The 198,060-nt window shown below is 62.4% G+C and carries 155 protein-coding genes and 2 pseudogenes; 87 read left to right on the top strand and 70 right to left on the bottom strand.

Translation table 11 applies throughout. The features are described from left to right. Window positions 1-327: 327 nt before the first annotated feature. The 7 genes from QN219_RS13875 (at window position 328) to QN219_RS13845 (ending at window position 9,590) form a co-directional block, all read left to right on the top strand. A complete protein-coding gene (locus QN219_RS13875) occupies window positions 328-1,275 on the top strand; it encodes an ornithine cyclodeaminase family protein (RefSeq protein ID WP_284000284.1) in 948 nt (315 codons plus the stop codon). Window positions 1,276-1,440: 165 nt separating this feature from the next. Next, on the top strand, window positions 1,441-2,667 hold the full coding sequence (locus QN219_RS13870; RefSeq protein ID WP_284000283.1) for an ABC transporter substrate-binding protein: 1,227 nt from the start codon (window positions 1,441-1,443) through the stop codon (window positions 2,665-2,667). After that, window positions 2,651-4,372 (top strand): ABC transporter permease, encoded by a 1,722-nt coding sequence (locus QN219_RS13865; RefSeq protein WP_284000282.1) that lies wholly within the window; start codon window positions 2,651-2,653, stop codon window positions 4,370-4,372. Before QN219_RS13870 ends, QN219_RS13865 begins: the two co-directional genes overlap by 17 nt. After that, window positions 4,373-5,038, top strand: a complete 666-nt coding sequence (locus QN219_RS13860; protein ID WP_284000281.1) for an ATP-binding cassette domain-containing protein — start codon at window positions 4,373-4,375, stop codon at window positions 5,036-5,038. Next, a complete protein-coding gene (gene hrpB / locus QN219_RS13855) occupies window positions 5,038-7,497 on the top strand; it encodes an ATP-dependent helicase HrpB (RefSeq protein WP_284000280.1) in 2,460 nt (819 codons plus the stop codon). The genes QN219_RS13860 and hrpB overlap by 1 nt, the downstream gene beginning before the upstream one ends. 111 nt (window positions 7,498-7,608) lie before the next feature. Next, window positions 7,609-8,907 (top strand): ActS/PrrB/RegB family redox-sensitive histidine kinase, encoded by a 1,299-nt coding sequence (locus tag QN219_RS13850; RefSeq protein WP_284000279.1) that lies wholly within the window; start codon window positions 7,609-7,611, stop codon window positions 8,905-8,907. Window positions 8,908-9,005: 98 nt separating this feature from the next. After that, entirely contained in the window at window positions 9,006-9,590 is a 585-nt protein-coding gene (locus tag QN219_RS13845) for an ActR/PrrA/RegA family redox response regulator transcription factor (RefSeq protein ID WP_284000277.1), read from the top strand. 32 nt (window positions 9,591-9,622) lie between these two features. Here QN219_RS13845 and QN219_RS13840 read toward each other — a convergent pair whose 3' ends face one another. Continuing rightward, window positions 9,623-10,150 (bottom strand): MmcB family DNA repair protein, encoded by a 528-nt coding sequence (locus tag QN219_RS13840; protein ID WP_284000276.1) that lies wholly within the window; start codon window positions 10,148-10,150, stop codon window positions 9,623-9,625. 197 nt (window positions 10,151-10,347) lie between these two features. On the opposite strand from QN219_RS13840, the gene QN219_RS13835 reads away from it, so the two are divergent. Then, window positions 10,348-11,022 (top strand): L,D-transpeptidase, encoded by a 675-nt coding sequence (locus QN219_RS13835; protein ID WP_284000275.1) that lies wholly within the window; start codon window positions 10,348-10,350, stop codon window positions 11,020-11,022. 168 nt (window positions 11,023-11,190) lie between these two features. On the opposite strand, the gene QN219_RS13830 is transcribed toward QN219_RS13835, so the two are convergent. The 8 genes from QN219_RS13830 to hslV all read right to left on the bottom strand — a co-directional run bounded on the left by QN219_RS13830 (window position 11,191) and on the right by hslV (window position 21,178). Further along, window positions 11,191-13,362, bottom strand: coding sequence for a malate synthase G (locus QN219_RS13830; protein ID WP_284000274.1), 2,172 nt, complete (start codon window positions 13,360-13,362; stop codon window positions 11,191-11,193). A gap of 179 nt (window positions 13,363-13,541) precedes the next feature. Next, window positions 13,542-13,667 (bottom strand): hypothetical protein, encoded by a 126-nt coding sequence (locus tag QN219_RS13825; RefSeq protein ID WP_284000273.1) that lies wholly within the window; start codon window positions 13,665-13,667, stop codon window positions 13,542-13,544. A 207-nt stretch (window positions 13,668-13,874) separates the two neighbouring features. Further along, window positions 13,875-15,878 carry a hydantoinase/oxoprolinase family protein gene (locus QN219_RS13820; protein ID WP_284000272.1) on the bottom strand — a complete coding sequence of 668 codons (2,004 nt, stop codon included), beginning with the start codon at window positions 15,876-15,878 and terminating at the stop codon, window positions 13,875-13,877. Window positions 15,879-16,048: 170 nt separating this feature from the next. Continuing rightward, on the bottom strand, window positions 16,049-17,449 hold the full coding sequence (locus tag QN219_RS13815; protein ID WP_284000270.1) for a cytochrome P450: 1,401 nt from the start codon (window positions 17,447-17,449) through the stop codon (window positions 16,049-16,051). A gap of 165 nt (window positions 17,450-17,614) precedes the next feature. After that, the gene (locus QN219_RS13810; protein WP_284000269.1) at window positions 17,615-18,565 is read right to left on the bottom strand and encodes a DUF1402 family protein; all 951 of its coding nucleotides are present in this window, start codon (window positions 18,563-18,565) and stop codon (window positions 17,615-17,617) included. 246 nt (window positions 18,566-18,811) lie between these two features. Next, on the bottom strand, window positions 18,812-20,116 hold the full coding sequence (gene hslU / locus QN219_RS13805; protein WP_173508555.1) for an ATP-dependent protease ATPase subunit HslU: 1,305 nt from the start codon (window positions 20,114-20,116) through the stop codon (window positions 18,812-18,814). After that, window positions 20,113-20,631: a GNAT family N-acetyltransferase gene (locus QN219_RS13800; RefSeq protein ID WP_269279957.1), complete on the bottom strand. Its 519-nt coding sequence runs from the start codon at window positions 20,629-20,631 to the stop codon at window positions 20,113-20,115. Before QN219_RS13800 ends, hslU begins: the two co-directional genes overlap by 4 nt. Then, entirely contained in the window at window positions 20,621-21,178 is a 558-nt protein-coding gene (hslV, locus tag QN219_RS13795) for an ATP-dependent protease subunit HslV (RefSeq protein WP_284000268.1), read from the bottom strand. The genes QN219_RS13800 and hslV overlap by 11 nt, the downstream gene beginning before the upstream one ends. Window positions 21,179-21,475: 297 nt before the next feature. Here hslV and QN219_RS13790 point away from each other — a divergent pair, with 297 nt between their 5' ends. From QN219_RS13790 to coaA, 8 genes are all read left to right on the top strand, one after another. Next, window positions 21,476-21,757, top strand: coding sequence for a hypothetical protein (locus QN219_RS13790; protein ID WP_284000267.1), 282 nt, complete (start codon window positions 21,476-21,478; stop codon window positions 21,755-21,757). Further along, window positions 21,705-22,313 (top strand): imidazoleglycerol-phosphate dehydratase HisB, encoded by a 609-nt coding sequence (gene hisB / locus QN219_RS13785; RefSeq protein WP_284000265.1) that lies wholly within the window; start codon window positions 21,705-21,707, stop codon window positions 22,311-22,313. The genes QN219_RS13790 and hisB overlap by 53 nt, the downstream gene beginning before the upstream one ends. Before the next feature lie 26 nt (window positions 22,314-22,339). After that, the gene (locus QN219_RS13780) at window positions 22,340-22,816 is read left to right on the top strand and encodes a DUF2628 domain-containing protein (RefSeq protein ID WP_284000263.1); all 477 of its coding nucleotides are present in this window, start codon (window positions 22,340-22,342) and stop codon (window positions 22,814-22,816) included. Beyond that, window positions 22,816-23,466 (top strand): imidazole glycerol phosphate synthase subunit HisH, encoded by a 651-nt coding sequence (hisH, locus tag QN219_RS13775; protein ID WP_284000261.1) that lies wholly within the window; start codon window positions 22,816-22,818, stop codon window positions 23,464-23,466. Before QN219_RS13780 ends, hisH begins: the two co-directional genes overlap by 1 nt. A gap of 33 nt (window positions 23,467-23,499) precedes the next feature. Then, a complete protein-coding gene (hisA, locus tag QN219_RS13770; RefSeq protein ID WP_284000260.1) occupies window positions 23,500-24,237 on the top strand; it encodes a 1-(5-phosphoribosyl)-5-[(5-phosphoribosylamino)methylideneamino]imidazole-4-carboxamide isomerase in 738 nt (245 codons plus the stop codon). A 4-nt stretch (window positions 24,238-24,241) separates the two neighbouring features. After that, the gene (hisF, locus tag QN219_RS13765; RefSeq protein WP_284000259.1) at window positions 24,242-25,018 is read left to right on the top strand and encodes an imidazole glycerol phosphate synthase subunit HisF; all 777 of its coding nucleotides are present in this window, start codon (window positions 24,242-24,244) and stop codon (window positions 25,016-25,018) included. Window positions 25,019-25,112: 94 nt separating this feature from the next. After that, window positions 25,113-25,436: a phosphoribosyl-ATP diphosphatase gene (locus QN219_RS13760; RefSeq protein ID WP_284000256.1), complete on the top strand. Its 324-nt coding sequence runs from the start codon at window positions 25,113-25,115 to the stop codon at window positions 25,434-25,436. Then, entirely contained in the window at window positions 25,433-26,428 is a 996-nt protein-coding gene (gene coaA / locus QN219_RS13755) for a type I pantothenate kinase (RefSeq protein WP_284000255.1), read from the top strand. Before QN219_RS13760 ends, coaA begins: the two co-directional genes overlap by 4 nt. 221 nt (window positions 26,429-26,649) lie before the next feature. On the opposite strand, the gene QN219_RS13750 is transcribed toward coaA, so the two are convergent. From QN219_RS13750 to QN219_RS13735, 4 genes are all read right to left on the bottom strand, one after another. Further along, complete coding sequence (locus QN219_RS13750; protein ID WP_284000254.1) at window positions 26,650-27,261, bottom strand: alpha-ketoglutarate-dependent dioxygenase AlkB; 612 nt, start codon at window positions 27,259-27,261, stop codon at window positions 26,650-26,652. Window positions 27,262-27,469: 208 nt separating this feature from the next. After that, the gene (gene lysM / locus QN219_RS13745; protein ID WP_284000253.1) at window positions 27,470-27,943 is read right to left on the bottom strand and encodes a peptidoglycan-binding protein LysM; all 474 of its coding nucleotides are present in this window, start codon (window positions 27,941-27,943) and stop codon (window positions 27,470-27,472) included. A gap of 102 nt (window positions 27,944-28,045) precedes the next feature. Continuing rightward, window positions 28,046-28,480 carry an alternative ribosome rescue aminoacyl-tRNA hydrolase ArfB gene (gene arfB, locus QN219_RS13740; RefSeq protein WP_173508567.1) on the bottom strand — a complete coding sequence of 145 codons (435 nt, stop codon included), beginning with the start codon at window positions 28,478-28,480 and terminating at the stop codon, window positions 28,046-28,048. A 280-nt stretch (window positions 28,481-28,760) separates the two neighbouring features. After that, the gene (locus QN219_RS13735) at window positions 28,761-30,371 is read right to left on the bottom strand and encodes a phosphoenolpyruvate carboxykinase (protein ID WP_284000252.1); all 1,611 of its coding nucleotides are present in this window, start codon (window positions 30,369-30,371) and stop codon (window positions 28,761-28,763) included. Between the two features lie 330 nt (window positions 30,372-30,701). On the opposite strand from QN219_RS13735, the gene chvI reads away from it, so the two are divergent. The 12 genes from chvI (at window position 30,702) to trxA (ending at window position 48,688) form a co-directional block, all read left to right on the top strand. Next, window positions 30,702-31,427, top strand: a complete 726-nt coding sequence (chvI, locus tag QN219_RS13730; protein ID WP_173508569.1) for a two-component system response regulator ChvI — start codon at window positions 30,702-30,704, stop codon at window positions 31,425-31,427. A gap of 205 nt (window positions 31,428-31,632) precedes the next feature. Beyond that, a complete protein-coding gene (locus tag QN219_RS13725; protein ID WP_284000250.1) occupies window positions 31,633-33,417 on the top strand; it encodes a sensor histidine kinase in 1,785 nt (594 codons plus the stop codon). After that, window positions 33,414-33,872: an HPr kinase/phosphorylase gene (locus tag QN219_RS13720; protein WP_284000249.1), complete on the top strand. Its 459-nt coding sequence runs from the start codon at window positions 33,414-33,416 to the stop codon at window positions 33,870-33,872. The genes QN219_RS13725 and QN219_RS13720 overlap by 4 nt, the downstream gene beginning before the upstream one ends. A gap of 158 nt (window positions 33,873-34,030) precedes the next feature. Next, window positions 34,031-34,432, top strand: a complete 402-nt coding sequence (locus tag QN219_RS13715) for a PTS sugar transporter subunit IIA (RefSeq protein ID WP_173508572.1) — start codon at window positions 34,031-34,033, stop codon at window positions 34,430-34,432. Then, window positions 34,429-34,722 (top strand): HPr family phosphocarrier protein, encoded by a 294-nt coding sequence (locus QN219_RS13710; RefSeq protein WP_284000248.1) that lies wholly within the window; start codon window positions 34,429-34,431, stop codon window positions 34,720-34,722. Before QN219_RS13715 ends, QN219_RS13710 begins: the two co-directional genes overlap by 4 nt. A gap of 209 nt (window positions 34,723-34,931) precedes the next feature. Then, window positions 34,932-36,332 carry an adenosylhomocysteinase gene (gene ahcY, locus QN219_RS13705; protein WP_284000247.1) on the top strand — a complete coding sequence of 467 codons (1,401 nt, stop codon included), beginning with the start codon at window positions 34,932-34,934 and terminating at the stop codon, window positions 36,330-36,332. Window positions 36,333-36,734: 402 nt separating this feature from the next. Then, a complete protein-coding gene (locus tag QN219_RS13700) occupies window positions 36,735-39,218 on the top strand; it encodes an ATP-binding protein (RefSeq protein WP_284000244.1) in 2,484 nt (827 codons plus the stop codon). Further along, window positions 39,219-40,727, top strand: a complete 1,509-nt coding sequence (tsaE, locus tag QN219_RS13695; protein ID WP_284000242.1) for a tRNA (adenosine(37)-N6)-threonylcarbamoyltransferase complex ATPase subunit type 1 TsaE — start codon at window positions 39,219-39,221, stop codon at window positions 40,725-40,727. An 8-nt stretch (window positions 40,728-40,735) separates the two neighbouring features. Beyond that, window positions 40,736-41,467 (top strand): nucleotidyltransferase family protein, encoded by a 732-nt coding sequence (locus tag QN219_RS13690; RefSeq protein WP_284000241.1) that lies wholly within the window; start codon window positions 40,736-40,738, stop codon window positions 41,465-41,467. Between the two features lies 1 nt (window position 41,468). After that, window positions 41,469-44,648 (top strand): double-strand break repair protein AddB, encoded by a 3,180-nt coding sequence (gene addB, locus QN219_RS13685; RefSeq protein ID WP_284000240.1) that lies wholly within the window; start codon window positions 41,469-41,471, stop codon window positions 44,646-44,648. Further along, a complete protein-coding gene (gene addA / locus QN219_RS13680) occupies window positions 44,638-48,204 on the top strand; it encodes a double-strand break repair helicase AddA (RefSeq protein ID WP_284000239.1) in 3,567 nt (1,188 codons plus the stop codon). Before addB ends, addA begins: the two co-directional genes overlap by 11 nt. A gap of 160 nt (window positions 48,205-48,364) precedes the next feature. After that, a complete protein-coding gene (gene trxA / locus QN219_RS13675; RefSeq protein ID WP_153440576.1) occupies window positions 48,365-48,688 on the top strand; it encodes a thioredoxin in 324 nt (107 codons plus the stop codon). 100 nt (window positions 48,689-48,788) lie between these two features. Here the strand turns inward: trxA and QN219_RS13670 are convergent, their stop codons facing one another. The 15 genes from QN219_RS13670 to QN219_RS13600 all read right to left on the bottom strand — a co-directional run bounded on the left by QN219_RS13670 (window position 48,789) and on the right by QN219_RS13600 (window position 66,006). Further along, window positions 48,789-50,132, bottom strand: coding sequence for a folylpolyglutamate synthase/dihydrofolate synthase family protein (locus QN219_RS13670; RefSeq protein WP_284000238.1), 1,344 nt, complete (start codon window positions 50,130-50,132; stop codon window positions 48,789-48,791). A gap of 108 nt (window positions 50,133-50,240) precedes the next feature. Next, complete coding sequence (gene accD / locus QN219_RS13665; RefSeq protein WP_284000237.1) at window positions 50,241-51,155, bottom strand: acetyl-CoA carboxylase, carboxyltransferase subunit beta; 915 nt, start codon at window positions 51,153-51,155, stop codon at window positions 50,241-50,243. Window positions 51,156-51,205: 50 nt separating this feature from the next. Beyond that, window positions 51,206-52,045, bottom strand: coding sequence for a tryptophan synthase subunit alpha (trpA, locus tag QN219_RS13660; RefSeq protein ID WP_284000236.1), 840 nt, complete (start codon window positions 52,043-52,045; stop codon window positions 51,206-51,208). A 5-nt stretch (window positions 52,046-52,050) separates the two neighbouring features. Then, entirely contained in the window at window positions 52,051-53,271 is a 1,221-nt protein-coding gene (gene trpB, locus QN219_RS13655; protein WP_284000234.1) for a tryptophan synthase subunit beta, read from the bottom strand. Further along, complete coding sequence (locus QN219_RS13650) at window positions 53,255-53,941, bottom strand: phosphoribosylanthranilate isomerase (protein WP_284000233.1); 687 nt, start codon at window positions 53,939-53,941, stop codon at window positions 53,255-53,257. Before QN219_RS13650 ends, trpB begins: the two co-directional genes overlap by 17 nt. A gap of 499 nt (window positions 53,942-54,440) precedes the next feature. Continuing rightward, window positions 54,441-55,196 (bottom strand): SprT family zinc-dependent metalloprotease, encoded by a 756-nt coding sequence (locus QN219_RS13645; protein ID WP_284000232.1) that lies wholly within the window; start codon window positions 55,194-55,196, stop codon window positions 54,441-54,443. An 88-nt stretch (window positions 55,197-55,284) separates the two neighbouring features. Then, a complete protein-coding gene (locus QN219_RS13640; RefSeq protein ID WP_284000231.1) occupies window positions 55,285-55,710 on the bottom strand; it encodes a DUF2852 domain-containing protein in 426 nt (141 codons plus the stop codon). A gap of 262 nt (window positions 55,711-55,972) precedes the next feature. Further along, complete coding sequence (gene phaZ, locus QN219_RS13635; RefSeq protein ID WP_284000230.1) at window positions 55,973-57,247, bottom strand: polyhydroxyalkanoate depolymerase; 1,275 nt, start codon at window positions 57,245-57,247, stop codon at window positions 55,973-55,975. 239 nt (window positions 57,248-57,486) lie between these two features. Beyond that, window positions 57,487-58,320 carry an amidohydrolase gene (locus tag QN219_RS13630; RefSeq protein WP_284000229.1) on the bottom strand — a complete coding sequence of 278 codons (834 nt, stop codon included), beginning with the start codon at window positions 58,318-58,320 and terminating at the stop codon, window positions 57,487-57,489. Continuing rightward, on the bottom strand, window positions 58,317-59,339 hold the full coding sequence (locus QN219_RS13625) for a zinc-binding alcohol dehydrogenase family protein (RefSeq protein ID WP_284000227.1): 1,023 nt from the start codon (window positions 59,337-59,339) through the stop codon (window positions 58,317-58,319). Before QN219_RS13625 ends, QN219_RS13630 begins: the two co-directional genes overlap by 4 nt. Window positions 59,340-59,352: 13 nt before the next feature. Then, window positions 59,353-60,330 carry an ABC transporter permease gene (locus QN219_RS13620; protein WP_269280049.1) on the bottom strand — a complete coding sequence of 326 codons (978 nt, stop codon included), beginning with the start codon at window positions 60,328-60,330 and terminating at the stop codon, window positions 59,353-59,355. 40 nt (window positions 60,331-60,370) lie between these two features. After that, the gene (locus QN219_RS13615; protein WP_284000226.1) at window positions 60,371-61,924 is read right to left on the bottom strand and encodes a sugar ABC transporter ATP-binding protein; all 1,554 of its coding nucleotides are present in this window, start codon (window positions 61,922-61,924) and stop codon (window positions 60,371-60,373) included. A gap of 260 nt (window positions 61,925-62,184) precedes the next feature. Beyond that, window positions 62,185-63,174, bottom strand: a complete 990-nt coding sequence (locus QN219_RS13610) for an ABC transporter substrate-binding protein (RefSeq protein ID WP_284000224.1) — start codon at window positions 63,172-63,174, stop codon at window positions 62,185-62,187. Between the two features lie 262 nt (window positions 63,175-63,436). Next, window positions 63,437-64,456, bottom strand: a complete 1,020-nt coding sequence (locus QN219_RS13605) for an aldo/keto reductase (protein WP_284000222.1) — start codon at window positions 64,454-64,456, stop codon at window positions 63,437-63,439. Between the two features lie 41 nt (window positions 64,457-64,497). Then, window positions 64,498-66,006, bottom strand: coding sequence for an altronate dehydratase family protein (locus QN219_RS13600; protein ID WP_284000221.1), 1,509 nt, complete (start codon window positions 66,004-66,006; stop codon window positions 64,498-64,500). Window positions 66,007-66,371: 365 nt separating this feature from the next. On the opposite strand from QN219_RS13600, the gene QN219_RS13595 reads away from it, so the two are divergent. Beyond that, on the top strand, window positions 66,372-67,250 hold the full coding sequence (locus tag QN219_RS13595; RefSeq protein WP_284000220.1) for a GntR family transcriptional regulator: 879 nt from the start codon (window positions 66,372-66,374) through the stop codon (window positions 67,248-67,250). Window positions 67,251-67,282: 32 nt separating this feature from the next. Here the strand turns inward: QN219_RS13595 and hpaI are convergent, their stop codons facing one another. From hpaI to QN219_RS13580, 3 genes are all read right to left on the bottom strand, one after another. Further along, the gene (hpaI, locus tag QN219_RS13590; protein WP_284000218.1) at window positions 67,283-68,083 is read right to left on the bottom strand and encodes a 4-hydroxy-2-oxoheptanedioate aldolase; all 801 of its coding nucleotides are present in this window, start codon (window positions 68,081-68,083) and stop codon (window positions 67,283-67,285) included. Window positions 68,084-68,223: 140 nt separating this feature from the next. Continuing rightward, window positions 68,224-69,678 (bottom strand): NADP-dependent succinate-semialdehyde dehydrogenase, encoded by a 1,455-nt coding sequence (gene gabD, locus QN219_RS13585; protein WP_284000217.1) that lies wholly within the window; start codon window positions 69,676-69,678, stop codon window positions 68,224-68,226. 32 nt (window positions 69,679-69,710) lie between these two features. Beyond that, window positions 69,711-71,117 (bottom strand): pyridoxal-dependent decarboxylase, encoded by a 1,407-nt coding sequence (locus QN219_RS13580; protein ID WP_284000216.1) that lies wholly within the window; start codon window positions 71,115-71,117, stop codon window positions 69,711-69,713. 137 nt (window positions 71,118-71,254) lie between these two features. Between QN219_RS13580 and QN219_RS13575 the strand changes: the two genes are divergently transcribed. Beyond that, the gene (locus QN219_RS13575) at window positions 71,255-71,851 is read left to right on the top strand and encodes a nitroreductase family protein (RefSeq protein ID WP_284000214.1); all 597 of its coding nucleotides are present in this window, start codon (window positions 71,255-71,257) and stop codon (window positions 71,849-71,851) included. Between the two features lie 63 nt (window positions 71,852-71,914). On the opposite strand, the gene gyrB is transcribed toward QN219_RS13575, so the two are convergent. From gyrB to QN219_RS13550, 5 genes are all read right to left on the bottom strand, one after another. Further along, window positions 71,915-74,350, bottom strand: coding sequence for a DNA topoisomerase (ATP-hydrolyzing) subunit B (gene gyrB / locus QN219_RS13570; RefSeq protein WP_284000213.1), 2,436 nt, complete (start codon window positions 74,348-74,350; stop codon window positions 71,915-71,917). A 135-nt stretch (window positions 74,351-74,485) separates the two neighbouring features. After that, entirely contained in the window at window positions 74,486-74,863 is a 378-nt protein-coding gene (locus QN219_RS13565) for a helix-turn-helix transcriptional regulator (RefSeq protein ID WP_284000212.1), read from the bottom strand. Beyond that, window positions 74,860-75,426: a Smr/MutS family protein gene (locus QN219_RS13560; RefSeq protein WP_284000211.1), complete on the bottom strand. Its 567-nt coding sequence runs from the start codon at window positions 75,424-75,426 to the stop codon at window positions 74,860-74,862. The genes QN219_RS13565 and QN219_RS13560 overlap by 4 nt, the downstream gene beginning before the upstream one ends. Continuing rightward, on the bottom strand, window positions 75,419-76,525 hold the full coding sequence (locus tag QN219_RS13555; protein ID WP_284000210.1) for a murein transglycosylase A: 1,107 nt from the start codon (window positions 76,523-76,525) through the stop codon (window positions 75,419-75,421). The genes QN219_RS13560 and QN219_RS13555 overlap by 8 nt, the downstream gene beginning before the upstream one ends. A 7-nt stretch (window positions 76,526-76,532) precedes the next feature. Then, window positions 76,533-77,237: a Tim44/TimA family putative adaptor protein gene (locus QN219_RS13550; protein ID WP_284000209.1), complete on the bottom strand. Its 705-nt coding sequence runs from the start codon at window positions 77,235-77,237 to the stop codon at window positions 76,533-76,535. 135 nt (window positions 77,238-77,372) lie between these two features. Between QN219_RS13550 and QN219_RS13545 the strand changes: the two genes are divergently transcribed. Both QN219_RS13545 and secB read left to right on the top strand, forming a co-directional pair. Continuing rightward, a complete protein-coding gene (locus QN219_RS13545; protein ID WP_269280085.1) occupies window positions 77,373-77,879 on the top strand; it encodes an FxsA family protein in 507 nt (168 codons plus the stop codon). A gap of 301 nt (window positions 77,880-78,180) precedes the next feature. Continuing rightward, window positions 78,181-78,684, top strand: coding sequence for a protein-export chaperone SecB (gene secB, locus QN219_RS13540; RefSeq protein ID WP_284000208.1), 504 nt, complete (start codon window positions 78,181-78,183; stop codon window positions 78,682-78,684). Window positions 78,685-78,742: 58 nt separating this feature from the next. Here secB and dnaQ read toward each other — a convergent pair whose 3' ends face one another. The 5 genes from dnaQ to QN219_RS13515 form a co-directional block, all read right to left on the bottom strand. Then, window positions 78,743-79,441 carry a DNA polymerase III subunit epsilon gene (dnaQ, locus tag QN219_RS13535; RefSeq protein WP_284000207.1) on the bottom strand — a complete coding sequence of 233 codons (699 nt, stop codon included), beginning with the start codon at window positions 79,439-79,441 and terminating at the stop codon, window positions 78,743-78,745. A gap of 119 nt (window positions 79,442-79,560) precedes the next feature. Beyond that, complete coding sequence (gene coaE, locus QN219_RS13530) at window positions 79,561-80,145, bottom strand: dephospho-CoA kinase (RefSeq protein WP_284000205.1); 585 nt, start codon at window positions 80,143-80,145, stop codon at window positions 79,561-79,563. Continuing rightward, on the bottom strand, window positions 80,142-81,002 hold the full coding sequence (locus QN219_RS13525) for a shikimate dehydrogenase (protein ID WP_284000204.1): 861 nt from the start codon (window positions 81,000-81,002) through the stop codon (window positions 80,142-80,144). Before QN219_RS13525 ends, coaE begins: the two co-directional genes overlap by 4 nt. Beyond that, a complete protein-coding gene (locus QN219_RS13520) occupies window positions 80,995-81,594 on the bottom strand; it encodes a Maf-like protein (protein WP_284000203.1) in 600 nt (199 codons plus the stop codon). Before QN219_RS13520 ends, QN219_RS13525 begins: the two co-directional genes overlap by 8 nt. A gap of 29 nt (window positions 81,595-81,623) precedes the next feature. Continuing rightward, window positions 81,624-82,445: a pyruvate, water dikinase regulatory protein gene (locus QN219_RS13515; RefSeq protein WP_284000202.1), complete on the bottom strand. Its 822-nt coding sequence runs from the start codon at window positions 82,443-82,445 to the stop codon at window positions 81,624-81,626. A gap of 407 nt (window positions 82,446-82,852) precedes the next feature. Here QN219_RS13515 and hemE point away from each other — a divergent pair, with 407 nt between their 5' ends. The 8 genes from hemE (at window position 82,853) to QN219_RS13475 (ending at window position 91,952) form a co-directional block, all read left to right on the top strand. Then, complete coding sequence (gene hemE, locus QN219_RS13510; protein ID WP_284000201.1) at window positions 82,853-83,884, top strand: uroporphyrinogen decarboxylase; 1,032 nt, start codon at window positions 82,853-82,855, stop codon at window positions 83,882-83,884. Next, on the top strand, window positions 83,881-84,423 hold the full coding sequence (gene hemJ / locus QN219_RS13505) for a protoporphyrinogen oxidase HemJ (RefSeq protein ID WP_284000199.1): 543 nt from the start codon (window positions 83,881-83,883) through the stop codon (window positions 84,421-84,423). Before hemE ends, hemJ begins: the two co-directional genes overlap by 4 nt. 196 nt (window positions 84,424-84,619) lie before the next feature. Next, window positions 84,620-85,885, top strand: a complete 1,266-nt coding sequence (gene rho / locus QN219_RS13500) for a transcription termination factor Rho (RefSeq protein WP_284000197.1) — start codon at window positions 84,620-84,622, stop codon at window positions 85,883-85,885. 380 nt (window positions 85,886-86,265) lie between these two features. Further along, window positions 86,266-87,591 carry a tRNA uridine-5-carboxymethylaminomethyl(34) synthesis GTPase MnmE gene (gene mnmE, locus QN219_RS13495; RefSeq protein ID WP_284000196.1) on the top strand — a complete coding sequence of 442 codons (1,326 nt, stop codon included), beginning with the start codon at window positions 86,266-86,268 and terminating at the stop codon, window positions 87,589-87,591. A gap of 109 nt (window positions 87,592-87,700) precedes the next feature. Beyond that, window positions 87,701-89,584 (top strand): tRNA uridine-5-carboxymethylaminomethyl(34) synthesis enzyme MnmG, encoded by a 1,884-nt coding sequence (mnmG, locus tag QN219_RS13490; RefSeq protein WP_284000195.1) that lies wholly within the window; start codon window positions 87,701-87,703, stop codon window positions 89,582-89,584. Next, a complete protein-coding gene (gene rsmG / locus QN219_RS13485) occupies window positions 89,581-90,222 on the top strand; it encodes a 16S rRNA (guanine(527)-N(7))-methyltransferase RsmG (protein ID WP_284000193.1) in 642 nt (213 codons plus the stop codon). Before mnmG ends, rsmG begins: the two co-directional genes overlap by 4 nt. 14 nt (window positions 90,223-90,236) lie before the next feature. Continuing rightward, a complete protein-coding gene (locus QN219_RS13480) occupies window positions 90,237-91,031 on the top strand; it encodes a ParA family protein (RefSeq protein WP_284000192.1) in 795 nt (264 codons plus the stop codon). A 33-nt stretch (window positions 91,032-91,064) separates the two neighbouring features. Next, entirely contained in the window at window positions 91,065-91,952 is an 888-nt protein-coding gene (locus tag QN219_RS13475) for a ParB/RepB/Spo0J family partition protein (RefSeq protein WP_284000190.1), read from the top strand. 262 nt (window positions 91,953-92,214) lie between these two features. Here the strand turns inward: QN219_RS13475 and holA are convergent, their stop codons facing one another. Genes holA through leuS form a run of 3 tightly spaced genes read right to left on the bottom strand, consistent with a single transcriptional unit; the run spans window position 92,215 to window position 96,422 of the window. Continuing rightward, window positions 92,215-93,249 carry a DNA polymerase III subunit delta gene (holA, locus tag QN219_RS13470; RefSeq protein WP_284000189.1) on the bottom strand — a complete coding sequence of 345 codons (1,035 nt, stop codon included), beginning with the start codon at window positions 93,247-93,249 and terminating at the stop codon, window positions 92,215-92,217. Between the two features lie 10 nt (window positions 93,250-93,259). Continuing rightward, entirely contained in the window at window positions 93,260-93,805 is a 546-nt protein-coding gene (locus tag QN219_RS13465) for an LPS assembly lipoprotein LptE (RefSeq protein ID WP_284000188.1), read from the bottom strand. Continuing rightward, window positions 93,792-96,422, bottom strand: a complete 2,631-nt coding sequence (gene leuS / locus QN219_RS13460; RefSeq protein WP_284000187.1) for a leucine--tRNA ligase — start codon at window positions 96,420-96,422, stop codon at window positions 93,792-93,794. Before leuS ends, QN219_RS13465 begins: the two co-directional genes overlap by 14 nt. 326 nt (window positions 96,423-96,748) lie before the next feature. Here leuS and QN219_RS13455 point away from each other — a divergent pair, with 326 nt between their 5' ends. Together QN219_RS13455 and QN219_RS13450 are read left to right on the top strand one after the other, a co-directional pair. Next, on the top strand, window positions 96,749-97,408 hold the full coding sequence (locus QN219_RS13455) for a YggS family pyridoxal phosphate-dependent enzyme (protein WP_284000186.1): 660 nt from the start codon (window positions 96,749-96,751) through the stop codon (window positions 97,406-97,408). Window positions 97,409-97,565: 157 nt separating this feature from the next. Further along, window positions 97,566-99,473: a propionyl-CoA synthetase gene (locus QN219_RS13450; RefSeq protein ID WP_284000185.1), complete on the top strand. Its 1,908-nt coding sequence runs from the start codon at window positions 97,566-97,568 to the stop codon at window positions 99,471-99,473. Window positions 99,474-99,509: 36 nt separating this feature from the next. Here the strand turns inward: QN219_RS13450 and QN219_RS13445 are convergent. Next, window positions 99,510-100,382, bottom strand: a pseudogene (locus QN219_RS13445) (LysR substrate-binding domain-containing protein). 138 nt (window positions 100,383-100,520) lie between these two features. Here QN219_RS13445 and QN219_RS13440 point away from each other — a divergent pair. Next, window positions 100,521-100,907 (top strand): ectoine synthase, encoded by a 387-nt coding sequence (locus QN219_RS13440; protein WP_284000184.1) that lies wholly within the window; start codon window positions 100,521-100,523, stop codon window positions 100,905-100,907. Window positions 100,908-101,069: 162 nt separating this feature from the next. On the opposite strand, the gene QN219_RS13435 is transcribed toward QN219_RS13440, so the two are convergent. Then, on the bottom strand, window positions 101,070-101,768 hold the full coding sequence (locus QN219_RS13435; RefSeq protein ID WP_284000183.1) for a DUF1013 domain-containing protein: 699 nt from the start codon (window positions 101,766-101,768) through the stop codon (window positions 101,070-101,072). Between the two features lie 227 nt (window positions 101,769-101,995). On the opposite strand from QN219_RS13435, the gene acs reads away from it, so the two are divergent. Continuing rightward, window positions 101,996-103,945 carry an acetate--CoA ligase gene (gene acs / locus QN219_RS13430; RefSeq protein ID WP_284000181.1) on the top strand — a complete coding sequence of 650 codons (1,950 nt, stop codon included), beginning with the start codon at window positions 101,996-101,998 and terminating at the stop codon, window positions 103,943-103,945. Between the two features lie 196 nt (window positions 103,946-104,141). On the opposite strand, the gene QN219_RS13425 is transcribed toward acs, so the two are convergent. Then, complete coding sequence (locus QN219_RS13425; RefSeq protein ID WP_269280146.1) at window positions 104,142-104,342, bottom strand: DUF1674 domain-containing protein; 201 nt, start codon at window positions 104,340-104,342, stop codon at window positions 104,142-104,144. Between the two features lie 186 nt (window positions 104,343-104,528). On the opposite strand from QN219_RS13425, the gene htpX reads away from it, so the two are divergent. The 4 genes from htpX (at window position 104,529) to purH (ending at window position 110,676) form a co-directional block, all read left to right on the top strand. Next, on the top strand, window positions 104,529-105,488 hold the full coding sequence (gene htpX / locus QN219_RS13420) for a zinc metalloprotease HtpX (RefSeq protein ID WP_284000180.1): 960 nt from the start codon (window positions 104,529-104,531) through the stop codon (window positions 105,486-105,488). After that, window positions 105,488-106,903 (top strand): RsmB/NOP family class I SAM-dependent RNA methyltransferase, encoded by a 1,416-nt coding sequence (locus QN219_RS13415; protein ID WP_284000178.1) that lies wholly within the window; start codon window positions 105,488-105,490, stop codon window positions 106,901-106,903. The genes htpX and QN219_RS13415 overlap by 1 nt, the downstream gene beginning before the upstream one ends. A 227-nt stretch (window positions 106,904-107,130) precedes the next feature. Then, window positions 107,131-108,816 (top strand): heparinase II/III family protein, encoded by a 1,686-nt coding sequence (locus QN219_RS13410; protein ID WP_284000176.1) that lies wholly within the window; start codon window positions 107,131-107,133, stop codon window positions 108,814-108,816. A 249-nt stretch (window positions 108,817-109,065) separates the two neighbouring features. Next, window positions 109,066-110,676, top strand: coding sequence for a bifunctional phosphoribosylaminoimidazolecarboxamide formyltransferase/IMP cyclohydrolase (purH, locus tag QN219_RS13405; protein WP_284000175.1), 1,611 nt, complete (start codon window positions 109,066-109,068; stop codon window positions 110,674-110,676). A gap of 53 nt (window positions 110,677-110,729) precedes the next feature. Here purH and QN219_RS13400 read toward each other — a convergent pair whose 3' ends face one another. After that, window positions 110,730-112,118, bottom strand: a complete 1,389-nt coding sequence (locus QN219_RS13400) for an MFS transporter (protein WP_284000174.1) — start codon at window positions 112,116-112,118, stop codon at window positions 110,730-110,732. 121 nt (window positions 112,119-112,239) lie between these two features. Beyond that, window positions 112,240-117,027 carry an NAD-glutamate dehydrogenase gene (locus tag QN219_RS13395; protein WP_284000173.1) on the bottom strand — a complete coding sequence of 1,596 codons (4,788 nt, stop codon included), beginning with the start codon at window positions 117,025-117,027 and terminating at the stop codon, window positions 112,240-112,242. Window positions 117,028-117,309: 282 nt separating this feature from the next. Between QN219_RS13395 and pdxY the strand changes: the two are divergent. Continuing rightward, window positions 117,310-118,190 (top strand): annotated as a pseudogene (gene pdxY, locus QN219_RS13390) (pyridoxal kinase PdxY). A gap of 72 nt (window positions 118,191-118,262) precedes the next feature. Beyond that, window positions 118,263-118,904 (top strand): carbonic anhydrase, encoded by a 642-nt coding sequence (locus QN219_RS13385; RefSeq protein WP_284000172.1) that lies wholly within the window; start codon window positions 118,263-118,265, stop codon window positions 118,902-118,904. A 69-nt stretch (window positions 118,905-118,973) separates the two neighbouring features. On the opposite strand, the gene QN219_RS13380 is transcribed toward QN219_RS13385, so the two are convergent. After that, window positions 118,974-119,795 carry a lytic transglycosylase domain-containing protein gene (locus QN219_RS13380; RefSeq protein WP_284000171.1) on the bottom strand — a complete coding sequence of 274 codons (822 nt, stop codon included), beginning with the start codon at window positions 119,793-119,795 and terminating at the stop codon, window positions 118,974-118,976. Between the two features lie 176 nt (window positions 119,796-119,971). After that, complete coding sequence (locus QN219_RS13375; protein ID WP_269280170.1) at window positions 119,972-121,006, bottom strand: aspartate-semialdehyde dehydrogenase; 1,035 nt, start codon at window positions 121,004-121,006, stop codon at window positions 119,972-119,974. Window positions 121,007-121,559: 553 nt separating this feature from the next. Here QN219_RS13375 and QN219_RS13370 point away from each other — a divergent pair. Continuing rightward, a complete protein-coding gene (locus QN219_RS13370) occupies window positions 121,560-123,449 on the top strand; it encodes an MFS transporter (RefSeq protein WP_284000170.1) in 1,890 nt (629 codons plus the stop codon). Between the two features lie 103 nt (window positions 123,450-123,552). Here QN219_RS13370 and QN219_RS13365 read toward each other — a convergent pair whose 3' ends face one another. Both QN219_RS13365 and leuB read right to left on the bottom strand, forming a co-directional pair. Next, window positions 123,553-124,251 carry a phosphatase PAP2 family protein gene (locus QN219_RS13365; protein ID WP_284000169.1) on the bottom strand — a complete coding sequence of 233 codons (699 nt, stop codon included), beginning with the start codon at window positions 124,249-124,251 and terminating at the stop codon, window positions 123,553-123,555. A gap of 154 nt (window positions 124,252-124,405) precedes the next feature. Next, window positions 124,406-125,518: a 3-isopropylmalate dehydrogenase gene (leuB, locus tag QN219_RS13360; RefSeq protein ID WP_284000168.1), complete on the bottom strand. Its 1,113-nt coding sequence runs from the start codon at window positions 125,516-125,518 to the stop codon at window positions 124,406-124,408. Window positions 125,519-125,692: 174 nt separating this feature from the next. Between leuB and QN219_RS13355 the strand changes: the two genes are divergently transcribed. Together QN219_RS13355 and QN219_RS13350 are read left to right on the top strand one after the other, a co-directional pair. Then, a complete protein-coding gene (locus QN219_RS13355) occupies window positions 125,693-126,334 on the top strand; it encodes a LysE family translocator (protein WP_284000167.1) in 642 nt (213 codons plus the stop codon). Window positions 126,335-126,417: 83 nt separating this feature from the next. Beyond that, window positions 126,418-128,505 carry a M3 family metallopeptidase gene (locus tag QN219_RS13350; RefSeq protein WP_284000166.1) on the top strand — a complete coding sequence of 696 codons (2,088 nt, stop codon included), beginning with the start codon at window positions 126,418-126,420 and terminating at the stop codon, window positions 128,503-128,505. A gap of 110 nt (window positions 128,506-128,615) precedes the next feature. On the opposite strand, the gene QN219_RS13345 is transcribed toward QN219_RS13350, so the two are convergent. Next, window positions 128,616-129,788 (bottom strand): dihydrodipicolinate synthase family protein, encoded by a 1,173-nt coding sequence (locus QN219_RS13345; RefSeq protein WP_284000303.1) that lies wholly within the window; start codon window positions 129,786-129,788, stop codon window positions 128,616-128,618. Window positions 129,789-130,107: 319 nt separating this feature from the next. Here QN219_RS13345 and QN219_RS13340 point away from each other — a divergent pair, with 319 nt between their 5' ends. Genes QN219_RS13340 through QN219_RS13320 form a run of 5 tightly spaced genes read left to right on the top strand, consistent with a single transcriptional unit; the run spans window position 130,108 to window position 136,048 of the window. After that, window positions 130,108-131,151: a LacI family DNA-binding transcriptional regulator gene (locus QN219_RS13340; RefSeq protein WP_284000165.1), complete on the top strand. Its 1,044-nt coding sequence runs from the start codon at window positions 130,108-130,110 to the stop codon at window positions 131,149-131,151. Beyond that, entirely contained in the window at window positions 131,148-132,149 is a 1,002-nt protein-coding gene (locus tag QN219_RS13335) for a Gfo/Idh/MocA family oxidoreductase (RefSeq protein ID WP_284000164.1), read from the top strand. The genes QN219_RS13340 and QN219_RS13335 overlap by 4 nt, the downstream gene beginning before the upstream one ends. Before the next feature lie 5 nt (window positions 132,150-132,154). Next, window positions 132,155-133,768, top strand: coding sequence for an acyl CoA:acetate/3-ketoacid CoA transferase (locus QN219_RS13330; protein WP_284000163.1), 1,614 nt, complete (start codon window positions 132,155-132,157; stop codon window positions 133,766-133,768). Next, window positions 133,761-134,540, top strand: coding sequence for an enoyl-CoA hydratase/isomerase family protein (locus tag QN219_RS13325; RefSeq protein ID WP_284000162.1), 780 nt, complete (start codon window positions 133,761-133,763; stop codon window positions 134,538-134,540). The genes QN219_RS13330 and QN219_RS13325 overlap by 8 nt, the downstream gene beginning before the upstream one ends. Next, window positions 134,540-136,048 (top strand): aldehyde dehydrogenase family protein, encoded by a 1,509-nt coding sequence (locus tag QN219_RS13320; protein WP_284000161.1) that lies wholly within the window; start codon window positions 134,540-134,542, stop codon window positions 136,046-136,048. Before QN219_RS13325 ends, QN219_RS13320 begins: the two co-directional genes overlap by 1 nt. A gap of 104 nt (window positions 136,049-136,152) precedes the next feature. Here the strand turns inward: QN219_RS13320 and QN219_RS13315 are convergent, their stop codons facing one another. Next, entirely contained in the window at window positions 136,153-137,223 is a 1,071-nt protein-coding gene (locus tag QN219_RS13315) for a LacI family transcriptional regulator (RefSeq protein ID WP_284000160.1), read from the bottom strand. Between the two features lie 330 nt (window positions 137,224-137,553). Between QN219_RS13315 and QN219_RS13310 the strand changes: the two genes are divergently transcribed. From QN219_RS13310 to QN219_RS13270, 9 genes are all read left to right on the top strand, one after another. Next, window positions 137,554-138,798, top strand: coding sequence for an ABC transporter substrate-binding protein (locus QN219_RS13310; RefSeq protein ID WP_405052136.1), 1,245 nt, complete (start codon window positions 137,554-137,556; stop codon window positions 138,796-138,798). 212 nt (window positions 138,799-139,010) lie between these two features. Further along, complete coding sequence (locus QN219_RS13305; protein WP_173508653.1) at window positions 139,011-139,892, top strand: carbohydrate ABC transporter permease; 882 nt, start codon at window positions 139,011-139,013, stop codon at window positions 139,890-139,892. After that, window positions 139,889-140,770 (top strand): carbohydrate ABC transporter permease, encoded by an 882-nt coding sequence (locus tag QN219_RS13300; RefSeq protein ID WP_269280203.1) that lies wholly within the window; start codon window positions 139,889-139,891, stop codon window positions 140,768-140,770. Before QN219_RS13305 ends, QN219_RS13300 begins: the two co-directional genes overlap by 4 nt. Window positions 140,771-140,774: 4 nt before the next feature. Continuing rightward, window positions 140,775-141,887 (top strand): ABC transporter ATP-binding protein, encoded by a 1,113-nt coding sequence (locus QN219_RS13295; protein ID WP_284000159.1) that lies wholly within the window; start codon window positions 140,775-140,777, stop codon window positions 141,885-141,887. An 8-nt stretch (window positions 141,888-141,895) separates the two neighbouring features. Beyond that, a complete protein-coding gene (locus tag QN219_RS13290; protein WP_284000301.1) occupies window positions 141,896-143,404 on the top strand; it encodes a GMC family oxidoreductase in 1,509 nt (502 codons plus the stop codon). Next, complete coding sequence (locus QN219_RS13285) at window positions 143,401-144,174, top strand: 3-ketoacyl-ACP reductase (RefSeq protein WP_284000157.1); 774 nt, start codon at window positions 143,401-143,403, stop codon at window positions 144,172-144,174. Before QN219_RS13290 ends, QN219_RS13285 begins: the two co-directional genes overlap by 4 nt. 87 nt (window positions 144,175-144,261) lie before the next feature. Continuing rightward, a complete protein-coding gene (locus QN219_RS13280; protein WP_284000156.1) occupies window positions 144,262-145,917 on the top strand; it encodes a GMC family oxidoreductase in 1,656 nt (551 codons plus the stop codon). Between the two features lie 51 nt (window positions 145,918-145,968). Next, window positions 145,969-146,286, top strand: a complete 318-nt coding sequence (locus tag QN219_RS13275) for a Dabb family protein (protein WP_284000155.1) — start codon at window positions 145,969-145,971, stop codon at window positions 146,284-146,286. Between the two features lie 4 nt (window positions 146,287-146,290). Continuing rightward, window positions 146,291-147,562 carry a glycerate kinase gene (locus QN219_RS13270; protein WP_284000154.1) on the top strand — a complete coding sequence of 424 codons (1,272 nt, stop codon included), beginning with the start codon at window positions 146,291-146,293 and terminating at the stop codon, window positions 147,560-147,562. A 57-nt stretch (window positions 147,563-147,619) separates the two neighbouring features. Here QN219_RS13270 and QN219_RS13265 read toward each other — a convergent pair whose 3' ends face one another. Then, a complete protein-coding gene (locus tag QN219_RS13265; RefSeq protein ID WP_284000153.1) occupies window positions 147,620-148,957 on the bottom strand; it encodes an aspartate aminotransferase family protein in 1,338 nt (445 codons plus the stop codon). 145 nt (window positions 148,958-149,102) lie between these two features. Here QN219_RS13265 and QN219_RS13260 point away from each other — a divergent pair, with 145 nt between their 5' ends. Then, entirely contained in the window at window positions 149,103-149,651 is a 549-nt protein-coding gene (locus QN219_RS13260) for a cupin domain-containing protein (RefSeq protein ID WP_284000152.1), read from the top strand. Window positions 149,652-149,779: 128 nt separating this feature from the next. Here the strand turns inward: QN219_RS13260 and QN219_RS13255 are convergent, their stop codons facing one another. The 4 genes from QN219_RS13255 to QN219_RS13240 all read right to left on the bottom strand — a co-directional run bounded on the left by QN219_RS13255 (window position 149,780) and on the right by QN219_RS13240 (window position 155,506). Beyond that, complete coding sequence (locus QN219_RS13255) at window positions 149,780-151,012, bottom strand: pyridoxal phosphate-dependent aminotransferase (RefSeq protein WP_284000150.1); 1,233 nt, start codon at window positions 151,010-151,012, stop codon at window positions 149,780-149,782. 42 nt (window positions 151,013-151,054) lie between these two features. Continuing rightward, window positions 151,055-152,587: an aldehyde dehydrogenase family protein gene (locus tag QN219_RS13250; RefSeq protein ID WP_284000149.1), complete on the bottom strand. Its 1,533-nt coding sequence runs from the start codon at window positions 152,585-152,587 to the stop codon at window positions 151,055-151,057. Between the two features lie 86 nt (window positions 152,588-152,673). Then, window positions 152,674-154,095, bottom strand: coding sequence for an FAD-binding oxidoreductase (locus QN219_RS13245; protein WP_284000148.1), 1,422 nt, complete (start codon window positions 154,093-154,095; stop codon window positions 152,674-152,676). 10 nt (window positions 154,096-154,105) lie between these two features. Further along, entirely contained in the window at window positions 154,106-155,506 is a 1,401-nt protein-coding gene (locus tag QN219_RS13240; RefSeq protein ID WP_284000146.1) for a VOC family protein, read from the bottom strand. Between the two features lie 113 nt (window positions 155,507-155,619). Here QN219_RS13240 and QN219_RS13235 point away from each other — a divergent pair, with 113 nt between their 5' ends. From QN219_RS13235 to QN219_RS13225, 3 genes are all read left to right on the top strand, one after another. Further along, window positions 155,620-156,513: a LysR family transcriptional regulator gene (locus QN219_RS13235; protein ID WP_284000145.1), complete on the top strand. Its 894-nt coding sequence runs from the start codon at window positions 155,620-155,622 to the stop codon at window positions 156,511-156,513. 374 nt (window positions 156,514-156,887) lie between these two features. Further along, on the top strand, window positions 156,888-165,500 hold the full coding sequence (gene ndvB / locus QN219_RS13230) for a cyclic beta-(1,2)-glucan synthase (RefSeq protein WP_284000144.1): 8,613 nt from the start codon (window positions 156,888-156,890) through the stop codon (window positions 165,498-165,500). A 419-nt stretch (window positions 165,501-165,919) separates the two neighbouring features. Continuing rightward, window positions 165,920-167,020: an OpgC domain-containing protein gene (locus QN219_RS13225; RefSeq protein WP_284000300.1), complete on the top strand. Its 1,101-nt coding sequence runs from the start codon at window positions 165,920-165,922 to the stop codon at window positions 167,018-167,020. A 211-nt stretch (window positions 167,021-167,231) separates the two neighbouring features. Here the strand turns inward: QN219_RS13225 and QN219_RS13220 are convergent, their stop codons facing one another. Beyond that, complete coding sequence (locus QN219_RS13220) at window positions 167,232-168,989, bottom strand: glucan ABC transporter ATP-binding protein/ permease (RefSeq protein ID WP_284000143.1); 1,758 nt, start codon at window positions 168,987-168,989, stop codon at window positions 167,232-167,234. Between the two features lie 385 nt (window positions 168,990-169,374). Here QN219_RS13220 and QN219_RS13215 point away from each other — a divergent pair, with 385 nt between their 5' ends. Continuing rightward, window positions 169,375-170,115, top strand: coding sequence for an autoinducer binding domain-containing protein (locus QN219_RS13215; RefSeq protein WP_136505318.1), 741 nt, complete (start codon window positions 169,375-169,377; stop codon window positions 170,113-170,115). 220 nt (window positions 170,116-170,335) lie between these two features. Next, complete coding sequence (gene pyc / locus QN219_RS13210) at window positions 170,336-173,794, top strand: pyruvate carboxylase (RefSeq protein ID WP_284000142.1); 3,459 nt, start codon at window positions 170,336-170,338, stop codon at window positions 173,792-173,794. A 301-nt stretch (window positions 173,795-174,095) separates the two neighbouring features. Here the strand turns inward: pyc and QN219_RS13205 are convergent, their stop codons facing one another. From QN219_RS13205 to QN219_RS13195, 3 genes are all read right to left on the bottom strand, one after another. Next, on the bottom strand, window positions 174,096-174,857 hold the full coding sequence (locus QN219_RS13205) for an amino acid ABC transporter ATP-binding protein (RefSeq protein ID WP_284000141.1): 762 nt from the start codon (window positions 174,855-174,857) through the stop codon (window positions 174,096-174,098). Next, window positions 174,854-175,513: an amino acid ABC transporter permease gene (locus QN219_RS13200; protein WP_284000140.1), complete on the bottom strand. Its 660-nt coding sequence runs from the start codon at window positions 175,511-175,513 to the stop codon at window positions 174,854-174,856. Before QN219_RS13200 ends, QN219_RS13205 begins: the two co-directional genes overlap by 4 nt. Window positions 175,514-175,920: 407 nt before the next feature. Further along, window positions 175,921-176,694, bottom strand: a complete 774-nt coding sequence (locus tag QN219_RS13195) for an amino acid ABC transporter substrate-binding protein (RefSeq protein WP_284000298.1) — start codon at window positions 176,692-176,694, stop codon at window positions 175,921-175,923. 276 nt (window positions 176,695-176,970) lie between these two features. Here QN219_RS13195 and QN219_RS13190 point away from each other — a divergent pair, with 276 nt between their 5' ends. The 4 genes from QN219_RS13190 to ispG all read left to right on the top strand — a co-directional run bounded on the left by QN219_RS13190 (window position 176,971) and on the right by ispG (window position 180,813). Beyond that, the gene (locus QN219_RS13190) at window positions 176,971-177,753 is read left to right on the top strand and encodes a DeoR/GlpR family DNA-binding transcription regulator (protein WP_284000139.1); all 783 of its coding nucleotides are present in this window, start codon (window positions 176,971-176,973) and stop codon (window positions 177,751-177,753) included. Next, on the top strand, window positions 177,750-178,136 hold the full coding sequence (locus QN219_RS13185) for a VOC family protein (RefSeq protein WP_284000137.1): 387 nt from the start codon (window positions 177,750-177,752) through the stop codon (window positions 178,134-178,136). The genes QN219_RS13190 and QN219_RS13185 overlap by 4 nt, the downstream gene beginning before the upstream one ends. A 32-nt stretch (window positions 178,137-178,168) precedes the next feature. Further along, entirely contained in the window at window positions 178,169-179,362 is a 1,194-nt protein-coding gene (locus tag QN219_RS13180; protein WP_284000136.1) for an MFS transporter, read from the top strand. Window positions 179,363-179,559: 197 nt separating this feature from the next. Next, window positions 179,560-180,813: a flavodoxin-dependent (E)-4-hydroxy-3-methylbut-2-enyl-diphosphate synthase gene (gene ispG / locus QN219_RS13175; RefSeq protein ID WP_284000135.1), complete on the top strand. Its 1,254-nt coding sequence runs from the start codon at window positions 179,560-179,562 to the stop codon at window positions 180,811-180,813. A 67-nt stretch (window positions 180,814-180,880) separates the two neighbouring features. On the opposite strand, the gene QN219_RS13170 is transcribed toward ispG, so the two are convergent. The 3 genes from QN219_RS13170 to QN219_RS13160 form a co-directional block, all read right to left on the bottom strand. Then, on the bottom strand, window positions 180,881-181,522 hold the full coding sequence (locus QN219_RS13170; RefSeq protein WP_284000134.1) for a LysE family translocator: 642 nt from the start codon (window positions 181,520-181,522) through the stop codon (window positions 180,881-180,883). Window positions 181,523-181,864: 342 nt separating this feature from the next. Continuing rightward, the gene (hisC, locus tag QN219_RS13165) at window positions 181,865-182,920 is read right to left on the bottom strand and encodes a histidinol-phosphate transaminase (protein WP_284000132.1); all 1,056 of its coding nucleotides are present in this window, start codon (window positions 182,918-182,920) and stop codon (window positions 181,865-181,867) included. 5 nt (window positions 182,921-182,925) lie between these two features. Further along, the gene (locus tag QN219_RS13160) at window positions 182,926-183,837 is read right to left on the bottom strand and encodes a polyprenyl synthetase family protein (protein ID WP_284000131.1); all 912 of its coding nucleotides are present in this window, start codon (window positions 183,835-183,837) and stop codon (window positions 182,926-182,928) included. Between the two features lie 304 nt (window positions 183,838-184,141). Between QN219_RS13160 and mtgA the strand changes: the two genes are divergently transcribed. The 3 genes from mtgA to rpmF all read left to right on the top strand — a co-directional run bounded on the left by mtgA (window position 184,142) and on the right by rpmF (window position 185,931). After that, complete coding sequence (gene mtgA / locus QN219_RS13155; RefSeq protein ID WP_284000297.1) at window positions 184,142-184,843, top strand: monofunctional biosynthetic peptidoglycan transglycosylase; 702 nt, start codon at window positions 184,142-184,144, stop codon at window positions 184,841-184,843. Window positions 184,844-184,920: 77 nt separating this feature from the next. After that, the gene (locus QN219_RS13150; RefSeq protein WP_284000129.1) at window positions 184,921-185,568 is read left to right on the top strand and encodes a glutathione S-transferase family protein; all 648 of its coding nucleotides are present in this window, start codon (window positions 184,921-184,923) and stop codon (window positions 185,566-185,568) included. Between the two features lie 177 nt (window positions 185,569-185,745). Then, entirely contained in the window at window positions 185,746-185,931 is a 186-nt protein-coding gene (gene rpmF, locus QN219_RS13145) for a 50S ribosomal protein L32 (protein WP_012067326.1), read from the top strand. A gap of 220 nt (window positions 185,932-186,151) precedes the next feature. On the opposite strand, the gene phaR is transcribed toward rpmF, so the two are convergent. Together phaR and QN219_RS13135 are read right to left on the bottom strand one after the other, a co-directional pair. After that, on the bottom strand, window positions 186,152-186,730 hold the full coding sequence (gene phaR / locus QN219_RS13140; protein ID WP_136505331.1) for a polyhydroxyalkanoate synthesis repressor PhaR: 579 nt from the start codon (window positions 186,728-186,730) through the stop codon (window positions 186,152-186,154). A 19-nt stretch (window positions 186,731-186,749) separates the two neighbouring features. Beyond that, window positions 186,750-186,956, bottom strand: coding sequence for a hypothetical protein (locus QN219_RS13135; RefSeq protein ID WP_173508681.1), 207 nt, complete (start codon window positions 186,954-186,956; stop codon window positions 186,750-186,752). Between QN219_RS13135 and QN219_RS13130 the strand changes: the two genes are divergently transcribed. The 7 genes from QN219_RS13130 (at window position 186,955) to QN219_RS13100 (ending at window position 196,037) form a co-directional block, all read left to right on the top strand. Continuing rightward, a complete protein-coding gene (locus QN219_RS13130) occupies window positions 186,955-188,136 on the top strand; it encodes an acetyl-CoA C-acetyltransferase (protein WP_284000127.1) in 1,182 nt (393 codons plus the stop codon). The genes QN219_RS13135 and QN219_RS13130 overlap by 2 nt on opposite strands. A gap of 178 nt (window positions 188,137-188,314) precedes the next feature. After that, complete coding sequence (locus QN219_RS13125) at window positions 188,315-189,040, top strand: beta-ketoacyl-ACP reductase (protein ID WP_284000126.1); 726 nt, start codon at window positions 188,315-188,317, stop codon at window positions 189,038-189,040. A gap of 698 nt (window positions 189,041-189,738) precedes the next feature. Continuing rightward, window positions 189,739-192,705: a helicase-related protein gene (locus QN219_RS13120; RefSeq protein WP_284000296.1), complete on the top strand. Its 2,967-nt coding sequence runs from the start codon at window positions 189,739-189,741 to the stop codon at window positions 192,703-192,705. Window positions 192,706-192,712: 7 nt separating this feature from the next. Continuing rightward, window positions 192,713-193,126 (top strand): RNA-binding S4 domain-containing protein, encoded by a 414-nt coding sequence (locus tag QN219_RS13115; protein WP_284000125.1) that lies wholly within the window; start codon window positions 192,713-192,715, stop codon window positions 193,124-193,126. A gap of 299 nt (window positions 193,127-193,425) precedes the next feature. After that, the gene (gene fdxA, locus QN219_RS13110; RefSeq protein WP_283977908.1) at window positions 193,426-193,764 is read left to right on the top strand and encodes a ferredoxin FdxA; all 339 of its coding nucleotides are present in this window, start codon (window positions 193,426-193,428) and stop codon (window positions 193,762-193,764) included. A 411-nt stretch (window positions 193,765-194,175) separates the two neighbouring features. Beyond that, on the top strand, window positions 194,176-194,745 hold the full coding sequence (locus QN219_RS13105) for a CarD family transcriptional regulator (protein ID WP_284000123.1): 570 nt from the start codon (window positions 194,176-194,178) through the stop codon (window positions 194,743-194,745). A 425-nt stretch (window positions 194,746-195,170) separates the two neighbouring features. After that, complete coding sequence (locus tag QN219_RS13100) at window positions 195,171-196,037, top strand: RNA polymerase factor sigma-32 (RefSeq protein WP_284000122.1); 867 nt, start codon at window positions 195,171-195,173, stop codon at window positions 196,035-196,037. Window positions 196,038-196,164: 127 nt separating this feature from the next. Here the strand turns inward: QN219_RS13100 and QN219_RS13095 are convergent, their stop codons facing one another. Beyond that, entirely contained in the window at window positions 196,165-197,565 is a 1,401-nt protein-coding gene (locus QN219_RS13095) for a M48 family metalloprotease (protein ID WP_405052138.1), read from the bottom strand. Between the last annotated feature and the right edge of the window lie 495 nt (window positions 197,566-198,060).

The raw sequence follows: 198,060 nt of genomic DNA, 5'->3' as shown, positions 1-198,060 counted from the left end.
GAGCGAAGGTCATCGTCGCCAGCAGCGCCGCCGCCCTCGTCAGTGATCGGGCTTATAGACCCGCACCCTTTCCCCAGTCAACAGCCATTTTCAAAAAAACGGCAAAAAAACACAACACACGGAAATCAAAGGGGAATTTCAGACAGGCCGGGAAAGGTGACTGAAACGGGCCGTAAATGCGCGCGGAAAACGTTGACCGGACGGTAAAATTTCGGATCGTCAGCCTCCCCGTTGCCAAATGGCATCCTGCTATCTCCCGAAGGTGCTTCTCGGCGGCCGCCAAAGGCTGCTAGTGTCGCGCGGATCCTGGCACAGGGAGACTTCGAAATGCTGGTACTGGATGCGACGCAGACACGCGCGGCTCTGCCGTGGGACGGGCTTGTCAAAGCGCTCGGCGACATGTTCGCGAAAGGATGCGTCATGCCCGTGCGCCATCATCACGATGTCGAGGTCCCGGGCGAGGCGGACGCCACGCTGCTCCTGATGCCGGCATGGCAACCGGGTGCCTATATCGGCGTCAAGATGGTTTCGGTGTTCCCGGGCAATCAGATGCGTGGCCTCCCCGCCATTCATGGCAGCTATCTCCTTTCCTCCGGCAAGACCGGCGAGATGCTGGCAATTGTCGACGGCGGCGAACTGACTGCGCGGCGTACTGCCGCCGCGTCCGCACTTGCCGCCCGCTATCTGGCGCGCGAGGACGCGAGCCGGATGCTGATGGCCGGCACCGGCCGGCTGTCGGCGAATGTCATCGAGGCCCACGCATCCGTACGCCCGATCCGCAACGTGACGATCTGGGGCCGCGATCCGAAAAAGGCGGAAGCAACCGCCAGGGAGCTCAGCCTCAAGGACATATCGGTGGCCGTCGCGACCGACCTCGAGACAGCGGCGCGCGAAGCGGATGTCATCTCCTGCGCCACGCTTTCCTCCGAACCGCTGATTCGCGGCGATTGGCTGAAGCCGGGCGCGCATCTCGACCTCATCGGCGCGTTCAAGCCGAGCATGCGGGAATCGGACGACCGCGCCGCCCAGCTCTCCAGCATCTTCGTCGATACGCGTGAAGGCGCGCTCAGCGAGGGCGGCGATATCGTCCAGCCGATCCGCTCCGGCGTCATCACCAGGGATGCCATCCGCGCCGATCTTTTCGAGCTCACCCGCGGCACGCATCCCGGCCGCACGAAGCCGGACGAAATCACCCTGTTCAAATCCGTGGGCGCGGCATTGGAAGATCTGGCCGGCGCCGTGCTTGCCTTCGAGACATATCGGACGAAAGCTTGAACCGGGTGGCGCGGGCTTAAACCGCGCCATGCCTTTCCACGCCGCCAGCCGTGGTCCGTTTCACCGAATCGTGAGAGCGGCCACCGCTCGCGCGCATTGACGGCTACGGCACGCAGCTTACCTTCGCCCGACACTGGTGCGAAGACGACGGGAACGAGACGGTTCATGATCAGGCGGGCAAGACACTTCATCACGGCCGTTATGCTGGCGCTCGGTCTCGCCGGGCATGCGGCCGCGACCGACGTCGGAGACTGGAATTCAGTCGCCGCTGAGGCCAGAGGGCAGACCGTCTATTTCAACGCGTGGGGCGGTTCCGAACCCATAAACGCCTATATCAGGTGGGCCGGCGACCAGATGAAAGCGCGCTACGGCGTCACCGTCGTCCATGTGAAGCTCGACGACACGGCAAAGGCGGTTGCCACGGTCGTGGCTGAAAAGGCGGCGGGGAAGGATGCCGACGGGGCTGTCGATCTCATCTGGATCAACGGCGAGAATTTTGCGGCGATGAAGCGCGAGCGCCTGCTCTTCGGTCCAGATTGGGCAACCAAGCTGCCGAACTGGGTCTATGTCGATCATGAGACCAAGCCAACCATCCTCACCGATTTCACAATACCGACCGAGGGACTGGAGAGCCCCTGGGGCGGGGCCAAGCTTGTTTTCTTCTACGAATCGGCGCGGACCCCGGGCGGCGAACTGCCCGACTCGGCCGCTGGCCTGCTCAGATGGGCAGAAGCCAATCCCGGCCGCTTCTCCTATCCGCAGCCGCCGGACTTCATCGGCTCCTCGTTCCTGAAACAGGTGCTCATCGAGCTGATCCACGACAAAACCAAGCTGCAAAGACCCGTCGAGGAAGCGACCTTCACGGCGGATGCGGCACCGCTCTTTGCCTATCTCGACAAGCTGACGCCGCTGCTCTGGCGCAAGGGCAAGGCCTATCCGCAGAACTATCCCGACATGAAGCAGAAGTTCGCCGACGGCGAGCTCGACATCGTCTTCGCCTTCAACCCTGCCGAAGCCTCGGCAGCGATTGCCAACGGCGAGTTGCCGGCCAGCGTGCGTTCCTTCGTCTTTTCGGGCGGCACGCTCGGCAATACGCATTTCGTCGCGATCCCCTACAACGCGTCGGCGAAGGCCGGCGCGCTGCTGCTGGCCAATTTCCTGCTTTCGCCCGAGGCGCAGCTGCGCAAGCAGGATCCGAAAATCTGGGGCGACCCAACCGTCCTGTCGCTGGCAAAGCTGCCGGCCGCCGAGCGGCAAGCCTTCGAACGACTCGAACTCGGCGTCGCGACGCTTCGCCCCGATCAACTTGGACCCGCCCTCGACGAGCCGCATCCGGACTGGATGACGCGGATCGAGGCGGAATGGACGCGGCGATATGGGGCAGCGAACTAGGCGGCGTGATCAGGGCCGATATAGGGGCCCGCGTCGGGCCAGCGGGAACGGCCTTCTCGTCGTCATTCTGGGGTTGCCGGTCCTGGCGGGGGTTGCCGGCACAATCCTGCCGGCATTCGGCTATCTGCCCGCTCTCGGCGGGCTTCGCCCGACGATGGCGCATCTCACCGAACTCGCCGGCCAGCCCCATATCCTTCGGTCCGTCCTCATCGCGCTGGCGGCGGGCCTGGTCACGACCTCCGCCGCGCTCGCAATCGTCGGAACCTTTATTGCGGGCTTTGCCGGCACGCCGGTTTTCGCCCGCATCCACCACCTGGTTTCGCCGCTGCTTGCGGTTCCACATGCCGCGGCCGCCTTCGCGCTCGCCTTTCTCATCGCGCCTTCCGGCCTCCTTCTCCGGCTGATCTCGCCGGAGCTTACCGGCTTCACGCGACCGCCGGACTGGCTTCTGCCGAACGATCCTCTCGCGCTCTCGATGATTGCGGGGCTCATCACCAAGGAGGTCCCCTTCCTCTTCCTGGTGACGCTCGCCGCCTTGCCGCAACTTCCACTGCGCAGGGCGCAGCAACTGGCGGCAGCGCTTGGCTACGGGCGCGTGTCCGGCTTTCTGATCAGCCTGTGGCCCACGCTCTACAGGCAAATCCGGCTACCGGTCTTCGCCGTGCTCGCCTATTCGGTCTCCGTTGTCGACGTCGCGATGATCCTTGGTCCGCAACTGCCGGCGACACTGCCGGTGCGTATCGCCCATTGGGCGGCAGATCATGATCTCAGGGTGCGGTTCCTTGCTTCGGCGGGTGCATTGCTGCAACTCTTCGTCGTCGTTGCGGCAATGGCAATCTGGCTTGCGTTGGAGCGGCTCGGAAAGCTGGCGCGGACCTCCATGACGTTTGCGGGTACGCGGCTCCGGAAGGACATGGTCGTTCGCGCAATGTCGGGAATGGCAATGGCCGGCTGCGCCGCCATCATTTTTTCAGGACTGGCCGCCCTTTTCATCTGGTCGGTCGCCGGGCTCTGGCCGTTTCCGAACGCACTGCCGGGGGCGATCACGGGCAAGATCTGGCTGCGCGCACTGCCGCAAATCTCCGGGCCGCTTCTCACGACAGTCGGGCTCGCTCTCTCCGCCTCGGCCCTGGCTTTGATTATCGCGATTTTATTGCTCCATCGGAATGGCGCTGGCCAAGCCGGAAACGGTGCGAGCTACAAGCTTCTCTATCTGCCGCTGCTCGTACCCGAAATCAGTTTTGTGTTCGGCCTGCAGATCCTGGCAATCGCGGTCGGTTTCACGCCCGCTTTTCCAAGTGTCCTCGCCGTCCACCTTCTGTTTGTCCTGCCTTACGTTCTGTTGTCGCTGTCGGCACCCTGGCGCGAACTCGACCCGCGCTACGAGCGGATAGCGGCCGGGCTTGGAAAATCGCCCGTGCGGATTTTGCTCACCGTCCGGCTGCCGCTCCTGTTTCGAGCCTGCCTGACGGCGCTCGCCGTCGGCTTTTCGGTATCGGTCAGCCTCTATCTTCCGACGCTTTTGATCGGAGCGGGACGTCTGACCACGATCACCACCGAGGCGGTGGCACTTTCCGCCGGCGGCGACCGGCGTGTCATCGGCGTCTACGCCCTCGTTCAGGCGGCCCTCCCCTTCCTCGCATTTCTCGTTGCGTCGCTTGGTCCCCAGTTGCTATTCCGCAACCGTCGCGCAATGAGGATGTGAATGCAGGCAGCTGATGACCCGATGCCGCTTACGCTGGCGGATGTGACGATCCGACTGGCGGAACGGACGTTGCTGTCCGTGTCGGCGACAGTATTGCCCGGCGAGGTCCTGACCGTCATGGGCCCGTCCGGCTCCGGCAAATCGACCCTGCTCGCCTTTGCCGGCGGGTTTCTCGACCCGGCTTTCCGTGTCAGCGGTCGAATTCTGATCGGAAGCAGAGATCTTACCGATGTGCCGGCAAACGAGCGACGCGCCGGCATCCTGTTTCAGGATCCCCTGCTTTTTCCGCACCTCTCCGCCGGCGGCAACATAATGTTCGCGATACCGCAGGCGGTGAAAGGGCATCGCGCAAGACGGCAAATCGCCGAGCAGGCACTCGAACAGGTCGGGCTCGCCGGCTTCTTCGACCGCGATCCGGAAACGCTTTCCGGCGGCCAGAAGGCCCGGGTGGCGCTGCAGCGGACGCTCGTCTCCGCGCCGCGTTACCTCCTGCTCGACGAACCTTTTTCGAAACTCGACATGGCACTCCGGCAGCAGACCCGCGCGCTGGTCTTCTCGAAGGCGAAGGCGGCGGGCATCCCGATCATCCTCGTGACCCATGACAGCGCGGACGCAGAGGCGGCGGGCGGCAGGGTGATCGAGGTCGGGACCGAGGGAGGGGCCTGATGCGCGATCTCCCGCCGTTACCGGTTCGCGACATCCTGCCCCGCATGGGGGATGCACTCGCAAATGCACCGTCCGTCGTGCTCTCTGCGCCGCCTGGCGCCGGCAAGACGACGCTTGTGCCCCTCTTCCTTCTGGACCAGCCCTGGCTCAATGGCGGCAAGGTCATCCTCCTGGAGCCGCGCCGGCTCGCCGCCCGCGCCGCTGCGGGACGCATGGCCGAGCTTCTCGGAGAAAAGGTCGGAGACACCGTCGGCTACCGCATGCGGCTCGACAACCGAGTGTCGGCGCGGACGCGGATCGAGGTGGTGACCGAAGGCGTCTTCAGCCGGATGATCCTCGACGATCCCGAACTCTCCGGCGTTTCCGCGGTGCTTTTCGACGAATTCCACGAGCGCTCGCTCGACGCCGATTTCGGCCTGGCGCTGGCGCTCGACGTGCAGTCGGCCTTGCGCGACGATCTGAGGATCGTCGTCATGTCGGCGACGCTTGATGTCGGGCGCGTCGCCAAGCTGCTCGGCGACGCTACGGTCATCGAAAGCCAAGGCCGCAGTTTTCCGATCGATATTCGCTACGAGGACAGGAACGCCGGCGAGAGCGCCGAGGAAGCGGTCACGCGCGCGATCGTGGACGCGCACCGAACCGAAACGGGTTCGATCCTCGCCTTTCTTCCGGGCCAGGCGGAAATCACCCGCACGGCTGAGCGCCTCGCCGGGCGTTTCGACGCAAAGACCGTGATCGTGCCGCTCTACGGCAACTTGAGCCAGAAGGAGCAGGACGCGGCGATCCGCCCGGCACCGGCCGGTACACGCAAGATCGTGCTCGCGACGTCGATCGCCGAGACCTCGATCACGATCGACGGCGTGCGGATCGTCGTCGACAGCGGGCTGCAGCGGCTGCCGGTGTTCGAAGCGTCGACAGGGATCACCCGTTTGGAAACCGTGCGCGTGTCGCGTGCGTCGGCCGATCAACGGGCCGGGCGCGCCGGGCGAACCGAGCCCGGCATTGCGATCCGCCTGTGGCACCCGGGCCAGACCGCGGCGCTTGCCGCCTTCACGCCGCCGCAGATCCTCGCGAGCGACCTTTCGGGCCTCCTGCTCGATCTTGCTCATTGGGGCGTTACCGATCCATCCTCGCTCGCCTTTATCGATCCGCCGCCGGAGACGGCATTGCGCGAGGCGCGCAGTCTGCTGATCGAGCTTGGCGCGCTCGAAGCCAACGGTGCGCTGACGCCGCGCGGCCGCAGGATACGCGATCTCGCCCTGCCCGTCCGGCTGGCTGCAATGGCGGTTTCGGCAGCCGAAGAGGGGCAGGCGCGGGAAGCCTGCCTGCTGGCGGTGATGCTGACGGAGCAGGGCCTCGGCGGCAACAGTCTGGACCTGGAGGAGCGGCTGCGCCGGTTCCGGGCGGACCGCGGCGATCGCGCCGACGCCGCACGGGGTCTCGCAAGACGCATGGCGGCGGATCTCTCGACGCAAAAGAACGACGGAGAAAATGCGCTGCCCGGTTCGTTTCTGATGCACGCCTTTCCCGACCGGATCGCGCTCCAGCGCGGCGGGCGGGGGCGTTTCGTGATGGCGAACGGCCGCGGCGCCGAGGTGCCCGAGACCGAACGACTCGCCGCGGCGGGCATGCTCGTCATTGTCGACCTGACCGGCAGGGCTGGCGCCCAGCGCGTGCTCGCAGCCGCGGAAATCACCAGGGCCGATGTCGAGGCGCATATGCCGGAGGCCATCCGGCGCGAGGAGCAGATTTTCTTCGATCGGACGAGCCGCCAGGTGCGCGCCCGCCGCGTCACCCGGCTCGGCGCTATCATTTTCGAGGAAACGCCGCTTTCGCGCCCGAGCGGAGAAGCCGCGGCACGCGCGCTCGCCGACGGCGTTCGTCAATTGGGGCTTGCCGTCCTGCCATTTTCGAAGGACGCCGCGCAGCTGCGCGATCGCATCGGCTTTCTCCATCGCTCGATCGGCGAGCCCTGGCCGGACGTCTCGGATGAGGCACTGCTGTCGCGCCTCGACGATTGGTTCGTGCCGTTTCAGCATGGCGCCGGCAGCATCGACGGGATCAAGGCCTCCGACCTCGCCGAGGGTCTCCTGTCCCTCGTTCCCTACGAGCTTCAGCGCGAGCTTGGTAAGCTGGCCCCGACGCATTTCGAAGCTCCGACGGGGCATCGCCATCCCATTCACTATGACGGCGACGAACCCTTGCTTTCGATCCGCGTGCAGGAGCTTTTCGGCCTGAAAGTGCATCCGACGATCGGCAACGGCAGGCTGCCGCTGTTGCTGGAGCTGATCTCTCCCGGCCACCGCCCGATCCAGACGACGCGCGACCTGCCGGGCTTCTGGGCCGGATCGTGGAGGGATGTAAGAGCCGACATGCGCGGACGCTATCCCAAGCACCCCTGGCCGGAGGATCCGGCAAACGCGACGCCGACGACACGCGCCAAACCGCGTGGTACATGAAAGTGCGGTATAGTTTCGCGATCGGAACACGTTTGAGGGATTATATCGAATACGAAGTCTGCGCAGCGATGCCGCATCCGGCGGCGCAGCGTTGAAGCGGAAAGCAACAGCATGGCAGCAGCAATGGCACTCGACCACAACGACATGAACAGCAATCGCAGTCTCAGGCTGCAGACGCTCGTTCGCCTGCGTTGGCTGGCCGTGGGTGGTCAGTCCATCGCCGTCGTCATCACTGCGCTGTGGCTGCAGTTTCCGTTGCCGCTCGTTCCCTGTTCGGTGCTGATCGCGAGCCTGGCGCTGCTGAATACCTTCCTCACGATCCGCTTTCCGCCGACGCACCGGCTGACGCCGCCTGCTGCCTTTGCGCTGCTCGGCCTCGATCTTGCGCAGCTGACCGCGCTGCTCTTCATCACCGGGGGCCTCGCCAATCCCTTTGCACCGCTGCTGTGCGTGCCGGTCATTATTTCCTCGGCCTCCCAGCCGAAGCCGCACAGCATCGTGCTGGCAGGCCTTGCCGTCATCGGTGTTACCGCGCTCGCCTTCTCACCCTTCCCGCTGCCCTGGTATCCGGGAACCGTTCTGCTGATCCCGCGGGTGCTGACGGCTGGCATCTGGTTCGCGATCGTTTCCATGACGGCCTTCGCCGCCTTCTACACCTACCGGGTCTCGCTGGAGGCGAGCGAACTTTCAGAGGCGCTGACTGCGACCGAGCTTGTACTCCAGCGTGAAAAGCACCTGTCGCAGCTTGACGGTCTCGCCGCCGCCGCCGCGCACGAGCTCGGAACCCCGCTCGCGACCATCAGCGTCGTCGCCAAGGAGATGGAGCGGGAACTCGGCGACGACCCTCGCTTCGGCGAGGATGTCCACTTGCTGCGCAGCCAGAGCGAACGCTGCCGCGATATCCTGAAGCGGCTGACGACGCTTTCGTCCGAGAGCGAGGAGCATATGCGACTCCTGCCGCTTTCGTCGCTGATCGAGGAAGTGATGGCACCGCACCGCGAATTCGGGATAGAGATCGAGCTCAGGGAAAAAGGCGATCGCGCTTCCGAACCGGTCGGCATCCGCAACGCGGGCATTCTCTACGGGCTCGGCAATCTCTTGGAAAACGCGGTCGATTATGCGCGCAAGAAAGTGACCGTCACGGCGGAGCATACGGCCGAGCGCGTGAAAGTGACGATCGAGGATGATGGCGATGGTTTCTCGCCGGATATCCTCATGCGCATCGGCGAGCCTTACGTCACCAAGCGTCAGAAGGACGACAGCGCCGGCGGTCTCGGCCTCGGCCTCTTCATTGCCAAGACCTTGCTGGAGCGCTCAGGGGCCCGGCTGCGCTTCGAGAACGGCAGCTCCGGTGCGCGCGTGAGCGTCGAATGGCCGCGCACGCTGATGGATACGAAACTGGCGAAATGACCTTTGGCAGTTTATTGAAGACTGTCATGAGAAAACCCACATAATTTCAGCGAGAACGGTATTGTTGGGGCCATGTTTTCGCTTAGGGATCGGAAGAAATGACGGAAAAATCGACAACCGCGTCGAGTGCACAGTCTCCGGATGCCGAGCTGATCGGCCCGGACAGGACGCTGCTGATCGTTGATGACGACGGCCCGTTCCTGCGCCGACTTGCGCGGGCGATGGAAGCGCGGGGCTTCACGGTCGATATTGCCGAGTCGGTCGCCGAGGGCATCGCCAAGGCCAAGGGCAACCCGCCGAAGCATGCCGTCATCGATCTCCGGCTCGGCGATGGCAGCGGCCTCGACGTGATCGAAGCCATCCGTGGACGCCGGGACGACACCCGAATGATCATGCTCACCGGTTACGGCAACATCGCCACGGCCGTGAATGCGGTCAAGCTCGGAGCGGTCGACTATCTCGCAAAGCCGGCTGATGCCGACGATATTTTTGCCGCGCTCGTCCAGCGCCAGGGCGAAAGGGTGGAACCGCCGGAAAATCCGATGTCGGCAGACCGGGTGCGCTGGGAACACATCCAGCGCGTCTACGAGATGTGCGAACGCAACGTCTCGGAAACGGCCCGCCGGCTGAACATGCATCGCAGAACGCTGCAGCGGATCCTGGCGAAACGCGCCCCAAAATAATCAGCTATCGGAATGATGGCGTAAGCGGGTGCCTAGTCGTCGCGCGTGCCGGCAACGATATCGCGAATGGAATCACCGAGTTCCCCGTTTCGCTCCGCCGCCCATTCGGCGAGCATCAGTCGCTGGGCCGCGGTTCGCGCGAATGCCTGTATGACGGACTTGCGCGTTGCCGCCGCCAGGCGATGTTCCGGCGCCTCGCGCAGTATATGCGCTCCGTAACCATCGGAAAGCAGGAGCCCGCATTCCTCCGGGAAGATGTCCAGCGGTACGTCGCCATGCGTGGCGAAAAACAGCCGGTCGCAATGCAGCCGGTACTCCGGCCACTTGCGGTCCACGCGAAAATCCTCGATCGACGTCTTGATTTCGATAATCCAGATCTCGCCCTTCGCCGAAAGCGTAATGAGATCGGCGCGCCTGCCGCTTGCGAGCGTCAGTTCGGGCAGGACCGCGTGGCGCAATTCGGCAAGCAGCCGCTGGACGCCGCGGCGTACTTTCATCGCCCGTTCGGACTGGCGTCCGTCCGCCAGCGGATTGTCGCCATGGATCGATAGAATTGTCACCGGTTGATTCCCATTCCGACGCCGCCCACTCCGCCGTTTTGTTGCAAAAAAGCAATCGTCACGGAATTTACACTTTTCGGCCAAATTGCGGCAGTGCGGTCCCTTGCGCGGCACGGTGCAATAGAAAATAAGCTGTTGTTGCTGACGGCCGGGCACCCTCCCTCCCGTATTTCCTTACTTCCTTTTACGAGACCCCCATGCGCTTCCGCAACGCTCTCCTTTTGTGCAGCCTGGCCGCCACAGTTGTCCTTGCCGGCTGCTCGCAAACGACGTCCACAACCGGCCCGGCTCCCGAAGGGCAAAAAATTGCGACGAATCAAATCTTCTCCGGCAATTACGGCGCCGTCGAGGACCACGGCTACGCGGTGCCTGCCATTCCGATCAACCGTGTCGACTCTCGTTTCCATCGCCAGATCGTCGACTACGCGACGAAGGAACGCCCGGGCACGATCGTCGTCAACACGCCGAATCGCTTCCTCTATTACGTTCTGCCGGGCGGCAAGGCCGTGCGCTACGGCATCGGCGTCGGCAAGGCCGGCTTCGCCTGGGAGGGCGAGGCCTATGTTGCCTGGAAACAGGAATGGCCGACCTGGCATCCGCCGAAGGAGATGGCCGAGCGCAAGCCGGAAGTCGCCAAATATGTCGAAGACGGCATGGGTCCGGGCATCAGCAATCCGCTCGGCGCACGCGCCCTCTACCTCTTCAATGACGAGGGCAGGGATACGCTCTTCCGCCTGCACGGCACGCCGGAATGGGCCTCTATCGGCACCGCGGCATCTTCGGGCTGCATCCGGCTGATGAACCAGGACATTATCGACCTCTATTCGCGCGTCCGGCCAGGCAAGGGCGCGAAGGTAGTCGTTCAGCAGTAACGCTGCCGCGATTTGATAATGAGAGGGCCGCCGACCGATGTCGGCGGCCTTTCGTTTCACGGGAAACGATAGGCGTAGTGGTATTCGGCTGCCCTCACAGCTCCCTCTCTCCGCGCGGGGAGAAGGTGCCGGCAGGCGGGATGAGGCAAATGCCGGCAGAAATCCGCTTCACACAGCTTCTTTCGCCTTCAACTCCAATCGACGGCGGTGCAGCACCGGTTCGGTATAACCATTCGGCTGCTCGCGCCCCTTGAGCACCAGGTCCAGCGCGGCCTGGAAGGCGACCGATTCGTCGAACCGGCCGGCCATCGGCGTATAGTTCGGATCTCCTGCGTTCTGCTCGTCGACGACGGCCGCCATCCGCTTCATCGTATCGACGATCTGCATCTCGCTCACGATGCCGTGGTGCAGCCAGTTGGCCATGTGCTGCGCGGAGATGCGCAGCGTCGCGCGATCTTCCATCAGGCCGATATTGTTGATGTCGGGGACCTTGGAGCAACCGACACCATGATCGACCCAGCGCACGACATAGCCGAGAATCCCTTGGGCGTTGTTGTCGAGCTCGCGCTGGATTTCGGCCTCCGTCCAGTTCGGCCGCGTCGCCACCGGCACCGAAAGGATATCCGCGAGCTTTGCCCGCGGCCGGCTCTTGAGGTCTGATTGAACCTCGCTGACGTTGACGCGGTGATAGTGGGTCGCATGCAGCGTCGCCGCCGTCGGTGACGGAACCCAGGCGGTGTTCGCGCCCGCTTTCGGATGGGCGATCTTCTGTTCGAGCATCGCCGCCATCAGGTCCGGCATCGCCCACATGCCCTTGCCGATCTGCGCATGGCCGGAAAGCCCGCATTCAAGACCGATATCGACGTTCCAGTTCTCATAAGCCGCGATCCAGGCCGCCTGCTTCATGTCGCCCTTGCGGATCATCGGCCCGGCTTCCATCGAGGTGTGGATCTCGTCGCCCGTCCGGTCGAGGAAGCCGGTGTTGATGAAGACGACGCGCTCGCGGGCGGCGCGGATGCATTCCTTGAGGTTGACCGTGGTGCGCCGCTCCTCATCCATGATGCCCATTTTCATGGTGTTTACCGGCATTCCGAGGGCCGCCTCGACGCGCGCGAAGATTTCGCAGGCAAAGGCGACCTCTTCCGGCCCGTGCATCTTCGGCTTGACGACATACATCGAACCCGCACGCGAGTTCGCCCGGCGGCCGTTGGGTCCGATGTCGTGGAGCGCTATCAGGGCCGTGACCATAGCGTCCATGATGCCCTCCGGCACCTCGCCCTCGTCGCGGTCGAGGATCGCCGGGTTGGTCATCAGGTGGCCGACATTGCGGACCAGCATCAGCGAGCGTCCCGGCAGCGTCAGCGTCGCGCCGTTCGGGCTGGTGAAGCGACGATCGGCATTGAGCTTGCGAGTGAAGGTCCTGCCGCCCTTGGTAACCTCCTCCTCGAGGTTGCCCTTCATCAGGCCCAGCCAGTTGCGATAGACGACGACCTTGTCTTCGGCATCGACCGCGGCGACGGAATCCTCGCAATCCATGATCGTGGTGATCGCCGATTCGAGGATGATGTCGGAAATATGGGCCGGATCGTCCTTGCCGATTGGCGTCGTCGCATCGAGGACGACGACGGTATGAAGGTTATTTCGGAAGAGGACGACCTCGGACGGCGCTTCGGCGGGACCGGAATAGCCGGCGAAGCAAGCCGGGTCGGCGAGCGTCGTCTTCATGCCGTCCGCGAGAGTGATCGCAAACGCGGCGCCTTCAACCTTCAATGTCGTCACGTCGCTCCAGCGGCCCTTGGCAAGTGGGGCGCTCGCATCCAGAAGGTCCCGGGCCCAGGCGATGACCTTGGCGCCGCGCTTCGGATTGTACCCCTTGCCGCGCTCCGCGCCGTCGGCATCAGGGATTGCATCCGTGCCATAAAGTGCATCGTAGAGCGAACCCCAGCGGGCGTTGGCGGCATTCAGCGCATAGCGCGCATTCATCACGGGAACGACGAGCTGCGGTCCGGCGATCGTCGCGATCTCGGGATCCACATTCGCGGTCGAGACCGAAAAATCCGCTCCTTCCGGCAGGAGGTAGCCAATTTGCCGGAGAAAGGTCTCGTAAGCGTCGAGATCAACGGGGGCGCCGTTTTCGCGATACCAGGCGTCGAGCTGCTCCTGCATATCGTCGCGCTTGGCGAGAAGCGCGCGGTTCTTCGGGGCAAGGTCGTGAACGAGTTCCGACAGGGCGGAAAAGAACCGTTCCGTGTCGATGCCGGTCCCCGGCATTGCCTCGTCAATCAGGAAATCATGAAGACCGGCATCGATTTTCAAACCATACTTCTCAATGCGGCCCATGCGGCAACTCCTGCGAATATCTCGACCTTACAGCGCCGCGCGTGTAACCAGACGCGCAAAGCTCGCTGTAGAATTTTGAATTCCGCATGATTTTGTCCTTAGAATTCCGGTCTAAGGAATCATGCAGTAGATCACGATACGCCAGGATTGAACCAATCCAAGCCCATCGCTTCGATTATCTAGATCACCGTTTCGTCGAAACAGTGATCCGGCTTCTTGAATTGAGGCAATTCCGGACGGAAACCGTTACGCGCTTTTCCTGGAATCGCTTGAACAACAAGAGCGGGATGCATCTGGAAAAGCATTCCTACCCTTCCTCATCCCGCTCGTGGCAATGGCAGTTTCTCATCAATTCTTTCACTGTCAATTCCGCAAGGATGCGAAGAATTGTTTCCAAACTGGAAAAAATCAGATGGGGAAAGTGCGCGTGGTTTTCCGCGCATCCGCCTGTCGGCTTGTAGAATCGATCACGTTTGTGATGTTGATTCGATTCGACCCAAAATCATCGTGATCTAGTGATGCGCGATACGCGGCCTGCCGCTCGCCGAAGCGGTGAACCGGGCCTCGATCAGCTTGCGTCCGCCCTCGATCTCCGGCGCGTCGATCTCCTCCCACATCGTCGCCGCCGGCTCTTCGGCGCCGTTCGCGCGCGCGGTTTCGAGCGCCATGGTTTGTGCGCGGCGCCGGGCGACACCGAAAGCCTGTTCCTGATCGATGAAGCGTTCGCTTGCGCCGGCGCCGTTGACGATGAAGATGCCCTCCTCGGGCGTCGTCACGAACACGGTGACCGAGGCCCGCACCTGCCCCACGACCGCGCCCACCGCATTCGCCACGCCGGCCTCGGCCGGGATCGCGGCATCGGTGCCCAGCATGTCTGCGATAGCCGGATAGTAGACGGGCGCCGACGCTCCCAGACCGACGAGAGGCCGGTCGAGGCCGATCGAAAAGCGGACGATACCGGGTTCGCGCTTCAGCGCGCGATCGACGGCCACCGATGCCGCCGGATCAATGGAGCCTGCGCCGTCCTCACCGAGGCAGGCCTGCAGGATCGCTTCCGAGGATTGGCGCGTCAACCGGTCGACGATCATCTCAGCCAGCTTTTCGGCGGATGCGGCGATCGGCTGGCCGGAACCATCCTTCATCCGCGCTGCGAGCTCGAGGCCTAGGCGTGCCGCCGCCGCATTCCATTGCGCCTGTCTGCCAAGCACATGCATCGCATCGGAAGGCGTGACGCCGCAGATGTGCACCAGTCCGCGCGCGACGAGGCGGTCGAGCGTCGCCTTCTGCGGCGTGCTGACAAGCAGGTCGGCGAGCGCCAACGGTATCATGCCGATGCGATCGTAAAGCGCCTGCTCCTGGGGTTGAAGGCCACTTGCAAGATGATCGGGCAGACCGGTCCGCACGGCGAGGCGGCCATCGTGCCGTCCCGCATGCGTCGCGCGCAACTGCCTGTCGAGAACCGACAGCACGGCATCGCCGTGCAATGCCGCCGCGAGGCTCAGCGGCAGAAACCGGCGCGGACCGAGATCGATCCTTGCCTTGAGACCTCGATCGTTGATGCGTACTTCCGAATCGCCGCCGAGCCCGTAGGTGCGCATGGCGACCGCCTCGACCATGGTGCGAAAGCCGCCGACGACGGCGCCTTCCGCGTCAAGCCTCGGACGGCCCTTTTCCAGTACGGCGACGTCCGTCGTCGTGCCGCCAATATCCGAGACGACCGCGTTTTCGAGACCGGTCAGATGCCGCGCGCCGACTAGGCTTGCGGCCGGCCCGGAGAGAATCGTCTCGATCGGCCTCAGCCGCGCTTCGGCTGCGGAGATCAACGCGCCATCGCCGCGCACCACCATCATCGGCACATGAATGCCGCGGCGCTTGAGGAAATCCTCGCAGGAGCCGATCAGCCGGTCGATCATCGAAACGAGCCGGGCGTTGAGAAGCGTCGTCAGCGCGCGGCGCGGGCCGCCGAGCTTCGACGAAAGCTCATGGCTGCAAGTTACCGGCAGGTGCGAAATCTCGCGGATCCGTTCGCGCACGCGCTTTTCGTGCGCTGGGTTGCGCACGGCGAAATAGCCGGCAATGGCGAAGGACGATACCTGGCTCGCCAGCGTCGGCAGCGCCTCGTCGAGCGCGCTCATATCGAGCGGCGTCTCGCCACCATGGACGTTATGACCGCCGGGCAGGAAAAGGACGGGATCCGAGCCCAAAGCTTCGAGCAGGCCGTCGCGCTTGAGATCCTCCGGCCCGAAGCCGATCATCACCAGACCCGCTCTGCCACCCTGCCCCTCGACCAGCGCGTTTGTAGCAAGCGTGGTCGAAAGCGAGACGAGGCTGATCGCCGTCGCCGGAACCTTCGCCCTTTCCAGGACCGCTTCCACCGCGCCGGCGATGCCGACCGCAAGGTCGTGCCGCGTCGTCAGCGCCTTGGCCTTCGCGACGACACCCGCCGCTTCGCTGAAGAGAACGGCGTCGGTATAGGTTCCGCCGGTGTCGATGCCGAGAAGAAGATGCGCGGTCAATTTCTGCTCAGTCCAGTGTTGATAATCGGGAGGAGTCCCGAACGCGGAAGAATCGTCCGGTGATAAGGCATATTTCCGGGAAAGACCATCGCGTGATAGCGACGTTTGCGCGTCTGATCAGAGCGGGCTCGATCCGATACTCCCTCTGCACTGCCGGGCAGCGTGGAATGCTATCTCGCCCGCATCGACACCTTCATCGGCAGACCGCCCCTCGGCTGCGTCGTCAGTCTTTGTACGGGCCAGGGGTGCGTCTCCTCAGTCAGATCGAAGCGGAAGCGGTGCATGAGCACGCCCAGCGCGATGACCGCCTCCTGCAGGGCGAAGGTCGCGCCGATGCAGACGCGTGGGCCCGCGCCGAAGGGCAGATACTGGAACCGGTTGATCTTCTCCCGGTCTTCCGGGAGGAAACGCTCCGGCATGAAGGCGCGCGGCTTCTGCCAGTAAAGCGCATGGCGATGCAGTGTCCACGGCATGATCAGCACCGATATGCCCTTGCGGATCGGCACGCGCTCGCCTTCCGGCGACGTCCATTCGTCCTCCTCGATCGCCGCACGATTGATCGACGGCGCCGGCGGATAGAGCCTCAGCGCCTCCTCGAAGGCGGCAAGCACGTGCGGCATGCGCCCGAGCCAATCGACCGGCTCGGCGCCGGTCGCCAAGACACCGTCGATCTCGTGCTCCATCGTCTCGCGATAGGCCGGCGTGTTGGCGATGCAGTAGAGGCACCAGGCAAGCGCCCGTGCCGTCGTCTCGTGGCCGGCGCCGATGAAGGTCAGGATGTTGTCCTCGATCTCAGAGGTCGAAAGCCCCTCCGGCCCTTCGAGCTGCAGCAACAGCGTGAGGAAATCGTTCGGGACGCTGCCCGGCTCCTCCGCCATGCGCCGCCGGCGCTGTGCCATCGTTTCGGAGACAACGCCGCGAAAGCGGTCGAGCACCTTCCGGCCGCCGATTCGGGTCAGTCGCGGCACCCAGCTTGGCGCCACGAGCAGGTCCATCGGATCGACGCGGCCCATGCGCTGCAGCAGTTCCTCGACATTGGCGGCGAAGCCCTGCTTTCCGACGGCGATTTCCCCCGAGAAGAGCGTCTCCGCCAGGATCTCGAAGGTGAGTTCCGTCATGTCGACGGCGATATTGGTGACGAAGGGCTCGGAAGCGGCGCGCGCATAGCGTTGGGCGAATTCGTCGGAGACGCGGAGCATCTGGCCGGCGAAGCCCTTCGCGTGCCGGGGCGTGAACACCGGCGCCATGGCCTTGCGCGACCGCTTCCAGACCTCCCCTTCCGCCGTCAGCAGGCCGTCGCGCAGGATCGGGCGCAGGATCAGCCGCCGGACGTTCGACATTTCGTAGTTGCCGGCGTTCTCGACGAGAATGTAGCGGATGAGCCCGGGATCGTTGACGATGAGCGTGCGTTGGTTGATGAACTTCGTCTCGATCCAAGGCAGCGTATAGGAGGGCTCGCCCCAGAGTTCGAGCGGGTTGCGGAGCACGGTGCGAATGATCTGCAGCCGCGTCGGAATGCCGGTGCGCGGCACCGGCGCGGGCGGCTCGAAAGGTTCCGGTCGCGTGTCCATGATGGAGTGCCTTTCTCGATCGTCTACCGTTTCAATTATATACGGCGCAATCAAGGAAGATGCTTCACGTGAATCACGGAAGAACCGAAAGATACGGGCGGAAACCGGCGATCCGGGTCAGGAAACGCAATTCCGGAAACCCGCGCGCACTTTCCTCATCCCGTCCTAGAGCAGGCTTTCCAGCTCGGCAAGCTTATCGTTGACGAGCCAACCGTAATAGTTCTCCTCCGGCCAATGAACTTCGCCAACCTGGTTTTTCGCCGCAAGCACTGCGGCGCGCTGATCCGGATTGCCGACGTTGTAGAGCGTCGCCGTCAGACCCGGATTGTCGGAGATGTCCATGCCGGCTATCGAGCGATAGGCATCGATCGAATGACGGATCGAGGCCGCCATATAGGCGAGCGAAACGTCCGGATCCATGATTGCCTCATAGACAGCGGCGGCGTTGTTCTCGTCCAGGCGCTCATAACCCGAAACGCGCGAAACCATGTCCGTCAGCATCAGCGCCGTCAACGGATTGATCTGACCAAGACCGAACGTCTGGCCGGCGAAAAAGGGCTGGAAGAAGACGGCGCTGAAACGGTTGTCGGGGAAGGATTGCCCCCCGACCGAACGGCCGCGGAACTCGCTGTCCCAGACACGCTCACGGCAGCTCCACAGCGCATAGGAGCCGTTCTTGCCGGTGCAGGCGGCAAATTGCGGACGGGCGACGAACTCGGCGACGCTTTCACCGTCATGGCCGAATTGAAAGCTGTTGCCGGCATAGGCGGCCGCCTTGACATAGTAGGATTGCAGCCGGTCGTAGGCATCGACATTGTAGGTGTGTTCGCCGACGATGGCGCCCACCATATGGATCGGCGCGATGCCGTAGGCGCTGGCGACCGATTTTATTTTGCCGACGAGCTGCCGGTCGCTGGCAAGCAGATCACGCACCTTCTCGTATTTCGCGTCGAAGGAGGTCCGGCCCGCCTTGGTGCGCCGAACCGAGGCGCCCGGTATCTTCGGCTGCTCGATGTGACGGTTGCCCTCGGGAACCACGGTGATTCCCGTTGCTGTTCCCGGGCCGGCAGAGAGGCAAAGCGTGGCTATGACGAGAAAGCAAGCAGTGAGACGCACGATCTGTTCTTCCTATGAAACTCCGGAGCCCTGTCATTCGAGCGCGCGGCCCCTACGGCAAGATCATGTCGGAATGATGCCCGGCCTTTGATCGATTGCCGATCGCTGTAGAAAAAATGAAGGCGCCTGTCGAGTGACAGGCGCCTCACAATTCGGCGATTGCCGGAGTTTGCAGCGCTCCAGCCCCTACCACCGCATGTTTTCCTTAAATCGGAACCGACTAAGGACAAACGCGCGGCGCCGTAGTCACAGAATATAACGTGACAGGTCCGTATTGGCGGCGAGATCGCCGACGTGCTTGCGGACATATTCCGCATCGATCATCACGGTCTGGCCGCCGCGGTCCGGCGCATTGAAGGAGACGTCGTCGAGGACACGCTCCATCACCGTCTGCAGGCGGCGCGCCCCGATATTCTCGACGTTGGCGTTGAGCTGGACGGCTACCTCGGCAAGAGCGTCGATCGCGTCCTCGGTGAAATCGAGCTTCACCTCCTCTGTTTCGAGAAGCGCCTTGTACTGACGTATCAGGCTCGCCTCCGTCTCCGTCAGGATACGGCGGAAGTCCTCTTTGGTCAGCGCGCGCAGCTCGACGCGGATCGGCAAGCGCCCCTGCAGCTCCGGCAGCAGGTCCGATGGCTTGGAGACATGGAATGCGCCGGAGGCGATGAAGAGGATGTGATCCGTCTTCACCGGCCCGTATTTCGTCGCGACCGTCGTGCCTTCGACCAGAGGCAGCAGGTCTCTCTGGACACCTTCGCGCGATACGCCCGCGCCCATGCCGCCATCGCGGGCGGCGATCTTGTCGATCTCGTCGAGGAAGACGATGCCGTCGTTCTCGGCAGCCGAGACCGCTTCGCGCTGGATCTGCTCGGTGTCGAGCAGCTTGTCGGATTCGTCGTTGATCAGGAGCTCATAGGAAGACTTGACGGTCGTCTTGACTTTTTTGGTCCTGCCGCCGAGCGCCTTACCGAACATTTCGGAGAGATTGAGCACACCGATATTGGCGCCCGGCATGCCCGGAATCTCGAAGCCCCCCGGCGCGCCCGTCTCGGCGATATCGATCTCGATCTCCTTGTCGTCGAGCTCATTGGCCCTGAGCTTCTTACGGAAGGAATCGCGCGTCGCCGGCGAGGAGGTCGCACCGACCAGTGCGTCAAGCACCCGTTCTTCGGCATTCTGGTGCGCTTTCGCCTTGACGTCGGCACGTTTCTTCTCGCGCACCAGGCCGATCCCGACCTCGACGAGGTCACGCACGATCTGCTCCACGTCGCGACCGACATAGCCGACTTCGGTGAACTTGGTCGCCTCGACTTTGACGAAGGGAGCGCCGGCGAGTTTCGCCAGCCGCCGGGAGATTTCCGTCTTGCCGACGCCGGTCGGGCCGATCATCAGGATATTCTTGGGCATGACCTCGTCACGCAGTTCGTCGTCTAGCTGCTGACGCCGCCAGCGGTTGCGCAAGGCAATGGCCACGGCGCGTTTCGCGTCCTTCTGGCCGATGATGTAACGGTCGAGTTCCGACACGATTTCCCTGGGTGAAAAGTTGGTCATGAATTCCTCTCAAACTCCGTGCGCGTCAGCTCCATCAGGAGTGTCCGGCCGGACTCGTCTATCCATTCGCCAAAAGGCACGAAGCCTGCCTTCGAATAGGCCCGGACCGCGCGGCGGTTGCCGGCGTCCGGGTCGATCACGATACGCGCGGCGCCGTTTTCGAACAGCCTTCCGGCAAACGCCTTGAGTGCCAAGGCAGCGATACCTTTTCCAGTCATTTCCGGCGGGCCGACGAAGATGTCCACTCCGGGCGTATCGGACGGCAGGTCCTTCGCCCAGGGCTCGTCATATTGCGACGGCGTCCAGGATTGGATGTAGCCGGCGGGCTCTCCGTCGACATGAAAAATGAAGCCTTCCACTTCGCCGCTCGCGCAGCCGTCGCGGATCGATTCCAGCTCCTTGTCCGGGTCACCCCACCACTGCCGCACATGGGGCTCGGAAAGCCAGCCACGCAGCATCGACAGGTGGTTGTCAGCCACCGACAGGAAACTGACATCGACCCCGTCAGTCCGCATCCAGCGTCTCCACCACGACATTATGGTTGGTGTAGACGCAGATATCGCCCGCGATTTCGAGCGCGCGCCGAGCGATCTCTTCCGCCGACTTGTCGCTTTCCATCAAGGCGCGTGCGGCCGCGAAGGCATAGTTTCCGCCCGAACCGATGGCGATCGTGCCGTGTTCGGGTTCGAGCACGTCGCCATTGCCTGTGATGGCCAGCGTGACGGACTTGTCGGCGACGAGCATCATCGCCTCGAGATTGCGCAGATATTTGTTCGTGCGCCAGTCCTTGGCGAGTTCGACGGCGGCGCGCATGAGCTGGTCGGGATATTGCTCGAGCTTGGCCTCAAGCCGTTCAAGCAGCGTGAAGGCATCCGCCGTTGCACCGGCGAAGCCAGCGATCACGTCGCCCTTCGACAGCCGCCGGACCTTGCGAGCGTTGCCCTTCATGACCGTCTGGCCGAGGCTGACCTGACCGTCGCCCGCCATCACCACCTTGCCACCTTTTCTCACCGTGATGATGGTGGTCGCATGCATCGTTCCGTAGGGATTGTGTTCATTCATGAGGATACCTATTACCCCAAGAACTGGGGCGTTGCGGCTCCGCTGCATGACTCCTCAAATCGGAATGATTCAAGGGCGAAATCATGCGGCGCCCTACAGCGCCGTACGTCCTTTCAGATGCACAAAGGTCGCTGTGGCACTTTGGATTGCTGCATATTTTCATCCTTAAATCGGCTCCGATTTAAGGAACATGCAGCAGAGTGCTACAGAGATCTTTGCGCGTCCAGTTGGATGCGAGGCGCTGTAGGCGAGCCTGGTTGCTTGAGGCCTATGTAAGTGCACGCCGCGCGATTGCAAATGTCCATCCGTCTTCTTGCGATTTTCCGTTCTGACGCCTGCGGCTCGGTCAAATTTCCGTCGCAGTTCTGGATATTTCGCGCCTCCCCTGATATGGAGCGGCTCTGGAACGGCGTGGGGAAAAGCATGAAGCGGTTTTCCTCGCGCATTCAGTTCCAGTTTTGTATCGATGCCTCTGATCTGGGTCGTTTCAGTACCAACCCGGGTCGAGCGCATACAGGAGAGCCTGATGGCAGAAAGCATGCCCAGCCGCACCGGCCAAGTTTCCCGAAAGACGAATGAAACCGCCGTGTCCGTCTCCGTCAATGTCGACGGGACGGGAACGTCGAAGATTGCGACTGGCGTCGGCTTCTTCGATCATATGCTGGACCAGCTTTCGCGCCATTCGCTGATCGACATGGAGATCAAGGCGGACGGCGACCTGCATATCGACGACCATCACACGGTCGAGGACACCGGCATTGCGCTCGGCCAGGCGCTTGCCAAGGCGCTCGGCGATCGCCGCGGCATCACCCGCTATGCCTCGATCGATCTTGCGATGGACGAAACCATGACGCGCGCCGCGGTCGACGTCTCGGGGCGGCCCTTTCTCGTCTGGAACGTGACCTTCTCGTCGCCGAAGATCGGCAGCTTCGACACGGAGCTTGTGCGTGAATTCTTCCAGGCGCTGGCCCAGCACGCCGGCATCACGCTGCATATCCAGAACATCTACGGCGCCAACAACCATCATATCGCCGAGACCTGTTTCAAGTCCGTCGCCCGTGTGCTTCGCACCGCAACCGAAATCGACCCGCGCCAGGCTGGGCGCGTCCCCTCGACCAAGGGAACGCTCGCCTGAGCCGGCCAATATCCCGGCTGATAACCATGGCTTCCTATCTGATCATGACCCCGCCCGGCGCACCGGCCACTGACGAAAGGGCGCGGTTCATTGCGGACGGTTTTTCCTGGCCCGCCTTTTTCTTTCCCGCGCTCTGGCTGCTGAGCAAGCACGCATGGCTTCTTGGAATCCTGGTTGCCGTTCTGCAAATTCTGTTAATCATCTCATCCAGCGTTCCCGGCGCCTTTACCGCCTCGCTCATCATGCAGCTCGCGCTCAGCCTGCTGGTCTCGCTCGAAGGCCCGCTTCTGGTGGCGCGAAATCTCGGGAAAAGGGATTGGACGCTTCGTTCCATTGTTCCGGCGCGCGACCTGGAGACGGCTGAAGAGATCTATTTTTCCAATATATCGGCGACGACGCATCGCGGTACCGCAACTGCGTTGCCATCGAGCAAGCGACCTGCAGCGAAGCAGGGCGAAAACACTGCAGGCCTCGGCCTCTTTGAACCCTATGGAGAGCGCTGATGCGGGTCGCCATCATCGACTATGGATCGGGCAATCTGCGCTCGGCCACGAAGGCCTTCGAACGGGCAGCGCGTGAAGCCAGCATCGCCGCGGAGATCGATCTCACCGACAAGCCGGAACGGGTGGCGTCCGCCGACCGCATCGTTCTGCCTGGCGTCGGCGCCTACGCCGATTGCCGCCGCGGCTTGGCCAGCGTCGCCGGCATGGAGGACGCCCTGAAGCAGGCCGTCGAGAAAGACGGGCGGCCGTTTCTCGGGATCTGCGTCGGCATGCAGCTCATGTCCTCGCGCGGGCTCGAGAAGACGATCACCGAGGGCTTCGACTGGATTTCGGGCGATGTCAAGGAAATGACGCCGGCCGATCCGTCGCTGAAGATTCCCCAGATCGGCTGGAACACGCTCAGGCTCAACCGGCCGCATGCGCTCTTCGAGGGGATCGCGACGGGCGAACGCGGCCTGCATGCCTACTTCGTGCATTCCTATCACCTCGCCGCCGAGAACTCCGAGGACGTGATCGCGGAGGCAGACTACGGCGGGCCGGTGACCGCTTTCGTCGCACGCGACAACAAGGCGGGCTCGCAGTTTCACCCGGAAAAGAGCCAGACCCTCGGCCTCGCTCTCATTTCGAATTTCCTGCGTTGGAAGCCTTGAGCTGCCGGCATTCTTTCTTGATCGGATCAACACATGATTCTCTTCCCCGCGATCGACCTCAAGGATGGACAATGCGTACGCCTGAAGCTCGGCGACATGGAACAGGCGACCGTCTACAATCCCGATCCCGCCGCCCAGGCGCGCGCCTTCGAGGAGCAGGGCTTCGAATGGCTGCATGTCGTCGACTTGAACGGCGCCTTTGCCGGTGAGACGGTGAACGGCGCGGCGGTCGACGCCATTCTCAAGGCGACCCGGAACCCGGTGCAGCTCGGCGGCGGCATTCGCACGCTGGCGCACATCGAAAACTGGCTTTCGCGCGGGCTCTCGCGTGTCATTCTCGGCACGGTGGCCGTGCGCGACCCGGCACTCGTCATCGAAGCCTGCCACAAATTCCCCGGCAGGGTCGCCGTCGGCATCGATGCCAAGGGCGGCAAGGTGGCCGTCGAAGGCTGGGCCGAGGCCTCCGAACTCGGCGTCATCGAGCTTGCGAAGAAGTTCGAGGGTGCTGGTGTCGCGGCGATCATCTATACGGATATCGACCGTGACGGCATCCTGACAGGCATCAACTGGGCGTCGACGCTGGAGCTTGCCGACGCGGTATCGATCCCGGTGATCGCCTCGGGCGGCCTTGCCTCGATGGACGATATTCACCGCATGCTTGCGCCGGACGCGCGCAAGCTCGAGGGCGCGATTTCCGGTCGCGCGCTTTACGATGGTCGCATCGACCCGCAGGAAGCGCTGGCATTGATCCGCGCAGCGAGAAAGGGATGATCCGATGACCTTGAAAGCCCGCGTGATACCCTGCCTCGACGTCAAGGACGGACGCGTCGTCAAGGGCGTCAATTTCGTCGACCTCATCGATGCCGGCGATCCTGTGGAGGCGGCGAGAGCCTACGACGCAGCCGGTGCCGACGAGCTCTGCTTCCTCGACATCACCGCGTCCTCGGACAACCGCGAGACGATCTTCGACGTCGTCGCCCGCACAGCAGAGCAATGCTTCATGCCTCTGACCGTCGGCGGCGGCGTGCGACAGGTTTCCGACATCCGCAAACTGCTGCTGGCCGGCGCCGACAAGGTGTCGATCAACACGGCGGCGGTGAAGAATCCGGATTTCGTGGCGGAAGCCGCCGACAAGTTCGGCAACCAGTGCATCGTCGTTGCGATCGACGCCAAGAAGGTCTCGATGCAAGGCGAGGCGAACCGCTGGGAGATTTTCACGCACGGCGGCCGCGAGAGGACAGGCATAGACGCGGTCGAATTCGCACGAAAGGTCGTCGATCTCGGAGCCGGCGAAATCCTGTTGACGTCCATGGATCGCGACGGCACGAAAAGCGGCTACGATATTGCGCTGACGCGGGCAATTGCCGATGCCGTGCGGGCACCCGTTATCGCGTCGGGCGGGGTCGGGACGCTCGATCACATGGTGGAAGGTGTGCGCGACGGTCACGCGACGGCGGTCCTCGCCGCATCGATCTTCCATTTCGGCACCTACAGCATCGGCGAGGCGAAGCGCTACATGGCCGAGCACGGCATCGCCATGCGGCTCGATTAAGCGTGTGGACAGTCAAAGTGGACACACGGAACGACGGCGGCGATTGCCACCGCCAACAAGGGTCGCAGCCATTTAAGACCCAAGGGAAAGCACCATGAGCGAGTTCACCCTCTCCGACCTTGAAACGATCGTGGCGACCCGCGCCAAGGCAGCCCCGGAAGACTCCTGGACGGCCAAGCTTGTCGCAGCCGGTCAACGCAAGGCGGCCAAGAAGCTCGGCGAAGAGGCGGTTGAAACCGTCGTCGCGGCAATCAGCGAAGACCGCAAGAATCTGGTCGATGAGAGTGCCGACCTCCTTTATCATCTTATGGTCGTATTGAACATCGCAGCCATCCCGTTGCAGGATGTGATGGACGAACTTGCCAGGCGGACCAGCCAGTCCGGCCTGCAGGAGAAGGCAAACCGGCAAAATCCATGACTATCGCCGCGAAAGACATCGACGCCGCAGATATTCCGGGCAACCTCCAGGGCGGAGACTATTCGCCCTACCACGTGTTCTCGGCCGAGGAATGGTCGCGTTTTCGTGCCGACACGCCGTTGACGCTGACGGCCGATGAGGTGCAACGCCTGCGCTCGCTCAACGACCCGGTCGATCTCGGCGAGGTACGCCGGATCTATCTGTCGCTGTCGCGGCTGCTGTCGGCCCATGTCGAGGCCTCGCAGATCCTGTTCCAGCAACGCAAGCGGTTCCTGAGCATGTCCGACGAAACGAAGACACCCTTCGTCATCGGCATCGCCGGTTCGGTCGCCGTGGGCAAGTCCACGACGGCGCGCATTCTCGCCGAACTTTTGGCGCGCTGGCCCTCGAGCCCGAAGGTCGACCTGATCACCACCGACGGCTTTCTCTACCCGAACGCCATCCTGCAGCGGGAAAACATGATGGATCGCAAGGGTTTTCCAGAGAGCTACGACATTGGCGCACTCCTGCGCTTCCTCTCGGCGATCAAGGCGGGCCAGCCGAATGTCAAGGCGCCTACCTATTCGCATTTGACCTATGACGTCATCCCGGACCGGTTCCAGACCATCGACCGGCCGGACATCCTGATTTTCGAAGGGATCAACGTGCTGCAGTCGCGCAATCTGCCGGCCGACGGCAAGATCGTGCCGATGGTGTCGGATTTCTTCGATTTCTCGATCTATATCGATGCCGAGGAAAGCCTCATTCACAGCTGGTACGTGAGCCGCTTCATGCGGCTGCGCGAGACGGCCTTCAAGGATCCGCAATCCTTCTTCCATCGCTACGCGACGATCGGCGAGGATGCGGCACGCGCCATCGCCGAAGGACTCTGGCACAACATCAACCTGAAAAACCTGCACCAGAACATCCTGCCGACGCGACCGCGCGCCGATCTGATCCTGCAGAAGGGTCCGAACCACCTCACCCAGACGGTGGCGCTCAGGAAGCTGTGAGCGGAACTTTCACGCGATCCGATAAGACCCCTCCCCATAAGAGAGAGGGCTTCCGATGCCGCGCCCTGCTCCATCCATGTCTCAATGGTTCGGAAGTTCTGACGTTGCCGCACCGGACGGGCGAGGCGCGCAAGCCCCTCCCCTTGAGGAGACGGGTTTTGGCGAAATCGGGATGAACGCAAGCGGCGCTCACGTCGTGCCGGCGTCGGCCTCGCTCCTCTTCAAGGATTGACGCGGCGCAAGGTGAGGTTCAGCCGGCCACCATTCTTCAAGAGCGTCGACGTATTCGGATAGATGCGGTCGACGCCATGGAAGGCGAGCCGCCCTTCGCCGCCGAGCACGACGACGTCGCCGCTCGCAAGCTTGAACGAGACGGTCCGTCCGCCGCGTTCCTTGCCGCCGACACGGAAAAGGCAAGTATCGCCGAGAGAAATCGAAACCACAGCTGTCTCGAGATCCCGTTCGTCCCTGTCCTGATGCAGACCCATGCGCGCGTCTGCGGAATAGAAGTTGACGAGGCAGGCCTCCGGCTGCTTGTCGCTCGCCGACACGGCGCGCCAGATATCGAGCAGTGCCGCCGGCATTGCAGGCCAGGGCTTGCCCGTTACCGGGTGCTCACCTTGGTAGCGATAACCCCGCTCCCGATCGGTGACCCAGCCGAGCGGACCGCAATTGGTCATTCGCACCGACATCGGCTTGCCGGTCTTCGGCATTTCCGGCACGAAGAGCGGCGCCTCGGCTACGACGAGGCGGACAGCCTCGACCAATTCCACCTGGCGGGAGCGGTCGAGGAAGCCCGGAATGTGTCTTATCCCTTTCGGCAGCACCTGCATCGCCCGTATCCCGTGCTTCGCTGCGGCGATCGACGGAGCTCAATTCGCCAAACCCGAAATCGCCAGCGATCCAATGCATGTCGCCCAAACGCGTGCAGTGCGACAACGCCATGCATGAAAAGAAGTAAGGCGTGTTGTGCGAATTCGTCCACGCTCGACGCGCCTTAGTCTTTGCGGGACCTGGTTGCCACCCGAAAATACCGCCCGCTCAGCCGGCGTCCAGATCCGGAATGCGCAGAACCTGTCCGGGATAGATCTTGTCAGGGTCTTTCAGCATCGGCTTGTTCGCTTCGAAGATTACCGTGTGTTTGGCGCCTTTGCCCTTGCCGTACTGCGCCTCGGCAATCTTCCAGAGATTGTCGCCCTTCTTCACGGTGTAGAAGACAGGCGCCTTGGCGGGCGCCGGCGCGGCGCCTCCTTCCGCGACCTTGAGGTCGGATGCCTCGACGGCCGAGACGCCGAGCGTGTTGCCGACGGCCATGACGGCCTTTTCAAACGTCGACTGGTCCTTGACGACGCCCTTCAGAACGACCTTGTCGTCCACGACTTCGACCTGCACGTCTTTCGTGCCGAGGTCATGGGAGGCAAGCTCCTTCTGGACGCTGTCGGCATCCGGCGATGTGTCGTCGCCGCCAATCCCGAGCTTCTTGCCGGCATTCTTGATAAAGCTGAACAAACCCATGGTTGTCTCCTCTTTCTCCATGCCCTCCGATAAGAGAGGGCGACACCGGCAAAAGATCAAGGGAGCGCAAGAAAGATTCGCTTGCGTGTCGCCCCGCAACGCTCACTCGCCGCCCGGCCGGCCGCGAAGCTTCTTGATTTCGGCGCGACCGGATTTTTCCTTCAGCCGCCGCTCGATCGAACTGCGGGTCGGCCTGGTCTTCTTGCGCGGCGGCGGTGGTGGTTCGGCCGCCTTCAGGATCAGCTCCTTCAGCCGCTCCCGGGCATCCTCTCTGTTGCGTTCCTGGCTGCGAAACCGATTTGCCTCGATCATCAGCACGCCGTCCTTGGACACACGGCGGCCCGCGAGCCTCAGTGCATTCGCCTTTACCTGGTCCGGCAGCGACGGCGAGGCCTGAATGTCGAAGAAGAGCTGGACGGCCGTCGATACCTTGTTGACATTCTGTCCGCCCGGTCCGCCGGCCAGCACGAACTGCTCCGTCAATTCCCAGCCGGCAATGACGATGCGGTCGTTTATGTATAGCGGATCGCTGGCCATGTTTGCTCCCTTGACCGCTTCTATTGCACGAGTGCAGCGGGGAGGTGCAAGTGGCTCCCCTGCCCCTCTAACTCATTAGAATCGATCACGTTCATGACTTTGGATTGAAACACTCCAAAATCACTCTGGTACAGGGCAACACCAAGAAAAGAGTGTCCGATTCTCCATTCGTAGTTGCGCATTTTCAAGAAGCCAGAACGAAGCGCTTGAAAACAAACAGGATAAACGCGAAAACCCGGCCTTCGAGGCCGGGTTTCACGTGAATCATAGCCAGCGATCTTTATTCGGCGGCGACCTTCGCTCCCGGAGCCGCGTCGCGCACACTGCCGTCGACATGGTTTTCGAACTTGGCAAAGTTGGCGATGAACATGTCGACCAGGCGGCGCGCCTGCGCGTCATAGGCAACACCGTCCGCCCATGTCGAGCGCGGATCGAGAATACCGTCGTCCACGCCCGGCACCGACACCGGCACTGCAAAGCCGAAGTTCGCGTCGGTGCGGAACGACGCATCGTTGAGCGAGCCGTCGAGTGCCGCCGAAAGCAGCGCGCGCGTCACCCTGATCGGCATGCGGTTTCCGGTGCCGTAGGCGCCGCCGGTCCAGCCGGTATTGACCAGCCAGCAGGTGACGCCGTTCTTGGCAATCAGGTCCTTCAGCAGGTTGCCGTATTCGGACGGATGGCGCGGCATGAACGGAGCGCCGAAGCAGGTCGAGAAGGTCGCTTCCGGCTCGGTCACGCCCTTTTCCGTTCCGGCGACCTTTGCCGTGTACCCGGACAGGAAGTGATACATCGCCTGTTCCGGCGTCAGCCTGGCGATCGGCGGCATGACGCCAAAGGCGTCCGCAGTCAACATGATGACGGTGCGCGGCTGCGGCGCCGTTCCGGTCTCGCTGGCATTCGGAATGAAGTCCAGCGGATAGGCGCAACGGGTGTTTTCCGTCAGCGAATCATCGTCGAAGTCAGGCACCCGACGCTTATCCAGGACGACGTTCTCCATCACGGTGCCGAAGCGCCGGGTCGTCGCGTAGATCTCCGGTTCAGCCGAGGCCGAAAGCCTGATCGCCTTGGCATAGCAGCCGCCTTCGAAATTGAAGACGCCGTCCTCGCCCCACCCGTGCTCGTCGTCGCCGATGAGCGTGCGGGTCGGATCGGCAGAGAGCGTGGTCTTGCCCGTGCCCGACAGGCCAAAGAAGATCGCGGTGTCTCCCGCGGGACCGACATTGGCCGAGCAATGCATCGGCATGACGGCCTTCTTCGGCAGCAGATAGTTGAGCACCGTGAAGACCGACTTCTTCATTTCGCCGCCATAGGACGTACCGCCGATCAGGACGAGACCGTTCGTCAGGTCGCAGGCGATCACCGTCTCGCTGCGGCAGCCGTGACGCTCCGGATTCGCCCTGAAGCTCGGCAGATCGATGATCGTCAGCTTCGGCTCGAAACCTGCCAGCGCTTCGCGCGCCGGGCGGATCAGGAGGTTGCGGATGAACAGCGAATGCCAGGCGAGTTCGGTAATGACGCGCGTCGGCAGAGCATGCGCCGGATCGGCACCACCAACGAGGTCCTGCACGTAGAGCGACTTGCCCTTGGCATGATCAAGCATGTCCTGCCGCAGGCGCTCGAAGTTTTCCGGCGAGATCGCGTTATTGTTGTCCCACCAGATCTGATCAGCGGTCGCCGCGTCGTGGACGACGAACTTGTCCTTGGGGGAGCGGCCCGTGTGCTGGCCGGTCCGTGCGCAGAGGGCGCCATGCGCCGTCACTTGCGCCTCGCCCCGGCGAAGGGCGTCCTCGTAAAGCTCCGCTGCCTCGAGGTTGTAGCGGACGAAAGCCAGGTCCGAAAAGCCGATTGTTTCCAGTCCGTTCGAGGGATTGCGGGTGCCGAGTTGCTCCATGGTCAAGCTTCCTTTGTCATTGGCCATTGGTATTGAATTCTGTCGGAACATACCGGCAAGCTAGATCGAAGACAAGATATCGATTCCTAAAACAATAATGATATCAGTATATTAATCGATTTAAAGAAAAATATGCATTTTTTAATCGGTTGAATCTCCCTTTGCCAAGTCACATTTAACGGCTGCCCGCTCGACGATTAGCCGCGGGCCTTTTGTGCTTCGCCACAATTTGTTCCACGTTTATACTCAAGTAACGCCGGTGACTCGCGGTTGCCGCGGTTCTTGAAGCGGTTCCGGCCACCCGGACCTCAAAAGACGGAGTTGAATACGATGCAGACCATCGCGCTTGTCGATGACGACCGCAATATCCTGACATCTGTGTCCATCGCGCTGGAAGCCGAGGGCTACAAGGTCGAAACTTATACCGACGGTGCATCGGCGCTCGAAGGCCTGCTGGCGCGTCCGCCGCAACTCGCGATCTTCGACATCAAGATGCCGCGCATGGACGGCATGGAACTCTTGCGCCGCCTGCGGCAGAAATCCGACCTGCCGGTCATTTTCCTCACCTCAAAGGACGAGGAAATCGACGAACTCTTCGGCCTCAAGATGGGCGCCGACGATTTCATCACCAAGCCATTCTCCCAGCGCCTGCTGGTCGAGCGTGTCAAGGCGATCCTGCGTCGCGCGCCGAACCGCGACCTCGCGGCGGCCGGCCCCATGGGCACGGCGAAGACTTCCGATGCCCCGTCCCGTTCGCTGGAACGCGGCCAGCTCGTCATGGACCAGGAGCGCCACACCTGCACCTGGAAGAACGAATCGGTGACCCTCACGGTCACGGAGTTTCTCATCCTGCACTCGCTGGCGCAGCGTCCGGGTGTGGTGAAGAGCCGAGACGCACTGATGGATGCCGCCTATGATGAGCAGGTCTATGTGGATGACCGCACGATCGACAGCCACATCAAACGGCTTCGCAAGAAATTCAAGATGGTCGACAACGACTTCGACATGATCGAAACGCTCTACGGCGTCGGCTACCGTTTTCGCGAAACAGCCTGACGGCCCCTCCGACTTGCCACAACGGAGATTGTGGATCATGCAGAAATGGCGTAACGGCGACGCGAAAGAGGCCCCGTCGGGCAGGCCGTAAGCCATCCATAGGCAAAAACCCCGCCGGCCGGGACGAGGCAGATGAGAGGCCGGTCGCTGTGCCGGCGCAAGGAAAAAGAAGGCGACGGAAAACTCCGTCGTGGGAGCGGGAGACTTGGTAGACGTCTTGCAGGGCGATCTGGAGGATATTGAAGGGCGGGCATCGACGCGCAGCCAGCGCCGATGGGCGCATCCCTTCACCCTGATCCGCCGCCTGTTCGGCAATGCCGTCTTTTCCAGCCTCACCCGGCGCATCGTCTTCTTCAACCTCGTCGCGCTCGTGGTGCTCGTCGGCGGCATCATGTACCTCAACCAGTTCCGGGAAGGTCTGATCGACGCCCGGGTTGAAAGCCTGCTGACCCAGGGCGAGATCATCGCCGGGGCGATTTCCGCCTCCGCATCGGTCGATACCAACTCGATCACCATCGATCCGGAGAAGCTGCTCGAACTCCAGGCCGGCGAAAGCATCACACCGCTGCCGAGCGACGAGGATCTCGAGTTTCCGATCATCCAGGAACGGGTAGCGCCCGTCCTGAGACGCCTGATTTCCCCGACGCGGACACGCGCGCGCCTCTTCGACGCCGATGCCGATCTGCTTCTCGACTCCCGTCATCTCTATAGCGGCGGTCAGATCCTGCGCTTCGATCTTCCGCCGGTCGATCCGGAGACGACAGGCATCGCCGACAAGCTCAGCATGTGGCTCAACCGGCTGCTGCAGCCCGGCGACCTGCCGCTCTATAAGGAGCCACCGGGCGGCAACGGCTCGATCTACCCGGAGGTCATGAACGCGCTTACCGGCGTGCGCGGTGCCGTCGTGCGGGTGACGGAGAAGGGCGAGCTGATCGTTTCGGTCGCCGTGCCGGTGCAGCGGTTCCGCGCGGTGCTCGGGGTGCTGCTGCTTTCGACGCAGGCTGGCGACATCGACAAGATCGTCCATGCCGAGCGCCTGGCGATCATCCGCGTTTTCGGCGTCGCTGCGCTCGTCAACGTCATCCTGTCTCTGCTTCTTTCGTCGACCATCGCCAATCCGCTGAGAAGGCTGTCGGCTGCCGCGATTCGGGTGCGCCGCGGCGGCGCGAAGGAACGGGAGGAAATCCCGGACTTCTCCTCACGCCAGGACGAGATCGGCAACCTGTCGGTGGCGCTCCGCGAAATGACGACGGCGCTCTACGATCGCATCGCGGCGATCGAGAACTTTGCCGCCGACGTCAGCCATGAGCTCAAGAACCCGCTCACATCGCTGCGCAGCGCTGTCGAGACCCTGCCGCTCGCGCGCAACGAGGATTCGAAAAAACGGCTGCTCGACGTCATCCAGCACGACGTGCGCCGCCTCGATCGGCTGATCAGCGATATTTCCGATGCGTCGCGACTCGATGCAGAGCTGGCGCGCAGCGACGCCAAGAAAGTCGACCTGGAGAAGCTGCTTGGCGATCTCATCGATATTTCCCGACAGATTCGCAGCAAGAAGAAGCCGGTGCTCCTGGACTTCGTCATCGATCGCAAGGACAATCCGCGAGCGAGCTTCGTCGTCAGCGGCTATGAGCTGCGCATCAGCCAGATCATCACGAACCTCATCGAAAACGCCCGCTCTTTCGTCCCGGAGCAGAATGGCCGCATTATCATCCGCCTGACTCGGTTGCGTTCCCGCTGTCTCGTCTTTGTGGAGGACAATGGTCCGGGCATTCAAGCCGAAGACATCGATCGGATTTTCGAGCGCTTCTATACCGACCGGCCGGAAGGCGAGGACTTCGGTCAGAATTCCGGTCTCGGCCTTTCGATTTCACGCCAGATCGCCGAAGCGCATGGCGGCACGCTGAAGGCGGAAAACATTGTCGGGCAAGGCGGGCACGTGACTGGCGCCCGGTTCATCCTCTCGCTGCCGGCCGAGCCGCACCAGTGACCGCGCCAACTTGCAATATCCACGCAACGGCAATCGTTCTCGGCACGGCCGGATTTCTGATTACCGGCCCCTCCGGCTCGGGCAAATCGGCCTTCGCCCTTTCCTGCATTTCCGAGGCGAGGCGCCGCGGACGTTTTGCGGCGCTCGTCGCCGATGACCGGGTCGATCTTACCCTCGAGAATAACCGGATCATCGCCCGCTGCCCTGCATCCATTCGCGGTCTGATCGAGATTCGCGGCGGCGGCATCGTCGCCGTCGAAACGGTGTCCGCCTGCGTTCTGGACTGGGCGATCATGCCGGCCAGGCCGTCCCGCGACCCGCGTCTGCCACCCGAGAACGAGGAGTTGCAGCTACAAATTGGGCGAACTCTGCCGCTGTTGCGCGTTCCCGTTGAAACCCTCGTCTCGCCGCTCGATGCACTGCACGCATTGCTACCCAAAAAATTAGCACTTTAGCCTTATCCGGGGGCAGAAGGGCTGCTTTTTCGGCATTTTTGGCTTGCACTTCGCCTTTTCCTTGCCAAGATGGCCGCCCCAGCAGGTGGACGAAATTGCTGCATTGCGATATCTGACCATCAACGAGAGTTGCATATGCAGTTGGAGCAAAGACACCCATGATCGGACTTGTGCTTGTCACCCATGGCAAGCTGGCGGAAGAGTTTCGGCATGCGTTGGAGCATGTCGTCGGTCCGCAAAAAGCTATCGAGACCGTCTGCATCGGGCCCGAAGACGACATGGACCAGCGGCGTCAGGATATACTCGATGCAGTTGCTGGCGCCGACGTGGGCAATGGCGTCATCATTCTGACGGACATGTTCGGCGGCACGCCATCCAACCTCGCCATCTCGGTCATGCGCAGCGGCAGCGTAGAGGTGATTGCGGGCGTCAATCTGCCGATGCTGATCAAGCTTGCCGGCGTTCGCGGCGAAAGTGACATGGACAAGGCCCTCGTCGAGGCCTCCGAGGCGGGACGCAAATACATCAATGTCGCCAGCCGCGTGCTGAGTGGAAAATGATGGACCATCGCCCCGCCATGTCGCTGACGCGCGAGCTGCTGATCATAAACAAACGCGGCCTGCATGCACGGGCGTCGGCGAAATTCGTCCAGACCGTCGAAGCCTATGACGCCGAAATCACCGTCTCCAAGGACGGTATGACGGTTGGCGGCACGTCGATCATGGGCCTGATGATGCTTGCGGCCAGCACGGGCTGTACCGTCTTTGTCAACGCCAGCGGCGCCCAGGCAGAAGAGGCGCTCAATGCCCTCGACGCGCTTGTTCGTGACAAATTCGGCGAAGAGATCTGACGCGCCCGGTGGGCGCGCTTGAGCCGAAGCGCCCTCCGCCGTTCGCGCGATATAAACATATAAAGACTTCTTTATATCGTGGTTGCCCTCCCAGCTGATTCCTGATAGACCGGGCGCACTCTCCCCGTGATCCTGCGCGGGAGGCATTGTCACGCCGCCGGACGGCCAGAGGGCCGGCGCGGCCGGAAAAGATCAGCCTGGAGAACTCCATGACCGCAACTCAGGACTATATTGTCGCCGATATCGGCCTGGCCGATTTCGGCCGCAAGGAAATTGCCATCGCCGAAACGGAAATGCCGGGCCTGATGGCCTGCCGTGAGGAATTCGGTGCATCGAAGCCGCTGAAGGGCGCACGCATCACCGGTTCGCTGCACATGACCATCCAGACGGCCGTGCTGATCGAGACGCTGGTTGCGCTCGGCGCCGAGGTTCGCTGGGCCTCGTGCAACATCTTCTCGACGCAGGACCACGCCGCCGCGGCGATCGCAGCAAGCGGCGTTCCGGTCTTTGCCGTCAAGGGCGAAACGCTTGAGGAATACTGGACCTACACCGACAAGATCTTCCAGTGGGCCGACGGCGGCCTCTCAAACATGATTCTCGACGATGGCGGCGACGCCACCATGTACATCCTGCTCGGCGCGCGCGCCGAAGCCGGCGAGAACGTGCTTTCCACCCCGGGCTCGGAAGAAGAGGAAATCCTCTTTGCCCAGATCAAGAAGCGTCTTGCGGCAACGCCCGGCTGGTTTACGAAGCAGCGCGACGCGATCAAGGGCGTGACCGAAGAAACGACCACCGGCGTCAACCGTCTCTACCAGCTCCAGTCCAAGGGCCTGCTTCCGTTCCCGGCGATCAACGTCAATGACAGCGTCACCAAGTCGAAGTTCGACAACAAGTACGGCTGCAAGGAATCACTCGTCGACGGCATTCGCCGCGGCACCGACGTGATGATGGCCGGCAAGGTTGCCGTCGTTTGCGGCTATGGCGACGTCGGCAAGGGCTCGGCCGCTTCCTTGCAGGGTGCGGGAGCGCGCGTGAAGGTCACCGAAGTCGATCCGATCTGCGCACTGCAGGCCGCGATGGACGGCTATGAAGTCGTCCAGCTCGAGGACGTCGTCTCGACGGCCGACATCTTCATCACGACGACCGGCAACAAGGACGTCATCCGCATGGACCACATGCGCGAGATGAAGGACATGGCGATCGTCGGCAACATCGGCCACTTCGACAATGAAATCCAGGTCTCGGCGCTGCGCAAGCTGAAATGGACCAACATCAAGCCGCAGGTCGACATGATCGAGTTCCCGAAGGGCAACCGCATGATCCTGCTTTCGGAAGGCCGTTTGCTGAACCTCGGCAACGCGACCGGCCATCCGTCCTTCGTGATGTCGGCTTCCTTCTCCAATCAGGTTCTGGCCCAGATCGAGCTCTTCACCAAGGGTGAGAACTACAAGAACGAAGTCTACGTTCTGCCGAAGCAGCTCGACGAGAAGGTTGCCCGCCTGCATCTCGCAAAGCTCGGCGCCAAGCTGACCGACCTTTCGGAAGAACAGGCTGCCTATATCGGCGTGAAGCCGCAGGGTCCGTTCAAGGCCGAACACTACCGCTACTAATCGTTACCCGGGCAATCCACAACATGTTGTGGCCGCGATCTTGACAAGAGATCGCGGCCGCTTTTTTGAGCCGTGCACTTTCCGGCGATTCGTCAAACAAGTATGCTTAAGCCATTGATTCGTGACGCTACTGCATGTCTCCCCAAATCGTAGCCGATTTGAGGAATAAACAAGCAGCAATTCAAAATGCTACAGCATCCTTTGCGCGGCTGATTAAGACACGCGGCGCTGTAGCGGGCACCTTCGAGCGTTGCGAATGGGGATGTCTTGTCGGACATGCGGCAAACAGACGGAGACAGACCGGGGATGCAATCGGAACTGAAGCGGACCCTTTCCAGGGGTTTCGGTGCGTGGCGGCGCAAGGTCGGCGGCAATTTCCGGACAGACGGGGACGGCGGCGCCATGGAATCACAACGATCCACGCTTTTCGGCGGAGGCAGCAAGGCGCCAGCACTGGCGCGGCGGCTGCTCGCAGGCACCGCCTTCTTCGCGGCAACCGACGCTGCGGCCCAGGCGTCGACGCCGGTCACCAAGGCCATATTCGGCTCCTCCGAAGTCGTCACGTTCTCCGTCCTGATCGGCGTCATTTCCGCCGCCATGATTTCGGCAATCTGGCTGATCCGCCAGCGCGGCAATATCGAGGCCGAGAACCGCGAGCTCAGATCGGATCTGTCCGACGCAAACCAGCGAATTTCCCGTTTCCAGGCCCTTATCGCCGACAAGAACCGGCGCATCGTGATCTGGGACGGTCTGGCCGAACGCCCGGAGTTTCTCGGACAGCTCCCCGTCGAGACCGGTGCTCCGCAGGCCGATCGCGATTTTCTCGCCTTCGGACGCTGGCTGAGGGCCCAGTCCGCCAGCCAGCTCGAAAAGGCGATCGAGACCCTGCGCGCGCAGGCACAAAGCTTCGATCTCGTGCTCGAAACGCAGCGCAACGAGGTTCTCGAGGCTCAGGGCCGCGTTTCCGGTGGACGCGCATTCGTGCGGTTCATTGCGCTCAACAATCTCCGAGCCGAACTCGCAGAACTGAAGCTCGAACGCGATCGTCTGCACGCATCGCTGTCGACGTTCCGCACGCTGCTCGATGCGGTCGACCTGCCGGTCTGGCAGCGCACCGCAGACGGCAAGCTCGAATGGGTCAACGAAGCCTATGCCGAGGCGGTCGAGACATCGAGCGCCAGCCTGGCTGTCGCCGAAGGACGCGAGTTGCTTTCCACCGCAGCACGCGAAAAAATCCGTGCCGTTTCGACCCTTGAAACGCCTTTCAGCGACAAGCTTTCGACCGTGGTCAGGGGCAATCGCACGTTTTACGATGTCGTCGATGCCCGCAGCCCGGTCGGGTCTGCCGGTATCGCCGTCGACGTGTCCGGCACCGAAGCCGTGCGCGAAGAGCTTGCACGGACATTGAAGAGCCATGCCGAAACGCTTGATCACTTGGCCACGCCGGTAGCGATCTTCGACGGCAACCAGCGCCTGCAGTTCTACAACCAGGCGTTCCAGCGGCTCTGGAATCTCGACATGGGCTTCCTCGAGCGCAAGCCGGACAACGGCGAGGTGCTCGACCGGTTGCGGGCCGGCGGCAAGCTTCCCGAGCAGCTCAACTGGAAACAGTGGAAGGCGAATGCGCTGTCCGTCTATCAGGCGCTCGACACGCAATCCGATCTCTGGCACTTGCCGAACGGCCAGACGCTGCGCGTCTTCGCCACTGCACGGCCGCAGGGCGGAGCAACCTGGGTGTTCGAGAACCTGACTGAGAAGGTCGATCTCGAGACCCGTTACAACACGCTCGTCCAGGTCCAGGGCGAAACGATCGATCATCTCGCCGAAGGCGTCGCGGTGTTCGGGCCAGATGGCCGCATCCGGCTTTCCAACCCGGCATTCCGGGCGATCTGGGGCATCAGCGAGGCGGAGGCGAAGCCCGGCACCCACATTCGTGCCGTCGACCAGGCGTGCCTCCCTTCCTACGACCAGCCGGATGGCTGGAAACGCTTTGCCCATATCATCACCAGCTTCGACGACGAGCGGCCATCGAGCCGCGGCATGCTCGAATTGCGGACCGGCCTGATCCTCGATTATGCCGTGATCCCTCTGCCGAACGCCCAGACGATGCTGACTTTCGTCAACATTACCGACAGCGTCAGGGTCGAACGGGCATTGACCGAGAAGAACGAGGCGCTGCGCAAGGCCGACGCGCTGAAGAACGACTTCGTGCACCATGTTTCCTATGAACTGCGTTCGCCGCTCACGAACATCATCGGCTTTGCCGATCTTCTGAAGACGCCGGCCTTCGGCGAGCTCAACGAGCGCCAGGCGGAATATGTCGACCATATCGCCACCTCCTCGTCGCTGCTGCTGACGATCGTCAACGACATCCTCGACCTGGCTACCGTCGACGCCGGCATCGTCGAGCTCGACATGTCGGAGGTGAACCTCGGCGATTTCCTCGATGACGTCGCTCATCAGATGGCGGACAGGCTGCTCGAAAGCGGCGTGACCTTGCGGGTGGACGCGCCCGATAACCTTGGCCGGATGGTCGCGGACCAGCAGCGGCTGAAGCAGATCTTCATCAAGCTTCTCACCAACGCCGCCAATTTCGCGCCCGATGGCAGCGCGATCGATCTCAAGTGCCGGCGCGAAGGCAGCGATTTCGTGTTCTCCGTCACTGATTCCGGCCCCGGCATTCCACAGGACGTCCTCAACACCGTCTTCAACCGCTTCGAGAGCTACGGCCAGCACGGCGGCGCCGGTCTCGGACTGTCGATCGTCGAGAGCTTCGTCAGCCTCCATCACGGCACCGTATCGATCCGCAGCAAAGAGGGCGAGGGCACGGAGGTCACCTGCCGCATTCCGTCGTCCGAAATGCCGAAGATCATCGCGGCCGAATAGATGAAACATCTGCAACGGTTTCTGGAGGACGAGGCAGCCACCATCGAGCTAGGCGAAGACCTGGCGCTGGCGCTGAAGGCGGGAGACTGCGTGACCTTGTCGGGCGACCTCGGTGCGGGAAAATCGACTTTCGCGCGTGCCCTGCTTCGGGCGATCGCTGACGACGATGCGCTCGAGGTGCCGAGCCCCACCTTCACGCTCGTTCAAAGCTACGACCTGCGCATCCCGGTCGCCCATTTCGATCTCTATCGTCTCGCCGACGCGGCGGAACTCGACGAACTTGGTTTCGACGAGGCCCTTTCCGAGGGTATCTGCCTTGTCGAATGGCCGGAAAGGGCGGAAGAAGCGCTGCCGGCCGAACGGATCACGCTTGCTTTCGCGCACGAGGGCGACGGACGTCGGCTTGCAATTTCCGCGCCCGACGCTGCGTTCGAGCGTATCTCCCGTTCGCTGGCGATCCGGAGTTTCCTCTCGCAAAACGGCTACGCGATGGCCCGTCGCCGGCACCTGAGCGGCGACGCTTCGGTCAGGGCCTATGAGCGCGTCGAGGCGGAAGGTGAGCCGGCAAAGGTTCTGATGGATGCGCCGCGGCATAAGCCTGGCCCCATTCTCCGGGACGGAAAATACTACCAGCAACTTGCGCACCTTGCCGAAGATGTCGTTCCGTTCGTTGCCATTTCCGAACTGCTGCGCAAACGCGGCTTCGCCGCGCCGGCGATCTACGCCCGTGACCTCGACAATGGCATCTTGCTGATCGAGGATTTGGGTTCCGAGGGCATTCTCGACACGGAAGGAAAGCCGGTTGCCGAGCGCTATCTCGAAAGCGTGCGGCTGCTCGCTCGCCTTCACGCGAAGCCGGCGACGCGCGAGATTGCGGTAGGCGGCGGCTTGGTCCATCGCATTCCCGATTTCGACCGCACCGCGATCAAGATCGAGACGAGCCTGCTGATCGACTGGTACCTGCCGTGGAAGCGCGGCGAAGCGGCCTCCGACACGGAGCGCAAGGAGTACTTCGCCGTCTGGGATCAACTCATCGACGTTCTTCAATCGGCCGAGAAAAACCTGCTGCTGCGCGATTTTCACTCGCCGAACATTCTCTGGCGCCCGGACCGCAAGGGGCTAGACCGCGTCGGCGTCATCGATTTCCAGGACGCGATGATCGGTCCGACCGCCTATGATGTTGCGTCGCTGGTCCAGGACGCGCGCGTGACAATCGACCAGCATCTAGCCGCCCGACTTTTGGATGGCTATCTTGCCGAGCGCAGGGCGTCCGGGGCGTTCGACGAGGTAGCCTTTCTTCGCGACTGGCACCTGATGTCGGCGCAGCGCAACTGCAAGCTCGCCGGCATCTGGGTGCGGCTGATGCAGCGTGACGGCAAGCCCGGCTACATGAAGCACATGCCGCGCACCTTCGCTTATCTGAGGCATGCACTCGGCCATGAGGTGCTGACACCCTTGCGCGATTGGTGCATTAAGGCTGGAATCCTCGTTCCCGAATCAGCGAACTGACAGAAACGATGCCCATCACCAATGCCATGGTGCTTGCCGCCGGACTTGGCACGCGCCTCCGGCCGATTACCAACACACTGCCGAAGCCCCTGGTCAAGATCGCCGGCAAGCCGATGATCGACTATGTGCTGGACATACTGGAGGCCGCCGGCGTGACCAAGGCGGCGGTGAACGTCCATCACTTCGCCGACCAGATGGAAGAGCATCTCCGTCGCCGCCAGACGCCGCTTATCCTGATTTCGGATGAGCGGGACGCCTTGATGAATTCGGGAGGCGGGCTCGCCAAGGGGCTGAAGCTGCTGGAAGACGGACCGCTGATCGTCATGAACGCCGATCTTTTCTGGGTTGGCGAGAAGGCCGGAGAGCCGAGCAACCTTCAAAGACTGGCCGCGTTCTTCGATCCGGCGAAGATGGACATGGCGCTCCTCTGCGTGCGGCTCGAGGACACGACTGGGCACAACGGCAAGAAGGATTTTTCGCTCGCCCAGGACGGAAGGCTCGCGCGCTATGAGGAGGGCATGGAGAATCCCGTCGTATATGCCGGCGCGATCGCCATGGAGTCGCTCCTCTTCGCCGACGCGCCGAGCGATGCCTTCAACCTCAACATCTATTTCGACCGCGCGATCGCCAAGGGGCGCCTCTTCGGCCTGATGCTCGAGGGCCACTGGATGACGGTCGGCACACCGGAAGCGATCGCAGAAGCCGAGGCGGCGGTGCGGCGCTTCCAGCCGGGAGGATAAGGTGCCCGGTCACGCCTCGAACGTCTTCACGATCCCCGCCGGCCTGCCCTTCCTGAGGACGTTGGCGCAAAAGCTCTGTGACGGCGGGCTGGTGCCGGGTTTCAAGTACGATCCGGCGGATCCGCTGATGTTGGCCGGCGTGACGATTTTCGTTCCGACCCGGCGCTCGGCGCGCGTGCTTCGCTCGGAGTTCGTCGACCTGCTCGGCGGTCGCTCGGCCATCCTGCCGACGATCCGTGCGCTCGGCGAGACGGACGACGACAGCGGCTTTTTCGACGCCGAGGCGCCTGCGATCCTCGATCTTGCTCCGTCACTTTCCGGCACGGCGCGCCTGATCGAGCTCGGCCGCCTCATTCTTGCCTGGCGCAACCAGCTGCCGCAGGCGGTTCTCGATATCCACGGCGAAAGTCCGCTGATCGCCCCCGCGAGCCCTGCCGATGCCATTTGGCTCGCGCGCAATCTCGCCGACTTGATCGACGCGGTGGAAACCGAGGAGCTAGCCTGGGAGGCTCTCGACACGCTCGACGCCGGCGAACATGCGCTCTGGTGGCAGTTGACGCTCGCTTTCCTGAAGATTGCCCGCACCTATTGGCCGGAGCGGCTGGACGAACTCAAGCAATCCTCGCCTTCGCGCCACCGCAACGCCATTCTGCAGGCGGAAACACAGCGCATCGCCGCCGGCAAGGTGACCGGGCCGATCATCATCGCCGGCTCGACCGGTTCGATCCCCGTGACTGCCGCGCTGATCGCGGCCGTCAGGAGGCTGCCGAACGGCACCATCGTTCTGCCGGGTCTCGATCAGACGATGAGCGACACGGAATGGGAACTGATCGTCGGCGCTGCTTCGACCGGTATCACGAAAGATCCGGCGAGCCGCAGCCACCCGCAATATGGCTTCCACCGCCTGTTGAAGCGCATGGGCATCGCGCGTCGCGATGTGGAGACCCTGGAGCCCGCAAACAGCGCCCTCGATTATCGCAGCACGGTTCTCTCGCGCGCCCTGCTTCCGGCAAATGCGACTGACAGCTGGACCCGCGCGCGTGAAGATTTCGACCAGGAAAAACTTCTCTCGGCCTTCGCCGACGTCGCGCTGATCGAGACGGCCAATGAGCGCGAAGAGGCGACGGCGATCGCTATCGCGCTCAGACTCGCGCTTGCCGATGACGACGAAAGCCAGGCGGCGTTGATCACCCCGGACCGTGGGCTTGCGCGCCGGGTCGGGGCGGAACTCGCCCGCTTCGGCATCGAAGCCGACGATTCCGCCGGCACGCCGCTCGCTGCCACGCCGGCCGGCGCCGTCGTCCGGCTGCTGCTGGAGGCGGCGTTGCGGCCGGGCGATCCCGTGCCGCTGGTCGCTCTGCTCAAGCATCCGCTCGCCCGTTTCGGTGAGACGATCGAGGGTGTTCGGCGCGCCGCCGATGCGCTGGAACTTCTGGCGCTGCGCGGCGGTACGGTCGCTGCTGATATTTCCGCGCTTTGCCCCTTGCTCGAGCAGACGCTCGAAAGACGAAAGCATGATCGTCATCCACCCCCGTGGCAGAGCCGCCTTGATGATGACGAGGATATCGCCGCTGCACGCACGCTTGCCGAACGCATTGCGTTGGCCGTCGAACCCCTAGCCAGCGCATCCGCGCTTCGCGCCGATGGGCGGCCTCGATCCAAGGTTCTCACGCTCGCCGACTGGGCGGAGCGAACCGGCCGGGCGCTGGAAGCCATTTGCATGGACGAGCGCGGCAGTCTTGGCGGTCTCTGGTCGACGGAGGCCGGCGAAGCATTGGCAACGCTTCTCAAAGGCGTCATCGAAACGGAAGGGCAGATGAGCGCCGACGGGCCGCAATGGTGCGACATCGTCGAAGCGCTCGCGGCAAGCGAAGCGGTCAAGCCGCGATCGATGCGACACCCCCGCGTCTTCATCTTCGGGGCGCTGGAATCGCGACTGCAAAGCATGGATCTCGTGGTGCTCGGCGGCATGAACGAGGGGACATGGCCGGGACAAACATCAAACGATCCCTTCCTGTCGCGGACGATGAAATCCGGAATCGGGCTCGAACCGCCGGAGCGGCGCATCGGTCAGCTCGCGCATGATTTCCAGATGGCTTGCGGCACGCGTCGGCTGATTTTTTCTCGCTCCATCCGACAGGGATCGGCACCGACCGTCACTTCGCGGTGGCTGCAGCGACTGCAGGCGCTCGGTGGCGAAAAGCTGACGAAACTGCTTAAATCCAACGGTGCGGCCTATCTCCACTGGGCGCGCATTCTCGATCAAGGCAAAACCCAGCCGCTCGCCACCCGACCGGAACCGAAGCCGCCCGCCGAGCTGCAGCCGCGCAAGTATTCCTTCAGCGAAGTGACGCGCCTTCGGCGCGATCCCTATGCGGTCTATGCGCGGCGGATCCTGCGGCTGCAGCCGATCGACCCTTTCAATCGCGATCCCGGGGCGGCCGAGCGCGGAACGCTCTACCATCGGATCGTCGATCGTTTCGTCAGGGGCGGCTTCGATCCGGCCGCGCCCGAAGCGGAAGCAGTGATGATTGGATTGCTCAACGAAGCCTTCGACGAGGAAGGACTTCCGCCGCATATCGATACGATCTGGCGCCCGCGTTTTGCGGCGGTGGGAAGGGCGTTCCTCAAATGGGAGCGCGATCGCCGGAAGAGCATCGAGAAGTCGTTCACCGAGGTTCCCGCCTCCATGGATATCGGCCTTGCGGATATTCGGCTGACCGGTATCGCCGATCGTCTCGACCGACGTGCGGACGGCACCGTCGACATCATCGATTACAAGACCGGCTCCAGCCCCTCGCCCAGGGAAGCACGCAGCCTGCTCGACCCGCAGCTCGCGCTGGAGGCGGCGGCACTCAAGGCCGGAGCCTTCGGCCCGACCGGACGCGCCGAGCCGAATGCGCTTCTCTACGTGCGGCTGAAGCCCGGCAACCGCTTCAGCGTCGACAGTGTCAACAACGAAGGCGGCAGGCAAAAGGAAACGAAATCCGCCGATCAGCTGGCGGAGGAATCGCTCAGCGAGTTGAAAAAGCTGCTCTCAGCACTGATGACCGGCAGGCACGGCTTCGCCTCACGCCTGATCGTTCAGAAGGAGCGCGACTACGGAGGCGAATACGATCATCTGGCGCGGGTCGCCGAGTGGGCGACCGCCGAAGGCGAGGATGATGCCGATGAGGGATGACGCTTTCGGGCCTGCGGAAAGAACACCCCGGGCCTGGCTCGACTGGACGACGGAGCGGCAATCGCTTGCCTCCGACCCGGCGCGCTCGGCCTGGGTTTCCGCCAATGCCGGATCGGGCAAGACACACGTCTTGACCCAACGCGTCATCCGGCTGCTGCTCGCCGGTTGCCGACCCTCTGCAATCCTCTGCCTCACCTATACGAAGGCGGCCGCTTCCGAGATGTCGAACCGCGTCTTCGAACGCCTGGCGGAATGGGCGACGCTGGATGATGCCTCTCTCGAGAAGCGCATCGAGGTGGTCGAAGGCGCGCGCCCCTCCAGCGTAAAAATTCAGCAGGCACGGCGGTTGTTCGCGGCCGCCCTCGAGACCCCCGGCGGCCTGAAAATCCAGACCATTCACGCATTCTGCGAAGCGCTCCTGCATCAGTTTCCGCTCGAAGCCAATGTTGCCGGGCACTTTTCCGTACTCGACGACCGCGCCGCGGCGGTCCTGCTCGCGGATGCGCGGCGCGCGCTGCTGACGGCGACCACCGCGGACGACGCGGAGCTTGCCGATGCCTTCGCCACGGTTCTCGATCTCGCCGATGATACGGGCCTTGAAAGGCTGCTGGAGACGATCGTCGCCAACCGCACGCCCATTCAAGCCTTTCTCGATCGCGCCGCGAAACGGGGCGGATTGGAAACGCATCTGCGCGCATCGCTGGGGATCGCGCCGGGCGAAACGGCAGAGAGCGTGCTGGCGAAGGCCTGGCCACTCGCTGGCCTGAACGGGGCAGCCCTTGATCGATATCTCGACTTGGCGGCATACAAAGGCGGCGCCAAGCCCTCCGAGTTTGCGGAAGGATTAAAGAGGGTCGCAGGACTCGTCGATCCCGAGGAGCGCTATCGGAGACTGGTTGGGCTCTTCATCAACGGAGGCGGCAAACCGAAGGCAGACTCCACCTTTTTGAACGCTGCAATGCGGCGCGAGGCGCCTGACCTCGCACCTCTGGTGGAACAGGCGCGCGATCATATCGTTGCCTGCGTGGATCGCCTGAGCATCGTCAGGATGTACGAGGCGACACGCGCCGCCCTCACCCTCGCCGAGAAGCTCAACAGCGATTACGAGGAAATCAAGAAGGCGCGCAGCCAACTCGACTTCGAGGACCTCATCAACCGTACGGCAACACTTCTTGCCCGTGGCGACGTCGGCGCCTGGGTGCACTACAAGCTTGACCAGGGCATTGACCACATCCTCGTCGACGAAGCCCAGGACACGAGCCCGACGCAATGGACGATCATCCAGTCGCTTGCCGCCGATTTCTTCGCCGGCGAGACGGCAAGAGCGGATGAGCGGACGATCTTCGCCGTCGGAGACGAGAAGCAATCGATCTATTCGTTCCAGGGTGCGCGGCCGGAGCGGTTTTCGCGCGAGAGCGTCGTTACGGAGCGGCGGGTGCGCGCGGGTGGAAAATACTTCAGCCCAATCCGCCTGCAGCTTTCCTTCCGATCGACTGTCGACGTCCTGTCGGCCGTCGATACGGTCTTTGCCAACAGGGCGAATGCCAAGGGGCTCAGCGCACAGGGTGAGGAGATCGTGCATGCCTCAAACCGCATCGGCCATCCCGGAGCCGTCGACCTATGGGACGTGATCGCGCCCGAACCGGTGCTCGCCGAAGAGGAATGGACAGCCGCTTTCGACGCGACGCCCGAGCGCGCGCCGGCAAACATACTGGCGCGACGAATTGCGGCGGTCCTCGATGACTGGATCGGCAAAGAGACCGTGATCGAGAAGGGCGTTCGCCGACCGATGCGGCCGGGGGACGTCATCGTCCTCGTTCGCAAGCGGGATGCCTTCGTCAACGCCTTGACGCGGGCGCTGAAGCGCAGAAGCAATATTCCGGTCGCCGGCGCCGACCGCCTCGTGCTCACCAGCCACATCGCCATTCAGGACCTGATGGCGCTCGGCCGCTTCGTCCTCTTGCCGCAGGATGATCTTTCTCTCGCCGCACTGCTGAAAAGTCCGCTCTTCAATCTCGGCGAAGAGGATATTTTCGAGCTTGCAGCGCGAAGAGTTGAAGACGAAAGCCTCTGGCAACGCCTGCGGACCATTGGCGCCGAAGAGACGAGCCCCTACCAGGAGGTCGTACGGACGCTTGCCGGATACGCCGATCTCGCCCGGCACTTGCTGCCGCATGATTTCTATGCGCGGGTGCTCAGCGTTCATGGTGGCCGGGCAGCGTTCCTCGCCCGGCTGGGCAGCGAGGTCAGCGACATTCTCGACGAGTTTCTGACTTTCGCGCTTGATCACGAAAGATCCGGCTTGCCCGGTCTTCAGGCCTTCATTTCGACACTCGAAATCGAAGCGCCGACGGTCAAACGCGAGCAGGACAAGGAGCGCGACGAGGTGCGCGTCATGACCGTGCACGCGGCAAAAGGCCTCGAAGCACCGGTCGTCTTCCTCGTCGACGGCGGTGGCAAGGCCTTCAACAGCCAGCATGTTCCCGATCTGCGCCTTTTCGAAAAGCAGCGGCCTGACGGTTCCATCGTTACCGTGCCTGTCTGGCGGGCGCCCGGCTCGGGAACGAATTCCCTGCTCAACACCGACAATGCCCGCCTGAAGGCACTGGCGGAGGAGGAATACCGGCGCCTGCTCTATGTCGGCATGACCCGCGCCGCAGACCGGCTCGTCATATGCGGGTACCGCGGACAGAGGGAGAATACCGATACCTGGCACGCCATGGTCCAGGGGACGTTGGCGCAGGATACAAAGGGACGCGGGACGCCGATGGTGTTCCGCGCGGGCGGCGAAGAATGGACGGGCCATGCGTGGCGTGAGATGTACCGCCCGATCGACGCTCCCGTGGCAGAAGGCACGCAACCCGAGGGAGAGCATATGGCGCCGGGCCTGCCCGCCACGCTTTCTGCTCCCCTGCCGGCGCCGCGTCGGCTGCCGCGGCCGCTCACCCCGTCCGGGACGGGCATTGTCATCGACGATCCGGACAGCGAATCGATCGTCGGATCGGCGCTTTTCACGGAAAAGGCGGCACCGAAACGCTCGCTGCTGCGTGGCGCGATCCTTCACCGGCTGCTGCAGGTTCTTCCATCGATCGATTCTGCGGAACGCCGGGCGGCGGCAGACCGCTATCTGCTGCGGTCGGTGCCGCGCTGGCCCGAGCCGGAGCGTCAGGCGCTCGCCAATGCAGTGATGGACGTGCTGGAACACCCCGATCTGCAGACACTGTTTGCCGCGCACAGCCGGGCGGAAGTCTCGGTCATGGGAACGCTCGCGCTTGGCGGGCGTGAGTTCGCCGTGTCGGGCCGTATCGACCGGCTGGCCGTTTCCGTCGATACGGTCACGATTGCCGACTTCAAGACGAATCGCCAGGTGCCAACGTCCTTGACTGAGATCCCGCCCACCTACCGAACGCAGCTTGCCATCTACCGCGAACTGCTGAAGCCGCTCTATCCCGGACGGCGGTTCCGCTGCGCGCTGATCTTCACCGAGGGACCGACGATCCAGATGCTTCCCGAAGCGATGCTGGACAGGAGCCTTGAAGAGCTCGCGACAAAGTGAGATACACGATATTGAAAATCCAGTGGCGACGCCTCACATGAGGCACAACATCTGGACACGCCGCGCCGGCCCGGTTCAAACCGAAAGGCGCGGTCACATTTTGAAGAACCGCAGGATCAGAGGTCGTGCGGTCGCCATTTCCGAAAGCAAGGAGCAGCAGATGGCCACTGTGAAAGTCGATACCTCCAATTTTCAGCAGGAAGTCCTGAACTCGGCCGAGCCTGTCGTCGTCGATTTCTGGGCGGAATGGTGCGGTCCGTGCAAGATGATCGCGCCGAGCCTTGAGGAAATCGCAACGGAGCTCGCCGGCAAGGTCAAGGTCGCCAAGCTCAACATCGACGAAAACCCCGAGCTTGCCGCTCAGTACGGCGTACGCTCGATCCCGACGCTCGCTATGTTCAAGGCCGGCGAAGTGGCGGACATCAAGGTCGGTGCCGCTCCGAAGACCGCATTGACCTCGTGGATTTCGACTGCCGCAGCCTGAGCTGCCAGGTCCCCCAAGAAACCAAACTCAGAAAAGCCCGGCCAGCCGGGCTTTTTTCTTATCTCGGATGGAGACCGAAAGGCCGAATGGGGCACGCCCTTTATCGCGGCGGCGTGCCATTTTCGGAGAGCACGTCACCGACGAGATAAAGCGACCCGCCGATCAGGATGCGCGGCGGTACCGGATCCTCTTCGACAAGCTCTGCAATGATCCCGAGCGCTTCTGCCACGGACGAGGTCGCGGTGGTCTCGAAGCCGACGGCGCCGGCATCCTCGGCGAGCGCCACTGGGTCGAGGCCGGAATCGGAGCCGTGGATCGGCACGGTGAAGACCTGCTCCGCAAGATCGAGGAAGGCCCTGAAATAGCCGACCGGATCCTTGGTGTTGATCATGCCGATGATCAGGAACAAGGGCCGCGGCTCGCGCTCCTCGAAACTCGCCATCGCCTCGGCAATGACCTGCCCCGCCCCCGGATTGTGTCCGCCATCGACCCAGATCTCGGCACCTGGCGGGCCATGATGCGAAAGCTTGCCGCCGCCGAGTCGCTGCAGGCGCCCGGGCCATTCGACGCCGGCAAGGCCCTTTTCGATGGCCGCCTCTGGAATATCAAAGCCGGCCGCCCTGACCGCGCGGATGGCCGCGGCGGCGTTGGCATACTGGTGGCGGCCGGGCAGTCGCGGCAACGGCAGGTCCGCCAATCCGCGTTCGTCCTGGAAGACGAGCCTGCCAAATTCCTCATGCGCCATGAAATCCTGGCCGTAAACGGACATCGGGCAGCCGAGACGCTCGGCTGTGGCGACAAGGACGTCGCGCACGCCGTCTTCCTCCTGATGGCCGATCACCACCGGGCAGCCGCGCTTCATGATCCCTGCCTTTTCGGCGGCGATCAGTTCCACACGGTCGCCGAGATAGGACTGGTGGTCGAGCGAAATGGGCATGATGACGGAGACCGCCGGCCGGGCGATGACATTCGTCGCGTCGAACCGGCCGCCCAGCCCGACCTCGATGATCGCGACGTCGGCGGGGTGCTCGGCAAAGAGCAGGAAGGTGACGGCAGTCAGTATTTCGAAAACGGTGATGTGTTGACCGGCATTGGCCTCCGCCACACGTCGCACCGCGTCTGCAAGCACCCGATCGCCGACAAGCGCACCCTTTCCGCCCTTGACGCCCAATCGATAGCGCTCGTGCCAGTTCACCAGATGCGGCGACGTGTGGACGTGAACGCTCAGGCCCGCAGCCTCGAGGATCGCCCGCGAAAAGGCCGTCACCGAGCCTTTTCCGTTGGTCCCGGCAACATGGATGACGGGCGGCAGCCGCTCCTGCGGATTGCCAAGCGCGGCCAAAAGCCGGGTGATCCTGTCGAGCGACAGGTCGAACCCTTTTGGATGCAAGGCGAGAAGCTTCTCGATCTCCTGCGCCGCTTCGCTGACCTGCGTCGCCGTCATGTCAATCGCCTCGAAAAATCGTCTGCCGGCACGCGATGCCGACACAGTGTAAAATCGGTTCCCGCCTGCATGCCGCACGAAATCAACCGAGCCGAGCGGACGCGACGTCTAGGCGCGCGCCGCGACCGGCAGGGCGGACGCTTGCGGCCCAACCTCGCGCTTGGCGGCTTCAACCGGCTTCTTCATCAAAATCTTGAGGAGGCGTGCAATGGTCGTCGGGATGTCATGCCGCTTGACCACCATGTCGACCATGCCGTGCTCCAGAAGATATTCGGACGTCTGGAAGCCTTCCGGCAGCTTTTCGCGCAAGGTCTGCTCGATCACCCGCTTTCCGGCGAAGCCGATCTCCGCGCCGGGCTCGGCGATGTGAATGTCGCCAAGCATCGCGTAGGACGCTGTCACGCCGCCCGTCGTCGGATTGGTCAAGACGACGATGTAGGGAAGTCCTGCTTCCTTGAGCATGTTCAAAGCCACGGTCGTCCGCGGAAGCTGCATCAGTGAAAGGATGCCTTCCTGCATGCGGGCGCCACCGGAGGCCGGAAAGATCACCAGCGGGCACTTTTCGCCGATCGCCCTCTCAAAGGCCTTCACGATCGCCTCGCCTGCCGCCATGCCGAGCGAGCCGCCGATGAAGTTGAACTCGTGCACGACGGCAACGAGCTTGACGCCCTGAACGAGGCCAAGACCGGCGACGATGGTATCCTCAAGCTCGGTTTTCGCACGGCTGTCACGCAGGCGATCGATGTATTTCTTCGAATCGCGGAACTTGAGCGGGTCCTGCGCTACCTTCGGCTGCGGCAGCGTTTCGTAGATCCCACCGTCGAAAAGATCCTTCAAGCGGGCCTTCGCCGGCATTTTCATGTGGAAGCCGGACTGCGGAATGACCCACTTGTTCTCTTCGAGATCGCGATGGAACACCATCTCGCCGGTTTCGGGGCACTTGATCCAGAGATTTTCCGGAACTTCCCTGCGACCCAGCATCGAATTGATCTTCGGCCGAACGTAGTTTGTGATCCAGTTCACTTATAAACTCCTGAAGAATTCCTTCGGGTTGTGCGCGTTAATCTGGGCAATTATTCGGCTGCGGCGAGCCTTGCCGCCCGCACACCGGCCGAGAGGCCCATTACTAACGCTTCAACACCCGGCACCGTCGCATCGGTCGCGTGTCCCTCTTCCGTGAGGCTGGAGGCGATCTGATTGACGATAGCTGTGCCGACGACGACTCCATCCGCCGACGCACCGATTGCCCGCGCCTGTTCTGCCGTCTTGACGCCGAAGCCGACGCAAACGGGCAGTTGCGTGTGCGCCTTGATCCGCTCAACGGCGCCTGCAATCAGCGACGGATCCGGCAGGGCCGAACCGGTGATGCCGGTCATTGAAACGTAATATACAAAGCCGGACGTGTTTTCGAGCACCTTGGGCAAGCGGCGGTCATCAGTGGTCGGCGTCGCCAGGCGAATGAAATTGATGCCCTTGTCGAGCGCTGGGATGCAGAGCTCGTCATCCATCTCCGGCGGCAGATCGACGACGATCAGACCATCGATACCGGCAGCGAGCGCGTCCGTCAGGAAACGATCGACGCCATAGATGTAGATCGGATTGTAGTAGCCCATCAGCACGATCGGCGTCTGCTGGTCGTCGCGGCGGAAAAGGCGCGCGAGCTCAAGCGTCTTGGCGAGCGTTTGGCCGGCCTTCAACGAACGTTGCCCGGCCAACTGGATCGCCGGCCCGTCGGCCATGGGATCGGAAAAGGGCATGCCGAGCTCGATCACGTCTGCGCCAGCCTTGGGCAGCGCCTTCATGATCGCGAGCGAGGTGTCGAAATCCGGATCGCCGCCCATGAAATAGGTGACGAGCGCCGGGCGACCCTCCGCCGTCATGTCGGCAAGCCGTTTCTCCATGCGTGCGGTCATGATCGTTATTGCCCCATACCCAGAATTTTGCCGACCGTGAAAATGTCCTTGTCGCCGCGACCGGAAAGATTCATCAGGATGATCTCGTCCTTGCCCATCTTCGGCGCCCGCTTGATGACCTCGGCCAGCGCATGCGACGGTTCGAGCGCGGGAATGATGCCTTCGAGTCGCGTCAGCGTCTGGAAGGCTTCGAGCGCCTCATGATCCATGATCGGGACATATTCTACGCGGCCGATATCGTTCAGCCAGGCATGCTCCGGACCGATGCCCGGATAGTCGAGACCAGCAGAGATGGAATGCCCTTCCTTGATCTGGCCGTCGCCGTCCTGAAGCAGATAGGTGCGGTTGCCGTGCAGGACGCCCGGCGAGCCGGCCGTGATCGAGGCGCAATGCTCATCGCCTTCAAGCCCCTTGCCGCCGGCTTCGACGCCGACGATCTTGACGCCCTCGTCATCCAGGAACGGATGGAAGATGCCGATCGCATTGGAGCCACCGCCGACCGCCGCGATGACGAGATCGGGAAGACGACCTTCGGCTGCAAGGATCTGTTCCTTCGCCTCCTGGCCGATGACTGACTGGAAGTCACGGACCATTTCCGGATAGGGATGCGGACCGGCGGCGGTGCCGATCAGGTAATAGGTGCTGTCGACATTCGTGACCCAGTCGCGCAGCGCCTCGTTCATCGCATCCTTGAGCGTGCCGTGGCCGGCCGTTACCGGTTTCACCTCGGCACCGAGAAGCTTCATGCGAAATACATTCGGCGCCTGCCGTTCGACGTCGGTCGCGCCCATATAGACAACGCACGGCAGGCCGAAGCGGGCGGCGACGGTCGCCGAGGCCACGCCATGCTGGCCCGCGCCGGTCTCGGCGATGATCCGCGTCTTGCCCATGCGCTTGGCAAGCAGAATCTGGCCGATGCAATTGTTGATCTTGTGGGAGCCCGTGTGGTTCAGCTCTTCGCGCTTGAAATAGATCTTCGCGCCGCCGAGTTCGGCCGTCAGGCGCTCGGCGAAATAGAGCGGGCTCGGCCGTCCGATGTAGTGCGCCCCAAGCTTTTCGAGCTCGGCCTTGAAGGTCGGATCCGTCTTTGCCTTGTTCCATTCATCCTGAAGATCGAGGATCAGCGGCATCAGCGTTTCGGCCACGAAACGGCCACCAAAGATACCGAAGCGGCCTTCCTCGTCGGGTCCGGCTCTGAAGGAGTTCAGTTTAGGCGCCTCGTTCACGTCTTGCTCCCTGCTCGCGCCGCTCGTCGTCTGCTCGGCGAACGGCATCGAAAAATGCTTCCATGAGCTTCAAATCCTTGACGCCCGGCGCGCTCTCGACGCCGGAGGATATGTCGACCGCCCGCGCGCCGGTCAGCGCCAGAGCCTCGCCGATGTTGTTTGCATTCAGTCCACCGGAAAGCATGTAATCGACGCCGCCGTCAAGCGCGTCGAGCAGCCGCCAGTCGAACGAAACGCCATTGCCGCCCGGCAGGTCGGAACCCGCCGGCGGCTTGGCGTCGAAAAGAAAGCGATCGGCAATGCCGAGATAGGGTTCGATCCGGTCGAGGTCGGATGCCTCCCGTATCGACAAGACCTTCATGACGTGAAGGCCATAGACTGCTTTGACCGAAAGCACCCTGTCCGGACTTTCGGAACCGTGAAGCTGCAGGATGTCGGGCTTGAGGCCGAAAACGATCTCGTCGAGTTCATCATTGTCCGCGTCGACCGTCACCGCCACGATCTTTGCCCGGCCGCGAATGCGCTCGGCAAGACGGCCGGCGTCGTCCGGTTCGATATTGCGCGGGCTTTTCGGATAGAAGATGAAGCCGGTGTGCGATGCGCCAAGCGCGGCAGCGCGCTCCACAGCCTCGGCGGTCTTCAACCCGCATATTTTCACGTCAGTTTTCATGGGAAGCGACCTTGCATGAAATGTCGCCCGAGTCGAGCCAAAACGTTGCGTCGCCTACAGCGCCGCGCGTCAAAAATATGATGGGCCAAGGGCACTGCAGCATCTCAAACTCGCTGCATAATTTTGGCCCCTAAATCGATTCCGGTTTAAGGAATTATGCTGCGAGCACGACCGGCGCAACGTTGCGGCACGGCCAGCTTCTCACCGTATGCATTGTACCACAACGGAGAAGGAAGCACGCGTCTGCTGATCGCCCTCATCTTGCCCTACAGCGCCGCGCGTCATCAGACCCGCAAAGGACGCTGTAGCGCTTTTTGAACTGCTGCATGTTTTTCACGATCGGTCGGCCCTTTGCGGGCATCATCTGCCTCATTCTGCAGATTACACTGATCGGTTGGATTTCGGCAGCGATCTAGTCGGTCTACGCGCTCAACCAGTACAAGACGAACCAGAAGATCAACGCGGCACTCCACGGCCGCGCGTTGCCCGGGGAACTGCTTTAGCCGAAGTCTATCGCATGCAGCATGGTGCCGTTGCGCTTCAGCCAGTGCTTGGCGTCGCGGGTGTCGGGACACAATTTCTCGCAAAGCGCCCAGAAACCCGGTCCGTGGTTCATCTCCTGGAGGTGAGCAACCTCATGCGCCGCGAGATAGGCGATAACCTTCGGCGGCGCCATCGCGATCCGCCAGGAGAAGCTCAAGTCACCTTCTGCGGAACAGGAACCCCAACGGCTGCGCGTGTCCTTCAGACTCAAGGACCGCGCCCGGCACCCGATCCTGCCGGCATAGACGGCAACGAGACGTTCGAGATCGTTGCGCGCTTCCTTCTTCAGAAAGTCGGCAATCCGCCGGCGCAAATGTTCCTCCCCGCCGCTCACCCGCAAAACGCTCTCTTCGCCAAGCGTCAGGGCCTCCGTCAATCCGCGAATCCTGCCGGTTCTCTCGATGCGGTGGGCGACGCCGCGGATCAGGATGGAGCCCCCATCCTCGAGTTCGCTTTCACCGGAAAACCGCGCAAGCTTGGTCATCAGCCAGCCCTGATGGCGGTTCAGGAAGGCGTGGACTTCGCGCTCGGGCAGGCCTTCCGGGACGGTGAGCTTCAATGCCCGGCCGCCTGGCTCGATGCGAAGAGTCATCCGTGTAGCACGGGCATTCTGGCGGATGGTCAGCGGCAGAAGCTTGCCGGCGACCTCGATGTCGCGCGTGATATCTGCGGGAGATCCATCGTGGCGGCGCCGCTTGAGGGAAGGAAACATGGCGCCTTTCTATCCGATTCGCGGATTGTTCGCAGCAGCGGTTGGTTATCCGGCGTTTCATGTGAAACGCCGGATAAGTGCTTTCGGCTCAGCTTGTCTCGGAACCCGTGGACGGAGCGGGGCCACCGTTCCTGCGCTCGCGCATGAAGCGGTCGAACTCGTCCTGGTCCTTGGCGCGGCGAAGTTCGCGCACATAGGCGTCGAATTCCTCGCGCATTTCGTCAAGCTTGCGGCGCTCTTCGTCGAGGCGGGCAAGTTCCGCTTCACGCCAATCGTCGAAAGCGACGTTGCCGGTGCGATGATGCGCCCAGTGCTGACGGTGGTTGCGCCGGAAGCCGGCGCACATGCGATCCACGCTGCCGTTGGCGTCCTTCTTGAACGCCCTCAGCTTTTCGCCGAAGAGGATATACGCGAGCATTGCCAGGCCAAGCGGCCAGAACACAACGAAGCCGAGCACCATCAACGCAATGGTCGCGGGCGTCCAGTCCGGACGGATCAATGCAGATTGGTTCATCTTCACGATTCCTCGCAGTCAGCGGGCCGCCCATCGCGACCCGATGAAAACGATGTGGGAAAGGCCCACCGTCACTGCAAGACTTTCGAGATCGGAATCGAACAAGATCTTGACTCTACATCGGCAAAAAGGACCCTCGAGCATTCCGCCTTCACGGCATCGGCTACAGCGCCGGGCGTCTTATCATACGCGCAAAGGACGCTGTGGCAGTTCGAGTTGCTGCATCTTGAGGAAACATGCAGTCAGGCGGAACACTCTCATGTCAGGCCGACTTGCCGCCCTTGATAAGCTGCTTGACCGGCTGCGCGCGACGCGAGTGCTGCCGCTGGAAAGCGACGATGCGCGGCGCGATCTCGCGGCGGAAGCGCGATCCGTTGAAGACGCCGTAATGGCCGACATCCGGCTGCATGTAATGCTGGCGCATATGCTCCGGGATGTTGGTGCAGATCGTCTGCGCGGCCTTCGTCTGGCCGACGCCGGAAATGTCGTCGTTTTCGCCCTCCACCGTCAAAAGCGCCACCTTGCGGATGGCCGCCGGGTCGACGCGCCGCCCCCGGTGCGTCATCTCGCCTTTCGGCAAGGCATGCTGCATGAAGACGACTTGCACGGTCTGGAGGTAGAACTCCGCCGTCAGATCCATGACCGCCAGATACTCGTCATAGAAATCGCGGTGCTTGTCGGCGGCATCACCGTCGTTCTTGACGAGATGCGCGAAAAATTCCTTGTGGGCGATCAGGTGCCGATCGAGATTCATCGACATGAAGCCGGAGAGCTGCAGGAAGCCCGGATAGACCATGCGCATGAAGCCCGGCTGCGGCCACGGAACGGGCATGATGACATTGTCGCGGAACCATTCGGTGGAGCGCTCTTCCGCCAGTTGATTGACGGCCGTCGGATTGATGCGGGTGTCGATCGGCCCGCCCATCAGCGTCATCGACGCTGGCGCAAGGGGGTCTTCCGCCGCTTCCATCAGCGAAACCGCGGCCAGGACCGGCACCGCCGGCTGACAGACGCCGATCACATGAGTGTCGGGTCCGAGGAAGTGCAGCATCTGGGTGACGTAGTCGATATAGTCGTCGAGATCGAACGTGCCTTCAGCCAAAGGCACCATCCGGGCATCGATCCAGTCGGTGATGTAGACATCTGCATGCGGCAGCAGTGCTTCGACGGTCCCGCGCAGCAGCGTGGCGTAATGCCCGGACATCGGCGCGACGATCAGGACCTTGTGGTCCGGCGTTCTTCCCTTCGGAAGGGAGCGCTCGAAGTGGATGAGATTGCAGAAAGGCGCGCGCCAGACGATCTTCTCGCGAACCGCCACGGGCTGCCCGTCGACGATCGTTTCCGGAAGGCCGAATTCCGGTTTGCCGTAGCGCCGCGTGGCGCGCTCGAAAACCTCCAACCCCGCGGCCGCGGCACGACCGAAATAGGTGTGCGAGACGGGATTCATCGGATTGTTGAAGGCGAGGCGCAGCGCATCCGCGGCCGTACGCCACGGGGCCATCATGGCATGGTTCAATTCGTAAAGCTGGTAGAACATGGGACGCGTACCCCTTGTTTCAATCAATGACAATGCCGCTCCCAGTCGGACGCAAGCTTGCGATTGTTTGTCTTGGTGTCCGCAATCGCTGCCAGACCACCACGGTTTTTGTGCAGTGCAACAATATGCCCTTTCCACCTCGGAACAAGATCTCTCAGTAAAATGTTACTGGATTCCCAACACTGCGCCCGTTCCCTTTCGCGAGGCTGTTCTCGCGAAAAGCCGGGCAAGGCAATTGCTTAGCCGGAAATTCCGTAAAAGCGGGCCGCCGTGCGCGAAAAAACATTCTCCCGCTCCAAGGGTGTGAGGTGCGCCGTCAGTTCCTGTGCCGCAGCAAACCATGCGCCATAATCCGCGTCGAGCAGCACCACCGGCCAGTCGCTGCCGAACATCACGCGATCGGGCCCAAAGACATCGAGGAGATGCGCTGCATAGGGCTTGAGTCTCTCGACCGACCAGCCGGCTCCAGCCTCCGTCACTAGCCCCGAGAGCTTGACGTGAACGTTCGGGCGACGCGCGAGCGCTGCCATATCGGACCGCCAAGGCTCCAGCTCTCCCGCGGCGATAAAGGGCTTGGCGCCGTGGTCGACGACGATCGCAAGCGCGGGCACCTCATCGGCAAGGGTCGCGATCACCGGCAAATGCCGCGGCTGGATCAAGGCGTCGAACCTGAGGTCCAATTGCGGTAATGCCTGCAGAGTGACAATCGCCCGCGGCTGCAGGATCCAGGCAGTCTCCACAATGCCTTGCAGCATCGGTCGGATACCCTTGAACTTCCGGTGGGCCTTAAGACGGCTGATCTCCGAAATAGCATCGGCGGCCAGAATGTTGACCCAACCGACCACGGCGGCGACCGTATCCTCCCGTTCTGCGAGCGAAAGCAGGAACTCGGTTTCCTTCACGTTCGGCGCGGCCTGAACGAGGACGGTTCGCGAAATTCCTGACGCCGCGAGGTGAGGCTTGAGGTCGTCGGGTCCGAAATCACGGTAAATCGGCGCCAGATCGGGCACCGGCCAGTCGTTATGGCCAAGGCCGAGCGTCCAGTAGTGCTGGTGAGCATCGATGAAGGTCATGCGGCACCCACTTTTATCACCGCCTTGACGAGACCGGACTTGTCATGCGCCCAGCGCGGCAGATCGTGCACCGCCTGATCGAGTGTCGTGCGATGGGTGATCAGCGCATCGATCGGGACCAGGCCGTCGCGAAGCGACGCAATCACGTGGTCGAAATCCACACGCGTGGCGTTGCGGCTAGCGACCAAGGTCATCTCGCGTTTGTGAAATTCCGGGTCGGAGAAACGAATATCGTCCTTGACCACGCTGACGAAGACGAGCGTTCCGCCATGGGCGACGTGGGCAAACGACCGTTCCATCGACGTTCCGTTGCCTGTTGCGTCGAAGACGACATCGAAGCCATCGCCATCCGTCGCCTGCGCGACCGCACGTTTAACGTCATCGTCGACAACGATGCGGTGCAGGAAGCCAAGCCTGTCGGCGGCGAAGCCCAGTCTTTCGGCACTCGTATCGAGAAGGGTGACGCCGTGTCCGGCGATCCGGGAAAAGATCGCCGTTCCGAGGCCGATCGGACCGGCGCCGATGACGAGCGAACGGGCGCCGGGCGCGGCGTTCGACCGACGCACCGCATGGGCTCCGATCGCCAGGAATTCGACCGCAGCGGCAGCTTCGGGCGATAGATCCTGAGCCGGATAGAGATTTTGTTCCGGCATCATGATCTCCTCGCAGAAGGCGCCATCGGTGTGAACGCCGAGAACACGGATCGCCGTACAGCAATTCGGCTTTCCGCTTCGGCAGGCCACACAGGTTCCGCAGGAGAGATAGGGATTGACCACCACCAGCGTCTCGGACGCGAGGGATGTCTCGGGGCCCGCTTCGATCACCTTCGCCGAAATCTCGTGCCCCATCACGCGGGGATATTGCAGGAAGGGGTGCTTGCCTTCGAAGATGTGATAGTCGGTACCGCAGATTCCGACATGGCTGACGGCGAGGCGGGCCCAGCCGGCGGCGGGTGCCCCCGGTCGGTTACGGTCGACGATCTCGAGGCGCCCCGGCTCCGGGCAGAGGATGGCTTTCATGCATGAACCCCGATCATCGCTCGCCCCGCCGCCGGAGCTGGTCGAAGTAGACGATGACGATGATGAGCAGCCCGGTGATGACGCGCTGCCAGAAGGAATTGACGTTCATGAGATTGGCGCCGTTGTTGATGGTCGCCAGAATGAAGGCGCCGAGCAGCGGGCCGTGGACCGAACCGACGGCGCCGAAAAGGCTCGTGCCGCCGATCACCGACGAGGCTATCGCTTGCAGTTCCCAGCCCTCCGCCTGCGTGGCGTTGCCGATGCCGATGCGCGAGGCAAGCAGCAGGCCGACAAAGGCTGCGCAGGTCGACGACAGGATATAGGCCAGATAGATCGTGCGGTTGACGTTGACGCCGGAAAGGCGGGCCGCCTCGCTGTTCGAGCCGACAGCAAAGAGATAGCGACCGAAACGGCTGAGGTGCAGGAAGATATAGGCCGGCACGGCGACGACGATCACCATCCAGAACAGGCTCGGCACACCGAGAAAATCGGCCCGCGAGAAATTGGTGAAGGCCTCGTTGGTGATCGATATCGTCGAGCCGTTGGTGATGAGCAGGCCGATGCCGCGCAGCGACGTCAGCGTTGCCAGCGTAATGATGAATGGCGGCAGGCCCATGCGGACGATAGCGAAGGCATGGAACGCGCCGATCAGGACGCCGATCGCCAAAGTGGCGATGAGGGCAAGCCAGAGAGGAACGCCGGCGGCAAGCAGCCATGCGACAATGACGCTGGTGAAACCGACCACGGCTCCGACCGAGAGGTCGATGCCGGCGGTGATGATCACGAAGGTCTGGCCGACGGCAAGGATTGCCGTCATCGCTCCCTGGCGCAGCAGGTTGCTGATGTTGTTTGGCGTCCAGAAGCTGTTGGTCGCGAAGCCGAGGAGCAGCCAGAGGAAGAGCAGGAGCCCCAGCAACGTCAGACCGAACAGGATGCTGATCCCTTTCCTCGGCGTCGGCCCCGCGCTGCTTTCTACCGTTTCCACACTCATCTCGTTCCTCCCTGCAGTCCCTTATGCCTGTTTCTCGCAATCACGCGCCGATCGCCTGTGCCAGCACGTCCTCATGGCTGGCGGTACGGTAGCCGTGGCTTCCCACAACCCGCCCCTGCCGGAAGACATGAAGCCGGTCCGACAGTTCGTAGACCTCGGGCAAGTAGGAGGAGATCAGGATAATGCCCGCTCCCTTCTCCAGCAGCCGCGAGAAAAGCCGATAGATTTCCGCCTTGGTGCCGACATCGACGCCGACGGTCGGTTCGTCGAAGATGAACAGCTTTGCCCCGTGGCTCAGCCATTTGCCGATGACGATCTTCTGCTGATTGCCGCCGGACATGGCCGATGCCAGCACCCGGCGTGACGGCGTCTTGATCTTCAGATCCCTGATCTGGCGATCGGCGTTTGCGGCCTCTTCGGCACGGTTGATCGTCAGTCCGCGCGTCAGCCTGCGGAAAACCGGCAAGTTGATGTTGAGGCCGATCGGCAGGTTGAGGCAGAGGCCCTGGTCACGGCGGCTCTCGGGCGCAAGCGCGATGCCGAGTTCCATTGCCCTTCGCTCACTGTCGATCTCGACCTTCCTGCCCTGCCAGAAGACCTCTCCTGCGCTGAGCCGATGGCGCCCGTAAAGGCCGAGCGCAAATTCACTGCGGCCGGCGCCGATCAGGCCGTAGAGGCCGACTATCTCGCCGGCCCTGACAGTCAGCGACACGTCGGCGAAGCCTGGGCCGCTCAGCCCCCGCGTCTCGATGAGTGTCTCGCCCGCGGTAAAATGCTCCTTGTGATAAATCTGTTCGATCGTGCGATTGATCATCAGCGCGATCAGTTCGGCCTCGTTCGTCTCGCCGATCGCCCGCGTGCCGACATGAGTGCCGTCGCGCAGAACGGAGACGCGGTCGGCAAGTTCGAACACTTCCTCCAGGCGGTGGCTGATGTAGACGATCGTGACCCCTTCACTCTGCAGCCGGCGAATGAGGCGGAACAGTTGTTCGGATTCCTGTCGCGTGAGATAGGCCGTCGGCTCGTCGAAGATCAGGAACTGGGTGCCCCGCATCGCCGCGCGGGCGGTCGCGACCAGTTGCTGCTGACCGATCGTCAGGCTGCCGAGCACCGCACCTGCGGGCAGGTTGAAGCCGAGATCGTCGAGCACCCCTTGGGCGGCGTCGGTCATCGCGCGCTTACGCATCAGGCCGCGCCTGTTCATCTCGTCACCGAGAAACATGTTGGCCGCGACGGAAAGATGCGGGCAGAGCACGACTTCCTGATGGACGGCGTTGATGCCGCGCGAAATCGCCTCGTTGGGACTTGCGAGTTGAACCGGCTCGCCGCACCACAGGATCTCGCCCGAGGTTCGAGTTATCACACCGGTCAGCAGTTTGATCAGCGTCGACTTGCCGGCGCCGTTTTCACCGACGATCGCATGGACCTCGCCGGAGAGAAAGGTGATGGTCGCGGGTTTCAGTGCTTCGACGGCACCGTAATTCTTCCGCAGACTGTGCAATTCGAGGATCGGTTCACCCTTGGGAACGGGGTGGCCGGCAGGCGTTCTCAGCTTGCCCTCGTGTCGATGGCCGACCTCGTGAAGTCCAATCATGTAAGCCTCCTCCTCGGCAGCGCCTTGCTTCAAAGCCGCCGGCGGCGCTGCAATGCCTTAGAAACTGCGCATAACCCCGAAAATCGCTTGCAACTCCCGGGGTTATGCGCCGACCCGGAAGGCGACGGCGCCCCCTCGAACCTGCTGTCGCCTCATCCGGATCCTTAGATCGTTCCACCGCGTCGGTGACGCAGTGAAACGATCTGACTCTTTGAGACTTCGCCAACTCCGGACGGAAAAACCGTCACATTGGAATTGCTTCAGTTCACCTTCGGATTCAGAAGCGCATCGATTTTCGGATCGGCCATGTTGGCCTTGGTGACGAGGTTCGCGCCGGTATCGACATTGGCTTCGACCTTCTCGCCCTTCGAGACCGCAAGCGCCGTCTTTACGCCATCATAACCCATGCGATAGGGATCCTGCACCACCAGACCCGCCAGCACGCCTTCTTTCAGGAAGCCGACCGTCTTTTCGTCGCTGTCGAAGCCGATCACCTTGATCTTGTCACCGAGCTTGTTCTCGGCGATCGCTTGGCCGACGCCCTGCGCCATGATCAGATTGGAGGCGAAGACGCCGACGAGATTCGGATTGGCGGTGATCAGGTCGGTCATCATGTTGAGGCCGGTCGTTGCCTGACCATCGGCATATTTGTCGGCAACGACCTTGAAGCCCGGATACTTGGTCTTGACCTGATCGAGGAAGCCTTCACGGCGCTGGTCGAGAGAGCCGACGCCGGGCAGGCTGGTGATGATGGCGATTTCGCCTTCCTCCTTGCCGGTCGCCTCCTTGATCGCCGCAGCGAGCCCGTCGGCGGCAATACGACCGCCCTGGACGTTGTCGGTCGTCAGGAACGAGGTGAAGGCCTTCGAGTCTGCCGCCGAATCGATGCCGATGATCGGGACCGACTTTGCTGCCTCGTCGATCGGCTTGCCAAGCGCCTTGAACTCGGTCGGCGAGATCACGACTGCGGCTGGCGAGCCGGCGACGGCGTTTTCAAGGATGCTGATCTGGCCGTTGATGTCCGATTCGGACTGAGCGCCAAGTTCCGGCACATTCACGCCGAGGTCCTTGCCGGCGGCGCGCGCGCCCGCGAGAACGATCTGCCAGTAGAAGGAAGTGGTGTCCTTCACGATAATCGGGATCGTGACGTCCTGGGCGAAGGACGCGACGGGCGCCATGGTGGCGAGGAAGGCGGCACCGGCAAGTGCGGTGAAGGCTCGGCGGGACAGAATGCGCTTGGTTATGCTCATCGGGTTTCTCCTCTCAAGTAACACCTCGTTCCGTTATCGAATGCGATCCGCAAGGTGCATACGGATCGATCTTTTATCTATAAAAAACAGATTGACACGCTAGCGCAGTGAATTTGAAATGGCAAGCCGTTCTGCCGATCCCATTCATCGCGTTCCTCCCAGACGCAACAATATGTTTTCATAGGCATTTCCGGAAGGGTACAGGCGTACCGGTGTCCCGGTTTGCCGCCGCGCGGACATCAAGTCAGCGCAACGGCACCTGTCAGGCCCGTACCGCGTCCAGCCCGAGTTCGGGCGCGACAAGTGTGTAAGGCTCGAAGGCGGCGAAGTCTTCCGCCGCGATCTTCTGTCGGGTGAGTTCCATATTGCGCTCGAGGCTCGCGGGCTTTGCGGTGCCGAGCAGCACCGAAGCGACCTGCGGACTGGCAAGAGGGAACTGGAGCGCAGGTGCAGCGAGCGGCATGCCGCGATCGCGTGCGATCTTTTCCATTGCGGCAACACGCCCCCGCACTTCTTCGCTGGCCGGCATATAGTCGAAATGGGCGCCTTCGACCGGTCCGGTGGCGAGAATACCGGAATTGAACACGCCGCCAACGACGAGCGATGTCCCCTTCTTCTCGCAAAGCGGAAGCAACTCGGCGACCGCCGAGCGGTCGAGAAGCGTGTAGCGACCGGCCAGGAGTATGCAGTCGATATCGGCCCGCCGCATGACCTCAAGGCAGACCGGCACCTCGTTAACGCCCAGGCCATAGGCCGAGATGACGCCGCTCGACTTCAGCTCTTCCAGGGCCTTCAGGCCGGAATCCATCAGCTGCCGTAAAAACACGGCATTCTTCGCGGCGCCGTGGGTGTAGACGCCGATATCATGAACATAGAGGATATCGATGCGATTGAGACCGAGGCGGGCGTAGCTGAAATCGACGGACCGCATGATCGCGTCATAGCTGTAGTCGAAAGTGACGTCGAAATTCAGCGGTTTTACGTAGGAATAGTCCGGAACGGCGCTTTCCGGGACCGGACGAAGCAGGCGGCCCACTTTTGTCGAAAGCACGAAGCTGTCGCGCGGCTTGTCCTGCAGGAAATCGCCGACGCGCCGCTCGGCCAGGCCCAACCCATAATAGGGCGCCACGTCGAAATAGCGGATGCCGGCCGCCCAAGCGGCGTCGAGCGTCTCCATCGCTGCCTCCCGCGTGCATTCGCGATAGAGGCCGCCAAGCCCGGCCGCACCAAAACTGTATTCGGTCACGGAGAGATTCGTCCGGCCGATTTTTCTTTTCTGCATTCCCTGTCTCCTCCCTCCAAGGATGCGCTCTTCCCACATCGTCAGAGTGTCGCCCCCAGATGCCAGGGAACGAATTCATTGTCGCCATAACCGAAGAGTTCGCTCTTGGTCTTGCGGCCGGAAGCGGTATCGATGATGAGATCGAAGATTTCACGGCCAAGACCGGCAATGGTTGCCTCTCCCGAAGCGATCACGCCGCAATCGATGTCCATGTCTTCCTCCATGGCGCGATAAAGCGGCGTGTTGCTGGTGAGCTTGATCGACGGCGCAGGGCGACAGCCGAAGCAACTGCCGCGTCCTGTCGTAAATGCGATGACATTCGCGCCGCCCGCGACCTGTCCGGTTGCCGAAACCGGGTCGTAGCCGGGCGTATCCATGAACACGAGCCCATGCTCGGTGACGCGCTCGGCGTAGTTGTAGACAGCCGTCAACGGCGACCGCCCGCCCTTGGCGACCGCACCGAGCGATTTCTCCAGGATCGTCGTGAGACCGCCGCGCTTGTTGCCCGGCGAAGGATTGTTGTCGAGCGATGCACCATGCAATGCCACGTAATTTTCCCACCAGGAAATCAGTCCGTCGAGCTTCACCGCGACGCCTTCGTTGACCGCCCGGCTGCGCAAGAGGTGTTCGGCGCCATAAATCTCCGAGGTCTCCGAGAGGATAGCGGTGCCGCCGGCGCTCGCGAGAATATCGACTGCTGCGCCGAGCGCCGGGTTCGCCGTAACGCCTGAAAGCCCGTCGGAGCCGCCGCATTGCAGGCCGACAATGATCTCGCTGACCGGAATCGGCACGCGCCGCGCCGTTGCGACTTCCTGGGCGATTTCGTCGAGGACACCCAGGGCGCGCTCGACCGACCGCCGGGATCCGCCCGCCTCCTGGATGTTGAAATGGCGCTTTTCCGCGCCGGAGCCGCTCTGGCCGTAGAGCGTCAACTGGTTGACCTCGCAGCCGAGCCCGACCATCAGCACGCCGCCGAAATTGGCGTGACGCGCATAGCCGGCGAGCGTCCGGTGCAGGTTCTTCATCCCCTCGCCGGTCGACGACATGCCGCAGCCTTGATCATGCACGATCGGCACGAAGCCATCTATGCCTTCGTATCTCGGCAGGATGCGCCGGTTGGCCTCGTCGGCGATGGCTCGACAGACCGTGGTGGAACAGTTCACGCTTGCGATGATGCCGATATAGTTGCGGGTGGCGGCCCGCCCGTCGGCCCTGCGGTAACCCAGGAAAGTCCGGGCCTTGTCGGCCGCACTCGCGGCTTCCGGCGGAACGGCTGCGCCAATCGCAAGACGGTCCTTGTCAAAGGCGAGATTGTGCGAATGAACATGGTCGCCAGCGCCTATGTCGCCGGTCGCGCGGCCAATCGCCTGCGCATATTTGATTACCGGCTCGCCGCTTGCGATGGCTCGTGTCGCAACCTTGTGGCCGGGCTCGATCCGCGCCTTGGCCCGGGCGCCACCCGGAAGCAGCTGCCCCGCTTCGATCGGGAAGGTGGCAACAGCGACATTGTCCTCCGGCGAGAGAAGGATTGAAGACGGGGCGGCGGACAAATTGCGGCACTCCTGAATTCATTCTTGTGCAATAGTCGCACGATCAATTTGTCTTTTATCCACAATAGACAGAAATCCGTCAACAGGTATTATGATCGAAAACTCGCGTCATGGACCATGGCCGGCCGTAAGGGCGTGGAAAGATCGGGGGCGACCGAATGCCTGGATATCGTTGCCGCAACGAAGACAAACCTGCGTCGCCGGGCTATTGCATCATTGCTTCGGTCGGCGCCGACTCGATGAATCACGCAGTAAATCAAAATGCTACTGCCGCTTCCGAGCGTCTGGTAAGACGCCCCAAGCCGTAGAACAGCAACAGTTCCGGGCGCGACGCCCGCAGCAACAGGGAACCGGCCGGACTTTCCATGGCGAAGCAGAACACCGTTTTCAAGGATGCCTTCAATCGCTGCCTGAAGCTGCTGGCAGAGACCTCCACGCTGCCTTCCGAACCGGAACTCGGGCAGGTGCTGGGGGTGAGCCGCACCACGGTCCGGGCCATTCTTTCCCGCTGCGAGGAGCTCAAGCTGATCATCTGGGACAAACGCCGGAAGATCGTGCTGCGCCGCCCGGAGCCGCGCGACTATTTTCCGACCGAAGAAACCAATTCGCTTGCCGAGATCATCGAGCGCAGTTTCATGCGCCGGATTCTGGCCGGAGGCGCCGAACCCGGCATGCAGATCAACGAGCTAGAGCTCGCGCGCGAGATCGGCACCGGGACGACAAGCGTACGCGAATTCCTGATCCGCTTCAGCCGCTTCGGCCTGATCGAGAAGCGGCCGAACAGCCATTGGGTGCTCAAGGGCTTTACCCGCGAGTTCGCGCTCGAACTGACCGAAGTGCGGGAAATGTTCGAGTTGAGATCCGCCGCGACCTTCGTCGCCCTGCCGGGGGACCACCCCGCCTGGGAGGAGCTGAAGAAGATCGAGGCGGTGCACCGCGAAATCCTCGCTGACATCGACAACCGCTACAAGGAGTTTTCCGAACTCGACGAGCGCTTCCATCTGCTGGTGCATAAGTCGTCCAGCAACCGCTTCATCATCGACTTCTACGACATCATCGCGATCGTCTTCCACTATCACTACCAGTGGAACAAGGCGAACTCGCGTGAACGCAATGCGCGTGCGCTCGAAGAGCATCTCGCCTATATCGCCGCGCTGCAGTCGCGCGACCCGAAGCAGGTGGACCAGGCTTGCCGGCGGCATTTGAAATCGGCGCGGGAGACCCTGCTGCAATCCATTCCGTAGCCGGCTACCGGGTTATCTCAACTCGGCCGCGCTCAGTATCCGGATTCGGGCCTCGAGGTTTGTTGCTCGCCTGAAAATTCCTGCCGCAAGCGCTGCGTCGCGCTGACAAGGAGTGTGACGTCCGTGCCGATGGCCATGAAATCCGCGCCAAGATCGCGGTAATCGCGCGCTTGGGCAAGATCGAGGGTCATGATGCCGCGCGCCTTGCCGGCGCGTTTGATGCGCGCGAAAGCATCGACAATGGCGGCCCGGACTTCGGGGTGGCCGGAATTGCCGAGATGGCCCATGTCCGCGGCGAGGTCGGCGGGGCCGATGAAGAGGCCGTCCACGCCGTCGAGCGCGGCGATGGCGTCGATCGCATCCAGCCCCTTGCGGCTCTCGATCTGCAGGATGAGGCAAATCTCCTCGTTGGCCGTCTGCAGATAATCGCCGATCCGCCCGAAATTCGAGGCGCGGCCAAGAGCGGCGCCGACGCCGCGAATGCCGTGCGGCGGATAACGAACGGCGCGGACCAGTTGCCGCGCCTGCTCGACGCTATCGACCATGGGGATCAGCAGGGTCTGAACGCCTGTGTCGAGCGCCTGCTTGATGAGCGCCGTATCGCCGACGGGCAGACGAACGATCGGATGGCTGGCGCGCCCCGCGATCGCGCGGAACTGCGCCGAGAGAAGCGGTAGATCGTTCGGAGCATGCTCGCCGTCGATCAGCAGCCAATCGTAACCGCTATCGGCCACGACTTCGGCGGCGTAGGGATTGGCCAGCGCCACCCACAGGCCGAGCTGGAAACGGTTTTCGCGGATCGCCGCTTTAAAGGGGTTTTTCGGGGCCGGCATGATCGGTCTCCTCTTCCGGACGGATCATGGGAAAGTCCGCCGGGCATTAGAATCGATTATGAAGACTAACTTCTTCCCGGCAAAAGAAAACCGGCCAGGGCTCCCGGCCGGTTTTGCATCAACACCGGTGGTTGGCCGCCTCAGGCAATACCGCCGAGGCAGACGTACTTGATCTCCATGAACTCCTCGATGCCGTATTTCGAGCCTTCGCGGCCGAGGCCGGAAAGCTTGACACCGCCGAACGGCGCCTCGGCTGTGGAGATGAGCCCGGTATTGACGCCGACCATGCCGTATTCCAGCGCTTCCGCGACACGGAAAACGCGCGCGAGATCCTTGGCGTAGAAATAGGAAGCAAGGCCGAACTCCGTGTCGTTGGCTTGGGCGATCACATCGGCCTCGTCCTTGAAGCGGAAGAGCGGGGCCACGGGCCCGAAGGTCTCCTCGCGCGCGATGGCCATCGCCTGGGTGACGTTGGCCAGCACCGTTGCCTCGAAGAACGTGCCGCCGAGGGCATGGCGCCTGCCGCCCTGGACCACGCGAGCGCCCTTGGCAAGCGCATCGGCCACATGCTCCTCGACCTTGGCGAGCGCCGGCTGGTCGATCAGCGGCCCCAGAATGACGCCTTCTTCCATGCCGTTGCCGGTCTTCAACTTGGCGACGGCGGCGGCAAGCTTTTCGGAGAAGGCCTCGTAGACACCGTCCTGAACATAGATGCGGTTGGCACAGACGCAGGTCTGGCCATTGTTGCGGAACTTGGCGATCAGCGCACCCTCGACTGCCGCATCGAGGTCGGCATCGTCGAAGACGATGAAGGGCGCGTTGCCGCCAAGCTCGAGACCAAGCTTCTTGATCGTGGTCGCGCTCTGGCGATAGAGCTCGGCGCCGACTTCGGTCGAGCCGGTAAAGGTCAGCTTGCGCACGGTCGGGTTCGAGGTCATCTCGGCGCCGATTTCGCGCGCCGAGCCGGTGATGACGCTGAAGAGGCCCTTCGGCATGCCGGCGCGTTCGGCAAGAACGGCAATCGCAATCGCCGAGAAGGGCGTCTGTGCGGCGGGCTTCAGCACCATCGCGCAGCCGGCGGCAAATGCGGGTCCGGCTTTGCGGGTGATCATCGCGTTGGGGAAGTTCCAGGGCGTGATGGCCGCGACGACGCCAATCGGCTGTTTCATCACCAGGATGCGCTTGTCCTTCTGATGGCCGGGCACGATGTCGCCATAGACGCGACGCGCCTCTTCCGCGAACCATTCGATGAAGCTTGCGCCGTAGACGATTTCGCCGGTCGCTTCCGCCAGCGGCTTGCCCTGTTCGGTCGTCAGAATCCGGCCGAGATCGTCCTTGTTCTCGATTATCAGCTCGAACCAGCGACGCAGGATGGTGGAGCGCTCCTTGGCGGTGCGTGCCGCCCATTCCTTCTGCGCCCGCGCTGCGGTTTCAATTGCAGCCCGGGTTTCGGCGGCGCCAAGCTTCGGAACACGGCCGATGATCTCACCGGTCGCCGGATTGTTCACCTCGATCGCGTTTTTCGGGTCGGCTTCGATCCAGTTTTCGCCGACGAGAGCGGCCTGGCGAAACAGCGACGGATCTTTCAAGTTCATGGCGCGTCCTTCCTCGGAAAAAACTACAGAACTTATACAACTTTTTTAGACAGTTCGACAATCACCTTGAACGCCGTTTCTGCATCATCCTGCGTCATGCTGAATTGCCCCGCCTGGAACCGGATGGCAATGCGCCCGTCGACGCGCGTCTGCGTCAGGTAGATCCGGCCGTCGTCGTTGATCGCCTTCACCAGAGCGAGATTATGGGCGTCGGCATCGGAGCCGCCGGCATGTCGGAACGAAAAGAGAGACAGAACCGGTTCTGTAACGATTTCGAAGCTCGGTTCGTTCCGCAAGCGCTCCGCCAGATTCTCGGCCCAGCGCACATGGTTGCGGATCATTTGCCTCAGTCCTGAAAGCCCGTGGAAGCGCAACAGAAACCAGAGCTTGAGGGCGCGGAAGCGCCGGCCCAGCGGCACCGACCATTCGGAGTAGTTGACGACGCCGTCCTGCCCATGGGTCTTCAGGAATTCCGGCTGGATGGCCAGGGAGCGCACCAGATCGTCAGGGTTGCGGAGGAAATGGGCGGAGCAGTCGAACTGTGCACCGAGCCATTTGTGCGGATTGAAGACGACCGAATCGGCGCCTTCGACGCCCTGCCAGAGTGGGCGGAATTCCTCGCAGATCATCGCTGCCCCCGCCCAGGCGGCGTCCACGTGGACATAAAGGCCATGTCCTCTCGCGACACGGACAACCTCGGCAATATCATCGCAGGCGCCGACACTTGTCCCGCCGGTGCAAGCGATGATGCCCGCCGGAACATAACCTGCCTTGCGGTCCGCCTCGATCGCCGCGGCAAGGGCAACGCAGTCCATCGCCCGACGCTCGCCGACCGTCGGTATGCGGACGAGGTTCTCTTCGCCTATGCCGCTCACCCAGATGGCGCGGTCGATCGAGGTGTGGACCTGGTCGGAGGAATAGACGCGGACTTTAGGATTGGCGGCGAGCCCTGCCCGATTGCCGTTCCAGGCCAAGGCCTTCTCCCGCATCACCAGAACGGCGGCGAGCGTGGCCGACGACGCGGAATCCTGAATGACACCGGAAAAATCCGCCGGCAGTCCGATCGCCTGCCGCAACCAATCCAGCATCTTCGCCTCGAGCTCGGTCGCTGCCGGCGAGGTCTGCCAGAGCATGCATTGCGCCGCGACTGCGGTAACCAAGTATTCTGCGACGACCGAGACGGGCGCTGCATTGGCGGGGAAATAGGCAAAGAAACGCGGGTGCTGCCAGTGTGTCATGCCCGGCATGATAACCTTCTCGAAATCCTCGAAGATCCGCTCCATGGCCTCGCCGGCTTCCGGTGGGGATTGCGCGATTTGGCCCGCTATCTCACCGGCTTCCGTCTGCGCTCGGACGGGACGATCCCGAAGGGATTGCCGGTAGTCCACACCCCAATCCGCGGCCCTGGCTGACCAATGTCTGAACGTTGCCTCATCCATCGTTCCCTCCCATTTCCATGTTGCGGTTCCATCGATGCTGGAACTTTTGTAGCGTGACGCCGAATCCGCCCTCCTGGCCACCATCGAGTCTTTGGGATCTCCCAAAAGGATTCACGCGCAAATAAGGATGTTCGTTTGTGACAGAAATCAACCATAGAAGAGCCGACCACCCGATCCACTCGATCTTCCTGGAGCGCTGGTCGCCGCGCGCCTTTACCGGCGAGGAAATCAGCGAAAAGGATCTGCTTGCCCTCTTTGAAGCGGCACGTTGGGCACCTTCGGCGAGCAACAACCAACCCTGGCGCTTCGTCTATGCCCGCCGCGGTACCGAGCACTTTGCGTCGCTCTTGGACATTCTTGATGAAAGCAACCAGCGCTGGGCGAAAAACGCCGCGGCGATCGTCATCATTCTTTCGAAGACCCATAGGCTTACCTCGACCGGCGAGATGCGACCGGCCTACACACACGCCTTCGACACCGGCGCTTCATGGTTGGCGCTCGCGCTGCAGACCCGGCTTGCGGGGTTGTACGCTCATGCGATGGCGGGGATTGACCGGGACAAGGCCATGCGCGTGCTCGGCGTACCGGAACACTACCGGGTCGAAGCCGCCGTCGCGATCGGCAAACTTGCCGATCCGTCCACGCTGCCGGACGATCTGCGCGAGCGGGAAAAACCGAGCCAGCGCAAGCCGCTCGCCGACTTCGTCTTCGAAGGCCAGTTCAAGGCCGACTGACGGCGTAAAAGAAGACCGGCGCCTTTCGGCGCCGGCCAGATCTGGATCCTGCGATCAAGCGGATCAGATATCGAGATTGGCAACGCTGAGAGCGTTTTCCTGGATGAAATCGCGCCGCGGCTCCACCTCGTCGCCCATCAGACGCGAGAACAGGCCGTCGGCGTCGGTCGCATCGGCAACCTTGACCTGCAGCAGCGAGCGGACATTCGGGTCGAGCGTCGTTTCCCAGAGCTGCTCGGCATTCATCTCGCCAAGGCCCTTGTAACGCTGCATCGTCAGCCCCTTGCGGCCGGCCGCGAAAATCGCATCGAGCAGCGCTCGCGGGCCGCTGATGGCCTGGGTGCCATCACGGCGGCGCAGCACCGGCGGTTCGGAATAGACTTCCTTCAGTTTCGCCGTCAGTTGGTCGATATGGCGGGCGTCGGAGGAGCCGATCAGCGCCATGTCGAGCACCGCGACTTCCTTGACGCCGCGCACCATGCGCTCAAGCTTCAGGCCGCCTTCCGCAGTGACCGTTCCAGACCAGCCGCGCTCGGTCTCCTCGGCGATGATGTCGAGTCGGCGCGCCACTTCCGCCGCCGCGTCCTGAAATTCATCGCGCCGGCCATTCAGTTCGACATTCAACGCGCCGGCAATGGCAGCCTGCTCCACGATCGCCCGGCTGTAGCGGGAATGCAGGCCATCCATCAGCGAACGCAAGCGCAGCGCATCATTGATGACTTCGCGCAGGTCCTGCCCGGCTCTCACCTCGCCGGACGCAAGCGCCAGGGACGCTTCCTCGAGGCCCATGCTGATCAGGTAGTCTTCGAGCGCCTTTTCGTCCTTCAGGTATTGCGTGGACTTGCCGCGCGTCACCTTATAGAGCGGCGGCTGGGCGATATAGAGGTGGCCGCGCTCGATCAATTCCGGCATCTGCCGGAAGAAGAAGGTGAGCAGCAGCGTGCGGATGTGGGCGCCGTCGACGTCGGCATCCGTCATGATGATGATCTTGTGATAGCGCAGCTTGTCGGCGTTGAACTCGTCCTTGCCGATCGAGGTACCGAGCGCGGTGATCAGCGTGCCGATTTCCTGGCTCGAAAGCATCTTGTCGAAGCGCGCGCGCTCGACGTTGAGAATCTTGCCGCGCAGCGGAAGGATCGCCTGGTTCTCGCGCGAACGGCCCTGCTTGGCCGAACCGCCTGCCGAATCACCCTCCACCAGGAACACTTCCGACTTCGCCGGATCGCGCTCGGAGCAATCGGCGAGCTTGCCGGGCAGCGACGAGATATCGAGCGCACCCTTGCGGCGCGTCAACTCGCGCGCCTTGCGCGCCGCTTCGCGCGCCGCGGCCGCCTCGACAACCTTGCCAACGAGGATTTTTGCGTCCGACGGGTTTTCCTCCAGCCAGACACTCAACGCTTCGTTGACGAGGCTCTCGACAACAGGCCGGACTTCCGAGGAAACCAGCTTGTCCTTGGTCTGGGACGAGAACTTCGGATCCGGCACCTTCACCGACAGCACAGCCGTCAGGCCCTCGCGGCAGTCGTCGCCGGTCAGCGACACCTTCTCTTTCTTGGTGATGCCGGACGTATCGGCATAGGAGGTGATCTGACGTGTGAGTGCGCCGCGGAAGCCCGCCATATGCGTGCCGCCGTCGCGCTGCGGGATGTTGTTGGTGAAGCAGAGCACGTTCTCGTGATAGCTGTCGTTCCACCACATCGCCACCTCGACGGTGATGCCGTCCTTCTCGCCACGGATCGAAACCGGTTTGTGGACGAGTGGCTTCTTGGCTCGGTCGAGATAGGCGACGAAAGCTTCCAGGCCGCCGTCATACATCATCTCGTCCTGCCGCACGTCAGAATGGCGCTTGTCGGTCAGCACGATACGCACGCCGGAATTGAGAAAGGCGAGTTCGCGCAGGCGATGCTCAAGCGTGGCGTAGTCGAATTCGGTCTTTGAGAAGGTCTGTTCGCTCGGCAGGAACGTCACTTCCGTGCCGGTCTCGCCTCCCGCGTCCCCGGTGATCGTCAGCGGCCCATCGGCAACGCCGTGGGTGAAGCTCATCTCATGAATCTTGCCGGCACGGCGGATCTTGAGTTTCAGCGAGACGGACAGCGCATTGACGACGGAAACGCCCACGCCGTGCAGGCCGCCCGAGACCTTGTAGGAGTTCTGGTCGAATTTGCCGCCGGCGTGAAGCTGCGTCATGATGACCTCGGCCGCCGAGACGCCCTCTTCCCGGTGGATGTCGGTCGGAATGCCGCGGCCGTTGTCGGTCACCGTCACCGAACCCTCCGGATTGAGCGTCACCGTGACAATATCCGCATGACCGGCAAGCGCTTCGTCGATTGCGTTGTCGACGACCTCATAGACCATGTGATGCAGACCGGAACCATCGTCGGTGTCGCCGATATACATGCCCGGCCGCTTGCGTACGGCATCGAGCCCTTTCAGCACCTTGATGGAATCGGCACCATATTCGGCGATGGCGCCGGTTTCGGTCTCAGGAAAATCGGTCATTCGGCTTCAGGTCTTTCCAGGTTTTGCGAACGGCGTGATTCAGTGCGAATCACAGCGCGGGAGGCCTCGCGGAATATAGGAAATTTGTCCACGGGTTCCAAATCCCGGGCCGCGCGAGACGGCCGGGAAAGGCTTTCATCCCCTGTCATTATCAGGAATTGTGGCTTTTTCCAAAACATCTTCCAAAGCCCGGATCGTCTCTTCCGACAAACTGCGAATCTGTCCGCTCAACCGGTTGGCAAACGCGGTGTGGCCGGGCGGCAGGCCGGATGTGTCGAGTACGACCTTCGGGTCGGAAATGTCGGCGATCCGGAAGAGTTCGTCCGCCTCGTCCCAGATGACGTTGAAATAGCCGGCGACGCGTTGAAGGAAGTCGAAGCTCGGCGCCCCCCGTTTGCCGTGTTCAAGCGCTGAAAGGTAGGCCGCGGAAACGCCGATCGCAGCCGCCATCTGCTTTTGCGACACGCCCTTCCTGCGCCGCAGTTCGCGCATGGCCTCGCCAAAGGGCGTCATATCGCACTACCCTTGGCACGCGCCAAGCGGACATAAAGAGCGCCCTCACCGCCATGGTTTCGCGCCGCCGGCTCGTAGGACGAGATCAGAGACCGGAACTCCGGAAGCGAAAACCAGAGCGGCACCGCCCTTTTCAGCGCGCCATCGCTACCGAGCGACGTGCCCTTGCCAGTGATGACCAGCACGTGGCGAAGGCCGCGCTCGTGCGCCTTGAGGAGAAACTGCAACAGGAGGCCATGCGCTTCACTCTGGATCATGCCGTGCAGGTCGATCCGCGCTTCGAGCGCCAGACGGCCCTTTGAGAGCTTGCGTTTCACCGGTCTCTCGAGCGGATGGTGACGGCGCTCGGGCTTGCCTTTGCTGAGCGCAAAGCCCTTTTCACTTTTCTCAGGCGAGGCTGCCGCAACGGTCGGAGATTCCGGCGCCGCGGCGAGCGACTCCCTTTCGCTCTCGCCAAGCAGATCCGCAAGATCGTCGAGGCGGCCGGGCATGGGCCTGGTCGAACGTGCGACCTTCCCCCAAAGAATGCGATCCTCTGGCGAAAGCTTCTTTTCCTTAGCCATGGCGGTATCTGGCCGCGGCCGCACGAGGAACGAAGATGAAGAAGTCCGCCGCATTGCGCACCGATCCCGCGAGATCGCCCGCCGCGTTACCGGATCCGGTGAAGATGTCTCCCCGCGCAGGCCCGACGATCGCAGAACCGGTGTCCAGCGCGAGCATCAGACGCGCGAACGAACGCCCGCCGTCGAGATGGGTCAGGGTCTCGCTGGCGATGTAGAAGGGGACGCCGAAGGTGTGAATGAGCCGATCGATGGCAAGCGACCGGCCCGGCTCCAGCGGCACCTTTGCCGCGGCAACGGGGCCTAGGTCTTCCTCGTCTACCGACGCCTCGCGAAAGAAGATGAAGGACCGATTGTGCCACAGAACTTCGTCCACCTTTTCAGGATGCGCGGCAAGCCAATTGCGGATGCTGGCCATGGACACGGTCGCGGTATCTATTTCTCCGCGATCGATCAGCAGCTTTCCGATTGCTGAAAAGCGGTGCCCGGTCTTTGCCGCATAGGTGATGCGGCGACGCGATCCGTCCGGATAGACCAGTCGGGCTGCACCCTGCACATGAACGAAAAAAACGTCGACCTTCGAGCGGGCATAGGCGATCTCAAGCCCGCGCCCCGCGAGAAAGCCCCCATCGATCGCCTGGCGGTCCGGGTGCTCTTCGATCTGATCGCCCGAAAGGCGACCGAAGGCGAAATAGGAATCCATGCCTTCCGGGCGGTTCGCGTCGTCGATATCGATCAAATCGGCCGGTCTGCGATAGAAGGGAAAGCGAAAGATCTCATCCGCCTCGGCACGAACCTCGACCTCCGGCTCGTAAAAAGCGGTGACGAAGCCCGTGCCGCCCTCGCCGGTCCGGACCCTGAACGGTAGGAACTGCTCCTCGAAGAAGGCGCGCGCAGCCGTCGGACCAGAAACGTTCGTGCCGGCCGCCTCGAAAGCGGGCAACAGGTCGGCCACGGAAATGCCGAGCGAGCCCGTCTTGTACGGCTTGGCCGTGGCGACGTGGTGATGACAGCGCCGAAGAGCCGCAATGACGGGTCTCGGGTCGTCCGCTTGCCAACCCGGCAAGTCCGAAAAGGCGACCGGCTCGAGATGAAAGGCCATGATCGCCTCAGTTTTCCGATTCTGTGGCGATCAGTTTCCAGTTGGGATCGCGCGACCGGATATCACGCGAAAAGGTCCAGAGGTCGTTCACTTCGGCAACGGAGTCGGCATCGCCGTCGATCAGCTTGCCCTGCTTGTCATAGGTGGCCGAGATGAGCTGGCTGATGATCCGGACGGTGATATTTTCCTCGTTGTCCTTGATCTCCGCATGGGTGATGTCGGCCTTCTCGATGCCGACAAAGGTGGATTTGACCACCTCGCCCCTGGCCTCCCGCTCGGAAATGGCGGCATCAAAGCCCTCGTAGACCTCGCGCGACAACAAGCCCTTGAGCGTCTTGCGGTCGCCATCCGCGAAAGCCATCACGATCATCTCGTAGGCCATCTTGGCGCCGTTGACGAAATCCTCCGGATTGAAGCTGCGGTCGGCATCGCTCAGTGCCCTGAGCTGGCCGTTCAAAGGCGTGCCAACCTTGGCAAAGGTATCGATGGCTGTGTAGCGGGACTCCTCTTCAGCCGCACTTTCGCGGCGGGGGAGTTGCACGACCTTGCCATTGTCGGCGTTCTCCGGCCCCTTGCTCACCTCGCGGGGCGAATAGGGATCGAAAGGCGGGCGTTCACTGCCGGTCCGGCGCCCCAGAACGCTGCGCAACTGCAGGAAGATGACCACGGCAGCGATCAGGAAAAAAAACGTGATGAAGTCAAAAGAGCCCATTTCCACCCGGAACCGCTGTTAGAATTTCTCTGAACTATTCCATATAGTCCGCAAGGATAAACCATTCAAATGGCGATGTCGCACCCTTAAACCGGAGGCCAACCAATTGCACGAAACTTCTTGGGAGCGGCGCCGATGCGTTCCTTGATCCTCCCGCTCGTCATCCTCGGGCTTCCGCTCGCCGAAATCGCCGGCTTCGTCATCGTCGGTCGCGAAGTCGGGCTGCTGGCGACGCTGCTCCTCGTATTCCTGAGCGGCGCGGTCGGTATCGCGTTGCTGCGCATCCAGGGATTCGAGGTGTTTCGCCGCGTGCAGGAGTCGGCACGCGCGGGCCGAGATCCGGGCCGTGACGTTCTGGAGGGCGCGCTGGTCTTCGTCGCAGCGATCCTCCTGATCGTTCCGGGTTTCATCAGCGACATAATCGGTCTGTTCTTGTTCCTTCCGCCGGTAAGGCGCGCCGTCGCCACATTCCTGCAGACAAGATTGACTATAGTGACGGCCGGAACCGGTTTTTATCGCTCCGGTACTGCCGAAAGCGGCAGGCGAACGGGGCCACGCGTCATCGATCTGGACGAGGATGAATTCTCTCGGGAAAAGAAGGATGACGATGGGTCGAAGCCCACGAACCGGATTTCCCGCTGAAATCACGGCGGCAAACGACAAGGCGCCTCGCGCTTTTCCCCATCCACCGGGAACGGGTTTATAATGCGTGAGGCGAAGGTACGGACAAGGCGAAAATCGCTCGTCTGGCGCCGCTGCTGCATGTTTTCTTGAATCGTAGCCGATCCAGGAATGAAACGTGCAGCAATTCAAAATGCTACAGCGTTCTTCGCGCGGTCGATAAGACCCGCGGCGCTCTGGGAAAGGCCCGGATGGCAAGGGTTGTAAGCCCAAGTCCGAAATGTTAGATGGCCTCACCGATTTGAAGTCCGAGGAAACCCTTATGACGACTGATACCGCATCCACTGGCAACGGCGGCGCCCAGCAAAGCCCTGCACTCAATATCCTGGCCCAGTATGTCAAGGATTTTTCCTTCGAGAATCCCGGTGCGCCGCGTTCTCTGCAGGCTCGTGACCGCGCCCCGTCGATCAACATCAATGTCAACGTCAACGCTAACCCGCTCGCCGAGAACGATTTCGACGTCGTCCTGTCGCTGAATGCGGAAGCAAAGGACGGCGACAAGGTTCTGTTCAATGTCGAACTCGCCTATGGCGGCGTATTCCGTGTTTCCGGTTTTCCGCAGGAACACATGCTGCCGCTGCTCTTCATCGAGTGCCCGCGGCTTCTCTTCCCGTTCGCGCGCCAGATCGTCTCCGACGCAACCCGCAATGGCGGTTTCCCGCCGCTGATGATCGATCCGATCGATTTTGCTCAGATGTTTGCCCAGCGCATGGCCGAAGAAAAGGTCCGTGCCCAAGTTGCCAACAGCAACGACACCGCCAACTGATCCGCTGTCGGCTAGTTTCTAAAGAAAATGGCCCGGTTTACGCCGGGCCTTTTTCATTTCAGCACTCGTATTTCGACCAGATTGCTTTGTTGCCGATCTTGGCGATAAGGGCGGCATGTGCCGCGATTTCGGCCTCCGTCAACCGGACCGGCAAAGGTCGCGGCCGCTGCAGGACAATGATCGGTCCGTCTTCGGCTTCGATCGTCTGGCCGCCGGCAACGCTCGTCACGAGGCCGAGCGCCGCCTGCCGACCGCCGATCATCTCGATGTAGACTTCCGCCAGGAGTTCGGAGTCGAGAAGCGCGCCGTGCTTGGCTCGATGGGAATTGTCGATGCCATACCGGCGGCAGAGGGCATCGAGTGAATTCGGGCCCATCGGATGTTTTCGCCTGGCGAGGACGAGTGTGTCCGTCACATATTCGCTCGCCACCGGCGGAAGGCCCAAACGGGCAAATTCGGCGTTGATGAAGCTGATGTCGAAGGTGGCGTTGTGCGCTATCCAGCGCGCGCCGCCGAAGAATTCGAGAATCTCGTCGGCGACATCGGCAAAGCTCGGCTTGTCCTTCAGAAATTCATCGGTGATGCCGTGAACGGCCAAGGCGTCCGGGTGGACCTTGCGGTCGCCCGGATTGATGTAGAGATGCAGCGTGCGCCCCGTCGGAAACTGGTTCTCAAGCTCGACTCCGCCGATTTCGATCACGCGGTCGTCGCGGCTGTCGAGGCCCGTCGTTTCCGTATCGAAGATGATTTCACGCATACAGTCTCTCCTGGGTCAGGCTGGATCGGAGCGAATCAATCCGGGACCACATGCGGTCGATTCTAGCAACTTGTAGCGCTGTACGGGACAAAAAACCGCCGCGCACGACCGCCCCATCCCTAGCTTGCACGCAAGCGGTCGACGATCGCCCGAATTTGCGCTCGGGTGACGTCGAAGCTGTCGCTCGTGTCGATGATATGGTCCGCCCGTTCGCGCTTTTCGCTGTCGGGGATCTGGCGCGCGAGGATCATCGCAAATTTTTCCGCCGTCATTCCCGGCCGCTTCATGACCCTTTCCCGCTGTATTTCGGGCGCACAGGTGACGACGACGACCTGGTCGACGCGTCCTTCCGCCTTGGTTTCGAAAAGCAGGGGAATGTCGAGGACCACAAACGGCGCACCGGCAGCCCGGTGCCGGTCGATGAATTCCCTCTCCTTGGCACGAACGAGCGGATGCACGATCCGCTCCAGTTCACGCAGCCGCCCGGGGCTGGCAAGGAGCTGCCGCGAAAGCTCGGCGCGGTCGATGACCCCGTCCTTTGCCACACCGGGAAATGCAGCTTCGACCGGTGCCACCGCTTTACCGCGATAGAGTTCGTGGACCGCCTCGTCGGCGTCGTTCACCGGAACGCCGAGCTCGCGAAACATCTGGGCTGCGGTCGACTTGCCCATTCCGATAGATCCCGTGAGCCCGACAATGATCATCTGTGACTGTCCATATCGTGAATGATGATCTGCCGAAGGGTTTCGTCTACGACCGGCCTGCGGCCAAACCATTTTTCGAATCCGGGCACCGCCTGATGCAACAGCATGCCGAGCCCGTCGACGATCGCAAAGCCCTGATCTTCGGCCTGACGCAGCAATGGCGTTTTGAGCGGCACATAGACAATATCCGTCACGACCGCCCCCTCGTCCATCATTGAGAAATCAATCTCTGGCGCCGGCTCGCCATCCATACCGAGTGAAGTCGTGTTGACGAAGAGGCGCGCGCCCGACATCACTTCGGGCAAGGCCTCGAGCGGGTGGGCGTGAACGACGGAGCCGAAGCGATCCGCCAGTTCCTGCGCCCTCTCGGGTGTGCGGTTTACCACATGGATTGCCTTGACGCCGCGATCGCGTACCGCCTGGATCACGGCGCGACTTGCACCACCGGCGCCGAGGACGACGGCGGTCGAAATCCTGTCCCACCCTTCCGCGCGCTCGTCGAGATTGGCGACGAACCCTCGCCCGTCGGTGTTCGTCGCGCAGATCTCTCCGCCTTCAAGCCACAAGGTATTGGCGGCGCCGAGCTCGGCGCTCAATTCGTCCGGACGATCGGAGAGACGGAATGCGGCTTCCTTGTGGGGAATGGTCACGTTGCCGCCACATAGACCGGAAGCTCCGCTCTTCAGTTGAAGCATGAATTCCGGAAAGCCGTCCGGCGAGATCTCATAGGCCCTATAGCTGCCGGCAATCCCGAACTCCTTCAGCCAATAGCCGTGGATCAGCGGCGAGCGCGAATGCCGCACCGGAAATCCGGTGACGAAGGCATGGTTAACAAATGTTTCACGTGAATCACGCATCGATCGAGCCCAGGTCACGGAGTTTCGAGAGGAGCGGCAGCATCGGCAAGCCGAGAATCGTGAAATAGTCGCCTTCGATCTTTTCGAAAAGCTGTATGCCCTCGCCTTCGAGCTGATAGGCGCCGACGCTTGCAAGCGCCTTCTCGCCGACCCTTGCAAGGTGTCTTTCGATAAAGCCCCGAGTGAGCGGCCGCACAGTCATATGGGCAGAGGAAACGTGGCGCCAGACGACCTCGCCGTCACGGACGAGAACGATCGCACTGTTCAGACTGTGCGTCTTGCCGGACAGCGAAAAGAGGTGGTCGGCGGCTTCGGCCATGTCCTTCGGCTTGTGATAGACGCGCGATCCGAGCGACATGGTCTGATCCGAGCCGATAACGAGCGCGCCATCGAAATGCCGTGCGACATCCCTTGCCTTGGCCTCCGCCAATACCAGCGCGACATCCGATGGCGAAGCGCCGCTCGCCTCGAGCGGTTGCTCCAATGCCCGCTCGTCCACGTTGGCGGCCCTTGCCTGAAATGTCAGGCCGGCGCTTTCCAACAGCGCGCGACGAAAGGGACTGGCGGAAGCCAACACGAGTGCGGTCGTCATCGTTAAATCTCGGGTTTTCCTGTTTCGCTCTATCTGAGCCGCGGGCGCAGGGCAACGATCGCAGCGGCGGTTTCCTCGATCGACCGGCGTGTCACGTCGATCATTGGCCAATTGTTGCGCGCACAGAGCGAGCGGGCATATTTCAACTCCTCGGCGATCGAGGCCCGGTCGGTATACTGTTCGCCATGGAAGCTCTGGGTCGTCCCGAGCAGGCGGTGCTGGCGCACCTGCGAGATCCTGTCGGCGGTCGCGATAAGGCCGACCACCAGCGGTTTCGTCGCGTTGATCAGACCGTCCGGCAACGGCACGCCAGGCACGATCGGGATGTTCGCCGTCTTGATGCCGCGATTGGCAAGATAGATGCTCGTCGGCGTCTTCGATGTACGACTTACGCCGACAAGAACGACATCGGCCTCGTCGAAATCCGCCGGCATCTGGCCATCGTCATGGTCCATGGTGAAGTTCAGCGCCTCGATCCGGGCGAAATACTCGGCGTCCATGACGTGCTGCGCTCCCGAGCGGCGCCGGGATGGCGAGCCGAGATAAGACTGAAACAGATCGATGATCGGGTCCAGCACCGAGACACAAGGCACGCCGATCTCGCGGCAGCGCTGATCGATGATGTCTGCAAGCTCGCGGTCGACGATCGTGTAAAGAACAATGCCCGGCGCACCATCGATCGCGTCCAGCACCTGCATCAGCTGCTTCCTGTTCCGGATCAGCGGATAGACGTGCTCCAGCGCATGCGACGACTGGAATTGCGCCGCGGCCGCGCGTCCAGCTGCAATCAGCGTCTCGCCCGTCGAATCGGAGACGAGATGCAGGTGGAAGTAGTTTTTTCGGTTCTCCACGCAATTCTCCGGGGGCTGTTGATAGGCCGGGACAAAAACAGCTAACGGCGCGGCAGCCGTTCAGGCAAGTGGAAAAGCGCCGACTTATTCACATCCCAGCCTCTTCCGGAGAACGTCGAGCGCCTCATGTGGACAAGACTCATGGCGACGACAAAATGTCACGCGGTTCGACAGGTTGTCCACAGAAAGCGCAAGATTCGCGAAGCACGTAAGCGTCGGACTTTTCGATGTTTTCTGCTCTTTCCTCGCTCCGTTGCGGAGAATTGCCGATTTTCTCCCGGCATCGCACGGCTCTAACGGGACCACTGGATGAATTGCGGATGGATTTTAATCCTTGATAGCCACCGACTCTAAGAAATAGAAACCTTTTAGATTCAGTTTGATTATTAGATTGGGAGAAGGCGCGGGTGAGCGTGAAACGCCGTAAGGTCCTAGAAGTGCTGGCCGGGAAATGTCTCACACCTCCACCGATCTGGCTCATGCGCCAGGCGGGACGTTACCTCCCGGAATATCGTGAGACGCGGGCGAAGGCCGGAAGCTTCCTCGATCTCTGCTACACCCCCGAACTGGCCGTGGAAGTGACATTGCAGCCGATCCGGCGATATGCTTTCGACGCTGCAATCCTCTTTTCCGATATCCTCGTGATCCCGGATGCACTTCACCGGAATGTGCGCTTCGAGGAAGGTCACGGGCCGAAGATGGATCCGATCGACGCCGACGGAATTGCGCGGCTGAGCGCGGCCGGCGTCTCCGATCACCTGCGGCCGGTGTTCGAGACGGTTTCGCGGCTGCGTCGGGAGTTGCCGGCGGAGACGACGCTGCTTGGTTTCTGTGGCGCACCATGGACCGTAGCGACCTATATGATCGCCGGGCACGGGACGCCGGATCAGGCTCCTGCCCGTCAATTCGCCTATCGCTACCCGAAAGCGTTCGACGATCTGCTGGCGTTCCTGGCCGACATTTCGGCGGACTATCTGGTGGAGCAGATCGACGCGGGTGCGGATGCGGTGCAAATCTTCGATTCCTGGGCGGGTGTGCTGGGCGAGGAGGAATTCGCCCGTTTTGCCGTCGAGCCCGTCCGGCGGATGATCGCTTCCGTTCGCGCGAGGCGACCGGCAGCCAAGGTCATTGCCTTCGCAAAGGGCGCGGGGCTCTTGCTCAAGGATTATCGGCAGTCGACCCGCGCTGACGCGATCGGGCTCGACTGGTCGGTGCCCCTGTCGTTTGCGGCCGAGCTGCAGAAGGATGGCCCTGTCCAAGGGAATCTGGATCCGATGCGGGTCGTCGCCGGCGGCGCCGCTTTGGAAAGCGGAATTGACCGGATCCTCGATGTGCTCGGAAACGGGCCGCTGATCTTCAATCTGGGCCATGGGATTACGCCGCAGGCGGACCCGGAGCACGTCGCGGCGCTGGTTTCGCGGGTCCGCGGGAGACGATGATGGTGGAGCGCCAGACCGACAGCGGCCCGGGGAACAGGGCGCGCCTGCGCGCCTGGATCGCCCTCTCCGCCCTTGCCCTGCTGCTGATCGGCCTCTTCGTGCTGCAGCCGGACGATCTCTACCTTTGGATCAAGGCGCTGCACGTCATTGCGGTCATATCCTGGATGGCAGCGCTTCTCTACATGCCGCGCCTCTTCATCTACCACACCGACGCGGCGCCGGGATCGGCGCAGTCCGAAACGTTCAAGATGATGGAGCAGCGCTTGCTGAAGGTCATCATGAACCCGGCGATGATGATCTCGTGGGCACTCGGCCTTTATCTTGCCTGGAGCGTTTATGGCTTTCAGGGCGGCTGGCTGCACGCCAAGCTGTTTTTCGTCGTGCTGCTGACGATCGTGCACATGCATTTCAGCCGCGCGGTGAAAGCTTTCGAGCGTGACGAGAATCACCGCGATGCTCGCTACTGGCGGCTGATGAACGAAGCACCGACACTGCTGATGATTCTCATCGTCATCATGGTCGTGGTGAAACCATTTTGAATTCAATCGATTTTTAGCTGCAATAGTTGTCGCTAATTTGCGCGAGCCCCTTGCGGCGTTTCACGTGAATCGCTATTTTCCCTCATCTCCTTCTTCTCGTGGCTTGTGACAAAGTTTAGAGCCTGCCTCTTCCCTCTCGCAGCTCCCTTACAAAATCACGCCAACCTCCATTCCCCCTACGATACGTGGACCCTTCATGGCTGAAATGAAGCTTCAAGAACTTAAGAACAAGACGCCGACCGATCTCCTGGCCTTTGCCGAAGAGCTCGAGGTCGAGAACGCCAGCACGATGCGCAAGCAGGAGTTGATGTTCGCAATCCTCAAGATGCTCGCCACGCAGGACACGGAGATCATCGGTGAAGGCGTTGTTGAGGTGCTGCAGGACGGGTTCGGCTTCCTCCGCTCCGCCAATGCAAACTATCTTCCCGGTCCGGACGATATCTATATTTCGCCCTCGCAGATCCGCCGGTTCTCCCTGAAGACCGGCGATACGGTCGAAGGACCGATTCGTGGTCCGAAGGAAGGCGAGCGTTATTTCGCGCTGCTGAAGGTTAACACGATCAACTTCGACGATCCGGAAAAGATCCGCCATAAGGTGCATTTCGACAACCTGACGCCGCTCTATCCGAACGAGCGGTTCAAGATGGAGCTCGAGGTTCCGACGTCGAAGGATCTTTCCGCGCGCGTCATCGATCTGGTGGCGCCGCTTGGAAAGGGCCAGCGCGGGCTGATCGTGGCACCGCCACGCACCGGTAAGACGGTGCTGCTGCAGAACATTGCCCACTCGATCACCGCCAACCATCCGGAGTGCTATCTGATCGTTCTCCTGATCGACGAACGGCCGGAAGAAGTGACCGACATGCAGCGTTCGGTGAAGGGCGAAGTGGTCTCCTCGACTTTCGATGAACCGGCGACGCGCCACGTGCAGGTTGCCGAAATGGTCATCGAGAAGGCGAAGCGCCTCGTCGAGCACGGCAGGGACGTCGTTATTCTGCTCGACTCGATCACGCGCCTCGGCCGCGCCTACAACACCGTTGTGCCGTCATCCGGTAAGGTCCTGACCGGCGGCGTCGATGCCAATGCGCTCCAGCGCCCGAAGCGTTTCTTCGGCGCGGCGCGCAACATCGAGGAAGGCGGCTCGCTGACGATCATCGCGACGGCGCTGATCGATACCGGCAGCCGCATGGACGAAGTGATCTTCGAAGAATTCAAGGGCACCGGTAACTCGGAAATCGTTCTTGATCGCAAGGTAGCCGATAAGCGCATCTTCCCCGCGATGGACATTCTGAAGTCCGGGACGCGCAAGGAGGATCTCCTGGTGCCGCGGCAGGATCTCCAGAAGATCTTCGTTCTTCGCCGCATCCTTGCTCCGATGGGCACCACCGATGCAATCGAGTTCCTGATCGACAAGCTGAAGCAGACGAAGACGAACGGCGATTTCTTCGAATCGATGAATACCTGATAACTTTTCGAGTTTCTCGGATTTCAAATGGCCAAGGCGCGTCGCGTCTCGGCCATTTTCATTTGCGGTATTCCGTGGAGTTTCCTTGGCCGGATTCGGCGTGAACACATGTTGCGCGCGTGCCCGTTCGCCACGATGATTCACGTGAAACACGCGGCTCGCGTTTCGCATGAATGGTGGCGCCGTTGTGAGATACTTGATTTCCGGCGCCGCGAGGTGCATAAGTCGCGGCGCTCTGCATCCTGTGCAGAAATGGCGAGAGTTGCTTGGCAGAACGAAGACGATGCCGTTCAACGAAGCAGCCGCTCTAACCCTCAACGACAGAAATCGAACCGAGCTCGCGGCACTATGCAGTGCGCTTGGGATGCCCGGTAGCCGCTATGCAGTTTACGGATACAATATACGCACTTTCGAGCGGCACCTTGCCGGCGGGCGTTGCGGTTATCCGTATCAGCGGACCGGCAACGGCCGATGCAGTTGCGCAGCTTTGCGGGTCCTTGCCGCGAGCTCGCTCCGCCAGCTTGAGAACGATTCGGACTCGAAACGGTGATCCGCTGGACAGCGGGCTGGTGCTTTACTTTCCGGGGCCTGCTTCCTTTACCGGCGAGGATTGCTGCGAGTTGCAGGTTCACGGCGGGCGTGCCGTCGTTCACGCGATACTGGATGAGCTCGCGGGAATTGACAGCCTGCGCCATGCCGAGGCGGGCGAGTTTTCACGACGTGCGTTTCAGAACGGCAAGATGGATTTGGTGGAGGTCGAGGGCCTTGCCGATCTGATCGCGGCCGAGACCGAGATGCAGCGGCGGTTGGCGCTCGAACATTCGGGCGGCGGTCAGTCTTCGCTCTACGAGGGTTGGGCGCGGCGGCTGACGCATGCGCGGGCAATGATCGAAGCCGAGCTTGATTTCGCCGATGAGGAGGACGTCCCCGGTTCGGTCAGCGTATCGATCTGGAAGGACGTCGAGAAGCTTCGTGGTGAGATCGACGCGCATATCGGCCAGGCAGGCTTGGCGGAGATAATTCGCGATGGTCTCAAGATCGTCATTGCCGGTGAGCCGAATGCCGGGAAGTCGAGTCTGTTGAATGCATTGGCCAAGCGCGACATCGCCATCGTCACGGAAATTGCCGGAACCACTCGTGACATTATCTCGGTCGACCTTTCCTTAGCCGGATTCTCCGTTAAGCTGTTCGACACGGCAGGGTTGCGGGAGACGGAAGAACTCGTCGAGCGAGAAGGAATTCGGCGCGCGCGCGAAACTATCGCAAGGGCCGATCTCGTGCTTCTGTTATCGGATAATCCGGCTCGTTTTGCGGTTAGTGAAGCCGTTCCGGGTAATGTCCCGGTCGTAAGGGTCTTGACGAAGATCGATCGAGGCGATGTTTCGTGGCTGCCGAGCGATGCGGATGTATTCCTGTCGACCAAGACCGGGGCCGGCATCGCCGACCTGCTCGAGCTGTTGGGGACCTACCTCCCGGATCTGGCGGGCAAGACGTCATTGTCGATGCCATCGCGAAAGCGTCATGTCGATTGTCTTCGTCAGGCGAGTGCGGCTTTGGAGCGCGGTTTGTCGGTGGCGGCCCTGGGACTCGACATCCAGGCGGAGCAACTTCGCATTGCCGGCGATGCGCTCGGCCGGATCACGGGCCGCGTCGACGTGGAGAACTTGCTCGATGTGATCTTTTCAGAGTTCTGCATCGGAAAATAGGTAGACCGGGCCAGATACCGCGTCAGCGAGTCATTCACAGCGTTTCACGTGAAACCACTTGACTCGATAGATTGAAATTCAGAATCAGGCTTTATAGCTGGAGATTGGAATGACGAGTTATGATGTCATCGTGATTGGCGGCGGACACGCCGGCTGCGAGGCCGCCTCTGCATCCGGGCGACTCGGCGCCAGCACGGCCCTCATTACGCATAGGCGCGATACGATCGGCGTCATGTCTTGCAATCCGGCCATCGGCGGCTTGGGCAAGGGGCATCTGGTCAGGGAGATTGACGCTCTCGACGGGCTGATGGGGCGCGTCGCCGACGCTGCGGGCATACAGTTCCGGCTGCTTAACCGCCGCAAGGGACCTGCCGTACGAGGCCCGAGGACGCAGGCGGATCGAAGGCTCTATCGTGAGGCGATGCAGAGCGCGATCGGTACCGTCCAGAATCTGTCGGTTATCGAGGGCGACGCTTTCGACCTGCTGACCGAGAATGGAGTCGTTTCCGGCGTCGTGATGAAGGACGGTCGAACCTTTCGCGCGGCGGCTGTCGTGCTGACCACGGGCACCTTCCTCAAAGGCTTGATCCATATCGGCGATCGCAAGATCCCGGCGGGGCGTGTCGGAGAAGAACCGTCGCTTGGTCTTTCCGAGACGTTGGCTCGCTTTGGGCTTAATCTCGGAAGACTGAAGACCGGGACGCCGGCTCGCCTCCACGGCCAGACGATTGATTGGGACCGAGTCGGTCGCCAAGGGCCGGACGAGGATCCGGTGCCCTTCTCGTTCCTGACGGATAAGATCGCTAACCGGCAGATCGATTGCGGCGTGACGCGCACGACCGACGCCACGCACAAGCTCATCGCTGACAACATCCATAGGTCTGCGATGTATTCGGGTCAGATTGAGGGTGTCGGTCCGCGCTACTGCCCGTCGATCGAGGACAAGATCGTTCGCTTCGGCGAGCGGGACGGCCATCAGATCTTCCTGGAGCCGGAGGGACTCGATGACGATACAGTTTATCCCAACGGAATTTCGACCTCGCTGCCCGAGGACGTTCAGGATGCCTTTATCCGGACGATTCCGGGACTGGAGAACGTGACAATCCTGCAGCCTGGTTACGCGATCGAGTACGATCACGTCGACCCGCGGGAGCTGCAACTGTCGCTGGCAGTCCGGAAGGCACCCGGTCTGTTCCTTGCGGGTCAGATCAACGGAACAACCGGGTACGAAGAAGCGGGCGCTCAAGGGTTGGTCGCCGGGTTGAATGCCGCCCTCGCCGCGATGGGACGCCCGCCGTTCCACTTCAGCCGCACAGACTCCTATATCGGCGTGATGATCGATGATCTCACGTCGCGGGGTATCGCCGAGCCCTACCGGATGTTCACGTCGCGCGCCGAATACCGGCTATCGCTCCGGGCTGACAACGCCGACATGCGGCTGACCCCGGTGGGCATAGGTCTCGGACTGGTGAGTGAGGCGCGTCAGCAGCGTTTCGCGGAGTGGAAAGGCGCCTACGAAAACGGGCGCACACTCTTGCAGTCCCTCTCTGTGACGCCGACGGAAGGCAAGCGATTTGGCTTGAAACTCAACCAGGATGGTCAACGGCGATCGGCATTTGAAATCCTGTCCTACCCGGAGCAATCGATTTGTGGGTTGAAGCCTCTCTGGCCGGAACTCGACGCGATCGACCGGCGCGTGGTCGAAGCGCTGGAAATCGACGCTGCCTATGCTGTCTATATGGAAAGGCAGGCTGCCGACATTGCCGGCATTCGCCGGGAAGAAAGCACCAGCATCCCGGAGGATTTCGACTATAGTCTGCTGCCCGGATTGTCGAACGAGCTGAAGCAGAAGCTGACGCAAAAGAAGCCCCGCAACCTGGCGCAGGCCATGAAGATCGACGGTATGACGCCGGCCGCCGTGTCACTGATTCTCACTTGGTTGAAGCGTCAGGATCGAGAGGTACTGCGTGTAGAGAGGCAAGGCGTACAATGAAAACGAGTCTGGCCGAAAGCTTGAACGGATTGCGTGTTTCACGTGAAACGGTCGAGAAGCTGGAACACTTTGGCGCCTTGTTTCGAAAATGGGCGAAGTCCATCAACCTCGTCGCGCCGTCGACGCTGGAGGATCTGTGGCGGCGCCATATCATCGATAGCCTGCAGATCTTCCGACTGTCCCCCACCCCGAAGACTTGGGTCGACCTCGGCAGCGGCGGTGGTTTTCCGGGTGTGATAACGGCAATCTGTCTGTCGGAACTCGGCGACGGCTGGGTTCACCTGGTGGAAAGCAACAACAAGAAATGCGCATTTCTGCGCGTGGCTCTGAATGAAACTGGCGCGCGCGGCTCCGTGCATCCGGTTCGAATCGAGAATGCGAGTGCAATCATACCCTATTGCGATGCTATTTCGGCGCGCGCACTCGCGGATTTGAGCCATTTGCTGGATTATTGTGCACCCTGGATGCTCGGTGAAGGCGCCAATGCGGTGGCATTTTTCCATAAAGGGCGGGATTACCAGCAGGAAATCGACAAAGCCGTTAGCCGGTTTCAATTCGATCTGGTAAAACATGCGAGTGTCGTCGAGCCAGATTCGGTCGTGCTCGAGATTGCAAATCTTTCACGTCGGACGAAGTGATAGGCGAGCGAAACATGTTTGGCCCTAGAAATCGGATTATCACAATTGCCAACCAGAAAGGCGGAGTCGGAAAAACGACGACCGCCATTAATCTTGCGACCGCTTTGGCCGCAATTGGCGAGAAAGTCCTGATTGTCGATCTCGATCCGCAGGGGAATGCCAGCACGGGTCTCGGGATCCAGCGCCGCGACCGTCACCTGTCGTCCTATGAATTGATGATAGGAACGCATTCGGTCGGCGATATCGCCCAAAGCACGGCGGTGCCGAACCTGTCGATCGTGCCTTCGACCATGGATCTACTTGGTCTCGAAATGGAGATCGCACGAGAGCCCGACCGTGTCTTTCGGCTTCGTAAGGCACTGGCGGGGAGCGAGGCCCTCGCTTATTCCTACGTTCTGGTCGATTGCCCTCCCTCCTTCAATCTGCTGACGATGAATGCGATGGCCGCAGCGCATTCCGTGCTTGTCCCGCTGCAGTGCGAATTTTTTGCGCTGGAAGGGCTGAGTCAATTGCTGGAGACCGTCGATCAGGTGCGTCGGACGGTGAATCCGAGCTTGGACATTCAAGGCATCGTGCTGACGATGTTCGATTCCCGCAACAATCTCGCTCAGCAGGTCGTGAGCGATGTTCGCACCCATCTTGGTGACAAGGTCTATCACACCTTGATTCCGCGAAATGTCCGGGTTTCAGAGGCGCCTTCCTATGGCAAACCGGCCATCCTTTATGATCTGAAGTGCGCCGGAAGCCAGGCATATCTGCAATTGGCGTCCGAAGTGATCCAGCGCGAGCGGCAACGCAAGGCGGCATAATCGTTTCGGTATCGTAATAGGATTGGATGAGAGATGAACGACGACAGCTCGAAAAGGCGTCTGGGCCGCGGTCTTGCGGCATTGATCGGCGAGATGGATCAGCCGTTGCAAAGTGGCGCGCCGCAGGCGCCGCTCAATCCCGACCGCCGCGTGCCGATCGAGTTTGTGTCGCGCAATCCCCGTAACCCCCGTCGCCAGTTTGACGAGGCCGAACTGCAGGATCTAGCGAGTTCGATCCGACAGCACGGGATCGTGCAGCCTGTCGTCGTCCGCACCGTCGGTCATGACCGCTACGAGATCATTGCCGGCGAACGCCGTTGGCGGGCGGCCCAGCTTGCGGGCTTTACCGAGATCCCGGTGATCGTTCGGGATGTGGATGATCGCACCGCGTTGGAAATTGCGATCGTCGAGAACGTCCAGCGATCCGACCTCAATCCGCTCGAAGAAGCCTTGGGCTACGAGCAACTGATTGCCGAACATGGATATACGCAAAACGATCTCGGTGACATCATCGGCAAGAGCCGCAGTCACGTCGCCAATAGCCTCCGTTTGCTGAAGCTGCCGGAGCCCGTGCGTGACATGCTCTCCGACGGCAGCCTGTCGGCCGGCCATGCGCGCGCTCTGATTCCGACGTCGGACCCGGTGGCCTTGGCGCGCAACATCGTTGCGAAGGGGCTCTCCGTGCGCGAGGCGGAGCGCCTTGCGCAGAACGATATCCGGGCGCAGAACGATCCGAACTTCGCCAAAGCACCGCGCCGCGAGGAGAAGGATGCCGACACGCTGGCGCTGGAGCGCACACTGTCGGACAGCCTCGGGCTCGAAGTTACCGTCAGCCACAAGGCTTCCGGCGGGCACCTGCGTATCGCCTACAAGACGCTCGACCAGCTCGAAGAGATTTGCCGGCTGCTGGAGCGCCGCTGAGCGTAGCTCGACTCTCCCCGACTGTCATCCTTGGGCTTGCCCGAGGATCCCGACACTGCCGGCCCGGCTGCGGACAGCATCCATGACGCCTGTCGATTCAGCTTCTGGCGGCGCGCGACGGGATCCTCGGGTCAAACCTGAAGACGGCGACGCGGTGTGTCCGTCCAAAATCGTCGGCATCCATACGGCACATAGCAACTGCGTTGCACATCTCCTGCCCATAGGACAGCCTCGCTGAGTCGGCGCCGCCCGCGCTCTGCAGTCAGCGCTTCGCCGATTGCACGGTTATCGCTAGAAGGTTCTGCAGAACGAGACTGTCCTCCAGGCTCTGGCGAGCGCGGCTTTGGTATACCGTCGCCTGTAGCCGGGTCATTTCACGTCGGATCGCCGGTCCAGTCCAGTGACGGAGCGCTGATTCGACAATCGGCTTGCGGCGGAAATGCAGGTTACGCCCAAGGCTTGCGATCACCTGGCTCGATGATTGGCGGCTGGCATCCATCTCAGCCCGCATCGCGTCCAGCTGCTGGAACTGCCTCAAGCAGGCCTGCAGCACGAGGAAGGGCGGCGTCTTCGACGTCGTGATCTTCTTCATGGCATGGAGCAGTGCGTCGACGTCGCCCTTTAGAACGGCATCGACCGCATCATCGACCGAAATCGCGCTGGCATCGCCGACGATGTCGAGCACATCGTCCTCGTCCACCATCTCCTTGCCGCGGCAGTAGAGCGCGAGTTTTCGAACTTCGTTGCGCGAAGCGAGGCGATCTCCGCCAAGCACTTCCAGCAGGCGCTCGCGCGCGGCGGGGCTGATTCGAAGTCCGGTCTCGGCGAGCTCATGGTCGATGAGTGCGTGCAGGCTACGGGCATCGTCGCTATAGCAGGCGATGGACGCAATGGAACGGGCCGATTCGCCCGCCTTCCGAAGGGCAGCCCCCTTTTTGAGATCCCCAGCCTCGATGATCAGATAGCTGCCCGTGGGCGGATCAGTCGCAAGGATCTGCAGGGCTTCGGAAAGTGCCTTCTCGGCCGATGCGCCGCGGATCCAGACGAGTTTCTCGCCGCCGAAAAGGCCAATGGCGTTGACTTCATCGAGCAATCGTCCGGGATCCTGCTGCAGATCGCTGGCGTCGAGCTTGACGACGGCAAATGGGTCATCGAGCGGAATGCCGAATTTAGCGGCAAGCAGTCCGGCGCGTTCGGAAACGAGACCGCGATCCGGACCGTAGAGCAGGAAAAGCCGGTAGCTTCCAGCCGCCCTCTGCAGGAAGCCGTCGAACTCGTGCGACTTTATCTCGCTCATCGGACCCGGATCAGCGGCCGAGGGCCGCTGCGATATCGGCGCCGATGATCTCCGCCAGTTCCTTCGCCGCACGATTCTCGCCGTCGCGAACGGCGCGAACCTTGGCGAATTCCTGTTGGGGGAAGTCGACCAGCGCGACGGCCGTTCGGTTGCCCGCCCTCACGGTTTCGCCGGTGGCGGTTCTGGTCAGGTTGTAGTCCGCCTTCACGACAATGCGGCCGGCTCCCGCGTCGTCGTCGTCATCGTCATTATCCGTCGTGTCAAACAGCACACCCATGGTCCGGTGCGAGACGTTGAGTGCGAGATGGTACTGCGGGTTGACCGGCTCGCCAGCGCCGCGCGAGGCGAGGAAGACGAGGGCGTTGCGCACCTCCTGCTCGACGCGGTCGTCGGCCTCCGAGATCTCGATCGAGGCGAGTGCCGCCGATGTCGAACCGGTGGGGCCGTCGGAATAAAGCGGCCGGACCTGGCAGCCGGCAAGAGCCGTCAGAAGCATGGCACCGGCGAAGACGGAGAAGGACCGGCGGCGGGAACCGGCTCTATCAGACAACGACATTGACGATCCTTTGCGGCACGACGATGATCTTTTTCGGGTTGCTGCCGTTGAGCGCCGCCTTGACGGCGTCGAGAGCAAGCACGGCGCTTTCGATCGCACTCTGATCTGCGTCGCGCGCGATTGTCAAATCGGCGCGCTTCTTGCCGTTGATCTGGACCGGCAGGGTGATTTCGTTTTCCACCACCAGTGCCGGATCGAAGCTCGGCCAGCCTCGCTCTGCAATCAAGCCATCGCCACCGATTTCCCGCCAGCACTCTTCCGCAAGGTGCGGCATCATCGGCGCGATCAGATTGATCAGGATCGCAACCGCATCCTTGACCGCCGCGGTGACCGCCTGGTCCGCCTTGCCGTTGGCCACCTGGACCAGCGAAGCGGCCAGGACATTGACCAGCTCGTAGATCCGCGCGACGGCCTTGTTGAAGGCGAGCTTGTCGTAGTCCGCTTCGACGGCGCGCAGCGTCCGGTGCGCAGTATGAGAGATAGCAAGACCCTCGCCTTCCTTTGCCGGCGAAGCTTCGCTGTTGCGCAGGTTTTCCGCCGCCTCGGCGATCAGGCGCCAGACGCGCTGAACGAAACGATGAGCGCCTTCGACGCCCGCCTCGGACCAGATCACGTCACGGTCCGGCGGCGAATCGGAGAGAACGAAGAAGCGTGCGGTGTCGGCGCCATAGGAGGCGATGATATCGTCAGGATCGACGACGTTCTTCTTCGACTTCGACATCTTCTCGATCGAGCCGATAGCGATTTCCTCGCCGGTTTCGATCAGAAGCGCGCGCCGCTCACCGTCGATTTCCTCGATGCGGACCTCGGCCGGCGTGATCCATTCGCGCTGAGCACCCTCGCCGCGGCTATAGGTCTCGTGCACCACCATGCCCTGGGTGAAGAGGCCCTTGAATGGTTCGTCCAGCGCCACGTGCCCCGTTGCCTTCATGGCGCGGGTGAAGAAGCGCGAATAGAGGAGGTGCAGAATCGCATGCTCGATACCGCCGATATACTGGTCGACCGGAAGCCAGCGGTTGGCGACCTTCGGATCGGTCGGATCGTTCTCCCAAGGCGCTGTAAAGCGCGTGAAGTACCAAGAGGAATCGACGAAGGTGTCCATCGTGTCGGTTTCACGCCGGGCCTCCTTGCCGCATTGCGGGCAGGCGACATGCCGCCAGGTAGGATGGCGATCGAGCGGGTTGCCGGGTTTGTCGAAGGTGACGTCCGGCGGCAGCGTGACCGGCAGATCCGCTTTCGGCACCGGCACCACGCCGCAGTCGTCGCAATGGATCACCGGAATCGGGCAGCCCCAATAGCGCTGCCGGGAAATACCCCAGTCGCGCAGGCGGAAATTGACCTTGCGTTCGGCGCGGGGCGTGCCGTTCAGTGTCTCCTTCTCGAGCTTCGAGGCAACCGTCTCGAAGGCTTCGCCCGTCGAAAGGCCGTCAAGGAAGCGCGAATTGATCATCACGCCGTCGCCGACATAGGCTTCGTTCTCGATCTTGAAGGTTGCGGCATCGGCATCCCTCGGCATCACAACGGGCACGACCGGCAGCCCGTACTTGCGGGCGAAATCCAGGTCGCGCTGGTCGCCGGAGGGGCAGCCGAAGATGGCGCCGGTACCGTAGTCCATCAGCACGAAATTCGCGACGTAGACCGGCAGCTCCCAGCTCGGATCGAGCGGATGCTTGGCGCGAATGCCGGTATCGATGCCCTTTTTTTCTGCCGTTTCGAGGGCGGCGAGCGACGTGCCCGCGCGCCGGCATTCTTCGCAGAAGGCATCGATCTCTGCATTGTTGGCCGCGGCTTCGCTGGCGAGCGGATGGTCTGCGGAAATTGCCAGGAACGAGGCGCCGAAAAGCGTGTCTGGACGCGTGGTATAGACGGCCAGTTCCGTCGCGCTCGCGGGAACAGTCGCTGGATCGAGCTCCCACCGCACCAGCAGGCCTTCAGAGCGGCCGATCCAGTTCTTCTGCATCAGCCGGACCTTTTCCGGCCACTGGTCGAGCGTATCCAGTGCGTCGAGCAGTTCCTGGCTGAAGTCGGTGATGCGGAAGAACCATTGCGTCAGCTCGCGCTGCTCCACCAGCGCGCCGGAACGCCAGCCGCGTCCGTCGATGACCTGCTCGTTGGCGAGCACCGTATTGTCGACCGGGTCCCAGTTGACCTTCGACTGCTTGCGGTACACGAGGCCCTTCTCGAGGAAATCGAGGAAGAGATGCTGCTGGCGCTGGTAATAGGCCGGGTCGCAGGTGGCGAATTCGCGGTTCCAGTCGAGCGACAGGCCCATGACCTTCAACTGCGCCTTCATCGCGGCGATGTTCTGATAGGTCCAACTCGCCGGATGCACGCCGCGCTCCATCGCGGCGTTTTCCGCCGGCATCCCGAAGGCATCCCAGCCCATCGGGTGCAGCACGTTGAAGCCGCGGGCTCGCTTGTAGCGGGCAACGACGTCACCCAAGGTATAGTTGCGCACGTGCCCCATGTGGATGCGGCCCGAGGGATAGGGGAACATCTCGAGCACGTAGTATTTTTCGCGCGGGTCGTCATTGCTGGTCTCGAAGACCTTGCCTGCTTCCCATTCCTGCTGCCAGCGCGGTTCGGCATCACGCGGATTATATCGTTCGGTCGCCATGTCTTTTCGATGTTCCGGAAATTCTGGGGGGCGCTCCAGGCACCCTCATGATAGCTGGCGTGACCTTCACCACGAAACCGCCTGAGCGTCAAGTTTTGAAGGGCTTGGCCGCGCACTTTGGCGTATTTCCGCAGGCGATCCGCCGCTACAGCGTCGCCCGTCTCATCAGGCGCAAATGATGCTGTGGCACTTTCAGTTGCTGCATATTTTTGTCCTCAATCGAGTACGGTTTTGAGGAAACATGCAGTAGGCCTTGGCAAGTATCGCAAGTTTCAATAAGCCGCAGGAAAGGGTTCGTCGTGGTCTTCGGGCATGGGAGCACAAGGATGGAAGTGCAGGAACGGTTGAACGAAGTCGTGAGCCGGATTCGCATCAGCGAAAGAACGGCAAACCGGCCCGAACAGGCCGTCACGCTGGTCGCCGTGTCGAAGACCTTCGGTGCCGATGCGATACACCCTGTCATCGCCGCCGGCCAACGCGTCTTCGGCGAAAATCGCGTCCAGGAGGCGCAAGGCAAATGGCCGGCGCTCCGCCTCGAGACGGCTGATATCGAACTGCATCTGATCGGTCCGCTGCAATCGAACAAGGCCGCGGACGCCGTCGCTCTCTTCGATGTCATCGAGACGATCGATCGCGAGAAGATTGCCCGGGCCGTTTCCGCCGAGATGAGCCGGCAGGGTCGCAACCTTCGGCTCTACGTCCAGGTCAACACCGGTCTCGAACCGCAAAAGGCAGGCATCGCGCCGGAAGAAGCTGTTGCCTTCGTTAATCTGTGTCGCGGGGACCTCGCGATGAACATCGAAGGGCTGATGTGCATTCCTCCGGTCGACGAGAATCCCGGTCCGCATTTCGCCCTGCTTGCGAAACTCGCGGCGATGTGCGGCCTCGACAAGCTCTCGATGGGCATGTCCGGCGATTTTGAAACGGCGATCGCTTTCGGCGCCACCAGCGTGCGGATAGGTTCGGCGATTTTCGGTTCGCGCTGAGCGCGGGATGCGAGCGAGAAATCGCCCGCAGTCTTATTTCTTCATCCCATTCCGGACATTACGCTTTCGTCGGGGTTCAGCCTTCGACTTCATTCGCCTATCCTCGATCGTGAGGAGCCGGACTTCAAGTCCGGGAGGTAAGTGGAGGAGAACGGATATGGCGAGCCGCTATTCCGAAGTGTATGCCGCGTGGAAATCGGATCCACATGGATTTTGGGCCGATGCCGCCGGAGCGGTCGACTGGTTCCAGCCGCCCGAGCGCGTTTTCGAGTCCGAGCGCGGAACCTATGGACACTGGTTTCCCGACGGCGTGACGAACACCTGCTATAATTGTCTCGACCGCCATGTGGAAGCGGGTCGCGGGGTACAGCCCGCCTTCATCTACGACAGCCCCGTCACGGGCCGGATCGAAAAGATCTCCTATGCGGAACTGTTGACCGACGTGACGGCGATGGCTTCGGTCTACCGCAATCTTGGGGTCGGCAAGGGCGACAGGATCATCATCTATATGCCGATGATCCCGCAGGCGGCGGTGGCAATGCTCGCCGCCGCGCGGATCGGCGCGGTGCATTCGGTCGTCTTCGGCGGTTTTGCCGCCAACGAGCTTGCGGTGCGCATCGACGATTGCCAGGCGAAGCTCGTCGTCTCGGCAAGTTGCGGTATCGAGCCTGGCCGCACGGTCGCCTACAAGCCGCTTCTCGATGCGGCAATCGAAATTGCAGCAAACAAGCCGGCCCATTGCCTGATCTTTCAGCGCGACATGCTGGCCGCCGGCATGGTTGCCGGACGCGACATCGATTTCACCGAGGCGCTCGCGGCGGCCAAGGAGGCCGGCGAAACGGAGCCATGCGCCCCCGTCGCATCGACCGATCCGCTTTACGTTCTCTATACCTCCGGAACCACGGGGCAGCCGAAAGGCGTCGTGCGCGACAATGGCGGCCACATGGTCGCGCTGAAATGGTCGATGGAGAATTTTTTCGGCGTTCGGCCGGGCGAAGTCTTCTGGGCGGCTTCCGACATCGGTTGGGTGGTCGGACACTCCTATATCGTCTATGGGCCACTCCTCAACGGCAACACCTCTATTCTCTTCGAGGGCAAGCCGGTCGGCACGCCGGATCCCGGAACCTATTGGCGCATCATCGCCGAGCATGGCGTCGCGGTCATGTTCACCGCGCCGACGGCATTGCGCGCAATCCGCAAGGAGGATCCCGAGGCCGCCCACGTGGTCCGCTACGACCTTTCACGCTTCCGCGCACTTTACCTTGCCGGCGAACGGGCGGACCCGGACACGATCCAGTGGGCCGAGCGGGCGCTGGGCGTTCCGGTCATCGACCATTGGTGGCAAACGGAAACGGGATGGCCGGTCGCCGGAAATCCGCTAGGTCTTGGGCTGCTGCCTGTGAAATACGGCTCTCCGGCCGTTCCCCTGCCCGGTTATGACGTGCAGGTCCTCGACGATGCCGGGCATCCGGTGGGGGCTGGCACTCTGGGCAACGTGGTGGTCAAGCTGCCGCTTCCGCCCGGTTGCCTGCCGACTCTCTGGAACGCCGACGATCGCTTCCATGCGGCCTACCTCAACGAATATCCCGGCTACTACAAGACCGCGGACGCCGGCTATGTCGACGAGGACGGCTACATCTTCATCATGGCCCGCACCGACGATATCATCAACGTCGCCGGCCACCGTCTGTCGACCGGCGCGATGGAAGAGGTCTGCGCCAGCCATCCGGACGTGGCGGAATGCGCGGTGATCGGCATTGCCGATCCGCTGAAGGGGCAGATCCCGGCCGGTTTCCTGGTGATCAATTCCAATGTTTCCCGTGAAACGTCGGAAATCGAAAAGGAAGTCATTGGTCTCGTGCGGGAGCGTATCGGGCCGGTCGCCGCCTTCAGGACGGCGATCTGCGTCAAGCGATTGCCGAAGACGCGATCCGGCAAGATCCTCAGGGCAACGATCCAGAAGATCGCTGACCGCCAGCCGTGGAAGATGCCGGCGACGATCGATGACCCGGCGATCCTCGACGAGATCACGGCGGCGCTTCATGCCAAGGGCATCGGCCTTTGAGCCGTGCTGCAGCGCCTCTGTGCGTCTGCGAGTGAGTCAGCCCGCCACCGGGTTGACCACCGCCTTGAACCACGCGCAGAAGGCGGAAGCCGCCTTTTGCCGCGAGACCTTGCTGATGAGAAAATAGCTCTCGTCTTCTAGGACGGCGATGTCGGAGAGCACGATCAGGTCGCCGTTCTCGATTTCCCGCCGGCAGACTTCGACCGGACAAAGCGCCACGCCGTGACCGGCGATGGCGGCTGTTGCCAACAGATTGAAGTCCTGGAAGATCGGTCCGCTAAGCGGCTGGTGTGATAGGCCGGCCTTGGTAAGCCAATGCTGCCAATGTCTCGTTGTCTCGTCGTGGAGCAGGTCCGCTGCGGCGATCTCATCGGGCGTGCCGATGCGGCCCCTGCGCTCGAGGTAGCGCGGGCTGGCGACCGGCCGATTGACGCGCGAGAAGAGCCGCTCGCAGCCGACACCATCCGAAGTGTCGGCGCCGAGCGTGATCAGCACATCGCAACCCGTCTCGCGCAGGCGCTGTGCGGCCATGGCGTAAACGACCTTCACGGTGATGTCGGTGTTGGCGGCAAGGAAATCGCCGAGCGCTGGAATCAATCAGCGTGTTGCGATCGAGGGAATGCACGCGACGGTGATCTCCGATTTCGTTCTCTGTTTCAACGCTTCGGCTTCGGCCGAAACGCGTTCGAAAGTGGCCGACAGTATTTCGGCCAGCCTTTCGGCTTCCGGCGCCAGACGGACACCGCGTTTTTCCCGCAGGAACAGCGGTCGCCCGAACCATTCCTCCAAAAGCCTGATCTGGTGGCTGACAGCGGCATGCGTCACATGCAGCTCGTCGGCTGCGCGCGAAAAGCTCGCCAGGCGCGCTGCCGCTTCGAAAACCTTGAGCGCTCCAAGCGGTGGCATCATATGTAAATTCTCCTCAACGATCCGGTGAGGAATCGTCATTTGTGCAGAGTACGAATTCGGCAAATAAGGAGGTTATCGCGATCCTATCTGAATTCGTATCGCCGGTTTTGTCAAATTTTCTAACAATGGGAGAGCCGCATGTTCGTGCGCAGCCTGAAGGATGTCGAAGCGACAGACTATTTCGTCGAATGGGGAAGCGGCACGAGCCATCGGCTGCTGACGGTAAAGGACGGCATGGGATTCACCGTCTGCCACACAGTGGTGCGCGCCAATACGGTTTCGCTGCTCGAATACCGCAATCATCTCGAAGCCTGCTATTGCATTGCCGGGGAAGGCGAGGTCGAGGACATGCAGGGTAATGTCTTCCCGATCCGCGAAGGAGACATCTATGTGCTCGACCAACACGACAAGCACTACTTGCGCGGTGGCCGCGACGAGGACCTGATCCTCATCAGCATCTTCAATCCGCCGCTCAGGGGAACCGAGCGCCACAATCTCAGCGATCCGTCGGGCTCGGCCTACTGAAAGGCGCAACAAAAAACCCGGATCGCGAGATCCAGGTTTTGCCTGTGTCCTACTGCATGTTTCCTTAAATCGTATCCGATTTAAGGACAAAACATGCAGCAAATCAAAGTGCTACAGAGTCCTTCGCGCGTCTAAGGCGCGGCGCTGTACGTCGACAGATGATCAATAGTCGTCGTCTTCGTCGTCCTTGCGATCCGACTTCAGCGACTTCAGCTTGGCGAAGACGGCATCGGCATCGATTTCCTTTTCTTCCTCGCGCTCGAAGTTGTAGCCGAGCTTCTCGGTCTCCTGCGCTGCCTCCAGAGTGGCGCCTGCCTCGGCTGCGGTCGGCAGCGGGCGGCCCTTGGCGGCGCGTTCGACTTCCAGATCGAGGTCGATCTGCGAGCAAAGGCCGAGCGTCACCGGATCCATCGGTGTCAGGTTGGCCGAGTTCCAATGGGTGCGTTCGCGAATCTGCTCGATCGTCGTCTTCGTCGTGCCGACCAGCCGCGAAATCTGCGCGTCCTTCAGCTCGGGATGGTTGCGTACCAGCCAGAGGATGGCGTTCGGACGATCCTGGCGCTTGGAGACCGGCGTGTAGCGCGGGCCCTTCCGCTTGGAGTCCGGAACGCGAACCTTGGGTTCGGAGAGCTTGAGCTTGTGGTTCGGGTTGGCTTCGGCGCGCGCGATCTCGTCGCGAGAAAGCTGGCCGGTGGCTATCGGATCGAGGCCCTTGATGCCCTGCGCCGATTCACCGTCGGCGATTGCCTTCACTTCGAGCGGGTGCAGCTTGCAGAACTGCGCGATCTGGTCGAATGACAGCGCTGTGTTGTCAACGAGCCAGACGGCAGTTGCCTTGGGCATAAGCAGTTGCTGAGCCATGGATATAGTCCTTTCGTCCGTCCGCGCCGGTGTCGCGGGCCGTGGAGTCTACCACTGATTTCCGGGAATTGAGCGCCTCTATAGCGTCACTGTCTCGAAATTGCAATTCTTTCAGGATCGAATGTCCTTTTGTCTAATTGCGGGCGGGCTTTGACCTGCTATGAATCGTGACCGAACGGGCGGCTGGGAGTGTCGCCGCGGGCTAGGAATGCGCAGGGAGGAAACACATGTCCGTAAAGACCTATCCGGTTCTGAAATCCGCCAAGAGCCGGACGCTACTCGACAACGCTACCTATCTGAAGTGGTACGAGGAGAGTGTTGCCGATCCGGACAAGTTCTGGGGCAAGCACGGCAAGCGGATTGACTGGTTCAAACCCTATACCAAGGTCAAGAATACGTCCTTCAAGGGCAAAGTCTCGATCAAGTGGTACGAGGACGGCGTTACCAACGTCTCCTACAACTGTATCGACCGCCATCTGAAGACCCATGGCGAGAAGACCGCGATCATCTGGGAGGGGGACAACCCCTACATCGACAAGAAGATCACCTATAACCAGCTATACGATCAGGTCTGCCGTCTCGCCAACGTGCTCAAGAAACACGGCGTCAAAAAGGGCGACCGCGTAACCATCTATATGCCGATGATTCCGGAAGCGGCTTACGCGATGCTCGCCTGCGCGCGCATCGGCGCCATCCATTCCGTCGTCTTCGGCGGCTTCTCGCCCGATGCGCTCGCCGGCCGCATCGTCGACTGCGAATCGACGTTCGTCATCACTTGCGACGAAGGTGTGCGCGGCGGCAAGCCGGTACCGCTCAAGGAAAATACCGAAAGGGCGATCGATATCGCCGCTAAGCAGCACGTGATGGTCAACAAGGTCCTGGTCGTGCGCCGCACCGGCGGCAAGGTCGCCTGGGCGCCGGGGCGCGATGTCTGGTACCACCAGGAGATCGCGACCGTGAAGCCGGACTGCCCGCCGGTGAAGATGCGGGCCGAGGATCCGCTGTTCATTCTCTACACCTCGGGCTCGACCGGCAAGCCGAAGGGCGTGCTGCACACGACCGGCGGCTATCTCGTCTACGCGTCGATGACGCACGAGTATGTCTTCGACTACCGGGACGGCGATATATACTGGTGCACGGCCGACGTCGGCTGGGTGACCGGTCACTCCTATATCGTCTACGGGCCGCTCGCCAATGCCGCGACGACACTGATGTTCGAAGGGGTGCCGAATTTCCCGGATGCCGGACGCTTCTGGGAGGTCGTCGACAAGCACAAGGTCAACGTCTTCTACACTGCCCCGACGGCGATCCGTTCTCTGATGGGCGCCGGTGACGAGTTCGTCACGCGGTCCTCGCGTTCGTCTCTGCGCCTGCTCGGAACGGTCGGCGAGCCGATCAATCCGGAAGCCTGGGAATGGTACTACAACGTCGTCGGCGAACAGCGCTCGCCGATCGTCGACACATGGTGGCAGACCGAAACGGGCGGCATCCTAATCACGCCGCTACCGGGAGCGACCGATCTCAAGCCCGGCTCGGCGACGCGGCCCTTCTTCGGCGTCCAGCCGCAGCTGGTCGACAACGAGGGCAACGTGCTCGAGGGGCCGGCAGACGGCAATCTCTGCATCGTCGATAGCTGGCCGGGACAGATGCGGACCGTCTATGGCGACCATGCACGCTTCATCCAGACCTATTTCTCCACCTACAGGGGCAAATATTTCACCGGTGACGGCTGCCGGCGCGACGAGGACGGCTATTACTGGATTACCGGCCGCGTCGATGACGTGCTCAATGTTTCCGGCCACCGCCTCGGCACGGCGGAGGTCGAATCGGCGCTCGTCTCGCATCACCTGGTTTCCGAGGCGGCGGTGGTCGGCTATCCGCACCCGATCAAGGGACAGGGCATTTACTGCTATGTTTCGCTGATGGCTGGCGAGACGGGCAACGACGATCTTCGCCAGGACCTCGTCAAGCATGTCCGCTCGGAGATCGGACCGATCGCCACGCCCGACAAGATCCAGTTCGCGCCCGGCCTACCGAAGACGCGGTCCGGCAAGATCATGCGGCGTATTCTCCGCAAGATCGCGGAGGACGACTACGGCTCTTTGGGCGATACGTCGACGCTCGCCGATCCCGCGGTGGTCGACGATCTGATTGCCAATCGCCAGAATCGCGCTTGATGGTATCCGCGGGGCTCCGTATCGGTGGGTACGGGGCCCACAGCGCCGCGCGCCCAATCAGACGCGCAAAGGTCGCTGTAGAACTTGCGTTTCTGCATGATTCCTAAATCGATTCCAATTTAAGGAACCGTGCAGTAGCCCTTTATTCGATTCGTTGGCGGAACGATGATTCACCCTATGGCGCCGCCTGACCTCGTCAGAAATCGATTGCCCGCCCTTTGATCTCCCAATCGCCGAAACGTGCAGGATCGAGGCCTCCACGGCCGCCGACCTCGGTCGGCATCACTTGCGGTTCCGCAGCCCGCCTTCTCTCTTCCGCCTCCTTCAGCGCGCGCAGAGCGGCTGCCGGCAGCGGGCGTTTGGGGCGATCGGGCGCATTGTCGTTGTCGTTCTGCATCTGGCGGTCCGGCTTTCCGTAACGATATTGAAGAGCGGAAGATTTATCCCCATCATATAAGCGCTTCCGTGCGAACGGAAACCCTGATTCACGTGAAACGTTCGGGCGAGTTGAACGGAACGAAAGCCGCTGCAAACGCTTTTCCACCCAATCGCCGAACGATACGGATATGGCTGGAGCTCATCCATGAACCTCATGCGCACCGCAATGCTGCTTGCCGTCATGACCGTCCTCTTCATGGCCGTCGGCTACGCCATCGGCGGCAGGGGCGGGATGATGATCGCCCTCGTCATAGCCGCCGGTATGAACTTCTTCTCCTACTGGAATTCCGATCGCATGGTGCTCGCCATGTACCGGGCCCAGGAAGTGGATGAACGCACCGCGCCCGAATATTACGGGATCGTCCGGGATCTGGCGCAGAACGCCGGTCTGCCGATGCCGCGCGTCTACGTCATCGATAGTCCGCAGCCGAACGCCTTTGCGACCGGCCGCAATCCCGAGAATGCCGCCGTTGCGGCCTCCACGGGCCTGTTGCACTCGCTCTCCTATGAGGAAGTCGCCGGCGTCATGGCGCACGAGCTTGCGCATATCCAGTATCGCGACACCCTGACGATGACGCTGACGGCGACGCTGGCGGGTGCCATTTCGATGCTCGGCAACTTCGCCTTCTTTTTCGGCGGAAACCGCGAGAACAACAATCCACTCGGCTTCATTGGCGTGCTCGTCGCCATGATCGTGGCGCCGCTCGCGGCGATGCTGGTACAGATGGCGATCAGCCGCACGCGCGAATATTCCGCCGACCGGCGCGGAGCGGAAATCTGCGGCAATCCGCTCTGGCTTTCCTCGGCGCTCCAGAAAATTGCCGGTGCAGCTCACGTGATCCACAACGACGACGCCGAGCGCAACCCGGCGACCGCGCATATGTTCATCATCAATCCGCTTTCCGGGGAACGGATGGACAATCTCTTCTCGACCCATCCGAGCACGGAAAATCGCGTTGCGGCGCTGGAGCAGTTGGCACGCGACATGTCGATGGGCTCGACGCCGCCGGTACGTGCTGATAATTCGGTGCGCAAATCGCGCTCTGTTCCGAAAACCGGCTGGGGTCGCGGTGGTTCCGAACCGCCCAAAGGTCCCTGGTCCTGATGCCTGAAGACAAGAAAAACGATTCACGCCCGAAACGAACCCGAGCTGACAACACGTCGCCGAAGACGCCGGGCACCGCTAGTGCCGCGATGGCGGAGAAGCCGGGTTTGAAGAGTCGTCAGGCAGCCGCCAAGATCCTGGCGGCCGTCATCGACCGCAAGACCTCCCTTGACGGCATGCTCGACCAGGAGCACGGCAATCCGGCCTACCGCGAGCTCAACGACGCCGATCGGGCGCTGGTGCGCGCCATCCTCAATTCCGCGCTTCGGCACCTGCCGCGCATTCGGGCCGCAATCGATTCTCTGTTGCAGACGCCGCTGCCGGAGGGGGCTCGCGCGCTCGATCATGTGCTGACCGTTGCCGCGGCGCAAATTCTCTACCTCGACATCCCGGATCATTCCGCCGTCGACCTTGCTGTCGAGCAGGCACAAGCCGATCCGCGCAATCGCCGCTTTGCGAGTCTCGTCAATGCGGTTCTTCGCCGGCTTTCGCGCGAGAAGGACGCCATTCTCGACAGGGTGAAGACGATTCCGGCGATGCCAAGCTGGTTCTACGACAGACTTGTCGCCAGCTACGGCCGGGAAGAGGCCGAACGCATGTCCGCATCGCAAGAAGTTCCGGCGGCGATCGATCTGTCGGTGAAATCCGACCCGGCCGCTTGGGCCGAGCGTCTTGGCGGCATGGTTCTGCCGACCGGCTCCGTTCGGCTCGGTACGTTCTCCGGCGCCATTCCCGCACTTCCGGGATTCTCGGAGGGCGAGTGGTGGGTCCAGGACGCGGCTGCCTCCATCCCGGCACGTCTTTTCGGAAATGTCGCCGGCAAGCGCGTCGTCGATCTCTGCGCCGCACCCGGCGGCAAGACGGCACAGCTCATTCTCGCCGGGGCGAAGGTGACGGCACTCGATCAGTCGTCCAGCCGCTTGCGGCGGTTGAAGGCCAACCTCGCGCGGCTCGGCCTGGAGGCCCGGACGCAGGAAGTCAACATGGCGGACTTCCAACCCGACGAACTGTTTGACGCCGCGCTCCTGGACGCCCCCTGCTCGTCCACCGGAACGACGCGCCGCCATCCGGACGTTCTCTGGACGAAGGGGCCAGAGGATATCGAGAAGCTGGCAGGGCTGCAGGAGCGCTTGCTGCGCCACGCGCTGAGCGTTGTAAAGCCCGGTGGACTGGTCGTCTTTTCCAATTGCTCGCTTGATCCGCGCGAAGGCGAGGAAGTTGTCGCGCGCGTTGTCGGCGATGGCGAGGACTGCGATCGGGTTCCGATCACTGCGGCGGATTGGCCGGGTCTCGGCGACGCGATCACGGATCGCGGCGAGTTTCGCACGACGCCCGCCATGCTTCCGCTTGCGCCACCCTTCTCCAGCGGGCTCGATGGTTTTTATGCCGCGGTGCTCCGCCGCAAGCGCGCCTGAATGGCCCGCCGATTTTGGCGCAAGCAACTCCCGTCAACAGGCTGTTTTGCCGCGTCAATTGACGCTATCGGCCCGTCGGCCTATCAATGTCGACAGGATTGATAAAAGTTTAATGATCTTTCCGGCACCATTCCGCGCTGGAAAGGGATTCTGGCGCAATCCAGGCATGATCCAGCCTCAGGCGCCTTGAAGGGTCCGTTGCAGAATAAGGAAACCGACGGGCGCTGATGTTGTTTTCCGGTAAGCAAAGGCTTCTTTACCTGTACCTGCGGGAAGGTTGGCGCCGATTTTCGCGCCGCATCTCGCTCGGCCGCGTGACGGCGATGCGCTTTGCCGGATCAACTCCCGACCGGTTGATCGTTGCACCAACGGACCTGAGGGCGATCGATCCTTTCGTCGCTGAAGAGATACTGCAGGGCCGCTTTCCGCTTGCGGGCCGTGTGCTCGACACCGAAGGCGAATCTCCCTTCGAGATCGATTTGCCGTCGCACGAGTTTGCTATCCGGCTCCACTCCTTCGGCTGGCTGCGGCATCTGCGCGCGATCCGTGACGATGCAGGCTTCGTCAGGCTCCGGCAGATCGTCGACGACTGGATCGGCAGCCACGGCCGCAACATTGGTGGCATTTCCTGGGAAGCCGACGTGATCGCCCAACGCATCATCGCCTGGCTGTCGCACTCGCCGGTGGTGCTGCGGAACGCCGAACACGGGTTCTACCGCCGCTTCCTGAAAAGCCTGGCATTCCAGGTTCGCTACCTTCGGCACATTGCGGACACGGTCTGTGACGGCGAGGCACGCCTGCGCGTACGCATGGCGCTGGCCATGGCATCCGTCTCGATGCCCGCCTCGGCTTCCGCCATCCGCAAGGCCGCCCGCAATCTCGATCAGGAACTCGATCGTCAGATCCTGCCGGACGGCGGGCATTCCTCTCGCAGCCCCCGGGCGGGGCTCGCGCTGCTGCTCGATCTGCTGCCGCTCCGACAGACCTATGTCAATCTCGGCCACGACGTGCCGTCGCGGCTCATCCCCTGTATCGACCGGATGTATCCGGCCCTGCGCTTCTTCCGCCACCAGGGCGGCGAACTCGCGCTTTTCAATGGCGCGACCTCAGTTCTGGCGCACGAACTCGCCTCTGTGCTGCGATACGACGAAACGGCCGGCGAACCCTTCCGGTCCTTGCCCCACGTCCACTATGAGCGGCTGTCGCTCGGCGAAACCGTCGTCATCATGGATACGGGTCGGCCGCTTTCGATCGACCTTTCGCGTAGCGCCCATGCCGGCTGCCTCTCCTTCGAGATGTCGTCGGGCAGAAACCGCTTCGTCATCAACTCCGGCGCACCAAAGTTCGCCGGCGAACGATTTCGTCAGATGGCCCGGGCGACGGCCGCTCATTCCACGGTGACGGTTAACGACACGTCCTCTTGCCGCTTTTCCCAATCACGCTTCCTCGGGCCGATCATGACCTCCGGCCTGTCGAAGGTGCTCGTCGAGCGACAGGATGAGCCGGGCCGCATCGAGTCCGTCAGGGCCAGTCATGATGGGTATCTCGTATCCTTCGGCCTTCTCCATGAACGCGATATCAGCGTCTTGAACGGCGGCCGGCTGGTCAGTGGCCGCGATCGGCTTTTGCGGGAAGACGGCGGCGATCCGGACGCGGCCAATGTCGCCAGCGCCGTCGCCCGCTTTCACATCCACCCGGCGATCGCGATGCGACGGGCAAGCGACAGCGAGATCTACCTGGCCGCGCCCGATGGCGACGCCTGGCTCTTCGCCTGCAGGGATGGGGAACTGGCGATCGAGGAAGATATCTTCTTTGCCGATCCCTCGGGGGTGCGGGCTTCGTCGCAGATAACCGTCACTTTCGCTGTGGCGGCGCAGCCGGAAATCCAGTGGACGCTCACCCGCGAGAGCTAGAACGTTGCCCGAGATTACGATGTTTTTGGGTCGAATCGACCCAAAACACAAACGTGATCGGTTCTAAAGAGTCAGGGCGGGATGCGGGCGGAAAACCAAACACACTTTTCCTCATCCCGCTCTGGCACCTATTTTCCGCTCCTCCCGGTGCCGAAGGTTTCTTCACGGGGCAAGCTATGCTAACGGCAGCCATTCCAACCGCCGGCACCTTTCTCCCGGGCGTCCGGCGCCGCCAAAGGAGCATGGTTGATGGCTGTCGCCTCCAAGAAAATCCCCGCCCCGGACGAAGTCCGGATCCGCACCGCCCTCCTCTCGGTTTCCGACAAGACCGGCATCGTCGAGCTCGCGCGCGCTCTTCATGAAAAGGGCGTGCGCCTCGTCTCGACCGGTGGCACGCACAAGGCACTGTCGGACGCCGGGCTTCCCGTCAGCGACGTTTCGGAATTGACCGGCTTTCCGGAGGTCATGGATGGCCGCGTCAAGACGCTTCACCCGGGTGTTCACGGCGGCCTGCTTGCCATCCGCGACGACACCGAGCATGTGGCGGCGATGGACAAGCACGGCATCACGGCCATCGATCTTGCCGTCATCAATCTCTATCCGTTCGAGGAAGTCCGCGCCAAGGGCGGCGACTATCCGACGACGGTCGAGAACATCGACATCGGCGGTCCGGCGATGATCCGGGCATCAGCGAAGAACCATGCCTATGTTACCATCGTCACCGATCCCGCCGACTATGCGCTCCTTCTCGAAGAGATCGCCGGCGGCACGACGCGCTACGCATTCCGCCAGAAAATGGCGGCAAAAGCCTATGCCCGGACCGCGGCCTATGACGCGGCGATTTCCGACTGGCTGGCGGACGTTCTCGATACGCCGATGCCGCGCCACCGGGTGATCGGAGGCGTGCTCAAGGAAGAGATGCGCTACGGCGAAAACCCGCATCAAAAGGCAGGCTTCTACGTGACCGGCGAAAATCGCCCAGGGGTCGCGACCGCCACGCTGCTGCAGGGCAAGCAGCTCTCCTACAACAATATCAACGATACCGACGCCGCCTTCGAACTCGTGGCCGAGTTCCTGCCGGAGAAGGCACCGGCTTGCGCGATCATCAAGCACGCCAACCCTTGCGGCGTCGCGACGGCGCCGTCGCTTGCGGAAGCTTATCGCCGGGCGCTCGCCTGCGATTCCACCTCCGCCTTCGGCGGCATCATCGCGCTCAATCAGGAGCTCGACGCCGAGACCGCGGACGAGATCGTCAAGCTTTTCACCGAAGTCATCATCGCGCCGTCGGTCAGCGACGAGGCAAAGGCGATCATCGCGCGCAAGCCGAACCTCCGGCTGCTTGCGACCGGCGGCCTACCGGATCCGCGTGTGCCCGGCCTTTCCGCAAAGACCGTCGCCGGCGGCTTGCTTGTCCAGACGCGCGACAACGGCATGGTCGAGGATCTCGAACTCAAGGTCGTGACCAAGCGCGCACCGACCGCGCAGGAGCTCGAAGACATGAAGTTCGCCTTCAAGGTGGCGAAGCATGTGAAGTCGAACGCGATCGTCTATGCCAAGGACGGCCAGACTGCCGGCATCGGCGCCGGCCAGATGAGCCGCGTCGATTCAGCCCGTATCGCCGCCATCAAGGCGGAGGAAGCCGCCAAGGCGCTCGGACTCGCCGAACCGCTAACCCGGGGCTCGGCTGTCGCATCGGAAGCCTTCCTGCCCTTCGCCGACGGCCTGCTGTCGGCGATCGGCGCCGGCGCCACTGCCGTCATCCAGCCGGGCGGTTCGATGCGCGACGAAGAGGTGATCGCGGCGGCAAACGAGCACAACGTTGCCATGGTCTTCACCGGCATGCGCCATTTCCGCCATTGAGCCCTGAAACACTTTGTTCGAGGCCCGCCGCGAAAGCTGTCGCGGCGGGTTTTTCATGCCGGGCGATGTGCCGGATAGGGCGTTCTTAGAAGAATGAAGAGGCCGACGGCGAGGAAGGCGACGAGCGCCATCATGCCGATGCGTGCCGAATCGGCCAGCACCGTTATCGTCGCGACCGACGCCGGCGCCAGGAATGAGGTCGCCCGTCCGGAAAGCGCATAGAGGCCGAAATAGCGGCCAGCTTCCTCGACTGCGACGCTTCGGGCGAGATAGGAACGAGACGAGGCTTGAACTGGCCCGAAAGCGATGCCGACCAGGAGGCCGTAGAGGATGTAGGCCTTTTCCGCAGCCGTACCGAAGAGGCCGCCGGAATCTTCGGTCGGAAGCGTCAGCAGCCCGAACAGCGTGAAGCCGGGTCCGGTCGAGACGATGCCGAGTGTTGCGATGGTGAGACAGACGAGGCTCGCAACGACAATCGTTTTCGAGCCGAGCCGTGCGTCGAGCCGGCTCGCATAGAGGCAGCCTGCGATCGCGACGACGTTGAGAATCATTCCATAGAGGCCGAGTTCTATCGTCTGCCAGCCGAACATCCCGGCTGCAAAGGTGCCGCCAAGGGCGATCAACCCGTTGACACCGTCCTGGAAGATCATCCGAGCGATCAGAAAGCGCAGGATGCCTGCTCTCGCCTTGAGTTCCCGGAGTGTGCCCTCAAGTTCCTTGAGGCCCCGGGCCGTTGCGTTCGAGAGCGACATCGTCGCCTTCTCCACATCCGGGGTGAACAGGAGCATCGGCAGGATGAAGATCAGATACCAGACGGCCGAGATCGGTCCAGTAATACGGGCATCTTCCCCCTTGGCGGGATCGAGGCCGAAGATCGGGTCGAGGCCGAGTGCCGTCTTGCCCGTTGCGGGATTTCCGGCAATGAGCGCAACGACGACAATCAACACGATCATGCCGCCGAGATAGCCGAGTCCCCAGGCAATGTTCGAGATACGGCCAACCTCTTTCTCGCTCACCAGCCGCGTCATCATCGAATCATTGAAGACGATGGAAAATTCGGCGGCGACAGTCGCCAGGGCAAGGAAGATCGCCGGATAGAGGATGGGCGAGCCCGGCGCGGCAAACCACAGCATGACGAGCGAGACGATCTTGATGACAGCGAAAAAGCCGATCCAGGGTTTGCGCGGTCCGGTCGCGTCCGCGATCGCGCCGAGAACCGGCGAAAGGACAGCGATGATGATGCCCGAGATGGTGAGCGTATAGCCCCAGACCGCCTGCCCCTGCACAGGATCCGCCGAGAGCCGGGAAACGAAGTATGGCGCGAAGATGAAGGTGGTGATGACGGTGAAAAAAGGCTGTGCAGCCCAGTCGAAAAGCATCCAGCCGGCGATGCCGAGGCGCGGCGTCCTGGGCTGCTCTCTCGCTTCGGCCGTAACGTCCAATTTCCCCTCCCGGAATTCATCGGCCCTCGCCGACTGCTTGGCGAGGAGCGATAACGCGCTGAAATCGCGATAAAACCCGAAGCGGAATCAGTCCTCCGGGCCGATGCCCGGAGGGACTGTGTCATTTCGCCTTGCCGCGTGCAAGGTCGTCGAGCAAGCCAGCCGCAACCGTAATCTTGGCGAGTGTCGTCTCGCCTTTTTCGGTAAGCAGCTTCAGCTGGTCGCCAACGCGTGAGACGCGTTCGCGATCACTGTCGTGCCAGGCAAGAACCGGATTGCGTTCGCCCTTCTGCTCGACCAGGGCTGCGACTGTGATGTCCCGCCGGGCGGCACCGATATCGGCGACGGCGCGCGAAAGCGCCATGGCCTCGAACTGCTCCGTCGCCGGTACGCGATCGGCGGCGGCCAGCAGACGATTGATCCTGAGGTTCTCCGTCACGGTGAAATAACCCTGCGCGGTGCGGCTCAGCGTTTCGCCGGTCTCGGTGGAGATCTGCATGATCTCCGGCACGAGGGTCATCAGCGACAGTTCGGCAATTTCCTCCGCGAGCTTTGCCGGCACGCCGCTTTCGATGAAGGTCGCGGTCTTCAGGCGCGCCTCTTCGGCGCTGTCGCCGGAGATCGCCGTGCGCATCGTGCCGCGCAGCTTCTGAAAGCCGTCGCGCAGACGCGAAACCGCATCGGAAACCGGGTCACTCGTGGCGCGCGTGCGCAAAGCCTTCTCGGTTACGAGCACGAAGATGCGGCTCACTTCCTGATAGAGCGCATTCTGAACGGCGCCGCTGATCCTGTTGTCGAGCGCGTCGATCTCACCGTAGATCCGCTGCAGATCGAAGCCGTCGAGCGCCAGCACGGCCGCCTTGACGACATCGCCGGGGAGAAAGCCGGTCGTATCGGTCAGCGTCGAAACGAATGCGGGACCACCGCGGTTGATCACTTCATTGCCGAGGACGGTCGCGATGATCTCGCGGCGCAGCCGATGGCCGTGGATATCCGCGGCATAGGTCTTGCGCATCTTTGCCGGGAAATAGCGCTCCAGCGTCGCAGTGAAATAGGGATCGTCCGGCAGATCGCCGACGATCAGCTCTTCGAACAGCACCAGCTTCGCATAGGAAAGCAGAACGCCAATCTCAGGACGCGTCAGCGGCTTGCCCGCCTGGTAACGCTCGCTCATCGCCAGTTCCGTCGGCAGGGTCTCGACCTTGCGGTTGAGGTGGCCGTCGGTCTCGAGCCGCGCCATAAGCCGCGAGAGCGAGGTGCGGTTAGCGAGCCCCTGCATTTCCGTCAGCGAGATTGCCAGCGATTGCTGGTAGTTGTTGCGCAGCACGAGGTGCGCCACCTCGTCGGTCATCGAGGCAAGAAGCGTGTTGCGTTTCGGCCGCGTCAGACGTCCGTCGCGCATGGCCGAAGCAAGCGCGATCTTGATGTTGACCTCGACGTCGGAGGAGTTGACGCCGGCCGAATTGTCGATCGCGTCGGAATTGCAGCGCCCTCCGGCGAGCGAGAAGCCGATGCGGCCTTTCTGGGTGACGCCGAGATTGGCGCCTTCGCCGATAACGCGGGCACGCACTTCCTCCGCCGTGACGCGGATCGCGTCGTTGGCGCGGTCGCCAACCTCGGCGTCCGTTTCGTTGCTGCCGCGCACATAGGTGCCGATGCCGCCGAACCAGAGCAGATCGACCGAGCTCTTGAGGATGGCGTTCATGATCTCGAAAGGGGTCGCCTTCTGCTTGTCGAGGCCGATGGCTGCCATCGCCTCCGGCGTCAGGGTGACGAACTTCTCCGTGCGGGAGATGATCATGGCGCCCTGCGATACCGCGTTGCGGTCGTAGTCCTGCCAACTCGAGCGCGGAAGCGCGAACATACGCTTGCGCTCGGCGAAGGAAAGGTCGGTATCCGGATTCGGATCGATGAAGATATCGCGATGGTCGAAGGCGGCGATCAGCCGGATCTTCTCCGAAAGCAGCATCCCATTGCCGAAAACGTCGCCGGACATGTCGCCGACGCCGGCGACGGTGAAGGGCGTCGTCTGGATGTCGATGTCCATCTCGCGGAAATGACGCTTGACGGCTTCCCAGGCGCCGCGGGCGGTGATTCCCATCTTCTTATGGTCGTAGCCCGCCGAGCCGCCGGAGGCGAAGGCGTCGTCGAGCCAGAAGCCGGCTTCCTGGGCAAGCCCATTGGCCGTGTCGGAGAAGGTGGCGGTGCCCTTGTCGGCCGCGACGACGAAATAGGGATCGTCGCCATCGAGCCTCAGCGTGTCGGCCGGCGGCACGACGTCATGGCCGACGATGTTGTCGGTAACCGACAACAGCGTGCGGATATAGGTCTTGTAGGCTTCAGTGCCGGCCTTGAAAATTTCGTCGCGCGTGCCGCCGACCGGCAGCTGCTTCGGATAGAAGCCGCCCTTGGCGCCGACCGGCACGATGACCGCGTTCTTTACCTGCTGCGCCTTGACGAGGCCGAGTACCTCGGTGCGGTAGTCCTGCGCCCGGTCCGACCAGCGAAGGCCGCCGCGGGCCACCTTGCCGAAGCGCAGGTGCACGCCTTCGACCTCGGTGCCGTAGACGAAGATCTCGCGGAAAGGCCGAGGCTCAGGCAGGCCGTCAAGCTGCTTCGGATCAAGCTTGAAAGCGAGAACCGCACGCGGCCTGCCGTCCGCGTCTTTCTGGAAATAGTTCGTCCGGAGCGTCGATTGGATCACGTTGACATAGCGGCGCAGGATCTGGTCCTCGTCGAGGCTCGGCACGGCCGAGAGCGCCTCCTCGATGGCCGAGAGCAAGGCGTTGCCTTTCTTCATCCTCGCCTTCGCCTCGATCTTCGGATCCATGCGCGTCGCAAACAGCCGAAAGATGTCGGCGGCGATCGCCGGATACTTGTTCAGCGTGTCGGCGATATAGCCTTGCGAATAGGTAATGCCCGCCTGGCGCAAATAACGGGCATAGGCGCGCAGCACCGTGACTTCGCGCGCGGTGAGGCCGGCAAGCAGGATCAGCCGGTTGAAGGTGTCGTCTTCGATCGTGCCGCTCCAGGAAGCCAGAAACGCCTCTTCGAGCGCCGCACCGGTCTTGGCGATATTGAGCGCATGTCCATCGCGGTGGACCAACTCCATGTCGTGCAGCACCACAAGCCGCTGTTCTTCCGCATGCCCGCTGACGCCGATGTCGTAGGTCTGCTCGCTGATGACGCGGAACCCGAGATTTTCAAGGAGCGGCACGCGACGCGAGAGCGAAACGGGATCCTCCGCGTGGAAGATCTTCAGTTCGAGCGTGTCCGGCCGTTCTTTCTGCTTATGATAGAACGAGATGCGGATCGGGTCGTCGCGCCTGCAGGCGGCGATGTCCTGAAGATCGTCATAGGCTTCCGCCGGCGTGAAGGCCGCCTGATAGGCTTCGCCGACCGAGATCTCGATGCCGTCCTTGCGCGCAAGCAGGTTAAAGCGGTCGGTCCAGCGGGTGACGATGCTGCGAACCGCCTCCTCGAGCTTGGCCTGCGGAACGCGCGGCGTCTTCCCGGCATAGCGGCCGATAATGAAATGGACGCGCGCCAGCCCGCCTTCGGGGAAAGCGGGATAATAGGCAGAAACGCGGCCGTCATAGACCGTCTTCAAATAGTTGCCGATCTTCTCGCGGACGTCCGAATCATATTGCTCGCGCGGTACGAAGACGAGGATCGAGACGAAACGGTCGAAATGGTCGATGCGCGGCAGCACGCGGATGCGCGGCCGGTCGCTGAGTTCGTTGATCTGTTCGCAGAACGCAGCCAGCAGCCCGACGTCGATCTGGAAAAGATCGTCACGCGGATAGGATTCCAGCGTGTTCGCCAGCATCTTGCCCGAATGGCTCTGCGGATCGTAACCGAAATGATCGATGATCTTTTCGATCTTATGTCTCAGCAACGGTATTTCGGACGCCTGACGCGTATAGGCCGTCGACGTGAAGAGGCCGACGATGCGCAGTTCCCCGATCACGTTGCCGGAGGTGTCGAAGCGTTTGACGCCGATGTAGTCCATATAGGCGCGGCGGTGGACAAGGGATTTCACATTGGCCTTGGTGACGATCAGGAACTCCGGCCCTTCGAGGAAGGCGAGGATCTCCGGCGTCGTCAGCACGGCGTCCGTGCCCTGGCGCAATACCCGGACATCGGGATTGGAGAGAAGGCCAAGGCCCCTGCCCTTGCCGCGTTCGACCGTCGCCTTCTCGCCCTTGCCGGAATAGGTGTATTCCCGCATTCCGAGGAACGTGAAATTGCTGTCTCTTAGCCAGCGAAGGAAAGCGAGCGCCTCATCACGGTCGCTCTTCTTGCGCGAAGCATTGTACTCTTCCAGTTCCTGCATGGCCTGGTTGAGCAATGTCGTCATCGCCGGCCAGTCGTGAACGGCTTGATGGACCTGGTCCAGCACGTCGGCGATGCGCTTGCTGAGCTGGCGCGCTTCGAGCGGTGCGAGCTTGTCCAGGTGAATCTGGATATGGCTCACCCGGTGCGTCGGATCGCTTTCCTCATCCGGATCGTACGCCTTGATGGGCTTGCCGGGTTCCCTGACGAGAATGGGATGGATTGCGAGATGGATGTCGCGGTGCGTGCTCGTCACCTCGCCCATGATCGAGTCGTAAAGGAAGGGCATGTTGCGTTCGGTGATGGCGATGATCGAGACGTCCGTGCCGCCGGGCGCAACGCCCGGCACGGTTTCGACCGAAACCTGCGGCTTGCCTCCGTCCCAGCGTGCGAGTTCGTTGCGTGCATGTGCGGCGGTCAATGCCAGCATGTCGGCGGTGTAGAGGTCGAGGTCGTCGTTGCTTGCCCCACCGAAAAGGATCTCCGGCGCCAGCGCCTCCGCGCCGATCTTCTCAGCAGCCGCCTTGGCCGCGTCGATATGCCTGTCCCGCTTCGGATTGTATTTCACGCCCATGAACTGTCTCCCCGTACGTGATAGATGAACCTATCAGAACCATGGCCAATGGCGACCGTTTTATGTCCGTTTTCGGCAAAATCGAGCTGAATTTTGGAGAAATTCGCGCGATTTCGACCTAAATCCATTTAAATCGAAGGCGATTTTGCAAAAATTGCTCGAAAAACGGTGGAAACGCACGAAAACGCCGAAGGCTAGTTCCGGGCATGTCTGGCATCCGCTGTTGACAGGCCGGTGACAGTCGGGCGATCACACCTCGATTCGAAGGAATGGGATTGCCCGATGCCCGAAATGCATGCCGCACCCGGCGCCGTCATCGTTATTTCAAGCCATGTGGTTCGCGGCACCGTCGGCAACCGGGCCGCGGTCTTCGCGCTGGAGACGCTCGGGCACCGCGTCTGGGCTGTGCCGACGGTGATTCTGCCGTGGCATCCCGGCCACGGCCCTTCGACACGGTGACGATCGCCGATCAGCAGTTCCAGTCGATCATCGAGGATCTCGCCAATGCGCGTTGGACCGGCGAGGTGCAGGCGGTTCTCTCCGGGTATCTGGGTTCGCCGGGCCACGTCGAAGGCGTTGCTGACCTCGTGACGGCATTACGTCAGCGTAATCCAGATCTTGTATACGCCTGCGACCCAATCATCGGCGATGGCAACGGCCTTTATGTCTCCGCCGAGATTGCCGCCGCCGTTCGCGACCGGCTGCTGCCGCTGGCGACACTGGCGACGCCCAACCGCTTCGAGCTCTCGTGGCTTGCCGGGGCCGCGCTTGAAACGAATACGGCGATTCTCGATGCGGCACTCGGTCTTGGACCGTCTCGCGTGCTGGTGACCTCGGCGATCCCGATGATGAGCGGTGGCACCGGCAATCTCTATCTGTCGGGCAACCATGCGCTGCTCGCCGAACACCGGTTGATCGACAATCCGCCGAACGGCACCGGCGATCTGCTCGCCGCCGTTTTTCTGGCGCGGCTGCTTCAGGGGCTTTCGGAAGAGCGGGCGCTGCAGATGGCGACCGCCAGCGTATTCGAGATCATCGCGCGCACGGCGAAGCGTGGCGCCGACGAGCTGACGCTCGAGCAGGATGCCTCGAGCCTCGCAACGCCCATGGCCATGGTGCAGATGCGGCGCCTCTTGCATCCAGGCCAGGTGCGGCGGAGATAAAGAGTATTCACGAGCAGCCATTGCATGGCATCGTGGATTGATGTGTCAGCAGCATTGGGGTAACCGATCGATATGCAGCGCTTTCCGGATCACCTTCTGAACGGCTACCGCAACTTCATGAGCGGTCGTTTCAACGAACAGCAACAGCGCTATCGGACACTCGCCGAAAGCGGCCAGAAGCCGAGGACGATGGTCATTGCCTGTTGCGACTCGCGGGCCGCGCCGGAAACTATCTTCGATAGCGGCCCCGGAGAACTCTTCGTCGTTCGCAACGTCGCCAACATGATGCCGCCTTATGAGCCGGACGGGCACTATCACTCAACGTCGGCCGCTCTCGAATTCGCCGTCCAGTCGCTCCGCGTCAGCGACATCGTCGTCATGGGGCATGGGCGCTGCGGTGGCATCAAGGCGGCACTCGATCCGGACGCCGAGCCCCTGTCCCCCGGCGATTTCATCGGCCGCTGGATGAACCTGCTGAAGCCGGCCGCGGAACAGATCCAGAGCAACGAATTCATGACACAGGCGGAACGCCAAAGGGCGCTTGAACGGGTGTCGATCCGGAACTCGCTTGCCAACCTGCGCACCTTCCCCTGTGTCCAGATTCTCGAAGCGAAGGGCAAGCTGCAGCTTCATGGCGCCTGGTTCGACATCTCGACCGGCGAACTTTGGCTGATGGACGCCAAGACAGGCGATTTCGCCCGCCCCGGGATATAATCGTCCGCCGTTGCAAAAAAGCCCGGTCCTTCCGAACCGGGCTCGAAATCCACTTTCTGTTGGTCGCGATCAGTCGCCGTCAATCTCGGCGCCGATGATGGCGATCGCTTGCTGGTACACGCTGGCGGCGTTCCATCCCTGGATCGCACCGTAGTTGACTTCCCCGGGTTGATAGCCGGCGCCCGGCTGCCAACCATGGCCGCGCAGGAAGTTTGCCGTCGAGGCGAGCGCGTCCGCCTTGGAGCGTACCATGTCGATATGGCCGTTGCCATCCCCGTCGACGCCATATTTCAAGACGTTTGCCGGCAGGAACTGGGTCTGTCCGATCTCACCATGGGCAGCACCCCGAGCAGCCGGGTTCAGGTCGCCGCGCTCGACGAGTTGCAGCGCCGCATAAAGCTGGTTGGTGAAATAGTCGGAGCGCCGGCAGTCATAGGCAAGCGTCGAAACGGCCGAGAGCGTGTGTTCCTTGCCCATGAAGGAACCGAAGCCGGTTTCCATCCCCCAGATCGCAATCAGCGGCCCCGCCGGGACGCCGAAGCGCTGTTCGATGCTGGCGAACAGCTTGGCGTTCTGCGCCCGCATCTTCTTGCCGCGCGAGATAATCACCTGACCGCCGCGCTTCTGCATGAACTGGTCAAGCGAGAGCTTGAAGCTCTTCTGGCCGCGGTCCGCGCGGATGGTCGCCCTGTTATAGGAAACGTTGGAGAGTACCTGGTCGAGCACCGACCGGCTGATGCCGTTGCCGGCGGCTTCCTGCTTGAACTCAGCTACCCAGGCCGCAAAGCCGCTCCCATCATTGCCGCATTGAGCCGCCGCGGCGGCCGTGGGAAGGATTGCCGTCGAAACCAGGGCCGCAAGCCCCGCCGCTACGCACTTTGCCCTGTGCATGAAATACCCCGTCATTGCCCGAACAATCGCTTGTCTTCATTACTGGTCCCGCGTCGCGGGATGCTAAGTCATGTTTCACGTGAATCCGCCCAACACCGGCGGAAGAACCCGATGCGAAGGCCCGCGGGCCCTTGGCGGACCGGGCGGGGCCTTACTTCAGTCCCGAGCGGGGCCGGTCAGGCGGCCTGCTTGCGGGGCTTGACCAGACCGCGATTGACAAGCAGCTCGGCGATCTGGATGGCGTTGAGCGCGGCGCCCTTGCGCAGGTTGTCGGAGACAACCCACATGTTAAGGCCGTTCTCGACCGTGGCGTCCTCGCGGATGCGCGAAATATAGGTCGCGTCTTCGCCAGCGCATTCGTAAGGCGTCACATAGCCGCCGTTCTCATGCTTGTCGACGACCAGGCAACCCGGCGCTTCGCGCAGGATCTCGCGCGCCTCGTCGGCGGTGATTTCATTCTCGAATTCGATATTGACCGATTCCGAATGACCGATGAAGACCGGTACGCGCACGGCCGTGCAGGTCACCTTGATCTTCGGATCGAGCATCTTCTTGGTTTCTGCCAGAACCTTCCACTCTTCCTTGGTGTAACCGTCTTCCATGAACACGTCGATGTGCGGGATGACGTTGAAGGCGATCCGCTTGGTGAACTTCTTGCTCTCGATCGGATCGGCAACGAAGACGGCGCGGGTCTGGTTGAAAAGCTCGTCCATGCCGTCCTTGCCGGCGCCAGAGACCGACTGATAGGTCGAAACGACGACGCGCTTGATCTTGGCGTGGTCATGCAGCGGCTTCAGCGCTACGACGAGTTGGGCCGTCGAGCAATTCGGGTTGGCGATGATGTTCTTCTTGGAGAAAAGGGCGATCGCATCCGGGTTCACTTCCGGAACAATCAGCGGTACGTCGGCGTCGTAGCGCCAAGCGGAAGAATTGTCGATGACGACGCAGCCCTGCTGGCCGATCTTTGGCGAATACTTCTGCGAAACCGCGCCGCCGGCCGACATCAGGCAGATGTCCGTATCGGAGAAATCATAAGTTTCGAGGTTGGAAACCTTCAGCGTCTTGTCGCCATAGGAAACTTCGGTGCCGATGGAGCGCGACGAGGCGAGCGCCACAACTTCATCGGCGGGAAATCCGCGTTCCGAAAGGATGTTCAGCATCTCCCGGCCGACATTGCCGGTGGCGCCTGCGACTGCAATCTTGAAACCCATGATCTAAGCTCTCTTTCTGTCTCTCCTCGTCTGGTGGAGGGGGAAGCCGCGCGGGAAGTCCGCGAGGTTTCCTGTCCCCGGCCTTACCGGGGAGAGAGCGGAGGGCCAGAGACGTCAGACGGTTTTCGTCGTCGTTTTGGCCGTTGTTTTGCTAGCGAGCGAGAAATAGCGAGCCTGCCCGGCGACTGCCGGCAAGATCGACGCAGCGATGGACGGACCGTTCGGTCGCATTGCGGTTTCCTCGTTCGCCGCTGCTCTTACGCGGTTTTCGGCAAGAGTCAAGCCGCCGCCGGCGTTTGCCGCCATCGCTGGCTATTCGCCAGCGCTGGAAAGAACGGAAACCGCGCCACACTATTGCGTGATCCCAGCTTCGGGATCGCGCCCGATCGCCGCATTAGACGAAAGTCATAAGCCCAAAGCATCTCTGCCTCGGTCCGCGCTTTTCTGACATCTTCTTGCGAGGCGCACCACGCCCGGACGTTCAGGGAGGAATGGCCGGGCCTGGGAATGGGCGCTCCAATATATGCCAATTTTGGAGTGGAGGATCATCAAAATGGCGAATGTCGCAACCGTGGATGGCGCAAAAGCCCGTCCTATGACCGGCGAGGAGAAGAAGGTCATCTTCGCTTCATCGCTCGGTACCGTCTTCGAATGGTACGATTTCTATCTTTATGGCTCGCTTGCTGTTTATATCGGCGCGACCTTCTTCAGCTCGTACCCCGAAACGACGCGAAACATCTTCGCCCTGCTTGCGTTCGCTGCGGGCTTCCTGGTGCGCCCGTTCGGCGCGCTCGTTTTCGGTCGTCTCGGCGATCTCGTCGGCCGCAAGTATACGTTCCTCGTGACGATTCTGATCATGGGTCTGTCGACCTTCCTGGTCGGTATCCTGCCGGGAGCCGCTTCGATCGGCATCGCTGCTCCGATCCTGCTGCTCGTGCTGCGCATGCTTCAGGGCCTCGCCCTCGGTGGCGAATACGGCGGTGCAGCGACCTACGTCGCCGAACACGCGCCGCATGGACGCCGCGGCTATTTCACCTCGTGGATCCAGACCACCGCAACGCTTGGCCTGTTCCTCTCGCTGGTGGTCATCCTGTTCGTGCAGTTCCTCGTCGGCAAGGAAGCCTTCGCGGCCTGGGGCTGGCGCATTCCGTTCCTGGTCTCCGTCGCGCTTCTTGGTGTTTCCGTCTGGATCCGCCTGAAGATGAACGAATCGCCGGCCTTCAAGAAGATGAAGGAAGAAGGCAAGGGCTCGAAGGCGCCGCTGTCGGAGGCCTTCGGCCAGTGGAGGAACGCCAAGATCGCGCTTCTCGCTCTTTTCGGCGCCGTGGTCGGCCAGGCCGTCGTCTGGTATTCCGGTCAATTCTACGCGCTGTTCTTCCTGACGGGCGTTCTCAAGGTTGACGGTCAGTCGGCGAACCTGATGGTTGCCGCCTCGCTGCTCCTCGGTACCGGTTTCTTCGTCTTCTTCGGTTGGCTTTCCGACAAGATCGGCCGCAAGCCGATCATCATGGCCGGCCTGCTGCTCGCCATGCTCACCTATTTCCCGCTGTTCAAGGCGCTGACCTGGGCCGGCAACCCTGCCCTTGCCGAAGCACAGGAAAGTGTCCGCGCAACGGTTACCGCGGCGCCGGGCGACTGCAAATTCCAGTTCAACCCGACCGGAACGGCAAAATTCACGACCTCGTGCGACATTGCTACCGCGTTCCTGACGAAGAACTCCGTTCCCTATGACGTCGTGACGACGGCTGCTGCCGGAACGCCGGCGACCGTCAAGATCGGTGAAACGACGATTGCCAGCTACGATGCGGTCGCCGCGGGGGACAAGGCCAAGGCAGAGGATGCGGCCTTCAGCAAGCAGGTCAACATGGCGCTTCAGGCTTCCGGCTATCCGCTGGTGCGTGCGGCGGCGAAGGTTCCGGAATCCAAGCTCGACGCCTTCGTCGCGGCCAATCCGGAACTGGCGCTTGACGCGGCTGCTGTCCGCGCCGGCGAAAAGGCCACGGTACCGGCCGACAAGCTGGTTGCCGACAAGCTGCTGACCAAGGAAGAAGTCGGCGGCGCCACGGAAATGGCGGTCTATTCGATCGACAAGGGCGGGGCCTTCTCGATGGTGGCCGATCCGGACCGCGTCAACTGGACGACGATCATCGCCGTGCTGACCGTTCTCGTCATCTATGTGACGATGGTCTACGGGCCGATCGCCGCGCTCCTGGTCGAACTCTTCCCGACCCGCATCCGCTATACCGGCATGTCGCTGCCCTACCACATCGGCAACGGCTGGTTCGGCGGTCTGCTCCCGGCAACGGCCTTCGCGATGAGCGCGGCGCAGGGCGATATCTATTATGGCCTCTGGTACCCGATTGTCTTCGCCGGCATCACGCTGGTCATCGGCCTCTTGTTCCTGCCGGAAACCAAGGATCGCGATATCCACGTAATGGACTGAGTGGGGCAACCAAAATCACGACGCGGGATGCGGGCGGAGACCCCGTTCCTCATCTCGCCGAACGACCTCTCCTGACTCCGGCGCGGCCTTCCGCGCCGGCTTTTTATTTGTCCACTTGCTGGGAGGTCGCGTTTTTCGGTGCCGGCCAGCCGCTCGCGTCCAGGCGGAAGAGCCAGCCTTGCCGGGCAAAAACGAACGCGATCATCATCGCGACCCAGAGGCCGAGCAGCAGGCCGGCGGCAACATCGCTCGGATAGTGTGCGCCGACGATTACGCGCGAAACGCCGATTGCCAATGCCAGTATCAGAAACACGGGTCTCAACTGCGGCATCAGCATCGCGAAGGCGCCGAAAAGGGCGCCGGCCGCCATCGAATGGCCCGACGGGAAGCTTTCAAACAATCGTTCACCGGTAAACGGCGTCAGGCTGTAGGCGCCGTAGTCGGCGAAAAGTTCCGGCCGCGCCCGGCCGATCAGAAATTTCAGCCCGTGCACCAGCACGCTTGCGGTGCCGATCGTCAGAAGAAAATAGGCGGACAGATTGCGCGCGCTTCTCGCTCGGTGCCGAACCGTGTCGTGACGCGAGGCGCGCCGGGCAATGTAGGCGACCAGCAGCAGGAAGGCAGAAGTATAGATCATCCAGGCAAATGTGCCGAAATCGGTAATCGTCCGGTTGAAGGCGACGATTTCTTCCGGCAGGTCCTGCGCCCATTGCGACAGTTGCGGATCGAAGGGAACGAGGGCAAGCACGAGCACCAGAGTCGTCAGGAATATCCAGGCCGTGGAAGCAAGCGGTTGATTCATATCTCGTCTTTCCTTTGCATCCTCCTGCATGTGAAACCGGATGCAACGAAATCAAGACCCAAATATAAAACACCTCCGGAACGTCTCCGGAGGTGCTTGTTCATCGGACCACATCGGCATGAGCCGAAAGAAACGTCAGATGCCGGTGCGCCGGTCAGACGGTAAGCGCCTTGAACTCGGCAAGGATCGCGTCGCCCATCTCGGTGGTGCCGACCTGGCGGCAACCGTCGGCCATGATGTCGCCGGTTCGGATGCCCTTGTCGAGCACGTTGGCGATCGCCTTTTCCAGATTGTCGGCTTCCTTCACGAGGCTGAAGGAATAGCGCAGGCACATGGCGAAGGAAGCGATCATGGCGATCGGGTTGGCAATGCCCTTGCCGGCAATGTCCGGCGCCGAGCCGTGCACGGGCTCGTAGAGTGCCTTGCGCTTGCGGGTCTTCGGATCAGGCGCGCCGAGCGAAGCCGACGGCAGCATGCCGAGGGAACCGGTCAGCATGGCGGCGACGTCGGAAAGCATGTCGCCGAAGAGATTGTCGGTGACGATCACATCGAACTGCTTCGGCTGGCGCACGAGCTGCATGCCGCCGGCATCCGCCAGCATATGCTCGAGTTGGACATCGGAGTATTTCGTCTTGTGCGTCTCGGTAACCACCTGGTTCCAGAGCACGCCGGATTTCATCACGTTGCGCTTTTCCATCGAGCAGACGCGGTTCTTTCGCGTGCGCGCCAGCTCGAAGGCGACACCCGAGATGCGCTCGATCTCGTAGGTGTCGTAGACCTGCGTGTCGATGCCGCGCTTCTGGCCGTTGCCGAGATCGATGATCTCCTTCGGCTCGCCGAAATAAACGCCGCCGGTCAGTTCGCGAACGATGAGGATATCGAGTCCTTCGACCAGCTCCGGCTTCAACGACGAGGCGTTGGCAAGCGCCGGATAGCAGATGGCGGGCCTCAGATTGGCGAAGAGCTCCAGATCCTTGCGCAGGCGCAGCAGGCCGGCTTCCGGCCGCACCTCGTAGGGAACCGCATCCCAGTTCGGTCCGCCGACGGCGCCGAAGAGCACGGCATCGGCGGCGAGCGCCTTCGCCATGTCCCCTTCCGAGATCGCCACGCCATGGGCGTCATAGGCGGAGCCGCCCACGAGGCCTTCATCCGTCACGAAGCCGGCACCGAGTTCGGCGTTCATGTAGGCGATGATTTTGCGGACTTCCGCCATGGCTTCCGGGCCGATGCCGTCGCCGGGCAGAAGGAAGAGATTGCGCACAGTCATGGATAGTCCTTCTCGCGGGAAAAAACTCGGGCGCGTTCTAGCGCAACTTCGTATCGAGGGAAATCGCGTCGACGAAAGATTTGTGCGCGCCGGCTCGCCCGGCCCTCTCCGTTTCCGCTTGACGGAATCGCGCGCTGCGGCTCGAATGGCCGCACTCAACCGGAGATTTTCCAGATGTCCGAGACGCTTCTTGTCGGTGCCTTTCTCGCAGCACTTTCCTATACGCTGATCCCCGGCCCCGCTTTTCTGGCGCTCCTCGGCATCGGCGCCGGCCAGGGCCGCAAGGCCGGCGCGCTCTTCATGGGCGGGCATCTCGCCGGCGACATTGTCTGGTCGACGCTGGCGCTCGTCGCGATCGTCGGGGCGCGGTCGATCGGAACGGCGATCTTCGATATTCTCGGCCTCTTCTGCGGCGCCTATCTTGCCTGGATCGGCTGGACCGCGCTCCGCGCCCGGCCGAAGGGCGAGAACCGCGTTCTGCTGACCGTGGAACGGCCGCTGCGCCGCGGCCTGATTTTCGGGCTCACCAATCCCAAAGGCTATCCGGTGGCGCTGGCGACGTTCACGGCGTTGCTCGCCGGTTCAGCCAACGCGCTCGAGTTCAACGCCCTGCCGATGCTGCTCGCAGTGTCGCTGATCGGTTTCCTCGTCGCCGATGTAATTCTGATCGCGATCATCGGCGCTTCCGTCGTTCGCCGATTCTATCGCCGTCACGAGCTGGCCATTGTCCGGCTCTCCGGTCTTCTGTTCATCGGCTTTGCCGCACAGGCGGTCTGGCATGCGGCGCCCGGCCTTTTCGGCGTGCGCAAGCCTTGACGTTGGTCAGATTGCCAACCACTTCAAACATCTCCGCCGGCTAGCGCCCGCATCCGCCGGCCCAGCATGCGAAAGGAATCCCCATGACTGCAAGCGCTTCGCTCAACCCCGCTCTTGTGAACTGGACCGGACACGAGGGGCTGCCGCGCTTCGATGCGGTGAAGGACGAAGATTTCGCACCTGCCTTCGATGCGGCGCTCGCAGCCCACGAAGCGGAGATCGATGCGATCGCCCATAATCCGGAACCGCCGACCTTCGAAAACACGGTCGTCGCCCTCGAAATCGCCGGAGACGAGCTTTCGCGTGTCTCGGCGCTCTTCTGGAACAAGGCCGGCGCCCATGCCAACGACGTGATCCAGGCGCTCGAGCGCGAGATTGCGCCGAAGATGTCGCGGCATTATTCGAAGATCGGCATGAATCCGGCCCTGTTCAGGCGCATCGACACATTGTGGGAGAAGCGCGAAGAGTTCGGCCTCGACCTTGAGGCGACGCGTGTCCTCGAACGCCACTGGAAGGGCTTCGTCAAGTCCGGCGCCAAGCTCGACAAGCCGGAGCAGGAGCGGCTTGCCGCCATCAATGAGAAGCTTGCCGGCCTCGGCGCCAAGTTCGGCCAGAACGTGCTTGCCGACGAGAAGAACTGGGCGCTGTTGCTGGCGAGCGAAGAGGAACTCGCCGGCCTTCCGGAATTCCTCAAGGATGCGATGGCGGCGGCGGCCCGCGACAGAGGTGAAGAGGGCAAATACGCGGTCACCCTGTCTCGCTCGATCATCGAGCCGTTCCTGACCTTCTCCGACAACCGCGAGCTTCGCGAACAGGCATTCAGGGCCTGGACCGCCCGCGGCGAAAACGGCGGCGAGACCGACAATCTCGGCATTATCGCCGAGACGCTGGCGCTCCGGGCGGAGAAGGCAATACTGCTCGGATACGAGAATTTCGCGTCACTGAAGCTCGACGACACCATGGCGAAGACGCCCGAGGCCGTGAACGGCCTCTTGATGCAGGTCTGGGAGAAGGCAGTCGTGCGCGCCCGCGAGGAAGAGGCGGATCTCGCCAAACTGATTGCCGCGGAAGGGCGCAATCACGAGGTCATGCCGTGGGATTGGCGCCATTATGCCGAAAAGCTCAGGGCGGAAAAATTCAACTTCTCCGAAAGCGAGCTGAAGCCCTATCTCCAGCTCGAGAAGATCATAGACGCCTGCTTCGATGTCGCCCAGCGTCTCTTCGGCGTAACGGCCACGGAGAAGAAGGGCATTCCTGCCTATCATCCAGATGTCCGCGTCTTCGAGATCCGCGACGCCTCCGGCAAGCTGGTCGCGCTCTTCCTGGGCGATTACTTCGCCCGTTCCTCCAAGCGCTCCGGCGCATGGATGAGTTCATTCCAGGCCCAGCATAAGCTGAAGCTGAAGAATGGCGAGGAAGGTGAAATCCCGATCGTCTACAATGTCTGCAACTTCGCGAAACCGGCCGACGGCAAGCCGGCCCTGCTTTCGATCGACGATGCCCGAACACTGTTCCACGAGTTCGGCCATGCGCTCCACGGCATGCTCTCCAACGTCACCTATCCTTCCGTAGCCGGCACCGGCGTTTCGCGCGATTTTGTCGAGCTGCCGTCGCAGCTCTATGAGCATTGGCTGACCGTTCCGGATATCCTGAAGACCTATGCGGTGCATTACCAGACGGGCGAACCGATGCCTCAGGCCCTGCTCGAAAAGGTGCTGGCGGCGAGGACCTTTAATTCCGGTTTCGCCACGGTCGAATTCACCTCCTCGGCGCTGGTCGACATGGCCTATCACACGGCGGAGACCATCGCCGAACCCATGGCACTGGAAGCGGCGACGCTCGAAAGGATCAGCATGCCGAAATCGATCGTCATGCGCCACCGCAGTCCGCATTTCCTGCACGTCTTTTCCGGCGATGGCTATTCCGCAGGCTACTATTCCTACATGTGGTCGGAGGTGCTCGACGCCGACGCCTTCGCCGCCTTCGAGGAAACAGGCAATCCGTTCGATCCGCAGACCGCGCAGAAGCTCAAGGACAACATCTATTCGGTCGGCGGTGCCGTCGATCCGGAGGACGCCTACAAGGCTTTCCGCGGCAAGCTGCCGAGCCCGGATGCGATGCTGAAGAAGAAGGGGCTGGCGGCCCTAGCGCCGCCCTCGCCCGCTTCTTAGATCACGATGATTTTAGGTCGAATCGACCTGAAATCATAAACGTGATTGATTCTAATAAGTTAGAGCGGGATGCGCGCGGAAAACCGCTCACACTTTTCCTCATCTCGCTCTTAGTCCGCCTGTTCGACACCGAGGACGGCGAGAAAATTGCGCATCCGCGCCGCCGCGAGCTCTGGTTTGTCGAGCACATTGGCCCGGTCGGCCAGGCGAAAGATGTCGGCATAGTGCAGGAGCCCGCGGGCGGATTGCAGGCCGGCCGGCAGGGTGAAGTGACGCTGGTGGCCGTTCAGCCAGGCGAGGAAGACGACGCCGGCCTTGTAGTATTGCGTCGGCGCCTCAAAGATCTTGCGCGACAAGGGTACGGTCGGCTCGATCACGCCGCGGAAGGTGGTGACATCGCCTTCTGCCAAGGCGGCAAGCGCCTTCGAAGCGGAAGGCGCCACGGCGTCGAAAATACCGAGCAGCGCATGGCTGTATTTCTGGCCCTCCCCCTCGATCAGTTTCGCGTAGTTGAAATCGTCGCCGGTGAAGCAGAGCACGCCCTCCGGAAGGCCATTGCGCAGCGCCACTTCCTTGGCGTTGTCGAGGAGAGAAATCTTGATGCCTTCGACCTTGGTACTGTTCTCGGAGATGATCGACAGCACCGATTCCAGCGCTTCCTCGAAATTCTCCGAGCCCCAGTAACCCCCTAGCTGCGGGTCGAACATGTCGCCGAGCCAGTGCAGCACCACCTTGTCCTTGGCCTGGCGCAGGATATGGCCGTAGACACGGCGGTAGTCGTCGGCCGATCGTGCAATACGGGCCAGAGCACGGCTCGCCATCATGATCGCCCGGCCGCCCTCGGCCTCGACGAAGCCGATCTGCTCCTCGTAGGCGGCGATGACATCCTCGATCGAACGCGCCGCGTCGGGAGAAAGATGGTCGGTGCCGGCGCCGCAGGCGAGATCGGCTTCCGGAACGCTCTTCGCCTCGGCAAGCGAACGGCGGATCAGTTCCTGCGCGTCCGGCCAGGCAAGCCCCATGCCGCGTTGGGCGGTGTCCATCGCCTCGGCGATCTTGAAGCCGAGGCTCCAGAGGTGATGGCGAAAGGCCATTGTCGCGTCCCAGTCGATCGCCGGCCTTCCCCACGGATCACTATCGCGCAGCGGATCGGAGACGACATGGGCGGCCGCGTAGGCGATGCGGTTGAAGGTCGGAACCTGGGCGGGCCGGGCGATGGGCGTCCCCTGCAGCCGGTAATGTTCGAGCGAGCCGTCTTGGCGCGGTAGCGTCAGGCTGGTCATCGGCATGGATCCTCCACTTATGTTGCGGTCACTGGATAATTTAGATCGTTCCAAATTTCAAGATCAAAATCGGCGAGCTGCTCGGCGTTTGATCAATTAGCGGCCCAGAGTCGATCATCCGTCCAGTCGTCGTGTAAGCGCCAACCCGCATGGTTTCTCAGCTAATTCTCTGCACGGCTTATCAATTTTGCAGGAACTCGTACGATCCGGATTTCCGTTACTCCATGCCGACGCGCATGAAAAAAGTGAATAGAAAGTACTTGACGGAATTGGAACGTTCCAATTACTAAGAAGGTAAGACGTGAATTGGGAGGTCATCGTGGCGAAGGAACGGGTAACGGTTATCGATATAGCGCGCGCCGCCGGCGTGTCGAAATCGACCGTGTCGCTCGTCCTGCAGGGGAGCTCCCTCGTCAATGAGGCGACGCGGGCGAAGGTGAACGCGGCGATCCGCGAGCTTGGCTATGTCTACAACCGCAGCGCCGCGAATTTGCGCCAGTCGAAGTCGAAGATCATCGGCATCGTCGTCAATGACCTGACCAACAGCTTCTTCGCTGAACTCGCAGTCGGTGTCGATGCCGTCGTGCAGTCTGCCGGTTTCGTGCAATTCCTCGCCAATACCAGTGAAAAAATCGAGCGCCAGCGCGAGGTGATCGCGTCCATGCGCGAGCACGGCGTGTCAGGTCTCATCATTTCGCCGGCGCGTGGAACCGAAGCCTCCGATCTCGCGCCGCTCGTCGAGAGCGGCATTCCCGTCGTGCTCGTCGTTCGCGATATTACCGGTGCCGGCGTTTCCTCGCTGACCTCGGACAATCACGCCGGCGCTGTCGCCGCCGTCCGTCACCTGATCGAGCGCGGCCACCGCCGCATCGCCTTTCTCGGCGGCTTTGCCGATACCGCTGTCTTCAAGTCACGCGTGCGCGGCCATCGGGATGCGCTGCTTGAGGCCGGACTCGGCCCGCAAAATGAGCTGGTCATCGGTTCCGCGCCGTCGCGCGCCGGCGGCGTCACGGCCATCGAGCAGGCGATGATGCTGAAAGAGCGGCCGACCGCGGCGCTCTGCTTCAACGACGCCGTCGCCTTCGGGGTTTGCGACGGCTTGCGGGCACGGCGGTTGGAGCCGGGGGCGGATTTTGCCGTGATCGGCTTCGACGACGTGATCGAGGCGAAGACGGCGGTGCCCGCGCTCACCACGGTCTCCGTCGACCCGCAGGGCATGGGCGAGCACGCGGCGGAATTGCTCTTGAAGCAGATCAAAGCGGGCCGCGCGGAACCGGAGGCGATCGTCAGCTCGGTGCGGCTTGTCGTTCGCCAGAGCTGCGGCGCAGCGGCCGAACGAAGAATGAAGGAGGTCTCGTCATGATTCGCTGGGGATTGATCGGCGCGAGCACGATCGCGCGCGAGTGGGTAATCGGAGCCATCCGCGCGACGGGCGGAGACGTCGTCTCGGTGATGAGTTCGAGCGCGGAGCGGGGCCAGGCTTACGCGGCGGAAAACGGCATCGCCAAGGCCGTGACGAGCCTCGACGAGCTCGTCGGCGACCCGGATGTCGATGCCGTCTACATCTCGACAACCAACGAGTTGCATCACGATCAGGCGCTGGCGGCGATCCGTGCCGGCAAGCACGTTCTCTGTGAGAAGCCGCTGGCGATGAATCTCAACGACGGCTGCGAAATGGTGCTGACCGCGTGCGAGGCTGGCGTCGTGCTCGGCACGAATCATCATCTACGCAACGCCGCCACACATCGGGCCATGCGCGAAGCGATCGCCGCAGGCCGGATCGGCAGGCCGATTGCGGCGCGGGTGTTCCACGCCGTCTATCTGCCGCCGCATCTGCAGGGCTGGCGGCTCGACAAGCCGGAGGCGGGTGGTGGCGTCATCCTCGACATCACCGTGCACGACGCCGACACGCTGCGCTTCATCCTTAACGACGAGCCGATCGAGGCGGTGGCGATCAGCCATAGCGCCGGCATGGGCAAGGAGGGGCTGGAGGACGGCGTGATGGGGGTCTTGCGCTTCCGTTCGGGTGTCATCGCCCAGTTCCACGATGCTTTCACCACGAAATACGCCGAGACCGGCCTCGAAGTGCACGGCACCGAAGGCTCGCTGATCGGTCGCAACGTGATGACGCAGCGGCCCGTCGGCACCGTCGTGCTGCGCAATGAAGAGGGCGAGAGCGAACTGCCTCTCGATCACCGCAATCTCTACGAGACGGCGCTTGCGGCCTTCCACGCCGCGATCGAGGGGAAGGGCGCACCGTCCGCCACCGGCGAAGACGGAGTTTGGTCGCTGGCGGCCGGCCTCGCGGTGGCGAAGGCGGCGGCCACCGGCATGGCCGTCCAGATCGAAACGGGACTTTGAACTCCATGAGCAAGCACATTTCACCGGCGGAAGCGGCGGCCCTGATACCAGACGGCGCGGTCGTTTCAGTCTCCTCCTCGAGCGGCCTCGGCTGCCCGGACCTGATGCTGAAGGCTATCGGCGAGCGCTTCGACGCGACCGGCCATCCGCGCGACCTTACGACCCTGCATCCGATCGCGGCCGGTGACATGAGTGGGATCAAGGGTGTCGATTACATCGCCAAGAGAGGCCTCCTGAAGAAGATCATCGGCGGATCCTATCCCTCCGGTCCGTCCAGCGCCGAACCGCCGCTGATCTGGCAGATGATCGGTGCCGACGAAGTGGCCGCCTACAACATTCCTTCCGGCATTCTCTTCGACATGCACCGCGAGGCGGCGGCGAAACGCCCGGGCGTCATGACCAAGATCGGGCTCGATACGTTCGTCGATCCGTCACGCGAAGGCTGTGCCATGAACGCGTCCGCCGCGGCGGAGCCGGTGGTGAAGAAGATCGCCTTCGAGGGCGAGGACTGGCTTTATTTCAAGGCGATCGCGCCTCAGGTGGCGATCATCCGGGCGACGACGGCGGACGAGCGCGGCAACCTGACCTACGAGCATGAGGGCGCCTATCTCGGCGGGCTGGACCAGGCGCTTGCCGCACGCAACAACGGCGGCATCGTCATTGCCCAGGTCAAGCGCATCACCAAGGAAGGCTCGCTGAAACCCCATGACGTCCGCGTGCCGGGCGTGCTGATCGACTATGTGGTCGTCGATCCGGACCAGAAGCAGACGACGCAGACGCTTTACGATCCCGCCATTTCCGGCGAGATCTTCCGCCCGCTCGATAGTTTCCGCGTTCCCGAATTCAACATTCAGAAGGTGATCGCCCGCCGCGTCGCGCAAGAGCTCGAAGCGGGCAGTGCGGTCAATCTCGGTTTCGGAATTTCCGCGAATGTGCCGCGCATCCTGCTGGAAGAAGGCCTGCATGGGGCGGTCACCTGGGTGATCGAGCAGGGGGCCGTCGGCGGCGTGCCGCTCCTCGATTTCGCCTTCGGTTGCGCATCGAATGCGGACGCCTTCATGCCGTCGCCCTACCAGTTCACCTATTTCCAGGGCGCGGGCTTTGATGCGTCGCTGCTTTCCTTCCTGGAAATCGATCGTACCGGCTCGGTTAACGTCTCGAAGCTCAGTTTCCGGCCGCATGTGACGGCCGGCGCCGGCGGCTTCGTCGACATCACCGCGCGGGCGAAGAAGATCGTCTTCTCCGGCATGTTCAATGCCGGCGCGAAACTCTCGGTCGCCGACGGCCGGCTCGTGATCGAGAGGGAAGGCAAGCTGAAAAAGCTTGTCGATCAGGTCGAGCACGTCACTTTCTCCGGTCGCCGGGCGGTCGAGCAGGGGCAGGACGTCACCTATGTCACCGAGCGTTGCGTGATGAAGCTGACGCCCGAGGGCATCGTTCTGACGGAAATCGCGCCGGGTGCGGATCTGCAGGTACACATTCTCGACCAATCGGAATTTCCGCTGATCGTCTCCGACAGCTTGAAAGTGATGGATGGCGCCCTGTTCAACGAGGCGCCCCTCGGTCTGACTTTGCCGGCCAAGGCCGCGCGGAGCATCGCGGGAGGCGCCCATGGCTGACGAACGCATCCGGATCGAGGTCGAAGGCGCGGTCGCCATCATGACCGCGTCGAGGCCTGAAAAGCTCAACGCCTTCGACATCGATATGTTGAAGGCGCTCGCTGCCGCCTGCGACGCGGTCGAGGCGGACCGCAATGTGCGCGTCGCGATCCTTACCGGCGAGGGCAAGGCCTTCTCCGCCGGCGGCGATATCAAGGCTTGGGGCGGCATGGATGCGGCCGAATTCGGCCATGACTGGGTGCGCTTCGGCCACCGCGTTTTCGAGCGACTCGCCACCTTGCGCATGCCGGTGATCGCGGCGCTCAACGGTCATGCGCTTGGCGGCGGCTTGGAACTGGCCGCGACGGCCGACATCCGCATCGCCGAAAGACAGGTGAAGATCGGCCTGCCGGAAACAAGCCTCGGCATGGTGCCTGGCTGGTCCGGCACGCAGCGCCTGGTCTCCCGCTTCGGTGCGCAGATCGTGCGGCGCATGGTGCTCGGTGGCGAGATGTTCTCCGCAGAGGAGGCGAGGGCCGAGGGGCTGGTCGATGCCGTGGTCGAGACCGGCACGGTAATGCAGGCAGCGCGGGACTATGCCGCCCGCATCGCAAGCCGCGGGCCGGCGGCACTGGAAATATCGAAACTGATGATCGCCTCGGCGAACGGCGAGGACAACGGCGCGGCGGTCGAGGCGCTGGGCTCGATCCTTGTTGCCAAGACCGGCGATCTCAAGGAGGGCGTCGCAGCCTTCAGTGAAAAGCGCGAAGCGCGCTTCAAGGGAGAATGGTGATGACGGTTCCGGTGAGACCCAAGGCACTCGGCGATTACAAGATCCGCGAATTCCGAATGCTGATCGACGGCAAGTGGGTCGATGGCGCCGAAGGCCGCACGATCGAGCGGGTGGCGCCTGGCCATGGCGTGACCGTCAGCCGCTATCAGGCGGCGACGAAGGTCGATGCCGAACGCGCGATCGCGGCGGCAAGGCGTGCGTTCGACGATGGTCCCTGGCCGCGCATGACCGCGTCGGAGCGGTCGCTGATCCTGCTGCGCGCCGCCGACATGATCGCCGCGCGCGCCGATGAACTCGCCTTTCTCGATGCGATCGAATCGGGCAAGCCGATCAGCCAGGCCAAGGGCGAAATGGCGGGTGCCGCCGATATCTGGCGCTATGCCGCAGCACTTGCGCGTGATCTCTCCGGGGAAAGCTACAATACGCTTGGGGACGGCACGCTCGGCGTCGTGCTGCGCGAGGCGATCGGCGTCGTGTCGATCATCACGCCGTGGAATTTTCCGTTCCTGATCGTTAGCCAGAAGCTGCCGTTCGCGCTCGCCGCGGGCTGCACGACGGTGGTGAAACCGTCGGAGCTCACCTCCGCGTCTACGCTCGTTCTCGGTGAAATTCTCGAGGCGGCGGGCGTGCCGGCCGGTGTCGTCAACATCATCGTCGGCACGGGGTCGGAGGCTGGTGCGCCGCTGACGAGCCATCCGGACGTCGACATGGTTTCCTTCACCGGTTCGACCGGCGTCGGCCGGCTCACCATGGCGAATGCCGCGCAGACCTTGAAAAAGGTCTCGCTCGAACTCGGCGGCAAGAACCCGCAGATCGTCTTTCCCGATGCCAGTCTCGATGAGTTCATCGATGCCGCCGTCTTCGGTGCCTATTTCAATGCTGGCGAATGCTGCAATGCCGGCTCGCGGCTGATCCTCCACCGCGACATCGCCGACGAGGTCACCGCGCGCGTCGCGGCACTCTCGGCAAAAGTGAAGGTCGGCGATCCGCTTGATCCCGAAACGCAGGTTGGTGCAATCATCACGCCCCAGCATCTCGAAAAGATCGCCGGCTATGTTTCCGCCGCGTCGGGCGATGGCGCGACCGTTGCCCACGGCGGCGCGGCGCTCGATCTCGGCATGGGGCAGTTCATGGCGCCGACGATCCTCTCGGCCGTCCGGCCGGAAATGGCGGTCGCCCGGGAAGAGGTGTTCGGTCCGGTCCTCTCCGTCCTCACCTTCGAGACGACGGAGGAGGCGATCCGCATCGCCAACTCCATCGACTATGGGCTTTCGGCCGGCGTCTGGAGCCGCGATTTCGATACCTGTCTCACCATCGGCCGCCGCGTGCGCGCCGGCACGATCTGGATGAACACTTTCATGGACGGTGCATCGGAGCTGCCCTTCGGCGGCTACCGGCAATCCGGCCTTGGCCGCGAGCTCGGACGTCATGCGGTCGAGGACTACACGGAGACCAAGACGCTCAACATGCATATCGGCCAGCGCACCAGCTGGTGGATGCCGCGCTGAGATCGGATCCGGAGGAGCTGAAGATGGAGAGGCTGACGGCACGCGCGGAAAAGATCGAGAGGCGATATCCGAACGCCCGTGCGCGCCGGCCCTTCTTGCCGTCTTCAGCCCGCCGCGCCCGCGGCTTGCGTCTCGAAGGGAAGCTCGGGACTCAGCAGCAATTGCAGTTCATTGACGTCCGTGCTGCCGGCGATACGGCGCAGGAGGATGCGGCCCATATGCTCGCCGGTTGCGGTCAGATCCTCGTAGATCGTGTCGACCTGCGGCTGGATCGCGCCCAGCAGCTGCGACGTCTGCTTGGCGACGATGTCGTATTCGAGCCCAAGCGTCAGGCCGCAGTCGGTCATGCCGGTGATCGTTGCGAGCGCGCAGACCTCGCCGCCGCAGGCGAAACCGTCCGGAGGGTCCTTTTCCGCGTAACGTCGCCGAATGCGGTCGCGGATGGCGCCCGCCGGGCTGTCCAGATCGATGTCGGAAAGAATTTCATAGGCGCAGCCGGCCTCGCGCACCGCGGTCATGAAGCCGTGCTGGATGTGGCCGGCGAAGGTGTAGCCCGCGGGGCCGCTGATGAGCGCCAGCTTGCGCCGTCCTTTTGCGATCAGCCGGCGCGTCGCCTCGTAGGCGAAAGTGAAATTGTCGTAGTCGACGAAGGCATGCGCCGTCGCGAGTTCCGTGCGGCCATGCGTGACGAAAGGGAAGCCGTTTTCGGAGAGCAGCATGACCCGCGGATCGAGTGGTTCGGTGCGCGAGAAGATCAAGCCGTCCGCCATGCTGTTGCGGATGATGTAGTTGATCGCATCGATATTCGCGGCGTTCAGGAAATTCGGCATGACGATCAGGTGGTACGACGTGCCTTGCAGCGCCTTGGCGATGCCGGCCATCACGGATGTTCCGTAACCCAGGATTTCCTCGTGCGGCTCGAGCAGGACCGCGATGACGTTGGTGCGACCGGTTTTCAGGCGCTGGGCGGCGCGGTCGGGCGAGTAACCGATATCGAGCGCCACCTGGCGAACACGGTTGCGCGTCTCGAGCGATATCTGCGGGGCGTTGGCCAGTGCCCGCGACACGGTGGTGACGGCAAGACCGGTGATGTCCGCAATGGTGCGCAGCGTCGGCTTGCCGCGGCTGTTTGCCGGGCCGTTGCCGGACCTGACGGATTTGGAGCGAGCGGCCAATGGTTCTTTCCTGCGAACGATCAAGAGCGGTTTTGTAACGTGACGCGACCCATTAGGCAATCGTATGATGAAAACGTTTTAAATGGACGAACGGAGCCGATTTTGTTGCGCTGCACTATACCTGTGATGCCGTATAATCCAGCAAATTCAGTCGGTTTAGGTGCCAAGACTGCGCAACGGTCCCGAGCGCTTGACTTGGCGGTATTTGTAACGTTTTAAATTGGCCGGGCGGCGCATGCCGCAGGCCCATTGCCGTCCGGTGAAGACGGGCGGCATCCAAAAAAGGCGGAGGAGATTCCGCTTCGGTAACTTGCAAACGGGAGGATAACGATGCGCAAGTTGATGACGACGACAGCTGTTGCAGCACTGATGTTGGCGGCGACAGCCGCGCGCGCAGCAGAGAACGTGGAAGTGTTGCACTGGTGGACGTCCGGTGGCGAGGCTGCGGCACTCGATGTTCTCAAAAAGGATCTGGAGGGCAAGGGCATCGGCTGGACCGACATGCCGGTCGCCGGCGGCGGCGGCACCGAAGCGATGACCGTGCTTCGCGCCCGCGTCACCTCCGGTAATGCTCCGACCGCGGTGCAGATGCTCGGCTTCGACATTCTCGACTGGGCAAAGGAAGGCGCGCTCGGCAACCTCGACGAGATTGCCGCCAAGGAAGGCTGGGACAAGGTGGTTCCAACCGCGCTGCAGCAATTCTCGAAATATGACGGCCACTGGATCGCCGCTCCGGTCAACGTCCATTCGACGAACTGGGTCTGGATCAACAAGGCTGCACTCGACAAGGCCGGCGGCAAGGAGCCGACTAGCTGGGATGAACTGATCGCGCTGCTCGACAAGTTCAAGGAGCAGGGCATCACGCCGGTCGCCCATGGTGGCCAGCCCTGGCAGGACGCGACGATCTTCGACGCGGTCGTGCTCTCGCTCGGCAACGACTTCTACAAGCAGGCCTTCATCGACCTCGATCCGGCGGCCCTCGGCGGCGACAAGATGAAGGAAGCCTTCGATCGCATGACGAAGCTCCGTTCCTATGTCGACGACAACTTCTCCGGCCGCGATTGGAACCTCGCATCGGCCATGGTCATCGAAGACAAGGCCGGCCTGCAGTTCATGGGTGACTGGGCGAAGGGCGAGTTCCTGAAGGCGAAGAAGGTGCCGGGTACCGATTTCGTCTGCATACGCTTCCCGGGAACGCAAGGGTCCGTCACCTTCAACTCCGACCAGTTCGCCATGTTCAAGGTCTCGGAAGACAAGGTTCCGGCTCAGCTGCAGATGGCTTCGGCCATCGAAAGCCCGACCTTCCAGTCGGCCTTCAACGTCGTCAAGGGGTCCGTTCCGGCCCGTACCGACGTTCCGGATACCGACTTCGACGCCTGCGGTAAGAAGGGCATCAAGGACCTTGCCGAAGCCAATGCCAAGGGCACGCTTTACGGCTCCATGGCCCATGGCCACGCCAACCCGGCGTCCGTCAAAAACGCGATCTACGACGTTGTGACGCGTCAGTTCAACGGCGAGCTCAGCTCGGAAGACGCTGTGAAGGAACTCGCCGCGGCGGTCGAGGCCGCGAAGTAAGCGGACGAGGGATTTGCCTCATCCGCTTGCCGGCACCTTCTCCCCGCTCACGGGGAGAAGGGACGAGGGCGGCCCGCTCCGGCGCTCCCCTTTGCCCCTTTTGGGGCGAGCTGGCGCACCTCTGTCCCTCTCCCTGCTCGCGGGGAGAGGGCCTGGTTGAGGGGGCAGACGCGCGGAACGAACGAAACGATACGTCAACGGTGGTAACGATCATGGATAGCCGCACCCGGCTGCAGGAGCTTTTGCCCAAGCTCGTGCTCGCCCCCAGCTTTCTCATAGTTCTGGTGTTCGTCTACGGCTTCATAGCCTATACCGGCTTCCTCTCGATGACGGACAGCAAGATGCTGCCGTCCTACAATTTCGTCGGCCTGCTGAATTACAGCCGGCTTTGGGCCCTGCCGCACTGGTGGCGGGCGGTCAGCAACCTCGCGATCTTCGCGACGCTTTATATCGCCATCTGCTCGGTGCTGGGCCTGGCGCTGGCCATCCTGCTCGACCAGAAGATCAGGGCCGAGGGGTTCCTTCGGCCGATCTATCTCTACCCGATGGCGCTTTCCTTCATCGTCACCGGAACGGCGTGGAAGTGGTTCCTCGATCCGGGCATCGGGCTTGAGAACACCATGCATCTCTGGGGATGGGAGAGCTTCTCCTTCAACTGGATCAAGGACCGCAACTTCGCGATCTACTGCGTCGTCATCGCCGCCGTCTGGCAATCGACCGGCTTCATCATGGCGATGTTCCTGGCTGGCCTGCGCGGCGTCGACAATGAAATCATCAAGGCCGCCCAGATTGACGGAGCGAAGACGTCGACCATCTACCGGCGCATCATCATTCCGCTGATGCGGCCCGTCTTCCTCTCGGCCTTCGTCGTCCTCGCCCATCTTGCGATCAAGGCTTACGACCTGATCATCGCCCTGACCGGCGGCGGGCCGGGCCAGGCGACCGAACTGCCGGCGACCTTCATGTATTCCTATACCTTCACCCGCAACCAGATGGGCATCGGCGCATCCTCGGCGATCATCATGCTGGTGATGATCTTCTCGATCATCATTCCCTACCTCTATTCCGAAATCCGGGGAGGAAAACGCCAATGAGAGCTCCCAGCCCAGACAATGTCATCTCGCACAACCGCCTGGCGCGGGCACTGATCTACACGGCGCTGATCCTCTTTGCGCTCTACTCCCTGCTGCCGCTCTACGTGATGGTGGTGAATTCGCTGAAGCCGCTCGATGAAATCCGCCAGGGCGGCATGCTGAACCTGCCTGAGACCTGGACGGTCGAGCCCTGGCTTTCCGCCTGGTCGACCGCGCAGATCGGCGTTCAGCCGACGGGCCTTCGTCCCTTCTTCATCAACTCGATCCTGATGGTGGTCCCGGCGGTCGCCATCTCGACGATCATCGGCGCGCTCAATGGCTACGTGCTGACGAAGTGGCGCTTTCCGGGAGCAAACATCTTCTTCGGAATGCTGCTGCTCTCCTGCTTCATCCCGTTCCAGATCGTGCTGATCCCGATGGCGCGCATTCTCGGCGTGCTAGGCATTGCCGGGTCGATCTGGGGGCTGATCCTCGTGCATGTGGTCTATGGCATCGGCTTCACGACGCTTTATTTCCGCAACTACTACGAGGCCTTCCCGACCGAACTGGTGCGCGCGGCGCAGATCGACGGCGCGAGCTTCTTCCAGATCTTCCGGCGCATCATGCTGCCGTCTTCCGGGCCGATCATCGTCGTCTCGGTCATCTGGCAGTTCACCAATATCTGGAACGACTTCCTGTTCGGTGCCTCTTTCTCGGGACCCTTTTCGACGCCGATGACGGTCGCGCTCAACAACCTGGTTTCGTCGTCCACGGGGGTCAAGGAATACAACGTCCACTTCGCGGGCGCGATCCTCGCCGCCCTGCCAACGCTCATCGTCTATATCGTGTCCGGCCGCTACTTCGTCCGCGGGCTGATGTCCGGCGCCGTGAAAGGATAAGCTCATGTCTTTCTTGAAAATCAGCAACCTGCGCAAGTCCTACGGCTCTCTTGAAATCCTCAAGGACATCAATCTGGAGATCGAGAAGGGCGGTTTCCTCGTCCTCGTCGGTCCGTCGGGCTGCGGCAAGTCGACCCTCCTGAACACCATCGCGGGCCTGGAACCGATCACCTCGGGGGACATTGCGATCAACGGCCGGTCGGTCTCGGGGCTCCACCCGTCGAAGCGCGATATCGCCATGGTGTTCCAGTCCTACGCGCTCTACCCGAACATGACGGTCGCCGGAAACATCGCCTTCGGCATGGAAATCCGCGGCGTGCCGAAGGAGGAGCGCGAGAAGGCGATCAAGCAGGTCGCCGACATGCTGCAGATCGGCCATCTGCTCGATCGCAAGCCGAGCCAGCTTTCCGGTGGCCAGCGCCAGCGCGTCGCCATGGGCCGCGCGCTAGTGCGCAATCCGCAGGTCTTCCTCTTCGACGAACCGCTGTCGAACCTCGATGCGAAACTGCGCGTCGATATGCGCACCGAGATCAAGCGCCTGCATCACCGGATGAAGACGACGATCGTCTACGTGACGCACGACCAGATCGAGGCGATGACGCTCGCCACCAAGATCGCCGTCTTGAAGGACGGGGTGCTGCAGCAGTTCGGCTCGCCGGCCGAGATCTACAACAACCCTGCCAACATGTTCGTCGCCGATTTCATGGGGTCGCCGGCGATGAACCTGCTGACCGCCCGCATCGAAAAGACCGGCGCCGACGTCGCAGTCACGCTGGCACGGCCGAACGCCGAGCCATTGAAGCTTGCCGTGCCGCATAACGGCGCCCTGTCCGCCTATGCCGGCAAGGATGTCGTGTTCGGCATCCGGCCAGAGGCGCTGACGGATCCCGATGGTGCCGACCGCAACGCGAAATATGTCGCGGAAGGCGAGTGCCTGATCGAGGTGGTCGAGCCGGCCGGCTCCGACACCTTTGCGGTCACGCGTCTCGGCGGCAAGGAAATCGTCGCCCGGCTGCGCGCCGACGCGCGCATTGCACCCGGTCAAACGTCGCGGCTCGCCTTCAACCTCGACAAGGCGGTGTTCTTCGATCCGCAGAGCCAGATGCGGATCGCGTGAGCATGGCGATGCGGACTGAGCCGGATATCGTCATCATAGGATCGGGGATCGGCGGCGCGACCGTGGCGACGGGACTCGCCCCGTCGGGCGCCGAGATCCTGATCCTCGAGGCGGGCGGTCACATCGAGGACCGTCCGGAAAACCGTGACCAGAGGGCGATCTTCCAGCGCGGCCATTTCCGGCCGAAGGAAACCTGGTACGAGGCCGGCGGCGTCGGCTTCAATCCCGGCAATTACTACAATGTCGGCGGCAACTCGAAATTCTACGGCGCGGTGCTGACCCGCTATCGCCGCGAGGATTTCGAGGAGATGCCGCATCGGGACGGGGTTTCGCCCGCCTGGCCGTTTCCCTACGAGGAGCTCGAGCCGTGGTACTCCAGGGCGGAGGCGCTCTATCAGGTGCGCGGGAGGCTCGGTGAAGATCCGACCGAGCCGGCGCACTCGCACGATTATCCTCATGGGCCCGTGGCGGATGAACCGGCTATCGCCAAGGTTCGCAAGCGCTTGGAGGAAATCGGCCTGCATCCCTATTCGCTGCCGCTCGGCATCGACATCGAGCGCTGGCTCGCCAAGGGCAAGACCCCTTGGGATGCGCATCCGAACAGCTTCGACGGCAAGATGGATGCGGAGACGGCGGCGCTAACCGCAGCACTCGAATATCCGAACGTCCGGCTGCAAACCGGTTCGCGCGTGACGCGGCTTGCGACCGCGCCGGACGGCAAGGCGATCGAGACCGTTTACTACGTCAAGGAAGGGGTAGAGCACAGCGTTTGGCCGAAGCTCGTCATCCTGTCGGCCGGGGCCGTGCAATCGGCTGTCCTGCTATTGCGCTCCGCCGATGACGGCAATCCGGCGGGGCTTGCAAACCGATCCGACCAGGTGGGGCGCAATTTCATGAATCACAATTCGAGTGCGGTGATTGCGCTCAGCCCCTGGTACCGCAACGATTCCATCTATCAGAAGACCTTCGGTCTCAACGACTTCTATCTTTCGGATGGGGCAGGGGGGCCGCCGCTCGGCAATATCCAGCTTCTCGGCCGGGTCTCGGGCGCGATCCTGAAGGCGAACATGCCGGCCGTTCCTGAATGGCTGCTGAACCAGATCTCGGCCCGCGGCATCGACTTTTACGCCATGAGCGAGGACCTGCCGTCGCCGGACAGCCGGGTCATGGTCGAAGGCGACCGCGTGGTACTGAAATGGGTGCGCACCAATTGGCAGGCGCATCTCGATCTCGTCGCCAAGTTGAAGGCGGTGCTGAGAAAAGCCGGCTTCCCGGTCGTTCTCGCGCGGGCCTTCGACAAGCGCACGCCGTCGCATCAGTGCGGCACCGTCAGGATCGGCAAGAATCCGGGTGAGGCGCCACTCGACGTCTATTGCCGCGCATTCGATCACCCGAACCTTTTCGTCGTCGACGCCGGCTTCCTGCCGACTTCCGCAGCGGTGAACCCGGCGCTGACGGTCGCGGCGCAGGCGCTGCGCGTCGCGGATCACATCATTAAAGAGGACCTTCGGCCATGACGGAGAAAGCACGTCCCGTCGCGATCGTCACCGGTGGCCGACGTGGCATCGGCCTCGGCATCGCCCGGGCGCTCGCGGCAAGCGGCTTTGACATCGCCATCACAGGCATCGGCGATGCCGATGGTGTAGCATCCGTGCTCGCGGAACTCGGGACGTACGGCGTGCGTGCGATCTTTCTCCAGGCCGATCTCGCCGATCTTTCCACCCATCAGGCGACCGTGGACGCGGTAATTGACGCGTTCGGCAGGATCGATTGCCTCGTCAACAATGCCGGGATCGCTTCCGTCGTCCGCGGTGATTTCCTCGATCTGAAGCCAGAGAATTTCGACACCATCGTCGGCATCAACCTGCGCGGCACGGTTTTCTTCACGCAGGCGGTGTTGAAGGCGATGCTCGGGACAAAGGCGGTCGGCCCGCGCTCGATCATCAACATCACCTCGGTCTCGGCGGCGATGACATCGCCGGAACGGCTCGATTACTGCATGAGCAAGGCGGGACTTGCCGCCTTCAGCCAGGGTCTGGCACTGAGACTGGCGGAGACCGGTGTCTCAGTCTTCGAAGTCCGTCCCGGCATCATCCGTTCGGACATGACCGCAACGGTTTCCGGCAAATACGATGCCCTGATTGCAGATGGCCTGGTGCCGATGCGGCGATGGGGAGAGCCCGACGACATCGGCAGGATCGTCGCCGGGCTCGCCGGCGGGCAGTTCGGCTTCGCCACGGGCTCGGTCATCCAGGCCGATGGCGGGCTTTCCATCAGCCGTCTTTGAAGGAGTAGGCGAGAGATGCGCATCGGAGACGTTTTGTGTTTGTGATTTGGAACGATCCAAATTGCAAACTCTGGAGGAAAATAGCGAATGACATACGACTACATAATCACCGGCGCCGGCCCCGCGGGCTGTGTTCTTGCCAACCGCTTGAGTGAGGACCCGACGGTCAAGGTGCTGCTGCTCGAAGCCGGTGGCGGCGACTGGAATCCGCTGTTCCATATGCCGGCCGGCTTCGCCAAGATGACCAAAGGCGTCGCGAGCTGGGGCTGGCAGACGGTGCCGCAGAAGCACATGAAGGGCAGGGTGCTGCGCTACACCCAGGCGAAGGTGATTGGTGGCGGTTCGTCGATCAATGCGCAGCTCTATACCCGCGGCAATGCCGTCGACTATGACCTTTGGGCGCGCGAAGACGGTTGCACCGGCTGGGACTACCGAAGCGTGCTGCCCTATTTCAAGCGGGCCGAAGACAACCAGCGCTTTGCCGACGACTATCATTCCTATGGCGGACCGCTCGGGGTGTCGATGCCGGTCTCGGCGCTGCCGATCTGTGACGCCTATATCCGCGCGGGCCAGGAGCTCGGCATTCCTTACAATCACGATTTCAATGGCAGGCAGCAAGCGGGCGTCGGCTTCTATCAACTGACGCAACGAAACCGTCGGCGCTCTTCCGCGTCGCTTGCCTATCTCTCGCCGATCAAGGGCCGAAAAAACCTGACGGTGCGCGCCGGCGCGCGCGTCGCCCGCATCGTGCTCGAAGGCAGGCGTGCGGTCGGTGTGGAGGTGGTGACGTCCAGGGGCAGCGAAACGATCCGGGCGGATCGCGAAGTGCTCATCTCTTCGGGCGCGATCGGATCGCCGAAGCTGCTGCTGCAATCGGGTATCGGCCCGGCCGACCACCTGCGCGCGGTCGGCGTCGAGGTTCGCCACGATCTCCCGGGCGTCGGCGGCAATCTTCAGGACCACCTCGACCTCTTCGTCATATCGGAATGCACCGGCGATCACACCTATGACAACGTCGCCAAGCTGCACCGCACGCTCTGGGCGGGCCTGCAATACGTGCTCTTCCGCACCGGCCCCGTCGCCTCGTCGCTCTTCGAGACCGGCGGCTTCTGGTATGCCGATCCCGACGCGCGCTCGCCGGATATCCAGTTCCATCTCGGTCTCGGCTCCGGCATCGAGGCTGGCGTCGCGCGCCTCAAGAATGCAGGGGTGACGCTGAATTCCGCCTATCTGCATCCGCGCTCGCGCGGCACTGTCCGGCTTTCCTCCGCCGATGCGGCGGCCGCTCCGCTCATCGACCCGAACTATTGGGAGGATCCGCACGATCGCAAGATGTCGCTCGAAGGCCTGCGGATCGCCCGCGAAATCATGCAGCAGGCCGCGCTGAAGCCCTATGTGCTCGCTGAACGTCTGCCGGGTAACGATATCCGGACCGAAGAGCAGCTTTTCGAATATGGCTGCGCCAACGCCAAGACCGATCACCATCCGGTCGGCACTTGCAAGATGGGTACGGATGCGACGGCGGTGGTCGATCTGGAGCTCAAGGTGCGCGGGCTCGACGGTTTGCGGGTCTGCGACAGCTCGGTCATGCCGCGCGTGCCCTCCTGCAACACCAACGGGCCGACGATCATGGTGGGCGAGAAGGGGGCGGACATCATCCGCGGCCTGCCGGCGCTGCCGCCTGTGATTTTCCAACACGAGCGCAACGACACGCGCCGGCGGGCGCGAGCCGAGGTTCGCTAGAGGCGGACGGAACCAGCTACATTCCTGCAATCGCTCACGTCGGGAGGAAACATGATCCGACACTGTGTCTTCATCCGCTTCCGCCCGGCGGTGACGAATGCCGAAAAGACGGCGCTCTTCGCCGCGATTGCCGCGCTGAAAGACCGCCTTCCGGATCTGCTGGCCGTGCACATCGGCGTCAATGTCAGCCCGGAGATCGGCATGGACAAAGGTTACGGTGAAGGCTTCATCGTCGATTTCGTCGATGCGGCCGCGCGCGACACCTATCTCGACGATCCGGAACATCGCAAGACCGGCGGAAAAATCGTTGCGGCGGCGGAAGGCGGCGTCCAAGGTGTGTTCGTCTATGATCTAGAGATACCGGACTGATTCCATGGCATCGATCGAGCCGCGCTCCTTCCTGACCTCCCTTTTCGAGGCCGCCGTCGTCGCGGCCGATCCTGAAGCCGCCATTCGCGCTAACCTGCCGGAGAAACCGAAGGGGCGTACGATCGTCGTCGGCGCCGGCAAGGCCGCAAGTCAGATGGCGGCTGCCTTCGAGCGGCTTTGGGATGGTCCGCTTGATGGTGTCGTCGTCGCCCGCCATGGGCCGGTCGAAAAATGCGAGCGCATAAAGGTGCTGCAATCGGCCCATCCGGTGCCGGACGAGGCCGGGCTTGCGGCATCCTCCGCGCTTCTCAAGCTGGTCGAGGGGCTGACTGCGGACGATCTCATTGTGGCGCTGGTTTCCGGTGGCGGCTCGGCGCTGTTGCCCGCGCCGCCCACGGGGGTAACGCTCGAAGACGAGATCGCCGTCAATCGGGCGCTGCTTGCTTCCGGCGCGCCGATCTCGGCGATGAATGTCGTCAGAAAACATGTGTCGCGCATCAAGGGCGGCCGGCTTGCGCTCGCCGCGTCGCCGGCGCGCGTCGTTAGCCTCGTCGTCTCCGACGTGCCGGGCGACAATCCCGCCTTCGTCGCCTCTGGCCCGACGGTGCCGGATCGGTCGAGCCTTGAGGAGGCGCGGGAGATCGTCGCGCGCTATGGCATGACGTTGCCCGAGCGGGTGGCGGCGCATCTCTCATCCGAGGCCGCCCGAGCACCTGAGCCCCACGATCCCGCCTTTGCCGGCAACGAAGTTCACGTGATCGCCTCGGCGAGCGTCTCATTGGAGGCCGCGGCTGCTCGCGCGCGGGAAATTGGCGTCGAGGCCGCAATCCTGTCGGACGCGATCGAGGGCGAGGCGGGCGACATTGGTCGCATGCATGCGGCGCTCGCCCGCGAGGTTGCCCTGCGCGACCGGCCCTTCGCCAAACCCGTCGTGCTGCTCTCCGGCGGCGAGACGACCGTGACGATTTCCGGCGACAACTACGGCAAGGGTGGGCGTAACAGCGAGTTCCTCTTGTCGCTGGCGCTCGACATCGACGGGATAACCGGCATCGATGCGTTGGCCGCCGATACGGACGGCATCGATGGTTCCGAGGAAAATGCCGGCGCCTTTGCCGACGGCGCGAGTGTCCGCCGCATGCGCGCGGCAGGCGCCGATCCGCGGGCGCATCTCGCTCGCCACGACGCCTGGTCGGCCTTTGCGGCGAGCGGCGACCTTTTCGTACCTGGCCCGACCGGGACGAATGTCAATGATTTCAGGGCGATATTGATACGCTGAGTCGCTTTGGCGGCCTGGCGCATCAACCCGGCCGCCGAGGATAAAGCGCCGTATCGGTTATTTCACCCGCTTCAGCGCATCGGCGAGGGTCGAGGCGATCTCGCCGAAATGCCTCTTTTCGGCGATCAGTGGAGGCGAGAAGGCGATGATATCGCCGGTAACGCGGATCAACAGACCTCTCTCGAAGCAGTCGACGAAGACGTCATAGGCGCGGGCGCCGGGGGCGCCGTCTCGCGATTGCAGTTCGATACCGGCGATGAGGCCGATGGTACGGATGTCGATGACGTGCCGCAGGCCCCTCAGCGAATGCATCGCCTCATGCCAGTCCTCCTGCAACTCGGCGGCACGCGTCATCAGGCCCTCGTCGCGATAGATGTCGAGCGTGGCGATGCCGGCGGCGCAGGCGGCCGGATGGCCGGAATAGGTGTAGCCGTGGAAGAGCTCGATCTGGCCCTCAGGTCCGTGCATCAGCGCGTCGTGCACCTTGCGGCTCGCAAACACCGCGCCCATCGGAATGGCACCGTTCGTGAGGCCCTTGGCGGTGGTGACGAGATCGGGGGTGACGCCGAAATAGTCGGTCGCGAAGGCGGCGCCGAGGCGGCCGAAGCCGGTGATCACCTCGTCGAAGATCAGGAGAATGCCGTGCTTCTCGCAAATGGCGCGGAGCCGCTCGAGATAACCCTTCGGCGGGATCAGCACGCCGGTCGAGCCGGCAACGGGCTCGACGATGCAGGCGGCGATGGTTTCGGCACCGTGCAATGCGACGAGCCTCTCGAGATCGTCGGCAAGCTCGACGCCGTGTTCCGGCTGGCCCTTGACGAAGGCGTTTTTCACCGGGTCATGGGTATGGCGGAGATGGTCGGAGCCCGGGAGTTGCGGGAAGACGCGGCGGTTGTTGACGATGCCGCCGACGGAGATGCCGCCGAAGCCGACGCCGTGATAGCCGCGCTCGCGGCCGATGAGGCGCGTGCGCGCGCCTTGGCCGATCGAGCGTTGGTAGGCGAGCGCGATCTTCAGCGCCGTGTCGACGGATTCAGAACCCGAGCCGGTGAAGAACACCCGATCGAGCTTGGCGCCGGCCGGGCCGGGGGCGATTTCCGCGAGCCGTTCGGCGAAATCGAAGGCGATCGGATGGCCCATCTGGAAGGATGGGGCAAAATCCATCGTCGAAAGCTGGCGCTCGACCGCGGCGGCGATCTGGCGGCGGCCGTGGCCGGCATTGACGCACCAGAGGCCGGCGGTGCCGTCTAGGATCGTGCGGCCGTCGACGCTGGTGTAGTGCATGCCCTCGGCCGCGGCGAGCAGGCGGGGCGCGGCCTTGAACTGGCGGTTGGCCGTAAAGGGCATCCAGTAGCTATCGAGTACCGGGGCATTGGGCTTGTTGTGGGCGTCCATGGCATCCTCCTGTCGTGTTCGCGATTGACGCCATGATTTGGATTGCCGAACAAGTCCTTTTCTTCGCTCAGCTAAAGCGCTGTATTTCATAGCTCAGACTTGCTAAAGTTTCGATATTCCGAACAACATGAACACGGGATCTGCGATGACCGTCGATATCGGCAACCGCCTGCGCCATGTGCGGCTGATGCACAATCTCTCGCAGCGCGAACTGGCGAAACGGGCGGGCGTCACCAACTCCACCATCTCGCTGATCGAATCGAACGCCTCGAATCCCTCAGTCGGCGCGTTGAAGCGCATTCTCGATGGCATTCCGATCGGGCTTGCGGAGTTTTTTTCCTTCGAACCGGAAAAGCCGCGCAAGGCGTTCTATGCAGCGGAGGAACTGGTGGAGATCGGCAAGGGACCGATTTCCTACCGCCAGATCGGCGACAATCTTTTCGGCCGCAGCCTGCAGATCCTGAAGGAGTGTTATCAGCCGGGGGCGGACACCGGCAAGGTGCCGCTGGTGCATGAAGGCGAGGAGGGCGGGATCGTGCTTAGTGGGCGGCTGGAGGTGACCGTCGATGACGAGCGGCGCATCCTCGGGCCGGGTGACGCCTATTACTTCGAGAGCCGCCGGCCGCATCGCTTCCGCTGCGTCGGGCCGGTACCTTGCGAGGTGATCAGCGCCTGTACGCCGCCGACATTTTGATGGAGGGCAGTGTTGCCGGGGGCCGCAGGTGGTGTTCTGTAAAGCTCGGGAAGGCCCCCTCATCCCGCTGCCGCGACCTTCTCCCCGCAGGCGGGAGAAGGGTTATGCCGCAGCACCATGTCTCGAGCTCACGACAGCCGCGCGCAGGCGGCGGCGATGCGGGTGAGCGCTTCCTTCAGTTCCGCTTCCGAGGTCGCATAGGAGATGCGGAAGAAGGGCGAAAGGCCGAAGGCCGAGCCCGGAACGACGGCGACATGGGCGTCGTCGAGGAGATAGGCGCAGAAGTCCGTGTCGGTTTCGATCGTCTTGCCCGACGGCGTCACCTTGCCGAGCATGCCGGCGCAGCCGGAGTAGGTGTAGAAGGCACCTTCCGGGACGCGGCAATCGAGACCGTCGATCGCGTTGAGGCCGGTGACGACGAGATCGCGGCGGCGCTGAAAGCTCGCGGTGCGCCCTTTCAGGAAGTCCTGCGGACCGGTCAGCGCCGCCACCGAGGCTGCCTGGCTCACCGAGGACGGGCAGGAGGTCGCCTGGCTCTGAACGACGGCCATCGCCTTGATCAATTCGCGCGGGCCGCCGGCATAGCCGATGCGCCAGCCGGTCATGGCATAGGCCTTCGACACGCCGTTGACGGTGAGCGTACGCTCCTTGAGGCGAGGCTCGAGCTGTGCCGGGGTGACGAAGCGGAAACTGTCATAGACGATGTGCTCGTACATGTCGTCGACGAGCAGCCAGACATGCGGATGCTTGAGAAGAACGTCGAGCAGCGGGCGGTAGTCGGCCGCGCTGTAGGCGGCGCCGGACGGGTTCGAGGGCGAGTTGAGCAACACCCAGCGCGTCCGCGGCGTGATCGCCGCTTCGAGCTTGTCGGCGGTGAGGCGGAAGCCGGACGATGCATCGCATGCGATCAAGACCGGCTTACCTTCGCAGATCTGAACGATGTCCGAATAGGAGGTCCAGTAGGGCGTCGGGATGATCACCTCGTCGCCTGGATTGATCGTCGCCATCATGGCGTTGAAGAGGATCTGCTTGGCGCCGGTGGCGACCGTGATCTCGTCCATCTCGTAGGCGAGACCGTTCTCGCGCTGGAACTTTTCGCGGATCGCCTTCTTCAGCTCCGGCGTGCCGTCGAGCGCGGTGTATTTCGTCTCGCCGCGCTGGATCGCTTCCGAGGCCGCTTGCTTGACGTGGTCCGGCGTGTCGAAGTCCGGCTCGCCGGCGCCGAGGATGATCACCGGCTTGCCTTCGCGCTTCATGGCGTTGGCGCGCGCGCCGATCTTCAGGATTTCGGAAACGCCGATCGAGGCGATCCGCGAGGCGGGCAGAAAGCCCGCCTCCTTCATCGTTGCATTGATGGTCATGGCCGATCCTATTCGAGCCTGTCGATTATTCGATGTCGCCAATCATTCGATATCGAACGAGACGCCCTGCGCCAGCGGCAGAGCCTTCGAGTAGTTGATCGTGTTGGTTGCCCGGCGCATATAGGCCCTCCAGGCGTCCGAGCCCGATTCACGGCCGCCGCCGGTTTCCTTCTCGCCACCGAACGCGCCGCCGATTTCCGCACCCGACGTGCCGATGTTGACGTTGGCGATGCCGCAGTCCGAGCCGTCGGCCGCGAGGAAGCGTTCCGATTCCTGCATGTCGCGGGTGAAGATCGAGGACGAAAGGCCGGCAGCGACGGCGTTGTGCTCCGCGAGTACCGCGTCGAAGTCGCTGTACTTGATGACGTAGAGGATCGGCGCGAAGGTTTCTTCGAGGACCGGACCCTCCTGCTTCGGCATTTCGACGAGCGCGGGCTTCACGTAATAGCCGTTCTCATGGCCGAGTTCGACGCGCTCGCCGCCGGTGACGGCGCCGCCATGCGCCTTGGCGTCGGCGATCGCCTTCTGCATGTTGTCGAAGGCGGCCTTGTCGACGAGCGGGCCAACCAGCGCCGTGCTTTCGAGCGGGTTGCCGACGGAAACCGACTGGTAGGCCTTCTTCAGGCGCGGAACGAGCTGATCGTAGACGCTTTCATGGACGAAGAGGCGGCGCAGCGTCGTGCAGCGCTGGCCGGCGGTGCCCATGGCGCCGAAGGCGATGGCGCGGAGCGCCATGTCGAGATCGGCCGACGGGCAGACGATTCCGGCATTGTTACCGCCGAGTTCGAGGATGGCGCGGGCGAAGCGCTTGGCAAGACGCGGGCCGACTTCGCGGCCCATGCGGGTCGAGCCAGTGGCTGAAACGAGCGGAACCTTCGGGTGATCGACGAGGACTTCGCCGATTGCGCGGTCGCCGATCAACACCTGCGACAGGCCTTCCGGCGCATCGCCGAAGCGGGCGAGGGCGCGCTCAAGGATAGCCTGCGATGCAAGCGCGGTGAGCGGTGTCTTTTCCGATGGCTTCCAGACCACGGCGTTGCCGCAGACGAGCGCCAGCGCCGCGTTCCAGGACCAGACGGCGACCGGGAAGTTGAAGGCGGAAATGATGCCGACGACGCCGAGGGGGTGCCAGGTTTCCATCATGCGGTGGCCTGGGCGTTCGGTGGCGATCGTCAGGCCGTAGAGCTGGCGGGAGAGACCGACGGCGAAATCGCAGATGTCGATCATCTCCTGCACTTCGCCGAGGCCTTCGGACGGAATCTTGCCGGCTTCGATCGAGACGAGGCGGCCGAGGTCCGCCTTGAAGGCGCGCAGCTCTTCGCCGAGCAGGCGGACGAGTTCGCCGCGCTTCGGCGCCGGCACGAGCCGCCAAGCGCGGAAGGCTTCGTCGGCCCGTTCGATCCGGGCCGCCGCTTCGGCGGCCGAAACGGTCTTGAGGTTCGCGATCTGTTCGCCGGTGACCGGGCTGTAGGACGGCATGTCGCCGCCCGCATAGAGTTCGCGGGCGACGCCCATCTTGTCGAGGAGGGCGGCGGCCTCCTTGGCGACGTCGACTTTTTTTGTTGCAATGTTCATCTCAACTGACTCCCGTTTTGTCTCATTTATTGGTTGCGCGGGATGCGGGCGGAAAACCGCTTCACACCTTTCCTCATACCGCGGGCTCAACCGAAACGCACGCTGCCGAGTTTTCCCGGCGATGTAAGTGTTTTCAGGCCGCCGGCCAGCTCTTTCAATTTTTCCGGCGTGTAGAAATCGTAGTAGCTCTGGTTCCGCCGGCCGATCGCATGCTCGGCGCTGAAGCTGCCGCCATATTGCTCGACTGCCACCGCGAAGACCCAATCGCGCAACCGCTGTTCGAAGGCGGCGTCGGTCAACAGCGGACTATCCCTTGCCACGACAAGATTGAAATGCACGCCACCGTCGCCGATGTGGCCGAAATCGCAGACGATGACTCCCGGAAACTTCTCCGGCATCTCGGCCTTCATATGGTCGCAGAAAGCCATGATATCACCTCTGCGGAAGGAAAGATCGAAGGCGATCAGCTTGCCGAGGTGCTTCACGCCTTCCGAAAGCGCGTGGCGAAGTGCCCAGATCTCGTGCGGCGGACCGACGAAGCCGTCGGCGAGCGGCGCCTCTTCCGCTTCCCATATTTCGGCAAGCACGCTTTCGAGAACGGCGTCAAGCGACTGTTCGCCCTCGCGCGGCTCCCAGGTGCGGGAGATTTCCGCGAGGATCAGGTAATCCGGCACGTTGCCGCCCTGGAAGGGATTTCTCAGCGACGGCACATGGGCCAGAGCCGCGGCGATCGCGTTCTTCGACATGCCCTCGAAGGCGGAAAGATAGGCGCCGAGCCTTTCTTCCATCGCATTCAGCAGCGGCACCACATGGGCGCCGCTTGCCGGAACGAGGAAAGCCGTCGCGGTCTGTTTCGGCACCCGCTCGAGATTGAGCACGCATTCGGTAACGATGCCGAAGGCGCCGGAGGTGCCGACGAAGATCTGCTTCCAGTCGACGCCGGTATTGTTCTTGCGCAGGTCGCAGTCGAGGTCGAGAACGGTGCCATCCTCGTCGGCGAGCACGACCTTCAAGCCCAAAGTGTTACGGCGCACGTCGCCGTATTTCAGGAAGCGCGAACCGCCGGTATTGGTCGCGATCATGCCGCCGAGCCGCGGATCGGCGCCAAGATCGATCGGAAAGAACAGGTCGTATTCCTCCAATCGCCGGTTGAGATCGGAGAGCCGAAAGCCGGCATCGACGCGGACCGAGCGGTTGTCGCTATCGAGCTCGAACTGCCTGTTAAGCCGATCGAGACTGAGAACGACCTCGCTGCCGGTACCGTCCGGCGTCGAGCCGGAAACAAGGCCGGTATTGCCGGACTGCGGGATGACTGCGAGACCGTTGCGGACGCAATAGGCGACCGCAGCGGAGACTTCCGCCGTCGTCGCCGGGCGCAGCACGGCTGCCGCATGGCCCTTATCGTAGCGTGCGCCGATCGCGTATGCTTGCATGTCTTCCTGGCGCGTGACGACACCCTTGTCGCCAAGGATTTTCGTCAGCGCGTCGATATGTTCCTGTCCAATCATTGCTGGCGTATCATTCCGCTGCCATTGCCGCGCTCAGGGTCCGAAGGCAGTTTTCGATCGATGCCTGTTCGATACCGGCATAGTGGTCGAATTCGTTGAGAACGGCGACACCCAGATCGGTCTCGAAGCGCTTCTGGTTCGGGCTTGCGACAAACTCCTGCTGGGCGCCGTCGCCGAGGTTCGACTGGAAGATACCGGCGGCGCTGACCGGAAGGAAGTCCTCGTAGACGATCGGATCGAACTCAACGAGGCCGTCGGTGATCAGCGAATCCAGGTCACGCCTGCCGGTGAGTTTTGTCCGTCGGCCCCTTTCCGTCAAAGAATAGCTGAAATAGCCGAGCCCCGCCTCACGGATCTCAGCCCAGCCGTCCGGGAAGGCTTCGAATGCCTGGGCGAGGGCCGCTTCGTACTGCTTCGCATTGGAGCCGTCGGCGGCGGGCCGCACGATCCTGCGTGATTCATCGAGCAGCCGGTCGTAAAGGCCTCGTCCCTTCGGTGTCAGCGCTATGCCGCGCTGTTCGATCTCGCCGAAACGGGCCGTGTGCGAGCCCGGCTTCCAGCTACCGTCGGCGTTGCGGAAGGAGACGGGCTCTTCCAGGGCCTTGAACGACGTCTGGCGTAGCAGGATCGGGCATTTGCGTGTCGGCGGACCTTCGACGACGGCCTTGGGGGCGATGCCGTATTCGGGCATCAGCGCCTGGACCTTGTCGATGTCGAGCGTGCGCGGCGTCAGGTGGTTGATGTGCGGCCCCTTGAAGGAGACGACATCAGCGATCAGCCGGTGCGCGTCATGCAGTCGCTTGTACATGTCGGCGCTGACATTGGCCCTGTCATGCCAGCGGAAGGTCTCGAGCACTTCGGCGACGAAGCGTTCCGCATCCGCCTTGTCGAGTCCGCCGTCGCGCTCCGCCTTCTCGGTGAGCTCGATCGCGCCTGCCGTGAAGATCCGGCGTTCGCGGAGGATCGCTTCCGCCTCGGCGCGAAGGGCCTCGTCGGCGATCAGGTCCAGCCTCAGGAGCGAGGTGAAGACGCGGAAGGGATTGCGCTTCAGCGCCGCGTCGCCGACCGGCCGGAACGCGGTGGAATGCACCGGCACGCCGGCGGTCGAAAGATCGTAGTAGCCGACCGGATACATGCCCATGACGGCAAAGACGCGGCGCATCATCGAGAGCTCGGCCGGGGTGCCGAGACGGATCGCCCCGTGGCGTTCCTCCGAGATGCGGTCAAGCGAGTCGGTCGCTTCGAGGCGATCCTTCAAGGTCGCGTCCGCCGCCAGCGTGTTGGCATTGACCTTGGCCACCAGTTCCATCAGCGTGCCGTAGGCAGGAACCTCTTCACGGTACATGACCGACATGGCAGCGGAGAAGGCCGAACGGATCTCGTCGGCGGATACGAAACTATTCTCTTTCACTGTGGCTCGCCTCGCGCTAAGGGTGAAGGACAAGGTCATTCTTATTTCTGATCATATCCGAGCAACGCAGCCTTGGATCGCGCTGCTTCTGACTATGTTGATGCGAGGCTGGAATGAAGTTAAGCCGACGACTGGTTCCTGACGTGACGACGCTGCAGGCCTTCGAATGCGCCGCGCGGCACGGCAGCTTCACTCAGGCCGCAGCCGAGCTCAACCTCACGCAAAGCGCCGTCAGCAGGCAGATCAAGGATCTCGAAACCCAACTCGGCGTCCTGCTTTTCGAGCGAGTACGCCAGCGGGTCATCCTTTCCGAAGCCGGGCAGAAGTTTCTGCCGGAAGTCCGCCGGCTGCTGCACCAGACCGAGGAGCTTATGGTGCGCGCTATGGCTTCGGCGCGCGCCGACTCCACTCTCTCCATCGCATCGCTGCCGACCTTCGGCAGCCGCTGGCTGGTGCCGCGGCTTCCCGATTTCCTGAGGCGCCATCCGGGCACCGTTCTCAATATTGCCTCTCGCTCGGCGCCGTTCGATTTCGACGAGCAGAATTTCGATCTGGCGATCCACTACGGCCAGCCCGTCTGGGCGCGGGCAACCTGCAGCTATCTCTGCAGCGAAGTCATCGTTCCGGCCGCCAGTCCAACGCTGCTCAAGGCCAATCCGGTCGAAACGCCGGAGGATATCGGCGGTGGACCGCTTCTCCACCTCGCCACGCGTCCCAAGCTCTGGGCGCAGTGGTTTGAGGCGAACGGGATGGACGGGCATGGCGCCTATCGGGGCAACCGGTTCGACCAGTTCTCGATGGTCATCGAGGCGGCAACCGCAGGTCTCGGTTTTGCCCTTTTGCCTCGCTATCTGATCGAGCAGGAACTCGCCGCAGGCACGCTGCGGATCGTTCTCGACCGACCTATGCAGACCGAAAACAGCTATTATCTCGCCATTCCGGAGGGCAAGCGTGAGAACCCGATCAGCCTCGCCTTCAGGGAATGGATCACCGAACAGGTCGGTTGAGTTCGAGCCGCTGCGGACCGCCTGAAGCAGACCTTTGGCCACTGCGCCATGTTTCGTGCCGCCATGCTGCAACACATGTCATGCTGCAACACACCAGGAAGGGGCTGATTTGACACGAACGTTCAACGAACCGGCGGGAGTGCGCGCAATGGCCCGCTTTCTTCCGTTCCGGACTTGCTCAATTCGTCCGAAGCTGCGCTCGCAATCCTTGCAAGCTGCTGACACTGCGGCTAAAAAATGCCACTTTCATGCATCACGCGGCCGTGAAATCCAACGCGCCGCCGGCTTTGCGATCTCCGATGCCCAAATCCCAGGCGGCGCCTGTTTCCGGCGCTTTCCCGGCTTCGGGAGGATGACGGCGGATGGGAGGACACATGACCGTGTCTAAAAACGCGCCGGCGAAGCTTGAACCATCAGGGCCGCAATCGACCCGGCCGAACAACGAAAGCCGGGCCGCTCAACCCCGGTTGGAATCAGAAACCGCAGCCATGCTCCTTCAGAACAAGCCGTCCACTTTACCGCGCGACCCGGAAGCGAAACAAATCGATTATAACGATTCGATCCGCTCGACCTACTTTTCGATCGAAGACCTTCGGCAATGCGGTGAGGACCTCGCCCTGAACGGCGCCTCCTCGCTGCCCGGTTTCTTTTCGTTCGATTTCCGCGCCCGGCATCGCGAAAACGAGAAGGAAATCCTCCGTGTCTATCGCGCGACGGCGGCCGACGTCGAGGCCGGCGCGTCGATCACGCCGGCGGCGGAGTGGCTGCTCGACAACCACCATGTCGTCGAGGAGGCGATTCAGGAGGTCCGGCGCGATTTTCCGCGCAGATTCTATCGGCAGTTGCCGACGCTTTCCGTGTCGGATGTCGTCATCCCGCGCACGATGGCGCTGGCCTGGCTCTATGTCGCCCACACCCACAGCACCGTGTCGCGGGAAAACATCACCGCGATGGTCGAGGGCTTTCAGCAGCATGACACCTTCAAGATCGGCGAGCTGTGGGCGCTGCCGTCGATCCTGCGTTTCGTGCTCATCGAAAATCTGCGCCGGATCGCAATCCGCGTGGAGCGCTCGCGCGGCATGCGGCAGAAGGCGAACGAGGTCGCTGACCAGATCGTGCGCCTCAACGATCCGGAGAGGTGTCGGACGCTGCTCGCGGAATCCGAGGCGCTTGCCGCAGACAACACGTTCATCGCGCAGCTTCTCTATCGCATGCGCGACGGTTCCCAGACCTCTGGCGTGGTGATCGGCTGGATCGAGGAAAGGCTCGAAAGGCGCGGCACCGACGTCGAGGAGGCGCTCGTCGCCGAACAGAATCGCCTCTCGTCCGGCAACGCGACGATGAGCAACATCATTCGCAGCCTGCGCGAAATCGACGACACCGACTGGGCCGTCTGGTTCGAGAGCGTCAGCAAGATCGACGCGACGCTTCGCGACGGCTCCGATTATGCCGCCCTCGATTTCGGCTCGCGCAACAAATACCGCGACACAATCGAGAAGCTGGCGCGCCGCTCCGGTCACAGCGAGCATGAAGTGACGCAGATCGCGATCGCGATGGTCGAGGAATCAAGGGCGGCAGCGGCTGTCGAAGCGCCTCTGCAGGAACCGAATGTCGGCTCTTTCCTGGTTGGCAAGCAGCACCTGGAGCTGGAGAAGAGGATCGGCTATTCGCCGTCGCCGCTTCAGCGCATCATCCGTTTCGGCCGCAGGCTGGATTGGTTCGCGATTGCCGGACCAAACATTCTCCTGACCATTCTGGCGATGGTCGCCGTCTACGCCTTCGTCAGCCCGATGGAGATCCCGAGCGGTGCCAAACTGATCATGTTGCTGCTCTTCGCGCTGCCCGCTTCGGAAGGCGCGATGGGGCTGTTCAACACGCTCGTCACGCTCGTTATCCGGCCGTCGCGGCTCGTCGGCTACGAGTTCATCAACGGCATCCCGGAAGATGCGCGCACGCTCGTCGTCGTCCCCTGTCTGATCGCCAAGCGTGACCATGTCGATGAACTGGTGCGCAATCTGGAGGTCCACTATCTCGCCAACCCGCGCGGTGAAATCTATTTCGCTCTGCTCAGCGACTGGGCCGACAGCAAATTCGAGGAAACGCCCGCGGATATGGATGTCCTCGAATATGCGAAGCGCGAAATCGCCTCGCTTTCGGCCCGCTACGCCTATGACGGCAAGACCCGCTTCTTCCTGCTGCACCGCCGCCGGCTCTTGAACGAGGCCGAGGGTGTCTGGATGGGCTGGGAGCGCAAGCGCGGCAAGCTCCACGAGCTCAACCTTCTTCTGCGCGGGGATCGCGACACCTCGTTCCTCCAGGGCGCCAACATGGTTCCGGACGGCGTCCAGTACGTGATGACGCTCGATTCCGACACGCGCCTGATGCGCGACGCGGTGACGAAGCTGGTCGGCAAGCTCTATCACCCGATCAACCGGCCGGTCGTGAACACCGTGAAGCAGGAAGTGCTCACCGGCTACAGCCTGCTGCAGCCGCGTGTGACGCCCTCGCTCACCACCGGCAGCGAGGCATCCGCCTTCCAGCGCATCTTCACGATCAATCGCGGCATCGATCCCTACGTCTTCACGGTCTCCGACGTCTATCAGGATATCGTCGGCGAAGGCAGTTTCACCGGGAAGGGTCTCTACCATGTCGACGCCTTCGAGGCGGCCCTCAAGGGCAGGATCGAAGAAAACGCCGTGCTCAGCCACGACCTGCTCGAAGGCTCCTATGCGCGCTGCGCGCTCGTCACCGACGTTGAGCTCGTCGAGGATTTCCCGACCCGCTACGAGGTGGAAATGTCGCGCCAGCATCGCTGGGCGCGCGGCGACTGGCAGCTCCTGCCTTATATCTTCAATCCGGCGAACGGCCTGTCGATGCTCGGCCGCTGGAAGATGTACGACAACCTGCGCCGGTCGCTCATTCCCGTTGCGTGGCTCGTCGCCTCGGTCATGGGCTGGTACTACATGGAGCCGACCGAGGCGCTGATCTGGCAGATCGTGCTGATCTTCAGCTTGTTCGTGGCGCCGACGCTCTCACTGATCTCTGGCCTGATGCCGCGGCGCAACGACATCGTCGCACGGGCGCATCTGCATACGGTGCTCTCGGAAATTCGCGCCGCCAACGCCCAGGTCGCGCTGCGCATCGTCTTCATCGCCCACAACGCGGCGATGATGGCGGATGCAATCGTTCGTTCGGTTTATCGCACCTTCGTCAGCCGCAAGCTGATGCTTGAGTGGCGCACCGCCGCGCAGGTTCAGAGCGCCGGGCACGGCTCGATCGGAGATTATTTCCGCGCGATGTGGACCGCGCCGGCTCTGTCCGTCGTTTCGTTGGCACTCGCCGCGGTATCCGATACCGGACTGCCCTTCATCGGCATCCCCTTCGCGCTCCTTTGGGCGGTTTCGCCCGCCGTTGCCTGGTTTGTCAGCCAGTCGGCCGAAACCGAGGACCAGCTGGTCGTTTCGGATGAAGCGATCGATGAGATGCGCAAGATCGCCCGGCGCACCTGGCGCTATTTCGAGACCTTCGTGACGGCCGAGCAGAACTTCCTGCCGCCGGACAATTTCCAGGAAACGCCGCAGCCGGTGCTGGCGGAGCGCACCTCGCCCACCAATATCGGCGTCTATCTCCTGTCGGTGATGTCGGCCCGCGATTTTGGCTGGATCGGTTTCGAAGACACGATCACGCGGCTCGAGCAGACGATCGCCACAATCGACCGAATGCCGAAATTCCGCGGCCATCTCTTCAACTGGTACCGGACGAGATCGCTCGAAACGATGGAGCCGCGCTATGTCTCGTCGGTCGACAGCGGCAATCTTGCCGGCCATCTGATCGCGGTGTCGTCCATGTGCCGGGAATGGGCCGAGGCACCTTCCGCCCATGTCCAGGGCAGTCTCGACGGTATCGGCGACGTTGCCGCCATACTTTCGGAGACGCTGAAGGAGCTGCCCGATGACCGCAAGACCGTGCGGCCGTTGCGCCGCCTGATCGAAGAGCGCATCGTCGGCTTCCAGAACGCATTGGCCGCCATCAAGCGCGAGCGTGAATTCGCGTCGATTCGCGTGATCAATCTGGCGGTGCTTGCACGCGACATGCACAAGCTCGCCGCCAACCTCGATCACGAAGTCCGCACCAGCCAGAGCGCCGAGGTGGCGAAGTGGGCGGGTTCACTCGTGTCCACCTGCGAGGCGCATATCGCCGACGGCGTCTTCGACCTTGGCGCGATCGAGTCGCTGCGCCAGCGTCTCCTCGTGCTCAAGGAGCGCGCACGCGATATCGCCTTCTCGATGGATTTTGGCTTCCTTTTCCGGCCGGAACGGCGGCTGCTTTCGATCGGCTACCGCGTCAACGCCAACGAGCTCGACGAGGCCTGCTACGATCTTCTCGCCTCCGAAGCGCGCCTGACGAGCCTTTTTGCGATCGCCAAGGGCGATCTGCCGACGGAGCACTGGTACAAGCTCGGGCGTCCGATCGTGCCGATCGGCGCGCGCGGCGCGCTTGTCTCCTGGTCCGGTTCGATGTTCGAGTATCTGATGCCGCCGCTGGTCATGCAGGAGCGGCAGGGCGGCATTCTCAACCAGACGAACAATCTGGTAGTGCAGGAGCAGATCAACCACGGCCGCCGTCTCGGAACACCGTGGGGCATCTCCGAAGCGGCATTCAACGCGCGCGACCATGAACTGACCTATCAGTACACGAACTTCGGAGTGCCGACCCTCGGACTGAAGCGCGGCCTTGGCCAGAATGCGGTGATTGCGCCCTATGCGTCGATTCTCGCCTGCATGTACGATCCGAAGTCGGCGCTCGCCAACCTGGCGCGGCTGAGAGAGGTCGGCGCTCTCGGTGCCTACGGTTTCCACGATGCTGTCGATTTCACGCCGACGCGTGTCCCCGAAGGGCAGAAATGCGCCGTGGTGCGCAACTACTATGCGCACCATCACGGCATGTCGGTCGCGGCCGTCGCGAACGTCGTGTTCAACGGGCGTCTGCGCGAGTGGTTCCATGCCGACCCCGTGATCGAAGCGGCCGAACTGCTGCTGCAGGAGAAGGCGCCGCGCGACATTCCGGTGATGACCGCCAAGCGTGAGCCGGAATCGCTCGGCAAGGGCCAGGCTGATCTCCTCAGACCGGAAGTCCGCGTCATCGAGGATCCGCTGACGCAGGACCGCGAAACGGTCCTCCTGTCGAACGGGCATTATTCGATCATGCTGACCGCGACCGGCGCCGGCTATGCGCGGTGGAACGGCCAAGCAGTCACGCGATGGAACCCGGACCCGGTCGAAGACAGGACGGGCACGTTCATCTTCCTGCGCGACACCGTCACCGGCGACTGGTGGTCGGCGACGGCCGAACCGCGCCGCGCGCCAGGCGAAAAGACCATGACCCGCTTCGGCGACGACAAGGCGGAGTTCGTCAAGACCGTCGGCGATCTCATGAGCGAAGTCGAGTGCATCGTCGCGACCGAGCATGATGCGGAAGGCCGCCGGGTAGTCCTGCTCAACACCGGTACGGAAGATCGCTTCATCGAAGTGACCTCCTATGCCGAGCCGGTGCTCGCCACGGACGAGGCCGACAGCGCGCATCTCGCCTTCTCGAAGATGTTCCTGCGGACCGAGATCAGCCGCCAGGGCGACGTTATCCGCGTGTCGCGCAACAAGCGCAGCCCCGGCGATCCGGACATGGAGGTCGCACACCTCATCACCGACAATGCCGGCAGCGAGCGCCACACCCAGGCGGAAACAGACCGCCGCCGCTTCATCGGCCAAGGGCGCACGCTTGCGGAAGCCGCCGCCTTCGATCCCGGCGTGGCGCTTTCGGGAACCGACGGCTTCACGCTCGATCCGGTGATGGCGCTTCGCCGCGTCGTGCGCGTCCCGGCCGGCAAGAAAGTGAGCGTCATCTTCTGGACGATCGCAGCGCCGAACCGCGAAGCAGTCGATCGCGCAATCGACCGCTATCGCCACCCGGAAACATTCAATCACGAACTGATCCATGCCTGGACGCGCAGCCAGGTGCAGATGCGCCATGTCGGCGTGACATCCCAGGAGGCGGCAAGCTTCCAGATGCTCGGCCGCTATCTGGTCTATCCCGACATGCACCTTCGCTCCGACACGGCGACGCTCAAGGCGGGACTTGCCTCCCAGTCGGCGCTGTGGCCGTTGGCAATCTCGGGCGATTTTCCGATCTTCTGCCTGAGGATCAACGACGACGGCGACCTCGGCATCGCCCGCGAGGCGCTGCGCGCGCAGGAATATCTGAGAGCGCGCGGCATTACCGCGGATCTCGTGGTCATCAACGAGCGGGCGTCCTCCTATGCCCAGGATCTGCAGCACACGCTCGATTCGATGTGCGAAAACTTGCGGCTGCGCGGACTTTCCGACGGCCCGCGGCAGCATATCTTCGCAGTGCGCCGCGATTTGATGGAGACCGAGACGTGGTCGACGCTGCTTTCTGCTTCGCGCGCCGTCTTCCATGCCCGAAACGGCACGATCTCCGATCAGATCGCGCGCGCCACCGCGCTTTACGCGAAACCTGCGGCAAAAACCGTCGAGGGCAAGCAGAGGTTGCTGCCGGTGATTGAGGAGGCGGGCGAGCCCGCCGCCGCCGAGATCAGCGGCGACGGCCTCGAGTTTTGGAATGGCTTCGGCGGCTTCGCGGATGAGGGGCGTGAATATGTGGTTCGGCTGCGCGGCGGCGAGGCCACACCGCATCCGTGGATCAATGTCATTTCCAACCAACAGTTCGGCTTCCATGTCTCAGCCGAGGGCGCGGCGTTCTCCTGGAGTCGCAATTCGCGCGACTACCAGCTCACGCCGTGGACGAACGATGCCGTGGTCAACCGCCCGGGCGAGGCGATCTTCGTCCGCGATATGGAGAGCGGCTCGATTCTGACGCCTTATGCCGCGCTCTCGCGGCGCAAGTCGGTCGTGTTCGAAGCCCGCCACGGGCTTGGATATTCGAGCTTCGCAAGCACACAGGACGAACTCGAAATCGAGGCGGTGCACACCGTGCACGCGACCTTGCCGGCAAGGCTGGTGCGGCTCTCGATTCGCAACCGCGGTGCGTCCGCGCGGCAGTTGCGGATCTACGGCTATGCCGAATGGGTCCTCGGCAACAATCGCGGCCGCACGGCCCCGTTCGTCCTGTCCGAATGGCATGACGGCGCGCAGGCGCTCGTCGCGACCAATCCGTACAGCATCGACTATGCCGGCCGTTCGGCGTTCCTCGCGATCGACGCGCGGGTCGACTCCTTCACGGTGAGCCGGCGGGAATTCCTTGGCCAAGCGGGCGGGATCCTGGCGCCGCGAGCGGTCATCGCGGGCGCTGCATTGACCGGTTTCACGGAGGCCGATGGCGACGCATGCGCGGCGCTTTCGACCGATCTCGTCATCGAACCGGGTGCCGAGCGGCAAGTCACCTTGTACCTCGGAGACGCCGACAACGGCGAACAGGTGCAGTCGATGGTCACCGAATTGCGAGCGACTGCCTTCGACACCACGCTCAAGGCGGCGAAGGCATTCTGGAGCGAATTCACGGGCGTCGTGAAGGTCGAAACGCCCGACAGGGCCTTCAACCACATGGTCAACCATTGGCTGCCTTATCAGAGCCTCGGGTGCCGGATCATGGCGCGTTCGGCCTTCTATCAGGCAAGCGGCGCCTACGGTTTCCGCGACCAGCTGCAGGATACGCTTGCCTTCCTCGTGCATCGGCCGGAGCTTGCGCGGGGGCAGATCCTCAATGCGGCCTCTCGGCAGTTCGTCGAGGGCGACGTGCAGCATTGGTGGCTGCCCGGCACCGGTGCCGGTGTTCGCACGATGATTTCCGACGACGTCGTCTGGCTCGCCTATGCGGTTGCGCACTACTGCGCGGTCACCGGCTCGTCCGATATCCTTGCGGAGAAGGCTCCCTTCATTGTCGGCCCCGCTCTCGAGGAGGGCGAGCATGACAGCTTCTACACGCCGGAGATCGCCGACGAGACCGCCGACATATACGAGCATTGTGCGCGTGCACTCGACCTCGCGATCCGGCGGACGGGGGCGAACGGTCTGCCGCTCATCCTCGGCGGCGACTGGAACGACGGCATGAACCGTGTCGGAATCGCCGGCGAGGGCACGAGCGTCTGGCTCGGCTGGTTCCTTGCCGGCGCGCTGCGTGCTTTCCTGCCCCATGCCCGCGAGCGGAAGGATAAGCCGCGCGCCACGCTTTGGGAGGCGCATCTCGAGATGCTGAAAGAGGCGCTCGACGGTGCCGGCTGGGACGGCGATTACTATCGCCGCGGCTACTACGATGACGGCACGCCGCTCGGGTCCGCCAGAAATGGCGAGTGCCGGATCGATTCCATCGCCCAGTCGTGGAGTGCGCTCTCAGGCGAGGGCGAGGCGGACCGCTCCAAGTACGCGATGGACGCGGTGATGGCGGAGCTCGTCGATCCGGAAAAACGGATCGTGCGGCTCTTCACGCCGCCGCTTGAAAAGACCAAGCAGGACCCGGGCTACATCAAGGCCTATCCCCCGGGCGTGCGCGAAAACGGCGGCCAGTATACCCATGCGGCCACCTGGGTCGTGCTGGCCTTTGCCGCTCAGGGGCGGGCGGAAGAGGCGTGGCGGACCTTCCAGATGCTCAACCCCGTATCGCATGCGCTCAGCCGCGACGATGCCGAGCACTACAGGGTCGAGCCCTATGTCGTCGCCGCCGACGTCTATGGCGAGGGCGAACTCGCGGGACGGGGCGGCTGGACCTGGTACACGGGCTCGGCCGGCTGGCTCTATCGTGCCGGCGTCGAGGGCATACTCGGCATTCGCCAGAAGGGTAAGAAGCTGGTGATTCGGCCCGTGCTGCCGGCGGAATGGACTGGCTATTCCGCCGAGGTCAAGGTGAACGGCGCAACACACCGGATTTCCGTCCGTCGAGATGAAAAAACCGGTGAACCAATCGTCAGTGTAAATAATAGTGTCACAAAAAACGCGCATGAAGGCATTTTGCTGTAACTGCCGGAATTGAGCATGAGAGGAACCGGCTTTGTACCCCGCACGGACAAGGCCGGTTTTTCATTGCCGCTCAGTTGCAGCCGCGATCCAAACGTTCCACAGCGCCGCGTCTTATCGGACGGGCAGAGGACGCTGTAGCACTTTGAATTGCTGCATGTTTTGTCCTTAAATCGGCTCCGATTTAACGAAACATGCCGTAGATCGCGCTTCATCAACGATGCCGGACGCGTCTCGGATATGGCCGGATCGCGCTCTCGGCATCCTGTTCCAACAGGGGTGGGGCGGGGCGCCAAACCCGGATACCAGACCGCATGCTGCAAACCACATTTGGCAAGGACGCGATCAAGGTTGCCGGCTCGGATCACAACGATCCGGGCTCCAATCGACACAGGATCAGCGTTCCTCGTCCTGTGCCGGTTATCACCGAACGCGATACGCGCCTCGACGTCTTTCGCGCGCTCTGCCTGCTGACGATCTTCATCAACCACGTCCCGGGCCAATATCTCGAATATCTGACACACAAGAACATCGGCTTTTCCGATTCAGCCGAGGCCTTCGTGCTGATTTCCGGCTTGGCGGTCGGCGCGGCCTATGGCGGAAAATTCGTCACGGGCGCAAGGCTCGCTCTGACCTTGAAGATATGGCGGCGCGCGCTGACGCTCTATGTCGCGCATATCATGACGAGCGTCGTCACGCTGGCGATCTTCGCGGGCGGCGCACTCTATTTCGGCCGCCAGGACCTGATCGGCGAGATCAACATCCGGCCGATCGTCGAGCAGGCGGAGCAAGGCATCGTCGCGATGGTGCTGCTCGGCCATCAGCTCGGCTACAACAACATCCTGTCGCTCTATGCGGCGCTGTTCCTAATGCTGCCCGGTATCCTGTGGCTGAACGCGGTGGGGCGATGGCTCCTCCTTGCCCTGTCGGCCGTGCTGTGGCTCGCCGCCGGTTGGTTCAAGCTGGTGCCGTCCAACTTCCTGGACGAGGGCTACTGGTTCCTCAATCCCTGGTCCTGGCAGTTCCTTTTCGTCATCGGTGTTCTCTCCATGAGCCACGTGCGCGCCGGCGGACGCCTGCCGCGACACTGGTTGCTGATCGGGGTTTCCGCCGCCTACGTGCTCGTCTCCGGCTTCTGGGTCCTGTTTTCCTGGTGGAACATCGACCTCTCCTTCGGGCTGCCGGCGGTGCTCACTGGCTTCGACAAGACGTTCCTGTCGCTGACGCGGCTTCTGCACGTGCTGGCGCTCGCCTATCTTCTCGCCATCACCCCGCTCGTCAGCCGGTTGACCAGGCTTGAGCGCAATCATCCGCTGGTGATGATCGGGCGCCATTCGCTCGCGGTTTTCATCTTCGGGACCATCCTTGCGATGGCTGGCCAAGTGCTACTCTTCGTCACCGGTCGGAATCCGATCATCGGCTCGCTCTTCGTCATCGCCGGCATCGGGCTTCACTTCGTCTACGCCTACTACCTCGAGTGGCTGAAGGAAGTGGCGGTCGCGAAACCGCTCAGGGCCGCGTGAGAGAATTCTGGAATGCGTTGCCCCTGTTGAGCAGAGCCGAGCGGCTTGCAATGACGGAAATCGAGGGTACCCCCTCAGCCCTGCCGGGCAGAGGGGATATCAGCCTGGCGCTCGGAGATGCTACTGACGCGCGGCGCTGTAGGTGAAATAGCAAAACGCCCCGGAGCAGGCGCTCCGGGGCGTTTCTCGATTGCAGGACGCTGCGGCGAACTCACGCCGCCGTATGGCTCTTGCGAACATCCTCGTCGGTCAGGATACCGCTTGCCCGCAGCAGGGCGGCGAAGCGCCCGTTGCTGTGGCTGAGCTCGTTGAAGCCGCCCATCTCGACGACCCGGCCATGATCCATGAAGATCACCAGGTCGGCCTCGCGCACCGTCGAAAGGCGGTGGGCGATGATGAAGGTGGTGCGGTCCTTGCGCAGTGCATCGATCGCATCCTTGACGCGGGCTTCGGTCTCGACGTCGAGCGCGCTCGTCGCCTCGTCGAGCACCAGGATCGGCGAGTTCTTGAGGATGGCGCGGGCGATGGCGACACGCTGGCGCTCGCCACCCGACAGGCGGTTGCCACGTTCGCCGACGACGGTGTCGTAGCCGTTCATGCGGCTTTCGATGAAGTCGCTTGCGGCTGCGGCTTCCGCGGCGGCCATGATCTCTTCGAGCGAGGCGTCGTCGCGGCCGAGGCGGATGTTGTCGCCGATCGAGCGGTTCATGAGACCGGCATCCTGGAAGACGGTGGCGATCGACCGGCGCAGCGACTTGCGCGTGACGGTCGAGATATCGACGCCGTCGATCAGGATCTGGCCGTGCTTCGGATCGTGGACCCGCTGCAGGAGATTGACGAGCGTCGTCTTGCCGGCGCCGGTCGGGCCAACGATGGCGACCGTCTGGCCGGCCTTCGCCTTGAACGAGACGCTGCGCACGCCCTGGTTCGTGTTGGCGAAGTCGAAGGACACGTCGCGGAATTCCACCTCGCCGACGACGCCGGTCAGTTCCTGCGCCCCGGCCGGCTCTTCGCGTTCGCGGACCGAATCCTCGAGCTGGAAGAAGTCTTCAAGCTTGGCACGTGCCTCGAAGATCTGCGTCACGAAGGCTTTCATCTGGTCGAGGCGACCGATGAGCAGGTTGGCGAAGCCGATGAAGGCAACGACCTCGCCGACGCCGAGCTCGCCGCGCTGCACTAGCACCGTGCCGATGATGAGGATCGCCATCATCGAGATGGTCGAAGCGATGCGGTTCAGCGCGCTTGCCAGCGCCCACCAGTCGAGCACGGGAAACTGCGCCGAGATCAGCCGCTCGGTGAATTTCTTCAGCTCGCGCGTTTCCGCTTCGATGCGGTTGTAGCTATGAACGACCGAAACGTTGCTGATCGCGTCGGAGACATGGGAGAAAACCGTATGATAGTGGTTCTCGACCGAAGCCTGACCTTCCTTCGTACGGTTCATCACGGCCTTGCTGATCAATACATAGGCCGCGCCGAGGATGACGAGAACGATCGAAAGGCGCATATCCATTACGAAGGCGGTCGGCACGAGCAGGACGAGGGCCACGGCCGTCGCCAAGTGCTGCCGCATGAATTCGAGCCAAAGCCCGAAGAGAGTTTCGCAGGCGCGCAGCAGCGTGTGCAGCGCGTTGGATGTGCCGCGTTGGCTATGCCAGGATAGCGGCATGGAAACGATTCGCCCGAACGCTTCGGTCAGGAGCGTTGCGCGGCGTCCGTGTGCGAGGCGGTCGGCCTCACGGGCGACGAGGACAAAGGCCACCGTATTGAAGACACCGAGCCCCGCCCACATGAGCAGCATCGGCGTGACTTCCCCCTTGGAGGAAATTGCATCGATGATGCGGCCAAAGAGGATCGGTTCGGCAATCGTGATGATGGCGAGCACGACGTTGGCGATGACGATCGCCCCGACGCGGAATTTGTGAACGGCAAGATACTGAAGGGCTCTTGCATACACTTGGAACAAAGACACTGTCTCACCCCTTCTGGGCATCGGATGTTGCGCCGCAGCAACGTTTCGATGCGGCGAGTGCATTTGTGCCCCTTGCGGCCCGGGTGGCAGAACTTTCGCCACCGCCGGCACTCAAGGCCCCGCTGGGCGGCCTTGCGACATTCCTGCTGAAAAGGTGGAGGCTAAACCCTGCGGGCTCTGGGAGCATCCGGTGCCAAGGGAGGATTGGCGGGATAATCCATAGTCCGCTATCTTGTGCCTCCACTCCGATATTTTGCAGGTTTCGTGCAAGACCGGGCGTGATAAGAAGAATTATCGCGGTTGCAACATGAATGGCTTCTGAACGGCGCGTTCATGGAGGCTTCTCAAGCGCTGCGCCCGTGCATTCCCGATCTGAAGGTGTTCTATGAATATCACGTTGCTCGTACAGTTTCTGGCGCTCTTGGAAGAGATGAAGACGCGCGAGGAGATCCTGCCCGAGTTCGAACGGCTGCTCGATCGTTGCGGTTTCGACTTCTACGGTGTCGTGCGCCAACCAAAGCCCAACGAGAACCCGCTGAGGCTGCTGCTCGCCGGCCGCTGGCCGGACGGATGGCCGCAAATCTACATCCGCAAGAAGTATGTCGTCATAGATCCGACGATTCGCTATCTCGGCCATGCGCAACGCGGTTTCCGCTGGCGCGACACGCTCGCGGCCTTCCGCTCGGACCCCCACCGCAAGCGCATGGAAAGCATGATGGTCGAGGCGCGCAATCACGGCCTTTTCGACGGCTACATCTTCCCGGTGCACGGCCGGCGCGGGCTGATGGGCAATCTCACCGTCGGCGGGCGCGTGGTCGATCTCAGCCCCGTCGAACTCAGCCTCTTCGACGCGATCGCGAAGAGGCTCTTCTGGAAGCTGCTGGAGCTCACAGATCCGGAGATCATGGCCGAGCTCGTCTCGCGTGTCGAAGTGCAGATGACGCGGCGCGAAATGGAGGCGCTGAACTACCTCGCCGACGGCATGACGTCGAACGACATCGGCAAGGTCCTGGACATTTCGAGCCACACCGTCGACTGGTACATGAACGGCATCCAGGAGAAGCTGAAAGCGAAGAATCGCCATCACGTCGTCGCCATCGCCTTCCGCCTTGGCCTCATTTCCTGAGGTCAAATCCGTCCGTTCACACCCTTCCTCATTCCGCTCCACTGCATGTTCCCTTAAATAGCATGCAGCACTTCAGAAGTGCTGCAGCGTCCTCTGCGCGTCTGATTGGATGCGCGGCGCTGTGGTGTCGCATCTGAAATTGCACTTCATTCATTGACTCGCTAAAACTTCATTTCGCGGGTGCAGCATTCCCGCGTTTTCAAGTCTTGAGGAGTCCGACTTGCCTATCTCTAAGATCCTTGTTGCCAACCGTTCCGAAATTGCCATCCGCGTCTTCCGCGCGGCCAACGAACTGGGTTTGAAAACGGTCGCGATATGGGCTGAGGAGGACAAACTGGCACTGCACCGCTTCAAGGCGGACGAGAGCTATCAGGTCGGACGCGGACCGCATCTTGCTCGCGATCTCGGCCCGATCGAGAGCTATCTGTCGATCGACGAGGTGATCCGCGTCGCCAAGCTGTCGGGCGCCGACGCCATCCACCCGGGTTACGGCCTGCTTTCCGAAAGCCCGGAATTCGCCGAAGCCTGCGCGGCGAACGGCATCACCTTCATCGGCCCGAAGCCGGAGACGATGCGCCAGCTCGGAAACAAGGTGGCGGCGCGCAATCTGGCGATCTCGATCGGCGTGCCGGTCGTGCCGGCGACGGACCCGCTGCCGGATGACCCGACGGAGATCGCGAAACTCGCTGAGGAGATCGGCTATCCGGTGATGCTGAAAGCCTCCTGGGGCGGCGGCGGCCGCGGCATGCGGGCGATCCGCGACCCCAAGGACCTGATCCGCGAAGTGACCGAGGCGAAGCGCGAGGCGAAGGCCGCTTTCGGCAAGGACGAGGTCTATCTGGAAAAGCTGGTCGAGCGCGCCCGCCACGTCGAAAGCCAGATCCTTGGCGACACCCATGGCAATGTCGTGCACCTCTTCGAGCGCGATTGTTCGATCCAGCGGCGCAACCAGAAGGTCGTCGAGCGCGCACCCGCGCCTTACCTCAATGCCGCGCAGCGCGAGGAGCTTGCCGCCTACTCGAAGCGGATCGCCGAGGCGACAAACTATGTCGGCGCCGGCACCGTGGAGTACCTGATGGATGCCGATACCGGCAAGTTCTACTTCATCGAGGTCAATCCGCGCATCCAGGTCGAGCACACGGTGACCGAAGTCGTCACCGGCATCGACATCGTCAAGGCGCAGATCCACATCCTCGACGGCCATGCCATCGGCACGCCGGAATCAGGCGTGCCTTCGCAGGAAAATATCCGGCTGAACGGCCATGCGCTGCAGTGCCGCATCACAACCGAAGATCCCGAGCAGAACTTCATTCCCGACTACGGTCGCATCACCGCCTATCGCGGCGCCACGGGCTTCGGCATCCGTCTCGACGGCGGCACGGCCTATTCCGGCGCCGTGATCACCCGCTATTACGATCCGTTGCTGGAAAAGGTGACCGCCTGGGCGCCAAACCCGGACGAGGCGATCAAGCGGATGATCCGCGCGCTGAGAGAATTCCGCATCCGCGGTGTCGCGACCAACCTCACCTTCCTGGAAGCGATCATCAGCCATCCGAAATTCCAGGACAACAGCTACACGACACGCTTCATCGACACGACGCCGGAACTGTTCCAGCAGGTCAAGCGCCAGGACCGTGCCACCAAGCTCTTGACCTATCTTGCCGACGTCACCGTCAACGGCCATCCGGAAGCCAAGGGCCGGCCGCGGCCGTCCGACGATATCGCCGCGCCCGTGGTGCCGTTCATCGGCGGCAATGTGCAGCCCGGGACCAAACAGCGTCTCGACGCGCTTGGACCGAAGAAGTTCGCAGAATGGGTGAAGGCGCAGCCTCAGGCGCTGATCACCGACACGACGATGCGCGACGGCCACCAGTCGCTGCTTGCGACGCGCATGCGCACCTATGACATCGCCCGGATCGCCGGCACCTATGCCCGGGCACTGCCGAACCTCTTCTCGCTCGAATGCTGGGGTGGCGCGACCTTCGACGTGTCGATGCGTTTCCTGACCGAAGACCCGTGGGAGCGGCTGGCAATGGTGCGCGAGGGTGCGCCGAACCTGCTCCTGCAGATGCTTCTGCGCGGTGCAAATGGCGTCGGCTACAAGAACTATCCCGACAATGTCGTCAAATATTTTGTCCGCCAGGCGGCCAAGGGCGGCATCGACGTCTTCCGCGTCTTCGACTGCCTGAACTGGGTCGAGAACATGCGCGTATCGATGGACGCGGTGGCCGAGGAGAATAGGATCTGCGAGGCGGCGATCTGCTATACCGGCGATATTCTCAAGTCCGCCCGGCCGAAATACGATCTGAAATACTATACCGCCCTGGCAGCGGAACTTCAGAAGGCCGGCGCTCACATCATCGCCGTCAAGGACATGGCGGGCCTCCTGAAACCGGCGGCGGCGCGCGTGCTGTTCAAGGCGCTGAGCGAAGCAACCGACCTGCCGATCCATTTCCACACGCATGACACTTCCGGCATTGCCGCGGCGACCGTGCTTGCCGCAGTCGAATCTGGCGTCGATATCGTCGATGCGGCGATGGATGCGCTGTCCGGCAATACCTCGCAGCCCTGCCTCGGCTCGATCGTCGAGGCGCTTTCCGGCTCGGACCGCGATCCCGGCCTCGATCCGGAATGGATTCGCCGCATCTCCTTCTACTGGGAGGCGGTGCGCCATCAGTACGCGGCCTTCGAAAGCGACCTCAAGGGGCCGGCCTCGGAAGTCTATCTGCACGAAATGCCGGGCGGCCAGTTCACCAACCTCAAGGAGCAGGCCCGTTCGCTCGGGCTCGAAACCCGCTGGCACGAGGTCGCGCAGGCCTATGCCGACGCCAACCAGATGTTCGGCGACATCGTCAAGGTGACGCCGTCGTCCAAGGTGGTCGGCGACATGGCGCTGATGATGGTCTCCCAGGACCTGACGGTGGCCGACGTCGAAAACCCGGCAAAGGACATCGCCTTCCCTGAATCGGTCGTCTCGATGCTGAAGGGCGATCTCGGCCAGCCGCCGGGTGGCTGGCCGGAGGCGCTGCAGAAGAAGGCGCTGAAGGGCGAAGAGCCATACACGGCCGTGCCCGGCTCGCTGCTGCCGCCTGCCGATCTCGACGCGGAGCGCAAAAGCATCGAAGAGAAGCTCGGCCGCGAACTCACAGACTTCGAGTTCGCCTCCTATCTGATGTATCCGAAGGTCTTCACCGATTACGCGATGGCCGCCGAGACCTACGGCCCGGTCAGCGTTCTGCCGACGCCGGCCTATTTCTACGGCATGGCGCCGGGCGAGGAGCTCTTCGCCGACATCGAGAAGGGCAAGACGCTCGTCATCCTCAACCAGGCACAGGGCGAGATCGACGAGAAGGGCATGGTCAAGATGTTCTTCGAAATGAACGGCCAGCCGCGTTCGATCAAGGTGCCGGACCGCAACCGCGGCGCCTCGAGCGCCATCCGGCGCAAGGCCGAGGCCGGCAATGCCGCCCAGCTCGGCGCGCCGATGCCGGGCGTGATCTCCACCGTCGCGGTTCAAGCCGGCCAGCCGGTCAAGGCCGGCGACGTGCTGCTGTCGATCGAGGCGATGAAGATGGAGACGGCGCTGCATGCCGAGAAGGACGGTGTTATCGCCGAAGTCCTGGTCAGGGCCGGCGACCAGATCGACGCCAAGGATCTGTTGATCGTATTTGGTGGGTGAGGCTCGTCAGGCCGCCAAACGCAGATCGTTGGGAGCGACCTGGGCGTCTGGTTTGAGCGGGAGGGCGAAGGCAGGCCAAGCCTGCTGTAGCCCACTCTCCTCCCTCCTCTCCATGCTCGACGCCTCTCGCCACGGCATGGACTATCTCCTTGGAAGCCAAATCCATGCCAGTGTCGGCCATCTCCCCGAACACCCGTCAGTTATGTCCCCGGGCTAAACATCAAGCCCGAGAATGACAAGAAGAGAGGGAAATGGGCGGCTCATAGTGGATGCAGCAGTGCGATTGGGATCCAAACGCTGCTCAAATATCATAGCTCATCGGTGCACTCAGTGACGCAATGAACCTCTTCGTGCGTTCCCGTTCCGGCGTCGAGAAGATCTTCCGCGGCGGGCCGCTTTCGACGACGACACCGCCATCGAGGAAGATGACGTGGTCGGCGACGCGTGAGGCGAGGCGCAGGTCGTGGGTCGCCATGATCATCGTCGTGCCTTCGCGCGCTAAGCGGCTCAGGACTTCGACCACCTCCTCGGCGAGTTCCGGATCGAGCGCGGAGGTCGGCTCGTCGCAGAGGAGCACGCGTGGGGATGGTGCAAGTGCACGCGCGATCGCCACGCGCTGCTGCTGGCCGCCGGAAAGGGTCGACGGCCAGGCGTCGGCCTTGTGCGCCATGCCGACCTTCTCCAGAAGCTCGAGCGCGCGGGCACGGGCGCGGTCCGCCGGCCATTTGAGAACGGTCACAAGACCTTCCATCACGTTCCCGAGCGCGGTCTGATGGGGAAAGAGCTGGAAATTCTGAAACACCATGCCGGTTTGCCGGCGCAGTTTTTGGATCGCTCTCCACCCGACCGTGCGGTGAGGCACGAACTCCAGCCGCTCGTCGCCAAGCCGGATCGCGCCGTGTGTCGGGATCTCCAAGAGATTGACGCATCTGAGCAGCGTACTTTTGCCGCCGCCGGACGGGCCTACCAGCGCCGTTACCGTGCCTTCGGCCATCATCACACTGATTCCCTTGAGCACCAGGTTGGTGCCGAAGCGCTTTTCGATGTCGGTGAGTTCGATCATGCGCGTGCCTCCAGGAAACCGCCGTAGCGGGCGAAGCGGCGCTCCAGCCTCACCTGCAGGGCCGACAGTACGGAGCTCATGGCAAGATAGATCAGCGCCGCCTCGATATAAAGGATCAGCGGTTCATAGGTGGTCGCGACGATGCGCTGCGCCGTCTGGAAGAGTTCGGGTACCGTAATGGCTGCGGCGAGCGAAGTGTCCTTCACCAGCGAAATGAAAGTGTTCGAGAGAGGCGGGATTGCAACCCGGGTTGCCTGCGGCAGGATCGTCCGGCGCATGACCTGGCCCCAGCTCATGCCGATCGAATAGGCCGCTTCCCACTGGCCGCGCGGCACGGAGGAGATCGTGGCGCGGATGATTTCGGATGTATAGGCGCCGATGTTAAGCGTGAAACCGATCAACGCGGCGGGGAAGGCATCGAGCAATATGTTCATGCTCGGCAGGCCGTAGAAAATGACGAAGAGCTGGACGAGGAGCGGCGTTCCGCGGATCACCCAGACATAGAACCGCGCCACGGCGACGAAGGGAGCCGGTGCAAACAGACGGACGAGTGCGGTGACAAGACCCAGCAGAAGGCCAAGGGCGAAGGAGAGCAGGGTCAGCGGGATCGTGAAGATCAACCCGGCCCAAAGCAGGGTCGGCAACGATTCCGCCATCAGGGGAAGCCAATGAAGCCAGTCGGGCAAGGGGAAGCCTTTCAAAAAAGCGTGATCCGCTCCGGGGCCGGAACGGATCACGATTCATAAAGCAGGATGGGGAAGGGTGTGAAGCCCGCATTCCATGCAACTGTCCGGCGGAACCCCTCCCTGCCTTCAGGCCCTCGCCACAAGGGGAGGGGTGGGGCTCTGCATCAATTGGATCTCGCGCAGGAAGCTGATTCGCGGGCTGCAGCAAATATGAGTGCGCGCATTGCCCCTCACCCTAGCCCTCTCCCCGCAGGCGGGGAGAGGGGACTTGGGCGGGCGCCGCTGGTCCCTTTTCCCCGCGTGCGGGGAGAAGGTGCCGGCAGGCGAATGAGGGGCCATGCGGCGTTTCAGACGATCGCCGCCGAATTTCGCAAGCGTTACTTCGAGACGTCGGCGCCGAAATATTTCTGCGAGATCTTGTCGTAGGTGCCGTCGGTCTTGATTTCGGCAAGCGCCTTGTTGATCGCCGCAAGCAGATCCGGCTCGTTCTTGCGGATGATGATGCCGGAATAGTCGGCATCGGCCTGCTCCGCGGCGATCTTCACGTTCGCGTCCGGCTTCTGCTTCTTGAAGTCGAGGAAGGACAGACTGTCGTTGATTGTCGCATCGGCGCGGCCGGTCAGCACGAGCTGGATCGACTGGTCGAAACCGTCGGTGCCAACGAGCTCTGCGCCCGAGGCTTGGGCGAGCTTGCCGAAGTTGCTGGTCAGCGACTGGGCGGACTTCTTGCCCTTGAGATCGGCGAAGCCTTTGATCTCCTCGTTGTCGCCCTTGACGATCAGCACGGCCTTGGAAGCGATATAGGGTTCCGAGAAATCGTACTTCTTCTTGCGCTCTTCGGTGATGCCGACCTGGTTGATGACCGCATCGTAGCGGTTGGCGTCGAGGCCGGCGATCAGGCCATCCCACTTGCCTTCGAGGAATTCGGCCTTGACGCCAAGACGCTTGGCGATCTCCTGGCCGATCTCAACATCAAAGCCTACCAGCGCGCCGCTGGCATCGTGATAGGTGAAGGGGGCATAGGTGCCCTCGGTACCGATTTTCAGAACGCCGGCAGACTTGATCTGCTCGAGGTTCGATTGCGCATGGGCTGGCGCGAAGGCGGCGATTTGCAGAAGGGCGGCAGCGAAAAGCGTCGGGAGGAATTTCATTGTCTTGTTTTCCATCTTTCTTGTTCTCCGGCCCGTCGTCCGGATTGTGGCGAGATTCGCATAAAATCCGGCGCATCTGAGCGCATAAAACACCAATTCATCCGGCTTTCGATGAAGATTTTTCCTTGGACCGGCCGAAATCTCGCCGAAAACACTCCTTTCGGAAAATGTGCTCGGCCAACCGAAGTTCCGCCGGCGCAAGGCAATTGAATTTTCTGCGAAAGGCTGGTACTCACGTTTCAACCGATTCATGCACGTTTATGCACGATTTGAAATATGGCGACGGACCTGCTGCTGCGCGAAAGGAAATTCCTGATCCAGGAACGGCTGAAAGCCGACGGCCGTGTGCTGGCTGCCGATCTCGCGCGCGAATTCGGAGTCTCGGAAGACACGATCCGGCGCGACCTGCGCGAGATGGCTGCGGCAGGCCTTTGCGAGCGCGTCTATGGCGGAGCTTTGCCGCTCGCGCCGATGGCCGGCTCGCTCAACCAGCGCGCCTCACTCGCCCCGGAGCGCAAAGCGGCGCTTGCCCGCGCCGCAGTCGGCTTCATCCGGGCAGGCATGACGGTTTTCCTCGATGCCGGTTCGGCCAATCTCGCAATCGCTGAGGCGATCGAGCCGGACCTTCCGGTAACGATCGTCACCAACACTCCACTCATCGCAGCTACTCTGATGGACAGGGCGGGCGTGGAGCTTATCCTCGTCGGTGGCCCGCTCGATCGCGCGGTAGGGGCAGCGGTCGGCGCGCGGGCGCAACGCGATGCCGAGCTTCTGCGTCCCGATCTTTGCGTTCTCGGTGCTTGCGGCGCCGACGCGGAAGCGGGACTGACAGCCTTCCGTTTCGAGGACGCGGCATTCAAGCGTCTCATCGCGTCGAGGAGCCGATCGGTCCTCGCTGCCATAACAAGCGACAAGCTCGGAACGGCCGCTCCGCACGCCGTCATCGGCATCGAGGCTGTTACGACATTGGTTCTCGAGGCCGATGCGCCCGAGGCCGAGATCGCCGCCCTCCGCGCGCGCGGAGCCGACGTCGTCCTGGCGAAGAGGCCGGGCCGATGAATGTCGCGCATATCGCTCTCTGGACGACGGACATCGACCGGCTCGCCGCCTTTTGGGCCGAACTCTTCGGCGCCGAGGCTGGCGAAATCTATGAAAGCCGCCGCCGTCCCGGTTTCCGCTCTCGTTTCCTGACGCTTCGGAGCGGGCCTTCGATCGAGGTGATGGAGGGGCCATGGCTTGCTCCCCATGACGCGGCGACGGTAGAGCGTGCAGGCTATGCGCATGTCGCTCTTTCGCTCGGCAGCGGCGAGGCAGTGGACGACATGGCGGAACGGGCCGGCCGGGAGGGCATGCTCGTCTCGAAAGCCCGATGGACCGGTGACGGCTTCTACGAGGCCGTGATCCGCGATCCCGACGGCAATCTTATCGAAATCACCATTTGAGCCGGACGGATCCGGCTGCGGGAAGGTTACTCATGGATCAGCGCACACAAACCGCCTCTCAAGGCCTCGTCCGGCAAGGCTACATGTCGAAAAACCGGCTCGCCGTGTCGCTCCTGTTCCTGATGAACGGCTTCGTCACCGGCAGCTGGGCCCCCAAGATTCCGGAGTTCAAGGACCGGCTCGGGATAGGCGAGAGCGTGCTTGGCCTTCTGATCCTGGTGTTCGGCATCGGCTCGCTGGTGCTTATGCCGATTGCCGGCGGGTTCATCGCCCGCGTCGGTTCGCAGAAGGTGGTCAAGGTCACCGCAATCATTCTGTCGCCGTTGCTCTTGCTCTTGACGCTGGCGCCGAATGTCTGGACGGCGGCGATCGGCATGTTCCTGCTCGGAGGCTTCGTCGGCGCCATGGACGTGGCGATGAATGCTAATGCGGTCGAGGTCGAGAAGTCGATGCGCCGCGCGATCATGTCCTCCTGCCACGCCTATTGGAGCCTCGGCGGCTTGATCGGCGCCGGCATCGGCGGTTTCCTGATGGCGCGTTTCGGCGTGCTGCCGCACGTGCTTGTCGTCACGGTCCTTTGCCTCATGTTTCTTGCCGTCGCCTGGCCGATGGTCCTCGCCGACCAGCCTCATCCGGCCGCGGCCAAGGAGAAGCTGCGCCTGCCGCTGACGCCGCTGCCCTGGCTGATCGGCATCATGGCCCTTTTCTCTATGGTGCCGGAAGGCACGGTGCTCGACTGGGGCGCGCTCTATTTGCGCAACGAACTCGGCGCCTCCGTCGAACTCTCGGGCTTCGGCTTCGCCGCCTTCTCGGCAACGATGGCCGCGATGCGGTTTGCGGGGGACCATGTCCGCGATCTGCTTGGCGCGAAGCGGACCTTGCGTATCTGCACGGTCACGGCGCTTGTCGGAATTGTCCTCGCAGGTCTCGCGCCAAATGCGTTGGTCGCAATTCTCGGCTTCGCTGTCGCCGGCATCGGCATTTCCAACATGGTGCCGATTGCTTTTTCGGCCGCCGGCAACATGCCGGGGCTGCAGCCCGGCATCGGCCTCTCAGTCGCAACGTTCATGGGCTATTCCGGCATGCTCTTCGCCCCCTCGCTGATCGGCTTCGTGGCCGAGCATACCGGCTTCGCGATCATCTTCATGTCCGTTCCGGCTCTCTTCATCGTCGTGCTGCTTCTCTCGCACCACGCCGTCCATGCGGATCACGGAAAAGGACATTAGATCCACGCGGGATGCGCGGAAAGCCGAGTGCGCTTTCCGGATGCTGTTTGAGGTGGCGGCCGTGCCATCAATTCGCCGTCAGCGCATGATGTTGCCGTTGACAAGCAAGCATTCCTTCGCCACCTGAAAGGCGAAAGCGGTGAAGCGGTTCTCCGTCCGCATTCCGCCGCGACAAACGGACCCAAGAAGAGGCCTAAATGTCTTCTGCCTTCGATTTCGAGCCACAGCCGCGCCGCGCTTCCGTCGCCGTCGACGTTGGCGGCGTGATCGTCGGCGGCGGCGCGCCGGTCGTCGTCCAGTCGATGACGAACACGGATACTGCCGACGTCGATCAGACGGTGGCGCAAGTGGCAGCCCTTCACAAGGCCGGTTCCGAACTGGTGCGCATCACGGTCGATCGCGACGAAAGTGCCGCGGCGGTGCCGAGGATCCGCGAGCGGTTGCTGCGCCTCGGCATGGACGTGCCGCTTGTCGGCGACTTCCACTATATCGGGCACAAGCTCTTGGCCGACCATCCGGCCTGCGCCGAGGCGTTGGCGAAATACCGCATCAATCCGGGCAACGTCGGATTCAAGGACAAGAAGGACAAGCAGTTCGCCGAGATCATCGAGATGGCGATGCGCTACGACAAGCCGGTGCGCATCGGCGTCAACTGGGGTTCGCTCGATCAGGAACTGCTGACGCGGCTGATGGACGAGAACCAGGCCAACGGCTCGCCGCTCACGGCGCAGCAGGTGACGCGCGAGACGATCGTGCAGTCGGCGCTTCTCTCGGCGGAGCTTGCCGAAGAGCTCGGCCTGCCGCGCAACCGCATCATCCTTTCCGCCAAGGTTTCGGGCGTGCAGGACCTGATCGCCGTCTATGCGATGCTCGCCGCCCGTTCGGACCACGCGCTCCATCTCGGGCTTACCGAAGCCGGCATGGGCACTAAGGGGATCGTCGCGTCCTCCGCCTCGCTCGGCATCCTGATGCAGCAGGGCATCGGCGACACCATCCGCATTTCGCTGACCCCGGAACCGGGCGGCGATCGCACGCGCGAGGTGCAGGTGGCGCAGGAACTTTTGCAGGTCATGGGCTTCCGCCAGTTCATTCCCGTGGTTGCCGCCTGTCCCGGCTGCGGCCGGACGACGTCAACGGTCTTCCAGGAACTCGCCCAGAAGATTCAGGAGGATATCCGCGCAAGCATGCCGGTCTGGCGCAAGAAATATCCGGGCGTCGAGGCGCTGAAGGTCGCCGTCATGGGCTGCATCGTTAATGGCCCGGGCGAAAGCAAGCATGCCGATATCGGCATTTCGCTTCCCGGAACCGGCGAGACGCCGGCGGCACCCGTCTTCATCGACGGCCAGAAGGCGATGACGCTGCGCGGACCGAAGATAGCGGAGGAATTCCAGCTTCTCGTCGCCGACTATATCGAGAAGCGCTACGGCCGCGGCCAGGCGGCCGCGGAATAGTCCAGAGCGGGACGAGGAAAAGTGTGAAGCGGTTTTCCGCGCGCGTCCCGCGTTTATCCAATCTAAATCAAAGCCGCGCCGTCAGCAGCTTCAGGCCGGCGAAGGCGAAGAAACCGGCCATGAGGCTTTCGATCACGCGCCGCGATTTGAGATAGGCGCGGTGGACCGGCGAGAGCGAGAAGACGATCGCGAAGCCGCAGAAGGCGACGAGGCCGATCAGCATGCAGCCGCCGATGAAAGCGGCGGTGACGGCGACCGGCGCCCCTTCCGGCATGCCGAGCGAGACCAGCATGATCCAGGCGAAGATCGCCTTGGGATTGGTCAAGTGGATGCCGAGCCCCTTGAGATAGAGTTTCTTCAACGACATCCGCAGCGGAGCCCGGGCGGCCGCTTGCGACGCCTCGCTGCGCATGGCCGCCTTGAACGCATTATAGGCAAGCCAGAAGAGATAGCAGGCACCGGCGATTTTCAGAAAGATGATCGCTTGCCCATAGGTCCGGATCAGTGCCGAGAGGCCCGAGGCCGTCAGCATCGCCCAGGTGTAGCTGCCGCTCAGCACGCCGAGGGCGAGCGCCAGGCCCGCCTTTCGTCCGTGGCTCACGGACGTCGCGATGATCGCCAGGACCGCCGGCCCCGGCGATACGACCGCTATGGTGTAGGCCGTCCAGGCGACCAGAAGCTGCGGAAGATAAGGCGTGAGGTCGAGCATGGTGCGGCGTCCGGCTGTGGTTTGGGCGAACAGTACCCGAGGCTTCCGTGGATGCCAACTGGAGCGGGGTCTCGAACCGCTTCGCCCATGCCGCTCGGGCCGCGGGCGGGAAAAGGGGCGCAGTGCCATCGGCTCCCCCTCATCCGGCCGCTGGCCACCTTCTCCCCGCAAGCGGGCGAAGGGGACTCGCGGCGCCCCCTCACCCGCTCTCGCCAACAGGCCCCGCAAAGGGTATGCCGCGCGACCAAGTCCCCTCTCCCCGCGTGCGGAGAGAGGTTCAGAGTGAGGGGAAAACGAGCCGTTCGCCGGTTGGCGCTGCCCCGTCCGATCCAGTTCCAAGTGTCACAGAATCTCGTCGAGCGCCGCGACCAGTCTTGCGCATTCCGCGTCGGTGCCGATGGTGATACGCAGGAAATCTGAAATCCGCGGCTTGGCGAAATGGCGGACGATGACGGCGCGCTCGCGCAGTTTTGCGGCCAGCTCCTGGCCGGTGTGACCCGGATGGCAAGCGAAGACGAAGTTTGCCTGTGACGGCAGGACCTCGAAGCCACGATTCCCGAGATCGCGGGTCAATTGTCCGCGCGAAGCTACGATCTTGCCGCGCGTCGTCTCGAACCACGCCTCGTCCTTGATCGCGGCGGTGGCGCCAGCCTGGGCCGCTCGACCGAGGGGATAGGAATTGAAACTGTCCTTGACGCGTTCCAAGGCCTCGATCAGCGGCCGCTGGCCGATCGCGAAGCCGACCCGCAAGCCGGCAAGCGCCCTGGATTTGGAAAAGGTCTGTACGACGAGCAGGTTGTCGTATTTTGGCACGAGCACGGCCGCGGATTCGCCGCCGAAATCGATATAGGCCTCGTCGATCACCACCGGCTGGTCAGGGTGTTCCGCGACCAAAGCTTCGATCTCGGCGAGCGGCAGGCCGATCCCCGTTGGTGCGTTCGGATTGGGAAGAGTGATCGCGCCCGCCGGGCGGCGGTAGTCGGCGACGACGACGCGGAAGGCGGCGTCGAGCGGCACCTCGATGGCGTCGATGCCGAAGAGGCCCGCATAGGTCGGATAGAAGCTGTAGGAAATGTCGGGATAGAGAAGCGGTTTGTCGTGCTTCAGGAGTGCCGCGAAGGTGTGGGCCAGTACCTCGTCCGAGCCGTTGCCGACGAACACTTGCTCGGCTGCCACGCCATATCGCGCGGCAATCGCTTGCCTGAGGTCGAGCGCGAGCGGATCCGGATAGAGCCTGAGATCGGCGCTGGCGGCCCCCCGGATCGCTTCGATCACCTTTTCTGAAGGCGCATAGGGGTTTTCGTTGGTGTTCAGTTTGACGAGATTCGCCATGCGCGGCTGTTCGCCCGGAACATAGGGTTTAAGCGTGGAGACGATCGGCGACCAGTATTTGCTCACGGGCTCTAACTCCTGCGGTTGGCGATGAAGCGGGCTGTCTCGACGAGCATGGCCGAGCGCGCGCCATAGGGCTGGAGCAGATTTTCCGCCTGTGCCACCAGTTCATCGAGTTCACGCTCGGCCCAGGCTTGGCCATGAAGGGCGACGAGCGTACCCTTGCCGCGTGCGGCGTCCTTGCCGGTAGCCTTCCCCATCGCCTCCGCATCCGCCGTCAGATCGAGCAGGTCGTCGGCGAGCTGGAAGGCGAGGCCGATCTTTTCGCCGAAGGCGCGCAGCCGCCGCCGATCTTCGTCTGACGCATCGGCGATGATCGCGCCCGCCTCGCAGGCGAAACGAATGAGCGCCCCGGTCTTCATCGCTTGCAGCGTGACAATGCCGGCCCCGTCCGGCGGCTTCTTCTCGGCTGCGAGGTCAAGCGCTTGTCCGCCGGCCATGCCGCCGTGCCCGGAGGCACGCGCTAGCGCCAGTATCAGCGCCGTCTTCTGCCGGTCGGAAAGCGGTGTCTGCGGCGCGGCGATGATGTCGAAGGCGAATGTCAGCAGGCTGTCGCCGGCCAGAATGGCGGTCGCCTCGTCGAAGGCGATGTGCACCGTCGGCTGGCCGCGTCTCAAGTCGTCATCATCCATCGCCGGCAGGTCGTCGTGGACGAGCGAGTAGCAATGCACGCATTCAAGTGCGGCGCCGATCCTGAGCCCCGCATCGGTATCGCCGCCGAGAAGCGCGGTGCACTCGCTCACGAGAAAGGGCCGCAGACGCTTTCCGCCGTTGAGCACGCCATGGCGCATGGCGGCAAGCAGGTTCGCGGGGCGCGCAATTTCATCGACGCCGACGACCGGCCCCAGAAGCTTGGAAAGCAGCTCTTCCACCGCAAGCGCATTGGCCTTCAGGTGAGCGGAGAAGGATGATGTCTCTTTCATGCAGCGCTCTTTGGCATGCACAAGAGCAGCTTTCAACGGGCATTCGCGTCGCAGTGCCTGCATGATTCCTTAAATCCGAATCGATCTAAGGAATCATGCAGCACTTCAAGGTGCTACTGCGACGTTAGCGCGTCCGATTGGACGCGGCGGTAGTGCTTTGCCTTTGGATGAGTGTGCCAGCGACTTGCCTTTTGCCAGAAAGACCATTCAACTTTGCTTGCCCATGAAATAAGAGAGGCGGATGGACAAAGAGGTGGACAGTCAGGGCATGGACGTCGTTCCGGAAGCGTTGGAGGAGAGCGGGATGTCCACCAGTCGCTGGTCCGCCACATGGCGGGCGAGGTGCCGCCGTCTCGTTCTTGCCGTCCTTTCCCTCCTCGTGTTGCCCTATGTGCTGATCGTCTTCTATCTGCTGGACTTCGTGCATCCGGTCTCGACGCTGATGCTGCGCGATCTTGTGCTCCTGCGCGGCTATGATCGGCAATGGGTAGAGTTCGACGACATCGCGCCGGTGCTCGTTCAGTCGGTGATGATGTCTGAGGATGGGCAGTTCTGCGCCCATGCCGGGATCGACTGGAACCAGATGCGCGGCGTCGTCGAGGATGCGCTGGACGGTGAGCAGACGCGCGGCGCCAGCACGATCCCGATGCAGACGGTCAAGAACCTTTTTCTCTGGAATGGCCGCTCCTTCGTCCGCAAGGCGATGGAACTGCCGCTCGCGATCGCGGCTGATTTCGTCTGGAGCAAGCGGCGCATGATGGAGATCTACCTGAACGTCGCCGAATGGGGCGACGGCATCTATGGCATCGAGGCCGCCGCGAGGCACCATTTCGGCGTTTCGGCGGCGAAGCTTTCGCGCCGTCAGGCCGCCTTGCTGGCGGTGTCGCTGCCCAACCCGATCGACCGCAATGCGGGCAAACCCGCACGGGGCTTAAGGCGGCTTGCATCGGTCATCGAGCGGCGCGCCAGCCGCTCCGGCGGTTACATCACATGCCTTTATGACTGAGATGACAGCAATTCATTGGTCTCGCCGCCGCTGATGTGGCAAGCCTGCCGCCTGAAAAGCTGGTGGGAGACACGCGCATGACGAAGCTCGTCCTTTATATAGGTAACAAGAACTATTCCTCCTGGTCGCTTCGACCGTGGCTGGCGCTGGAAGCCTGCGGGGTTCCATTCGAGGACGTCGTCATTCCCTTCGATTTTCCTGCCGGAAATCCGCGCTTCCGTGAGATTTCGCCGACGGGCCGTGTGCCGGTGCTCCATCATGGCGATGTCCGCGTGTGGGAATCGCTGTCGATCATCGAATATGTGGCGGAACTTTTCCCCGAGGCCGGCCTCTGGCCCGAGAACCGGGAAGATCGCGCCCGCGCTCGCAGCTATGCGATGGAAATGCTCTCCGGCTTTCGCGCTCTGCGCGGCGCCTGCCCGATGAACATCCGGCGCCCGAGAAAGGCGATTGCGCTGCCGGACGGGGTCGCGGCCGACGTCGCACGAATCGAGGAAATCTGGCGGGAGGCAATCGCCGGCTCCGGCGGACCGTTCCTCTTCGGCGGCTTTACCGCGGCGGACGCGATGTTTGCCCCGGTTGTCAACCGTTTCGACGTCTACGACCTGGTGACCGCGCCCGGCACGCTCGCCTATATGGATGCCGTCAAGACGCACCCGGCCTTCCGCAAATGGGAGGAAGCGGCGAGGGCCGAACCCTGGATCGTGCCGGAGGACGAAGCCTGACGCTGACGAGGAGCGGGCGGGCGCTCCGTTCCCGTCTCGAATCGAAAATTTGTGTGCGGGGACTGGTCAAACTGCGGTTGGCCATGTATAAGCGCGCGAAATTCCGAGATCGACATCTGTTTGACCCGGCCATTTTCGGCTGCTGAACAGTGTTTTGCCCGATAAGTGGAGAATGAAATGGCTGTACCGAAAAGAAAAACGAGCCCGTCCAAGCGTGGCATGCGCCGTTCCGCTGACGCCCTCAAGGCTCCGACCTACATCGAAGACAAGAACTCCGGCGAACTGCGCCGTCCGCACCACATCGACCTGAAGACCGGCATGTACCGCGGTCGTCAGGTTCTGACGCCGAAGGAAAGCGCATAAGCGCTGCCGTTCGCTGATGAAGTTCAAGGGCTGGCTTTGCCGGCCCTTTTTCTTTGCCGCATCTCCGCCCTTGGCGCACGCACGAAATCCGGAGGAAGCCCACCGGCCGCCGCCGTATTCCCGCTCTCATCTCTTGGAAATCGCCCCGTTTGCGATTTTGGACCGTTGATCCCGGCTCTTCGCGATCCGGGTGTAACGCTTCGATCGGGTGCCCGGGAGGTCAGCCGAGATTGTCGAGCTTCGTCTGGAGCGCGCGCAACTGTTCCTTGAGCTCGTCGATATCCTTCGCCTCGGCTTTTTTCGTTTCCTTGGCCGGCGGGGCCGCCATGAAGGGCGAGAACATCTGCATGGCCTGATGGAACATTTCGGTGTTCCGCCGCACCTGCTCCTCGACCAATTGCAGCGGCACCTGCAGGTTCTTGCCGAGCGGTGTGTCGCCGAACGCCTTGTTGATCTGCTCGCGCATCTGCGCCTGCTGTTCGGTGAAGGCCTGCATCGAGTGTTCGAGGTAGCTCGGCACCACCATCTGCATCTGGTCGCCGTAGAAGGAAATCAGCTGGCGCAGGAAGGAAATCGGCAGAAGCGTGTTGCCGGTCTTCGATTCCTGCTCGAAGATGATCTGGGTCAGCACGGAGTGGGTGATGTCTTCGCCGGACTTGGCGTCCTGCACCACGAATTCCTCACCCTTCTTTACCATCACGGCCAGGTCGTCGAGGGTTACATAGGTGCTGGTGCCGGTATTGTAGAGGCGCCGGTTCGCATATTTCTTGATAACGATCTGGCCTTCGTTCTTCGCCATCAGGGTCTCCTCTTACCCATCATCCCGTCTTTATTGTATTTTTCAGAGTATCCGCAAAATCGAGGCTCTGACAATCTCTTTGTGCAATGCGGCGACGCACGTGCGAAATATGGTGCTCGCGCGAAGCGTGAAGCTTTTGCGGCAGCGCATCAAGGCGTTTGACTTGCGCTCCAGGCTTTGCCAGTCTGCTTGCATCAGGCAAACGAAATATGAGGAAACGTCCCATGAGCAATCCCTCCGTCGTGATCGCCAGCGCGGCCCGCACCGCCGTCGGATCCTTTAACGGTGCCTTCGGCAACACAACGGCGCACGAGCTGGGCGCCGGTGTCATCAAGGCGGTGCTCGAGCGGGCGGGCGTCGCTGCGGCAGAGGTGGACGAGGTGATCCTCGGCCAGGTTCTTCCCGCCGGCGAAGGGCAGAACCCGGCGCGTCAGGCCGCGATGAAGGCGGGTATCCCGCAGGAAAAGACGGCTTGGGGCATGAACCAGCTTTGCGGTTCGGGCCTGCGGGCCGTCGCGCTCGGCATGCAGCAGATCGTCACCGGCGATGCGGATATCATCGTGGCGGGCGGCATGGAGTCGATGTCGATGGCGCCGCATTGCGCACACCTTCGCGGCGGCGTGAAAATGGGCGACTTCAAGATGATCGACACGATGATCAAGGACGGCCTGACGGACGCCTTCTACGGCTACCACATGGGCATCACCGCCGAGAACGTCGCGCGAAAGTGGCAGCTTACCCGCGAAGAGCAGGACGAATTCGCGCTTGCTTCGCAGAACAAGGCTGAAGCCGCGCAGAAGGCCGGTCGTTTCGCCGACGAGATCGTGCCCTTCATCGTGAAGACCCGTAAGGGAGATGTGACGGTCGATCAGGACGAATACATCCGTCACGGCGCGACGCTCGATTCGATGGCCAAGCTTCGCCCCGCCTTCGACAAGGAGGGAACGGTGACTGCCGGAAACGCGTCCGGCTTGAACGATGGCGCGGCCGCGACGCTCTTGATGACCGAAGCGGAGGCGGAAAAGCGCGGCATTCAGCCGCTTGCCCGCATCGTTTCCTGGGCAACGGCCGGTGTCGACCCGCAGGTCATGGGTACCGGGCCGATCCCCGCTTCCCGCAAGGCACTGGAAAAGGCCGGCTGGTCGGTCGGCGACGTGCAGCTTGTGGAGGCGAACGAAGCCTTCGCGGCACAGGCCTGTGCTGTCAACAAGGACCTCGGCTGGGATCCGTCGATCGTCAACGTCAATGGCGGTGCGATCGCGATCGGCCATCCGATCGGCGCGTCCGGTGCCCGCGTTCTCAACACGTTGCTCTTCGAGATGAAGCGGCGCGGCGTTTCCAAGGGCCTCGCCACCTTGTGCATCGGTGGCGGCATGGGCGTCGCGATGTGCGTCGAGCGCCTGTAACCGGCCGCGGTAATATGCAGCGGGCCGGCGGAAAAGTTTTCCGGTGCATTTGCCGGTCTTCCGGCCTGCTGTCCCCATGTGACATCCGCGAAATTGATCGAGCACATGTGGCCCGTCTATGCCGGGCCGCGTGCGGATTACCTATGCAAAATTGAAATCAACCTTGTGGGAGGCGAGCATGAGCAGGGTAGCGTTGGTTACGGGTGGATCCCGCGGGATCGGTGCAGCCATTTCGGTGGCTTTGAAAGCGGCGGGATACAAGGTGGCAGCGAACTATGCCGGCAATGACGAGAAGGCCCAGGCCTTCAAGCAGGAGGCCGGCATCCCCGTCTACAAATGGGATGTCTCCAACTATCGGGCCTGCGCCGACGGTATCGCGCAGGTGGAGGCCGATCTCGGACCGGTCGACGTTCTCGTCAACAATGCCGGCATCACCCGTGATGCGATGTTCCACAAGATGACGCCGGAACAATGGGGCGAAGTGATCAGCACCAATCTGACCGGTCTCTTCAACATGACGCATCCGCTCTGGTCGGGCATGCGTGACCGCGGCTTCGGACGCGTCATCAACATCTCCTCGATCAACGGTCAGAAAGGGCAGATGGGCCAGGCGAATTATTCCGCGGCGAAGGCGGGCGATCTCGGCTTCACCAAGGCGCTGGCGCAGGAAGGGGCGGCAAAGGGAATCACCGTCAACGCGATCTGCCCGGGCTATATCGGCACGGAGATGGTCAGGGCCGTACCGGAAAAGGTGCTCAACGAACGCATCATTCCGCAGATCCCCGTCGGGCGTCTCGGCGAACCGGAAGAAATCGCCCGTTGCGTCGTGTTCCTGGCGTCGGACGACGCCGGTTTCATCACCGGTTCGACGATTTCGGCCAATGGCGGCCAGTTCTTCGTCTGACAACGGGCGAGACAAAACACATCATCTCTCGCGGCGCCCTTTCAGGCGCCGCATTTGTTTTCTGACCGCAGGCAGGATCGCTCGACCAAATGTTAACAGCGCAGTCGCGCGGTGCTCGGATCTCGAAAAAACGAGCCATGATTCTATTGTCCCGAAGGCACCTTAGCCCCTATATGTTGTGGTGAACAAAACGGGAAAGTAGTCGTGTCAGCGATTCGTCGCCGATTCGTTCCGGCTTTGATCGAAAGGTTAAGGTGACGATTCTCATTCCTTGATTCGCCGAGTCCGCAGACGAATCCGGGTTAAAATTTTCTAAACTTTCCAGAGTCTTGGATTCCGAATCCTTGATGGCGATTAACAATCTGGAAGGAAACATTAACGCCGCCGAGGGCATCGGTTTGCACGATGTTCCAGAAGATTCAGCATGTGGTGCGACTCTTGCTCTGGCGAACTACATGTAGCCGTGAACATACAGTGAATCGGCGTGAGTCAGCGATTCGTCGCTGATTCGTTCCACCGCTGTTCCAAGTGTTAATGTGGAGGCACGAAATATGGCTCCCGGAGGGGGCCGTAAGTGGTTTTAATTGCTCGCGCCCCTTGCGTTTGCCCCGGAGCGTGGGCATGTGTTCCCCGCCGGCACGCGAAGGCGCGCCGGCTCGTTGAGAATGCCCGGGATCGATGAAGTGTCCTTTCAATCCATGATCCTGAGTGGTCGCGGCGTGACCGCGGTGCTCGGACCAACCAACACCGGCAAGACACACTATGCGATCGAGCGCATGGTTGCGCATGACAGCGGCGTCATCGGTCTGCCGCTGCGTCTGCTCGCGCGCGAGGTCTATACGCGTCTCGTCGAGAAGGTCGGCCACCATAACGTCGCGCTGATCACCGGCGAGGAGAAGATCGCGCCGCACCGGGCGCGTTATTCGGTCTGCACGGTCGAAGCCATGCCGCGCGAGACGACGGCGTCGTTCGTCGCAATCGACGAGGTGCAGCTTGCCGCCGACCTGGAGCGTGGCCACATCTTCACCGACCGCCTGCTGCATCTGCGCGGCCGTGGGGAAACGCTGCTGCTCGGTGCCGCGACGATGCGGCCGATCCTCCAGCAGCTTTTGCCGGGGATCACGATCATCGAGCGCCCGCGCCTGTCGCAGCTTCTCTACGCCGGGTCGAAAAAGATCACGCGGCTCCCGCATCGTTCCGCAATCGTCGCTTTCTCGGCGGACGAGGTCTATGCGATCGCCGAGCTTATCCGGCGACAGCGCGGCGGCGCCGCCGTCGTGCTTGGGGCGCTTTCGCCGCGCACCCGCAACGCCCAGGTCGCGCTCTATCAGGAGGGAGACGTCGAGTACCTGGTGGCGACCGATGCCATTGGCATGGGACTCAATCTCGACGTCGACCATGTCGCCTTCGCGCAGGACCGGAAGTTCGACGGCTATCAGTATCGGAATCTCAACCCGGCAGAGCTCGCCCAGGTCGCAGGACGGGCGGGCCGGCACGTACGGGACGGCACGTTCGGCGTCACCGGACGCGTCGATCCCTTCGACAACGAACTTGTGCATCGGATGGAGTCGCACGAATTCGATACCGTCAAGGTCTTGCAATGGCGCTCGAAGGCGGTCGACTATTCCTCGCTGAAGGCGCTCAAGAAAAGCCTCGAGGCGGCGCCGGCTGTTGCTGGTCTGACGCGCGCGCTTCCGGCCGTCGATCAGCAGGCGCTCGAGCATCTCATGCGTTACCCCGAGATCGTTGACGTCGCGACCACGGCCGAGCGGGTCGAGACGCTCTGGGAAGCCTGTGCGCTGCCCGACTACCGGCGCATAACGCCGGCGCAGCACGCCGACCTGATTTCGACGATCTACGCCGATCTCATTCGCGAGGGCACGGTCAACGAAGACTTCATGGCCGAGCAGGTCCGCCGCGCGGATCACACCGACGGCGAGATTGACACACTTTCGGCGCGAATTGCGCAGATCAGGACCTGGACCTATGTGTCCAATCGGCCCGGATGGCTTGCCGATCCGACACACTGGCAAGAAAAGACGCGGGAAATTGAAGATCGATTGTCCGACGCGCTACATGAAAGGTTGACGAAACGCTTTGTTGATCGCAGGACATCTGTGCTCATGAAGCGCCTGAGAGAGAATGCGATGCTGGAAGCTGAAATCAGTGTGAATGGTGATGTCTTCGTCGAGGGACACCACGTAGGCCAATTGACCGGGTTCCGGTTCACGTTGGCGGCCGGTGGCGAGGGGTCGGATGCGAAGGCCGTCCAGGGCGCTGCCCAGAAGGCGCTTGCGCTTGAATTCGAGGCGCGGGCTGCCCGCCTGCACGCGGCCGGCAACGGTGATCTGGCGCTTTCGTCGGACGGCCTCGTGCGTTGGCTCGGCGATCCCGTGGCGCGGCTTACCGCCAGTGACCACGTCATGCGTCCCCGCGTCATTCTGCTCGCGGACGAACAGCTCCAGGCCAATGCCCGCGAGCATGTGCTGGTTCGGATCGAACGGTTCGTCAATCACCATATCGGCACGGTGCTGAAGCCGCTTGACGACATTTCCCGGGCGGAGGACCTCGAAGGTCTCGCCAAGGGCCTGGCCTTCCAGCTCGTCGAGAATCTCGGCGTGCTTTTCCGTCGCGACGTCGCCGAGGAGGTGAAGTCGCTCGACCAGGACGGCCGCGCGTCTATCCGCAAATATGGCGTTCGCTTCGGCGCCTATCATATCTTCCTGCCGGCTCTCTTGAAGCCGGCGCCGGCGGAGCTGATCACGCTGCTCTGGGCATTGAAGAACGACGGGCTCGACAAGCCCGGCTACGGCGAACTCATTCCGATGCTTGCAGCCGGCCGTACCTCTGTCGTCACCGATCCGTCGTTCGAGCGGACGTTCTACAAGCTCGCGGGCTTCCGGTTTCTCGGCAAACGGGCTGTGCGGATCGACATCCTCGAGCGGCTCGCCGATCTCATCCGCCCGTTGCTGCAATGGAAACCCGGCGTCGAGCCGCGTCCGGAAGGCGCCTATGATGGCCGCCGTTTCATGGCGACGACCTCGATGTTGTCCATTCTCGGCGCAACGCCTGACGACATGGAAGAGATTCTCAAGGGCCTTGGTTATCGCGCCGACAGCGTGACCGCCGAAGAGGCGGCTGCGTTCCTTGCAAGCCAACGGGGCGAAGTGGCCTCTTCGGAGACGCCGGCCGAAAGCGTTGAGACCGAAAGCGCCGATGCGGACGCAAAAGCGGAGGGCGAACCGGCCGATACGGAACAGGCGGACGCTCCGGCAGCCGAAGCAACCGGCGACGCGCCGGCTGAAGCGATCCAAGCGGAAGAGCCTGCCGAAGCCAAGCTCGTGCTCCTTTGGCGTCCCGGCACGCGCCAGGACAACCAGCGTCAGGGCGGTCGCCATCAGGGTGATCAACGCCGCGGCGGCCAGCGGCACGGTCAGGGCGAAGGCAGGGAAGGTGGCCGCAAGGGCGGAGCGCCCATGCGCGGCAAGGCACAGGAGAGCAGACCGGCTGGCGGCCAGCGCAAGGATAGGCCCGACCGGCATGATCGGGGCGGCAAGCCGGGCGGCCAGAAGTTCGAGGGGCGCCCGCCGCGCAAGGAAAAGCCGCTGGATCCGGATTCGCCCTTTGCCAAGCTTGCCGCTCTCAAGGAGCAACTGAAAAAGTAGGAATACAATGGAGAAACAGCCGACGTCCGCGCCCGCATCCCGTCAGCGGCTCGACAAGTGGCTGTTCTTCGCGCGGCTGATCAAATCGCGCTCGCTCGCCCAAAAGGCGATCGAATCCGGTCATGTCGCGGTCAATGGCGCGCGGGTGACGCAATCCTCCGCTCAAATAAAGGCGGGCGATACGCTCGAATTGTCGCTGGAGCGGCGAGATATCGTCGTTCGCGTGCTCTTGCCTGGAATACGGCGAGGGCCTTACGAGGAGGCCCGCCTGCTCTACGAGGATCTGACGCCGCCGGCCTCCTCCCAGAGGCTCACGGCCTTCGAGCAAGCAACGCGCGAACGAGGCGCGGGGCGTCCGACGAAGCGGGAACGTCGCGAGATGGATCGCCTCAAGCCGGACCTCGGCGAGCACGACGACTGAGCTCGCCAGCAGGCGGTTTCCGTGCCGTCGCGCCTGCGGAAATCGGCCGCATCCGCGGTTTTGGACCGAAGCAAGCGAAAATCATCCCGCTCTAGAAAAACCTGCCCGCTTCCCGGCAAATGGCGCATGGATTATTCTTGCAATGGCCATCCAAAGCCTTTACCTGACAAGCCACGTTGAGTGGCATTCGGGTCTCGTCCGGCAGCTATGCGCGCCGGACATTCCTAGCATGCATGGAGGACGAGAATCACCATTGATTGCCGTCTGCCATCAAATGTGAGCATTGGCTGGAGTACCTCATGACGTATGTCGTGACCGACAATTGCATTCGCTGCAAGTATACGGACTGCGTGGAAGTCTGCCCGGTGGACTGCTTCTATGAAGGGGAGAATTTCCTCGTCATCCACCCTGATGAGTGCATTGATTGCGGCGTGTGCGAGCCGGAATGTCCTGCCAATGCGATCAAGCCGGACACTGAGCCGGGTCTCGACATGTGGTTGAAATTGAACGCTGATTTTTCCACGAAGTGGCCGAATATCACGGTGAAGCGGGATCCGCTGCCGGAGGCCAAGGAGATGGATGGCGTCGACGGGAAATACGAGAAGTATTTCTCCTCCGAGCCGGGACAGGGCGACTGACGGCAGTCGCCCGTGCTCGGTTCGCCGACGCTGAGGAACGGATATAAAGCGAGGGCCGAAACCTGGGGAAATCCGGCCTCAGCCTCACAATCGCCAGCATGGCCGCCTGATCGCTGCCATGCAGCAAATTATTGATTTGCGCGCTTTTTTGTGATAGCTTCCCATTACTGATCCACCGAGGGTGTTTTTGCGCGCCCGAAAACCATCACGAAAGCAAACGATCTCCACGGCGCGGCTCTTCCCAAATACGCAACGTACCGTTGCTTGCGACCGCGATACACGAGGCTGTTTGCGTTCCGTTGGACGGACCAGGATTGACCCCACCGGCGGTATCCCCGTCTATCCCGGGCCTGACCGACCCGGCCCCGGCCTTTGAGAGGCCGGGTGCGCAATAGGGAGTTTTTGAAACGAATGACGACCCAGCAGAAAAAATCTTCAACGCGCCAAGGCTTCAAGACCGGTGAATCGATCGTTTATCCGGCACACGGTGTTGGCCAGATCGTTGCGATTGAGGAGCAGGAAGTCGCTGGCATGAAGCTCGAGCTTTTTGTCATCGATTTCGAGAAGGACAAGATGCGTCTCAAAGTGCCGGTGGCGAAGGCCGTCACGATCGGCATGCGCAAGCTGTCCGAAACCGATTTCGTCGATCGTGCGCTGAAGGTCGTGCAGGGCAAGGCACGCGTGAAGCGGACCATGTGGTCCCGTCGTGCCCAGGAATACGATGCCAAGATCAATTCCGGCGATCTCATCTCCATCGCGGAAGTGGTGCGCGATCTTTACCGCGCGGAAAACCAGCCGGAGCAGTCCTATTCCGAACGCCAGCTTTATGAAGCCGCCCTTGATCGCATGGCGCGCGAAATCGCTGCCGTGAACAAGATGTCGGAAACGGAGGCGGTACGTCTCGTGGAGGCAAACCTGAACAAGGGGCCGAAGCGCGGCAAGACCATCGACGACGAGGACACCCAGGACGAGGCCGCTTAAGCCACTGTCCTACGACGCTGCGTCTCTTAAAATCGGTGACGATTTAAAACTGCGGCAAGACACGACCCAAAAGCCCGGCCCTCGTGCCGGGCTTTTTCTTTTTCCGCTTGGCTCGCGGCGGGCGCCATGGCCGGCGATCGGATCTCTGCAGAAACGATCATCCCGAAATCACCGCAAGCGAGGAACTTTTTGCGCTGGCGCGCGTTTAGGAGGGCCGGTGCGAAGGCGTTCGCCTTTGCTGCCCGGACGGCCTTGGTTCTGTGATGGTTCACCGTTTCAGGTTCGTATCTTCGATTTAGGGCGCCGCATCGGTTCTTCAAGCACGACCATAGCGCTCGCCGTTCCTGTCGCCGGATGCTCCGACAAGCGTTTGGCCCTTCGAGTTCAATCGTTAACGGCGCCCGGCGCCAGCTACGGAGCGATCGATGAAGACCCTTACAGCAGACAGGCGCATGATAAAGATTGCCATGGACGCGCCCTATCTCGAACGGGAAGAGGAGCATGCGCTGGCGCAGGCCTGGAGGAACGACAACGATCAGGAAGCGCGCAACAAGATCGCCATGTCGCACATGCGCCTGGTGATCGCCATGGCGGCCAAGTTCCGTAGCTTCGGGTTGCCGATGAGCGACCTCGTCCAGGAAGGGCATGTGGGCCTGCTGGAGGCCGCCGCACGTTTCGAGCCAAGTCGGGAGGTTCGCTTCTCGACCTATGCCACGTGGTGGATCCGCGCATCGATGCAGGACTATGTCCTGCGCAACTGGTCGATCGTCCGCGGGGGCACAAGCTCGGCGCAAAAGGCGCTGTTCTTCAACCTGCGGAGATTGCGCGCGCGCCTTGCCCAGGGAGACAGGCAGCTGACCTCGCAGGCGGTGCATGAGGAGATTGCCGCAGCGCTCGGCGTCAGCCTTGCCGACGTACAGACGATGGATGCGCGCCTGTCCGGAAGCGATGCGTCGCTGCAGGCCCCTGTCGGCCACGGCGATTCAGACGGCGGCGAGCGGCTCGATTTTCTTGCGAGCGAAGCGCCGCTCCCCGACGAACAGGTCAGCGACATGATCGACGGCGAGCGCGCCCGGCGTTGGCTTCATATCGCCCTCGGCGAACTGAGCGAGCGCGAGATGAAGATCATTCGCGCCCGCCGTCTATCGGAAGACGGCGCGACTCTGGAGGAGCTCGGCGTCGACCTCGGCATCTCGAAGGAGCGCGTCAGGCAGATCGAAACCCGCGCGCTCGAAAAGTTGCGCGCCGCACTCGCTGCCAAGGCGCCGGCATTGACATCCGGCATACACTGACGGCCAGCGCTTGCAGCGCCACGCGTCTTTTCAGACGTATGGCGCTTCTTAAATCGATTCCGATTTAAGAAATCATCCAGTAAGCCAAGCAATTCAAAGAATTGCGCACTCGCCGGCTTCCCGGGTGCTACTCCGCAATGATCTTCACCTTGTCACCGGGCTTGACGGTGGAGGTGATCTGCATGGCGTTGATCAAGCGGAACAGATCGAGTTTGCGATCCGTCCCCATCATCCGGGCGGCGAGCGTCGCCATCGTGTCGCCTGACCTTACAGTAACCACGCGGATGCGCAGCGGCTTCAGCGATTGAACCTCCGCCTGCGTCATCCGGCGGAAAGAGCTGCGCAATTGACTCGCCGTGCCTTCGAGAGCGCTCGATCCCTTGGGTACGGCGGTCAGGAAACGGTAGATTTGGTTGTCGATACGGATCACGGTGACATCGAAGTCCCAGCGATCGGCGGACGCCCGCGCTGTTGCTGCCTCGAGACCGTTGATCGAGATCGGGCGAATTGTATCCGGCTGCAGGCCCGTCACCCAGCCGCTGGCGATGTAGTCGGTTAGGCTGCGCCGTGCCGTGTCGGCCACACCGTCAAAGCGGATCGCGATGTCGCCCGGACCGGTCGCGAGCACCGCCTCGGCCTTGTTGTCAATCTGAAAGCCCACCGGAACGTCGAAGCGGATGCCGAGCTGGCCGTGCAGGAATGTCTGGCCGCGGACATAGCCCTCCTGCGGGCTGTCGCCGTAGAGAAGGCCGTCGATGCCGGCCAGATAGTAATCGCGCCCGCGATCGCCGATCGCGCTTTCGACGCCGAAGGCGCGCGCGTGCCGGCGCGCCAGCTCCACTCGCTGCGGGGCGTTCGGATGGCTCGACAGAAAGTCGAGGCTCTGGTCGGATTCCGGATCGACCGCCGTGAAGCGGGCGTAGGCCGCCATTGAGTCGAGGAAGCGGCCGGCTGCATAAGGGTCGTATCCCGCCTCTCCGAGCATGCGCACGCCGATCACGTCGGCCTGGAGCTCCTGATTGCGCGAGAAGGCGGCGAGCCGCAGCTTGCCGCGGGCGAGCGCCTGTTTTCCCGCCAGATTCGAGGAAAGCACCTCGGAGACGACCCGGCTTGCGATCACCTCGGCCTCTTCGCGCTGCTGGCGCTCGATGCCGTGGTTGGCGGTGACGTGCGCCATCTCATGCGAGAGCACGGCAGCGACCTCCGAGGCATCGTTGGCAAGAGCCAGAAGGCCGCGCGTGACGTAAAGGTAGCCGCCCGGGAGCGCGAAGGCGTTGATCGCCGGCGAATTGAGAATGGTGATGCGATAGGACTGCTGCGGATTTTCCGAAACCGCCGTCAGGGCGCCGGTGATGCGCGCTACCAGCCGTTCGGTCTTGGCGTCCTTGTATTCGCCGCCATAGCTCGCGACGATCCGCGGGTGCTCGCGCGCACCCAACTGGGCGCGCGGGTCGTTCTTCTGCACTTCGTCGACGATCTGCGGATTTGACGAGGGGGTGACGGTCGGCTCGTAGGTCTGTTCGATCATCGACTGGCAGGCGGACAGGAGCGTGGTCGCCAGGAATACAACCACTACTCGTGCATTCTTGCCGCCGCGTCGCGTCGGAATCCGGCCGTCGATGACTGTCTGCCTAACCATGCCTCAGCCCGTTCCCCTCCGCCGGCGCGTGCCATAGCCCGAGCGCCGGCGTTGAAAAAATCCTACCTTTTCAGCCGGATACAGCGCTCCAGCCTGGGTGTTCCAGCCATAATCGTGCTGTATCGATTTCAGCGCCGTCTGCCTAGCTGATCCCCGTAGAAATAGTTGCCCCGTGGTATCACAGCAACGGATGCGCGAACATCGCGCCACCTGCGGATATTCCGCGCGTCGCACAGCGCGGCGGTCAAATTGTGGCGAACGCCGATTTTAGAGAATTCTCTGCAGCGCCGTGCGTCTCTTGGGCGCACAAAGGCTCGCTGTAGCATTTCAAATTGCCGCATGTTTCTAAAATCGGCGCCGATTAACGAAACATGCATTGGCGGG

Origin of the sequence: Sinorhizobium sp. 8-89 (assembly GCF_030124325.1) — a bacterium.
GTDB lineage: Bacteria > Pseudomonadota > Alphaproteobacteria > Rhizobiales > Rhizobiaceae > Sinorhizobium.
This window is presented reverse-complemented; position numbering and strand designations above follow the sequence as displayed.

Coding starts and splice junctions, on each gene's coding strand:
- QN219_RS13555 (WP_284000210.1), bottom strand. CDS start 76,525: ATGGCCTTTCATCTCGAGCCGGTCGCCTTTTCGGACTTGCCGGGTTGG.
- QN219_RS13160 (WP_284000131.1), bottom strand. CDS start 183,837: ATGAAAGAGACATCATCCTTCTCCGCTCACCTGAAGGCCAATGCGCTT.
- QN219_RS13875 (WP_284000284.1), top strand. CDS start 328: ATGCTGGTACTGGATGCGACGCAGACACGCGCGGCTCTGCCGTGGGAC.
- QN219_RS13865 (WP_284000282.1), top strand. CDS start 2,651: ATGGGGCAGCGAACTAGGCGGCGTGATCAGGGCCGATATAGGGGCCCG.
- QN219_RS13260 (WP_284000152.1), top strand. CDS start 149,103: ATGACCGTCGATATCGGCAACCGCCTGCGCCATGTGCGGCTGATGCAC.
- QN219_RS13560 (WP_284000211.1), bottom strand. CDS start 75,426: ATGGCTAAGGAAAAGAAGCTTTCGCCAGAGGATCGCATTCTTTGGGGG.
- QN219_RS13710 (WP_284000248.1), top strand. CDS start 34,429: ATGATGGACCATCGCCCCGCCATGTCGCTGACGCGCGAGCTGCTGATC.
- hslV (WP_284000268.1), bottom strand. CDS start 21,178: ATGAATGAACACAATCCCTACGGAACGATGCATGCGACCACCATCATC.
- QN219_RS13305 (WP_173508653.1), top strand. CDS start 139,011: ATGGATAGCCGCACCCGGCTGCAGGAGCTTTTGCCCAAGCTCGTGCTC.
- QN219_RS13370 (WP_284000170.1), top strand. CDS start 121,560: ATGGCGAATGTCGCAACCGTGGATGGCGCAAAAGCCCGTCCTATGACC.
- coaA (WP_284000255.1), top strand. CDS start 25,433: ATGACTATCGCCGCGAAAGACATCGACGCCGCAGATATTCCGGGCAAC.
- QN219_RS13425 (WP_269280146.1), bottom strand. CDS start 104,342: ATGCAGAACGACAACGACAATGCGCCCGATCGCCCCAAACGCCCGCTG.
- QN219_RS13790 (WP_284000267.1), top strand. CDS start 21,476: ATGTCCATCCGTCTTCTTGCGATTTTCCGTTCTGACGCCTGCGGCTCG.
- QN219_RS13105 (WP_284000123.1), top strand. CDS start 194,176: ATGACGACCCAGCAGAAAAAATCTTCAACGCGCCAAGGCTTCAAGACC.
- QN219_RS13435 (WP_284000183.1), bottom strand. CDS start 101,768: ATGGCTCAGCAACTGCTTATGCCCAAGGCAACTGCCGTCTGGCTCGTT.
- QN219_RS13760 (WP_284000256.1), top strand. CDS start 25,113: ATGAGCGAGTTCACCCTCTCCGACCTTGAAACGATCGTGGCGACCCGC.
- QN219_RS13780 (WP_284000263.1), top strand. CDS start 22,340: ATGGCTTCCTATCTGATCATGACCCCGCCCGGCGCACCGGCCACTGAC.
- QN219_RS13670 (WP_284000238.1), bottom strand. CDS start 50,132: ATGACGGCGACGCAGGTCAGCGAAGCGGCGCAGGAGATCGAGAAGCTT.
- purH (WP_284000175.1), top strand. CDS start 109,066: ATGGCTGTCGCCTCCAAGAAAATCCCCGCCCCGGACGAAGTCCGGATC.
- QN219_RS13365 (WP_284000169.1), bottom strand. CDS start 124,251: ATGAATCAACCGCTTGCTTCCACGGCCTGGATATTCCTGACGACTCTG.
- ahcY (WP_284000247.1), top strand. CDS start 34,932: ATGACCGCAACTCAGGACTATATTGTCGCCGATATCGGCCTGGCCGAT.
- QN219_RS13825 (WP_284000273.1), bottom strand. CDS start 13,667: ATGCTTTTCCAGATGCATCCCGCTCTTGTTGTTCAAGCGATTCCAGGA.
- hisB (WP_284000265.1), top strand. CDS start 21,705: ATGGCAGAAAGCATGCCCAGCCGCACCGGCCAAGTTTCCCGAAAGACG.
- dnaQ (WP_284000207.1), bottom strand. CDS start 79,441: ATGCGTGAAATCATCTTCGATACGGAAACGACGGGCCTCGACAGCCGC.
- QN219_RS13475 (WP_284000190.1), top strand. CDS start 91,065: ATGAACGACGACAGCTCGAAAAGGCGTCTGGGCCGCGGTCTTGCGGCA.
- QN219_RS13595 (WP_284000220.1), top strand. CDS start 66,372: ATGGCGAAGCAGAACACCGTTTTCAAGGATGCCTTCAATCGCTGCCTG.
- QN219_RS13850 (WP_284000279.1), top strand. CDS start 7,609: ATGGCAGCAGCAATGGCACTCGACCACAACGACATGAACAGCAATCGC.
- QN219_RS13830 (WP_284000274.1), bottom strand. CDS start 13,362: ATGGGCCGCATTGAGAAGTATGGTTTGAAAATCGATGCCGGTCTTCAT.
- QN219_RS13520 (WP_284000203.1), bottom strand. CDS start 81,594: ATGACGACCGCACTCGTGTTGGCTTCCGCCAGTCCCTTTCGTCGCGCG.
- phaR (WP_136505331.1), bottom strand. CDS start 186,730: ATGGCGAAGAACGAAGGCCAGATCGTTATCAAGAAATATGCGAACCGG.
- QN219_RS13610 (WP_284000224.1), bottom strand. CDS start 63,174: ATGAGCATAACCAAGCGCATTCTGTCCCGCCGAGCCTTCACCGCACTT.
- QN219_RS13345 (WP_284000303.1), bottom strand. CDS start 129,788: ATGACCAGCCTGACGCTACCGCGCCAAGACGGCTCGCTCGAACATTAC.
- QN219_RS13620 (WP_269280049.1), bottom strand. CDS start 60,330: ATGAGTGTGGAAACGGTAGAAAGCAGCGCGGGGCCGACGCCGAGGAAA.
- rho (WP_284000197.1), top strand. CDS start 84,620: ATGGCTGAAATGAAGCTTCAAGAACTTAAGAACAAGACGCCGACCGAT.
- hemJ (WP_284000199.1), top strand. CDS start 83,881: ATGATGGTGGAGCGCCAGACCGACAGCGGCCCGGGGAACAGGGCGCGC.
- leuB (WP_284000168.1), bottom strand. CDS start 125,518: ATGACTGTGCGCAATCTCTTCCTTCTGCCCGGCGACGGCATCGGCCCG.
- QN219_RS13545 (WP_269280085.1), top strand. CDS start 77,373: ATGCGTTCCTTGATCCTCCCGCTCGTCATCCTCGGGCTTCCGCTCGCC.
- QN219_RS13295 (WP_284000159.1), top strand. CDS start 140,775: ATGTCTTTCTTGAAAATCAGCAACCTGCGCAAGTCCTACGGCTCTCTT.
- QN219_RS13375 (WP_269280170.1), bottom strand. CDS start 121,006: ATGGGTTTCAAGATTGCAGTCGCAGGCGCCACCGGCAATGTCGGCCGG.
- QN219_RS13835 (WP_284000275.1), top strand. CDS start 10,348: ATGCGCTTCCGCAACGCTCTCCTTTTGTGCAGCCTGGCCGCCACAGTT.
- QN219_RS13215 (WP_136505318.1), top strand. CDS start 169,375: ATGAATATCACGTTGCTCGTACAGTTTCTGGCGCTCTTGGAAGAGATG.
- QN219_RS13395 (WP_284000173.1), bottom strand. CDS start 117,027: ATGGGCGTGAAATACAATCCGAAGCGGGACAGGCATATCGACGCGGCC.
- QN219_RS13195 (WP_284000298.1), bottom strand. CDS start 176,694: ATGAAATTCCTCCCGACGCTTTTCGCTGCCGCCCTTCTGCAAATCGCC.
- leuS (WP_284000187.1), bottom strand. CDS start 96,422: ATGGCGACCGAACGATATAATCCGCGTGATGCCGAACCGCGCTGGCAG.
- hslU (WP_173508555.1), bottom strand. CDS start 20,116: ATGACCAACTTTTCACCCAGGGAAATCGTGTCGGAACTCGACCGTTAC.
- QN219_RS13450 (WP_284000185.1), top strand. CDS start 97,566: ATGGCGAGCCGCTATTCCGAAGTGTATGCCGCGTGGAAATCGGATCCA.
- trxA (WP_153440576.1), top strand. CDS start 48,365: ATGGCCACTGTGAAAGTCGATACCTCCAATTTTCAGCAGGAAGTCCTG.
- QN219_RS13280 (WP_284000156.1), top strand. CDS start 144,262: ATGACATACGACTACATAATCACCGGCGCCGGCCCCGCGGGCTGTGTT.
- QN219_RS13255 (WP_284000150.1), bottom strand. CDS start 151,012: ATGACCATCAATGCAACGATGAAGGAGGCGGGCTTTCTGCCCGCCTCG.
- QN219_RS13205 (WP_284000141.1), bottom strand. CDS start 174,857: ATGATCGAACTCACCGACATCGAAAAGCGCTTCGGCACCAACCTGGTG.
- QN219_RS13605 (WP_284000222.1), bottom strand. CDS start 64,456: ATGCAGAAAAGAAAAATCGGCCGGACGAATCTCTCCGTGACCGAATAC.
- QN219_RS13870 (WP_284000283.1), top strand. CDS start 1,441: ATGATCAGGCGGGCAAGACACTTCATCACGGCCGTTATGCTGGCGCTC.
- QN219_RS13550 (WP_284000209.1), bottom strand. CDS start 77,237: ATGGGCTCTTTTGACTTCATCACGTTTTTTTTCCTGATCGCTGCCGTG.
- hrpB (WP_284000280.1), top strand. CDS start 5,038: ATGCGCGATCTCCCGCCGTTACCGGTTCGCGACATCCTGCCCCGCATG.
- QN219_RS13415 (WP_284000178.1), top strand. CDS start 105,488: ATGCCTGAAGACAAGAAAAACGATTCACGCCCGAAACGAACCCGAGCT.
- QN219_RS13245 (WP_284000148.1), bottom strand. CDS start 154,095: ATGATTGGACAGGAACATATCGACGCGCTGACGAAAATCCTTGGCGAC.
- mnmE (WP_284000196.1), top strand. CDS start 86,266: ATGCAGTTTACGGATACAATATACGCACTTTCGAGCGGCACCTTGCCG.
- QN219_RS13170 (WP_284000134.1), bottom strand. CDS start 181,522: ATGCTCGACCTCACGCCTTATCTTCCGCAGCTTCTGGTCGCCTGGACG.
- fdxA (WP_283977908.1), top strand. CDS start 193,426: ATGACGTATGTCGTGACCGACAATTGCATTCGCTGCAAGTATACGGAC.
- QN219_RS13715 (WP_173508572.1), top strand. CDS start 34,031: ATGATCGGACTTGTGCTTGTCACCCATGGCAAGCTGGCGGAAGAGTTT.
- QN219_RS13135 (WP_173508681.1), bottom strand. CDS start 186,956: ATGGGACGTTTCCTCATATTTCGTTTGCCTGATGCAAGCAGACTGGCA.
- QN219_RS13640 (WP_284000231.1), bottom strand. CDS start 55,710: ATGAACCAATCTGCATTGATCCGTCCGGACTGGACGCCCGCGACCATT.
- QN219_RS13115 (WP_284000125.1), top strand. CDS start 192,713: ATGGAGAAACAGCCGACGTCCGCGCCCGCATCCCGTCAGCGGCTCGAC.
- QN219_RS13200 (WP_284000140.1), bottom strand. CDS start 175,513: ATGGCGGAATCGTTGCCGACCCTGCTTTGGGCCGGGTTGATCTTCACG.
- gabD (WP_284000217.1), bottom strand. CDS start 69,678: ATGAACTTGAAAGATCCGTCGCTGTTTCGCCAGGCCGCTCTCGTCGGC.
- ndvB (WP_284000144.1), top strand. CDS start 156,888: ATGACCGTGTCTAAAAACGCGCCGGCGAAGCTTGAACCATCAGGGCCG.
- rpmF (WP_012067326.1), top strand. CDS start 185,746: ATGGCTGTACCGAAAAGAAAAACGAGCCCGTCCAAGCGTGGCATGCGC.
- QN219_RS13310 (WP_405052136.1), top strand. CDS start 137,554: ATGCGCAAGTTGATGACGACGACAGCTGTTGCAGCACTGATGTTGGCG.
- QN219_RS13525 (WP_284000204.1), bottom strand. CDS start 81,002: ATGCGTGATTCACGTGAAACATTTGTTAACCATGCCTTCGTCACCGGA.
- QN219_RS13650 (WP_284000233.1), bottom strand. CDS start 53,941: ATGAAAACTGACGTGAAAATATGCGGGTTGAAGACCGCCGAGGCTGTG.
- tsaE (WP_284000242.1), top strand. CDS start 39,219: ATGAAACATCTGCAACGGTTTCTGGAGGACGAGGCAGCCACCATCGAG.
- QN219_RS13845 (WP_284000277.1), top strand. CDS start 9,006: ATGACGGAAAAATCGACAACCGCGTCGAGTGCACAGTCTCCGGATGCC.
- addA (WP_284000239.1), top strand. CDS start 44,638: ATGAGGGATGACGCTTTCGGGCCTGCGGAAAGAACACCCCGGGCCTGG.
- phaZ (WP_284000230.1), bottom strand. CDS start 57,247: ATGTTCTACCAGCTTTACGAATTGAACCATGCCATGATGGCCCCGTGG.
- QN219_RS13250 (WP_284000149.1), bottom strand. CDS start 152,587: ATGAACATTGCAACAAAAAAAGTCGACGTCGCCAAGGAGGCCGCCGCC.
- QN219_RS13150 (WP_284000129.1), top strand. CDS start 184,921: ATGACGAAGCTCGTCCTTTATATAGGTAACAAGAACTATTCCTCCTGG.
- htpX (WP_284000180.1), top strand. CDS start 104,529: ATGAACCTCATGCGCACCGCAATGCTGCTTGCCGTCATGACCGTCCTC.
- QN219_RS13190 (WP_284000139.1), top strand. CDS start 176,971: ATGGCGACGGACCTGCTGCTGCGCGAAAGGAAATTCCTGATCCAGGAA.
- QN219_RS13355 (WP_284000167.1), top strand. CDS start 125,693: ATGTCCGAGACGCTTCTTGTCGGTGCCTTTCTCGCAGCACTTTCCTAT.
- hisH (WP_284000261.1), top strand. CDS start 22,816: ATGCGGGTCGCCATCATCGACTATGGATCGGGCAATCTGCGCTCGGCC.
- QN219_RS13465 (WP_284000188.1), bottom strand. CDS start 93,805: ATGTCGTTGTCTGATAGAGCCGGTTCCCGCCGCCGGTCCTTCTCCGTC.
- secB (WP_284000208.1), top strand. CDS start 78,181: ATGACGACTGATACCGCATCCACTGGCAACGGCGGCGCCCAGCAAAGC.
- QN219_RS13690 (WP_284000241.1), top strand. CDS start 40,736: ATGCCCATCACCAATGCCATGGTGCTTGCCGCCGGACTTGGCACGCGC.
- QN219_RS13350 (WP_284000166.1), top strand. CDS start 126,418: ATGACTGCAAGCGCTTCGCTCAACCCCGCTCTTGTGAACTGGACCGGA.
- QN219_RS13860 (WP_284000281.1), top strand. CDS start 4,373: ATGCAGGCAGCTGATGACCCGATGCCGCTTACGCTGGCGGATGTGACG.
- holA (WP_284000189.1), bottom strand. CDS start 93,249: ATGAGCGAGATAAAGTCGCACGAGTTCGACGGCTTCCTGCAGAGGGCG.
- QN219_RS13800 (WP_269279957.1), bottom strand. CDS start 20,631: ATGCGGACTGACGGGGTCGATGTCAGTTTCCTGTCGGTGGCTGACAAC.
- QN219_RS13125 (WP_284000126.1), top strand. CDS start 188,315: ATGAGCAGGGTAGCGTTGGTTACGGGTGGATCCCGCGGGATCGGTGCA.
- QN219_RS13095 (WP_405052138.1), bottom strand. CDS start 197,565: ATGATCGAACAGACCTACGAGCCGACCGTCACCCCCTCGTCAAATCCG.
- QN219_RS13185 (WP_284000137.1), top strand. CDS start 177,750: ATGAATGTCGCGCATATCGCTCTCTGGACGACGGACATCGACCGGCTC.
- QN219_RS13320 (WP_284000161.1), top strand. CDS start 134,540: ATGACGGTTCCGGTGAGACCCAAGGCACTCGGCGATTACAAGATCCGC.
- coaE (WP_284000205.1), bottom strand. CDS start 80,145: ATGATCATTGTCGGGCTCACGGGATCTATCGGAATGGGCAAGTCGACC.
- ispG (WP_284000135.1), top strand. CDS start 179,560: ATGTCTTCTGCCTTCGATTTCGAGCCACAGCCGCGCCGCGCTTCCGTC.
- QN219_RS13625 (WP_284000227.1), bottom strand. CDS start 59,339: ATGAAAGCCATCCTCTGCCCGGAGCCGGGGCGCCTCGAGATCGTCGAC.
- QN219_RS13330 (WP_284000163.1), top strand. CDS start 132,155: ATGAGCAAGCACATTTCACCGGCGGAAGCGGCGGCCCTGATACCAGAC.
- QN219_RS13120 (WP_284000296.1), top strand. CDS start 189,739: ATGATCCTGAGTGGTCGCGGCGTGACCGCGGTGCTCGGACCAACCAAC.
- QN219_RS13235 (WP_284000145.1), top strand. CDS start 155,620: ATGAAGTTAAGCCGACGACTGGTTCCTGACGTGACGACGCTGCAGGCC.
- QN219_RS13815 (WP_284000270.1), bottom strand. CDS start 17,449: ATGGACACGCGACCGGAACCTTTCGAGCCGCCCGCGCCGGTGCCGCGC.
- arfB (WP_173508567.1), bottom strand. CDS start 28,480: ATGGCCAGCGATCCGCTATACATAAACGACCGCATCGTCATTGCCGGC.
- lysM (WP_284000253.1), bottom strand. CDS start 27,943: ATGGGTTTGTTCAGCTTTATCAAGAATGCCGGCAAGAAGCTCGGGATT.
- mnmG (WP_284000195.1), top strand. CDS start 87,701: ATGACGAGTTATGATGTCATCGTGATTGGCGGCGGACACGCCGGCTGC.
- QN219_RS13290 (WP_284000301.1), top strand. CDS start 141,896: ATGCGGACTGAGCCGGATATCGTCATCATAGGATCGGGGATCGGCGGC.
- QN219_RS13265 (WP_284000153.1), bottom strand. CDS start 148,957: ATGGACGCCCACAACAAGCCCAATGCCCCGGTACTCGATAGCTACTGG.
- QN219_RS13750 (WP_284000254.1), bottom strand. CDS start 27,261: ATGCAGGTGCTGCCGAAAGGGATAAGACACATTCCGGGCTTCCTCGAC.
- hisF (WP_284000259.1), top strand. CDS start 24,242: ATGACCTTGAAAGCCCGCGTGATACCCTGCCTCGACGTCAAGGACGGA.
- QN219_RS13565 (WP_284000212.1), bottom strand. CDS start 74,863: ATGACGCCCTTTGGCGAGGCCATGCGCGAACTGCGGCGCAGGAAGGGC.
- QN219_RS13180 (WP_284000136.1), top strand. CDS start 178,169: ATGGATCAGCGCACACAAACCGCCTCTCAAGGCCTCGTCCGGCAAGGC.
- QN219_RS13630 (WP_284000229.1), bottom strand. CDS start 58,320: ATGACCTTCATCGATGCTCACCAGCACTACTGGACGCTCGGCCTTGGC.
- QN219_RS13325 (WP_284000162.1), top strand. CDS start 133,761: ATGGCTGACGAACGCATCCGGATCGAGGTCGAAGGCGCGGTCGCCATC.
- QN219_RS13130 (WP_284000127.1), top strand. CDS start 186,955: ATGAGCAATCCCTCCGTCGTGATCGCCAGCGCGGCCCGCACCGCCGTC.
- hpaI (WP_284000218.1), bottom strand. CDS start 68,083: ATGCCGGCCCCGAAAAACCCCTTTAAAGCGGCGATCCGCGAAAACCGT.
- QN219_RS13285 (WP_284000157.1), top strand. CDS start 143,401: ATGACGGAGAAAGCACGTCCCGTCGCGATCGTCACCGGTGGCCGACGT.
- rsmG (WP_284000193.1), top strand. CDS start 89,581: ATGAAAACGAGTCTGGCCGAAAGCTTGAACGGATTGCGTGTTTCACGT.
- QN219_RS13735 (WP_284000252.1), bottom strand. CDS start 30,371: ATGGAGCAACTCGGCACCCGCAATCCCTCGAACGGACTGGAAACAATC.
- QN219_RS13270 (WP_284000154.1), top strand. CDS start 146,291: ATGGCATCGATCGAGCCGCGCTCCTTCCTGACCTCCCTTTTCGAGGCC.
- QN219_RS13645 (WP_284000232.1), bottom strand. CDS start 55,196: ATGTTTCCTTCCCTCAAGCGGCGCCGCCACGATGGATCTCCCGCAGAT.
- QN219_RS13480 (WP_284000192.1), top strand. CDS start 90,237: ATGTTTGGCCCTAGAAATCGGATTATCACAATTGCCAACCAGAAAGGC.
- QN219_RS13410 (WP_284000176.1), top strand. CDS start 107,131: ATGTTGTTTTCCGGTAAGCAAAGGCTTCTTTACCTGTACCTGCGGGAA.
- acs (WP_284000181.1), top strand. CDS start 101,996: ATGTCCGTAAAGACCTATCCGGTTCTGAAATCCGCCAAGAGCCGGACG.
- QN219_RS13580 (WP_284000216.1), bottom strand. CDS start 71,117: ATGGATGAGGCAACGTTCAGACATTGGTCAGCCAGGGCCGCGGATTGG.
- gyrB (WP_284000213.1), bottom strand. CDS start 74,350: ATGACCGATTTTCCTGAGACCGAAACCGGCGCCATCGCCGAATATGGT.
- trpA (WP_284000236.1), bottom strand. CDS start 52,045: ATGACCGCACGCATGGAGAAACGGCTTGCCGACATGACGGCGGAGGGT.
- QN219_RS13275 (WP_284000155.1), top strand. CDS start 145,969: ATGATCCGACACTGTGTCTTCATCCGCTTCCGCCCGGCGGTGACGAAT.
- QN219_RS13455 (WP_284000186.1), top strand. CDS start 96,749: ATGGAAGTGCAGGAACGGTTGAACGAAGTCGTGAGCCGGATTCGCATC.
- chvI (WP_173508569.1), top strand. CDS start 30,702: ATGCAGACCATCGCGCTTGTCGATGACGACCGCAATATCCTGACATCT.
- QN219_RS13300 (WP_269280203.1), top strand. CDS start 139,889: ATGAGAGCTCCCAGCCCAGACAATGTCATCTCGCACAACCGCCTGGCG.
- mtgA (WP_284000297.1), top strand. CDS start 184,142: ATGTCCACCAGTCGCTGGTCCGCCACATGGCGGGCGAGGTGCCGCCGT.
- QN219_RS13385 (WP_284000172.1), top strand. CDS start 118,263: ATGCAGCGCTTTCCGGATCACCTTCTGAACGGCTACCGCAACTTCATG.
- QN219_RS13700 (WP_284000244.1), top strand. CDS start 36,735: ATGGAATCACAACGATCCACGCTTTTCGGCGGAGGCAGCAAGGCGCCA.
- QN219_RS13440 (WP_284000184.1), top strand. CDS start 100,521: ATGTTCGTGCGCAGCCTGAAGGATGTCGAAGCGACAGACTATTTCGTC.
- QN219_RS13380 (WP_284000171.1), bottom strand. CDS start 119,795: ATGCACAGGGCAAAGTGCGTAGCGGCGGGGCTTGCGGCCCTGGTTTCG.
- QN219_RS13335 (WP_284000164.1), top strand. CDS start 131,148: ATGATTCGCTGGGGATTGATCGGCGCGAGCACGATCGCGCGCGAGTGG.
- QN219_RS13100 (WP_284000122.1), top strand. CDS start 195,171: ATGAAGACCCTTACAGCAGACAGGCGCATGATAAAGATTGCCATGGAC.
- hisA (WP_284000260.1), top strand. CDS start 23,500: ATGATTCTCTTCCCCGCGATCGACCTCAAGGATGGACAATGCGTACGC.
- QN219_RS13615 (WP_284000226.1), bottom strand. CDS start 61,924: ATGATTGGACTTCACGAGGTCGGCCATCGACACGAGGGCAAGCTGAGA.